This is a genomic window from Nocardioides imazamoxiresistens, from assembly GCF_032378595.1.
Classification (GTDB): domain Bacteria; phylum Actinomycetota; class Actinomycetes; order Propionibacteriales; family Nocardioidaceae; genus Nocardioides; species Nocardioides imazamoxiresistens.
The window spans coordinates 412159-639298 of record NZ_JAVYII010000001.1 but is presented as its reverse complement, the minus strand read 5'-3'; the positions used below and the strand labels follow the sequence as shown (position 1 = coordinate 639298).

Here is a 227140-nt window from a genome sequence, read left to right as displayed (position 1 = left end):
GCACGGTGGGGTACTGCCGCAGGCCCGACACCTGGTGCAGCACCGGGTCGAACTCGATCTCCTCGTCCTCGCCGTCCAGCGCGTCGCCGACCGGGTGCTCGATCTCCAGGTCCGCGAACGCGTGCCAGGGACCGAGGCCGCGGGCCCACGACAGGGTCCAGCGCTGCACGGCGCCGTCCTCCTGCTGGTCCGTCGAGCGGGCGCCGATGAGCACCGGACCCGTCGGCGTCCGGTAGGGCAGCAGGGTTGTGAGCGGCCGGTCCGAGCCCTCCCAGCGGGGCACGAGCACGTGGCGCAGCGGGCCGCGCCAACCGGTGCTCGCGAGCAGCAGGTCGCCGGTCTCGCCCTCGTGCTGCAGCCGCAGCGCGAGGCCCCAGACGTCGGGCACGGGGTGCGGCAGGCCGACCGCACGCGAGAGGCGCACGACCACCTCGCCCTCGCCGGGACGGTCCAGCAGGTCGACGCCGGTCGGCGGCGCGCCGTCGCTCGCACCGTGGCGCGTGAGGCGGCCGCGCACGACGGTGCCGGCCGGGTGCAGCGGCTTCGCGCCGGGACGCAGCGCGGCGACGGCACGGGTGACGCCGGCCAGCCCCTCGCCGGCGGCGCGTGCGGCCGCGCGGGGAAGGGCGGTCACGACGGGCGGGACGAGCTGGGGCACGGGGGACCTCCGGGGTCGGTGGGCGTCGGGTCGACGCCGGTACCCCGTACGCGCACCGACCACCGTCGCCCGGGCCGTGTGGTGCGCCGCACACCGCGACCGCGCGGGCGTACCGAGGTGTGGACGAAGGGGAGCCTGCGCGTCGGGGTGTCGGTGCGGGGCTCCACAATGGAGAGGTGAGTGTGCTGGACGACGTGGGCGCCGAGGGCGCGGTGGCGCGGGACCTGGTCGCTGCGCTGCAGCGCCGCGGCGTGGACGACGTGGACGACGCGGTCGTGACCCGGGCGGCGTACTCGACGGACGCGTCGCTGTACCGGGTGGTGCCGCAGGCCGTCGCGCGGCCGCGGCACGCCGACGAGCTCGCCGCGATCGTGGACGTCGCCCGCGAGCTGCGGGTGCCCCTCACGATGCGGGGCGCCGGCACCTCGATCGCCGGCAATGCGGTCGGTCCCGGTCTGGTGGTCGACACGCTCAAGCACCTGAACAAGGTGGTCGCGGTCGACGCCGAGGCCGGCACGGCGGTCGTCGAGCCCGGCACGGTGCACGCCGTGCTGCAGAAGGCCGCGACCGCGGTCGGCTGGCGCTTCGGCCCCGACCCCTCGACCCACACCCGCTGCACGATCGGCGGGATGATCGGCAACAACGCGTGCGGCTCCCGCGCGCTCGGCTACGGCCGCATGGTCGACAACGTCGAGGGCCTCGCCGTGGTCCTCGGCACGGGGGAGTCGCTCGCGCTGAGCGACGCCGGGGCGGTCGGTCCCGGCGAGGGCGCCGTCGCCGCGCTCGACCGGCTCGCGGCGGGCAACCTCGCGACCATCCGCACCCAGTTCGGCCGCTTCGGGCGCCAGGTCTCCGGCTACTCGCTCGAGCACCTCCTGCCGGAGAACGGCCGCCGCGTCGACCGCTTCCTGACCGGCTCCGAGGGCACCCTCGGCGTGATCACGCAGGCGACGGTGCGGCTGGTGCGCGACGCGCCGGCGCGCACGCTCGCGGTGCTGGGGTACGCGTCGATGGCCGAGGCCGCCGACGCCGTCCCGGCCCTGCTGGCCCACCCGCTCGTGGCCTGCGAGGGCCTCGACGCCCGGATCGTCGACCTGGTGCGCGGCGCCGGGAAGGCCGTGCCGGACCTGCCGAAGGGCTCGGGCTGGCTGCTCGCCGAGGTGACCGGCGAGACGCTCGCCGAGACCGAGGCGGTCCTGGCCCGCGTCGTCGCCGACGCCCAGGCCCTCGACGCCCGGATCGTGCTGGACCCGGCCGAGGCCGCCGCGCTGTGGCGGATCCGCGAGGACGGCGCCGGTCTGGCCAGCCGCTCGCTGAGCCGGCCGGCGTACTCGGGCTGGGAGGACGCGGCCGTGCCGCCCGCCCACCTGGGCTCCTGGCTGCGCGACTTCGACGGCCTGCTGCGCGAGTTCGGCCTCGACGGGGTGCCCTACGGCCACTTCGGCGACGGCTGCGTGCACGTGCGCATCGACTTCCCGCTGGTCGACGGCGCGGCCTCGCTCGACGAGGGCCGGGCGGTGTTCCGCGGGTTCATGGAGGCCGCGGCGGCCACGCTCGCGACGTACGGCGGCTCGCTGTCCGGCGAGCACGGCGACGGCCGCGCGCGCTCCGAGCTGCTGCACACGATGTACGACCAGACCGCGATCGACCTGTTCGCGCAGGCCAAGTCGATCTGCGACCCGCTCGGGGTGCTCAACCCCGGCAACATCACCGACCCCGCCCCCCTCGACGCCGACCTGCGGGCCAGCGCGGGGCGGCACCGCGAGCCGCTGCCGATGCTGAACTTCGTGCACGACGGCGGCTCGATGGGCGACGCCGTGCACCGCTGCACGGGCGTCGGCAAGTGCCTCGTCGGTGGCGGCGCCGGCACGGGCAGCGGCGTGATGTGCCCGTCGTACGCGGCGACGCGCAACGAGAAGGACGCGACCCGCGGTCGTGCCCGCGTGCTGCAGGAGGCCCTGTCCGGCGAGCTCGTCGACGGTCTCGCCGACCCGGCCGTGCACGAGGCGCTCGACCTGTGCCTGTCCTGCAAGGGCTGCGCCAACGACTGCCCGACCGGCATCGACATGGCGACCTACAAGTCGGAGGCGCTGCACCAGACGTACTCGGGCAAGCGCCGCCCGCGCAGCCACTACGTGCTCGGGCGCCTGCCGATGTGGGCGCGGCTCACGTCGCCGGTCGCCGGCCTGGCCAACACCTCGCTCAAGGCGGGGCCGATCGCCCGGGTCGCGCGTGCGGTGGCCGGCGTCGACCAGCGCCGCAGCCTCCCGTCGTTCGCCTCGCGCACCCTGCGTCGCTCGGCGCGCTCGAGCGACGCCGCGGGCACGCTGCGCGCGAGCACCGAGCAGCCCGACGTGTGGATCTGGGCCGACTCGTTCACCAACCACTTCCTGCCGGGCTCCGGTCTCGCCGCGATCCGGTTCCTGGAGTCGCAGGGCCTGCGGGTGCGCGTCATCGACGAGCGCGCCTGCTGCGGCCTGACCTGGATCACCACGGGCCAGCTCGACACCGCGCGCCGCATCGCCGGGCGGACGGCGGCGACGCTGGCGCCGTACGTCGCCTCCGGCGTGCCCGTCGTCGGCATCGAGCCGTCCTGCACCGCCGCGCTCCGCTCCGACCTCGTCGAGCTGAGCGACGCGCCCGAGGCCGCGGCCGTCGCGGACGGGGTGCTCACGTTCGGCGAGCTCTTGGCCCGCCTGACCGCGGACGGCCGCGTCACCCTGCCCGACCTGACGGGCACGACCGTGGTCGCCCAGCCGCACTGCCACCAGGCCTCGATCCTCGGCTGGGAGGCAGACGAGCGCCTGCTCAAGTCGATGGGCGCGGTCGTCACCCGTGTCGGCGGCTGCTGCGGCCTGGCCGGCAACTTCGGCGTCGAGAAGGGTCACTACGAGGTCTCCGTCGCCGTGGCCGAGACCCAGCTGCTGCCGGCGGTACGCGCGGCGCGCGAGCGCGACCCCTCGACCGTCGTGCTGGCCGACGGCATGAGCTGCAAGATCCAGCTCGACGACCTCGCCGACGTGCCCGCGCTGCACCTCGCCGAGCTCCTCGCCTCCCGGGTCTGACGCCGCGCCCCTCGCGGGGCGGACCCGGCCCCGGCCGGCCCACCCCCCGCCACCCCCGCGCCACCCCCGCGCCGTCGGCGTCGGCGTCGAGAAAACGCGGACCGGGGCGGAGAAAACGCGGACGGACCGTCGTCGTGGGCGGGTCGGCGTCCGCGTTCTCTCGTGGGCGGTCCGCGTTTTCCCGGCACGAGGCGCCCCCGGGCGTACCGTGACCGCATGGCCGGCATCCGCGGACGCACGGGATGGTGGGGCGTGGCGCTGGACAGCCGCGACCCGGAGGGGCTGGGGCGGTTCTACGCTGCTCTGCTCGGCTGGGAGGCACGCGTGCACGACCCGACCTGGGTGACGCTGGTGCCGGAGGGGGAGGGGCGGACGTACCTGGCCTGCGCCCTCGACGAGCACCACGAGCCCCCGACCTGGCCGTCCGAGCCGGGCCGCCCCCTCATGCAGTCGCACCTGGACGTCGAGGTCGACGACCTCGACGTCGCCGTGGCGGACGCGGTCGCGCTGGGCGCGCGGCTCGCCGTCTTCCAGCCGCAGGAGACCGTCCGGGTGCTGCTCGACCCGGCCGGCCACCCGTTCTGCCTCTACCTCGCCGCCGACCCGTCCGCCGACCCGTCCGCCGACTGACCGTCGACCAGCGGGAACCAGTGCCGCGAGGCCAGGGACGAGCCCGGCCCGATGTCGCACCAGGCGCCGCTGGGGGCGTCGTCGCCGAGCCCGCCGTCGAGCGTCCAGACGGAGAAGTGGGCGTGGGGAACGGGCCAGGGGTAGCCGTCGTCGGAGGGGTCGTCCTCGCCGGGCACGGTGTTGCGCACGAAGCCGACGAGCCGGAGGCCGGTGTCGTCGCCGGTCAGGTCACGGGCGAGCGCGGAGGCCGTGCGTCGACCGTCGGGGTCGTCCGGCGGCACGGTCCGCGTCGGCAGGTCGAGACCGCCCCCGCCGCCGCGCGGGACGCAGAACACGCTGGTGCCGGTGCGCAGCAGGAGGCGCACCAGGCAGGTGGGAGCCGGGGGGACGTCCGAGGCCACCACGTCGGCCCGCCCACCGGTGGGCAGCCACGGCGCGTCCGGCGTCGAACGGACGAGCTGGTCGGACACGTCGCCGAGGCTAGACCTGCGCCCAAGCCCGTGCCGCGGAATGCTCGCGGCGCCCGACCGGTTGCCGCCGTACGTGACCACCGACAGCAGCGACACCAGCCCGCACCTGTTCACCCCGTTCACGCTCCGGGGCGTCACGGCCCCGAACCGGATCTGGCTGGCGCCGATGTGCCAGTACTCCGCGACGGACGGCGTACCCAACGACTGGCACCTCGCGCACCTCGGCGCCCGCGTCACCGGGGGCTTCGGCCTCGTCATCACCGAGGCCGCCGCCGTGCTCCCGGAGGGCCGGATCAGCCCCGAGGACGCGGGCATCTGGAACGACGAGCAGGTCGCCGCCTGGCGCCGGATCACCGACTTCGCGCACACGTGGTCGCCGTACGGGTCGACCCCGATCGGCGTACAGCTCGCCCACGCGGGCCGCAAGGCCTCGACCTGGGCGCCGTGGCGCGGCGGCCAGGACGGCACCGGCGCGGGCCGCGGCTCGGTGCCGCTGGACCAGGGCGGCTGGGAGACGCAGGGCCCGAGCGAGGTCGCCTTCGAGGGGTACGCCGAGCCCGCGGCGCTGTCGGTCGACGAGATCGCCGCGGTGGTCGAGGCCTTCGCCGACGGCGCCCGGCGCGCCGAGGCGGCCGGCTTCGACCTCGTGGAGCTGCACGCCGCGCACGGCTACCTGCTCCACCAGTTCCTCTCGCCGCTCGCGAACACCCGGACCGACGCGTACGGCGGCTCGTTCGAGAACCGGGTGCGGATCGTGCTCGAGACCGTCGACGCGGTGCGGGCCGTGTGGTCGGAGGACAAGCCGCTGCTCGTGCGGATCTCGGCCACCGACTGGGTCGAGGGCGGGTGGACGGTGGGGGAGTCCACGGAGCTGGCCCGGCTGCTGCGCACCCGCGGCGTCGACCTCGTCGACGTCTCCAGCGGCGGCGCCGACCCGCGCCAGAAGATCACCCCCGGCCCGGGCTACCAGGTGCACCTCGCGACCGCGGTCGCCGAGTCGGGCATGCCCGTGGGCGCGGTCGGCGAGATCACCGACCCGCAGCAGGCCGAGGACGTGCTGGCCCAGGGCCAGGCCGACGTCGTGCTGCTCGCCCGCGCCGCCCTGCGCGAGCCGGCGTGGCCGCAGCGGGCGGCGAACGCGCTGGGCGTCGCGTGGCGCGAGGCGCCCTACCCGGACCAGTACACGCGCGGCGCCTGGCGCTGAGCGCCCTCCCGAGGTCGCGGTACCTCCGATGGTCGAGGACTACCGGAGGTACCGCGACCCGAGACTTTGGGAGGTTCTGCGCCGCGCCGGCACGCGCGAGCGTGGAGGCCGGAGGTGGTCGCAGGTGTTCGGCAGGAAGAAGGTCCATCCGGGGGACGGCAGCCCGCTGCCCCGGCCGCGGTTCCGCGAGCTGCTGTGGCGCACCACCATGCTGGGCGAGCTGGGGGACCCCGACGGCAGGGCCCACGAGTACGCCGTGCGCGTGGACCTGATGGCCGACGAGCGCGGCGCGCACCTCTACCGCGACGGCGTCCAGGTGGGCGTCTCCGACCTGCCCGCGCGCTTCGAGGTGCCGGGCGGTCGCGTCGAGGTCGCGGTCTCGGTCTTCGGGATCAAGCGCGCCCGGGTCGTCGCCGAGGACGGGACCGAGCGGGGGATGCGTCCGGCGCGGGGAACGGCCGAGCACGCCCGGGCCCGCTTCGACCGACGGTTCCCGACGGCTAGCCGGCTGATCGGCGCACTGGCCGTCGTGGTGTGCCTCGTCGGGCTGGTGACGTTCGGTGTCGCGGCGGCCGAGCTGGTCACGTCCTGGGAGGTCGTCGCGGAGCGGGTCGGCACGTTCGAGTCGCCGCTGGAGCTGCCCGGGTGGTTCACGATCGGTGCCTTCGTCGCCGGCCTCGTGGCCGGCACGGAGCGGGCGCTCAGCCTGCGCAACCACTGGCTGATCGACGCGGACACCTGGGTCCTCGGGCCCTGACGGCCCTGACGGCGCGGCCCCGGGCACCGCGGGTGGTGGGCCGAACTAGGATCGAGCACCGTGAACCCCCGCCACCGCCGCCTCGTCATCCCCCTGGCCCTGGGCGCGCTGATCCTCGTCGTCGTGGTGGCGGCGATCCTCTGAGCAGGTCCCGCTGATGGCCGAGTCCCTCGACGTCGCGCTCGCGCGCACGCGCTCCCTCCTCCTCGACGCCGACGCGCTGGTGCGCGCCGTCGCGTCGGGGCGGCGCCGCGGCGCGCCCGAGGGGCGCCCGGCCTGGCGGCGCGTGGAGCTGCGGTACGTCGACCTGAAGGCCGGTCGCCACCTGCAGGTGACGGCGTACGACGCCACCCAGGCCCACACCAGCAACCACGCGGCCGGCTCGGCGGACGCCGCGGCGGCCGTCGACGCGCTGCTCGACGACCCGTTCGCGCACTGGCACGTCGACACCACGACGCAGCAGCACCAGCTGCGGGTCACCAAGCGGGGCGAGGCGCTGGCGCACACGCGCGACCGGGCCGAGCAGGTCGAGGCCCCGCGCGGCCACGACCGCGACAAGGACCGGCTGCTGCCGGCCGACGACCCGGTGCTCCGCGCCTTGGGCATCGCGGACGCCCAGGGTCGGGTCAAGCCGAGCCGGCAGGCGAAGTACCGCCAGGTCGAGGAGTTCTGCCGACTGCTCGACACCGCGGTGGGCGACGCGATCGAGCGCGGCCACCTGCGCCGGCCCACGCCCGAGGACCCGCTGCGGGTGGTCGACCTCGGCTGCGGCAACGCGTACCTGACGTTCGCGGCCCACCGCTTCCTCAGCGCCGTGCGCGGCCTGCCGGTCCACCTCGTCGGCATCGACGTCAAGGAGCAGTCGCGCGAGCACAACTCGCGGGTCGCCGCCGACCTCGGGGTCGCGGACGAGCTCACGTTCCTCGTCGGCTCGATCGCCGAGGCGCAGGTGCCCGACGAGCTCGGCCGTCCCGAGGTCGTGCTCGCGCTGCACGCCTGCGACACCGCGACCGACGAGGCGCTGGCGCGGGCCGTCGAGTGGGACGCCCCGCTGGTGCTGGCCGCCCCCTGCTGCCACCACGACGTCGCCGCGCAGCTGCGCCGGGGCACGACGCCGGCGCCGTACCAGGAGCTGACCCGCCACGGCATCCTGCGCGAGCGGCTCGCGGACACGCTGACCGACGGCGTACGCGCGTCGCTGCTGCGGCGCGAGGGCTACCGCGTCGAGGTCGTCCAGTTCGTCGAGAGCCAGCACACGCCGCGCAACACGCTGCTGCGGGCCGTGCGGGTGCCGGCGACCGGAGCGGGCGCCGCGGCCGCGGAGACCGCGGTCGAGGAGTACGCCGCGCTCGTCGCCGACTGGGGCATCCGGCCCCGCCTCGGCGAGCTGCTCGACGCCGCCCCCCGGACCCGGTGAGGCCGGTGCTGGTGCGTCTGGCGGTCGTGGGGGCGATCGCCGTCCCGTTCGCGGTCGGGGCCGCCCAGCCCACGAACGACCCGCCCGCGGAGGGCACGGAGGTCACCCGCTTCGCCGACCCCGAGATCGTCGAGTCGAGCGGGCTCGCGGTCGTCGACGGCCGCTTCGTGACCATCAACGACTCGGGCGACCCCGGCCGGCTGTTCGTCGTCGACCCCGCCACGGGCGAGACCGTCGGCGTGACCCGCTGGGAGCCCGACCCCGTCGACGTCGAGGCCGTGGCCCCGGTGGTCGAGGACGGGGCCGCCACCAGCGAGGTCTGGGTCGCCGACATCGGCGACAACTTCGCGCGCCGCGACTCCGTCGAGGTGCTGCGGGTGCCGGTCGCGGTGGGCGACGTGCAGGTGGATCCGGTGGCGTACGAGCTCGTCTACCCCGACGGTCCCCGCGACGCCGAGTCGCTGCTGACCGACCCGGCCACGGGGCGGCTGTACGTCGTCAGCAAGGGCCCGCTGGGCGGCTCGTTCTACGCCGCCCCCGAGGTGCTCGACGCCGACGCGCCCAACGAGCTCGAGCTGCTCACGGCGGCGCCGGTGATGGCGACCGACGCGGCGTTCCTGCCCGACGGTCGCCACCTGGTGGTGCGCGGCTACGTCAACGCGCACGTCTACTCGTTCCCGGCCCTGGAGGACCTCGGCTCGTTCGTCCTGCCCAGCCAGCCGCAGGGCGAGGGGGTCGGCGTCGACCCGGACGACCCCGACGCCGTCCTGCTCACCTCCGAGGGGCTCGAGCAGCCGATCCTGCGCGTCGAGATCCCGGAGCGCCTGCGCGCGCTGATGGACCCGGCGGACCCGGATGCGCCCGTCGACCCCGAGCTCGACGGCGCCGACGGCACCGGACGCTCCGACGACGGCGCCGAGCCCGACCCGGCCGGCGGGCCGCCGGTGTGGGTTCCGGTGGGCATCGTCGGTCTGATCGGCGGCGGCGTGCTCGCCGCGCTGGCGATCGTGCTGGTGCGGGGGGCGCGGCGGCGCTGACGTCCGCGGAGGGGCCGCGAGCGGCTACCCCCTGTTCACCAGTGCCGCTTCGAGGACCAGGCGGTCCCACAGGATCCGCGGGTCGCGGCCCGTCAGCTCGCGCACCCGGCGCAGCCGGTGCCGGAGCGTCTGGGGGTGGATCCCGAGCTGTGCGGCTGCGGCCTCGGCGGTCCCCGTCGCGAGGTGGGCGCGGACGCTCTCGAGCAGGTCGGGGTCGTCGGCGAGGCGTCCCAGCACGAGGCGGTCGAAGCGTGTGCGATCGGTGTCGGGGTGGTCCGTGAGGAGGGCGACGAGCTGGGCGTCGGCCTCGTCGAGCAGACGGTCTCGGTGGGCGTGCTGCGGGGCGTGGTCGAGGGCGTGGGCGGCCAGGCGGAAGGACCGAGGCAGGTCGTTGACGTCGTCGGCGGGGACCAGAGCCGCGGGCCACGACCCCGGCCAGCTCTCGGCCGTTCTCCGGGCAGCCCCGCTGTCGAGCAGCGCCACGAGGTTCCCCTCCCGGTGGCGCAGCAGGACCTCGTCGCCGATGATCCCGGCGAGCTCGTCGTGGGTCGGACCCCGGTCGGCACGGAGCACGAGGAGGGTCGGGCGGGGCGGGATGGACACGCCCAGCTTCCGAGCCCGGTCGTGGAGGTTGGTGCGCGCCACCTGGCGACCGACGAGGAGGTCGTCGAGCAGGTCCTCGAGCGCGCTCGCGCGATCCCCGACGCGCTCGACGCTGGCGGTGTAACCCTCGTAGAGCGCTTCGCTGAGCGTGTCGACGACCGCCATCCACAGACGGGACAGGGCGAGCGCGTCGCCGACCGTCAGGTGGTCGGTGGCGGTCACCTCGACGAGGTCGACGACCCGGGCGGCCGCCAGGCGGTAGGCCCTCAGGACGCCCGGGAGCGGTCGCCCGTCGAGCGCCCGGGCAGCGCCGATGCCCCGGAACCGTCGGACGTCGGCCTCCGTGAGGTCCGCTGCGCCTTCCACCCACAGGTGCAGCACACGGGTGGTGCCCCATCGGGCGATGGCGGCGACCTCGGCGATCTGGGCGGGCGCGAGGGCGGCGTAGGCCGGGATCTGGGCGACGATCTCCGCAGTGATCTCGTCGGCCACGTGGTCCAGACGGGACAGCACCTCCTCGCTGACCGCCGCGCGCGTCGAACCGCCTGTCACCGCGTCTCCCCTCGTCGTGGACGTCGGTCTCGCGCGTGCTGGCACCCACCCCACGCGTGGTGACAACGATAGTGCTCAGGAGGAGTGGATCCTGTTGCGCCGCCCGCCCGTGCCTACCGACGCTGGCGCGGAGGGCCTCGACCCCGGGGCGTCGTGATCGGGAGGAGCAGACATGGATGCGGACGCGGTCGTCGTCGGCGCAGGACTGGCGGGTCTCGTCGCCGCGGCGGAGCTGGCGGACGCCGGGCGTCGGGTGCTGCTGCTCGACCAGGAGCCGGAGCAGTCGCTCGGCGGTCAGGCGTTCTGGTCGTTGGGCGGGTTGTTCCTCGTCGACAGTCCCGAGCAACGACGGATGGGCGTGAGGGACTCCCTCGAGCTCGCGCTGCAGGACTGGTTCGGCTCTGCCCAGTTCGACCGTCCCGAGGACCATTGGCCGCGACGGTGGGCAGAGGCGTACGTGCACTTCGCCGCCGGGGAGAAGCGCACGTGGCTGCGGCAGATGGGGCACCGCTTCTTCCCGGTGGTCGGGTGGGCCGAGCGCGGTGATGGTCGGGCTGACGGCCACGGGAACTCCGTGCCGCGCTTCCACCTCACCTGGGGCACGGGACCCGGTGTGGTCGCGCCGTTCGAGCGTCGGGTGCGCGCCCACGTCGCCGGCGGGCGCATCGAGCTGCGGCTGCGCCACCGCGTCGACGAGCTGCTCACCGACGCCGGGCACGTCACCGGCGTCCGCGGAGCCCTGCTCGCGCCCTCGTCGGTCGAGCGTGGTGTCGCGTCGTCGCGCGAGGAGGTCGGGGAGTTCGAGCTGAGCGCGCAGGCCGTCCTGGTCACGTCCGGCGGCATCGGTGGCAACCACGACCTGGTCCGCAAGGCCTGGCCGGCGAGGCTCGGAGCCCCGCCCGAGCGGATGGTCTCGGGTGTGCCGGCCCACGTCGACGGGCGCATGATCGCGATCACCGAGGCTGCCGGCGGTGCGGTCATCAACCCCGACCGGATGTGGCACTACGTCGAGGGTCTGCGCAACTGGGACCCGATCTGGTCCAACCACGGGATCCGGATCCTGCCGGGGCCGTCGTCGCTGTGGCTCGACGCCGAGGGCAACCGCCTCCCGGCGCCGTTCTACCCCGGGTTCGACACCCTCGGCACGCTGAAGCACCTGATGGGCACCGGCTACGACTACTCGTGGTTCGTGCTCACGCAGAAGATCATCGAGAAGGAGTTCGCGCTCTCCGGCTCGGAGCAGAACCCGGACCTGACCGGGAAGGACGTGAAGCTGTTGCTCTCCCGGCTGCGTGCGGGCGCACCGGGCCCGGTCGAGGCGTTCAAGCAGCACGGCGAGGACTTCGTCGTCGCGAGCACCGTGTCCGAGCTCGCCGGCGGGATGAACCGTCTCGCCGGCGGCTCCCTGATCGACGTCGAGCGCCTCACCCGCCTCATCGAGGCCCGCGACAGGGAGATCACGAACCCGTTCGGCAAGGACGCGCAGGTGACCGCCATCCACGGGGCCCGTAGGTACCGCGGCGACAAGCTGGTGCGCGTCGCGACCCCTCACCGCCTCCTCGACCCCGAGGCCGGCCCCCTCATCGCGGTGCGGTTGAACGTCCTCACCCGCAAGACCCTCGGCGGCCTGCACACCGATCTCGACGGTCGGGTGCTCGACGCGTCGGGCGCGCCCGTGCCCGGTCTGTGGGCTGCGGGCGAGGCGAGCGGCTTCGGGGGCGGCGGCATGCACGGCTACAACTCCCTCGAGGGCACCTTCCTCGGCGGCTGCCTGTTCTCGGGCCGCACGGCGGGACGCAGCGCAGCAGCGGCGACGGCGTGAACCGCAGGATGTCGCGTCCGTGGGGGCGGAGGGCCGCCTTCGTCGCTGCCGGTGCGGGCGGTGCTGCCCTGCTGCGCCGGGCGGGGGCGGTCGCCGCGGTCGCGGACGTCATCAGCGAGCTGCGCCCGCCGGACCTCACGCGCTGGTCGCACCTCGTCGAGCAGCCGGTCGCCGACGACCGGGCCAGGGGACGCGTGCGCGTCCAGTTCCTCGGGGTCGCCACCCTGGTCATCAGTGACGGCGTCAGCACCATCCTGATCGACGGGTTCTTCTCCCGGCCGGGCGTCCTCCGGGTGCGCCTGGGCCGGCTGCGTCCGAAGGAACGCCGGATCACGAGTGCGTTGCACCGGGCGCGCACGCGGCACGTCGACGCCCTCTTCGTCGCGCACTCGCACTACGACCACGCCCTCGACTCGGCCGTCGTCGCCGGGCTCACGGGCGCCGAGCTCCACGGATCGAGGTCGACCCGTGCCATCGCGAGGTCCCAGGGTTTCGACCTCGAACGGTTTCGTCCGATCTCGACCCACGCCCACGCGTGACCGACCTGCGCACGGGCGACTGCTACTCGTTCCACGTCGAGCATCCCGCGGGAACCCTGCTCGTCCATCCCAGCGCCAACTACCTGCCCGGAGTGCTGACCGCCCACCCCGCCGACACCGTCTACCTCGGGATCGGCGCTCTCGGCAAGCAGCCCCCCGCCTTCCGTGAGGCCTACTGGAAGGAGGTGGTGGCAGCGACGGGCGCCACCCGCGTGGTGGCGATCCACTGGGACAACTTCACGCGGTCGCTGGATCGTCCGCTGCAGGCTCTCCCGCCCCGTTTCGACGACGTCCACACCAGCCTCGAGTTCCTGAGCGAGCGCTGCGCAGACTCCGGGATCGCCCTCGTCCTGCCGAGGCTGTGGGGTCCCGCCGACCCCTTCGCCCCGGTCGGGGACCACCACCGCTAGAACCAGCGGCGTGCCCGCCGCACGGGCGATCGTGCCGGCGCGGGGTCGCGGCGCCGGTGCGCGCCCACGATGGCGCCGTCGGTGCGCCGCTCCTCACCCGCGTGGGCGAGGTACGGCGTACCGGACCCTCCGTAGGCTCACGGCGTGCCCCGACTCCGACGCACCTCACCCGACCAGCCGGGCTGGACGCGGCGTCGCGCCGGTCGCGGGTTCACCTACCTCGACGAGCACGGCGAGCGGCTCGGCGACGTGCAGCGCGACCGCGTCGAGGCCCTCGTGATCCCGCCCGCGTGGAAGGACGTGTGGATCACCCCGCACGACAACGGGCACCTGCAGGCGGTCGGCACGGACGACGCGGGCCGGCGCCAGTACCTCTACCACCCGGCCTGGCGCGAGCAGAAGGACGCCGAGAAGTTCGAGCGGATGCTCGAGTTCGGCGACTCGATGGCCCGCGCCCGCGCCGTGGTCGTCGGGCACCTCGGCCTCGACGGGATGCCGATGGAGCGGGCCGCCGCGACCGCCGTGCGCCTGATCGACCTCGGGTCGTTCCGGATCGGCAACGACGTGTACGCCGACGAGCACGGCAGCTTCGGCCTCACGACCCTGGAACGCCGCCACGTGCGGCGCGCCGGCCCGGCCCTCGTCTTCCGCTTCACCGGCAAGTCCGGCGTCGACCACCGCATCGAGATCGACGACACCGCCGTCGTGCAGTCGCTCGGCGTGATGCGCCGCCGGCGGGCCGCGGACGACCCGCGGCTGCTGGCGTTCAAGGAGGTGCGCCGCTGGCGGGCGGTGCTGCCGGCGCTGGTGAACGAGTACGTCCGGGAGACCACCGGCCTCGAGGCCACGGCCAAGGACTTCCGCACGTGGCACGCCACCGTGCTCGCGGCGGCCGCGCTGGCCGAGACCGACGAGCCGGGGGAGACCGCGGCCTCGCGCAAGCGGGCCGTGGCCGCGGCGATGCGGGAGGTCTCCGACTTCCTGGGCAACACCCCGACGCTGGCCCGCAACTCCTACGTGGACCCCCGGGTGATCGAGGCGTACGAGAACGAGCGCACGATCGCGACGGCCGCGCGGCGGGCGTACGACGACGCCGACGCGCGCCAGGCGGCGCTCGAGCGCGCCACGCTGCGGCTGCTGCGCGACTCCTGACCGACCGGCGGGAACAAGAGCGGGTCGCCCGGGGTTGTGCTGTTCCGTGCCTCGGAGGTCCGGGGCCTGCAGTCCCGCATCCGTCGTCTCGGAAGGCAGTCCCCCGTGAAGTCCCTCCTCCGCGTCCCGTTCTGGGCGCAGATCGTCCTGGCGCTCGTGCTGGGCGTGGCGCTCGGTCTCGTCGCCCGCACCGGCGACGTCTCCTGGCTCGCCACGACGCTCGACACCGTCGGCAGCATCTTCGTCGGCCTGCTCCAGGCCCTCGTGCCGCCGCTCGTGTTCGCCGCGATCATCGTCAGCATCGCCAACCTGCGCGAGGTCACCAACGCCGCGCGACTGGCCGCGCAGACCCTGCTGTGGTTCATGATCACGTCGCTGATCGCGGTCGCGATCGGCATCACGCTCGGCCTGCTGACCAACCCCGGTCGCTCGGCGGACGTGACGCCGGAGGGTGCGTCGTACGACGGCGGCTCGGGCTCGTGGCTCGACTTCCTGACCGGTCTGGTGCCGTCGAACTTCCTCGGCATCTCCGCCGACGAGGGCGGCGTGTCGTTCAGCGTGCTGCAGATCGTGGTCGTCGCCCTGGCGATCGGCGCGGCGGCGCTCAAGGCCGGCGACAAGGCCGAGCCGTTCCTCGGCGTGATGCGCTCGTTCCTCTCGATCGTGCAGCAGCTGCTGTGGTGGATCATCCGCCTCGCCCCGATCGGCACGCTCGGCCTGATCGGCTCCGCGGTCGCCTCGTACGGCTGGGACCTGCTGGCCCCGCTGGCCGTGTTCACCATCGACGTCTACGTCGGCTGCGCCCTCGTGATGTTCGTCGTCTACCCGGTGCTCATCCGCCTGCACGGCCTGTCGCCGGCCAAGTACTTCTCCGGCGCCTGGCCCGCCATCCAGCTCGGGTTCGTCTCGCGCTCCTCGGTCGGCACCATGCCGCTGACGCAGCGGGTCACGACGCGCAACCTGGGTGTGCCGGAGGAGTACGCCTCCTTCGCGGTGCCCTTCGGCGCCACCACGAAGATGGACGGTTGCGCCGCCATCTACCCCGCCCTGGCGGCGATCACCGTCGCGCAGATCTTCGGCATCGACCTGGGCGTGCAGGACTACCTGCTCATCGCGTTCGTCTCCGTGATCGGCTCGGCCGCGACCGCCGGCCTGACCGGCGCCGTCGTGATGCTGACGCTGACCCTCTCGACGCTGGGCCTGCCGATCGAGGGCGTCGCCCTGCTGCTCGCCATCGACCCGGTGCTCGACATGATGCGCACCGCGACGAACGTCGCCGGCCAGGCGCTGGTGCCGACGATCGTGGCGCAGCGCGAGGGCATCCTCGACCGCGAGAAGTACGACGCCCCGCGCGAGGACGTGCTCGGCGGCGAGCCCGCCACGGTCTGAGGTCGCGGCTCGGGCTCGGGTTCGGGCTGGCTCGGGCTCGGGCTGGCTCGAGCCCGGGCCCGGGCTCGGACGAGAAAACGCGGACGCGGTTCGGGAGAACGCGGACGGATGGTGCCCGGCGAGGGCTCTCCGTCCGCGTTTTCCTTCTGTCGCGCCCGTCCGGTGCGCCCCGCCCGGGTGGGGCAGCGGCGGCGGCACGCGGGCGTACCGTCGCGGCATGGGACACGCACACGTCACGGCCGTCCACGGCGACATCACGACGCAGCGCGTCGACGCGGTCGTCAACGCCGCGAACCGGGGGATGCGGGGCGGCGGCGGGGTGGACGGCGCGATCCACGCCGCGGGTGGTCCGGCCGTGCTGGCCGACTGCGTGCGGCGCTTCCCCGACGGGCTGGGCACGGGCGAGGCCGGCTGGACGACGGCCGGCGACCTCCCGGCCCGCTGGGTGATCCACGTCGTCGGGCCGAACCACACGCGCGGCGAGCGCGACCGCGGGCTGCTGGAGTCCTGCTACCGCAACGCGCTGGCGGTCGCCGACGAGCTCGGCGCGCGGTCGGTGGCCTTCCCGCTGGTGAGCGCGGGGGTGTACGGCTGGCCGCGCGACGACGCGATCGCCTGCGCGGTCGAGGTCCTCGGCTCGACCCCGACCGACGTCATCGAGGCGCGGATCGTGGCGTTCGGTCGCCGGGCGTACGCCGACGTGGACGCCGCGCTCGGCGCTCGCCGCGGCTGAGCCCGAGCCGACTTCGGCAGGGGCACCGCCCGGGCCACCCGGGTGCCCCCACGTCCGCGCCCCTACCCTTGCGCGCATGGTGGTGCGGGTGCGGCGGGTCGGCCGGATGGATCGCTCGGGGCTGCCCGAGCAGCTGGCTGCGGTGCTGGCGCCCTACGGCGAGCGCAACGCCTTCAACCCCAGCGTGCTGGTCGACGGCGACACGGTCCACCTCGTGTTCCGCGCCTTCGGGCCGGGTTCGACGGCCAAGCCCTTCCGGGCGTACTGGACCGCGCTGCGACGCACGCCCGACGGCCTCGAGCCGGGCGAGCTCGTCGACCTGACGGCCCACGCGGCGGCCCACGGTGTCGGCCCGGTGGCCGACCCCAAGCTGTTCGCCCACGACGGTCGGGTGCTGGTCACCTTCAACACCGGGTTCACGCACCCCGAGCCCAACGGGCTGGGCGTGATCGCGCTGACCCCCACGCTCGGGCCGCCGCAGTGGTGCGAGCTCGAGGGTCGCGCGCGGATCGAGAAGAACTGGGCCTTCCACACCGGGGACGACGGTGGGCTCGCGGCGATCTACGGCCTGGCGCCGCTGGTGCGGCTGCGGCTCGCGAAGGGGGTCGTCGGCTCCGGCGACGCGCTGGTCTTCGAGCGCGTGACGGCGCGTCCGGGGGCCGACGACGCGAGCGCCGGGCTCGAGGGCGCCGTGGGTCTCGGCTGGCGCCGCAGCCTCTCGCTGGGCTCGCAGCCCGTGCGGGCCGGCGACGACCTGCTGCTGGTGGGCCACGAGAAGCTCTACCGCACCGGTCGCGACGGCGAGGAGCGTCGGGGGTACGTCGGCCGCCTCGTCCGCGTGCGCGGCGAGCGCGTCACCGTGCACCCGGACCGGCTCGTGCACTCCTGGCGCGACGCCCGGCCGCGGCCGGGCGTGCACAACCCCAGGGCGCTCTTCGTGACCTACTTCTCCGGCCTGGCGCTGGCCGACGACCGGCTCCTGGTCGGCTACGGCATCAACGACCTGAGCGGCGGCTTCGCGTTCCTGGACCGGCGCTACCTCAGGCCGTGACGCCTGCGCCGCGCAGCTCCTCCAACGTGGGGAGCGCGATCTGGCGCACCACCGCGGAGACGTCGTGCGGCGTGGCGCTCGGGCTCTGCTCCAGGGCCTCGTCGAGGGTCGGCGGCGTGCGCCAGGCGAGCCCGACCGACTCGGTGTAGTCGACGTACTTGATCTCCGGCTCGGGGGTGCGCGGCTGCACCAGCACGGCCGGACGGCCCAGCGCGTGCGCCCACACGAGGCCGTGCAGCGAGGAGGTCAGCACCACCTCGGCGCGGCGGATCTCCCGGCCGACCTGCAGCGGGGTCGCGTCGATGTCGACGAGCCGGTAGCGGCGCGTGGAGGCGTGCTCGGCCCGCTCGCGGTAGTGCGGGATGAAGGCCACGCGGCCGCGGCGCGCGTCCACCTCCTGCAACGAGGGGTGCACCTCGCCGATGAGCAGCCCGGGGTCGCCCAGGAAGCGCAGGTCGCCGGTGTCGTGCCCGGCCTCCTCGACGGCCGCGAGGGTGCGCGGGCCGCGCAGCCCGACGATCCGCACCGTCACGTCGCGCGGGACGGCGACGCCCTTGCTGCCGACGCCGGCGAGCACGTCGCCGTCGAGCGCACGGTGCACCGTGGAGCCGACGAGCAGGACGCGGGGGCCGGCGTCGGCGTCGTTGGTGTGGCCGAGGCCGGGGTACGCCCAGTCGATCAGGTCGGTGTTGAACTCGTCGCCGGCGTTGCCGTGGCGCCACTGCCCGGGCTTCGGGCGACGGGGCCAGCGCACGGGCTCGCCGCGGCTGGCGTCCCAGTAGAACGTGCGGACGGGCACGACGGCTCCTCGGTCTCGGCGGAGGCCGCGGGTCCCGCAGCCCGCACGGACCCTAGCGTCCGCGCGGCACAATGCGTGCCATGACGGAACCGAGCGGCCACGGTGCGCCCCGCCGCGTCGCGGGCGCGGCGGCGCTCGGCCTCCTCCTCGTCCTGGCGGGCTGCACCTCGACGGACCCGTCGGCCTCGTCGGGCCCGTCGGGCCCGTCGGCCGGGCGGGGCGCCGTCGTCGACGTCCTGCAGCAGGACTGGGGGCACGTGCCCGGGGTCGTCGTGGACGGCGACGTCCTGAGGGTGACGGCGACGGGGAGGAGCATCGTCGAGCAAGACGGCGGGGAGGGTCAGGCGGACCCGCCGGTCAACCTCGGGGGGACGCACCTGGTGACGTCCGGAGACTTCTCTTTCGAGGCCTCGCTCACGGACGTGAACGGCGACGCCACCTTGGCCGTCCACGACAGCCCGCCGGTGATCGCCGACGAGTTCCGGATCGAGCCGGCGGGCCTGCAGCTCACGCTGCGCGGCGACGATCTCCGGATCGCCGTCTTCGACGGCTCTCCCCAGCAGGACGTGACCGACCCCCGGCCGGTGCACGACGAGACGGTGACGCCCGCCGATCCGGAGGCGGAGCTGTCCGTCCGCCGCACCGGCGATCAGCTCGAGGTGGCGAGCGGTCGCGAGACCCTGACGTCCGTCCCCCTCGGCGGCGTGTTCGACTCGGGGCGGCTCTGGTGGGGCCTGTGGAGCGACGAGGGGTCCTTCACCGTCGACTCGCTGACCGCCGCGGCCCCGGACGGTGCCCGACTGGCGGCCGCGGGCCCCGCCGCGGCCGACGCCGCGCCGTCGGCGGACGGCCTGCAGGCTCTCGCCGCCCGCTCCCGTCCGGACTTCCTGGTGGGTGCGGCCGTGGCCCTGGGCCCGCTCGCGTCGGACGCGGACTACGCCGAGGCCCTCGTCGGCGACTTCGGTGCCCTCACCCCGGAGAACGCGATGAAGCCGCAGGCCCTCTCCCCGCGGCAGGGGGAGTACGCCTTCGAGGAGGCCGACGCCCTCCTCGACCTCGCCGAGAGCAAGGGGATGGCCGTGCACGGCCACACCATCGCCTTCACCGAGGCGATGCCCCGCTGGATGCAGGAGCTGCCCACCGGCTCGGAGGCGGAGCGCCGGGCCAGCGGCGAGGTCCTGCTCGACTACGTGACCACCGTGGTCACCCACTTCCGGGGTCGTCTCGACTCGCTCGACGTCGTCAACGAACCGTTCGACGTCGACCAGGGCACCCGCCTGCAGGAGAACGTGTGGCACCGGGTCTTCGGGCCGACCTACCCGGTGGTGGTCTCCCAGGCGGTCCACGCCGCGGACCCGGACGTGCGGCAGTTCGTCAACGAGAACGGCGCCGACGTGCCCGGCCCCCGCCAGGACGCCCTGCTCGAGCTCGTTCTCGACGCCAACGCGCGGGGCGGGCACATCGACGGCGTCGGTCTGCAGTCGCACGTCTACGACCTCGACACCGACGCGATCTCGGCCGACGACCTGACCACGACGCTCGACACCTTCGCGGCCGCCGGGCTGGACGTCCGGATCTCCGAGAACGACGTCACGGACGCCGAGGGCGAGGAGGCCCAGGCGGAGCAGTACGCCACGGTCCTCGCGACCTGCCTGCGCTCGCAGGCGTGCGTCTCCTGGACGACGTGGGGCGTGGACGACCGCTACGACTGGTGGATCGACGACGACGGCGGCCTGCAGCAGGGCCACGACCTCCTGTTCGACGACGGCGCGCCCAGGCCCGCGTACGCCGCGGTGCGGGACGTGCTCGGCGGGGCCGCGCCGGGAGCCGCGACGCCGTAGCTGCCGGGGTCGACAGTTGGGTGAGTGAGCACTCACTCCGTACGCTCGGGGCTTGTGCCCCGCGCCCGCCCCCTGCCCCCGGCCGACCGCCGCAGCGCCGTGCTCGACGCCGCGCTGCCCGTCGTGCTCGAGCACGGCCGCGCCGCCACGACCCGCCAGATCGCCGAGGCGGCCGGTATCGCCGAGGGCACCCTGTTCCGCGTCTTCGCGACGAAGGACGAGCTGTTCGCGGCCGTGCTGGACGACGTCCTCGACCCGACCGACTTCGCCGCCGAGCTCGACGCGGTCGACCGGGCGCTGCCGCTCGAGGAGCGCCTGCTCGTCGCCACCCGCGCCACCCAGGCGCGCTTCCGTCGGATCTTCCACGTGATGACCGCGCTCGGCATCGTCGGACCTCCCCGGCGCGCCGACCCCGACGAGCAGCGCCTCGAGGCCGGGCGCCGCTCGACGGCGCGACTGACCGCGCTGCTCGAGCCCGACGCGGACGCCTTCCGCGTGCCGCTCGCGGAGGTCGTGCGCCTGCTGCGGCTGCTCACGTTCTCCGGCAGCCACCCCCACATCGGCGAGGACGCCCTGCTCACCCCCGAGCAGATCGTCGACGTGATCCTGCGCGGCACGCTGCGCCCCACCGCCCCGGCCACCCCGGCCACCCCGGTCACCCCGGCCACCCCGACGACGGAGGCGTGATGCTGTTCCGGCTCCTGCGCGAGCACCTGCGGCCCTACCGGCGCCAGCTCGGCGCGATCGCCCTGCTCCAGCTCGGCTCGACGGGCGCGATGCTGTTCCTGCCCAACCTCAACGCCTCGATCATCGACGACGGCGTCACCCAGGGCGACACGGGACACGTGCTGCGCATCGGCGCGGTCATGCTCGCGGTCTGCCTGGGGCAGATCGTCTGCCAGGTCAGCGCGGTGTGGTTCTCCGCCCGCACGGCGATGGCGGTCGGGCGCGACCTGCGGGCCGCGCTGTTCGACCGGATCACCGGCTTCTCGGGCCGCGAGGTCGGCCAGTTCGGCGCCCCGTCGCTGATCACCCGCGTCACCAACGACGTGCAGCAGGTGCAGATGCTGACCCTGATGACGTGCAGCATCGCGGTGTCGGTGCCGATCATGATGATCGGCGGCATCGGGATGGCGCTCTACACCGACGTCGGGCTGTCCTGGATCTTCGCCGTGGTCGTGCCGGTGCTCTTCGCCGTCGTCGCGGTCGTCGTGCGCGGCATGGTGCCGAACTTCCGGGCGCAGCAGTGGCGCATCGACACGGTCAACCGGGTGCTGCGCGAGCAGATCACCGGGATCCGCGTGGTGCGTGCCTTCGTGCGCGAGCCGGAGGAGACGCTGCGCTTCGACGAGGCGAACGCCCGGCTGACCGAGGTCTCGATCCGCGCCGGTCGCTGGCTCGCGACGCTGTTCCCGCTCGTGATGCTCGTCGTCAACGTCGCCAGCGTCGCCGTCATCTGGTTCGGCGGCCACCGCGTCGACTCCGGCGAGCTGGGGGTCGGCCAGCTGACGGCGTTCATCGCGTACCTCATGCAGATCGTGATGTCGGTGATGATGGGCACCTTCATGCTGATGCAGATCCCGCGGGCGGCGGTCTGCGCCGACCGGATCGGCGAGGTCCTGGAGACCGAGTCGAGCGTGCACCCGCCCGCGCGCCCGGTCACCGATCTGCCCGAGCGCGCGACCTTGCGCTTCGAGGGCGCCGGGTTCACCCACCCGGGGGCCGCCAGCCCCGTGCTGACCGACGTCTCCTTCGCCGCCGGCCCGGGCCAGACGGTCGCGGTGATCGGCTCGACGGGCTCGGGCAAGACGACCCTGGTGGACCTCGTGCCGCGCCTCATGGACGCCACGGAGGGCCGGGTGCTCGTCGACGGGGTCGACGTGCGCGACCTGGACCCCGAGCTGCTGTGGTCGCGGATCGGGCTGGTGCCGCAGCGGGCGTTCCTGTTCAGCGGCACGATCGCCGACAACCTGCGCCACGGGCGCGAGGACGCGACCGAGGAGCAGATGTGGGAGGCCCTCGAGGTCGCGCAGGCGCGCGACTTCGTGGAGGCGCTGCCCGAGGGCCTCGCCTCGCCGGTCGCCCAGGGCGGCACGAACTTCTCCGGCGGCCAGCGTCAGCGCCTCGCCATCGCGCGGGCGCTCGTGCGCCGTCCGGAGGTCTACCTGTTCGACGACTCGTTCTCGGCGCTCGACCTCGCCACCGACGCCCGGTTGCGCGCGGCGCTGCGGCCGTGGACCACCGAGTCGTGCGTGCTGGTCGTGGCGCAGCGGATCTCCACGATCCGCGACGCGGACCTGATCCTCGTGCTCGAGGACGGCCACCTGGTCGGCTCGGGCACCCACGACGAGCTGGTCGAGGGGTGCCCGACGTACGCCGAGATCGTCACGTCCCAGCTGAGCGCGGAGGAGGCGGCGTGAGCGCCGACGAGAAGCAGGAGTCGGGCGGCCTGCGCGCGACCGAGCGGATCAGCGTCCCCCAGCGGGGCCCCGGCCCGGCCGGGCAGATGGGCGCGGGGGAGAAGGCGATGACCTTCGTCCCCTCGGCGCGCCGGCTGGTCGGGCGGATGCGGCCGCAGCGGGCAAAGGCGTCGCTGGTGCTGGTGCTCGCCGTCGGCAGCGTCACCCTGATGTCGCTCGGTCCGTGGCTGCTGGGCCGAGCGACCGACCTGGTCTTCGCCGGCTTCGTCGGAGAGCAGCTGCCCGCCGGGCAGAGCGCGGAGCAGGCCGAGGCCGGGCTGCGCGCGAACGGCCAGGACCAGCTGGCCGACCTCGTCTCCGGCATGCGGGGCCTCGTGCCGGGCCAGGGGGTCGACTTCGGGGCCGTCGGCCAGGCGCTGCTGATCGTGCTGGGGGTGTACGTCGTCGCCGCCGGCCTCGCGTGGCTGCAGGGGTTCCTGCTCAACGACGTGGTGCAGTCCACGATCCGCGAGCTGCGCAGCGACGTCGAGCGCAAGGTGCACGCGATGCCGCTGTCGACCTTCGACAAGGCGCCGCGCGGCGAGCTGCTCAGCCGCGTCACCAACGACATCGACAACGTCGGCCAGACCCTGCAGCAGACGATGAGCCAGCTGCTGACCTCGCTGCTCACGGTCGTCGGGATCCTCGCGATGATGCTGTGGATCTCACCGCTGCTGGCGCTGGTCGCGCTCATCGCCGTGCCCGTCTCGCTGCTGCTCACCGGAGCCGTGATGAAGCGCAGCCAGCCGCAGTTCGTCACGCAGTGGCGCCGCACGGGCTCGCTCAACGCCCACGTCGAGGAGTCGATCTCCGGGCACGCGCTCGTCACCGTGATGGGGCGCCGCCGGGCCGCGGCGCACACCTTCGCCGAGCAGAACGACGAGCTGTACGACGCGGCGTACCGCGCCCAGTTCGTCTCGGGGATGCTGATGCCGGTGATGATGCTGATCGGCAACATCTCGTACGTCGTGGTCGCTGTCGTCGGCGCCTTCCGGGTGACCGCGGGCGCGATCACGATCGGCGACGTGCAGGCGTTCATCCAGTACTCCCGGCAGTTCAACCAGCCGCTGACCACGGTCGCCTCGATGACCAACCTGCTGCAGTCGGGCGTCGCCTCCGCGGAGCGGGTCTTCGAGCTGCTCGACGCCGACGAGGAGGTCGCGGCGACCGTCGTGGCCGCCCGGGCCGCCGCGGCGGCCGACGCGCCCCGCGGACGCGGCGAGGTCGCGTTCGAGAACGTCGCGTTCTCCTACAGCCCCGACCGCCCGCTGATCGAGGACCTCTCGCTCGTCGCGCGGCCCGGCCAGACCGTCGCGATCGTCGGCCCGACGGGCGCCGGCAAGACCACGCTGGTCAACCTCGTGCTCCGCTTCTACGAGCTCGACGCCGGCCGGATCACCCTCGACGGCGTCGACGTCACGACGCTGTCGCGCCACGACCTGCGGGCGCAGACCGGCATGGTCCTGCAGGACACGTGGCTGTTCGAGGGCACGATCCGCGACAACATCGCGTACGGGCGACCGGGGGCGAGCGAGGACGACATCATGGAGGCCGCGCGGGCCACGTACGTCGACCGCTTCGTGGCCTCGCTGCCCGACGGGTACGACACGGTGGTCACCGAGAACGGCGAGAACCTCTCCGCGGGCGAGCGGCAGCTGCTGACCATCGCGCGGGCATTCCTGGCCGACCCGGCGCTGCTGATCCTCGACGAGGCGACGAGCTCGGTCGACACCCGCACCGAGCTGCTGCTGCAGCACGCGATGGGGGCGCTGCGCGCCGACCGCACCTCGTTCGTCATCGCGCACCGGCTCTCCACGATCCGCGACGCCGACCTCATCCTGGTGATGGAGGCCGGCCGCATCGTGGAGCAGGGCACGCACGGCGAGCTGCTCGCCGCCGACGGGGCGTACGCCGCCCTCTACCGCTCGCAGTTCGCGGGGGCGGAGGCGGAGGCGTCGTGAGCCTCAGGCGCCGGAGCGCAGCTGCTCGACGACCCAGTCGACGCTGCGGGTGAGCGCCCGCAGGTCGTCGGTCTCGACCGCCGGGAAGCAGGCGACGCGCAGCTGGTTGCGGCCGAGCTTGCGGTAGGGGTCGACGTCGACGACGCCGTTGGCGCGCAGCACCGCCGAGACGCGGCCCGCGTCGACGGCGAGGTCGCCCTCGGTCGCGAGGTCGACGGTCGCCACGACCGCGGAGCGCAGCGCCGGGTTCGCGACGAACGGGGTCGCCCACTCCCGCTCCTCGGCCCAGTCGTAGATCGCGGCCGCGTTGCGGTTCGTGCGCGAGACCATGCCGGCGAGCCCGCCCTGGGCGAGCATCCGGTCGAGCTGGGCGTCGACCAGGAACAGCGTGGCGATGGCCGGGGTGTTGAGCGTCTGGCGCTTCGCCGAGTTCTCCACCGCGACCGACAGGTCGAGGAACGCGGGGATGAACCGGCCCGACGCGGCGATCTCCTCGACGCGGGCCAGGGCGGCCGGCGACATCAGCGCGAACCACAGCCCGCCGTCGGAGGCGAGCCCCTTCTGCGGCGAGAAGTAGTAGACGTCGACGTCCGCGGGATCGACCCACAGCCCGCCCGCGGCCGAGGTGCCGTCGACGACCGTCAGCGCGTGCTCGGGGCCGCGCAGGACCTGCGGCACCATCACGCCCGTCGAGGTCTCGTTGTGGGGGTACGCGAACACGTCCACCAGGTCGGGGTCGTAGCGCTCGTCGTGGTCGGGCCAGGCGACCGTGCCCGGCTCGCCGCGGCCGACGAACGGCTCGGCCAGCCACGGCGCTGCCGCCGAGGCGGCGGCGAACTTGCCGCCGAACTCGCCGAAGACGCCGTGCGCGCTGCGCTCCCGCACGAGGCTGAAGGTCGCCACGTCCCAGAACGCGCTGGCGCCGCCGAGGCCGAGCACGACCCGGTAGCCCTCGGGCAGCGCGTACAGCTGGGCCAGCTTCTCCTGCACGCCCCCGACGAGGGCCTTGACCGGCTCCTGGCGGTGGGAGGTGCCCAGCAGGCGGGGTCCGGAGGCGGCCAGCGCGGCCAGCGCCTCGGCGGGCACCTTGGAGGGGCCCGCGCCGAAACGTCCGTCGGCGGGCAGCAGCTCGGCAGGAATCACGAGGTCGCGCGTCACCGTTCTAGTCTCGCAGGCGTCGGCGGAGGTCGCGGACACCAGACCCGGAGGTGGGCAGCGCGGTGGTGGGCACGGTGGCCGGCGAGACGCCCGGCGGAGCGGTCGGCGGAGGTCTGCGGCTCGAGCGGGTGGGCTACGGACACCCCGACGCGCTGCGGCTCGTGGCGCAGGTGCAGGCCGAGTACACGGTGCTCTACGGCAGCCCCGACGAGTCGCCGATGGAGCCCGCCGAGTTCGAGCCGCCGGCCGGGTCGTTCTTCGTGGGGTACGCACCGGGCGGCGAGGCCGTCGCCACCGGCGCCTGGCGGGCGCGTCCCGACGTCGTCGAGCCGCGGATCGGGCGGGCGGCGGAGATCAAGCGGATGTACGTGGCGCCCACCCACCGTGGCCGCGGCTACTCGCGCGCGGTGCTGGCCCACCTGGAGTCCGACGCGGTGACGGCCGGCTTCGACGGTCTCGTGCTGGAGACGGGGTTGATGCAGCCGGCGGCCATCGCGCTGTACCGCTCGGCCGGCTACGCCGAGGTGGGTGCCTACGGGCACTACCGCGACTCCGAGCAGTCGGTCTACCTCGGCCGTTCCCTCGGCGGCCGCCGCGCGGCAGGATGAGCCCGTGCTGCTCCCGCCGAAGGTCGCCCACGGGGTCGCCGACGGCTCCGTGACCCTGGCGTTCCGGCGCTGGCGCCGCCCGGGCGTGAAGGTCGGCTCGCAGTTCCGCACGGTCGCGGGCGTCGTGCGGGTGACGAGCGTCGACGTCGTCGACGAGGAGGCCGTGGACCAGGCCGACGCGGAGGCCGCCGGGTTCGCCGACCCCGACGCCCTGCGTCGCCGGCTGCGGCCGGTGGAGCCCCCGGCCGAGGGCCAGCCCGACCAGCGTGTGTTCCGGGTCGGGCTCGCCTGGGCGGGGGAGGACCCGCGGCTGGCGCTGCGCGACGACGACGACCTCGACGCCGCCGCGGTCGCCGACCTCGACCGCCGCCTCGAGCGGCTCGACCGCGCCAGCAGCCACGGGGCGTGGACGATGCTCACGCTCGCGCTCGTGCGCGACCACCCGCACCGCCGCGCCCCCGACCTGGCCGCCGCCGTCGGGCGCGAGCGCGACCCGTTCAAGATCGACGTGCGCAAGCTGAAGAACCTGGGGCTGACGCAGAGCTTCGAGGTGGGGTACGCGATCTCGCCGCGCGGCCGTGCGTACCTCGCCGCGACGACACGTCCCCTGCCCGAGCCGCCGGTCGTGCCGGACCCGCCGGCCGGTAGGTAGCCGGGACCCGGGGCGGGTCGGTCGCAGATCTCACCCCATCGGGTGCTCAGGCCGCCCCGTTGCCCGCCGATGAGGACTCGTCATGTCCCATCGGGAGGGAATCCGAATGTCGCACGTCCGTCGCGGGCCCCAGCTGCTCGTCCTGCTCGCCGCACTCCTCGCCGGCCTCGCCACGCTCGCGGCGCCGACATCCGCCGGCGCGGCGCCGGGCCTGGCCGCGTACCGCTCGCCGGTCGACCCGTACCCCCGCTACGAGCCGCAGAAGCACTGCATCTCCGAGGTGCGCGCGGGCACGCGGGCGTACGCGAACATGCTGACCTCGCGCTACGGCGGTCGGATCATCGGCATCACGCGCGCCTGCAACGTCGGCGGGCAGTCGGAGCACAAGGAGAGCCGCGCGATCGACTGGAACCTCGACGCGCGCACGGCGAGCGGCCGTGACACGTTCGGCCGCTACCTGCGTGAGATGCGGGCCTTCGAGGGCAACCAGTACGCCGCGCTCGCCCGCCGCTACGGCGTCGCCTACATCATCTTCAACGACAAGATCTGGTCGGCGTGGAACGGCTACCAGGAGCGGCCCTACCGGCACGCGTCGTGCAAGGACCTGTGGGACATCCGCAACTGCCCGGCCACCCTGCGCCACCTCGACCACGTCCACGTGACGCTGAGCTGGACCGGCGCGAACGGCCACACGACGGCGTACCGCCGCTGACCGCCGCGCGCCGGCGGTCGGGTCAGGCGCCCCAGGCCGCGTCCCAGCCCTCCACGGCGGAGGCGGGACGCGCCTCGGGGCCGGTGTAGACGGCGGACGGGCGGATCAGCCGCCCGGTCTTCTTCTGCTCCAGGATGTGGGCCGACCAGCCGCCGGTGCGCGCGCAGGTGAACATCGAGGTGAACATCGGCGCGGGGACCTCGGCGAAGTCGAGGACGATCGCGGCCCAGAACTCGACGTTGGTCTCGAGGACGCGGTCGGGGCGGCGCTCGCGCAGCTCGGCGAGCGCGGCCTGCTCCAGCGCCTCGGCGACCTGGTAGCGGGGGGCGTCGAGCTCGCGCGCGGTGCGGCGCAGGACCCGCGCCCGTGGGTCCTCGGCGCGGTAGACGCGGTGGCCGAAGCCCATCAGCCGCTCGCCGCCGTCGAGCAGCTCCTTGACGTACGCCCGGGCGTCGCCGCGGCGCTCGACCTCCTCGATCATGCCGAGCACGCGCGACGGGGCGCCGCCGTGCAGCGGGCCGCTCATGGCGCCGATGGCGCCGGAGAACGCGGCGGCCACGTCGGCGCCGGTCGAGGTGATCACGCGGGCGGTGAACGTCGAGGCGTTCATGCCGTGCTCGGCGGCGCTGGACCAGTACGCGTCGATGGCGTGGGCGTGCTTCGGGTCGGCCTCGCCCTTCCAGCGGATGAGGAACTTCTCCGCGAGGGTGCGGCCCTCGTCGACGACCTTCTGCGGCACGACCGCCTGGTGCAGGCCGCGGGCCGACTGGGCGGCGTAGGAGAGCACCATGACCGCGAGGCGGCCGATGTCCTCGCGCGCCTGCTCGTCGGAGATGTCGTAGGTCTGGCCGAACCCGAAGGCCGGCGCGAGCATGGCCACCGCGGCCTGGACGTCGACGCGGACGTCGCCGGTGTGCACCGGCAGGTTGAACGGCTCGGCCGGCGCGAGGCCGGGGGCGTACGCGCCGTCGATCAGCAGGCCCCAGACGTTCTCGAACGGCACGCGGCCGACGATGTCCTCGATGTCGACCCCGCGGTAGCGCAGCGCCGATCCCTCCTTGTCGGGCTCGGCGATCTGCGTCTCGAAGGCGACGACGCCTTCCAACCCGTGGTGGACCTCGACCATGTGGGGCGCTCTCCTTCGGTGCTTCCGGCGTCGTGACGTGGTGTGACGACGATTCCTGCGCCGCATTCTGCCCGTGGTTACCCGCCGGTCGCCACGGGGCCGTCCGCACCCTGGTTACCGTCGTCCTCATGAGCGAGCCCCGATCCTCCGAGCCGTCCCGCGACCTGGCCGACCTGCGCGAGGAGTACGCCGCCGGCGGGCTCGACGTCGGCGACCTCACGCCCGAGCCGATCGCGCTGTTCTCCCGCTGGTACGACGAGGCCGCGGCCGCCGCGATCGGCGAGCCGAACGCGATGGTCGTGGCCACGGTCGACCCCGACGGCGCGCCGTCGAGCCGCTTCGTGCTGCTCAAGGGGTTCGGCCCGGACGGCTTCCGGTTCTTCACCAACATCGCGTCGCGCAAAGGCGCCGGCCTGGCGGCGGAGCCGCGCTGCGCCCTGCTGTTCCCCTGGCACCAGCTGGAGCGGCAGGTGCGCGTCGACGGCCGCGCGGTGCCGCTCGACGACGCCGACGTGCGCGCGTACTTCGACCGTCGTCCGCGCGGCTCGCGGATCGGTGCGTGGGCCTCGGCGCAGTCGCGGCCGGTCGCCTCGCGCGAGGAGCTGACGGCGACCTACGAGGAGGTCGAGCAGCGCTTCGCCGACGTCGAGGACGTGCCCGTGCCGCCCGAGTGGGGCGGCTACCTCGTCGTGCCGGAGACCGTCGAGTTCTGGCAGGGCCGCCCCAGCCGGTTGCACGACCGGCTCGTCTACCGGCGCTCCGGCGAGACCTGGGAGGTCGAGCGGCTCGCCCCCTGAGCGCCGACGCGCTCGGGCAGGCCGAAGCGGGTGTGCACGCCCGGGCTGAAGGCGACGTGGTCGGGCGTGCGCCCGGCGAGGTCGTCGAACCCCACCGACGCCAGCAGCTCGTCGCGCAGCTCGAGGACCTCGGCGTCGTGCAGCGGCCACACGCCGTGCTCGTTCGGCACGCGCAGGGTCGCACCGAGCATCCGGGTGTGCAGGCGCCAGCGCGCCGAGAGGAACAGGTCCAGCGGCGTCGCCTCGCGCGGCGCGCCCACGCGCACCGTCAGCACGCTGGACGCCGCGCGGCGCGGGGCCCGCAACCGGGAGGCGTACGTGTGCACCTCGCCGGCGCTCGTGTGCAGGACGTCGTGACGCATCCGCGACCAGCGGTACGGGACGGCGAAGCCCAGCCGTGCGCCCGCGACCACGGCGAGACGTTCGCAGTCGAGGCTGCGGAACAGCACGCCACGGCGCCCGTCCCGGTCGACGGTGTAGAGCCGCACGTTGGTCTCGAGGAAGGTGCCCAGCCAGGGCACGCTGCTGCGGCGACCCGGCCCGGCGTCGACCATCCGGAACGGCACGAGACCGACGTAGGTGGCGCCGTCGTGCTCGTCGGGGCGCACCCCCGGCGGCAGCAGCGGGGCCACGCGGGTGGCGGGCACCGCCCAGTGGACGTAGGTCAGGTCGCGCCAGTCCTGGTTCATCAGGATGCGCTCCAGGCGGTGGGGCGGGACCGGCCCGAGCGGCTCGGTCTCCCCGACCCGCGTCGCCGCGGGCCTCGTCGGGGTCCCGGGGGCGGTGGCGTGCACCCCTCGATCGTGGCAGCAGGACGGCGCCGGAAAAAGGGTTGATGGCCCCGGGCACCCGGCGTACCGTTTTTCGTACACGGGAAAGGAGGTGGTCCAAGACAATGGTTTCTTCTAGGGCACGTGAGGTGGCTGCTCGCTAGCAGCTCCGTCGCACGGCGCGGACGACCGACCGGTCGCGCGTCGTTGCCGGCGTCAGACAGCCGCTGGCAATCCACGGGCAGTCACCCGGCCCGCAGGCGCTCCGGACCATGTCCGCCGGAGGAGGTCCCCACCGAGGGGCCACGCCTGCGGGCCGTCCCCATTTCCGGGTGCGGCCCCGCCTGCCGGGTCCGAGTCCCCACTACCGTGGGCCCATGGCCCGACCGCCGTCGATCACCGACCTCGTGTCCGCCGAGCAGCGCGCCGAGGTGCTGGAGCTGCTCGACCGGGTCACGGCCGACCTCCCCCTCGACGAGCTGCTGCCCCGCATCGTCGACGTCGCAGCCGAGCTGACCGGGGCCACCTACGGCGTCCTCGCGGTGCTCGACGACGAGGGCCGGATGCGCGACTTCCACCTGCACGGTCTCGACGACGACGAGATGGCCCGCATCGGCGCCCTGCCGGTCGGGCACGGGGTGCTCGGCGACCTCCTGCGGGCCGACCGGCCAGTGCTGGTCGACCACCTGGGCTCGACGCCGGGCGACGGGACGCTGCCGGAGGGCCACCCGGCGATCGACCGCTTCCTCGGGGTCGGCATCGACCACGGCGGGCGGCGCATCGGGGTCCTCTACCTCGGCGAGAGGCGCGACGGCGGACCCTTCACCGGCCACCACGCCCTGCTGCTCGAGTGGCTGGCGGACCGCGCCAGCCACGTCCTCGCCCTCGCGGACTCGCGGCGGCGCGCCGACCGGCGCAGCGAGTGGCTGCAGGTCTCCGCCCGGCTCGCCGAGCTTCTCCAGCCCCCGCTGGAGAAGCGCCGCGCCCTCACCCACGTCGTCGAGCTGGTGAGCTGGCTCTTCCACGCGCGGGCGGTCGCGCTGGGCCGCCTCGTCGACGACGACCTCGTCCTCGTCGCCGAGGACGAGACCGACACGAGCTTCGGCGACTTCGTGCGGCCCGAGCACATCGCGCCCGGCACCCCCGTGCACGCCGCGGTGCTGACCGCGGTGCGCGAGCACCGCCCGGTCCTCGCCCGGGTCGACCCGACCGTCGTGGTGGTCGTCCCCGTGCCGCTGCGGCTCACCGAGCGGCTCGTGCTGGGGATCGTGCTGCGCCGCGGCGCCCCGGCCCCCGACCAGGAGGAGCTCGACCTGCTGGCGTCGTTCACCAGCCAGGCCACCTCGTCGATCGACCGTCTCGACGCCCTCGCGGAGCGGGCGGAGATGCTCGTGCTGGCCGACCGCGAGCGGATCGCCCGCGACCTGCACGACGTCGTGATCCAGCGGCTCTTCGCCACGGGGCTGCAGCTGCAGGGCATGCGGGTGCGGCTGCCGCACGAGGACCAGGAGCGCCTCGACGTCATCGTTGGCGACCTCGACCAGACCATCCGCGACATCCGCACCACGATCTTCGAGCTCAGCCAGGTGCGGGCCCGCTCGCTGCGCCAGGAGGTCGGCCTGCTGACCTCCGAGTACGCCGAGCTCCTCGGCCACGCGCCCACCGTCGGTCTGCACGGCCCGCTGGACACGACGGTCTCCTCGACCGTCGCGGACTCCCTGCTCGCCACGCTGCGCGAGGCGCTGTCCAACGTCGTCAAGCACGCCCGGGCTCGCGCCGTCGAGGTCGAGCTGCGCGTCGAGGCCGGCGTACTGACCCTCCTCGTCGGCGACGACGGCGTGGGCTTCGACGGCCCGCTGCCCGAGAGCGGCCTGACGAACGTGCGCCGCCGCGCGCAGGCGTTCGGCGGCACGGTGCGCGTGGTCAGCGGCGCCGGCGTGGGCACGGTCCTCGAGTGGACCGTGCCCCTGCCCGACTGACCGCCGACTGACCGCCGCGTCGCGCGTGTCCCGCTCAGCCCAGCGGGTCGAGCACCCCGTGCCCGCCGACGTCGCGGGCGAGGACGCCGACGTGGTGGCGGGCGTCGCCGAGCAGCTGGTCGAGCGCGGTGAGGTGCGCGGCGTAGGTGCCCACCGCGTACTCCGCCGTCATCCCGATGCCGCCGTGCAGCTGGATCGCCTCCTGGCCGAGGTGCCGCCCGGCCTTGGCGACCTGCGCCCAGGCACGGGTGGCCGCCGCCGACCGCGACGCGGCGTCCTGCTCGGGATCCGCGTGCACCATCAGCGCCCACAGCGCGAGGCTGCGCGCGAGCTCGAGCGCCACGTACATGTCCGCCGCCCGGAACGTCAGTGCCTGGAACGTCTTGAGCGGCACGCCGAACTGCCGGCGGCTCGAGAGGTAGCCCGACGTCGACTCCAGCGCCGCCGCCATCGCCCCGACCGCCTGCTGGGCGGCGACGACGCGGGTCAGGTCGTACGCCGCGGCGATCTCGGACGAGCGGTCCGCACCGGCCTCGCCGAGCGGTGTCGCGGTGGCCCCGTCCAGGCGTACCCGCGCGGCCCGGCCGCCGTCGGTGGTGCGGAAGCCGGAGCGGGTGACGCCCTCGGCGCCCGCCTCGAGGAGGAACAGGCCGGTGCCGCCGTCGGGCAGCGCCGCGGAGACCACCAGCACGTCCGCCTCGGCACCCCAGGGCACCGGCTCCTTGACGCCGTCGAGACGCCAGGCGTCGCCGTCGGCGACGGCACGGACGCCGTGCGCCGCCGAGCCCCACCGCGATCCCGGCTCCGCGTGCGCCAGCGTCGGCAGCGACTCCCCGGCGCTCAACGCGCCAAGGACCGTCGCGCGCTGCTCGGCGTCGCCGACCGTGGCGACGAGACCGCCGGCGAGCACGACCGCTGCGAGGTAGGGCTCCGGGGCCACCACCCGCCCGATCTGCTCGGCGACCAGGCCCACCTCCAGCCAACCCGCGCCGAGGCCACCGTCGTCCTCGGCGAACGGCAGGCCCAGCAGGCCCATCTCGGCCATGCCCGTCCACACGCCCTCGTCGTAGCCACGGTCGCCGGCCGCCGTGCGGCGCCGGGTCTCGAAGTCGTCGTACGTCCTGCCCAGCAGGCCGCGCACCGCGTCGCGGAGGGCGACCTGCTCCTCGTCGAGCTCGAAGTCCATCTCGTGCCTCCCTACAGACCCAGGATCGTGCCGGCGATGATCTGACGCTGCACCTCGTTGGAGCCCCCGTAGATCGAGGCCTTGCGCAGGTTGAGGTACGCCGGGGTGCTGCGCCGCTGCCACTGCTCGGCGTCGCTGTCGGAACCGGTCGAGCCGAACGCGAGCCCGCCCGGCCCGGCGAGGTCGACCACCAGCTCGGAGACGGCCTGCTGCAGCTCGGTGCCCTTCAGCTTCAGCACCGAGGACGCCGGGTGCGGCTTGCCGTCCGCCGAGTTGGCGACGACCCGCAGCGCCGTCAGCTCGAGGGCGAGCAGCTCGTTCTCCAGCTCGGCGACCCGGGCGGCGACCGACGGGTCGTCGAGCAGCGTGCCGCTGTCCGAGCCGCCGGTGCGCTGGCTCGCGGCCCACTCCTTGGCCTGCGCCAGGACCCGCTTCGTCGCACCCACCGGCGCGACGCCGACCCTCTCGTTGCCGAGCAGGAACTTCGCCTGCGTCCAGCCCGAGTTGACCTCGCCGACCAGGTTCTCGGCCGGCACGCGCACGTCGGTGAACCAGACCTCGTTGACCTCGTGGCTGCCGTCGATCAGCTCGATCGGTCGCACCTCGACGCCGGGGGTCGTCATGTCGATGAGCAGCATCGAGATGCCGGCCTGCTTCTTCACCGACGGGTCGGTGCGGACCAGCGTGAAGATCCAGTCGCCCCACTGGCCCAGCGTCGTCCACGTCTTCTGGCCGTTGACGATCCAGTCGTCGCCGTCGCGCACCGCCGTCGTGCGCAGCGACGCGAGGTCGGAGCCGGCGTCGGGCTCGGAGAAGCCCTGGCTCCACCAGATGTCGAGGTTGGCGGTCGGCGGGAGGAAGCGCTCCTTCTGCTCCTGCGTGCCGAACTGGGCGATCACCGGCCCGATCATCGAGGCGTTGAACGCCAGCGGAGGCGGGACGCAGGCGTGCTGCATCTCCTCGTGCCACAGGTGGCGTCGCAGCGGCGACCAGTCGCGCCCGCCCCACTCCTTCGGCCAGTGCGGCACCGCGAGACCCGCCTCGTGCAGGGTGCGGTGGGCGCTGACGATCTGCTCCTTCGTCAGCGAGCCCCGGTCGCGCACCGTCGCGCGGACGTCCTCGTCCACCTTCGTCGTGAAGAACTCGCGGAGCTCGGCGCGGAACGCCTCGTCCTCCTCGGACAGCTGCAGTCGCACAGCACCTCCTGGCGCTTGGTCGTGGTGACGTGGGTCACCGTACTGGGCGGTACCGACAACCGGGCGCGGCGACCGCCCCCGACGGGTCCTGGTCCAGGCCGGGGTCGCGGTGCGGACGCGTTTCGCGGACGCCGGCCCCATGGCCTACGCTGAGCGGCGCGAAGGGGAGTAGCCCGGCCGGCGCGAGTCGGCAGGGGCGGTCGACATACTGGCGACCACGGCGACGTGGGAGCCCGGCCGTCCCGCCCGTGAACGCTCACGGGTGAGCGAGACCTTCGACCAGTGGAATCCGCTGGTCGAGGTCTGCTGCACCCGGATCCTCGTCCAGCCCGACGTGAAGGATCTCTCGTGACCTACCTCGAGCTCGTCGTGCTCGGTTTCGCCCTCGCCATGGACGCCGTCGCGGTGTCGGTGGCCCAGGGCATGCGGATGTACCGCCCCCGGTGGCGTGACGCCGCCTTCCTGGCCGTCGCCTTCGGCCTGTTCCAGGCCGTGATGCCGCTCGGCGGCTGGGCCCTGTCGTTCTGGTTCGCCGGCGTCGTCAGCGCCGTCGCACCCTGGATCGCCTTCGCCCTGCTCGCCTACCTCGGCGTCGTGATGATCCGCGAGGGTCTCTCCGACGACGAGGACGACGAGGCTGCCGGCGCCTCGGGCGGGACGGGGGCCGCGGCCGGCGCCGGTGTCGCCGCGTACGCCCCGCTGACGCTGGCCGTCGTGCTGCCCCTCGCCGTCGCCACCTCCATCGACGCCGCCGCCGTCGGCGTCACCTTCGGCGTGCTCGACATGGGCGTCGGCGCCGTGCTCGAGGCGGTCGCCATGATCGGCGTCGTCACGCTGCTGCTCTCCCTCGCCGCCGTCTTCGTCGGTGCCCGGGTCGGTGAGCGGCTCGGTCGCTACGCCGAGCTGGTGGGCGGCGCGATCCTCGTGCTGATCGGCCTGCGCATCCTGCTCGACCACCTCGGCGTGCTCGGCTGACGCGGGCGGGTCCGCCGGCACCCCTTCCTGCGGAGAAAACGCGGACCGGCTCGTGGCAAACGCGGACGTCCGGGCCACGTGAGGCACCGTCCGTCCGCGTTCTCTCGAGCGCGGTCCGCGTTTTCCCCGACGCCGCCCGGCCCGGCCGGGCTGGGTCCGAATGGGCTCAGCGCGCCATCTCGAGCAGCACGGCGACGTCGAGCAGGGCGGCGTGGTCCGGGCCGGGGTCGCGGGCGGCCCCGGCGAGCACGCCCGACCACCGCAGCAGGCCGAGCCCGGCCGCCGTCGTCGCGGCCTCCTGGAGGTCGCGACGGGCGGTCGCCGCGCCGCGCCGCGACCCGAGCACGAGCAGGCGGCCCACGATCTCGGTGACGTCGTGCAGCAGCCGCTGCCACGGGTCCGCCGAGCCGGTCCCGGGGACGGAAACGGGGGAGGTCGAGGGGACGGCCGCTGCGTCGTCCGCGCCGTCGCCCAGCGGTACCACCAGGGGACCGGCCGGGCCGTCGAGCAGGGTCGGGCGCACCACGAGGCCGTCGCTGCGGCGCACCCAGCGCCCGGCCACCGCGGTCGTCCCGCCCGAGGCCAGCAGCGCGGCGGTCGCGCGGGCGCCGTCCCGGGCGCGCGAGGAGACCGGCAGCTCGAGGCGCGCCGTCGCGCCCGTGACGTCCCGCAGGGTCGCGGCCACGAGGTCCTCGGACGGGTCGGTGGCGACGTCCTCGACCGCGGCGACCCGCAGGGCGCCGAGGCCGGCCACCGAGCCGCGCGGGGCGAGCGCGGCGGGCACGTCGACGTCGCCGGCGACCGCGCCGAGGTGGGGGGCGAACAGCGGTGAGTCCTCCGGGACCTCCCACCGTGTGGCGGCCTGCACCGGCGCGGTCCCGCGCGGGAGCACCAGCTCGGCGCCGCGACGACGGCTGCGCGGGAGCACGAACGCGGCGGCCGCCCACGCGGCGTACGTGCTGCCGGACCGGCTGCGGGCCCCCAGCCGACGGGCCGAGACCCGCACGTCCTCGGTGTCGACGGCCTCGACGGTCAGGGTGCGCACGGCGCCGGAGCGCACGTCGCCGAGGTAGACCCGCAGGCGGCTCCAGCCGCCCACGTGCAGGTGCTCGGCGCCGAGACCCACCAGGCGCTGCGCGCCGACGGGCTCCTCGTGCTCCGGCACCCCCGCGACGAGAGCGGCGGGGACCCCGCCCGGCCGGTCGAGCGAGCGCAACCGCACCTCGAGCTCGCCGGCCAGGGTCACGATGCGCGTCGGGGAGACCTCGGCGTCCCGGGCCGCGTGGTGCGCCAGCTGGGCGACGAGGTCGCGCGCCACGGCCCCCGGGTGGGGCAGCCCGGCGTCCTCGAGGGCCGTCGCGAGCCCGACGCCCGCCGCGACCAGCTCCTCCGACGCGCTCAGACCCAGGTCGAGCAGCCGGCCCCACCAGGCGTGCCAGCGCGCCACGAGCTCAGGGTCGGGGCGGGTCAGTCCCGGCGTCGCCGCGGGCGACGCGACGAGCCCGTCGTCCGGCCCGACGGCCAGCGCCGCCGTCGCGTGGTCGAGGTGGGCGCACCCGGGGGCGCCGCAGTCGCAGCGGGCGAAGCGGGGGTCCGCGTCGGCGCCGAGGCGCACCGTCGCCTCCGCCGGGACGTGCAGGACGACGGTGGTCCGCTCGCCGCGCCGCACCACGGCGACGAGGCCGTACGCCTCCCGCGCCGCGGCCGCCGCACGCGCCGTGCGGGCGTCGACGACCGGCGGCGCCTGCGCAGCGGTGGTGTCGGTGGGACAGGCAGCGGGCGCGGCCCCGGCGGCCCCGGCCGCCCGGTGCGCGAGGACGGCGCGCACGACGTGGCGGCACGACCCGCCGGCGGCGCAATCGCAGCGCCAGGTGTCGAAGGCCCCGGCGCCCAGCAGGCACCACGAGCCGTCGGAGGCGCTGGCCTCCAGGCCGGCGTCGGTCTCCACGAGCTCGACCGTGACGGTGCCCTCCTCGAGGTCGCGGGTCGCGCGGCGCACCGTGCCCACGTTGGTCAGGTCGCGCAGTACGTCGGGCGTCAGGCCCGTGAGGTCGGGGATCACGGCGCGGCCTGCGGCGGCCCGGAGGGGCGTACCCCGTCGACGACCTCGGCGACCCACTGCGCCAGCTGGTCCGGGGTCATGGCCCCGACGTGCGCTCCCAGGCGGGCCAGCTCGCGCGCCTCGTTCTCGTCGACGCCGACGCGGCCGTCCTCGTCCAGGGCCGCCAGCGCCAGGACGGTCGCGCCGCTCTCGGCGAGCCCGCGCACGGCGGAGCGCAGCACCACCGGGTCGCCGCCCTCGAAGAAGTCGCTGACCACCACCACGATGGCGCGGCGTGGCTCGGTGACCAGCGACGCGCAGTAGCGCACCGCGCGGCCGATGTCGGTGCCCCCGCCGAGCTGCACGCCGAGGAGGACCTCGACCGGGTCGGCGAGCTGGTCGGTGAGGTCGACGACCTCGGTGTCGAAGGCCACCAGGTGGGCCCGCAGCGTGCCGAGCCCGTGGAAGATGGCCGCCGTGATCGCCGAGTGGATCACCGAGCCGGCCATCGACCCCGACTGGTCGACGGCGACGATCACCTGCCAGCGATCGGCCTGCCGGCGCACGCGGCTGGAGAACAGGGGCGTGCGGATCACCAGCTGACCGGTCGCGGGATCGACGTTGCGCAGGTTCGCGCGGATCGTGGCGCGCGGGTCGAAGTTGGCGGCGACCCGGTGCCGGCTGGGTCGCCGCGGGTCGCGCACCCCCGCGAACGGGGTGCGCACCGGCTCGGCCAGGCGCTCCATCAGCTCGCCGACGACCTTCGCCACGACGGTGCGGGCCGCGCCGAGCACGGCCGGGCTCATCAGGCTCCGGTTGCGCAGGATCGCGGTGAGCAGCGCCTGGCTCGGCGTCACCGCCGCCAGCGCCTCGGGGTCGAGGACGAGGTCGTCGATGCCGTGCTGCTCGACGGCCCGCTCGACCAGCCGGTCGGCGACCGAGCGGGGGAAGAGCGACTGCACCTCGTTGATCCACTCCGTGCTCGTCATCAGCCCTGAAGCACCGAGGCCGGCGCTGCGCGCACCGCCGCCGTCCTCGTCGAGGAAGCCCAGGGCGTGGTCGAGGCGCGCCTCCTCCCCGGCCGGGCGCCCGAGCGCGTCGTCGGCCGCCGGGCCCAGCACGAGACGCCAGCGGCGGGCGACCTGCGCGTCGTCGGGACCGATCACGGGGTGCTCCCGCTCGCGGACCCTGCGGCTCCCGTGGCTCTCGTGGCCGTGCGCAGGGGGCCGGTGTGCTGCTCGACCAGCGTCCACAGCGCGTCCTCGCGGACGAGCAGGTCGGCGAGGACAGCGGGGGGCACGACGAGCGCTGACGCACCTCCGGGACCGGCGCCACCGGGCGGTCGCAGGTGGTCCAGCAGCGCCCGCCGCTCCCGCGGCAGCAGGTTCCCCGCCGCGCGGCGCAGGTCGGGCAGGGCGAGGCGGAAGTCCGCGTCGTCCCACTGCCGCAGGGCCGCGTCGAGGGGGTCGAAGATCTCGGGGGCGGCGAGCGCGAGGTGGCCGGCGACGGTGAGCAGGCCCGCGTACCACTCCCCGGTCCCGACCGGGTCGGGCGCTCCCTGCGGGGTCCTGCTCCCGTCGGCCGACGGCGTCGCCGACTCCAGCAGCCAGCGCGCCCCGGTGAGCGCGCCGAGCGCCTCGGGCGCGTGGCCCGAACGGGTGGCGCCGCGCTCCAGCTGGGCGACCAGGGCCGCCGCGAGCCGGGGCTCGAGGTCCTGCAGGGCCGGGCTGGCCACGACCGCGTCGACCACGCGGCGCAGGGCACGGGCCAGCGCCTGCGACGGCGCTCCCGAGGCCTGGGGCCCGAGTCGCTCGAGCAGCTCGACGCACCGCAGCCCGACCAGGCGCAGCAGGGCGTCGAGATCGGCGCGGCCGGCGGTGGCGTACCAGCGCTCGAAGCGGTGCAGCCGCAGCAGCACGTCCAGCGGGACCGTCAGCTCGTCCAGCCGGTCGAGCCCGAGCGTGACCGCCTCGACCCGCTCGCCCATCCGGCCGGTCAGGTCGGGCAGCCCGCACAGCACCGCGTCGAGCAGGGTCGAGGCGAGGTCCGCGACCTCCCCGCTGGCCGCCCGCCGCACCAGCACGGCGAGCACGGCCTGCTCGATGCTCGCCCCGAACCGGCTGGCCAGGACGGCACGCGCGCCCACGGCGGGCCCGCCGCGCACGGTCCACTCCTGGGTCGGGTCGACGCGCTCGGTGACCCGGGCGCCCGGCGCGGGTCGCCGCGCGTCGGGTACGTCGACGGGTCCGGGCGCACCGGGGGCGCGCACGTCGCGGACCAGGCGCGCCGCCGGGACGTCCAGGACGCGCAACCGCTGCAGCAGCTGCGCTCGCTCGCGGTCGTCGGCCTGCTCCAGGTCGAGGGTGTACGTCGTCGCGCGCGGCCCCAGCGGCATCCCCAGCCGCGCGCACCGGTCCTCGACCTCGTGCACGAGCGGCGGCAGGTCGGTGCCGGGGGCGAGCCGACCGACGGCGTCGCCGCGCATGAGCTCGCGCACGCGGTTGACCAGCGGGTGGCCGCCGTCGGCGCTCGTCGCCGCGTCTGCCGCGACGGTGTCCTTGACCAGGGTGGACGTCAGCGCGTCGACGAGGTCGTCGCGCCAGGGGCGGGCGTGGTCGCGCAGGCTCGCCAGACCGAGCATCGTGGCGCGGGTCGCGACCAGGTCGGCCGCCGACAGCGGAGCGCCGGCCTTGCGCAGCGCCGCGACGGCCTCGGCGAGGACGACGTCGGTGACACCGTCCGCGTCCTCGGCCCGGCCGGTGGCACCCGCACGGTGGACCCGGTCGTAGTAGCCCGGGCTCGGCTGCCCCGCGAGGTAACCCCGGTGCTCGTCGAGCTCGGGGTAGGAGGTCCGGACCAGCGCGTGCCCCGTCTCGAGGTCCTCCGGCGCCGCGGGCGCGCCCTGCGCCTCGTCGGAGCGGGGCGGGGCACCGAGCCGCTCGCGCAGCGCGGCGGTGTGGGCGGCGCCGGTGACGACCAGCAGCACCCCGTCTGAGTGCTCCGCGCGCGCCCGCCGGACCTCCGCGGCCATGTGGGCCTCGCGGGCGAGGTCCAGCGCGCGGTCGTCCGGGCGGCCGGCGCGGGCGTCGGCGTTGGCACGGATCCCGGCGCCGAGCACGGCGGCGCGTCGCAGGTACGCACTCGTCGTCAGGCCCGGGTCGATCTCGGCGACCTCGTCCCACACGGCCGACATCTCGCGACGTCCGGTGTGCGCGGAGAGGCGCTCGAAGAACGTCTCGCTCACCTCGTCGGCGCGTTGCAGCGCGACGCCCTCGCCGTCCGCGGCGGCCGGGGTGTCGGCGTACCCGCCGTGCTCCACGAGCACCTGCAGGTGCCACGGCAGGTCGATGAACCGGACGTCGGCGCCGACCGCGGCGCCGTCGCGCACCGCGTGCCACTCGGGGCTGAAGACCGCGAAGGGGTAGAGGGCGTACGCCACCTGCGTGCCGTCCGGGCGCTCGCGGCGCCACCAGGTCATCAGCGCCACCGGGGGCTCGTGCGGCAGCAGCAGCTGGTCGACGCGGCGGTAGTCGGCCGGCCCCTCGACCAGGACCGCGACCGGACGCAGGCGGGCGACGAGGTCGCGCACCGCCCGGGTGGCCGCGGGGGAGTGGTGCCGCACCGGCACCCAGCAGATCCCGTCGGCGCCGACCTCGGCGTCGATCTCGGCGTCCGCCCCGTCCTCGGGAGCCGGCTCAGCCATCGAGGAGGCCGCGCGCCGCGTACAGCTCCTGCCAGCGCCCGCCGCGCTCCTTCGCGACCCGGGTCAGGTAGCCGCGCAGCCGGGACCGGTCGTCGTCGGAGTCCTTGAGCGCGCTGCCGAGCATCGCCCCCACGACGTCCTCCCCGCGGGGCGGCGCACCGGTGAACCACGCGGACGCCAGCCCCGTGGCGACCGCGACCGAGACCGCCTCGGCCGTCGACATCGCGGTGGACAACTGCTCGACCGGCCGCCCGTCGGCCGTGTGCCCCCGACGCAGCTCGCCGAACAGGGTGACCAGCACCTCCGTCAGGTCGCCGGGCAGGCCGGAGGTGATGCCCGCCTCGGCGAGGATCGCGTCGCTCTGGCGCTGCACCAGCGCCGTCTCGCGGGCCACGTCGGCGATGGCGTGCACGGTCTCGAAGTTGAAGCGCCGCTTCAGCGCTGCGCTCATGTCGTTGACGCCGCGGTCGCGGATATTGGCGGTCGCGACGACGGCGAAGCCGCGGCGCGCGTGCAGCACACGGTGCTCGTCGGCCAGCTCGGGCACGACCAGGACGCGGTCGGAGAGCACGGAGAGCAGCGAGTCCTGCGTCTCGATCGGGCAGCGGGTGATCTCCTCGAAGCGCACCACGGCGCCCTCGCTCATGCCGCGGTGCACCGGGGCGGGCACCAGCGCGTCGAGGCTGGGGCCGCGGGCCAGGAGCAGCGCGTAGTTCCACGAGTACTTGATCGCGTCCTCGGTCGTCGACGCCGTGCCCTGCACCGTGAGGGTGGAGTCGCCCGAGACGGCGGCCGCGAGCAGCTCGGAGAGGAACGACTTCGCCGTGCCCGGCTCGCCGACGAGCATCAGCCCGCGGTCGGTCGCCAGCGCCACGACGCACCGCTCGACCAGGGCCCGCTCGCCGACGAACTTGGCCTCCAGGCCGAGGCCGTCGCGTCGCCCGGCGTCGCCGAGCACGAAGTCGACGACGCTGCGCGGGGAGAGCCGCCAGCCCTCCGGCACCCGCGCGCCCGTCGTGCGGTCGCGCGCGGCGAGGCGCTCGAGCTCGTCGGCCCACCGCGTCTCGGCGGAGGGACGCTGCACGCGGGGCGGGGCTGCGCTCCCCGCCGCCGTCACCTCAGGCATCCGCCACCACCTTCGTGTGCAGGGCCGCGACGGCCCGGTCGATCTCGGCGGCCACGATCGGGTCGAGGTCGGCCCAGGGCACGACCGTGTTCCCCCGGGCGACCCGCAGCCGCAGCACGCGCTGGTCGCCCGAGACCGCGGGGTTGTAGAGCACGACGCCGGTGACGTGCAGGGTCGCGACGACGCCGGCAGCCAGGAACGCCCGGTCGTACGCGGTGGCGAGCTCGCCGCCGTCGGCGTACGCCATGCCCCAGCCCTGTCCGGACAGCGTGCCGTGCAGCGTGCCCGGATGGATCGTGCCGACGGGCAGGGCGGGCGAGCCGTCGTCGGCCCGCGGGCCGACGACCTCGAGGCGGTCGAGCTGCGGGAACGGCGCCACCAGCTCGTGGTCGGCGAGGTGGGCGCGCCAGGCGTCCCGCTCCTCGGCCGTGAGCCGCGCGGGGTGCACCAGGGTGACGCTCGCGTCGGCCGGCAGCACGTGGGTCTCCTCGTCGACCCCGACGTACTCCCCGCCCTCGTCCATGCGGACCAGCACGGTGCTGCCGTCGGGTGGGACGGCCCGCCAGACCAGGGCCCGGAACAGCGGGTTCACGATCGGGTGCGGAGCCAGGTAGGTCGCGTGGTCGGCACCCGTCCACGGCTTCTCGTCGACCATCGCGCCCTCGAACCGCGCGGCCTGGGTGCGGCCCACCTCGGTCACGGTCGCGCGCAGGGCCTTGAGGGCCTTCTTGGCGGCGGCGACCGCCAGAGGATCGTCGCTGCCGTTCGCCGCCGGCAGGCTCGCACGGGGCTTGCCGCTCGGGCGCCCGTCGGCGTCGAGCAGGTGGAGCACCACCGTGCCGCCGGGGCGCAGGCTCGCGCGGAACGAGCGCGAGCCGTAGTCGAGGACCCGCGTGCTGCGGGCGTCCAGGTCACCGGTGGCCAGCAGCCGGGTGCCGAGGTCCTCGACCGAGAGCCCCAGGAGGTCGGCCAGCGCCCCCAGCTGCACGGCGGCCACCCAGTCCATCCCGCCCTTCTTCCACGACTCGGCGCTCGCCAGCGCGGCCGCAGCGGCGCTCGAGGCGTTGAGGGTGACGAGCTCGAGCCCGAACTTGGCGCGGTTGTAGCGACCCTCGTTCCACTCGCGCACGCGCTGCATGACCTCGTCCACCCAGCCGTCGGCGCCCAGCACCGCACCGGCGCGGGCGAACGGCTTGTCCTGGGTGCGCTCGCCGGCCGTGATCCAGCCGCGCAGCAGGTGCGTGCCGGCGGTGTCGCGCTCCGCGGCCGACATGTGCGCGACCACCGCGGCGACGAGCGGCCGGCGGGGCCCGTCGGGCACGGTGCGGGCGGCCGCGGTCAGCACGGCCTCCGCGTCCCCCGCGCCCAGGGGACGCCCGCCGAGCACCAGGGGCGTGGCGGTGACCCAGTCGGGGAGGCGGCGGGGCAGCTTCACGGACTGCCCGTCGCTGTACGCCTCCTCCGCCGCGAGCGCCGCGGCCCACCACTGCGGCAGGGCGTCGGCCCCGAACGCCCCGGCGTCGGCCTGCTCCGCGCTCTGCGTGACCACGAGCCGGGCGGCCGCCGCGGCGGCCGGGTGCGCGAACTCCGTCTGCCCGGCCTCGACGAGGTCGGGCACGGCGGCGACCAGCTGCTCGGTGCGGGCGGCGTTGAGACTGCCGTCGAACGCCCCCACCACGGCGCGGTGCTCGACGAGCCACGCACGCACGGCGCCGGTCACCTTCGAGCTGTCCACCGCCAGCTGCAGCGCCCAGGGCACCGAGGCGGGACCCGAGAGTCGCTGCAGGACGGCCGTCGCGCGCTTCACGACGTAGCCGGCGATCCACTTCCGCGCGACGAGACCGGCCAGGACCGGCTCGCCGAACACGACGAGCGCGAGGTCGGGCCTGGTGAAGGAGGTGGTCAGCTCGGAGCCGCCCTGGCGCAGCCGGTCGTCGACGGCGAACCACAGGGTGCGCCGGGCGTCCGGGTCCGGCAGCGCGGCGGCCACGGCGACGAGCAGGTGCGGGTCGCCCAGGAGCACCTGGTCGCCGCGGGTCGTCGGGTTGACCCACGTGTACGGCGCGGGACCCAGCTCGACGACCAGCCCGTGGTGGTCCTCGGGCGACGCGACCAGGGCGCTCAGCAGGAGGCGGCGCGCGGGGTCGGCGGTCGGGTCGGCGACGACCGCGAGCATCCGCTCGCGCGCCTCGGGGGTGACGCCGGGCAGGCCGTACGCCCTCAACCCCAGGACGTCGCGGGCCCGCAGCTCTCCCGTGAGCGCTGCGTCGAGGTCCAGGAGGTCGCCCGCGCCACGCAGCGCCAGGCGGGCGCCGGCGTCGAGCGGAGCGGGCAGCAGCCCCCAGCCGAACGACCGGTGCGGGACGGTGAGGGCGACCTGGGCGGGGTCGCCGGAGGCGGCCGTGACGGCCGCCGCGTCCGCCCGCAGCAGCTGCTCCTTCGGGTCGATCCGCCTCGTCCCGGAGGACCACGTGGCCCGGACCTCGGGGTCGGCGAACGCGGCCCACGGCAGGGGCTCCCCGTCCCCGTCGAGCGGCTCCGACTCGATCGCCTGCGTCGCGAACCACGCCGCGGTCGTCGGGTCCGGCACCCCGTCGAACGGGGTGGGTCCCGCGGGCTTGCGGACCCACGAGCGACCCGCCTTCGCGACCTTCCTCGGGTCCGCCGGCGGTGGCACCGTGAGGTCGTCCAGCGGACGTCCCTCGGCCAGCACGGCCTCCTCGACGCGGTTGCGCACGATGCCGAGGTCGCCCCCCGAGCCCACGCTCACGCCGTCGTCTCCATCCGGGCCGCCACGGCGGCGAGGCTACGGCGGACCTCCGACACCACCACCGGGTGCGCGCTCGTCCACTCGATCCGCACGTCCTCGCGGTCCCACCAGACGTACCCGACACCGCGCTCGACGTAGGACAGCGGCACGAGGCTCACCGCGTCGAGCCGCTGCGGACCCGACTCGTGCAGCATCCCCGACCACAGGCCCTCGGAGATCTCGAGCACCACGCCGACGCCGTAGGCGGGCAGTGCCAGCGAGAAGGCGTGCACGACCCCCGCGTCCTGCGGCTGGCCGCGGTGCCACCCGTCGCGCTCCAGGGTCGAGGTCAGCGCGCCGGGGCCGATCTCACCGGTGGGCAGGCCGGCCAGCGCGTACCCGCTCTGGCCCTCGGGCAGGCCGTGCACCGCGCGGTCGAGCTGCTCGACCGGCGACGTGAGCTCGTAGTCGAGCAGGTGCGCGCGCCACGCGTCCTTCTCCGCGTCGGAGAGCGTCAGCGGGTGCGCGAGCGTCAGGGTCGCGCCCTCGCCGGGCTCGACCGGGTCCTCGTCGACGGTGACGTACTCACGCTCGTCGGTGACCCGCACCAGCGTCGCCGTGCCGTCGGCCTCCACGAGCCGCCAGACCAAGGGCCGCACGAGGGCGTTGAGCACGGGGTGCCGCGCGACGTACGCCTCGTGGTCGGCCGCCGACCACACCCGCCCGGTGACCATCGCCCGCTCGAGACGGGCCGTCTGGATCTTCGCCACCTCGGTCAGCTGCTTGCGCAGCAGCGTGAACTCCTTCTTGGCCTCGGCGGCCTGCTCGGCGTCGTCCTTGCCGTTGGCGGCCGGCAGCGACGTGCGCGGCTTGCCGGTGGGCCGGTCGTCGTCGCCGAGGGCGTGGACGACCGGCTTGCCGTCCGCGCCCAGCGCGATGCGGAAGCGTCGGGGCCCGTAGTCGAGGACACGTACGCCCCGCGGGTCCAGGCCGCCGTCGGGGACGACGCGGTCCTGGAACTCGTCGACGGTGAGGCCCTGCAGGTCGGCGAGGCGCTGCAGCGACTCGTTCGCGGCCTTCTGCACGCCCTTGAACTTCGACTTGCCGGCGATGCCGGAGATGGCCTGCATGGCGCTCGTCGTCGCGGTCGCCGCGAGCACGTCGAGACCCAGCACGGCCCGCTGGTGCTGGCTCTGGCCCGGCCAGGCGCGCACCTGGGGCGCGAGCTCGGCCACCAGCCCCTCGGCGCCGAGGAAGCCCGCGGCGAGGAAGAGCGTCCGCTCGCCGGACGCGCCGCCGTTGCCGAGCCAACCGGCGAGCAGCGCGGAGGCGAAGCGGTCCCGGTCGCCCGTCGTCATCCGGTCGCGCACCGCCGCGACCAGGGGGCGCGGCGCGAGCGTGGGGTCGAGGCCGCTGCGCGCCGCCGACAGCAGCACCTCGCGGGTCTGGTCGGCGTCGAGCCGTGCCCCGTCGAAGCGCAGGATCGGCAGCGACGTCGTCCAGGTCGGCAGCTTCCGCGGCACCTTGAGCTTGCTCTCCGGGAGCGCGGCCGCCTCCTCGGCGGCGAGGGCGTCGGTCCACCAGGCGGGCGGACCGTCGGCGCCGAGCACCGGCAGGTCGGCTTCCTCGCGGATGGCCGTCACCACGGCGATCGCGCGGGCGCTGCGCGGCGAGAACGTCGGGTCGCCGGCCAGGATCTCGCGGACCACGGCGTCGAGCACGCCGGCCTCGGCAGCCCCGGGGCGGCCGTCGTACGCCGCGACCGAGGCCGGGTGCGCCAGCAGCCAGGACCGCGCCTCTGCCGCGGCGCGCGAGGCCGCGGCGAGGCGCAGGAAGGCGCCGACCGCACCCGGCCCGGTGACGCGCTCGGCGAGCCGCTGCGTGGCGACCGTGGCCATCAGCGTGTTGCCCCTGCCCTGGATGACCCGCACGACACGGTCGAGCACCGGCTGCCCGAAGACCGCGAGCCCGAACAGGTCGGGGAGGGCCGACCACTCGCTCACCTCGTCGGGGTCGTCGCCCTCCGTGAGCGCATGGGCGCGGAAGGCGTCGAGCACGCCCTCCAGGAACGCCGCGCGGGCGTCGGTGTCGGGCAGCGGGAGGGCCGCCGCGATGCGCTTGTCCCACGAGTCGAGGTAGAGCGGGTCGAGGTCGGCCAGCATCCGGTCGTGGCTCTCGGCGTCGCCGATCAGGGCGCTGCGGAACAGCACCGGGGCGCGCTCGACGTCGGTGCGCTGGGAGTGCTCGGTGGCCGCCAGCGCGGCATCGAGCTCGTCCGCGCCGAGGTCGGGGAGCAGGGCGCGCAGGCCGGGCACCCAGTCGAAGGCCGGGCGCCACACGGCGTGGGCGAGGACGGCCGCGCGGCCCTCCAGCGCGAGGTCGACGGCCAGCTCGGCCGTGCCGGTCACCTGTGTGTTGCGGTGGGGCCGCTCGAAGTCGTGCATGGGCGGCGGCAGGACCCCAGCGGGGTCCGTGGCGACCTCCCTGGCTCGGCGGGCACGCTCGCGGACGGTGAGCAGGCCCCGGTAGTCGCGGCGGACCAGCCCGAGAGCCTCGAAGTCGCGCCACTCGGCGAAGGTGGCGTCGCGGAAGTCCTGCGACTCCGGCTCGCGCACCTGGGGGACGATGTCGCGCGTGAAGGCGCGCCACCAGCGCGCCGAGGCGACGTCGGGCATCTGGTCGAACGGGGTCAGCGCGTAGTACTCCTCGCGTCGGTACCCCGACGCGTCCTGCCGGGCGACGTGGGCCGCCGCCCAGGCCTCCCAGCGGTCGGCGAGGGACTCCGGGTCCTCCTCCGTCGCGGGCACGGCGGTGCTCGCCAGGGGCGGGTTCTCCGGGAACGCGGCGCGCTCGATCTCGCTGAGCACGACGCCCAGGTCGCCGGGCTCGCCGGGCTCGGCGACCACCACGGCGGTCGGGGCGGGCGTGGGAGCGGGCGTCGGGGCGGGCGTGGGAGCGGGCGTGGGCCGGGGTGCGGGTACGCCCGTGGACGCGGTCGTGCCGGCCGCCTCGGCGTACCCCTTCTTCTCCTTCGCCGCGACCTGCTTCTCGACGTCGGCCGCGGCGGCCGCGGCGCTGGCGTACGTCTTCTCCTTGACCTGGCCGTTGGTGCCGTTGCGGCCGTAGTGGACCCGCACGGTGGCGCCGTCGACGCCGATCGACCAGAACTTGTCCGCCGAGCCGTCGACCAGTTCGAACCTGCGCATCTCCACCGTCTGCTCCCCCTCGGGTCCCCGGGCGCTGTCGCCGGCGGCGCGTCTACCCCGACGGCCCCGGACATACTCCTCGCGCGCGCTCGCCGGTTCGACCGTTCGCGGGACGCCGGGCCGTGCGCGGGGTTTCACTTGGTCCGGAGGTGTACGGATGACGAACCTGGGCTACGACATGGCACGGCCGCCGGCGAAGCGGCCCTTCTGGAGCCGCGGCCGCACGGCCGCCGCCGCGAGCGTGGCGGCCCTCCTCGTCGGCGTCGGCATCGGCGGGGCGTCGGTGGAGCAGGAGCGGCACGAGGGGGAGGTCGTGACCGTCGCCGAGGCCGCCGCGCAGGTGGAGGAGGAGGCCGCCCGGATCGCCGACACGCAGGTTTCCGAGGCGGTCGACGCAGCCGTCGAGGAGGCGCTCGCGTCGGCCGGGGCCGAGCACGAGGCCGCGCTCGCGTCGCTCGAGACCCAGGGGCACGAGGCCGTCGCGCAGGCCGTCGAGGAGGCGCTGGCCACCGAGCGGGCGGCCCAGGCCGCGGAGCAGGAGACCGCCGTGGCCACCGCCGTCGAGGAGGCGCTCGCGCAGGCGGCGCGGTCGGCACCCGCGCCGAGCAGCTCCGGTGGCGGGTCGAGCGGCAGCTCGGGTGGCGGCTCCGGTGGCAGCTCGTCGGGCACCGACCCTCGGTTCGACACCTGCGGCGACGCGAACGCCGCCGGCTACGGGGAGTACGTGTCCGGCGTGGACCCGGAGTACGGCTGGTACCAGGACCGCGACGGCGACGGCGTCTCCTGCGAGTTCTGAGCCGCCCGGGCTCGCCCCACCCGCCCCTCGCCCCCACCCGCCCAGAAAACGCGGACGGCGGCCGGGAGAACGCGGACCGACCGTCGATCCGAGGCCGGCGGGGTCCGCGTTTTCTCGGGCCGGGTCCGCGTTTTCTTCCGCGCGCCCGGCCGCGTCCGGCCGCGCCCTGCGCCGCTCCGAGCGAGATTTCACCCTGACCCTGTGGAGAACTTCTCGCCAACGCCGGGCCGGGACGCGATGATGCTCGGGTGAGTGGACATCTCGGGAATGTCCCTCCGCCGCCGGCGACCCGCGCCACCGCTCCGGGGTGGCGCGACGCACGGCTGTGGGTGGGGCTGTTGATCGTGGCCGTGTCGGTGCTGGTCGGAGTACGCCTGCTGGCCTCGGCCGACGACACCGTCGCCGTCTGGGCGGCACGTGACGACCTCGTCGCGGGCGCGGAGGTCGGGGCGGACGACGTGGTCGCCGTGCGGGTGCGGTTCCGCGACGACGCCGGGCTGGCGGCGTACCTCTCGGCCGACGACCCGTGGGACCCCGACCGCGTGCTGCTGCGCGACGTCGCGGCCGGTGAGCTCGTGCCCGCCGGGGCGACGGGCGACGAGCCCGAGGACGAGGTGCGGCACCTGCCGGTGGCCGTCGACCCGTCCCGGGTGCCGCCCGCGGTCGCCGCGGGCAGCGTCGTCGACGTGTGGGCCGCCGGGCTGGACGCGCCGGCCGCGGAGGACGCAGCCGAGGACGCAGGCGCCACCGCGCCGGCGGACGCCGACGGTGCGCGGCTCCTGCTGGAGGGCGTCCGCGTCGTCGAGGTCCCGGACACCGCGGGGCAGGTCGGCTCGATCGCCGAGCGACAGCTGGTCCTGGCCGTGCCGGAGGACCAGGCGGACGCGATCCCCGCCGCCCTCGAGGCGATGGCCTCGGGCACCGTGACCGTGGCGCAGCGGGGCTGAGCGGGGTGGCCCGATGATCTGCGTGCTCGTGGTCGGCGCGGGAGCCGCCTGGGAGCCGCCGGCGCTGAACGCCCTCAACGAGCGCTCCGACGTGACCGTCCTCAAGCGCTGCGTCGACGTCAACGACCTCCTCGCCGTCGCCACCCTCGGGCAGGCCGACGTCGCCGTGGTCGGGCTCGACGCCCCCGGGCTGGACGGCTCCGCGGTCGAGCACCTGCGGCGCCACCGGGTCCGCACGGTCGGCGTCGCCACCGACTCCGGCGAGTCCACCCGGGCCCGGGCCGCGCGGATCGGCATCCGCGCGGTCGCCCCGGCCGGCGACGTCGCCGCCCTCGTGGCGCTCGTCCAGGAGCCGCCGGCGGGACCGGTGACCACGCCGCGTACGCCCCTGCCTCCCGACCTCGGGGCCGCTCGCGGCGGCGACACCGCGGCCCGGCCCGCGCACGCCCAGCGCAGCGGGGGCGCCGACGTCGCCGCGCCGCCCTGGACGCCGACGACGGTGGCCGTGTGGGGCCCGGCGGGTGCGCCGGGACGCACGACGACGGCCGTCGGCCTGGCGGCCGCGCTCGGGCGCCGCGGCGAGCCGACCCTGCTCGTCGACGCGGACCCGTGGGGTGGCGCGGTCGCGCAGCAGCTCGGCGTCGTCGACGACGTCTCCGGGCTCCTGCAGGTCGCGCGCAGCGCGGCGGCCGGCGACCTGGCCCGCGGCTGGACGGCCGCGGTGCGACGCCTGGAGCGCCACCTGCACGTGCTCTCCGGCCTGCCGCGACCGGAGCGGTGGGACGAGGTCGAGCCCCAGGTGCTGGAGGACCTGATCGCCGCCGCCCGCCACGCCGGTCACGTCGTGGTCGACACCGGGTTCTCGCTCGAGACCGACGAGACGGCGGCGATCGCCGGGCGCCCGGAGCGCAACGGCCTGACGCTGGCCGCCCTCGAGAGGGCCGACGTGGTCGTCGCGGTGGGCACGGCCGACCCCGTGGGCCTGGCCCGGCTGACGCGCGGGCTGGCGGAGCTGCGCGAGCTCTCCCCGACGCGGCTGCACGTCGTGGTCAACCGCGCCCGCTCGAGCCTCGGCTGGTCGACGGCGCAGGTGCACGGCCTCGTCGCCGAGGTCGCCGGCGACGTCGGGGTCCACTTCCTGCCCGACGACCAGGGCGCGGTGGACCGCGCCCTCGTCACCGGGCGGCACGTGCTCGACGGTCCGGACGGTCCGCTGGTGCGGGCGCTGGTGGAGCTCGCCGCCGCGGTCGTGCCGTCGAGCGGCCGGGTGCCGACGGACGGGCGCCGCGGCGCCCGGCTCAGGAGGCGAACAGCAGGTACAGCCCGCCGGCGGTGAGCGTCACCATCAGCGCCAGCATCGGCAGCTGGCCGACCAGCTGGTGGCGCCGCGGCAGCAGCGCCAGCGACCGGTCGTGGGCGGCGACGGCGGCCAGGATGTGGCCGAGCACGACGCCACCGACCTGGATCGCTGCCAGCGCGTTGATGTTGGCGGTCAGGAAGTAGGCCGGTTCGAGGCCGGCTGTGCCCAGCAGGTTCGAGCCGTCCACGAGCGGGTCGCTCATGTAGACGACGACCTGCTGGCCGAACTCGAAGAGGTACGTCGCGTAGTGCGCCGCGACGTAGCCGACGATGATCGGCACGATCGACGGCGCCAGCCGCCCGGGCAGCGCGCGCCGCGGCACCTCGCCGACCGCCGGGGTCGCCATCGAGGCCAGGCTCAGCAGGATGCCGACGGCCAGCACCATCGCGAGCATGGTGCCGTTGAAGAGCAGGTGGGCGTCGATCGTGTCGGCGGTGTTGTTGACGAACCGGGCGAAGTCGACCGACTCGCGGAAGGAGTCGTAGGCCGTGCTGCCGAACAGCACCGCCACGAGCGCCACGATCCCGGGTGCCGGCGCCAGCGTCGCCAGGTTGGCCAGCGGGCTGCGGGCCACCAGCGTCCCGTGCTCGTCGCGGCCCCAGACGGAGACGTGGGCGACCAGGGTCGAGTACGCCTCGAACGGGTCGGCCTTCTCGAAGAACTCCTCGCCGAACAGCGCGCCGCCGACCAGCATGACCATCAGGTAGACCGCGAGCCACAGGCGTACCGACGAGGTCTGCACCCCGGAGTCCGCGACGAGCTCGAGCCACACGAAGGCGTACAGGCCCAGCGCCGCCGGCCAGTAGCCCAGCCACGGCGGCAGGTCGCGGGCTCCGTGGACCGGGTCGGTGCGCGCCAGCCGGGCCAGCAGCGCGTGCACGGCCCGGACGGGGCTGACCGCGCGGTAGAAGCGCCCGAACAGCAGCGACATCGGCACGATGCCGACCCACAGCAGCACGTAGAACATGCCGAGGCCGGGGTTGACGGCGAGGTCGGGGCCGGCGACGAGGGCGAACAGCATGTACGCGAAGAACACGACGCCGAGGCCGCGCAGGACGCCGCGGGAGGCGGGGTGGTCCACGACGGCGCCGATCCGGGCCACGGCGTCGGGGCGCCAGGGGGCCTTGCGGGTCGTGCCCGGCTCGGGCCCGTCGTAGCGGGGCGAGCGCCACGCCACCGCGAGCACCACGAAGGAGGCCGCGAGCGCCAGCACCGACCCGATGACGAGGGCCTCGAAGGGGATGGGGAGGTCGGCGCGCGACCCGAGGCTGCTGTGGGCGAGCGTGACCTCGCGGGAGGTGCTGCTCAACGGACGACGAGCTGGACGAGCGTGCGGTCGGGGTCGTGGGTCTCGACCGTGACGCTGGCCGGCTCGTCGAACGTCACCTCGTGCTCGGAGGAGCCGGGCTCGATGGCCCAGCTGAACTCGGGCGTCGCGTGGCCGTGGATCTCGGTCGTGGTGTCGGAGGTGACGCGGAAGACGATCTGCTGGCCGATCTCGGCCTCGACCCGCTCGGCGTTGGGGGTGACCTGACCGCCCTCGATGGTCACGTCGACGACCAGCGCGTCGGGGGAGACGGTGACCTCGCCGGTGTCGGAGGTCGGGCTGCCCGAGCTGTCCGCGCCGGCGGTGGCACCGTCGTTGCCGGAGCCGTCGCCGTCGTCCGCGGTGCCCCCGCAGGCCGCGGCGGCGCCGAGCACGAGGGCGAGGAGGGCGGCGGTCCCGGCACGGGGGGCACGGCGGTCGAGCATGGCTTCGGTCACTCCTGGGTGGGGGCGGGGCTCTCTGACACAATCGGCGCGGGCGCCGCTGGGTCATCGGACGTCACTGCGAGGTTACGGACCCGGGTCGAGCCACGGCGAGGGAGGTGGGGGAGTCATGGCCGAGCGTCTGCGCTCCCGCGACATGGCGATCCTGGCGACCGACTCGGTCGCCACGCCGCTGCACAACGCGACGCTGGAGATCTTCGATCCCGGCGACTCGACCTTCTCCCACCAGCGGCTGGTCGACCTGATCAGCGACCGGATCGCGTTCGTCCCGCGCTACCGCCAGCGGCTGCTGTCCGTGCCGGCGCACCTCGCCAACCCGATCTGGGTCGACGACCCCCGCTTCGACCTCGGCTTCCACGTGCGGCGCGCCGCGATCCCCGGCCCCGGCGGTCTCGACCAGCTGCTCGAGCTCGTCGCCCGCGTCGTGTCCCGGCCGCTGGACCGCACGCGACCGCTGTGGGAGATGTACGTCGTCGAGGGCCTGCGCGACGGCCGGGTCGCCCTGCTGTCCAAGTCCCACCAGATCCTGGTCGACGGTGTCGAGACCGTCGACATCGGCCAGGTGCTGCTCGACGTGTCGGCGACGCCGAAGGTCACCGGCCACGACGAGTGGGCCCCGCGGCGCCGCCCCGGCGACCCGGCACTGCTCGCGGACGCCGTGCGCGAGTCGCTCACGACGCCCGCGACGCTGCTCGCGACCGGGCGTACGCTCGGGCACGCCGCCGGCCGCCGCACCCTCGAGCTGCGCCGGCGCCTGACCACGGTCGCCGGCCCGCTGGCCCGCCTGGCGGGCCCGCTGGCCGCCCCGGCGCCGGCCGCGGAGTCCCCGCTGACCCCCGCGCGGGTCTCCCAGCAGCGGCGGGTGGCGGGTGTGCGCACCAGCCTCGCCGACCACCGCACCGTGCGCGACGCCCACGGCGGCACGCTGCACGACGTCATCCTGGCCACCGTCACGGGCGCGCTGCGCACCTGGATGCTGGCGCAGGACCGGCGCATCGGGGCGCAGGCCCGGGTGCGGGCGCTGGTGCCGATGTCGGTCATCGACGACGAGCTCGAGGCCACCTCGCTCGGCACGCAGATCCAGGGCCACCTCGTCGACCTGCCGATCGGGGAGACCAGCCCCGTCGTGCGCCTGCACCAGGTGTCCTACTCCTTCCGCGCCCACGGCGAGACCGGTCGCGCCGTGGCGGCCAACCGGCTCGCGGGCATCGCGGGCTTCGCGCCGACCACCTTCCACGCGCTGGGCTCGCGGGTCGCGCTCGGCGAGATGGTCGCGCGCCGCTTCGAGCTGACGGTCACGAACGTCCCGGGTCCGCAGTTCCCGCTCTACGCGGCCGGCGCGCGCATGGAGGAGAGCTACCCGGTCCCGCCGCTGCTGCCGCGCCACGCGCTCGCGATCGGCGTGACCTCCTACGACGGGCACGTCCACTACGGCATCACCGCCGACCGCGATGCGGTCGAGGACGTCGCGGTGCTCGCGGCCGGCATCACCGAGGCCCTCGACGAGCTGCTCGACACGGCCACCCCCGCGCGCGGCCGGGCCGCCCGCCGCGCCCCCGAGACCCCCACCGGCTCCGGGACGCGCCGCTCGCGCGGCCGCGGCCGGTCCGACCGCAACCCGGGAGGCCGCCCGTGAGCGTCCGCGTCTACGTGCCCGTCACCTCCTCCGGTCTCGCCGCCGTCGTCGCCGACGGCCGCCTCGCCGGCCCCTTCCGCGCGCACGCCGTCACCCCGGCGCTCGCCGAGGCGTGGCCCGAGGGCGAGGACGAGGAGTGGGAGTACGCGGCGCAGGCCGCGGCCGGCGTCGCCTCGTTGGCGGCCCGCGGCGAGGGCGACCGCCCGCGCCGGCTGGTGCTGGCCGTCGACGTGCCCGACGCGCAGCCCGCGGGCACCGACGACGAGCCGACGCTCGTCGAGGTCGCCGCCGACGTGCCGTGGAAGCGGATCGCGTCCGCGCACGTCGACGTCGCGGACCTGCCGGACGCCGTGGTCGCGGCCTACCTCGACCAGGACGCCGACGCCGACCTGCCCGACGAGGTGGACGGCGTCGAGATCGACCACGACCTCGCGTGGTTCGCCACGCAGGAGATCCGGGCGTACGCCGACGGGCTCTGAGGGTTTCCGCACGCGTCGACCGGGGCAGCCGGGCCGGAGCGCAGCCGGGCCCAGCCGGGCACGGCCGGACACGGTCGGAGCACACCGGCGGCCGTCGACGAGGGGAACCCATGAGCTACGACCAGTACGTCCTGCCGGCCGAGCACAGCACGAGCCCGGAGGCCGCGCAGCGGCACCTCTCCGCGCAGGCGGGAGCGGCTCCGACGCCCGCCGCCGCCGAGGTGGCGACGCGGATCGGCGAGCGGTGCGGTGAGCACCTGTCCCTCACCCCGCTCACCGCCGAGGGCGACACGGTCGCCGTCCCCGTCGGCTTCCGCGGGGTGGAGGACGCCCGGGTCGCGGTGCACGAGGAGGCCCTGGCGGCGGGCTTCGGGGTGTACGACCCGCAGGTGGGCGTGGTCATCGACCCGCGCGAGGTGCTGCCCGGCACGCTGATCACCCAGGACGGCGAGCTCCCGACGCTCACCCGCCCCGCGGTCGCCCAGCTCGTCGGGCCCCTCGCTGTCGAGCGGTTCGTCGTCGTCACGACGGCGGACCCGCAGGTGTACGCCCAGACCTACCGCAACAGCGCCGACGACTGGACCGTCGAGCGGCGCGAGGGCGGGCCGGACGCGCACTTCGCCACGAGGGCGACCACGGCGGCGCAGGTCCACGAGCTGCTCGACGCGTGGCTGCGCGGCGACACCGACACCGTGACGGCCGTCGGGTGGGAGCGGCTGACCCTCTGAGGTGCGCCTCGCCTCCCGGGCGGTTGAGCGCCCCCACGCCGTCTGCGAGCATCGCGAGGTATGGACGCGATCAGCACGCCGCCCACCCCCGTCAACGAGCCGAACCTGACCTACGCGCCCGGCACGCCCGAACGGCTGGGGCTGCTGGAGGAGGTCGAGCGGCTCGAGTCCGCGCAGCGCGACCTGCCGGCGTACGTCGCGGGGTGGCGCGAGGGCACCGGCCCCGAGGTCCCCGTCGTGCAGCCGCACGACCACGGCCACGTGCTCGGCACCTTCCGGGGCGCCACGCGCGCCGACGCGGAGGCTGCCGTGGTCGCGGCCCGCGAGGCCGCGCCGGGGTGGCGGGCGCTGTCGTTCGACGACCGGGCCGCGGTGATCCTGCGGGCGGCCGAGCTGCTCGCCGGGCCCTGGCGCCAGCGGCTGAACGCGGCCACGGTGCTCGGGCAGTCGAAGACCGCGTTCCAGGCCGAGATCGACGCGGCGTGCGAGCTCATCGACTTCTGGCGCTTCAACGTGCACTACGGGCGCCAGATCCTGGCCGAGCAGCCGATCGCGAACTCGCGGGGCATCTGGAACCGCACCGACCACCGTCCGCTCGAGGGCTTCGTCTACGCGATCACGCCGTTCAACTTCACGGCCATCGCGGGCAACCTGCCGACCGCGCCGGCGCTGATGGGCAACACGGTGATCTGGAAGCCGTCGCCGACGCAGCAGCTGGCGGCCTCGCTGACGATGGAGCTGCTGACCGAGGCGGGCCTGCCGCCGGGCGTGATCTCGATGCTGCCCGGCGACGGCGCCGAGGTCTCGGACGTGCTGCTCCCGCACCCCGACCTCGCCGGCATCCACTTCACCGGCTCGACGGCCACCTTCCAGCACCTGTGGCGCAGCGTGGGGGACAACATCGGCGGCTACCGGGCCTACCCGCGGCTGGTCGGCGAGACCGGCGGCAAGGACTTCGTGCTCGCGCACCCGTCGGCCGACCCCGACGCGCTGCGCACCGCGCTCGTGCGGGGAGCCTTCGAGTTCCAGGGGCAGAAGTGCTCGGCGGCCTCGCGGGCGTACGTCCCGCGCTCGCTGTGGACGCGCATCCGCGAGCAGTTGGTGGCCGACGTCGACGGCCTGGCCATGGGCGACCCGACCGACCTGTCGAACTTCATGGGGGCGGTCATCGACGAGCGCTCGTTCGCGAAGCAGAAGGCGGCGATCGAGCGGGCGAAGGCGACCCCGGGTCTCGAGGTCGCGGCGGGCGGGACGTACGACGACTCGGTCGGCTGGTTCGTGCGGCCGACGGTCGTGGTGGCCGACGACCCGAGCGACGAGATGTTCCGCACCGAGTACTTCGGGCCCGTGCTCGCCGTGCACGTCTTCGAGGACGGCGACTTCGAGACGGTCGCGCGCCAGCTGGAGGGCTTCGCGCCGTACGCCCTGACCGGCGCGGTCTTCGCGCGCGACCAGCGGGTCGTCGCCTGGGCGGCCGAGGAGCTGCGCTTCGCGGCCGGCAACTTCTACGTCAACGACAAGCCCACGGGCGCCGTCGTCGGGCAGCAGCCGTTCGGCGGCGGCCGCGCCTCGGGCACCAACGACAAGGCGGGCGCGGCGTCGAACCTGCTGCGCTGGACGAGCCCCCGCTCGATCAAGGAGACCTTCGTCCCGCCCACCGACCACCGCTACCCCCACCAGGGCTGACCCCGTCGAGTTGGCGCGAGCGGCACGCTCAGCTCGTCGAGTTGGCTCGAACGGCACGGCTGACGACGTCGGGTGGAGGGCCCGCGCGGGTACGCCTCTCAGCCGGCGCCCTGCTTGTGCCCCTCGTGCCAGCTCGGCGCCGTGCTCGTGCCGTTCGTGCCAGCTCGGCGCGGGCGTCAGTGCGCGGCGAGCCACTCCCGGCCGGCGCGGTTCTCGGCCTTGAGCGCCTTGACGAGCAGGTCGCCGATGAGGCCCTCGATCTTGCCGCCGACGAGCGGGATCGAGACCTTGACCTCGAGGTCGACCGTCTCGGTGGTCGTCGTGCCGTCGGAGGTCAGGCGGGCCGTGCCCTTCATGTCCCCGGGCTTGCCCGGGATGGTGACGTGCACGTCGGCGGTGTCGCCCTTCCAGTTCTCGCGCTGGTCGATCACGATCTCGTCGCCGACGAACTTCTTGGCGAAGGACGGGATGCCGGAGGCCGGCTGCACGGTCTCGAGGTGCACGGTCGTGCCCTCGATCTCCACCGTGGAGCGGATCGCCCGCTGCTGAGCCGCCACCGACTCCCGGAACCCGGGGTCGAGGAGCATCGCGCGCACCGTCTCGATCGGTGCCTCGTAGGTCAGCTGGTGCGTGATCCGCTTGGCCATGAATCCTCCGTCCGGCGGGGTCCGCGGGGCTCGGTCGCCCCGCGCGGACGCCATCATGGCGCATCGGACCGAACCCCCGGCACCAGCCTTGTGGCCGTCAGGCGCGCACCCTAGGGTCGAGGTCGTGGCGACGACGCTGGACGGCAGGGACCTGGACCGCAGCAAGTCCGACCTGGTGGCCGAGGCCGCCACGCACGCGAGGAGCAGACCCGACGTGCTCGGCGGGCCGGAACGGACGGCCGACGTGAGCGCGCTGCTGGCGGCGTACTTCCGCCACGTCGCCCCCGAGGACATCCTCGACCGCACGCCGGTCGACGTGTTCGGCGCGGCCGCCTCCCACCACCGGGCCGGCGCGACCCGTCTCCCGGGCGAGACCGTGGTGCGGATCGCCACGCCGTCGGTCGCCGACGACGGCTGGACCGCCGAGGGCCACACGGTGGTCGAGGTCGTCACCGACGACATGCCGTTCCTCGTCGACTCGGTGACGATGGAGCTCGACCGCCAGGGCCGCGACGTGCACGTCGTGCTGCACCCGCGCTTCGAGGTCCGCCGCGACGCCGACGGTGCGCTGCTGGACGTACGCCCGGTGGCCGAGGGCGCCGTGGGCCGCCACGACGAGCCGGAGCAGACCGACGACGACGTGACCACGGCCCGCGAGTCGTGGATGCACGTCGAGATCGGCCGGCTCTCCGACGACCCCGAGGACGCCCCCGAGGTGATCGAGGAGTCGCTGCGCAAGGTGCTCGCCGACGTCCGGGCGGCGGTCGACGACTGGAAGCCGATGCGCGCTGCGGTCGAGGGCATCGCCACCGACCTCGCGGAGCGTCCCGAAGAGGTGGCCCCGGGCATCGACGCCGCGACGGTGCGGCGCGGGGCCGACCTGCTGGCCTGGCTCGCCGACGACCACTTCACGCTGCTCGGTTACCGCGAGTACCGGCTCGTCCCCGACGGCGGAGCGGAGGCGGACGGGGCGGACGGCGGGAACGCCGAGGACCTCCTCGAGGCCGTGCCCGGCACCGGCCTGGGCATCCTGCGCCAGGCGCCGGGCGGCCCCACCGACGCCAGCCGGCTCACCCCGGAGGTGCGCGCGAGGCTGCGCGACCCCGAGCTGCTGGTCCTGGCCAAGGCCAACTCGCGCTCGACCGTGCACCGCCCGGCCTACCTCGACTACGTCGGCGTGAAGACCTTCGGCCCCGACGGCGAGGTCACCGGGGAGCGGCGCATCCTCGGCCTGTTCTCGTCGGCGGCCTACACGGAGTCGCTGACCCGGATCCCGCTGGTGCGCGACAAGGCCGCCGCGGTGATGGAGCGGCTGGGTTACGACCAGAAAAGCCACGCCGGCAAGAACCTCCTCGACACCCTGGAGAACCTGCCGCGCGACGAGCTCTTCCAGACCTCGGTCGACGACCTGACCCCGATCGCGGAGGCGGTGACGTACGCCCGCGAGCGTCGCCGCCAGCTGCGCCTGTTCGTGCGCCGCGACACCTACGGCCGCTACCTCTCGGTGCTCGTCTACCTGCCGCACGACCGCTACTCGACCGCGGTGCGCGAGCGGTTCACCGCGGTCCTGCGCGACCGGCTGCACTCGGACGCGATCGAGTACGCGGTGCGCCTGTCCGACTCCGCGATGGTGCGCGTGCACTTCGTGGTGCGGCCCCGCACCGGCCTGGGCATCGAGGAGGCGACCCGCGGCTTCGTCGCCGACCTCGAGCACCGCTTCGACGAGGCGGCGCGCTCGTGGCGCGACGACCTGCGCGCGGCCCTGATCGCCGAGCACGGCGAGGTCGACGGGGCGCGGCTGGCGCGGGCGTACGCGGGCGCGTTCCCCGAGGCGTACAAGGAGGACTTCGACACCCGGGTCGCGGCGGCCGACGTCGGCCGCCTCGAGCAGGTACGCGCGTCCGGTGACGGCGCCCAGGGCATCGACGCGAGCCTGCACCGGCCGGTGGGCGCCGCCCGCGGCGAGGCGATGCTGAAGATCTTCCGCGTCGGTCCGCCGCTCTCGCTCTCGAGCGTGCTGCCGATGATCTCCTCGATGGGCGTCGAGGTGCTCGACGAGCGCCCGTACACCCTGGAGGGGCTCGACGAGCCGACCCACGTCTACGAGTTCGCCCTGCGCGTCGACGGCGAGGTCTCCGCCGAGAGCCGCGACCTGTTCGCCGGCGCGCTGCGCGCGGTCTGGGACGACCGGGCCGAGGTGGACCCGTTCAACGTGCTCGTGCTGCGCGCGGGCCTGACGTGGCGCCAGGTCAGCGTGCTGCGGGCCTACGGCCGCTACATGCGCCAGGGCTCCTCGCCGTTCTCGACCTCCACGATGGCCGCCGCGCTCGCCGCGAACGTGGACATCACCCGCGCGCTGCTGGCGCTGTTCGAGGCCCGCTTCGACCCGGACCTGCACGTCGACGACCCCGAGGGTCGCGAGGCGGCGCAGGAGGAGCTGGCCGAGCGGATCCGGGGCGCGCTCGACGAGGTCGAGAGCCTCGACCACGACCGGATCCTGCGGGCGTACCTCACCCACGTCCGCGCGAGCCTGCGCACCAGCTACTTCCAGCGCGCCGACTCGGGCGCCACGCGCGCCCACCTGGCGCTGAAGCTCCAGCCCTCGGCGATCCCGGACCTCCCGGCCCCGCGGCCGACGTTCGAGATCTTCGTCTACTCGCCCCGCGTCGAGGGCGTGCACCTGCGCTTCGGCGCGGTCGCGCGCGGCGGCCTGCGCTGGTCGGACCGGCGCGACGACTTCCGCACCGAGATCCTGGGCCTGGTCAAGGCGCAGATGGTGAAGAACACCGTGATCGTGCCGGTGGGCGCGAAGGGCGGCTTCTACGCCAAGCGCCTGCCGCCGGTCGACCCCTCGCGCCCCGCCGACCGCGAGGCGTGGCTGGCGGAGGGGGTGGCGGCGTACCGCACCTTCATCTCCGGCCTGCTCGACGTCACCGACAACCTGGTGGAGGGCCCGGAGGGCCGCGAGGTCGTGCCCCCGCAGCGGGTGGTGCGCCACGACGGCGACGACACCTACCTCGTCGTGGCCGCCGACAAGGGCACCGCGACGTTCTCCGACATCGCCAACCAGCTCTCGGCCGACTACGGCTTCTGGCTCGGCGACGCGTTCGCCTCGGGCGGATCGGTCGGCTACGACCACAAGGCGATGGGGATCACGGCGCGCGGCGCCTGGGTCTCGGTGCGCCGCCACTTCCGCGAGCTCGGCCTCGACACCCAGGCCGAGGAGTTCACGGTCGCGGGCATCGGCGACATGTCCGGCGACGTGTTCGGCAACGGCATGCTGTGCTCGCCGCACATCCGGCTGGTCGCGGCGTTCGACCACCGCGACATCTTCCTCGACCCCGACCCGGACCCCGCGGCGTCGTTCGCGGAGCGGCAGCGGCTCTTCGACCTGCCGCGCTCGTCGTGGCGCGACTACGACACCGCCCTCATCTCCGAGGGCGGCGGCGTGCACTCGCGCTCGGCGAAGTCCGTGCCGGTGACCGAGCAGGTACGCCGCGTGCTCGGTCTCGCCGACGACGTCACCGCCCTGCCCCCCAACGACCTGCTCCGCGCGATCCTGCGCGCGCCGGTCGACCTGCTGTGGAACGGCGGGATCGGCACCTACGTGAAGTCCTCGCGGGAGACGCACGCGGACGTCGGCGACAAGGCCAACGACGTGATCCGGGTGGACGGCGCCGACCTGCGCGCCCGGGTGGTCGCGGAGGGCGGCAACCTGGGTCTGACCCAGCTGGGCCGGGTGGAGTACTCCGAGACCGGCGGGCGGATCAACACCGACTTCATCGACAACTCCGCGGGCGTCGACACCTCCGACCGCGAGGTCAACATCAAGATCCTGCTCGACCGGGTGGTCGCCGCCGGCGACCTGACGGGCAAGCAGCGCAACGAGCTGCTGGCCTCGATGACCGACGAGGTCGCCTCGCTCGTGCTGCACGACAACTACGAGCAGAACCTCGCGCTGGCGAACGCGGTGACGAACGCGCCGAGCCTGCTGCACGTGCACGAGTCGTGGATGCGGCACCTCGAGTCCGAGGGGATCATCGACCGCACGCTCGAGGCCCTGCCGAGCCGCGCCGAGGTGCGGCGCCGGCTGGAGGAGGGGGAGGGGCTGCGGCTCCCGGAGCTCTCCGTGCTGCTGAGCTGGACCAAGATCGTGCTGGCCGACGTGCTGCTGGCCACCGACCTGCCGGACGACCCGTACCTGCGGGGGCTGCTCTACGGCTACTTCCCGACCCCGATGCGGCACCGGTTCCGCGAGCAGATGGACGCGCACCCGCTGCGCCGCGAGATCGTCGTGACCGAGGTCGTGAACCGGCTGGTCAACACGGCCGGCATGACGTTCTGGGCGCGGCTGGCCGAGGAGACCGGGGCCAGTGCGGACGAGCTGGCCCGGGCCCGCTTCGTGGCCGACGAGATCTTCGGCGCCGCCGAGCTGCGCGAGGAGATCGCCTCCTACGACAACCGGATCTCCGCGACCGCGCAGGGCCGGATGCGGATCGAGCTGCGCACGCTGGTGGAGCGCGCCGCGCGCTGGCTGGTGCTGCGGCGCTCCGAGACCGACGCCGAGGGGGTCGTCGACTTCTTCGGCGTGCGCATCCAGCAGGTGCTGCGGGCCGAGGTCGGCATCGCCGGGCTGCTGAGCGGACGCGACCTGGAGGCGTACGAGGCCCGGCGCGCGTCCTACGTCGAGGACGGCGTGCCCGAGGAGCTCGCGGCGCGGGTCGCGGCGCTGCCGCCGTCCTACGCCCTGCTCTCGGCGGTCGAGACGGCCGCGCGGCACGAGGGCGTCGAGACCGAGACGGTGGCCCGGGTGCACTTCGCGCTGGGGGAGCGGCTGGGCCTGTCGAGCCTGCTGGCGCGGATCCTGGTCCTGCCGCGCACGGACCGCTGGCAGCAGGCGGCGCGGGCCGCCCTGCGCGACGACCTGCACGCCGTGCACGCCCAGCTGACCGCGCAGGTCGTCGACGCGACCTCCGCCGACGATCCCGCGCCGGCGCGGGTCGCGGCGTGGGAGGAGACGCAGGCGGCGGTCGTGGCCCGGGCCGCGACGGTCCTGGAGGAGGTCTGCACCGAGGAGGCCGACCTCGCCCGGGTCTCGGTCGGCATGCGGGTCGTGCGCGGACTGGCCGCGGCCCCGGACTCGCCGATCTGAGGCGGCCGGGCGGAGGGCCTCAGCGTCCGGTGAAGCGCGGCGGGCGGCGGGCCACGAACGCCGCCATCCCCTCGGCCGCGTCGGCCGTGCCGAGGAGCGCCAGCTGACCGAGGTTCTCCCGGTCGAGGGCGTCCTCGAGCGCGCCCAGCGTGGCCGCGTTGACGGCCTTCTTGGCGGCGCTGTGGGCCAGCGGAGCCCCGGCGAGGAGGCCGGTGGTCACGGCTGCGAGCGTCGTCTCGTACGCCCCCGGCTCCGCGAGGTGGCTGACGAGCCCGGCGGCGTACGCCTCGCTCGCGCCGAGGCGCTCGCCCGTCAGCGCCAGGCGCATCGCCCGGGGCCGGCCGATCGCCGCCGCGACGGTCGCCGTGGCGCCGCCGTCGGGCATCAGGCCGATCTTCGCGAAGGCCAGGGCGAAGGACGCCTCGGCCGCCACGACCTGCAGGTCGCACGCGAACGCCAGGGAGGCGCCCACCCCGGCGGCCACGCCGTTCACCGCGGCCACGACGGGCTTGTCGAGCGCGACCACGGCGCGTACCAGCCGGTTCGCCCGCTCGACCGCCTGCCGGTCGAAGGAGGCGACCGGGTCGTCGCCGGCCACCGTGGCGCCCGAGCTGAACGCCGGCCCGGTGCCCGTCAGCACCACCACGCGCACGTCGTCGCGCCCGCGGCAGCGCTCGAGGGTGGCCGAGCAGGCCTCGACGACCGCGGCGTCGAGGCCGTTGTAGGTCTCGGGGCGGTCGAACCGCACCCGCAGCAGCCCGGCGTCGAGGGTGATCTCGACGCCGGGCGCCCCGGTGGCCCAGGCCGGCGGCCCGGCGGCCTCAGACGAGCTGGGCACCGGCGTCGCGCATGGCCGAGTACGCGGTGTCCACGGTCGCCGGGGCGACGCCCACCGCGAGGTCGGTGAGGACCCGGACGGAGAACTCCTCGCGCAGCGCGTCGAGCACGGTGGCGCGCACGCAGTGGTCGGTGGCGATGCCGCAGACGTCGACCTCGTCGACGCCGCGCGAGCGCAGCCACTGGGCCAGCGTGGCGCCGTCCTCGGCGGCGCCCTCGAAGCCGGAGTACGCGGCCTCGAACTGCCCCTTGAGGAACACGGCCTCGAACGCGTCGGTGCGCAGGTCGGGGTGGAACTCCTCCCCGCGCGTCCCGACCTCGCAGTGCACGGGCCAGGAGTCGACGAAGTCGGGCTCGTCCGACCAGTGCGAGCCGGGGTCGATGTGGTGGTCCTTGGTGGCGACGACGTGGTCGTAGCCGTGGTCGCCGGCCAGCAGCGCGGTGACGCCGGCGGCCACGCCGGCGCCGCCGGCGACGGCCAGCGAGCCGCCCTCGCAGAAGTCGTTCTGCACGTCGACGACGATGAGTGCGCGGGTCATGGGGTCCAGCCTTCCAGATCGGTGGGGAGGTTCGGTGGGTTCGCGTCGGGGCTCAGGCGCGGTCGGTCGCGGTCTCGTAGACGGTGGGCACGACGGGCTCGCCGCGGCTGAGCGAGCGGGCAGTAACGGGCAGCTCGGCCCGGGCGGCGGCGTGCCGCGCGCGGGCGTCCTCCAGGCTCTCGCGGCCGACGACCTCGCCGCCGAGCACCAGGTCGCGCTGCAGCAGCCGGTCCTCGGTGCCGGCCTCGGGGGTCGGGTCGGCGCCGACGGCGATCACCTCCGCGACGGCCGTGCCGTCCTGCAGGCGGCGTGCGGCGCGCTTCGAGCCGCCGACCGAGAGCTTGTTCGCGCTGCGCTTGGCGACCGGGACCATCGTGCCGTCGTCGGCCTCGCGGGCGACGAGCTTGTAGACGAACGCGCTCGTCGGGTGGCCCGAGCCGGTCACCAGCCGGGTGCCGACGCCGTAGCCGTCGACCGGCGCGGAGGCCAGCGACGCGATCGCGAACTCGTCGAGGTCGCTGGTGACGATGATCCGCGTGCCGGTGGCGCCCAGCGAGTCGAGCTGGCGGCGCACGTCGACCGCGAGCACGCCCAGGTCGCCGGAGTCGAGGCGTACGGCCCCGAGGTCGGTGCCCGCGACCTCGACGCCGAGGCGGACGGCCTCGGCCACGTCGTAGGTGTCGACCAGCAGGCTGGTGCCGACGCCGAGGCTGTCGACCTGCGCGCGGAACGCGTCGGCCTCGCTGTCGTGCAGCAGCGTGAACGCGTGGGCCGAGGTGCCCGTGCTGGGCACGCCGTAGCGGGCGCGGGCCGCCAGGTTGCTGGTGGCCTCGAACCCGGCGACGTACGCCGCCCGCGCGGCCGCCACGGCGGCCTCCTCGTGGGTGCGGCGCGAGCCCATCTCGATGCAGGGGCGGCCCTCGGCCACGCCGGTCATCCGCGACGCCGCGCCGGCGATCGCCGAGTCGTGGTTGTAGATGGAGAGCAGCACGGTCTCCAGCAGGACGGCCTCGGCGAAGGGCGCCTCGACCACCAGCAGCGGCGAGCCGGGGAAGTACGCCTCCCCCTCGCCGTAGCCGCGGACGTCGCCGGTGAACCGGAAGTCCGCGAGCCAGGCCAGCGTCGGCTCGTCGACGATCCGCTCGTCGGACAGGACGGCGAGCGTCGCGTCGTCGAAGTGGAAGCGCTCGATGGCGTCGAGGGCGCGGCCGACGCCGGCGACGACGCCGTAGCGACGGCCCTCGGGCAGCTTGCGCCCGAACAGCTCGAAGGTGGTGCGACGGTGCGCGGTGCCCGCTGCGAGCGCGGCCTGCAGCATCGTCAGCTCGTAGTGGTCCGTGAGGAGCGCCGTCGACCCCTGAGTAATAGTCATGCTGACAATATAAACAGGTCCGGGTGGCCGCCACAAGGGTCGGGACGGTCCGGTGCGTGTGTCACGATGGAGTCGTGTCCGCAGCCAGCCCCGTCGAGGTCGAGCCGGAGATCATCCCCGAGGAGGGGGTGGCGCTGGCGAGTCCCTGGGTCACCCTCGTGTGGGACGACCCGGTCAACCTGATGAGCTACGTGACCTACGTGTTCACCACCTACTTCGGCTACAGCAAGAAGCAGGCGGAGAGGCTGATGCTCGAGGTCCACAACGACGGACGCAGCGTGGTCTCGACCGGCACCCGCGAGGAGATGGAGCGCGACGTGCAGGCCATGCACGAGTACGGCCTGTGGGCGACCATGGAGCGCTCCGAGTGAGCGGGTTCGCCCGGCACCGGCGCAGCCGCAAGGTGATCGCCACGTTCTCCGGCTTCGAGGCCGACCTGCTGCGCTCGCTCGCGGGCCAGCTCGTCGAGCTGCTGCGTAACGAGGCCGCCGTGCCCCGCGACGACGCCGACCCGCTCGAGGCCCTCTTCGACTTCACAGGCCCGACCGAGATCCCCGACGACCCGGTGCTCGCGCGCCTGTTCCCGACGGCGTACGCCGACGACGCCGAGGCCGCCGCGGAGTTCCGGCGGTTCACCGAGGGCGGCCTGCGGGACAAGAAGTCCGACGCGGCCTGCCGGATCATCGAGGACCTCGAGGAGGCCGGGCTGCCCGACGAGCTGCAGGGCGACGGCCTGATGATCGACGTCGAGCTGCCCGAGGACGTCGCCGTCGTGTGGATGCGGTCGTTCACGGACATCCGCCTCGCCCTCGCCACGCGGCTCGGCATCGAGTCCGGCGACGAGGCCCGGTGGATGGCGCTGCCCGACGACGACCCGCGCGCCCAGGCGCACGACATCTACGAGTGGGTCGGCTACCTCCAGGAGACCCTGGTCGGTGCCCTGAACCGGTGACGCCACCGGTGACGCCTCAGGTGACCCTGAGGGCCGACGCCCCGCGGGTCCGCTCGACGTCGCTTCCCCAGCGTGCTCGAATGGGCGGCATGGATGCGCGCAGGTCGACCTGGCTCGGTGTCGTCGCTCTGAGCCTCACGGTGCTCGTGGGTTGCGGGGGCGAGGACGCCGACCCGGGCTCCGGCGACGGCTCCGGCGGCGCGGCCGAGAGCGGCGACGCCTCGGGCTCCGAGGGCCCGGACGACGGGGGCTCCGAGGGCTCCGACGGGTCCGGTGACGGGTCCGACGAGGGGGCCGCGGGTGGCTCCGACGGCGGCACCGGTCCCGACGAGGGTGTCGAGGGTGAGGCGTCGACGGGCGAGCCCCTGCCCGAGCTCGAGGGCGAGGAGTGCGACGCCGAGGTCGAGATCACCGGTGCGCTCGAGGCCTCCTGGTCCGGCGACGCCGTGACGGCGTCGGGGGGCGCCTCCGGTGCCCCCGCGCTCTACCAGGCCGTCTCGGAGGACGGCGTCTCCGTCACGGTCAACGCCGGCGGACCGGGCTTCGACGCCGCGGTCCTGGTCGCCGACGCCGGCGGGATGACCTACGGCTCGACGCCGGGCGCGGACGGTGTGGACGCCTCGGCGGACGGCACCGGGGCGACGGTGGACACCGAGCTGCTCGCCCCCGAGCTGCCCGGCGAGGCCGCTCGCGTCGTCGCGACCTTCAGCTGCTGAGCCGTGCCCGTCCCCGACTTCGTCCTGGCTCTGCGCGCCAAGATCGGCACCGACGAGCTCTGGCTCCCCGGCACGACCGCCGTGATCACCCGTCCGACCGGCACGGCCTCGGGCCGCGAGGTGCTGCTGGTGCAGCGCGTCGACGACCTGCGCTGGACCCCCGTGACCGGCATCGTCGACCCCGGCGAGGAGCCCGCGGTGGCGGCGCGGCGCGAGGCCCTCGAGGAGACCGGCGTCGAGATCCGCGTCGAGCGCCTGGCCCTGGTGCGCACCACGCCGCTGGTGGAGTACCCCAACGGCGACCGGACCCGCTACCTCGACCACACCTTCGCCTGCACCTGGGTCTCCGGGGAGGCCCACGTCGCCGACGACGAGTCGGCCGACGTCCGGTGGTACGACGTCGACGACCTCCCGGAGCTGACCGAGGAGATGCGCACCCGCATCGAGGCGGGGCTCTCCGACGAGACCACGGCCCGCTTCACGAGCTGAGCGCGGCGCGGCGTCGGTCGCCGCGGCCCTTGACGTCGCTCCGAGATTCACTAGGGTCGTGATCCAGTCGATCGTCGGTGGCGGCGGTCGCTCCGGACGGGGGAGCGTGCCATGGTCGAGACCGCGCCGCAGGTGTCCGGGACCCCGCCGCGGAGGCGCTCGGCCGGGGTCGTCCTCGTCGCGAGCGGCCTCGCGCTCTTCGTCGTCGAGCTCGTCGCGGTCCTGACGGTGCGGGCGCCGTACGACCTCGCGCTCCAGGCGGTCAGCGACCTCGGCGCCAGCAGGTGCGGTCCGCTGGACACCTACGACCCGCCGGTGGAGGTCTGCTCCCCGGCTGCCGCGTTCCTCAACGGGACCTGGGTCCTCACCGGCGTGCTCGTCGCGGTCGCGGCATGGGTGCTGCGTCCCCGGGCCACGGGGACCGCGGGGACGCTCAGCGTCCTCCTGCTGGCCGTCGCCGCCCTAGCGCAGGCCGGCGTCGGGCTGCTGCCGGTCGACGAGGCGCTCGAGCCCCACCTGCTCGTCGCCCTGGGCGGGTTCCTCGCGCAGCTGGTCGGCCTGCTGCTGCTCGGCGTCGCCCTGGGGCGGGTCGCGGACTCGAGGGGGTACGCGACCGTCGTGCTCGGGCTCGGGGTGGTCACCGCGGTGGCCGCGGGCCTCCTCGTCGTCACGACCGCGGGGCTGCTGCACCTGCCACTGGGTCTCGTCGAGCGCGCGGTGATCTACCCGTTCCAGGTGTGGATGGTCGTCCACGGTCTCCGGGCGCTGGCCCCCGCGACCCCTGCGACCCCCGCGGTTCCGGCCGGTCAGTAGCCGGCGAACACGTCCGTGCGCACCTTGCGGCAGCGTCCGCGCAGGGCGCCGCGCAGGGCGGTGACCATGGCCGGGGGCCCGGAGACGTACGCCGTGCGCGCGGCCAGGTCGGGCACCGCCTCGGCGACGGCCTCGGCGCTCACGAACGGCGCCTCGACGTGGCGCCACCCGGTCGGCAGCGGTGTCGACGGGGCGTTCGGGGCGACGAGCACCACCGGGACCCCCGCCGCGGCGAGCTCCTCGGCGTACGGCACCTCGTCGGCGTCGGGCACGCCGTAGACGAGCACGGCGTCGCGACCCGCGGCGCCGCGGCGACCCTCGGAGCGGAGCTGGGAGAGGAACGGGGTGATGCCGATGCCGCCCGCGACCAGCACGACGGGACCGTCGCCGCTCAGCACGAAGTCGCCGCCGACGCTCGTCGCGACCAGCCGGCTGCCGGTCTCGGCGACGAGCAGCTCGCGCTTGAACGAGGAGCACGGCTCGGGAACCCGCAGCGCGACGCTCACGGTGTCGGCGTCGTGCGGCGAGGCGATGCTGAAGGTGCGCCGGACGCCGCGCAGGTCGGGGCGTCGGTGCGGCAGCGCCAGCTCGAGGTACTGCCCCGGGGCGAAGCGCAGCGGTCGGCGGGGTGCGAACGTCAGCTCCCAGACCTCTCCCGCGACCCGACGGCGGTCGGTGAGCTCGAGGCGTACGCCCCCGCGCTGCCCCAGCGCGAACGCGACCACGCCCGACGTCACGAGCGCCAGCTCGGCGCTCAGGCCGTAGAACCACAGCGGCTGCGGGTCGACCAGGAAGATCGACGCGAAGTTCGGCCAGGCGAACACGATCGCGGCCAGCGCGGCGACGCCCAGGCGCTGGAGGCGGCGCGGCGGCAGGGTCAGCGGCTCGGTCAGCATGAAGAACGCCAGGAACAGCATCGGGGAGGACTGGAAGGCGTAGGTCGCCGAGTCGCCCGCGGGCTGACCGGAGTTGGTGCGACCGAGCACCACCATCGTCGCGGCCAGGACGACGAACACCAGCACGAGGTCGAGGCGGCGCACCCGCCACACGACCACGAGGCCGGCGACGACCAGCGGCCAGAGCAGGGCACTGTTCGCGACCCACCACGCGTTGAAGATGCCGCCGGTGGCGGGCTCGAGGAAGTGCTGGAGCGTCGCCACGAGGACGATCCCGGCGGCGGCGGGGTTGACCAGGTGCCGTCCGCGGACGGCGACGAGGTACTTGGACGCGTTCGCCGCCACCGCCGTGCCGACGATCCACCACAGCTGGGCGGCGTCGCCCGGCGGGAGCAGTACGAACCACAGCAGCAGGGCCGTGATCACCGCCGACTCCGTGTGCGGGCGGGCGCGGAAGACCAGCCCCAGCAGCGCGTTCGAGACGACCGAGGCGACCAGCAGCGCGACCAGCGACAGGGCAGCGTCGGGGGCCTCGGCGCCCGGCAGCCCGATGTCCCCGGTGAACAGCAGGACGAGGGCGTACGCGCCGAGCGCGGCGAGCGCGAGGGTCACGACGCGGTACATCGGCAGGCGCCCGAGCGCCGCGTCGAGGCGGCCGGTGAACGAGCTGAGCGTGGTCATGCGAAGACCTCTCCGGGGAAGTCGGGGGAGACGAGGAGGCGGTGGCCGGACCCGGTGGGGCCGCGATCGAGCCGGACGTAGGAGGCGCCGAGGTCGCCGGCGAGGGCGGCGGCGTCGTCCGGGTCGAGGAGGAAGAGGGCGGTGGCGAGGCCGTCGGCGACGAGCGCGGAGCCCGCGACGACCCAGGTGGCGAGCACGCCGTCGACCGGCGCGCCGGTGCGGGCGTCGAGCACGTGGTGGACGCCGTCGCCCCAGGTGCGCCGGTTGGTGGCCGACCCGCACAGGGCGGTGGCTGCGCCGACCCCGCTCAGGGTCGCGACGCCGACCGCGTACCCGGGGCGCTCGGGGTGCTCGAGCGCGACCCGCAGCCCGGCCGCGCCCGCGCTGCCCGTGCCGCCCGTGGCGCCGGGTGCCGCGCGGTGGACGAGGTCGCCGCTGGCGTCGACCGTGACGGCGCCCGAGGCGCCCTCCTCCCGTTGCGTCCGCACCACCACGTCGGCCACGAGGTCCGCCAGGTAGCCCTTGCCGGCGGCCCCGACGTCGAGCACGAACGGCTCGGTCGTCACGAGGTGGGGCGGCTCCCAGCGCACCGCGGCCCAGTCCGCCGCCGGGCGGTGACCGGGCCGCGGACGCAGGGAGTACGCCGCGTCGTAGCCGAGGTGCTCGAGGCCGTCACCCACCGCGGGGCTCATCGCCCCGCCGGTCGCGGCGTGCAGGCGGTCGTAGAGGTCCAGCAGGGGGCCGGCGTCGTCGGGCATCCGGTGCCGGCCCGCCCCCGCGCGCACCGCGTCCACGACGGAGCCGGCGCGGAACCGCGACCAGTCCCGGTCGAACGCGTCCACCCGCAGGGCGACGGCGCGCACGACGGTGGACGTCAGCGGGACCTCGGTGCTGATCCGCCACCGCGTGCCGATCGCCTCGAAGGTCCAGCCGCCGTCCTCCACGACGTCGCTCAGGCCTGCGCCTCGGCGATGATGTCCTCGATCGCCGCGTTGAAGCCGCCGCTGGTCAGCGAGGAGCCCGAGACGACCGAGACGTCGAGACCGTCGATCGGCTGGCCGACGACCTCGTCCGCGATGCCGTCGGCGAACTGGCCCTGGTAGCGCTCCGAGGTCGGGTCGGTCGCGCCCGGCGTCACCTCGATCTCCTCGATCGTGCCGTCCTCGGCGATGGTCGCCTCCACGGTGACGGACTGCTCGCCGCCCGGGCTCGTGTAGCCGCCCTCGGCGTCGTAGGTGCCGGCGGTGAAGGTGCCGGAGCCCTCGCTGGTGCCGGAGCCGCCGTCGCCGCCCGAGCCGGCGTCCTGCGAGCTGTCGTCGGCCGACGAGCCGGTGTCGGCGTCGTCGCTCTGGCCGACGCCGCAGGCGGTCGTGAGGGCGAGGGTCGACGCGGTCGCCACGACGGCGAACCAGCGGCGGGCGGGGGAGAGGCTGGCCATGAGAGCTCCTGTGTCCGAGAAGAGGGTCGGTCGGTTGTAGTCGCCAACGAACAGTTGTAGGTGCAACCATCGACGATGTAACCGGATCGTCCCGGCCGGCACCAGGGTGGCGACCAGCCTGACAGCAAGTTCACAGGCTCGCGACACGCGACGCCCAGCCTCGGGCCGCGGCGTCTTGGGCGCGGGGCGCCCGCGTGCGTACGGTGGCGGAGCGATCCCGCCGGCCACGGCGCGACGCCCGACCGCAACGGGAGCGGCGCCATGAGTCTCCAGGAACGCCCGGCCCCGGCCGGCACGCCCCACACCCCGCGGACGCTGGACGTCTCGGTGCCCTTCGCGGACGCCTCCGCGAACGTCGCGCGGCGCGAGCTGATCGAGTTCCTCGAGCCGTTCGACGTGCCGCGCCGCGCGGTCGAGGACGCCTCCACGGTGCTCTACGAGCTCGTCCGCAACGGCGTGGACCACGGCCGACCCTGCGCCGACCACGACCTCGAGGTCACCTGGACGGTGGACACCGAGACGCTGACGCTGCGCGTGACCGACTGCGGCACAGCCGACGGCACGTGCCCGCCGGCCTGCCGGCACGGCGCGGACCACCGCCACGGCGTCGACGGCTCCGACGGGACGGGTGACGCCGGATGCCGCCTCGAGCGCTGGCGCCTGAAGCTGCTCGAGCCGCCGCAGCTGGACTCGATGCGCGGCCGCGGGCTGCACCTGGTGGACGCCCTGAGCGCCTCGTGGGACGTCACCACCACACAGCGCGGCACGACCGTCGAGGCGGTCGTCGAGCTCGCCGGCTGAGCCGCGATACGACAGACCCCCCTCCTTCGACCTAGGTTAGGACGCATGTTCGACACCAGCAGCGACGACCTCGCGTTCGAGCTGGACCTGCCTGCCGGCACGCTGCGCGTGGCGGGCGGGCTCTTCACCGACCTCGACGCCCGACGTCTGGAGCGCGAGATCAACCAGGCCACGACCCTGGTGGAGGGTGGCACCCTGGTCGTCGACCTGGCCGGGGTGACGTTCCTGCCCAGCACCGCGCTGCAGTCGCTCGTCGCCGCCCGGCGCACCGCCAAGGTCAAGGGCGTCGCCGTCGCGCTCGCCGCGACGCCCGGCACGCTGCCGCACCGGGTGCTGACGGCCGTCGGGTTCCCGCTGCAGCAGTCCGCGGTCGAGCCCGGCTCCCGCGAGTCGCAGGAGCCGCCGCCGTCGGCGTCCTGACAGCGGGTCCTCGCGATCCCGGTCCGGTCTAGCGGACGGCGTCGCGGAACACGCGGTGGAAGACCTCCGCGTTCGACTCGTCGCCGCCCAGGCCGAGCCGTCGGCCGGTCCGCAGGTAGTCGGTGAAGCCGGGAAGGCCGGCCGCGGTGTCGCCGTCGACCTCGCGGAAGCCCATGCTCCACCCCTCGAACGCGCGCACCTCGACCTCCTCGCGCAGGACGATGAAGACGCCGCGGTGGCGGGGGTCCACGCTGATCCGCCCGAACGTCTGCCGCACGGCGGGCGCCGGCCCCTCCAGGGTCTGCACGAAGTTGCCGTCCCAGTAGAGCAGCGCGCCGGTCAGCCCGGCCGCCTCGTTCGCCGCGCGCGAGCGGCGCAGCAGGGACTCCAGGTCGGCCGGGTCCCAGGGGCGGGCCGACGAGCTGAGGTAGGTCAACGAGAGCAACGGGTCCGCCTGGTGGGAGGGAGTGTCTGCGCCCGATCGTGACACGCGCCGCAGAATGCCCGGTCCTCCCGTTCTCCGACGCACAATGTCCGAGTTGGGTTGGTGTCGTCGGCTCGGAGGCGACGAGGAGGGGCGTCCTGGCGTGGGGCCGGGTCGTCCCGTTCACGAGCGACGGGTGGGGACGACGTGCAGGTCGGGGAGTGGGAGACGGAGGTCCTGGAGGTGCGCTCCATGGCCAGGGTGACGGCGCGACGCGCGGGCGAGGCGCCGGTGGCGCACGACGTGCAGCTGGTGCCCGGGAGGGGTACGCGGTGGCTCGCCGTCGGGCGGGCGACGCGCGACCTGGCTCCGGCGGGCGCCGAGGTGTCGTCGGCGTTCATCGTGGCCGAGGAGGAGGACCGGCCGACGGTGCGGCTGCGGTGGCGCGACTCGGTGGGAGGCGTGCTGCGCACGGCCGAGGTGCGCCTGGCGGCCGCCTGAGGCGCTCGTCCGGATGGTGGTGGCGGTGACCGGGGTCCGGACACCGCCCGTACGCTGGTGCGCGTGCTGAGGATCGACCGCGCCACGCGCGACGCCATCGTCGCCCACGCGAAGCGGGACCACCCCGACGAGGCGTGCGGCATCGTCGCGGGACCCGAGGGGTCCGACCGTCCCGAGCGTCTCGTCGAGATGGTGAACGCGGCGGGCAGTCCGACCTTCTACGAGTTCGACTCCCTCGACCTGCTGCGCCTCTACCGCGACATGGACGACCGCGACGAGGTGCCGGTGGTGGTCTACCACTCGCACACGGCGACGGAGGCGTACCCGTCGCGCACCGACGTCGGCCTGGCCAGCGAGCCGGACGCGCACTACGTGCTCGTCAGCACGCGCGAGCACGGGAACAACGACGGCCCGGTGGAGTTCAGGTCCTACAGAATCGTCGACGGCGTCGTGACCGAGGAAGAGGTCGACGTGGTCGAGCAGTTGCCAGCGCCGGGAGCCCCGGCACCGAGTGGAAGTGAGTCCTGATGGCGATCGAGGTCCGGATCCCGACGATCCTGCGCACCTACACGGGCGGCGCGAAGGCCGTCGAGGCGGAGGGTGGCGACCTGGCCACGCTCATCGACGACCTGGACGCCCGCCACCCCGGCATCAAGGGTCGTCTGGTCGAGGGCGAGGAGGGCGAGGTCGAGCTGCGCCGCTTCGTCAACGTCTACATCAACGACGAGGACGTCCGCTTCATCGGCGGGCTCGAGGCCACGCTCTCCGACGGCGACCAGATCGTCGTGCTGCCGGCGGTCGCCGGCGGTTGCTGACGCCTCAGCCCAGGATCCCCAGCTCGTAGCCCGTCGCCACGGCCGCCGCGCGGTCGGTGACGCCGAGCTTGTCGTAGACGTGGGCGAGGTGGGTCTTGACGGTCGCCTCGGAGACGAACAGCTCCTTGGCGATCGCCTTGTTGCCGTTGCCGCGCGCCACGAGCGCGAGCACCTCGCGCTCCCGCGCGCTGAGCTGCGCGGTGCGCTGCGGTGAGCGGACGTGCGATATCAGGCGGATGGCGGGCGTCGGTAGGGTGCCGGTCATGACGGCCCCCGAGCTCGCAGCGGAGCAGACGACCACGGACCCCGCGGGGAGCACCGAGGCGCCCGCCCGGCGCACGATCGTCCTCGTCGACGGCGAGAACATCGACGCCACGCTGGGCAACTCCCTGCTGGGTCGCCGCCCCACGCCGGAGGAGCGGCCCCGCTGGGAGCGGGTGACCAGCTACGCCGAGAAGCTGTGGGACCAGCCGGTCACCGGGCTGTTCTTCCTCAACGCCAGCCACGGCACCCTGCCCAGCGCGTTCGTCTCCGCGCTGTTGGCGCTCGGCTACCGCCCCGTGCCGCTGTCCGGGCGCAGCGACCAGAAGGTCGTCGACATCGGTATCCAGCGGACGCTGCAGGCGCTGCTGGCCCGCGGCGAGGCCGACGTGCTGCTGGTCAGCCACGACGGCGACTTCGTCGACGACCTGCGCCCGCTGGTCGACGACGGCAGCCGCCGCGTCGGGCTGCTGGCGCTGCGCGAGTACGCGAGCAGCGGCTTCGCGAACCTGGGCGTCGAGCTGCACGACCTCGAGGACGACGTGCACGCCTTCAACGTGCCGCTGCCGCGCGTGCGGATCATCCCGCTCGAGGAGTTCGACCCCGAGTTCTTCCTGCGCTGAGCGCGCGGCGGGCGTCCAGCCCGCCCGGCGCCGTCCGGGCGGGTCCGCCCGGGTGGGAGGATGGGGGTCATGCGCTTCGACGACCTCGTCGCCTCCGTCGGCAACACGCCCCTGGTGGGCCTGCCGCGGCTCTCGCCGAGCCCGGACGTCCGCCTGTGGGCCAAGCTCGAGGACCGCAACCCGACCGGCTCCATCAAGGACCGACCGGCCCTGCGGATGATCGAGCAGGCCGAGCGCGACGGGCTGCTGCGCCCCGGCTGCACGATCCTCGAGCCGACCTCCGGCAACACCGGCATCTCGCTGGCGATGGCGGCGAAGCTCAAGGGCTACCGGCTGGTCTGCGTGATGCCGGAGAACACCTCCGAGGAGCGGCGCCAGCTGCTGCGGATGTGGGGGGCCGAGATCTACTCCAGTCCTGCCGCGGGCGGTTCCAACGAGGCGGTACGCGTCGCCAAGGGGATGGCCGAGGAGCACCCCGACTGGGTGATGCTCTACCAGTACGGCAACGCCGCGAACGCGCTCGCGCACCAGGAGGGCACCGGTCCGGAGATCCTGGCCGACCTACCCGAGATCACCCACTTCGTCGCGGGCCTGGGCACCACCGGCACGCTCATGGGCGTCTCCCGGTTCTTCCGCGAGGCCAAGCCCGACGTGCGGATCGTGGCCGCCGAGCCGCGCTACGGCGAGCTCGTCTACGGCCTGCGCAACCTCGACGAGGGCTTCGTGCCGGAGCTCTACGACGCCGACCTGATCGACGCCCGCTTCTCCGTCGGCCCCCGCGACGCCGTGCGCCGGGTGCGCGAGCTGCTCGAGCTCGAGGGCATCTTCGCGGGTGTCTCGACCGGCGCCATCCTGCACGCCGCGCTCGGCCAGGCCGCGAAGGCCGTCAAGGCGGGCGAGAGCGCCGACATCGCCTTCGTGGTCTGCGACGGCGGCTGGAAGTACCTCTCGACCGGGGCCTACGAGGGCACGATCGACCAGGCCGAGGGCCGGCTCGAGGGCCAGCTGTGGGCCTGACGTGGTGCGCGTCGCCCTCGCGTCACGTCGCGTTACGTGGATGTTCCCTCTAGATTGACGCCGTGGTGGACGACGACGTCGCCGACGCTCCCGTCGGCATCTTCGACTCGGGCTTCGGCGGTCTGACGGTCGCGCGGTCGGTGATCGACCAGCTGCCCCACGAGTCGATCGTCTACCTGGGCGACACCGCCCGCCAGCCCTACGGGCCAAAGCCGATCGGCGAGGTCCGCGAGTACGCCCTGGAGTGCCTCGACCACCTGGTCGCCCGAGGCGTGAAGGCCCTCGTCATCGCCTGCAACTCGGCGAGCGCGGCGATGCTGCGCGACGCGCGCGAGCGCTACGACGTCCCGGTCGTGGAGGTCATCTACCCGGCGGCGCGTCGCGCGGTGGCGGCGACGCGCACCGGCCGGATCGGCGTGATCTGCACCCGGGCCACCGCGACCTCGATGGCGTACGACGACGCCTTCGCCGCCGCGCCCCAGGTGCAGCTGCACACCCAGGCGTGTCCGCGCTTCGTCGACTTCGTCGAGCAGGGCGTCACCTCGGGCCCCGAGCTGCTGGAGGCCGCCCATGCGTACCTCGACCCGCTGATCGCGGCGCAGGTCGACACCCTCGTGCTCGGCTGCACGCACTACCCGCTGCTCACCGGCGTCATCTCGTACGTGATGGGCGACGGCGTGACGCTGGTCAGCAGCGCCGAGGAGAGCGCGAAGGCCGTCTACCAGATGCTCGCCACGTCGGGCCTGATGCGCGGCGGCGGCGAGCCGACCTACGACTTCGTGACCACGGGGGAGCCCGGCGAGTTCGAGCGGATCGGGCGCCGGTTCCTCGGCCCCGAGCTCGCGTTCGCGCGGCAGTTCGCGGGAGGGCGGGCATGAGCGTCGACGGATTCCGGCTCACGGTCGTCGGGTGCGCCGGGTCGTACCCCGGCCCGGCCTCCCCGGCCAGCTGCTACCTCCTCGAGGCCGACGGACCGGACGGCGAGGGGGGTACGCGCACGTGGCGGATCCTGCTGGACCTCGGCAACGGGGCGCTGGGCGCGCTGCACAACCACGCGGACCCGCTGGAGATCGACGCCGTGCTGGTGAGCCACCTGCACGCCGACCACTGCCTGGACCTGTGCGGCTACTACGTGCTGCGCAAGTACCACCCGACCGGCGCCCAGCCGCGGATCCCCGTGTGGGGCCCCGACGGGGCCGCCGACCGGCTCGCGCGCGCCTACGACCTGCCGCTGGACCCCGGGATGACCGAGGAGTTCGACTTCCGGGAGTACCCGGCGTCCGCCGACGAGGCCGTCGAGGTCGGCCCGTTCCGGATCGAGGCCCACGAGGCGTACCACCCCGTGACCGCGTTCGCGCTGCGGGTCAGCGCGGCCGGCCGCACGCTGGCGTACTCCGGCGACACCGCCCCCTGCCGCGGCCTCGAGCACGCGGCCAGCGGCGCGCACCTGCTGCTCGCCGAGGCGGCCTTCCGCAGCGTCGACGAGAACCCGCCCGGCGTGCACCTGACCGGCGCGGACGCCGGCGCCACCGCGCGCCGAGCCGGGGTGGAGCAGCTCGTGCTCACCCACGTGCCGGCGTGGTTCGACCCGCTGGACGCGTACGACGAGGCCGTCACCGAGTTCGACGGCCCGACCTGGGTCGCCAGCGCCGGCGCGGTCTACTCCGTCTGAGGCGAACTGGCCCACGTCGACGCGCGCCGTCCGCCCCGGCTGCGGTCGACTGGCCGACGGCTCGCCGAGAAAACGCGGACCGGCTCGGAGGAAACGCGGACCGAAGCGGCTCCGGAGCGCGCCCGCGTCCGCGTTTTCTCGTCGTGCGTCCGCGTTTTCTCGACCGTGGTGGGTGCGGCGGAGCCGGGGCCCTCAGACCAGGCCGGCGTCGTGCACGCAGATCGCGATCTGCACGCGGTTCGTGGCGCCGAGCTTGTCGAAGAGCCGCGACACGTGTGCCTTGACGGTCGGGACCGAGAGGTAGAGCTCGGCGGCGATGTCGGCGTTGGAGAGTCCCTTGCCGACCGCGACGGCGACCTCCCGCTCCCGCTCGGTCAGGGTGGCGAGGCGCGCCTCGGCCTCGGAGGTGCGCGGGTCGGAGCCCGCCCGGACGCGGCGGATCAAGGTCTGGGTGACCGAGGGCGACAGCATCGGCTCGCCGCCCGCCACCTTGCGGATCGCCTCGACGATCTCGCCGGGCGGGGTGTCCTTCAGCAGGAAGCCGTCGGCGCCCGCCGCGAGCGCGGAGACCACGTAGTCGTCGGCGTCGAAGGTGGTCAGCACGATCACCCGCGGGGGCTCGGGCCGGGCGTGGATCGCGGTGGTCGCCTCGAGGCCGTCGACCTCGGGCATCCGGATGTCCATGAGGATGACGTCGGGCCGCAGGGACGCCGCCATCGTCATGCCCTCCCGCCCGTTGGCGGCCTCGCCGACGACCTCGAGGTCCTCCTGACCGCCGAGCATGAGGGCCAGGGCGGAGCGGACGAGAGCGTCGTCGTCGACGACGAGGATGCGGATCACGGCGCCCACGGTAGCCACACCTCGACGGAGAAGACGTCGCCCTCCCGGCCGTAGACGAGCCGACCTCCGGCGAGGTCGACCCGCTCGGTCAGCCCGACCAGGCCCAGCCCGGCGCCCGGCGCTCCGGGGGCCCCGAAGCCGAACGGGTTGCGCATCCGCACCGCGACCCCGTCGTCGACCTCCTCGAGGCACACGCTGAGCAGGGCGCCGGGGGCGTGCTTGTGGGCGTTCGTGATGCCCTCCTGGACGATCCGGTAGAGGGTGCGGCCGACCGCCGCGGGCGGCTCCTCGTCGAGACGGTCCTCGAACGAGACCCGCGCCCCGGCGGCGGTGGCCTCGGCGACCAGCTGCGGCAGGTCCGCGTACGTCGGCTGCGGGCGGTGCGTGATCTCCCCGCTCACGGGGTCGCGCAGCACGCCGAGGACGCCGCGCAGGTCGGTGAGCGCCTCGTTGGCCCGCACCTGCACCTCGCCGATGCCCGCGCGCAGGGCGTCGGCGTCGAGGTCGGTGCGGAACGACAGCGCACCGGCGTGCATGGCCACCTGGCTGATCCGGTGCGCCAGCACGTCGTGCATCTCGCGGGCGATCCGGGCGCGCTCGTCGGCGCGGGCCTTGCCGGAGCGCAGGTCGCGCTCGGACTCCGCGCGCTCGGCGCGCTGGCGCAGCGTCCACAGCAGCTCGCGCCGCGAGCCGATGTACATGCCCCAGGCGACCATCGCCATCGCGGCCACGACGTTCCCGGTGAACCCGATCCAGACCGGGTCGGGGGTCGTGATCGGGGCGACGCGGGAGTACGTCTCCGCGCTCACGACGCTGAGCAGCGCACCGACGGCGATCTCCCAGGGCACCCGGCGGGTGGCCAGGGACACCAGCGCCAGCACCGCGGGGCCGGCGGCGGCCGAGGAGACCACGGCGACGGTGGTCACGATCGCCAGCACCAGGACGGGCCGGCGGCGGCGGTGGTGGATCAGCACGTAGGCCAGCACCCCGATCACGACGTCGATCGGGATCCACCACGGGTGGGAGGCGGCGAGCCGCTGGTAGGGCTCGACCATGACGATGCCGCTGATGGCCAGCATGAACAGGACCCGCCAGACGACGCCCCACCGGCTCAGGGTCGGTTGGTACTGCACGGCGTCGGTCACCGGCCCAGACTAGGGCGACGCACGACGCGGACGCCGCCGCCCGCGGTCGCTCGAGGCACCTACTTTCGTCGCCCACGACGCGCCCAGCGTCCGATGTGCCGCGACCGGCGCAGGGGCAGGCTGGGGCGCATGATCACAGTCGAAGGACTCACGAAGGTCTACGGCGGGTTCACCGCCGTGGACGACGTCAGCTTCGTGGCGCGTCCCGGAGAGGTCACGGGCTTCCTCGGCCCGAACGGCGCCGGCAAGACGACCACGATGCGGATCCTGGCGGGTCTCACGCGCGCCGACCGCGGCACCGCCACCATCGGCGGTCACGACTACAGCAGCATCCCGAACCCGGGGCGGCACGTCGGCGTCCTGCTCGACGCGTCGGCGCAGCACGCCGGGCGCACGGGCCGGGAGGTGCTGACGCTGGGCGCGAAGACGATGGGCCTGCCGGCGTCCCGGGTCGACGAGATGCTGGCGCTGGTCAGCCTCGACGACAAGGAGTCCAAGCGCCGGATCCGCAACTACTCGCTGGGCATGCGCCAGCGCCTCGGCATCGCGCACGCGCTGCTCGGCGACCCGCAGGTCCTCATCCTCGACGAGCCGGCCAACGGCCTCGACCCGGCCGGCATCCGCTGGATGCGCGGCCTGCTGCGCGGGTACGCCGAGCGCGGCGGCGCGGTCCTGCTCTCGAGCCACCTGCTCCACGAGGTGGAGCAGATCGCCGACACGATGCTGGTCATCGGGCGCGGCAAGATCGTCGCCTCGGGCACCAAGGCCGAGCTGCTGACCTCGGCCGGCACGTTCGCGCGGGCCACGGACACGGCCGCGCTCGCCGCGGCCCTCCAGGCCAAGGGTCTCTCGGTCTCGCCCTCGCGCGACGGCCTCGTGGCCGACGCGGAGCCGCAGGTCATCGGCGAGACCGCCCTGGCCTCCGGGATCGTCCTGCTCGAGCTCCGCGCCGCCGACGGCGCCGGGCTCGAGGACCTCTTCCTCCAGCTCACCGCCGACACCCAGCGCGAGACCGTCACGACAGGAGTGCAGGCATGAGTGCCACCACCGCAGCGCCGGGCACCCCCGGCACGTTCGACATCTCCCAGACCCCCAGGACACCGCTCACGCGCCTGGTCGGCGTCGAGCTGCGCAAGCTCGTCGACACCCGCTCGGGGCGCTGGCTGCTGATCATCCAGGCGGGCCTGATCGTGCTCGGCAGCGCCATCCTGGCGTGGGCCGTGCGCGACGGGTCGGTCGGCTTCTTCGACTTCACCGCGAACATCGGCGGCGCCGTGACCGGGATCCTGCTGCCGGTCATGGCGATCATGTCCGTGACCACCGAGTGGTCGCAGCGCACCAACATGGCGACCTTCACCCTCGAGCCGCGGCGCCCGCTGGTCGTGGTAGCCAAGATGGTCGCGACCGTGATCGCCGCGGTCGTCTCGGTCGTCGTCGCCGTCGGCATCGGCGCCCTCGGTGCGGCGCTGGCCGCCGGGTTCGGCGCCACGGTGGACTGGGACCCGAACGTGGAGGGCCTGCTCGGCTTCACCTTCGCCCAGGTCATCGGCCTCCTGGTGGGCTTCGCGATCGGCACGCTGCTGCTCAACACGCCCGCCGCGATCGTGACGTTCTTCGCGTACTACTCGATCATCCCCGGGATCATGATCGCCGCCGGCCAGTTCTTCGACTGGTTCGAGGACCTGCGTCCGTGGATCGACTTCGTCAGCGCCTCGGGCCCGCTGATCTACGGGTTCGACGACATCGAGTGGGGCCACCTCGCGACCTCCGGCCTGCTGTGGTTCGTGCTCCCGCTCGGGCTCGGCATCCTGCGGATGCTGCGCGCCGAGATCAAGTGACCGGCTGACCGGCACTCCTGGACCGGCAGGGCTCGGTGGCACCTGAGGGGAGTGTTCACCGAGTCCTGCCTCTTCCGTCACCGGCGTGGCGGCGCACCGTTCCCGGTGCGCCGCCACGCTGCGTCTCGTGACCGCTCAGGGTGGGAACGACCGCTCGTACCTCCGCTTCGCCGCCGTCGGGGACAGCACGACGGTGGGGGTCGGCGACCCGATGCCGGGTACGCCCGCCGGCCTCGGCGCCGGCGCCACCGGCCGGGACGGCACCTGGCGGGGCTGGGCGACCCTGCTGGCCCGGGCCCTGGAGGAGTCCTACGACGTCTCGTTCTGCAACGTCGCCGTCTCCGGGGCCACCGCGCGCGACGTCGTCGCGCACCAGCTGTCCGACGCGACCGACCACCGGGCCGACCTGGTCTCGCTGGTCGTCGGTCTCAACGACACCATGCGCTCGACCTGGAGCCCGCAGGCGCTGCGCGCGGACCTGCTGCTCGCCGCGGAGCGGCTCACGGCCCGCGGGGCCCTGCTGATGACCGCGCGCTTCCACGACCACGGCGAGGTCCTCGGCCTGCCGGGTCTGCTGCGCCGGCCGATGCAGCGGCGCATCGAGGTGGTGAACGAGGTGTACGACGAGGTGCACGCCACCCACGGCGGCGTCCGCGTGGACCTCGCCGCCTGCCCGGCGGTGCACGAGCGCGGCTCGTGGTCGATCGACCGGATGCACCCCTCGGAGCGGGGCCACCGCGCGCTCGCCCGCGCCTTCGCCGAGCAGCTGGCCGCCGCCGGCCTGGACGTCGTGCCCCCGGCGGCGGAGCCCGACGCCGAGCAGGCGGTCACGTGGCGCGAGGACGTCGGCTGGGTCGTCACCGAGGCCGTGCCGTGGGTCGGGCGCCGCGTGCGGGACCTCGCCCCCTGGGCCGTGCGCGCGGCGTGGCAGCGGGTGCCGGGCGTACCGGCTGGGGGCGTCCCGGCGGCGTCAGCCGCGGGCGGTCATCACGATCGGGTCGCCGTGGGTGATGGCGACGGTGTGCTCGCTGTGCGCGCCCCGTGAGCCGTCGACGGACAGGATCGTCCAGCCGTCGTCGGCCATCTTGATCTCGTCGGTCGTGGCCAGCAGCCACGGCTCGATGGCGATGACCAGACCGGGCTTGAGCTTGAAGCCGCGGCCGGCGCGACCGTCGTTGGGCACGTGCGGCTCGCCGTGCATGGTGCGGCCGACGCCGTGCCCGCCGAACTGGGTGTTCACGCTGTAGCCGCCGGCGCGGGCGATGTCGCCGATCGCCTGGCCGATGTCGCCCAGCCGGTTGCCGGGCCGGGCCAGCTCGATCGCGGCGGCGAGGGCGCGCTCGGTGGTGTCGATCAGGCGCTGGTCCTCCTCGCGCGGCGTGCCGACGATGGTGCTGACCGCCGAGTCGGAGACCCAGCCGTCGACCGAGACGGCGAAGTCGACGCTGAGCAGGTCGCCGTCGGCCAGCGTGTAGTCGTGCGGCAGGCCGTGCAGGACCGCGTCGTTCACGGAGGTGCACAGCACCTTGCCGAAGGGGCCGCGCCCGAAGGACGGGGCGTAGTCGATGTAGCAGGACTCGGCGCCCCGCTCGCGGATCATCTCGTGCGCGAGGGCGTCGAGCTCGAGGAGGTTGACGCCGACGTCGGCCGCCTCGACGAGGCGGGTCAGCACCTCCGCGACGAACGCGCCCGCCGGACGCATCTCGTCGATCTGGCGGGGTGAGAGCAGCTCGATCATCGGGTTCCCTTCGGGGACGGGGTGGGCGCGCCGGCGCCTGTGGCGCGAGCCTGGGCGAGCAGCGCGACGACGGAGACGAGGAGCCCGGCCAGTCCGACCAGGGCCATGGTGACGGAGGAGAAGACGCCGTCCGTGCCGCCGCTGGCCGACGCCGCGACGGTGGCGCCGCCGATCATCGCGGTCAGCAGCGCGACGTGCATGCGCAGCGTGCGGGGCGTCGAGCCGGCCCAGAAGGAGTAGGTCACGCCGGCCACGACGGCGGCCCCGGCGATCGCGAGCACCATCCCGGGCGTGCGCGAGCCGTCCATGGACCCCTGCAGGTCCGCGACCAGCACCACGGCGACGAGGGCGCAGCTGGCGATGAGGACGCCGAGCTGGGCGCGGGAGGGCCGGGGTTCGACGGGGACGGGGGGCTGGCCGGGCACGGGAGCCAGCGTACGGCGCGGCGCACGGCGCGTACGCCCCGCCCGCTCGGTGCCCGCTCGGTGCCCGCTCGGTGCCCGTCGGTCGCTGGCCCTAGGCTCGGCGGCATGACTGCCACGCCTGCTGCCGCCGCCCCGACCGGCCGCCCCGACGGACGCGCCGACGACGAGCTCCGCCCCGTGCGGATCAGCCGCGGGTGGCTCGACCACGCCGCCGGGTCGGTGCTCGTCGAGTTCGGCCGCACCAAGGTGCTGTGCGTGGCGTCGGCCTCGGAGGGCGTCCCGCGCTGGCGCAAGGGTTCGGGCCTGGGGTGGGTGACGGCGGAGTACGCGATGCTCCCGGGCTCCACGCACACCCGAAACGACCGCGAGTCCGTCAAGGGCCGCATCGGCGGCCGGACCCACGAGATCTCGCGCCTGATCGGCCGCTCGCTGCGCTCGGTCGTCGACTACGCAGCGCTCGGGGAGAACACCATCCAGCTCGACTGCGACGTGCTGCAGGCCGACGGCGGCACGCGGACCGCGGCGATCACCGGCGCCTACGTCGCGCTGGCCGACGCGGTGGCGCACCTGCGCTCCACCGGTGCGCTCAGCGGCGAGCCCCTGACCGGTTCCGTCGCCGCCGTCTCGGTGGGGATCATCGACGGCGTGCCGCGCCTGGACCTGCCCTACGTCGAGGACGTGCGGGCCGAGACCGACATGAACGTCGTGATGACCGGCGACGGCGCCTTCGTCGAGGTGCAGGGCACCGCCGAGGGCGCGCCGTTCGTGCGCAGGGAGCTCGACGCCCTGCTCGGGCTGGCCGAGAAGGGCTGCGCGGACCTGACGCGCCTGCAGCGGGAGGCGCTCGATGCCTGAGGTGTTCCTGGCCTCGCGCAACCGCAAGAAGCTCGAGGAGATGGAGCGCATCCTCGCAGCGCACCTCCCCGACGTGCGGGTGCTCGGCCTCGACGACGTCGGGACCTACGACGAGCCGGTCGAGGACGAGCCGACCTTCGCCGGCAACGCGCTGCTCAAGGCGCGCGCCGGTCGCGCCGCGACCGGCCTGCCCAGCGTCGCCGACGACTCCGGCATCTGCGTCGACGCCCTCAACGGCATGCCCGGGGTGCTCTCGGCGCGCTGGTCCGGTCCGCCGAAGAGCGACGAGCGCAACAACGAGCTGCTCCTCGCGCAGCTGGCCGACGTGCCCGACGAGCGGCGGGGGGCGTACTTCACGTGCTCCGTCGCCTTCGTGCACGGCGAGGGCGCCGAGGCCGAGGTCGTCGTGGACGGCCGCATGGACGGACACGTGATCCGCGAGGTCCGCGGCGACGGGGGCTTCGGTTACGACGTCCTCTTCGTGGCGGACGAGGCGCCGGGGCGCACCACCGCGGAGCTCTCGCGCGAGGAGAAGGACGCGATCTCGCACCGCGGCAGGGCGTTGCGCGAGCTCGGCCCCGTCGTCGCCCGGGTGCTGGCCGGATGAGCGACCGTCCCGGCTTCGCGGTGCGCCGCCGGATCGCCCGCGTGCTGCTGCGGCTCGCGCGGTGGCGCACCACCGGGCAGGTCCCCGAGCGCGGCATCCTCGTGGGCGCGCCGCACACGTCGAACTGGGACTGGGTGCTCACGCTGCTCCTGGCCTGGGACAGCCGCGTGCGGATCCGCCTGCTGGTCAAGAAGTCGCTCTTCCGGGGGCCGCTGGGGCCGCTCCTGCGCTCCACCGGCGCGGTCGCGCTCGACCGCTCGGACCCGGGCCCGACCATCCGCCGGCTGCTGGCCGACGCGGCTGACGACGAGGCGTTCCTGCTGGGGATCGCGGCCGAGGGCACCCGTGGCCCCGGCGAGTACTGGAAGTCCGGCTTCTACCGGATCTCCCAGCAGACCGGCATCCCCGTGACCCTCGCGTTCCTCGACGTCCCGAGCCGCACCGTCGGCTGGGGGCCGACCTTCGAGCTCACCGGCGACGTGCGCGCGGACATGGACCGGCTGCGGGCCTTCTACGCCGACAAGCGCGGCTTCCGCCCCGAGAACGCGATCGAGCCGCGGCTGCGCTCGGAGGGCTGAGCGCCCCGAACCGCTTCCGGCGGGTGCCGCGGCGTGGGACGCTGCCGCCGTGAACCGTCGCCGCCGCCTCGTCGCGGTGCTCGCCGTAGTGCTGCTCGCCGGGACCGGCCTGGTGGTCGCGCTCTCCCTCGGTACGCCCCGGGCGTGGGACGCCGCGCAGAGCAGGGCGGGCGTGGGCACGAGCAGCTGCCCGCAGGCGTCGGCGGTGAGGTTCTTCGGGGCCGGAGGAGAGGCGTCGGCCGCCATCACCGTGACCGGCGGCCCCCCGCCACGGGTGGCGACCCCGCCCCCGGCGACGGGTGTCGGCCGCTCCTCGTGGGGCGTCTCGTACGGTCGCGACGAGCCCTACGCCGAGCTGGACGGACGCTACCCGGACCTCGTCTACGTGCGCGGCGATCGCGGTGTGCGGGGGTACGCGGTGCGCGAGGACCTCGTGGACATCGACGAGCTGGGCGGTGTCATCGACCTCTACCTCGAGGACGGCCACACCGAGCGCGGGCAGCTGACCTCGCCGCGCGGGGCCGGGTGGCCGGAGAACGAGCGGGGGCAGACCTACGGGCGGGCGGCGACCGTGCACCGGATGCCGGACCTCGTGGAGGTCGTGGGCGACTGCGGCGTCGCCGGCTACGTCACCTCCGACGAGTGGGCCACCTACTCCGACGCGCCGCTCACGACGCGGGCCCTGCTGCTCGGGGAGGGACGCCACGTCGTCGAGGTCGTGGCCTCCGACGGCACCACCGTCGTCGACGACCTGACGCTGTGGAGCTGGGAGTGACCTGCGGTGCCGGAGGCGGGACTCGAACCCGCACGCCCTGGGGCACAGGTACCTAAAACCTGCGTGTCTGCCGTTCCACCACTCCGGCCGGTGACGGGGGTCGGCGACCCCCGCCGGCAGGTCACTCGCCGTCGAGACCGAGGTCGCGACGCAGCTTCGCCACGTGGCCCTTGGCGCGCACGTTGTAGGCCGCGTGGGCGACGGTGCCGTCCTCGTCGACCACGACGGTCGAGCGGATGACGCCCTGGACGACCTTGCCGTAGTTCTTCTTCTCCCCGAACGCGCCCCAGGCGCTCAGCGTCTCCTTCGACGGGTCGCCGAGCAGCGGGAACGTCAGGGCGTCGCGCTCGCGGAACTTCGCGAGCTTCTCCGGGGTGTCGGGGGAGACGCCGAGCACCTCGTACCCCGCCGCCTGCAGCGAGGCGAGCGAGTCGCGGAAGTCGCAGGCCTGCGTCGTGCAGCCGGGCGTCATCGCGGCCGGGTAGAAGTACACGATCACCTTGCGGCCCCGCAGGTCCGCCAGGCTCACCTGCTCGCCCGAGTCGGAGACGAGGGTGAGGTCCGGCGCGGTGTCGCCGACGGCGAGGCGGTTCTGGCTCATGGTCCCCAACCTAGAGCAGCGGGCGTACGCGTCGCAGGCGTGGCCGCCGTTGGTAACGTTCGGACCCGATGGCCGCCGGAGCACACCCGCGGCTCGATCCGTGACTCGACCTGGAAAGCGGTGCGCACGTGAGCAACGACCTCAACGCCCTGGAGGGCGAGATCGAGGAGACCCGGCAGCGGCTGGCCTCGACCATCGACGAGCTGCTCTACCGCACGAGCCCGAAGACGATCGCCCGCAAGGAGGTCGCGACGGTCAAGGGGTTCTTCGTGGACGCCGAGACGGGCGCGCCCCGCACGGACAACATCCTCAAGGTCGTCGGCGGCGTCGCGGGCTTCGTGACGGTCATCGTGGTGGTCCGCAAGGTCGTGAAGTGACCGAGGCGGTCCCCGGCGCATGAGCGAGAAGACGCCGGTCCGGATGCTGCACGACCGGCTCCTGGTCGAGCTCGACCGGGAGGCCGGCGAGCGCCGCTCGACCGGCGGCATCGTGATCCCGGCGACCGCGGCCATGGGGGCGAAGCGGCTCGCCTGGTCGCGCGTCGTCGCCGTCGGGCCGCAGGTGCGCGCCGTCGAGGTCGACGACCGGGTGCTGTTCGACCCCGAGGACCGCGCCGAGGTCGAGGTGCACGGCGAGACCTACGTGGTGATGCGCGAGCGCGACGTGCACGCCGTGGCGGCGGACCGGTACGCGGACTCCTCGACCGGGCTGTACCTCTGAGCGGCTGCTGACCCGCGCCGCCGCGTGGACCGTCGGCGGTTGGCGCCGCTGGCACCCTGGACGTCATGACGAACGCGACGGTCGCTGCCGCCTCGGGCAGCTTCAGGATCGGGGGCGACCTGCCGGTCGTCCGACTCGGCTACGGCGCCATGCAGATCACCGGCGACGGCGTGTGGGGGTGGCCCGACGACCGCGACAACGCGGTCGCGGTGCTGCGCCGCGCGGCCGAGCTGGGCGTCACCTTCTTCGACACGGCGGACTCGTACGGACCCACGGTCTCCGAGGAGCTGATCGCCGAGGCGCTGCGGCCCTACGCCGACGACGTGGTCGTCGCGACGAAGGCCGGCCTGGTGCGCACGGGCCCGTCGGTCTGGGTGCCGCTGGGCCACCCGGCGTACCTGCGCCAGCAGGCCGAGCTGAGCCTGCGCCGCCTCGGGGTCGACACCCTCGACCTCTTCCAGCTGCACCGCGTGGACCCGGCGTACCCGCTGGCCGACCAGGTGGGCGAGCTGAAGGCGTTGCAGGAGGAGGGCAAGGTGCGCCACATCGGCCTGTCCGAGGTCAGCCTCGCGCAGCTGCAGGAGGCCCGCGAGGTCGCCGAGATCGCGACGGTCCAGAACCTGTTCAACCTGACGAACCGCGACGCGGAGCCGGTGCTGGAGTACTGCGACGCCGAGGGCATCGGGTTCATCCCCTGGTTCCCGCTCGCCACCGGCGAGCTCGCGCAGGGCGACGGGCCGCTGGCGCGCGCGGCCGAGGAGCACGACGCGAAGCCGTCGCAGCTCGCGCTCGCCTGGCTGCTGCGCCGCTCGCACGTCGTGCTCCCCATCCCGGGCACCAAGACGCTGTCCCACCTCGAGGACAACGTCGCCGCCGCGGGGATCGAGCTGAGCGACGACGAGTACGCCGCGCTCGACGCGGTGCGCTGAGGCGGTGACGACCGGCGAGCCGCGGCCCCTGCGGCGCCTGGGCTTCCTCACCATCGGTCTGTTCGACCCGGCCGACCCGCGCCCGGGCCACGAGCGCACGCTCGAGATCGTCGAGCTGGGCGAGCGGCTCGGCCTCGACAGTGCGTACGTGCGCCACCGCCACCTGCAGCACGGCATCTCCTCGCCGGTGGCCTTCCTGGCCGCGGCGACGCAGCGCACCAGCCGCATCGACCTCGGCACGGCGGTGATCCCGCTGGGCTGGGAGAACCCGCTGCGTCTCGCGGAGGACCTCGCCACCGTCGACGTGCTCTCCGGCGGTCGGCTGCACCCGGGCGTCTCGGTCGGCCCGCCGATGCGGTTCGACGACGTGCGGCACAGCCTGTACCCGGACACCGCCGAGCAGGAGGACTTCTCGTACGCCCGCGTCGAGCGGTTGCTGCGGCACCTGCGCGGCGAGCCGGCCTCGACGTTCAGCGGCCGGCAGGGCATCGAGGTGTTCTCCGAGCGCGTGGAGCCGTACGCGCCGGGGCTGGCCGACCGGGTCTGGTACGGCGGTGGGTCCGTGCGCTCCGCGGCCTGGGCCGGCGGTCAGGGGCTGGGGTTCCTGTCGAGCAACGTCGTGCGCTTCGAGGAGGGCGTCGGTCGGCCCGACGACTTCGCCGGCGTGCAGCGGGCCCAGATCGACGCGTTCCGCGCCGCCCATCCCGACCCGGAGCGCGCCCGGGTCTCGCAGGGCCTCGTGGTGATCCCCACCGACAGCGCGACGCCCGCGCAGGCCGAGCGGTACCGGGCGTACGCGGCCGAGCGGCTGCCGCGCACCCGAGAGCCGCAGGGCCCGGCCGGGATGATGTTCGCGCCGGACCTGGTGGGCACCTCGGCGGAGATCGCCGAGCGGTTGCGGGCCGACGCCGGGTTCCAGGCCGTCGACGAGGTCGTCCTCGCGCTGCCCTTCACGTTCGAGCACGACGACTACCGCCAGATCGTCGGCGACATCGCGGGCGGGCTCGGGCCGGCCCTGGGGTGGTCGCCCGCGACGCCTGCGGGAGCGGCGTCGTGAGCGCCGAGCGCGCAGCGGCAGGGGCCGAGGAGCTCGGCGTGCCGCACACGGTGACGCGTCACGGTCGCGTCTCGTCGCTCGCGGAGGCGGCGGCCGCCCGCGGGGTCACGCCCGACCGGCTGCTCAAGACCCTGGTCGTGCGGCGCGGGGAGGGCGACTACGTGCTCGTGCTGGTGCCCGGCGACCGGACGATCGCGTGGCCGCGGCTGCGCGCGCTGCTCGGCGTCTCGCGGCTCTCCATGCCGCCGGCCGAGGAGGCGCTGGCGGCGACGGGGTACGCCCGCGGCACCATCACCCCGTTCGGCGCCGCGCCCGGGCCGGACGGGAGGCCCTGGCCGCTGGTCGCCGACGAACGGGTCGCGGGGACGGTCTCGGTCGGCGGCGGCGAGCACGGCGTCGGCCTGACGGTCGACGCGGCGGCCATGCTGCGGGCGTACGACGCCCGGGTCGGCGACGTGACCGACCCCCAGGACGGCCCGCCAGCCGGGTGAGCCGGCCGGAGCTCCTCAGCCGGTCGCGGCGAGGACGGCGGCGGCCACCTCGGCCGGCGAGCCGGTGACGGGCTCGCCGTCGAGCAGCACGGTGGGTACGCCCGTCACTCCCGCGTCGCGGGCGGCCGCGGCCCCGTCGGCGACCCACTGCTCGAACTCGAGGTCGTCGATGCCGGGGCGCACCAGGTTCTCGACCGCGCCGGCGACCACGGCGAGGTCGACGAGGGTCTCGACGTCGGGGGTCTGCCCGTCCGGCGCCGCGGCGACGAGGAGGTCGTGGAACGTGTTCGCCACCCGCGGGCCCGCCGAGTCGAGCACGACCGCGAAGGCGTTCGCGGCGCGCACGGCGTCGGCGTCCTCGGCCACGGGCCGGTACTCCACCACAGCGCGACCACCGTCGACCGCCCGCGCCAGGTCGTCGCCGAGCGCTGCGGCCAGCTCGGCGCCGGCGGGGGAGACGAGGTCCTCGTAGACGACGACCCGGTGCGGGGCCGCGTCGTCGCCGAGGGCGATGCCGTGCTCGCTCGTGACCCGGCCACCGAGGTCCGAGTTCGCGAGCGCCCCGGCGCCGGGCGTCGCGTCGGCACCGTCGCCCTCGTCGGGTGCGTCGTCGCCCGTGGTGATGAGCAGGACCGCGGCCAGCACCAGCACCACGAGCAGCAGCACGCCGCCCGCCACCGTGAGGTCGCGCACGCGTTCGCGGCGCGCCGCGCCGCGGCGGGTCGCGTCGGCCCGCTCGGCGCGGGACGGCTCGTCGGCGTCGGGGGCGGGGTCGGGCATGACGAGGAGCCTAGGAGGTGCCCGTGCGCGGCCGGGAGCACGTGCGCGGTGCCTGCCCGGTCGGTACGCGTGGGTAGGGTGGCCGGTCGTGAGCGACCGACTGGTGTGGATCGACTGCGAGATGACCGGCCTCGACCTCGAGGCGGACGCGCTCGTCGAGGTGGCGGCCCTGGTGACCGACTTCGACCTGAACGTGCTGGGCGAGGGCGTCGACATCATCATCAAGCCCTCCGACGAGGCCTTGGCGCAGATGGGCGACTTCGTGCGTGACATGCACACCCGCTCGGGCCTGCTCGACGCGCTGGCCGACGGCACCACGCTCGAGGCGGCCGAGGAGGCCGTGCTCGCCTACGTCAAGGAGCACTGCCCGTCGGGCAGCCGCCCGCCGCTGGCAGGCAACACGGTCGCGACCGACCGCTCGTTCCTGGCGCGCGACATGACGACGCTGGAGTCGTTCCTGCACTACCGGATCGTCGACGTGTCGTCCATCAAGGAGCTGTCGCGGCGCTGGTTCCCCAAGGCGTACCACCAGGCCCCGACCAAGCGGGGCAACCACCGCGCGCTCGCCGACATCCAGGAGAGCATCGAGGAGCTGCGCTACTACCGCGAGGCCGTCTTCGTGCCGCGCCCGGGCCCCACGACGGGCCAGGCTCAGGAGATCGCGAAGCGCCACGGCGGCTCGCTGACCGGCCTCGGGGCCGACCCCGTCGACCCGGGTTTCACGAGCACCCCCTGAGTGCCGCTACACTCTCCCTCGGCCCGCAGCGGTGCACGCCGCGGCGGGGTCATGGTGGGTATAGCTCAGCTGGTAGAGCACCTGGTTGTGGTCCAGGGGGCCGCGGGTTCAAGTCCCGTTACTCACCCCAGTCGACGAAGGCCCCTGATCCGCGGGAACGCGGGTCGGGGGCCTTCGTCGTGCATGCGGTGCCGTGCCGGGGAGTACCGTCGACGGCGCAGCCAACCCCGCAAGGTCGGCGCGTCGGACGCCCTCGTCACCGCCACGGTGCCGGGGGCGTCCTCGTGCGTTACCCGGTGAACCGGGTACTCCAGAGGTCCCTACGCGATCGGCGTCGTCTCGCCCCGGCGGTGCCGGGGGCTGCCGGAGGCGGCGAGGCGGGGGAGCACGACGAGGAAGGTCGAGCCGATGCCCGGCTCGGAGGTCGCGCCGATGACGCCGCCGTGCTGGTCGACGATGGCGCGGGCGATGGACAGGCCCAGCCCCGTGCCCTGGATCGCCTCGCGCTTGGCGACCGAGGAGCGGAAGAACTGGGTGAACAGCTGGTCCTGCTCCTCGACGGGGATGCCGAGGCCGGTGTCGCTGACCTCCAGCACCACCTCGTCGGTCTCGAGGGTGACCGTGACGACGACCTGCCCGCCGTCGGGCGTGAACTTGAGCGCGTTGGTGAACAGGTTGAGCACGACCCGCTCCAGCATCGAGACGTCACCGTCGACCAGGGCGCTCTCGTCGGGCAGCTCGATGCGCAGGTCGAGCCGACGCTGCGCCAGGGACGGGGCGACCACCTCGTGCGCCGTGCGCACGACGTCGCGCAGGTCGAGCGGCTGGGCCTCGAGGTCGAGGGCGCCGGCGTTGACGCGGGAGAGCACGAGCAGGTCCTCGACGAGCGAGCGCAGGCGCTCCCCGTTGCCGAGGATGCGCTCCATGGTCTGCTGCACGGTCGGTGAGAGGTCGCCGAGGTCGCCGTCGACGAGCATGGTCGTGTAGCCGAGGATGCTGGTCAGCGGCGTGCGCAGCTCGTGGCTGACGGTGGAGACCAGGGCGTCCTTCATCCGGTCGGCCTGCTCGAGGCGCTCGACGGCCTCGCGCTCGGTGAGCAGCGCCGCCAGCAGGGCGTCCTGGCGCTGCACCCGGGCGGTGACGTCCTCGGAGGTGCAGACGTAGCCGACGACCGCGCCGTCCTCGTCGCGCATCTGGGTCAGGGTGACGGAGTGGGTGCGGACCTCGCCGGACTTGCGGCGCAGGCGCCAGTCGCGCGGCTCGGCGCTCTCGCTCGTCAGGGCGCGTGCGATGCGGTGGAACTCGGGGGCCGTGCCGGCCGCCTCGGCCAGGGTCTGCAGCTCGGCGCGCGGCAGGAGCAGCTCGGGGGAGTGGCCCAGGACCTCGTCGGCGCGGTAGCCGAGCAGGGTCTCGGCGCCGCGGTTGAACAGCGTGATCCGCCCGCGGCGGTCGGTGCCGATGATGGCGGTGCGGTGGGCGGAGTCCATGATCCGGCGCACGAGCTCGCGCTCGCGGTGCGCCTCGGAGGACAGCTCGCGCAGCTGCTGGGCGATGAGGGTGTAGGGCACGACCAGCAGCACCCCGCCGACGAGGCACAGCTGCAGCTGGGTGGCGGCCGTGATGTCGGCCATCCCGGTGTCGCCGCCGATCGCGAAGGGCCCCATCTCGGTGACGGCCAGCGTCAGCACGAGCGCGCAGGTGACGGCGAGCTGCACCACCATCTCGCGCAGCGGCAGCCGCAGGGCGCCCCACACGAGCAGGGGAGCGAGTCCGAACGCCCAGGCGACGTCGTCCTGGAAGACGAAGATGACGATGGTGCCGGCGCCCACGGCGGCCCACTGCAGCGCCCGCTCGGTCACGTCGACCCGCTGCGGGGCGGGCTCGATCCGCAGGAACAGCGGGGTCAGCAACAGGTGGCTCAGCACGGAGGACAGCAGGATCAGCACCGCGGCCACGGGGCGTACCTCGCCGCCGTCGGCGAGCACGATGCCCAGGAAGACCGGGACGCCGACCGCCGGGCCGAGCGTCCCGGCGACCAGCCACCGGCGCAGGTCCGTCTTGGAGCGCAGCGAGGGCTGGGTCCTCGTGCGCACGCCGCGCAGGAGCACGGTGGCGGCCAGACCGGCCTGCAGCGCGGCCCCGAGCCCGTACGCGAGCGCCGTCACGCCGTCGACGTCGAGCAGGTGCGCCGTGCCCGCCCCGAGCGCGCCGCCGGCCAGCAGGACGACCGGGCGGGTCGCCGGGCGGCTCGCCAGGGCCGCACCGGTCAGCAGGCCGACGGGCCACACGGCGACGGCCTGCACCCAGGTGTGGGCCAGGAGCGCGCTGGCGCCCCCGATCAGCGCGACGGCGGCCAGGGCGGCGAGCGGCGTCCACGCGGGCAGGGTCGGGCGCGGCGTCGACTGCTGCGTGCTCACGACCACCCTCCCCTCTCCTGCGCCGCCGGTCCGGCCGGGCTGCGGTCATTGTGGCGGGTCGCGGCCCCGAGTGCAGCCGTTCGGTGCCCGACGAGGCTCCTTGCCTATCGTGGGCCGGCATGGACGTCACCTCGGAGCAGCGGTCCCACCGGCTCGAGCGCACCCGTTACGACGTGGTCGTGGTGGGCGGCGGCCACAACGGCCTGGTCGCGGCGGCGTACCTCGCCGGCGCCGGCCTGTCGGTCGCCCTGCTCGAGCGCGGCGAGCGCACCGGCGGTGCGGCCGTCTCCTCCCGCGCCTTCGCCGGGCGCGACGTGCGGCTCTCGCGCTACTCCTACCTGGTCAGCCTCATGCCGCAGCAGGTCGTCGACGACCTCGGCCTCGACCTGCGGCTCGTGTCGCGGCCGACGGCGTCGTACTCGCCCTACCGCCGCGACGGCCGTGACGCCGGGCTGATGGTCGAGCGCCGCGAGGGAGCGGTGACCGCGGACTCGTTCGCGGCCCTGACCGGGGGAACGGACGAGTACGCCGCGTGGCAGGCGTTCTACGCCGAGGTCGCCGAGCTGGCCCACGTCGTGGCCCCGAGCCTGACCCGCCCGCTGCCGCGGGTCGAGGAGGTCGCGGCCCAGGTGCCGGACCAGGTGTGGCGCGACGTGGTCGAGCAGCCGCTCGGCGCGGCGATCGAGCGGCGCTTCTCCGACGACCTGGTGCGCGGCGTCGTCGGCACCGACGCGCTGATCGGCACCTTCGCCTCCCTGCACGACCCCTCGCTGGTGCAGAACCGGTGCTTCCTCTACCACCTGATCGGCAACGGGACCGGCGAGTGGCGGGTGCCCGTCGGCGGGATGGGCGCGGTCACGGACGCGCTGCGGGCCGCGGCCGAGCGGGCGGGGGCGGAGATCCTCACCTCCGCCGAGGTGGTCCGGGTCGCGTCCGAGGAGGTGACGTTCGCCGACGCCGACGGCCGGCACACCGTCGGCGCGCGCTTCGTGCTCTCCGGGGTCGCGCCGTGGACCCTGGCGCACCTGATTGGCGAGGAGGGGCTCGCCCCGGTGAAGCCGCAGGGCTCGCAGCTGAAGATCAACCTCCTCCTGGACCGGCTGCCGCGCCTGGCCTCGGGGGAGGACCCGGCGCTCGCGTTCGCCGGCACCCTGCACCTGAACGAGGGCGCGGAGCAGCTGGAGCGGGCGTACGCGGAGGCCGCGGCCGGTCGCGTACCCACCGACCTGCCGGGCGAGGTCTACTGCCACTCGCTGACGGACCCGTCCATCCTCGGCGACCTCGAGGGGACCGGGGCGCACACGCTGACGTACTTCGGCCTGCACACCCCGGCCGCCCTCTTCGACGACCCGGCTGCCCGGCAGGTCGCGCTCGACCGGGCGATCGCCTCGATCGACGCCGTGCTGGCCGAGCCGCTGCGCTCGGTGGTGGCCACCGACGCCGACGGCGAGCCGTGCATCGAGGCCAAGGTGCCCCAGGACGTCGAGCGCGACCTCGCCATGCCGGGGGGTCACATCTTCCACGGCGACCTGGAGTGGCCGTGGGCGCCGTCGCGGGCGGCGCTGGACACCCCGGAACGCGCGTGGGGCGTGGAGACGTCGCTGCCGCAGGTCCTGCTCTGCGGGAGCGGCGCGCGGCGGGGTGGCGCGGTCTCCGGCATCGGTGGTCACAACGCCGCGCAGGCCGTCCTGGCCTCGATCTGAGCGGGTGGTCGCGCTCGATTTCGGTTGCCGGTCACCCGCTGCTAAGGTTGCACCCGCTTCACGGCACGCGCCATTAGCTCAATTGGCAGAGCAGCTGACTCTTAATCAGCGGGTTCGGGGTTCGAGTCCCTGATGGCGTACAAGACGAGCGGCCGACCTGGAACACCGGGTCGGCCGCTTTCTCGTTTCAGGCACCGGTGACCTGCTCGCAGTCGCTCTCGTACAGCGTGACGCCGGCGCCGTCGTTGTCCAGGACGTCCGGCCCGTCCGGGAACGCGGCGGGCCACGAGGCGGTCAGGTCGACGAGGCCGTCGGGTTCCTGCACGAACGCGAGGCTGGCGGAGTCGTGGTCGCGCAGGGACTCGCACAGCGTGGTGACGCCGGTCCGCACCGTGCCGGCGTCGAGGGGCGAGCCGGCGGGCCACGTGACCGTCACGCCCAGCACCTGGGAGAAGCCGCTCTTGTTGCTGCGGGTGTCCACACCCTCCGCGTCGGGAAGCGCCGCGACGAGAGCCTCCTCGACCGCCGCGGCGGCCCGGGCGGAGTCCTCGCCTCCGCTGAGCTCGTCGGCCAGGGCGTTGCAGCCGCCCAGCGCGAGCACCACGGAGGTCGCTGCGACGAGGGCGAAGGTCGCGTCACGGGTGGGCACGCTCCCGAGCGTAGGACCTCGACGAGGTTTGCGGACGCCCCGTGCGACGCACAGAGGGGTCCATGACGACTGACGAGCGACCGGCCGACGCCCAGCTGTGGTTGCGACGACAGACTGCGGGCGAGACCCACCCGTTCGCCGACCTCGGGGTGACCTTCCTCGAGCCGGGGGGCACGCCGAGCCAGTTGCTGGACACCAGCTACCTCACCGACGACGACCGGGCGAACCCCGACGTCATGGCCAACGTCCGGGCGATCGAGGAGACGGCGGCCCTCGTGACGTGGGTGGCGGTCGAGCCCCAGCGCGCTGTGGGGTACTGGCGCGGACCGGCCTCGATCCCCCTCGACCGGGCGCCGCTGGCGCAGCTCGACGACGAGGGCCAGCTGCGCCTCACCGGCGCCGTCTCGGTCACGGAGTTCTACGCCGCGGAGCTCGAGGAGCTGCTCGTCGACGACGACGTGCTCCTCGAGGAGCACGGTCTGCTCGACGAGGACGGCGACCTCGACGACGACGCGCTGCGCGCCTGGATCCTCCGCACCCTGCGCGAGGCGGGCTACGAGGGCGCCGAGCCCCGCAGCATCTACGACTGGAAGCGGCCCGAGGTCGACGTGGACCCCGAGGACTTCCACGAGCAGCGCTACCGCGACCGCGGCTGACCGGGCTCGAGGCGCTCGATCCGGGCGTGCGTCCAGGTCCGCCAGGTCGCGGGCTCGGCGCCGCCGGTGCAGCCGTGCAGCACCCCGCCCGGGGCGACGGGCTGCTCGCGCACGCTGACGAGGTACGCCTGCCCGCCCACCGTCACCGTGACGACGTGCTCGTCGCCGTCGGTGTGGTGGCCGGACGTCGCCAGGGCCTCGATCCGGTCGACGCCGAGCTCGACGCGCACGGCGTGCTCGGCCGCCTGCTCGGCCATCGTGCGGGTCGAGCGTCCGCGGAAGTGGGGCAGGTCGAGACGGCCTCGCAGGTACGCCTCGACCGGCGCGGCGGCCGTCGACGGCGTCAGCCGGCTGTAGTGCAGACCCTCCGGGAGGATCACCAGGTTGGCGGCGAAGCGGTCGCCGCCCACGTGGGTGGCCTCCCACACGTCGGCGCCCGGGTGGTCGCGCAGGGTGCGGTGGACCGGCCGGCCGAACTCGGCGCAGCAGGCGTCGCGACGACCGTGCGTGCACACGAGGACCACCGGACGCTCGGGCGCCTCGCCCTCCGCCGGCGGGGCGTCGCCCAGCAGCCGGACGACCCCGGCGAGCTCGTCGAGCCCGCCTACCTCGAGCCGTCGGACCCAGGGCGTCGGACCGCCGCTGCGGGCCAGGAGCACGGTGAGTGGCGCCCCAGCCGGGCGCCGCGCCGCGCTGCGGCGGACGAGCACCGTGCGTACGCCGGTCAGGTCGACGCCGGCGAGCGGCCCGTCGAGCGTCCCCGTCACGACGTCGCGACCCCACGGGCCGGTGTGCTCGACGGCCAGCCAGGCGGTGGCGTGCCCGGCCCTGCCCACCATGCGGTCGCGCAGGTCCGAGGACCGGACGGTGCAGGCGTCGCCGCGCCGGGTGGAGCGCCCCGGGTCGAGCACCGACGCCCCGGCCCAGCAGGCGGCCGCCTCGCACACGGGGTCGGTCGCGCGCGTCGTCGTACGCGGGGTGGCAGGGGTCGTCACGGGGCCTTCTCGTGGTCGGATCGCGCCCGTCAGGCTAGTGACCGCGGGGCTGCGGGCCGACCGCGGGCCCGGATCCGCGGATTGACGAGATGCTGGTCCAGTCGAGTTGTCGATTCTCCGGCGGGGAGGGCCTCCCGGCTGATAACTTCCCGCTCGCCTGACGCGGCACGACGCCCCGTCACGACGAAGAATCGAGAACCCCTTGCGCCGTCTCCTGCTCCTGCCCGCCCTCGCCCTGGCGGCCCCGCTGCTGGTCGCCTCGCCCGCGAGCGCCGCGACCGTCGACACCTTCACGATCGCGGGCACGACCGACGACATCGAGGCCACCGTCGGCACGACCCTCGAGGTCGCGTGGGACGTCACCGCCGTCGACCCCGCCGCCACCGTGGCCGTCACCCCGGAGGGCAACGCCGTCGACGTCGTCGACGGCTGGAACGCCGCCGCGGTCGCCGCCGCCACCGACGCGAGCGTCGACGTGACCATCCCGGCCGACGCCGAGGTCGGCGACGAGTACACCTTCCAGCTCGTCGTGGCCGAGGACGGCGTCGCGCCGACCGTCTCCGACGTCATCTCCGTCTACGTCTCCGAGACCCTCACCGTCGTCACCCCGGCCCCGGTCGTGGCCGACGACTGCTCCTTCGTCGTGCCCGACGTCGAGGGCGTGTCCTACGAGCTCGTCTACGACTACGGCGACGGTGACTGGTACACCGAGCCGGTCGACGCCGGCACGTACCCGTCGACGTACTTCTCCGACGGCGAGGACTTGGTCGTCGAGGCCTACCCGCTCGACGGTTACGAGTTCCCGGCGGACGCCGTGACCGAGTTCGTGCTCCCGGTGAGCGAGGACTGCTTCCCGTACTTCGTCGAGGCCGAGGCCGTGTGCCAGGGCGTCGTCGTGACCAGCGTGGCCGACGAGGCCGTGGACGTGTACTACGGCGACATCGAGGCCGACGACGTCGAGGGCCAGTTCACGCTCGAGCCGGGCGCCTCGCGCACCGTCTCGACGGAGGGTGAGCTCGTGGTCGTCCTCGCGGGCGTCGACTTCGACATCGACGAGGCCGACGAGGACTTCCTCTACGACGTCCAGTTCGTCGGCGTCGAGGTGGACCAGGACTGCGCGGCCCCGGCCGCCGGTGGGGTCAAGCGTCCGACGCACCCGACCGTGGCGCCGGCCGCGGGCATCTGATCGTCCGGTGAGCAAGAGGCTTCTCGGGGCTCTCGCTGCCGCTGTCGTCGTCCTCGGTGTGGGGATCCTGCTGCTGCTCGGTCGCGAGCAGGAGCAGGCCCCGCCCGAGGACGTCGCGGCGTCCGAGCCCGTCCGGACCAGCGAGGCGGCGCTGCCGCCTGCCGAGCGTCAGCTCGTGACCGGGCCCGTCGGCCTGCCGACGCGGCTCGAGATCGTCGACCTCGACATCGACGCTCCGGTCGAGCCTGTGGGCACCACCCCGGAGAACGCGCAGGAGGTCCCGGCCGCTCTCGACGAGACCGGCTGGTGGCGCGACGGCGCCGTCCCCGGTGCTCCGGGCAACGCGGTGATCGTGGGACACACCGCCTCCGCCGACGACGGCGTCTTCGACCCCCTGGTCGACGTCGAGGCCGGGGACGAGGTCCTCGTCACCGGCAGCGAGGGCACGGTCGCCTTCACCGTGGAGCGCAGCGAGACGGTGGCGGTCGAGGACTTCGCCGACGTCGCCGCCGACGTCTACCGCGCCGACGGCGCCAGCGGCCTGGTCCTGATGACCTGCGGCGACTGGAACGGTACGGCGTTCGAGTCCACCGTGATCGTGCACGCCGTGCCGAGCGCCGCCTGAGGAGGATCGCTGTGGAGCACCGTTCGATGCCCCTGGCCGCCGTGGCCCACGCCCTCGGCGTCGCCGCCGTGCTGGTCCTCTGGGCGCTGGCCCTCACGGGTATCGGTGCCGTCCTCGGAGCCGCCGGCAGCATCGAGGTCGCGCTGACCGTGATCCTCATGGGCGTCGGCCAGGTCCTGGTCTGGCGGCGGGTCGACCGCTGGCTGCGGCGCGACGAGCTCACTTCCGCCGCCGTGTGACGGGCGGGCTGGGCCGACCACCTGGAAGGCTGGGCGCGTGCCCACCGATGCGCCCAGCGCCGTGACCCTGGTCCGATCCGCCGCCCTCTCCGACGCCGCGGAGTACGCGTACGCCGCCACCGTCCCCGCCGACGCCCGACTCATCTTCCTCGCGGGTTCGTGCCCGCTGGACCAGGACGGCACGACGGTCGGGGTCGGCGACGTGCCGAGCACCCTGATGGGCGTGACGGTGCTGCGTTACGACGACCAGCTCGTCGAGGTGGAGGCCGTCGCCGCCGTCGTCGACTGACGACAGGCGGCCCGAGGATCCGGAAGCCGGCCACCCCGAGGGCCCCCACCGAAGAAAACGCGGACCGCCGCCGGGAGAACGCGGACGCCGTCGCTTCGCCGGGCCGTCCCGGTCCGCGTTTTCCTCGTCCGGGTCCGCGTTTTCTTGGGCGACGGTCCTGCCGCCGGCCTTCGCCTACGCCTCCGGGGCCGGCCCCGGAGGGCGCGGCAGGGTGTCTCCGCGCGGTCCGAGCCGCAGGGCCCGGAAGCGCTCGAACGCCTCGACCGAGTCGAGGTCTCGGACCGGAAAGAGGTCCGCAGGGCTCGCCGAGAAGGCGTGCACCTCGGCCCGGCGGGCGTCGACGAGCAGCCCGCCGCCGCTGCCGGGCGGCGGTGGCAGGGGCGGCCGGCCCGGCGGACCCGGCTGCGTCGCGGCGGAGACGCTGCTCACGATCCAGCCCCAGGGCCGCGCCCGGATCCGGTCGCCGGCTCCGCCGGCCCACTCCTCGACCTCGGCCTGCGTCACGTCCGCGACGCTCGCCCCGGGCGCGAGACCGCGCCGCGTCGCCACGAGCTCACGCAGCCGCTGCGTCCGGGGGCCGTCGACGGGTCGCCCCCGTTGATGGCCCTCGAAGCGTCGGGCCAGGTCGTCGTCCACGAACGCCATGGTGCCGCCACGTGGCAACTCCGGGCGAGCGGCAAGACTGTCCCGGTGAGCCGCAAGCGCGAACGACGCGACCGACCCGACCCGCGTCACTTCGTCCAGGTCGCGGTCGACCCCAGCCGCGGTGTCGAGACCAGCAGCGGTCGCGCCTGGGTGGGCGTCGACCAGCAGGTCGGGCACGGCTCTGCCGACGCGCTGTTCGCGCTGACGCCGCGGCAGTACGCCGACGGGCTCGCCGACGCCTGGCCCCTGCGCCCGTTCATGGCCGAGTGCTGGCAGGGCGGGCACGACGACCTCCGGATGTTCGACCCGCGGGGCGGCGCGTGGAAGCCGGCCGCCTGGTCGCCCCACCGCTCCCGCATGCTGCGCACGCCCTTCGAGGGCGAGCTGTGGTGGCACGTCGACGCGCTCGGGGTCCCGGTCGACGACCCTCGGGCGCGGGTCGCGCGGGCCCTGGCGGGCGACACCGACCCGGACGATCCGGGAGCAGCCCCGAAGCGCACCGCGACCTTCGCCCTGGTCGGCGAGGACGCCTACCCCCGTCCGGCCGCGCTGGTCGCCGGCCTCGACGCCGGCGTCGGACGCGATCAGGTGCGTGCCGTGCTGGGCGCGCCGGCGGCGACCGAGCCCGACTCCTGGGAGATCGACGGCGCCACCCTCCACGCACGCTACGACGGCGACGCCCTGGTCGCGCTCGAGCTGAGCCGTCGCCCCGAGCCGGGCGCGCCCGCGGGCGTCCTCGGCGTGCTGCTCGCGGCGCCGGGGCGGCCCGAGCAGGGGGCGGAGTACCTCGCCGTGGCCGCGCTCGCCGACGGCGAGCGCCGACGCTGGGCGTCCGGCTCGGGACACGGACGCCGGCTGCTGGCCTGGGAGGACGGCGTCGAGATGCAGGGCGAGGGCGGCACGATCCACGGCGTGCGGGTCGACCTGACGACGGCCACCGCACCCGCGCTCGCGGCGCTCGCCCGCGCCACCCGCCCGGAGCTGCACGTGGCGCTCGGGGTGCCCGTCGGCGTCAGCGGTCCGCGTGAGCTGCACCAGCTCGCGGGGTGCGACGTCGTGGTCGGCTACGCGGACGTCGACCCGCAGGCCCGGGCCACCGACCTCGGCGTCGTCGTGCGCGGCCGGGGCCTCGCCGTGCGGTTCCTCCGGTGGCGCTCCGGCGGGCTCACGACGTTCCTGGACGTCCTCGGCCTGCGCGACGACCACCCGTTGGTCGCCCACGTGCGCGGGCTCCCGGGCGTACGCCTCGACCTGCGCCGCGGCGAGGTGGTGGCCGTCCGCCTCACCGACGCACCCGAGCGCCTGCTCGACGGCATGCCGCAGCGGCCGCGCCGCGCCGACGTGCCGCTCGGACGTCCGCGGACCTCGAGCCGCACGGACGACACGTGGCGCTTCGACCAGGGCTGGGTGCGCGTGCGCAGCCGCGACGGCGAGACCATCTCCGAGGTCGTCGTCACGACCGAGGAGCCCCGGGCCTGACGTCCCCTCCGTCGCCCCGCCCGAGCAGCACCCGGACGGCGAGGTGGTCGCTCTCGCCCAGGCGACGGGTCCCGGCGGCCTCGACGACCAGCTCGCCGGCGGGGTCGTCGAGCAGCACGTGGTCGAGCTGCGTGCGCGGCCGCCGGGCGGGATGGGTCGGCGCCAGCAGGGCCGGCGCCGCGCCCGTCGGGCCGGTCACCCACCGGGCCGGGAGGTTGAGGTCGCCCAGGAGCACGAGTGGCCGCGGCAGGTCGCGGCACCACCGCGCCAGCGCGCGCAGCTGGGCGCGGGCGTGCAGCGGGCTGAAGGACAGGTGCGTCGTGACGATGGTGACGTCGGCCCCCGGCGCCGCGACGCGGGCGGCGAGCGCGACCCGCGGCTCGTCGGGCACCCACACCACCCGCGCCCCCGCCCCGCGGGGCAGCGGCACCGGCAGTCGCAGGCGCGAGGGAGGCACCCGCAGCTCGCGCCACTCCCGGACGGGGTGGCGCGACAGGAGCGCGACGCCGTACGACGGCTCCCCGGGCCGCTCGCCCGCGGCGGGGCCCGCCGCCCGGAAGGTCGCGGCCGAGCCGGGCGTGCCGTGCACGGCCGCCGCGAACCGGGAGGTCCACACCGGCCCGCCGGCGCGCAGGTGCTCGGCGAGGACGGAGGTCTGGTCGACCTCGCCGCTGCGGGGCAGCAGGTGGTCGACCTCCTGCACGGCCAGGACGTCGACGTCGAGCCCCGCCGCGGCCCGGGACCACCGCTCCCAGCCCGCGGGGCCCAGGCCGCCGCGCCCGTCGCGGCCGCTGGCAGCGTTGGCCGTCGCGATCCCCAGCAGCGGCGCCATCACCTCACGGTAGCCGCCGCGACCCCACCCGGGCCGGCGTCAGATCAGGCCGTGACGGCGGGCCAGCAGGCCGGCTCGCACCCGGTTCTCCGCGCCGAGCTTGGCCATCGCGCCCTTCATGTACGACTTCACCGTGCCCTCGGTCAGGCCCAGCCGGCGGGCGATCTCGGCGTTCGAGCACCCGTCCGCGGCGCCGCGCACCACGTCGAGCTCCCGCGGCGTCAGCGGACCGGCCGTCCGGTCGCGCCCGCCGTCCTCGACCGCGCCGGCTCCGGTGCCCAGCAGCCGCGCCAGCCGCTCGCGCACCTGCGGGTCCGTCGTCGTGGCCATCAGGTCGCCGAGCTCGGCCCGCAGTCCGGGGTCGAGGACCGGTTCGGCGCCCGCAGCGCCCACCGCGACCCCGGGGTCCGGCGGCGTCGCCGTCCGGCGCGCGACCTCGGCCTCGACGTGCAGCTCGTGGGCCAGCGCCGTGACCACGGGACGCAGCCGCTGGGCCAGGACGGTGCCGAAGTCGGTGCGCGTGCGCTCGGCCAGGTAGAGCACGGCCAACGGCTCCCTGCCCGGCAGCCCGACGGGCACGCTGAGCACCGAGACGAGCTCCTCGGGGCTCACGGAGCCGTCGTAGCGGCGGGTGATCCCGCGCGCGGAGCGGTAGTCGGCCACGCTGGCGGGGCGGCCCATCGCGAGCGTCTTGCCGCCCACGCCCTCCCCGGCGCGTACCGTCAGGTTGGCCAGCGAACCGGTGCGGGTGCCGCGGAGCGCGGAGATGACGAAGCTGCGCCGGTCCTGGCCGATCAGGCCGGCGAAGCCGACGGACAGGCCCGTCTGGCGCAGGGCCTCACCCACCCCGCGGTTCAGGGCCGCGGTCGTCGTCGCTCGGCTCATCGGTCGCCTCCTCGCACGTCACGTCGTCCGTGACGCTCCAGCATCGGGCCACGTGACCCACGTCACCACCCTCGAAGGAGGGTAGTCGGGCCCGCGTCCGGGCGGCGAGCCCCGCACCCACCTTGGAGGGTGGTGAGGGTGTGGCCCAGGCCACAAGACTCCGCGGCGCTGGACGACGCACGGTCGTCCGAGATCCCTGGAGGCTGCGATGAGCACCCTTTCCCCGAGCCCGGCGGGCGCCCCGGCCGCCGAGCGGCCCACGATGCGCCGCGTCGCGGTGGCGAGCTGCGTCGGCACGACCATCGAGTACTACGACTTCTTCATCTACGGCACGGCCGCCGCCCTGGTCTTCCCGACCGTCTTCTTCCCGGCCCTCGGTTCGACCGCCGGCACCGTCGCCTCGTTCGCGACCTTCGCCGTCGCGTTCGTCGCGCGGCCCGTCGGCGCGGTGCTCTTCGGCCACTACGGCGACCGGCTCGGCCGCAAGCGCACGCTGGTCACGACGCTGCTGCTGATGGGCTTCGCCACCGTCGCGATCGGGCTGCTGCCCACGGCCGCCGCGATCGGCGTCCTCGCACCGATCGCCCTCGTCGTGCTGCGCTTCCTGCAGGGCCTCGCCGTCGGTGGGGAGTGGGCGGGCGCCAACCTGCTGACGGCCGAGTACGCCCCCGCGGGTCGCCGTGGCTTCTACGCCGTCTTCCCCCAGCTCGGGCCCGCGTTCGCCTTCGCGCTGTCCAGCGCCACGTTCCTCGTCAGCGACGCCGTGCTCGGCACGGCGGACGAAGCCTTCCTCACCTACGGCTGGCGCATCCCGTTCCTGGCCAGCGCGCTGATGGTGATCGTCGGCCTCTACATCCGGATCAGCATCGAGGAGACCCCCGCGTTCCGCGAGGAGCAGGCGCGCGCCGCCCGGGCCGGCGACACCGGCTCCCGCTCGCTGCCTTTCGTCGACGTGATGCGCAAGCAGCCGGCGGAGATCGCGCTGTCCGCCGGCCTGATGAGCGTGCTGTTCGGGTTCTTCTACATGGGCACCGCCTACCTGACCGCCTACGGCACCAACCCGGACGGCGCGGGCCTCGAGCGCTCCTTCGTGCTGACCACCGGCGTGATCGCCGCGGGCGCGCTGGCCGTCACGACCCTGCTGGGCGGGATCTGGTCGGACAAGGTCGGGCGCCGGCCCGTCATCATCACCTCCGGCGTCGCCGCGCTCGTCTGGTCGCTGATGCTGTTCCCGATCCTCGACACGGGCACGCCGCTGGCCTTCGCGGCGGGCGTCGTCGTCACGCTCTCGATCTTCGGCCTCGCGTTCGGCCCGGTCGGGGCCTACCTGCCCGAGCTGTTCGAGACCCGGTTCCGCTACACCGGCGCCGGTGCCGGCTACAACCTCGGCGGCGTGATCGGCGGCGCCGTGCCGCCGCTGCTGGCCCCCGGCCTGACCGCGTCCTACGGCAGCATCGCCGTCGGCGTGATGCTCGCGCTGCTCGCCGTGGTCAGCATCGCCTCCACGGCCGCGCTCGCCGGGCGTACGCGCATGGACGCGACCGCCTGAGCCACCCGCGCGACCCCCACCCCCACGACCCGAGGAGACCCGACCCATGAACGACGCCGTGACCGCCCGCACGACCGCCTGGCTCGAGGAGTTCGGCGCGCCCGAAGCCTGCGCCGCCCGGCTGCTGTGCGACCGGCACCCGGCCGACGCCGTCGCGTTCCGCCTGCTCGACGCGACCTACGCGGAGCGGCGGCTGACCTACGGGGAGCTGCGCGAGCTCTCCGAGCGCCTCGCCGGCGGCCTCGCCGAGCGGGGCGTCGGCCCGGGCGACCGGGTCGGCGTGCTGATGGGCAAGCGGGTGGAGTACGTCGTCACGCTGCTCGCCCTGTGGCGCCTCGGCGCCGTGCTGGTGCCGCTGTTCACCGCCTTCCAGACCGGCGCGATCGAGGTGCGGATCAGCGGGAGCGGGGCGAAGCTCGTCGTCACCGAGCCCTCCCAGCGCGCGAAGGCCGACCCGATCGAGGGGCTCGACGTGCTCGAGGCGGGCCCCGAGCTCGACGCCCTGATGGCGGCCGAGCCCGTCACCGCGCCGGCGGTCGTCGGGGGCGACGGGCTGCTCGCCATGCTGTTCACCAGCGGCACCACGGGCAAGCCGAAGGGCGTCCCCGTGCCCGTGCGCGCGCTGGCGGCGTTCAGCTCGTACCTGCACTACGGCCTCGACGTCCGGGCCGAGGACGTGTTCTGGAACGCGGCCGACCCGGGGTGGGCCTACGGGCTCTACTACGGCGTGCTCGGGCCGCTGGCGCAGGGGCGGGCGAACATCCTGCTCGACGCGGGCTTCTCGCCCGCGGCGACCCGCGAGGTGCTGGAGCGCTGCGGCGTCACCAGCTTCGCGGGCGCGCCGACGATGTACCGCGCCATGTCGAAGGACCCCTCGTTCACCGGGTTCTCGCTGCGTCGGGCCTCCTCGGCCGGCGAGCCGCTGACGCCCGACGTCGTGGCGTGGGGCCGCGAGGCGCTCGGGGTGGAGGTGCGCGACCACTACGGCCAGACCGAGCACGGCATGTGCATCGTCAACGGCTGGCACGACGACGTGCGCGAGCCGGTGCGCACGGGATCGATGGGCACCGCGCTGCCCGGCTTCGCGGCCGGGATGGTCGACGACCAGATCGCGCTCGACGTCGCGGGCTCGCCGCTGATGTTCTTCTCGGGCTACCACGAGGCGCCCGAGAAGTCGGCCGAGCGGTTCACGCCCGACCGGCGGTGGTACCTCACCGCCGACACCGGGCGGGTCGACGAGGACGGCCACTTCTACTTCGCGGCCCGCGACGACGACGTCATCCTCGCCTCGGGCTACCGGATCGGCCCGTTCGACGTCGAGAGCGTGCTCGTCACGCACCCCGCGGTGGTCGACGTGGCCGTCGTGGGCAAGCCCGACGAGGTGCGCGGCGAGGTCGTCACGGCGTACGTCGTCCTCGCCGAGGGCGCGGAGCGCGACGGTCTGGCCGAGGAGCTGCAGCAGCTGGTGCGCGAGCGCTACTCGGCCCACGCGTACCCCCGCGTGGTGCACCTGGTCGACGCGCTGCCCAAGACGCCGAGCGGCAAGGTGCAGCGCTACCTGCTGCGCCGTCGCGAGGACTGAGCCGCGCCCTGCCGCACCGCCCGCGGCGTGCTGTCCCACCACCGCCGTGCCGCGCGGGAGAGCGCCGACTGCTCGGCGAACCCGACGAGGTGGGCGACCTGGCCGATCGAGAGGTCGGTGGTGGTCAGCAGTCGCCGGGCGGTGCGGCGCCGCACGTCGTCGACCACCTCGCCGAAGGTGGTGCCCTCGGCCTCGAGCCGGCGCTGCAAGGTGCGGGGGTGCAGCGAGAGCAGGGCCGCGACCGCCGGCACCTCGACGGGGCGCGTCCCGAGCGACTCCTGCACGGCGGCCCGCACCTGCGGGGTCACCGTCGAGACGACCGCGGGCGCCTGCTCGGCGAGGAACGCGAGGGCCAGGCGGCGCAGGTTCTCGTTGACCGCCCCCAGGGTGTGGTGCATGAGGTGGCGGGGCACGCGCAGCACCGCGGCCGGCACGTCGCGCGCCACCCGCACCGGCGCCCCGTAGAACGCCTCGTGCACCGCGACCGGCGCGGCCGGGCGGTAGGGCAGCTCCACGCTGCGCAGGCCGTACGGCCCGCCCGCGAGGTAGGAGATCGTGCGGTGCACGAACGCCAGCCCGCTGTCGGAGCCCTGGACGGGGCCGTCGGGCCCGGACGGTCCGTAGAGCAGGGCGGCGACGCCGCGCTCCGGGTACGGGTCCTCGCCCACGGTCAGCGACAGCGACCGGCTGTGCACGAACAGGTAGCGCGTCGTGCACTCCATCGCGTCGCCCAGCGTGGGGGAGTGCTGGATGGCGACGGCGAGCGAGCCCAGCATGGTGATGTCCTGGCGCGAGGCGACCCGCAGCCCGAGGTCGGGGCAGTCCAGCGTCGCGGCGGCGAGGTCCAGCACGGTCGCCGCGGCCCGCTCGGTGATGAGGACGTCGTCGCTGTCGAGCGCCTCGACGGGTACGCCCGCGGCGCGCGCGAGCTGGTCGGCGTCACCGCCCAGCTCCGCGACGGTCGCACGGAGCCCGCGCAGGCAGGCGGAGCGGATGTGGCCCACCCGGGCACCCCCTGTCGCTCGCTGCGACGCCGACCCACGTCGCTCGTCGGTGTCGCGTCGGGGTAAGACTATGTCGCACCGGGTCAAGAACCAGACCGTCCCGGGGAGCAGTATCGGAGCATGAGCTCCGCACCGTCCTCGTCCGCATCCGTCCCCGACGCCCGGCCGACGCCGCTGCCCGTCGACGTCGACGTCGTGGTGGTCGGCGCCGGCCTGTCGGGCGTCGGCGCGGCGTACCGGCTGCAGACCGAGCGGCCCGGGCTCTCCTACGTGGTCCTCGAGGGGCGCGAGCGGATGGGCGGCACATGGGACCTGTTCCGCTATCCCGGGGTGCGCTCCGACTCCGACATGTACACGCTCGGCTACGCCTTCAAGCCGTGGCGCGACGGCCGCTCGCTCGCCGACGGCGCGTCGATCCTCGACTACATCCGCGAGACCGCGGACGAGTTCGGCATCGAGGAGCACGTGCGCTACTCCAGCAAGGTGGTCGGCGCCGACTTCGACACCGCCGCCTCGCGGTGGACCCTGACGGTCGAGGACCCGCGCACCGGCGAGCGCACCACGACGACCTGCCGCTTCCTCTACTCCTGCGCCGGCTACTACGACTACGACCGCCCGCACGCGCCCGAGTTCGCGGGCCAGGAGGACTTCGCCGGCCAGGTCCTGCACCCGCAGTTCTGGCCCGAGGACGTCGACTACGCGGGCAAGCGCGTCGTCGTGATCGGCTCGGGAGCCACGGCCGTGACGCTGGTGCCCTCGATGCTGACCGGCGACGGCGCCGCCGCGCACGTCACGATGCTGCAGCGCACGCCGACGTGGATCAGCGCGGTGCCCGCCCGCGACAAGAAAGCGGAGCGGATCAAGGCGCTGCTGCCCGAGAGCGCCGCCCACCACGTCGTGCGGGCCAAGAACATCGCGTTCAGCACGGCCTTCTACCAGTTCTGCCGCCGCCGCCCGCAGGCCGCGCGCAAGCTGCTGACCGGCCTGGCCACGAAGGTGCTCGGTGACCCGCAGCTGGTCGCCGACCACTTCACGCCGCCCTACGACCCGTGGGACCAGCGGTTGTGCGCCATCCCGTCGGCCGACCTGTTCCGCGCCATCAAGGCCGGCGACGCCGACGTCGTGACCGACCACGTCGACCGGTTCGTGCCCGAGGGGGTACGCCTGCGCTCCGGCGTGGTCCTGGAGGCCGACGTGGTCGTCACAGCGACCGGCCTGCGGCTGCTCGCCTTCGGCGGCATCGAGCCGCACGTGGACGGCGAGCGCGTCGAGCTGTCCGAGCAGTACGTGTGGAACGGCGCGATGGTGACGGGCGTACCCAACTTCGCGGTGTGCATCGGCTACACCAACGCGTCCTGGACGCTGCGCGCCGACCTCACCCACCGCCTCGTGTGCAAGGTGCTGGGCTGGATGGAGCGTCGCGACCTCGCCGCGGTCGCGCCCCGTCCCGACGACGACCTCGCGCCGCAGCCGCTGCTGGACCTCGCGTCGGGCTACGTGCAGCGCTCGATCGGCGCCTTCCCGCGGCAGGGCGACCGCCGCCCCTGGCAGGTGCGGCAGAACTACGTGCTCGACTCGCTGACCACGCTGCGCACCGACCTCGACCGCACCCTGGCGCCGGTGGCCGCGAGCGGCACCGCCGCCGGCGAGCGCGAGCCCGGCGCCCCGGTGGAGGTGGGCGCGTGAGCGCCGAGGTGGCCTGGTCGCCCGACGTGCTGGGCGAGGGCTACGAGCAGCACACCGTCGAGCTGGGCCCGGATCCCGACGGCGAGGGCGACGTCGCCGCGGTCGTGGTGCGCCGCGTCGTGCGCGACGACGAGACGGTGACGGGTGCCGTCGTCTACGTGCACGGCTTCTCGGACTACTTCTTCCAGACCGACCTGGCCGACTTCTTCGCCGAGCGCGGGCTGGCCTTCTACGGCCTCGACCTGCGGAAGTGCGGCCGGGCCCGTCGGCCCGGCCAGACGGCGCACTATGCCTCCACGCTGGAGCAGTACGACGCCGACCTCGACCGCACGCTCGCGATCGTCGAGGCGGACCACCCCGGCCTGCCGGTGGTGCTGCTCGCCCACTCGACGGGCGGTCTCATCACCCCGCTGTGGCTGGACCGTCGGCGTCGCGCGGGCCGGACCGACCCGGTGGCGGGGCTGGTGCTGAACAGCCCATGGTTCGACCTGCAGGGCGGTCCGCGGATGCGCGACGTCGGCACGCTCGCGCTGTGGGCCGTCGCCCGGGTGCAGCCGCTGCGGGCGCTCGAGCTGGGCGGCAGCGTCTACGGCTCCACCCTGCACACCAGCGGCACGGGCGAGTGGGACTTCGACCTCGAGCTCAAGCCCATCGACGCCTTCCCGATCACCGTCGGCTGGCTCAACGCCGTGCGCCGCGGGCACGCGCGGCTGCACCGGGGTCTCGACGTCGGCGTGCCGGCGCTGGTGCTGCGCTCGGACAAGACGCACTGGTCGCGGCGCTACACCGACGCCAGCGACCGCGCCGACACGGTGCTCGACGTGCGCCAGATCCAGCGCTGGGCGGGCTGCCTCGGCGGCGAGACGACCGTGGTGCCCGTGACGGACGCCCGCCACGACGTCTTCCTGTCGCTCGAGGAGCCGCGGCGCCAGGCGTACGCCGTCGTCGACGACTGGCTGCGACGCCACGGACTGGTCGTCGACCGGGACCGCGCGGGGGCCTGAGGAACCGGTCGTCCACAGGCCCCCGGGGCCGTCGTTTCCCCCGTTGGGCGTCGGGTACGTCGCCGTCACCACGCCAACGAGACACCCGGGGGAGCCAGTGACGGTCTTGGAGTACCCGGTCGCCGCGATCACGTCCGCAGGGGACGCCGCCGCGACCGCGGGGGAGCAGGTGGGGCGCAGCGGGGCGCCGGAGGTCGTCGCGCTGGTCGCGGGCGCCGTCGTCCAGGGGCAGACGCCCGGCATGGTCGACGCGGTGGTCGCGCGCTGGCAGGCGACCCGCGACCTGCTGGCGCAGGGGCTGACGTCGTACGGCGCAGCCACCCGGCAGGCCGGCCTCGCGCTCGCGGCGACCGACGCCGCCGAGGCGCAGGAGTACGCCCGCAGGGAGCCGCCCGCCGGCGCGGCGGCCGTGCCGGAGGCGTACTGATGACGATCCTGCACTGGCGACCCGACCTGCTGGCGCACGCGGCCGACCTGCTCGCCCTGCAGCGCCGGGCCCTCGCGGGGCTCGACGCCGACCTCGACGCCGCACGTCCGCCCTGGGACTGGCGGAGCGTGGCCGCGGAGGCGGCCCGCGCGCAGTACGGCGCCCTCGACCGGGACTACCTCGAGCACCTCGCCGAGCTGACCTGCGTGGTGTCGGCGCTCGACGACGCGGCGGCCGTGATCGCCCGCGCCCAGCAGGAGGTCGAGTCGGCGCTCGCCGCGATCCGGGCCCACGGGTGGTCCGTGACCCTGGTCGGCGACACCGCGATCGCGACCCCGCCGCCCGCCTGCGACGCCACCGGGTCCGGCGACGCCCTGACGGGGGCCCTCGTCGTCGAACCGCTCGTCGCCGCCGTCACCGCGTCGGTCCGCACGGCCCGCGCCGCCGACGAGGCGTTGGCGGCCGCGCTGCGCTCGGTCGCGCACGAGCAGGTCACGACGACCGCGGTGACCGCCGACCAGGCCGTCCTGCCGCCCGGGCTGCGGGGGCTGCGCACGGCCCAGCTCGTCGAGCTGGCGCTCGCGGACCCCGAGGCGGTCGTTCCCTACCTGCTCCACCTCGAGGAGCACCAGCGCCGGGCGGTGGGCACCGAGATCGCCGACGAGATCGAACGGCTCGGGGCGTTCGGCGTCGTCGACACGGGCGGTAAGGGTCCCGAGCAGGTGGAGGTCGTGCCCACCGACGAGCTCGAGGACCACGCGCTCGCGCTGGCCGGGCTCGCGGCCGCCGCCGAGCGGCTGGGCACCGACCCGGTCGTCGCCTCGGCGGTGCTGCACGCGCTCGGACCGGAGGGCTTCGTGGCCGAGCAGGTCGTGGCGCGACCGTGGGCCACCGCGCTGAGCGGCGTCGCGGGCGGCGCGGCCGCCCTGGCGGGCCACCAGCGGGCGATGCGGGTGGTCCTGGCGCACGGCACCGCGGGCGTCGACGCCTCGGCGGAGGGCAGGCACGTGCCTGGCCGCGCGAGCGTCGACCGGGAGTGGGTGGACGACCTCGTCGCCGCCCTCGACCAGGAGATCGCCGTGCCCGGTTCGGCGCCGGTGACCGGGCACCAGGTGGTGGCGCCCCTGCTGGGCCCCGAGGTGCCGCAGCCCTCCGCCTACCTGTTGACGTCGGTGGCCGACGCCGTGCTCGACAAGGAGGCCGCGCTGGTCCTCGCGGGGCACGAGCGGGTGTGGGATCCCCTGGCGCTCAGCCGCGACCTCGACCTGGGCGGCCCGGGGCTGGGCGCCGACCCGCTGCTGCCGGTGCTGCGCAGCATCGCGGAGCACCCGGTCGCCGCCCAGGAGCTCGTCAACGCCACGACCACCGGCCTCTTCCTGGAGGACCCGGCGGCGGGCGTCTCGGCCGAGCACCGGGACGTGTTCGGGGCGTCGGTCGACCGGCTCGACTACCTGCTGCGGCTCCGCGCGGTCGAGCCGGGGACCCAGGCGGAGAGCCTGGCCGCGCTCGCGGACGTGCTGACCACCGCCGCGACGCCGGACCGGCCCTTCGCGGAGGCCGCCGTCCCGGCCCTGGTCGACGGCGACACCGACCACCGGGCGCCCTTCGTGCAGGCGGCCGACCGTGCGCTCGGGGCGGTCAGCGAGTGGCCCGGCGGGGGTCGCCGCGACCTGCCCTTCCCGGTCGCCGACGCCGTCGCCGACATCATGAGCCTGTACGTCCACGACGTCAGCGTCGCGATGTCGCCGGTCGACGGCCTCGACGGCCAGAACCGGGCGCCGCTCGGCTGGTACGCCCCGGACTGGGGACGGCTCACCGTCGAGCCGGGGCACGTCGAGAACCTGCTCGTCGGCCTGGGGGAGCACGTCGGGCCGAGCGACCAGGTGCGCACGGCCCTGCTCGGCCACGCCGAGACGGGCATCCTGCGGGAGCTGGACCGCGCCGCCGGCGACCCGGTGCGCTGGGAGGCGGCCGTGCACGACGTCCCGACGGTGTACGGCTCCAGCCTGCACGCCTCGCTCGACGCGCTCGGGCAGGGCGAGCTGCGGGGCGCCCTGCTGCGGGGCGACGAGCTCGACGCGCTGCGCACGGACCAGGCGGACGGCGACCTGTCAGCCGCGTTGCGTACGCCCGGCCGCTTCGCCGTCGAGGCGACCTTCGCCGCGAGCAGCGCGTCGTTGACGGCGGCCAATGCTCCGGCGGGCGGGGCCGCCGCAGGGACGATCATGGCTCTGGGGGAGCGGGCCGCCCTCCACCTGTTCCCGGACCCGTACGCGTTCGACTCCTCCGACCAGGTGCGCCACGAGCACGTCACGACGCTCGCGCGCTCGCAGGTCGCCGCGGAGGCGGTCGTGCACAACGCGGTCTACCAGACGGTGCCGTTGGAGCACCTGGCCGCGGCGGTGCTGCCCGAGGGCGTGGACCCCTTCGTGGTGGACGGGGCCCGCGTGCCGATGGAGGAGCTGACGGCGACGCAGGTGGCGTACTGGCTGCAGGTCTCCTCCGGCGTCGCGGCCGGCACCGGGCCGGAAGCGCTCGCCGTCGCGGAGCAGCCGCTGGCCGGGTGGGCGACGGCGGCGTCGCGCATCGACGCCGCCTCGCAGCGCTGAGCCGTGAGGTGGGTCAGCCTCGTCAGGGACGCGCCTCGTGCCCCTCGCGGCCGTGGGTGCGGCGGTCCTCCTTCATCTCGGCCTCGAAGAGGTGGCGCTTGCCCTCGACGAGCCCGTCGCGGGCCTCGCGCTCGAGGCGCTTGAAGTCGGCGTAGTAGCCGTCGTCGTAGGCCTCGACGACCTGGAAGGACCACCGGCCCGGCAGGATGTTGCGGCCCACCAGCTCGGTGGAGACGCGGTCGGCCAGGTCGCCGTGGCCCGCCTCGCGCAGCAGGTCGACGGCCTCGCCCAGGGCCAGGTCGGCCGTGCCGCAGCGCCGGTGGAAGGCGTACAGGTGGCCGCGGGCCTCCTCCACGGTCTCGAGGGCCTCGGACAGCTTGCCGAGGGCCTCGACGGTCGCGTCGTCGACGCCGGGCGGACGGGTGTGCTCGGGGGCGGGCTGGTCGCTCATCCCTCGATCGTGCCGCGCCGCTCCAACGACGCGGGCCGGGTCGACCACCACGCCCACAGCACCAGCAGCGGCTGGAAGAACAGCCGCGTCAGCCGGGCCCGGTCGGTGTCGAGGCCGAACGCGTCGCGTCCCTCGACGTACTGCGCGACGTTGCCCGGGAAGACGGCGACGAGGAACAGCGCCACCACGATGCCCACCACGGAGCGTGCGCGTCCGGCCGGGGCGAGCAGGAGCGCCAGGCCGAGGACCACCTCGACGACACCGGAGGCGAGCACCACGAGGTCGGCGTCCAACGGCATCCACGGCGGCACCTGGGCCCGGAACTCGGTGCGCAGCACGCTGAGGTGCGCGATGCCCGCGGCCAGCAGGAAGAGGCCGAGGAGGACGCGGGCGATCGTACGCAGCACGGTCATGCGTCCCAGGGTGCCAGCGGCCAGGGTGCGAGCGGCCGGGGCGCCAGGGGTCGGGGCGCCAGGGGTCGGGGTGCCCCCGGCAGGATTCGAACCTGCGACCAAGAGATTAGAAGGCTCTCGCTCTGTCCAGCTGAGCTACGGGGGCGGCGCGCCGGGGCACAACGCCGGTGCCACGACCCGGCGCTCAGTGTAGTGGCGCCGGGTCCCGCGGTCGGCGGGTGGCGTGGGACGTCGGCCCGGCAGGCTCGAGTTGCGCCGTTCCGTCCGCGCGGGAGCGCCACGGGTGACAGGATCGGCGGCTGCCACGCCGGGACCGCCGCGCGACCGGCGACCGGCAGGAGACGAGATGAGCGACCAGCGACCGTGGGACGTGGCGTACCCACCCCGACCCGACCAGCAGCGGCTCCCGGGGCAGCGGCCACCGGGCGACCACCGGGAGGTCGCCGGCCCCGTGCCCGCCCTCGCGCTGGCGATGGCGTGCGTGCCGCTCGGGCTGACCAACGTCGTCGGGATCGCGGTCGGCGTCGTCGCCATGGCGACGCGCCCGCGGGGAGCCGCCGGTCGCGGGATGGGTCTGGCGGCCGTCGTCGTCGGCTCGTTGTGGCTCGTCGTCGGCGTGGGGGTCGGTGTCGGCCTGCTGGTCGCGTCGGGCTCCGGGGACGCCGACCGGGTCGTCGCGCTGCAGGAGCGGATCGACGAGCTCGAGAGCGAGGCCGAGCGCGCCGGCGGTCTCGACGACGACCTCGACGACTGGGACTACTACACCCTGGACGACCTCGACGACGCCGACGAGCGGGCCGGCGTGACGCTGCTGGCCGAGGAGGTCCCGATCGTGGACCTCGAGCTGGGCGACTGCGTGCTCGATCCCGAGCTGAACTACCTGATCTGGTGGGGCGACCCCTTCCACGAGGTGGCCGCGGTGGTCGACTGCGCGGACCCGCACGACGCGGAGTACCTCGGCTCGGTCGACCTGCCGTCGGCCGAGTTCCCCGCGGGCGAGCCCGCGGACGAGGAGCTGCTCTGGGAGGAGGCGTCGACCCTGTGCGACGACCTCTTCTACCTGGTCGCGGGGGAGCGCAGCTACCTCGCGAACACGTCGACGTACGCCGCCTTCGTGCCGCCGCCGGACGTCGCGTGGGAGGCGGGGGACCGGGAGGTCGCCTGCTTCGCCTCCTCCGAGGAGCTGACGACCGGATCCGTGCGGGGCGTGGAGCAGGGCTGAGACGCGGACGGCCGCCCGGCTGGTGCCGGGCGGCCGTCCTCTGCACTCGGTGGCGCTCAGGTGCGCCGAGACGCACTCAGGCGCAGGTCACTCCCAGGTGACCTGGTTGCCGCTGAACGCGCTGTAGTCGCCGTCGCTGAAGAACGCCGCCGTGACCTCGCTGTCGAGGATCACCGTCGAGCAGTTCTCGAACGCCGAGCCGTCCCAGTCGCTGGGCGCCGAGCCGCTCTCGCACTCGCCGAAGCCGCCCTGGAAGCTGATCGCGCCCTGGGCGGGGTTGCCCTGCGCGTCCATGCCGTCGAGCGAGAGGTTCATGCCGGCCAGGCCCTCGGCGTTCTCCACGGCCTCGAACTCGAATCGGATGTAGTACGCCTGGTCGGCGTCGTCGAGGTCGTCGATGCCCTGCTCGACCAGCGCGTTGCGGTCGCCCTGCTCGATGCCGGTCACGGTCACCGCGATGACGCCGTCGTTGCCCGCGTAGCCGTAGGGCACCGTCGCGGTGTCGCCGATGGCCAGCGTGGTGCCGGGCTCGGTGAGGTCGCCGGCGGGCGCGGCGGCGGCGCCGCCCTCCTCCGCGTCGTCGGACTCGGTCTCGTCCTCGGTGGGCTCGTCGGAGGCGTCGTCGCTGGCCTCCTCGGTGGCCGACGACGAGGTGTCGTCCGAGCTGTCGTCGGCGTCGTCGTCGCTTCCGCAGGCCGACAGCGCCGCGGTGAGCGCGACGGCGACGGCGATGGCGGCGGACTTCTGGCGCAGGCGCATGAGATGTCTCTTCCTGTTCGGGGCGGCGTCTCTCGGGGTGGACGCCGCGGGCTCTTTACCTCGACGTCGAGATTCTCAAACCACCTCGGTGCGCATCTCGCCATTTCCGGTCCGGCGGCCCCGAGCACCTACCATCGGCGGGTGAACGACGCCGCCCCCTTCGGCACCTCGACCGGCACCCCGACCGGACCCTCGGCGGGCATCGATCCCGCCGACATGGCCACCGCGCTGCGGGTCCTGCGCGAGGTCTCCGCGCTGCCGCCCGACCACCCGGACGTCACCACGGTGAAGCGCGCCGCGTCCTACATGTACAAGCTGATCAAGAAGACCCGGCGGGCCGAGATCCGCCTGGAGCGCCAGCAGCACGACCAGCGGATCATCGAGTCCACGGCGACCGGCTCGGCCATGCGCATCGACGACGAGACCGCCGGCATCCCGCTGGTCTCGACCGCGGCGGGCGCGTTCGCGGGCGAGCTCATCACGGCCCGCGGCTGCTACATCTGCAAGCAGGACTTCACGCTGGTCGACGCCTTCTACCACTGGCTGTGCCCCTCGTGCGCGGCGATGTCGCACGCCAAGCGCGACCAGCGCACCGACCTGACCGGCAAGCGCGCCCTGCTCACCGGCGGCCGCGCCAAGATCGGGATGTACATCGCGCTGCGCCTGCTGCGCGACGGCGCCCACCTCACCATCACGACCCGTTTCCCCCGCGACGCCGTGCGCCGCTTCTCCGAGCTCGAGGACTCGGGGGAGTGGCTGCACCGCCTCAAGGTCGTCGGGATCGACCTGCGCGACCCCACCCAGGTGATCGCGCTCGCCGACGACGTCGCCGCCGCGGGCCCGCTCGACATCCTGGTCAACAACGCCTGCCAGACCGTGCGCCGCTCGCCGGGGGCGTACTCCCAGCTCGTCGAGATGGAGTCCGCCCCGCTGCCCGAGGGCCGCGAGCTGCCCGAGATGGTCACCTTCGACCGCGTCTCGGAGGCCCACCCCGCCGCCATCGCGGGCGCCCTCGACGACGTCGCGGTCGCCCACCACGACGGCGAGTCGGCCGAGCATGCCGTGGCCGCGCACAACGCGGCGTCGCTGACGGCGCTCGCGCTCAAGGCGGGCAACGCCAGCCTGGAGGCCCACCTGGCCGGCACCGCGGTCGACGCCGGCGGCCTGCTGCCCGACGTGCAGCTCAACAACTCCTGGACCCAGGTGGTCGACGAGGTCGACCCCCTCGAGCTCCTCGAGGTGCAGTTCTGCAACTCCATCGCGCCGTTCCTGCTGATCAGCCGGCTGCGGCCGTCGATGCGCGAGGCGGTACGCCGGGGTGCGCGGCGGGCGTACGTCGTCAACGTCTCCGCGATGGAGGGCCAGTTCTCGCGGCGCTACAAGGGCCCGGGCCACCCGCACACCAACATGGCGAAGGCGGCGCTCAACATGCTCACGCGCACCAGCGCGGGCGAGATGTTCGAGACCGACCAGATCCTGATGACGGCCGTGGACACGGGCTGGATCACCGACGAGCGGCCGCACCACGAGAAGCTGCGGATCGCGGCGGAGGGCTGGCACGCCCCGCTCGACCTGGTCGACGGCGCGGCCCGCGTCTACGACCCGATCGTGCGCGGCGAGGCCGGCGAGGACGTGCTCGGCTGCTTCCTCAAGGACTACGAGCCCAGCCCCTGGTGACCTGCCTGGTGACCTGCCTGGTGACCTCGGGGCCACCTCGTCGTTGACGGGGGCATGGACGCCATCGCCCTCCACGTCCTGCTCGTCGAGCAGGTCACCCGCGCCGTCTGCGACCTCGTTCGCCCCACCCCGACGGCCCGGGCCCGCTTCATCGACCTGTGCGTCGAGGGCGCGCTCGCCTGCGACGTCCTCACCGACGACGCCCGGGTCAGCGACGACCCGACCGCCGGGCGGCGCGCCCGGTGGGCCACCTCCACGTTCGTCGAGCTGGCCGAGCCCGGGGTCGACGCCGCCACCCGCCACCAGGTGGCGCTCGCCTGCGAGGTCGCCGTGGCCCGCTTCACCAGCCTCGCCCGCCGCACGTCCTGAGGCACGCCGCCGGCGAGTGACGCGCCGCGGGGCGGGGTAGGAGCGGCCCCGTGCGCCCGAAGCCCGGTCAGGTCCCGCCCGTCGTCCCGTACGCCCGCCCCACCGGCGGGCCGGTCCGCGTCCTGCACCTGGAGACGCGGCGCGGGATGCTGGCGGCGGCCACGACGATCGTGACGATCGACGGGTCGTCCTACCCGCAGCCGTGGGGGCGCACGGCCTTCGAGCTGCCCGCCGACCGCCCGGTCGCGGTGCAGGTCAGCCAGGCGTGGCGCAACGGGACCGTCGGGCTGGCGTCGCTGGTGGTCGGCCCGGGTCCGGACCTGGCGCTGGAGTACCGCGGCCCCAGCCACTTCGCGATGGCCGGCGAGCTCGGCGCGCCGGGAGCGGTGCGGCACCGCGGCACGGCCCTGCAGGCCTCGCTGCTCGGGTGCGTCGGGCTGCTCCTGCTCGGCCTCCTGGCGCTCGTCGTGGCGCTGGTCCTCACCGGCCTCTGACGACGCCCGGCGCGGCCGCCGGGCGGGCCGTCAGCCGATCAGCCGGCCCATCCACGCCTCGACGTCGTCGGCGGTGCGCGGCAGGGCGGCGGACAGGTTGCGGGAGCCGTCGGCCGTGACGAGCAGGTCGTCCTCGATCCGGATGCCGATCCCGCGCAGCTCCTCGGGCACGAGGAGGTCGTCGGCCTGGAAGTACAGGCCCGGCTCGACCGTGAGGCACATGCCCTCGGCGAGGTCGCCCTTCGCGTACGCCTCGGGCGCCGACGCGGCGCAGTCGTGGACGTCCATGCCGAGCATGTGGCTGGTGCCGTGCAGCGTCCACCGCGCGTACACCCTGCTGTCCGGGTCGAGCGCCTCCTCGGCGCTGCAGGGCAGCAGGCCCAGCGTCTCGAGACCGTGGGCCAGCACGCTCATCGACGCCTGGTGCACCGAGGCGAACGGCACGCCGGGGCGCACGGTGTCGATGCCGGCCTGCTGGGCGGCGAGCACCAGGTCGTACAGGTCGCGCTGCAGCGGCGTGAACCGACCGTCGACCGGGAGCGTGCGGGTCACGTCGGCGGTGTAGAGGTTGCGCCCCTCCACCCCCATGTCGAGCAGGACCAGCTGCCCGGGCCGCACCGGGCCGGTGTTGTCGATCCAGTGCAGCGTCGTCGCGTGCGACCCGGCGCCGACGATGGAGTCGTAGCCGAGGTCGTTGCCCATCGCGCGGGCACGGCGGAAGAAGGTGCCCTCGATCCAGCGCTCGCCGTGCTCGAGCACTCGCGGCCACTCCCGCACCGAGTCCTCGAAGCCGAGCGCGGTGATGTCGCACGCCTCCTGCAGCTGCTCCACCTCCCAGGCGTCCTTGACCAGGCGCAGCTCGGAGGCGACCCGGGCCAGCTCGGCGTCGCCGCCCTCGTCGGCGTCGACCGCGCGGTCGACCGCGGCGTCGAGGCCGCGCAGCACGCGGGTCTTGGCGGGGGCGCCGGCGCGGGCCAGCTCGGCGTCGAGCTCGCCGCGGTGGCGCACCGGCAGGCCCAGCGACTGCTCGAGCTCGCGCAGCGAGGGCCGCTCGCCGGCCCACAGCGCGCCGTACTGCCGGTCGCGGAAGAACTCGTCGCTGTCGCGCCCGGAGCGCGGCCGCGCGTAGAGCACCGGCTCGCCGTCGGTCACGACCAGCACGGCGTCGGTGGTGTGGTTGCCGGAGAAGTAGGTGTGCGCGGTGTCGGGACGGAACCGGTAGTCGGTGTCGTTCGACCGCTGCTTGAAGGAACCGGCGGGCAGCACCAGCCGCTCGCCCGGGAAGGCGTCGGCGAGGCGCTCGCGGCGGGCGGCGGCCCACTCGACGACCGGGTGCCGGGGCACGTCGCGCTCGACGTCGGCCCAGCCGGTGCGCATGAACGCCGCGTACGCCGCGGGCACCGCCGGGTCGTGGGACTCGACGTGGAGCTCCTCGCTGCCGGCGTCGTCGGTGCTGCTCGTGGACGGGGTCTGCTCCGCGCTCATGCGGGCCAGCGTACGTCCGCCGGGGCGCCCGGGGCCGGTACGCCGGTGCGCGAGCGCCCCGGGCGGGGCTCGCGCTCCGATACCCTGGCGGGCATGCCGCTCCGCCACCGCGACAACGTCGCCTTCACGGTGGTGGTCTGGTCGCTGGTCGGCCTCGGCGCGCTCGGCGTGCTGCTGGTGATGGCCCTCGCGGGGGCGCCCCGCACGCTCCTCGTCGCGGCCGCGCTCGCCGCGCTGCCGGTGGGGCCCGTGGTGGCCACGTACCTCTGGCTCGACCGCTACGAGCCGGAGCCGCGCGGGCTGCTGGTCGCCGGTCTGCTCTGGGGCGCCGTGGTCGCGACCAGCGCCTCGGTCGTGCTCGGCGGCCTGGGCGGGCTGGTGGCCCCGATGGACCGGACGACCTCCGCGGTCCTCGTCGCCCCGGTCACCGAGGAGGCGACCAAGGGCCTGTTCCTCGTGCTGCTGCTGTGGTGGCGCCGCCACGAGCTCGACGGCGTGCTCGACGGCATCGTGTACGCGGGGATGGTCGGCGTGGGCTTCGCGTTCACCGAGAACATCCTCTACCTGGCCTCGTCCTACGACGGCTCGGACGGCTTCGGGCCCGGAGGGGTCGAGGCGCTGACCGTGACGTTCGTGCTGCGCTGCGTGCTCAGCCCCTTCGCCCACCCGTTCTTCACCGCGTTCACCGGCATCGGGGTGGGCGTCGCGGTCGGCTCGCGCTCCACCGCCGTGCGCGTCGCCGCGCCGCTGGTCGGGCTGGCGCTCGCGATGGGCTGGCACGCCCTGTGGAACGCGTCGAGCACGTTGCCCGTCGGCTTCTTCGGCACCTACGCCCTGCTGATGTTCCCCGCGTTCCTGCTGCTCGTGGCGGCCGCCGTGTGGTGTCGCTCGGCGGAGCGCCGGGTGCTCGCCGACGCGCTCCAGGACGCGGCCCGTCGCGGCCTGCTGCCCGCCTCCGACATCCCGATGATCGCCGACCTGCGGCTGCGCCGGAGGATGCGCCGCGACGCGCGCAGGGGAGGCGGTGTGCGCGCCGAGCGCGCCGTGCGGGAGTATCAGGAGGCTGCGGTGGAGCTCGGCTTCCTCCACCACCGGGTGCTGCGTGGCACGGCACCCGACGATTTCGTTCCACGGGGGCAGGTCCACCTGCGACGCATGAACCAGGCGCGGTCCCAGCTCCCCCTCCCGTTCCCGTCCGCCCCGTCCGCACAGGTGGTGACCTCCCGATGACTCCCGACAGCCCCGGGTCCTCCGGCTCCCGGAGCCACGGCGCCGGCGACGGCGCGACCGGTGACAACGCCCAGATGCTGACCGCGCTGGTGCAGCTGCACAGCGCGCTGCAGGGCGCCCGGCTGCCGCTGCAGCTGCCCGAGGTCGCCGAGCGGCGCGAGGCCCAGGTCGAGATGGTCGACCAGCTCGCCGACTACGCCATCCCGCGGCTGATGTCGGTCGAGGCCCCGCTGCTCACCGTCGTCGCCGGGTCCACCGGCGCGGGCAAGTCGACGTTGGTCAATTCGCTCGTGGGCCACCAGGTCTCCCAGGCCGGCGTGCTGCGTCCGACGACCCGCTCGGCCGTCCTCGTGCACCACCCCGAGGACGAGGGCTGGTTCGGCCCCGACCGGCTGCTGCCCGACCTGAGCCGCGTCGCCGAGCCGACGACGGACCCGGGCTGCCTGCAGCTCGTCGCCACCGACGCCGTGCCCAAGGGCCTGGCCATCCTCGACGCGCCCGACGTCGACTCGGTGGATAAGCACAACCGCGAGCTCGCCGCGCAGCTGATGGCGGCCGCCGACCTGTGGCTGTTCGTGACCTCCGCCGCGCGCTACGCCGACCAGGTGCCGTGGGAGTTCCTCAAGGAGGCGGGGGAGCGCTCCACCGCCGTGGCGATCGTGCTCGACCGCACGCCCGCCGACGCCGTCGAGACCGTCGCGACGCACCTGGCCCGGATGCTGGCCAGCCGCGGCCTGCGCGACTCGCCGCTGTTCATCGTCCACGAGGGCGACCCGGGCGCCGACGGCGTGCTGCCGCCCGAGGAGGTCGGCGACGTCGTCACCTGGCTGGCGAGCCTGGCCGCGGACCAGAAGGCGCGCGAGTCCGTCGTGCGGCAGACCCTCTCGGGCACGATCCGCACGCTGGCGCACGCGAGCCACCGCATCGCCGACGCCGCCGAGGCGCAGATCGACGAGGTGGCCCGGCTGCGCCGCTGCGTCGACAGCGTCTACGACCAGGTGGTCTTCGAGTCCGAGCAGGGCCTCACCGACGGCTCGCTGATGACGGGCGAGCTGCTCGCGCGCTGGCACGAGTTCGCCGGCAACGGCGAGCTGCTGCGCTCCCTGGAGACGCGTGTGGGCATGATCCGCGACCGGATCGTCAACGCCGTCAAGGGCAAGCCGCAGCAGGCCGAGCAGGTGGCGGTCGCCGTGGCCGCCACGGCGGGCGCCGAGGTCGTGGCGCGCGCCGAGCGGGCCACCGCCGACGTCGTGGCGCAGTGGCGTACCAGCGAGGCCGGCGCCGCCGTCGTCCGCGACGGCGAGCGTCTGGAGCGTCCGGCCCGCGAGCTGGCCCGCGCCGCCGAGCGCACGGTGCGCGAGTGGCAGCGCGAGGTCACCGACCTGGTGCGCGAGGAATCGTCGGACAAGCGCACCTCGGCGCGGTTCATGGCCTTCGGGGTCGACGGTCTCGGCGCGACGCTGGCCGTCGCCGTGCTCGGCGGTCAGGAGGGTCGTGCGGCGCGCCAGCTGCTCGACGCCGTCCTCGGGCCGCAGACGACCGCGGGCCTGGTCGAGCGCGCGGCCGCGTCGCTGAAGGCGCGCGTGCGGGTGGTGCTGGAGTCGGAGCGGGAGCGGTACGCCGGGGTGCTCGACCGCCTCGAGGTCGCCCCCGACTCCGCCGACCGGGTGCGCGCTGCGTCGCGCCGCGTCGACGACATCCGGTTCGCCGACCGGTCCGCGCTGCGCGCGACCCGACGCTGACCTGGGTGGTCGTCCGCGAGGGCGGTCCCGGTGCCCTAGGGTGGATGCACGACGACCACCCGGCCTGAGACCCCAGGCCGACCCGGCTCGCGATCGTCGAGGCAGGGAGAAGATGAGCTCGACCCCCACCAGTCCCACCACGTCCGGCTCGACCACCCCCGGGGCGACGCCCCGCGCCGACCTCGGCGCCCGGGTCGACGCGCTCGAGGAGGCGGCCGGCATGTCCCGCGGCCGGCTCGACGACCGTCTGGTCGACGAGGTCGAGGCCGTCGCGGCCCGCGCGACCGAGCGGATCCGGCTCTCGGCCTCCCACACGGTGGTCGGGATCGCGGGTGCGACCGGTTCCGGCAAGTCGTCGACGTTCAACGCCCTCACGGGCCTGGACCTGTCGTCGGTCGGCGTGCGGCGCCCCACGACCTCCTGGGCCGCGGCCTGCATCTGGGGCAGCGAGGACGTCACGGAGCTGATGGAGTGGCTCGGCATCGCGCCGCGCCACCAGACGACCCGCGACTCGATGCTCGACACGAGCAGCGAGACCCGCGACATGGACGGGGTCGTGCTCCTGGACCTGCCGGACCACGACTCGACCGAGGTCTCGCACCACCTCGAGGTGGACCGGCTGGTGACGAAGGCCGACCTCCTGGTGTGGGTGCTGGACCCGCAGAAGTACGCGGACGCCGCGCTCCACGACCGTTACTTCAAGCCCTACGTCGCGCAGCAGGACGTCATGCTCGTCGTGCTGAACCAGATCGACTCCGTGCCCGAGGAGCGCCGCGAGGCGATGCTCGCCGACGTGCGCAAGCTGCTCGACGACGACGGGCTGAACCGCGTGCCGATCGTGCCGGTGAGCGCACGCGAGGGCTGGGGCATCGACGTCCTGCGCGCGCAGGTGATCGACCGCGTCGCGGCCAAGAAGGCCGTGGTCGCCCGCATCGACGCCGACATCGTCGAGGCCGCCGAGCGGCTGGCCGAGGCCACGGGCACCGCCCGCGCGCCCGAGCTGCCCGACAGCGTCGCGGAGGAGCTGCGCGAGGCCGTGGTCGTCGCGGCCGGCATCCCGCCGCTCGTCGAGGGCGTGGAAACCGTGGTCGCGGGGCGTACGCGCCGGGCGACCGCGTCGCCGCCGCTGACCTGGTTCGGCCGCGACCCGCTGCGCCGGGTCGAGGTCGACCTGGGCGAGGCGGCCGGGCTGCTGACCGGTGGTCGGCTGCCCGAGGCGGGCACGGTGCAGCGCTCCCGGGTCGAGGTGGCCGCCCGCACCCTGGGCGACCGCGTCTCGGAGGGCCTCGTGCCGGCCTGGGCCGAGGCCGTGCAGGGCGCCGCCACCCGTCGGGTCGACGAGGTCGTGGCTCGCGTGGACCGGGCGCTCGGCGACGTCGACCTCGGAGCGACCCGGGTGCCCGGCTGGGCCCGCGCGGTGCAGGCCCTGCAGTGGGTCCTGCTCGTCGCGTTCGTGGCCGGCATCGGGTGGGGCGTCGCGGCCCTCGTGGGGGCCGGGGTGCCCGAGACCTCCGTCGCCGGGATCCCGCTCGGGTTCGGCGTCGCCGTGCTCGCGCTGGTCGTCTCGCTGGTGCTGACCCTCGTCGGTCGATCCGCCGCGGCGGGCGCGGGCAGCGCCGCGGCCGCGGAGGGCGACGGTGCGCTGCGCGAGGCCAGCGGCACGGCCGTCGACGAGCTCGTGCTGCGCCCGGTGCGCGAGGAGCTCGACGCGTACCGCCAGGTGCGGCAGCGGATCTCCTCGGCGCGCGTGCGCCGCTGACGGCCCGCTTCCGCTCCACAGACAGCTCGGACGACGCCGTCCTCCCCAGCACGGGTCACGACTCTCCCGGCCGCGGGCGCGACGCGGTTGCCTTCTCGCAGGACCCGGCACGGTGCCGGGCGGTGAGGAGGACGCAGTGAGCACGACGCACATCACGGTGCAGGGCTGGGTGGGCAGCGAGGTCAACTACGCGGTGACGCCCGGCGGGCACGCCGTCGCCACGTTCCGGCTCGGCTCGACACCGCAGCGCCAGGCCCGCGACGGGTCGTGGCAGTCGGGGGAGACCAACTGGTTCACCGTCAAGACGTGGCGTCACGTGGCCGACCACGTCCACCACTCGGTGCTGCGGGGCCAGCCCGTGGTCGTGACCGGCCGGCTGCTCGTGGACAGCTGGCAGCGCCCCGACGGCTCGATCGCGACCCGCCAGGTCGTCGAGGCGACGGGCCTGGGGCACGACCTGACCAAGGGCACGGCCCGGTTCCTGCGGGACGCCGGCGCGCCGGCGGTGGTGCGCCGCGAGGCGCCCGCCGACGACGCCCGCGACGGCGCCCGCGACGACGCCCGCGACGACGAGGAGGCCGTCGCCCCGGGGGCGGACGGCGAGCGCGCCGAGCCCGCGGAGCGGGCCGACGCCGGAGGGGCCACCGGGGAGGCGGAGGCTGCCTGAGGTCGCGCCGGCCTCCCGGCCGGGACCCGTCGGCGAGCCCGCCGGGGGTGGGGGGAACCGGGAGGCGGGCGGTGCGGCGGCTCAACTAGGCTCGGGCGCATGGCCGACTTCATCTACACCCTGCGCAACGTCCGCAAGGCCCACGGCGACAAGGTCGTGCTCGACAACGTCTCGCAGTCGTTCCTCAAGGGCGCCAAGATCGGCGTCGTCGGCCCCAACGGCGCCGGCAAGTCGACGCTGCTGAAGATCATGGCGGGCCTCGAGCACCCCAACAACGGCGAGACCTTCCTCGACCCCGAGTCGACCGTCGGGATGCTCCAGCAGGAGCCGCCGCTGACCGAGGGCAAGACCGTCCTGGAGAACGTCCAGGAGGCCGTCGCCGACGTGCTCGACAAGAAGGACCGTCTCGACGCGGTCTACGCCGCGATGGGCGACCCCGACGCCGACTTCGACGCGCTCAACGAGGAGGCGGGCAACCTCCAGACCGAGCTCGAGGACCTCAACGCCTGGGACATCGACTCCCGGCTCGACCAGGCGATGGACGCCCTGCGCTGCCCGCCGCCGGACCTGCCGGTCGACAACCTCTCGGGTGGTGAGCGCCGCCGGGTCGCCCTGTGCAAGCTCCTGCTCCAGGAGCCCGACCTGCTGCTGCTGGACGAGCCCACCAACCACCTCGACGCCGAGTCGGTGCAGTGGCTCGAGGGCCACCTGAAGACCTACAAGGGCGCCGTCCTGGCGATCACCCACGACCGGTACTTCCTCGACAACGTGGCCGAGTGGATCGCCGAGGTCGACCGCGGCCGGATCCACGGCTACGAGGGCAACTACTCGACCTACCTGGAGACCAAGAAGGAGCGTCTCAAGGTCGAGGGGCAGAAGGACGCCAAGCGCGCCAAGATGCTCGAGAAGGAGCTGGAGTGGGTGCGCTCGAACGCCAAGGCGCGCCAGACCAAGAGCCGCTCGCGTCTCGCCCGCTACGAGGAGCTGGCCGCCGAGGCGGACCGCGCCCGCAAGATCGACACCAGCGAGATCAACATCCCGCCGGGCCCGCGCCTCGGTGACGTGGTGCTGGAGGCCAAGGGCCTGTCGAAGGGCTTCGAGGGCCGCACGCTCATCGACGACCTCTCCTTCTCGCTGCCCCGCGCCGGCATCGTCGGCGTGATCGGCCCGAACGGCGTCGGCAAGACGACCCTGTTCCGGATGATCACCGGCTCCGAGCAGCCCGACGGCGGCGCGCTCGACGTCGGCCAGACGGTCAAGATCTCCTACGCCGACCAGAGCCGCGGCGGCCTCGACCCCCAGAAGAACGTCTGGGAGGTCGTCTCCGACGGGCTCGACTTCATCAAGGTCGCGAACTTCGAGATGAACTCGCGGGCCTACGTCGCGTCGTTCGGGTTCAAGGGGCCGGACCAGCAGAAGAAGTCGGGCGTCCTCTCCGGCGGAGAGCGCAACCGGCTGAACCTGGCGCTGACGCTGAAGATGGGCGGCAACCTGCTGCTGCTCGACGAGCCCACCAACGACCTGGACGTCGAGACGCTGTCCTCGCTCGAGGACGCGCTGCTGGACTTCCCCGGCTGCGCCGTCGTGACGTCCCACGACCGGTGGTTCCTCGACCGCGTCGCGACCCACATCCTCGCGTGGGAGGGCGACGACGAGAACCCGGCCAAGTGGTTCTGGTTCGAGGGCAACTTCGCCTCCTACGAGGCGAACAAGATCGAGCGCCTCGGTGTCGAGGCCGCGCGACCGCACCGCGTCACGCACCGCCGCCTCACCCGCGACTGAGGCCGTCGGTCCCTGCACGACCGGCGACGCCCCGTCCCCCGCTCCGGCGGGTGGCGGGGCGTCGCCGTTCCCGTCGGAAGCGGAGCTCAGCGGATGTCGAGCTCCGGGCGGGCGCCGATGAGGGCGTCGGCCACGGCGTCCATCACACGGCCCACGGCCGCGAAGTCGGCCGGGTCGACCCGGTCCACGAGGTGGCTGCGCACGCCCCCGACGTGCACGTGCGCCGCGCGGCGCAGCAGGGCGTACCCCTCGGGGGTCATCGAGCACACCACGCCGCGCCCGTCCTCCGCGCTGGTCGCCCGACGCACCAGGCCGGCCTTCTCCATCCGCGCGACGGTGTGCGTGACCCGGCTGCGGCTGTGGCGCAGCGAGTCGGCGAGCAACGCCATCCGCAGGGCGTGGCCCTCGCGCTCGGAGAGCCGGACGAGGATCTCGTACTCCGTCAGGGAGAGGGAGAACGTGGTGCGCAGCTCCTCGTCGAGCTGGTCCATCAACAGGGTGGTGCCGATGAGGAGGGCACGCCAGGAGTGCTGCTCCTCGCTGCTCAGCCAACGGGTGGGCTCGACGTCCTGCTCTGCGCTCACGTCGCGGAGTCTACGAGCGTCGGCGCCGGTGGTGGGCCGGTCCTCGTCGACCACGCCACACCCGGTCCACTGCGGCGACGGGTTCTGGCACCATCGGCCCGTGCGCCATCTCTACGTGTGCCCGCTGCGCTGGGCGGACCTCGACCTGATCGGACACGTCAACAACGTGACGTACGTCGACTACCTGCAGGAGGCGCGGGTCGACATGCTGCGCACCCACGCCCCGGACAAGCGCGCGGACGACCTCGCCGAGGGGGTGGTCGTGGCGCGCAACGCGGTGACCTACGTGGCGCCGCTGACCCTGCGCGACTCGGTCGCCGTCGAGTGCTGGGTCACCGAGATCCGCGCCGCGTCGTTCACCATGGCCTACGAGGTCTTCGACACCGACGACGACGGCAACCGGATCACCTTCCTGCGCGCCCGCTCGCTGCTGACGCCGTTCGTGTTCTCCGAGGAGCGCCCGCGGCGCATCAGCGACGAGGAGCGCGCCAGCCTGTCGCGGTTCCTGGAGCCCGAGGAGCCGTTCGCCCGCCTCGCGCCAACGGTGCCCGACCCCGACCGCGACGCGCACTGGCCGGTCGCGGTGCGGTTCTCCGACGTCGACGTGTTCGGCCACGTCAACAACGTGAAGTACTTCGAGTACTTCCAGGAGGCGCGGATCGCCACCCTCGGCCGGCTCTTCGGCCAGCTGCCGCCGGACGACGCCGCGCTGGCCGTGGTGGTCGCGCAGATGGACGTGGAGTACAAGCGACCCGTCCTGTTCCGCCCCGAGCCCTACGACGCGTGGTCGTGGATCTCGCGGGTCGGCCGGACGTCCTACGACGTCTCCGCGGGCGTCTTCGACGGCGACGAGCTGCTGGCCCGCTCGCGGTGCACGATGGTCGCCTTCGACCCGGCGACCCAGCGGGCCGCGCAACCCTCCCCGGCGTACCGGGAGCTGCTGGTCGAGCACCTGCGCGGCTGACGGGCCCACGGGCCCGCCGGTCCGGCGTCAGTCCTCGAGCGTGTTCACCATGAACTGCGCGGCGTGGGTGACGTACGCCCAGAACTGCGCGTCCTGCTCCGGCGTCAGGTCGGCGGCGTCGAGGCCCGCGCGGAAGTGCACGAGCCAGCGCTCCGCCGAGGCCGGCGTGACGCGGAACGGCGCGTGCCGCATCCGCAGCCGCGGGTGGCCGCGGTTGGTCGAGTAGGTCGTCGGGCCGCCCCAGTACTGCATGAGGAAGAGCCGGAAGCGCTCCTCGGCCGGTCCGAGGTCCTCCTCGGGGTACATGGGTCGCAGCAGCGGGTCCTCGGCCACGCCCTCGTAGAACCGGTGCACGATCGTCGTGATCGTGGCCTCGCCGCCGATCTCGTCGTAGAAGCTCGTCATCGTGGTCCCATCCTGCCCGGTCACGCGAGCGGGGTCCCGCTCAGGCCCGCGGCGTCGAGGCGCACCTTGATGCGCTCGCGCAGGACGCGGGCGACGCGCCACTGCTCCATCGGGGCGGTCTTGACGGTCATCCGCACGGTCAGCAGGTCGTGGGTGAGCTCCTGGACGCCCCACACCTCCGGCTCCTCGATGAGCACGCCGCGGAAGTCGTCGTCGTCCCACAGGTCGTGGCCGGCCTGGCGCAGCACGTCGATCATCCGGTGCACGTCGGTGGCGTAGGGCAGGGCCACGTCGATGACCGCCCGCGCCCAGTTCTGCGACTTGTTCCCGACCCGGAGGATCTCGCCGTTGCGGACGTACCAGACCGTGCCGTCGGTGTCGCGCAGCCGGGTGATCCGCAGGCCGACCGCCTCGACGGTGCCCGAGACGGTGCCGACGTCGACGACGTCGCCGACCCCGAGCTGGTCCTCGAAGATCATGAAGATGCCGCTGAGGAAGTCGCGCACGAGGTTCTGCGCGCCGAAGCCGAGCGCGACGCCCACGACACCGGCGCTGGCGATCAGCGGAGCGACGTTGAAGCCCAGCTCGGCCAGCGCCATGATGATGACGATCGTGCCGATCACCGCGCTGACGATGCTCTTGAGCAGCGACCCGGTGGTGCGCGTGCGCTGGGCCCGTCGGGAGGTCGCGACGGCGCTGCCCTCGCTGGCGCCCTGGGTGCGGTCGCCCTTGCTGAGCCGGCCGAGGCCCGACGGCAGGACACCGGTCGCGGCGCGGGAGACCATCCGGTCGATCGCCCTGTGGGCCAGCCACCGGGCGAGCCAGGCGAACAGCACGATGCCCGCCAGTCCGATGACGGCGGAGATCACGGTGCTGGCGAGGTCGGCCACGACCTCGTTGCCGGTGACGTCGAAGGCGACCCGGCACGCCAGGGTCTGCTCAGGCTCGCACTCGGTCGCCTCGCTCAGCAGGGGCAGCGTCGTCGAGAACATGACGACCAGTATCGGGCCGGGGCCGACCGCGCGCCCAACCAGCGATATCGTGTCCCTCGTGACTGCGCAGCGTGAGACCCACCCCGCCCGACGCACCCCCCGCGCCACCGTCGCGGTCCGTGGTGCGGCGCTCCTCGGTGCCCCGCTGCTGGCGGTGCTGGCCACCGCGGTGCCCGCGTCCGCCGACGTCCCGCTGGGCTGGGACCCGGCGCAGGAGGCGGTGCCCGGCTCGCACGTGCTGTGGATCGTGCTGGGCATCATCGGCGGCATCCTGCTCATCGCCGCCGCCGTCTACCTCCCGGCCGTCGCGCGCGGCGAGAGCATCCGCCCGGGCTCGGCCCGGCCGGACTACGAGTGGCTGGGCGGCCCGCGCCGGGCCCACCAGGAGCTCGCGGCGCCCGACAACGAGGAGTCGCAGGCGGGTGGCGCAAGTGGCCGGTGGTGACCGCTTCACCACGCAGGACAAGCGCCTGATCGACGGGACCATCCGGTCGGCCGAGCAGCTGTCCCGCTTCGAGTTCTCGGTCTACGTCGGTCCGACCCACGGTGACCCGCGGGCGTACGCGACCCAGCTGCACAACTCGCTGACCGTGCCCGCCAAGAGCGTGCTGATCATGGTCGACCCGGAGCAGAAGGTGCTCGAGATCGTCACGGGTGGTCGGGTGCGCGCGAAGGTCGACGACGGCCAGGTGCTCGCCGCGGTCGGCTCGATGATCGAGTCCTTCCGCGCGGACGACCTGGTCGGCGGCATCAACCACGGCGTCGCGCGGATCGCCGAGCTGGGCGCGAACGCGAAGCCAGCGCTCCCGGTCCAGGCCGAGAACCAGGCCGAGAATAAGGCCGAGCACCCGACCGACTGACCGCTCCGCACGCGCCCCACGAACGACGAGGCCGCGGCCCCCGGGTGACCGGGGACCGCGGCCTGCGTGCGTCGCGGCTCGGCGGGGCTCAGCGGGCGTCGCGCTCCTGCGCCGCCAGCGCCCGCGCCATGTCGGAGCGGCCCTCGGCCACGTAGCGCTTCGCCGCCGGGTTGGCCGGCGACGACGACAGCCACGCGTCGACCCGCGCCAGCGACTCCGCCGAGGTCAGCGGCAGCGGGAACATGCCGACGAGCACGGTCGAGGCGCGCTGGACGCCCTTGTCCTCCCACAGCGTGTCGGCCGCGGCCAGGTAGCGCTCCAGGTAGGGCGCCAGCACGTCGGCCTGGTCGGCGCGGCCGAAGGAGTACGCGATCTGGCGCTGCGTCTCGTTGGCCACGTCGTCGCGCTCCACGGCGTCGTGCCACGCCGACGCCTTGGCCTCGGCGGTGGGCCGCACGGTGCGGGCCGCGGCGGCCCGCTCCTGGCCCGAGATGGTGCTGTCGCGCTCGAGCTCCGCGGCGATCCGGTCCTCCTCGGCACGGCCGGCGGCCGCCAGCGAGGTGAGCAGCGCCCAGCGCAGGTCGGTGTCGACGTCGAGCCCGTCCAGGGTCGTGGAGCCGTCGAGCAGCGCGGCGACCAGGTCGAGCGCGGCGTCGGTGTGCGCGGCGCCGGCGTACGCCCGCGCGAACGCCAACTGGGCGTCGGAGCCCGGGTCCGCGTTCTCCAGCAGCGTCCGCAGCCCGGCCTCCCAGCGCTCCTTGACCGCGGCCCGCCGCGCGGGTGCGGTGTAGTAGGCGACGGTGGTGCCGGCGTACATCGGCAGACGGCCGACCGCGGTCATGTCGGTCTCGGTGGCGAGACCCGTCAGCACCAGGTCGACGAAGTCGCCGGCCGCCATCTCGGCGTCGCGGGTCATGTCCCACGTCGCGCCCCACAGCAGCGCGCGCACCAGGGTGTCCTCGACGGTGTCCATGTGGGCCACGGCGGTCGCGAGCGAGACGTCGTCGAGGCGGATCTTGGCGTAGGTCAGGTCGCCGTCGTTGAGCAGCACGAGGTCGGGGCGGCGCACGCCGACGAGCTCGGGCACCTCGGTGCGCTCGCCGCGCACGTCGACCTCGACGTAGCCGCCCTCGGCCCGGCGCTGCAGCCGGCCGTCGACGAGGTCGTAGAGCCCGATGCCGAGGCGGTGGCGGCGCAGGGTCGGGTAGTCCTGCGCGGCGCTCTGGCCGACGGCGAAGGCCGTGATCGTGCCCGAGGCGTCGGCCTCGACCAGCGGCGTCAGCGTGTTGACGCCGGAGGTCTGCAGCCACTCGGCGGCCCACGACGTCAGCTCGCGGCCGGACTCCTCCTCCAGCGACGCCAGGAGGTCGGCGAAGGTGGAGTTCGAGAACGCGTGGGCCTTGAAGTACGCCCGCAGCCCGGCGAGGAACTCGTCGATGCCGACCCACGCCACCAGCTGCTTGAGCGTCGAGGCGCCCTTGGCGTAGGTGATGCCGTCGAAGTTGACCTCGACGGCCTCGAGGTCGTGGTTGTCGGCGGCGATCGGGTGCGTGGAGGGCAGCTGGTCCTGGCGGTACGCCCAGTTCTTGCGCGCGTTGGTGAAGCCCGTCCAGGCCTCGGTGTACTTCGTTGCCTCGACGAGCGCCCAGTGCGAGGCCCACTCGGCGAACGACTCGTTGAGCCAGAGGTCGTCCCACCACTTCATGGTCACGAGGTCGCCGAACCACATGTGCGCCATCTCGTGGAGCACCGTGTTGGCGCGCTGCTCGTAGAACGCGTGGGTCTGGCGCGAGCGCGGGAGGTACTCGTCGCGGAAGGTCACGCAGCCCGCGTTCTCCATCGCGCCCATGTTGTACTCCGGCACGAACAGCTGGTCGTACTTGCCGAACGGGTAGGGGAAGTCGAACTTCTCCTCGAAGAACGCGAAGCCCTGCTTGGTCAGCTCGAACAGCTCGTCGGCGTCGAGGTGCTCGCGCACCGACGCCCGGCAGAACAGACCGAGGGGGATGTCGCCGTGGGCGCCCGTGTAGGTGTCGTGCTTGGAGACGTACTCGCCCGCGACCAGCGCGGTGATGTAGGTCGACATCCGGTCGGTGGTGGGGAACGTCCAGGTCGCGGCGCCCTCGCCGGCCGGGGTCGGCTCGGGGGTCACGGCGTTGGAGACGACGGCCCAGCCCTCGGGGGCGGTGACGGTGAAGTCGAAGACGGTCTTCAGGTCGGGCTGCTCGAAGGTGGCGTAGACGCGGCGGGCGTCCGGCACCTCGAACTGGGTGTAGAGGTAGACCTTGCCGTCGGCCGGGTCGACGAAGCGGTGCAGCCCCTCGCCGGTGTGGCTGTAGGGCAGCAGCGCGCGCACCGTCAGCTCGTTCTCGGCCGCCAGGCCGCTCAGCGCGATGCGGCTGTCGTGGTAGACCTCCGCGGCGTCGAGCTCGGCGCCGTTCAGGGTGATCTGCACGTCGGTGCCGCCCACCAGGTCGGCGAACGTCGTGGACCCCGGGGTGGCGCAGGTGAAGCGGAGCACGGTGGTGCTCGCGAAGACCTTGTCGCCCACGGTGAGGTCCAGCGTCACCTCGGCGGAGTCGAGGGACAGGAGGGCGGCGCGGGTGGCCGCCTCGTCACGGGTCAGGTTCGTTCCAGGCATGACGTGATCCTTCCACCCCGGGCACGCGAGGGGTACGCCCCCGCCGACCGGAATGCGGGGGAGCGGCGTCGCGTTCGAGCGGGTATGACCACCGATGCGTCCGCTGCCGTGCCCGCCGCCGACTCCACCCGCGCCGACTTCTGGTTCGACCCGCTGTGCCCCTTCGCGTGGATCACCTCGCGCTGGGTGCTCGAGGTCGAGAAGGTCCGCGACGTGCAGGTGTCGTGGAACGTGATGAGCCTGGCGTACCTCAACGCCGACAAGGACATCCCCGACGACTACCGCGAGATGCTGCGCACCGCGTGGGGCCCGGTGCGCGTCTGCATCGCCGCCGAGCAGCAGCACGGCAAGGAGGTCCTCGCCGACCTCTACACCGCGCTGGGCACCCGCCGGCACGTGCAGGAGAAGGAGTTCACCCGCGAGGTGATCGAGGAGGCGCTGGCCGAGGTCGGTCTGCCGCGGGAGCTCGCCGACGCCGCCGACGTCGAGGACTACGACGAGGCGCTCAAGAAGTCGCACCACGCGGGCATGGACCAGGTCGGCATGGAGGTCGGCACGCCGGTCATCTCGATCGACGGCACGGCCTTCTTCGGCCCGGTGCTGACGAAGATCCCGCGGGGCGAGGAGGCGGGCCGGCTGTGGGACGCGTCCGTGGCGCTCGCGGACTACCCGTACTTCTTCGAGCTCAAGCGCACCCGGACGGGTGACCTGGACTTCTCCTGAGCGCTCCGTCCCGCTCCCCGCAGCCGTCCCAGGGAGCGGGACGGTCGCAGGAGACCCCGCCGCACCCCCTGACACCGGGCCCCGCCCTGACCTAACGTCGGGGCATGGATGGTTCTCGGGAGACCATGCCGGCGGTCGCGCCCTCCGCGGTCGGCCGCCGCGCCGTGCTCGCGACGGGCGGCGCCGCCGCCCTCGCCCTGACCGGCCTGGCCGGGATGCGCACCGGTGCGTACGCCGCGCCCGCCGCCCGCGTGGCCCTCGCCGCGCCGGGTGGTCGGGGAGTGGTGCGTGACGCCAGCGTCACCGTGCCGACCGGGCGCACCACGCTGCTGCGGACGGACCCCTTCTCCATGGCCGCGCTGATCGTGCCGGGCGGCACCCTGCCCTCGGTACGCCTGCGCGCGCGCACCGCGGAGGGCTGGGGGCCGTGGTCCGTGCTGGGCGCCGTCGGTGATGGCCCCGACCTCGACTCCGCCGAGGGTGCCTCCGCGCGGTCGGCGACCGCGGGGCGCACGGCCAGCGACCTGTCCTGGACCGGGCTGTCCGACCAGGTCGAGGTCGAGGTCGGCGCGTCGGGGGCCCGCGAGGCGCAGCTGGTGCTGCTGGACCCCGGCTTCCTCAGCGCCGACCGCAGCGCCCTGACGGCCGCTCCGGACAGCACGACGCGCAACGTCGTGAACCCGCCGCACTGGTACACGCGGCGCTGGTGGGGCGCCGACGAGTCGTGGCGCGACCCCGAGGGGCCGACGTACAACTCCGAGCTGCTGCAGGCCCACGTGCACCACACGGTGAACACGAACTACTACGCCAAGGGCGACGTGCCGGGCATCCTGCGCGGGATCTACCGCTACCACACGCACTCCCTGGGCTGGTCCGACGTGGGCTACAACTGGTTCGTCGACCGCTTCGGCCGGATCTTCAACGGCCGCGCGGGGTCGGCGGCCGGGAAGGTCCGCGGGGCCCACACGCTCGGGTTCAACCACAACTCGACGGGCATCGCCGCCGTCGGCAACTTCCAGAACGTGATCCCGCCGACCGTGCTGCTCAACGGCATCGCGTCGATCGCGGCGTGGAAGCTGTCCCACGGCGTCGGCCGCGCGACCGGCACGGTGACCGTGACCTCGTGGGGCAGCGACCGCTACCGCGACGGTTGGCGCGGCAACCTGCCGGTCGTCGACGGCCACCGCGACACCAACCAGACCGCCTGCCCGGGCGGGCACCTGTACGCGCGGCTGGGCTACATCCGGCAGAAGGCGCAGGCGATCCTCAGCGCCTGACGCGGCCCGCGAGACCGCGCGCGGGGGCGCACCCGACGACTCCTAGGATCGGCCCATGACCCACGTGCTGTCCGCCGTCGCCTGGCCGTACGCCAACGGCCCCCGCCACATCGGCCACGTCGCCGGCTTCGGCGTGCCGTCCGACGTCTTCAGCCGCTACATGCGGATGGCGGGGCACGACGTGCTGATGGTGTCGGGCTCCGACGAGCACGGGACGCCGATCCTGATCGCGGCGGACGAGGCCGGCGTGAGCGCGCAGGAGCTCGCGGACCGCAACCACCGGCTGATCGTCGAGGACCTCGTCGGGCTGGGCGTCTCCTACGACCTCTACACGCGCACGACGACGCGCAACCACTACGCGGTGGTGCAGGAGATGTTCCGCGGCGTCCACGCGAACGGCTACTTCGTCGAGCAGACCACGTTCGGCGCGATCTCGCCGTCGACCGGGCGCACGCTGCCGGACCGCTACATCGAGGGCACGTGCCCGATCTGCAAGACGCCCGGCGCGCGCGGCGACCAGTGCGACGCCTGCGGCAACCAGCTCGACCCGGTCGACCTCATCGACCCCGTGTCGCGGATCAACGGCGAGACGCCGGAGTTCATCGAGACGCAGCACTTCTTCCTCGACCTGCCGGCGCTGGCCGACGCGCTCGCGGAGTGGCTCGACGAGCGCGAGGCGACCGGCCTGTGGCGGCCCAACGTCATCCGGTTCTCGAAGAACATCCTCAAGGAGATCCGGCCGCGCGCGATGACGCGCGACATCGACTGGGGCATCCCGGTGCCGCTGGACGGCTGGCGTGAGAACCCCACGAAGAAGCTCTACGTCTGGTTCGACGCCGTGATCGGGTACCTCTCGGCCTCGATCGAGTGGGCCCGGCGCTCCGGCGACCCGGACGCGTGGCGGCAGTGGTGGAACCCGGCGCAGGACGCCGACGCGCTGGCGTACTACTTCATGGGCAAGGACAACATCACCTTCCACTCGCAGATCTGGCCGGCCGAGCTGCTGGCCTACGCGGGCAAGGGGTCGCTGGGCGGCCAGCCGGGGGAGTACGGCGAGCTGCGCCTGCCCACCGAGGTCGTCTCCAGCGAGTTCCTCACGATGGAGGGCCGCAAGTTCTCCTCGTCGAAGAAGGTCGTCATCTACGTGCGCGACCTGCTCGAGCGCTACCAGCCCGACGCGTTCCGCTACTTCGTCGCCTCCGCGGGCCCGGAGACGCAGGACAGCGACTTCTCGTGGGCGGAGTTCGTGCGCCGCACCAACGACGAGCTGGTCGCCGGCTGGGGCAACCTGGTCAACCGCACCGCGACGCTGGTGGCGAAGAACTTCGGCGTGATCCCGCCCGCCGGGCCCTTCGAGGAGGCCGATGTCGCCCTGCTCGAGCAGGTCGAGGCGGCGTTCGGCACGGTCGGCGACCTGATCTCCCGGCACCGCCAGAAGGCCGCGATCGGCGAGGCGATGCGGGTGGTCGGCGAGGTGAACAAGTACGTCACCGACACCGCGCCGTGGACGCTCAAGGGCGACGAGCAGCGCGAGCGCCTCGGCACGGTGCTGCACGTGCTGGTGCAGTGCGTGGCCGACCTCAACACGGTGCTCGCGCCGTTCCTGCCGTTCTCCGCGAACGCGGTCGACCGCGTGCTCGGCGGCGCCGGCGACGTCGCCCCGCTGCCGCAGCTGCAGGAGGCCACCGACCTCGACGACCCGTCGCGGGCCTACCCGGTCATCACGGGCGAGTACGCGGGCGCGCGGGCCTGGCGCCGGACCCCCGTCGTCGTCGGCACGCCCGTCGAGAAGCCGACCCCGGTCTTCACCAAGCTCGACCCCGCCCTGGTCGACGAGGAGCTCGCCCGCCTGGGCGGCTGAGCGCTAGCGGGCCTCCGAGCGGGGGACCTCCAGCTCGACGACGTCGACGGCCAGCAGCGCGGCCTGCTGGTCGTCGGAGGGACCCGACCCGCGGAACGCGGCGAGCTCGGCGCGCGAGGCCCACCGCTCGAGCACGTTGACGCGGCCGGGATCGACGAGGTCGGCCCCGAGCGCGAAGTCGCGGCAGCCGGGGGCGGCCCGCGCCAGCCGGACCACCTCCGCGCAGCCGGCGAGGTAGCGGTCGCGCTCCGCGGGCGCGACCGCGAGGTGGCCGGTCACGACGATCTCGGACGGGGCGTGCTCCGGTGTCTCCATGGACGGATCGACCCGGCCGCGGCGGCCGACTCATCGGGAGCGGCCGCGGCGCTGTCAGAGGACCTGGACGGCGACCACGCCGGCGTACGCGACGGCGAGCCCGACCCCCTCGAAGCCCACGCGGCCCGGGCCGGTGCGCTGGCGCACCAGCAGCCCACCGAGCAGCACGGCCGTCATGAACAGCGAGGCCACCGTGACGAACAGCTGGCCGTCGCTGGCGGCGTGGTAGATCGAGCCGCCGCCGTAGAACGCGTCGCCGACCGCCAGGTTGAGCGCGTCCAGGCTGTTGCCGCCGAGGATCGCGGCGACCGCGAGCGTCGTGGCGCCGCGGCGCACGGCGGCGATCGTGGTGACCGTCTCGGGGATCGCGTTGACCACGCCCATCAGCACGATGCCGACGAAGCCGGCGCCGAGCCCCGTGACGTCGACGATCACGCCGGCGGCCTCGGCGATCGCCCAGCCGGCCACGACCACGACGGCGCCGACCGCGACGAACTGCGCCCACAGCTGCGCGGTGGTCTGCGGCGCGTCGTCGGCCTCCGGCTGGTCGATGATCGTCTCGGGCGTGTCGACCGGCGTCCACATCGGGGTCCGGGCCCGTCGCCGGATCAGGTGCAGGCCGCCGAGGTAGACCACGACCATCACCCCCGAGATCGGGTGGAGGCCCAGGAGCGTCGCCTCCGGCGCGAACGTGGCCAGCAGTGCCAGTGAGAGCAGCGCGATCAGCAGGCACCCGAACATCAGGTTCTCCACCGACGCCGCCGCGTGCTCGAGGTTGGAGCGCCGGTACGCCAGGTCGGCCACCGCGATGGCCACCGTCTGCGCAGCGATCCCGCCGACCGCGTTGCTGTACGCCAGGTCCGCGCGCCCGTCCGCCGCCGTCGCCGCGGTCATGACGATGCCGGACATCGACGTCATCACCCCGAAGAAGACCGCACCGAACAGCGCCTCGCCCCAGCCCGTCCGGTCGGCGAGCACGTCGCCCAGCGTCGCGAGCCGGATGCTGCCCAGCACCGTGACCGCGGCGCCCACCACGAAGACCACGGCGGCGGCGAGGCCGGGGCTGCCGGTCGCGTCAAAGAGTGCGTCCACGGCGGACAGTCAACGGGTGGCCGTCAAACAGGGCCCGTGCGCGCGGTGCGGAGTACGCGCGGGGCTGGGTCCGCGACCCCGAGGGCGGGCGCGGGGGTGGGTACGCGCGGGGGCTGGGCGCGCCGGTGGGCCCGGCGACGTGGTGTCGGCGGGCCTGCCGGGTGGTGCGGGGTGGTGTCGGGTGGTGCCGTGCGCGTCTGGGGGCTAGTCGAGCGGGATGGTGCCGGTTGGCGTGACGAGGTAGCGGCGGCCTCGTGGGCTGGTCCAGATGAAGCCGTCTGGTGGTTCGTCGGGGCGTGTGGGTCGGTAGCGCCAGCGGCGCTCGCAGTGCTGCTCGTGACTTGGTCCGTCGGGCTGATCGGATCCGAGCGGTGAGGGGTGGGTCTTGGCGCGGTGGTGGAGCCGGCAGAGCGGGACGAGGTTGTCGCTGGCTGTCGGGCCGCCGGCGTCCCATTCGACGCGGTGGTCGAGGTCGGAGGCCCGCGCTGGCCGGTTGCAGTACGGGAACCGACACGTCGGGTGCCGCAGCTGGACCTGCTCGACGAGCCGCTCGGGGATCCGGTAGCTCGGGGTCGTGATGTGCTCGTTGAGGTCGATCACCGGTTTCACGACGATGCCGGTGTCGGTGCTGCGGCACCAGTCGCGGACCTGCTCGGCGGTCACGGTCCGCAGCCCGATGCCGGGCGCGGTGACGGTGGCCAGGTCGATCCCGGTGCCGCCGGTGAGCGGGTCGATCCCGATCGACGTCGATGCCAACGCGGCCTGGGACAGGTGGACGTGCAGCACCACCTGACGCGCTGCCACCGTCGATGCCTCCGCTTCACCGGTGAGGTCGAGTGCGGTCTGCTTGCGGGCCAGCTCACCGACCGCGATGGAGCGGCGCACGTCGAGCGACTCACCCGACCCGAGTGCGGCCAGCTCGGCGGCACCACGGGCGACGGCCTCCTCGAGATCACGGGCGTCGGCCAGGTCCAGCTCACCCATGACAGGGACGGTGCCGCCGACCTGACCGTGCACCCCCAGCGCCTCGCGGGCGCGGAAGTCGACGGAGAAGAACCGGCCCGCGTCCGCATCCGCCCGATCCGCCTCGGTGGTCTCGGGGTCGAACCGCGCGGATGCCTCCGCGACGAGCCGGTCGATGCCGGCACCGGAGATGGAGTGCGCCACATGAGCGAGGTTGCGGTCTACAAACCCAGCCCCCTCGAACGTCAACGTCCGCGTCGCCCGCGCGATCCGACGAGCCCGCCACACCTGCACCCCACCCGCAGCGACCCGCCCGGCCAGCTGCGGGAGCCGGTGGCGGACCTCGACCGCATCACCCACCAGCGCACGACCCGCCTCCTGCGACAGACCCATCGCAGTCACCAGCTCCAGAACAGCGAACTCCGACACCAACGGCGCGCCGGGTCCGCCGTACGCCAGCCACCGGTCCCCACCCGGCACCGCCGCGAGGGACTCCTCGTCGTCGACCCACATGCCCAACGGGCCGATCGGGTCACCCACCACCGCGTTGCTGGGCGAGCCGCCGCGCAGCACGTCGAGGTGGGCATCGGCGTAGTCGGCAGCCGCGAAGAACGCGCCCGCCTCGGCAGCGCGTTGGGCCCGCATCGCCTCGGACGCAGCGTCCAGCAGCGCAGCCCGCGAAGGGCTGTTCGTGCGCTGCTGGGTCCCCCGATCCATACCCCTGATTCTATCCGAACGTGCGTTCGAGGACCAGGGTCGCGGACCGATCTGTGGAGAACGTTTCCGCAGGTCAACACACCTGCACGCCCTCCCGCGCGTACCCCCACCCGCACCGCCGGCAGAACCCGCAACTCGACACCCCGAACCGCGGCACAACCCGCAACTCGACACCCCACCCCGCGGCACAACCCGTAACTCGACGCCCCGAACCGCGGCGAACCCCGCAGCTCGACGCCCCGAACCCCGGCACACCCCGCAGCTCGACGCCCCGACCCGCGGCACAACCCGCAGCTCGACGCGCCGCCCCCGGCGCCGCAACACCCCGCCGCGCCCTACGCTGGCGCCATGCTGCACCCCCAGGCGCGGGCCGCGCTCGACGCGGCCGCGGGCGAGCTCCCGGTCTTCGACCCCTCCTACGACATCGCCGACGCCCGGGAGGCCGCGCGCCTCGCCGCCGCCGCGCAGCCGCGGGAGGAGGTGGCCGAGGTGCGCGACGTCGACGCGGACGGGGTCCCGTGCCGCCTCTACCGGCCGGCCGGTGCGCGACCCGGGCTCGTGGTGCACCTGCACGGCGGCGGGTTCGTGTTCAACGACGTCGAGGTGCACGACGCCGCGGTCCGGGCGTTCGCGAACCTCGCGGGCGTCGCCGTCCTGAGCGTGGACTACCGCCGCCCGCCGGAGCACCGCTTCCCGGCGGCCCCCGACGACGTGGACACCGTCGTGGCCTGGCTGGGGGAGGGCGGCGGCGCGGCTGCGCTGGACGTCGCCGGTCCCCTCTACGCCCACGGCGACAGCGCCGGGGCCAACCTCGCGCTGGTCGCCGCGCTGCGCCGTCCGGGGCGCTTCGCGGCCGTCGCGCTGATCTACCCGTTCCTGGACCCGACCGGGTCGTCGGCGTCGTACCGCACCGAGACCCACGGCTTCGACCCGCGGGAGGCGGCCTGGTACTGGGAGCAGTACGCCGCCACCCCCGCCGACCTGGCGCACCCCGACCTCGCGCCCCTGCGCTCCGAGCACCTCGGCACCCTGCCCCCGACGCTCGTGGTGACCGCCGAGCACGACCCGCTGCGCGACGAGGGCGAGGAGCTGTACGCCCGCCTCGCCGAGGCCGGTGTCGACGTGGTCGGCACCCGGGTGCTCGGCCAGCTGCACGGCTTCTGGCGGCACGCCGCGGTCTACGACGCCGCCGCCCCGACCATGGGCCAGGTCGCGGCGTTCCTCCGGCTGCACGCCTGAGAGACTGCCGCCCATGCGCGTACACCTCGGTTCCGACCACGCCGGCCTCGAGCTCAAGGACCACCTGACCGCCTGGCTCACCGACCAGGGCCACGAGGTCGTCGACCACGGCCCGTTCGTCTTCGACGCCCTCGACGACTACCCGGTCTTCTGCCTGCGCGCGGCCGAGGGCGTCGCCGCCGAGCAGGCCGAGGGCCTCGACAGCCTCGGCGTCGTCATCGGCGGCTCGGGCAACGGCGAGCAGATCGCGGCCAACAAGGTGATCGGTGTGCGCTGCGCGCTCGTGTGGTCGGAGGAGACCGCCGTGCTCGCGCGGGAGCACAACGACGCCAACGTGATCTCCGTCGGCGGTCGGCTGCACAGCCTCGAGGACATGACCCGCTTCGTCGAGGTCTTCCTGCGCACCCCGTTCACGGGCGAGGAGCGCCACGTGCGCCGCATCGGCCAGCTGGGCGACTACGAGACGACCCGCGACCTCCCGCCGCTGCCGGCGTCGGCCCTGCCCGGCTACGACGCCGGGGCGGGCAGCGCCGACGACGCCTCCTGACCCGTGCCCGAGGGGCACACCCTGCACCGGCTCGCCGGTGAGCTGACCGCGGCGTTCGCGGGACGCCGGCTGGCCCTCGCCAGCCCGCAGGGCCGCTTCGAGGCCGAGGCCGCCGCGCTCGACGGCGCGGTGCTCGAGGAGGCGCACGCCCACGGCAAGCACCTCTTCCTCGAGCTCGGGGCCGGGCGGGTCGTCCACGTCCACCTCGGCCTCTACGGCCGCTTCGACGTGCACGCCGAGGTGGCGCAGGTGCCCGAGCCCGTGGGACAGGTACGCCTTCGCCTCGCGGCTGCCGGCGACGGCCGGCCCACGGCGTACGCCGACCTCCGCGGCGCGACCGCCTGCACCCTGCTGACCGCCCAGCAGCGCGACGCCGTCGTCGCGCGCCTCGGCCCGGACCCGCTGCGGCCCGGCACGGACCCGGCGCCGGCCTGGGAGCGGGTGCGCCGCAGCCGCGCCCCGGTGGCCGCCCTGCTGATGGACCAGTCCGTGCTCGCCGGGGTCGGCAACGTCTACCGGGCGGAGGTGCTCTTCCGGCACCGTCTCGACCCCTACCGCACGGGCGCCAGCCTGACGGCCCGGCGGCTCGACGCCGTCTGGGACGACCTGGTCGCGCTGATGACCGAGGGCGTGCGGACGGGACGGATCGACACCGTGCGGCCCGAGCACACCCCGGAGGCGATGGGCCGCGCGCCGCGGGTGGACGACCACGGCGGCGAGGTCTACGTCTACCGGCGCGACGGCCGGCCGTGCCTGGTGTGCGGCACGCGGGTGCGCAAGGCCGAGCTGGTCCAGCGCACCCTCTTCTGGTGCCCGCGATGCCAGCGTCCGCACACCACCCGGCGCGTACAGTGAGAGGACTGTCCGCACCGGGCTCGAGGAGGCGTCGTGGAGGTGGTCGAGGCGAAGCGCCGTCGCTCCGCCGCCGGGGTCGCCCCACGGAGGCGCGCCGTGCGTGACCTGCGACGCTCGCTGACCACGAACCGGGCGCTGGTGACGCTGGTCGCCATGACCACTGTGCTCGGCCTGCTCGTCGCGTGGCGCCCCGAGCGCTTCCCGCTGAACACGCTGACCATCCCGATGGTCGTGTCGACGCTCTTCCTGCGACCCCGCCAGCTCGCCGGCTACATCACGTTCGCGCTGGCGGTGCTGGCCCTCGCGACGACCCAGCAGGAGACCTTCACCCCGCGGCTGTGGGCGTCGGTCGCCACCTACACCTTCATCGGCCTCTTCGTGCTGGGCATCTCGCTGCGACGCGTGCAGCTCGGCGTGGGTGGGGCCGAGGGCGAGGCCATGCTGGTGGACCTGCGCGACCGCCTGCAGGCCCAGGGCGAGGCGCCGCCGCTGCCGGACGGCTGGGAGCTGGACGCCACGGTCCGCGCCGCGGGCGGCACGCCCTTCAGCGGCGACTTCTTCTGCTACTCCAGCTGCACGGAGGCGGGTCGCCTCGACGCCGTGCTGGTCGACGTCTCCGGCAAGGGGGTCAGCGCGGGCACGCGCTCCCTGCAGCTCTCGGGCGCGCTCAGCGGGCTCCTCGGCGCGGTGCCGCCGGCGCAGATCCTGCCCGCGGTCAACGACTTCCTGATCCGCCAGAGCTGGCAGGAGGGGTTCGCGACCGCCGTGCACCTCTCGCTGGACCTGCGCACGGGGCAGTACGACGTGTACGTCGCCGGCCACCCGCCGCCGCTCGCACTGACCGCCGACGGCCGCGCCCGACGGCTCGGCGCGGGCGGGCCGCTGCTCGGCCTGATCGGCGGCGCGGCGTACCCGGCCGACGGCGGCGAGCTGCGCCCCGGCGAGGCGCTGGTCCTCTACACCGACGGGCTCGTCGAGGTCGCGGGGCTGGACATCGACGAGGGCATCGACCGCCTCGCCGACGTGGCCGCCCACCAGCTCGAGCGGCGCGTCGCGCGCCGGGGGCCCGACGTCGCGGTCGAGCCGGCGCTGCGGGGGGTCGCGGACGCGCTGATCGCGGCGACCGGCACCCCCGGCGACGACCGCGCGGTCCTGGTGCTGCGCCGCGCCTGACGCGCGGTGGCCCGCGAGGAGCGGGTACGCCGTCGGCGCGGGCGAGTTGGGGGGCCTGCGGGCCCGTGTGGCACGATGACACCCGCGTGTCGGCCGTCGGTCTGCCCCGGCGGCACGGGCGTGCGCGCGGATGTAGCTCAATGGTAGAGCCTCAGTCTTCCAAACTGATTACGCGGGTTCGATTCCCGTCATCCGCTCCAAGTGTGGTCGAGGAGCGACGTCGACGCAGGTCAGAGCCTGTGCGCGGCTGATCTCGGAGGCCCTCTTGGCGGGGCGTAGCGTAGTGGCTAGCGCGCCTGCTTTGGGAGCAGGAGACCGCAGGTTCGAGTCCTGTCGCCCCGACGGAAGCGAACAGCTGCACCACCCGTGCCCGTCGGCCGACGAGCACGACCGATGACGAGGAGAACCACCTGTGAAGAGCGCCGTCGAGACCTTGAGCCCGACCCGGGTCAAGCTCACCGTGGAGGTGCCCTTCGAGGAGCTCAAGCCGAGCCTCGACAAGGCGTACAAGACGATCGCCCAGCAGATCAACATCCCGGGCTTCCGCCGCGGCAAGGTGCCGGCGTCGATCATCGACCGCCAGGTCGGCCGCGAGGCGGTCGTCGCCCAGGCGCTCGACGAGATCGTCACCAACGCCTACCGCGAGGCCCTCGAGGAGAACGAGCTGACGCCGCTGGCGCAGCCGGAGGCCCTCGAGGTCGCCGAGCGCTCGGGCGACGACCCGGTCGAGTTCACCGCCGAGGTCGACGTGAAGCCGGAGATCGAGCTGCCCGACTACGAGGGCCTCGAGGCGAAGGTCGACGACCTGGCCGTGACCGACGAGGACGTCGAGGAGCAGGTGCAGAACCTGCGCCAGCGCTTCGGCACGCTCGCCGACGTCGAGCGCGCGGCCGCCGACGGCGACTTCGTGACGATCGACCTGGTCGCCACGAAGGACGGCGAGGTCGTCCCGGGCGCCGAGGTCAGCGGGATGTCCTACCAGGTGGGTCGCGGCGGCATGCTCGACGGGCTCGACGAGGCCCTCGTGGGCCTCTCGGCCGGCGAGAGCAAGGACTTCACGTCGCAGCTCGTGGGCGGGGACCTGGTCGGCGAGGGCGTCGAGGTCAAGGTCACGGTCACGGCCGTGCAGGAGCAGGAGCTCCCCGAGGTCGACGACGAGTTCGCGCAGATGGCCTCCGAGTTCGACACCGTCGAGGAGCTCACCGCGGACGTGCGCGAGCGCCTGACGCGGGGCAAGCGCCTCGAGCAGGCCGCGGCGGCGCGCGACGCCGTCCTCGAGGCCCTGCTCGACAAGGTCTCCGTGCCGCTGCCGGAGACGATGGTCACCGACGAGCTCAACGCCCGTCGCCAGAGCGTCGAGCAGCAGCTCGCGATGGCCGGCATCACGATGGAGAAGTACCTCGAGGACGAGGAGCAGACCATCGAGGAGTTCGAGGCCGACCTCGAGCGCCGGGTCCGCGACGCGGTCGCCGCGCAGTTCCTCCTCGACGAGATCGCCAAGCGCGAGGAGCTCGGGGTCGACCAGAACGACCTGTCGCAGCACATCGTGCGTCGCGCCCAGCAGTCCGGCCAGGACCCGCAGGAGTTCGCGAACCACATGTTCGAGCACAACCACATCCCGGAGCTCGTCCAGGAGATCGTGCGCGGCAAGGCGCTCGCCACCCTGGTCGAGACCGCGAAGGTGACCGACGAGTCGGGCGAGCACGTCGAGCTGAAGAACCTGCTGCCCGACGGCACGATCGGCGAGCCGCAGGCGGAGGAGGCCGAGGCCGAGGCCGAGGCTGACGTCGAGACCGACGCCGACGAGACCGCCGAGACCTCGGACGAGGCCGGCACCGAGAAGTGACCTGAGACCCGGCCAGGGTGGGGGAGCGATGGCAGGCGAGGGCGGGGACCGCACCGACGGTGCCTGGCGCCCGCCTGCCTCCCCCGCCCCACCGGGTCCCGAGCCGGAGGAGATCCCCGGCTACGTCGAGCTGACCGAGGTCGGGCGCGGCGGCGACTCCGTCGTCTACCGCGCCCGCCAGGTCAGCCTCGGCCGGCTCGTCGCCATCAAGGTGCTCGGCACCGACGACCCGGCCCGTGTCGCCCGCTTCCGCCGCGAGGTCGACATCACCGTCGACCTCGGTCGGCAGCACCCCAACATCGTCACCCTGCTCGACGTCGGCGAGGCGGCCTCGGGCAGGGCGTTCCTCGTCATGGACTTCGTCGAGGCCGGCACCGTCCACGACCGGCTCGGCGCCCAGGGCCCCCTGCCGCCGCACGAGGTCGTCGAGCTCGGCTACGTGCTCGCCGACGCGCTCGCGTTCGCCCACGCACACGAGGTGCTGCACCGCGACGTGAAGCCGCAGAACGTGCTGGTCCTGCCCACCTCCTGGGTGCTCTCCGACTTCGGCATCGCGCGGCTGGCGGGCTCCGAGCACACGGCCTCGGTGGAGACGTTCACCTACCGCCACGCCGCGCCCCAGGTGCTCGACGGCATGCGGCCCTCGAAGTCCGACGACCTGTGGTCGCTCGGCTCCACGCTCTTCACGCTGCTGGACGGACGCCCGCCCTTCGCCAGCGACGACCCCGAGGACGACTCGGCGCTGTCCTACATCCGCCGCGCGCGGACGGAGGACCACCGTCCGCTCGTGCTCCCGGACGCCGAGCAGCTGGCCGCCGTGATCGGACGCTGCCTGGCCAAGTCGCCCGAGGACCGCTGGCCCGACGCCGCCTCGCTGCGCGACGCCCTGGCGGCGCTGCGCGCGCGGTCGTGGGAGCCCGACGCGACGGGTACGCCCCCCGCTCCCGCCGCAGCAGCGCCCGCCGTCGCGTCCACGCCGGCACCCGGGCCGGCCGCCGAGGTCCCCCCCAGTCCGGCCCCCGCGACCCCGACCGCGCCGCGCGTCGCGGCGCCGGCGACCGCCTCGCAGCCTGCTCCCGCAGCCGAGCCCGAGCCCGTGCCGGACCCCGCGCCGGGATGGGCGCCGGGGGCGGCGGAGCCGGAGCCGCTGGCGCTCTCGGTGCTCTCGCACTCACCGGTCCAGCACGAGCCGGACGCGGCCCCGACCGGTACCGCGCCCCACGGCGCCCGGAAGCCCGGAGCCGTCGCGGCGAGCGAGACGGAGGACGACCGCGCCGCGGGAGCCGACGGCGCCGACGCGTCGCCGCCGACCGGACGGGCTGCGGAGCGTACGCCCGCGGAGCGTCGCCGCCGCAGGCTCCTGATCGGCCTCGGCGTGCTCGCCGCCGTCCTCGGCATCGGGCTGAGCATCGTGGGTGCGGCCCTGCGCGACGGCGGGGACGACGAGCCGGCGGCGGCGCCGAGCGAGGACGTCGGTGGCTCCGAGGCGGGGTTCGAGGTGGGCGAGGAGCCGGGCTCCGACGTCACCACCCCCGACCTGGAGCCGCGTCCCGACCCCGAGCTGGCGGTGCTGTTCCAGGACCTCGACGCCGACGGTCTCGACATCGTGCTCTCGTGGAGCGACCCGAGCGAGGGGGCGGGCGACTTCGTCGTCACCCGCACGTCCGGCCCCGACGGGCAGGGCGTGCAGTCGGTGCGCCAGCTCCCCGCGGGCCAGACCTCGTACCGCATCGAGGGCGCCCTGGTGAACCCGGGCCGGCAGTGCTACCTGATCTCCCTGCACCTGCCGACCGGCGAGTTCGGGACCTCCGAGGTCCGCTGCATCACCGCGCCCGAGTGAGCTCGCGCTCCTGCCGTCGAGCGGCCTGAGGCTCGTCCGCCCGGGGGCGCGGCCGGAGGACCCGCGGGTCGAACGCCCACCACGCGCGGCGCCACAGGGGCACCGAACGCCGCAGGGCACGGCGTACCTCCCGGACGCGACGGCGACGCTCCCGACCCTCGGACCGACCCGCCGAGCCGTCGGCGGCGTCTCCACCCGCGGGGGCGAACGCCGCCGCGTCGGCGTCGCGGGCCAGCGCGACCGCCCCCGGCGCGGAGAACCGCATCGCGAGGTGGTCGCCGAGCTCGGGCGCCGTCTGCGACGCGCGAGCGGGACGCCCCGCCAGGACGAGGCCGTCGAGGACCTCCGCCCACGCGCCCGCGGCGCCACGGGTGCGGTGCAGCGTCGAGCGCACGAGCCGTGCCAGCAGCAGCAGGAGCGGCACGCCCACCACGAGCCCGCCGACGAGGGCGTACCCCGCCCAGCGGTCCCACCAGGTCTGCCCGGCCGTGGCCTCCGGCCCCGGGTCGTCGGTGTCGAGCGCCTCCTGCTCCTCGTCGAACTGGGGCGTCTCGTCCGCGGGCACCGTCTCGGGCGGCGGCGGGGGCGCCTCGGGGCGCTCGCCGAAGAAGTCCTGCTCGGGGGTGGGGTTGAACGGCACCCACCCGAGGCCGGAGAAGTAGACCTCGGGCCACGCGAGGGCGTGCTCGCCCCGCACCACGCGGGTGCCGTCGGGCCGCTCGTCGCCGGGGCGGAACCCGACGACCACGCGGGTCGGCAGGCCGGTGTGCCGGGCGATCACGGCGAACGCGGTCGCGAACTGCTCGGACGTCCCCTCCTGCGCGCCCGCGGTGGTGGCAGGGTCGCCGAGCAGGAAGTCCTCGACCCGCCACAGCGCCGAGCCGGAGATCGCCCGGTCGCTGAGGGCGCGCTCGCCGCGCACGGCCTGCTCGATCGCCAGGGCGCGCTGGTAGGGCGTCACCGTGCCCTCGACGACGGACGCCGCGTACGCGCCGAGCTCGTAGGGCAGCGGTGTGGGCGTCGCGAGGTACTGCTCGACGACGGGCTCGACCTCGGGGTCGACCAGACGGGCGTCCGGCAGGGTCGCGGGGTCGGCGGCGTCGACGACGCCGGTGATCTCGTACTCCGCCCCGCCGGCGCCGCCGGGGGCCAGGACGGTGCCGGTACGCGGGTCCACCAGCGTCTCGGTGCCCGTGGCGCCCGTCGGGTCGCCGGGGGAGGGCAGCCAGCTGCCGCCGAGCTCCGCGACCCGCACCGCCACGGTGAAGCGGGCCCGGTCCGCGCCGGCCGGCAGGGTCTCCTCGGCCTCGATGCCGAGCGGCCCGTAGCGGGTCGCCGCGCGCCACTGGGCGCCGTCGTAGTCGTCGAGGACCACCAGGCGCATCGGAGCGGAGTCGCCGGAGGTCGTGAACAGCTCGACGTCGGGGTTCGCGGTCCACGCGGCGAGCTGGGGCAGCGGGCTGGCGACCTCGGTCTGGAACACCGGCGGCTCGACCACCGCGCGCGGGTCGAACGGCCTCTCGGTCGGGACCAGGGCCGAGGACGCGACGAACCCGACGCCCACCACCAGGAGCGGGCCGACCACGAGCGTGCGCCGGGAGCGGGGCTCGCCGGTCTCGTCGAGGAGCACCCAGCCCAGCACGGTCAGCAGCAGCACGAGCACCGCGACCAGGCCGATCCGGTCCCCGCGGCCGCCGGTCAGCAGGGCACCGCCGGCGTACAGCACCGCGGCACCGACGACGGGCGCGACCCGGGCCGGCCGGGCGCTGCGCAGGGCGACGAGCAGGCCGACGAGGCCGCAGGCGAGGACGGGCACGACGAGCAGGTCGGCGCGGAACGCGAGCGGCTGCGGCTCGGTCAGCAGTCGCGGCACGGCGTCGCGGACCGTGCCCGACAGGGTGCCGCCCGAGTCGACGGCGAGGACGTAGCAGACCAGCACGAGCAGGGCGACGAGCACGGTCGTGCCCAGCCAGCGGGGCACGCCGGCCCGCAGCACCGCGAGGAGCAGCACGAACGGCAGCACGACCGCGCCGATCACCACCAGCGGCATGCGCCACCCGCCCCACGCGGTCGCGACCGAGAGCGCGCCCGCGGCGGGCAGGCTGGCGCTCCAGACGAGGGTGGCGACCCCCGCCACGCGCGAGGGCGGCGTCAGCTGCGTCGGCGCGCGGGTGCCGGTCTCCGTCGCGCGCACGGTCGGCCGCGGCGGCGCCGCGCCGGCAGCGGCGGGGCTCACGTGCCCACCGCCAGGTCCCACTGCTCGGCGAGCCCGAAGGAGCCACCGCCGCGCAGGACCAGCACGTCGCCGGACTGGCCGGACGCGACGAACGGACGCGGGTCGAGCAGCAGCAGCACGCGCCGGTGCCCCGCCCCGAGCAGGAGGGCGACCTCGCGCTCACCGGCGCCCGCGCCGCTGACCGCGACGGCGACGTCGGCGTCGCGGATGCCGGCGACGTCCTGCGGCGCTGCGCGGCCGGTCACGGTGCCGACCTCGGCCAGCAGCAGGGCGATCTCGTCGCCGCCCGGGTGGGGCACGCCGGTGGTCGAGGCGGGCACGTCGACCGCGTACCGGCCGCTGGTGACCCGGAAGCGCAGCGGCTGCCCGGCCGCGACCGTCACGCGGCACAGCGCGGCGGCGAGCTCGACGGCGTCCTCGAAGGGCTCGCTGCCCGGCTCGTCGTCGTAGGCCTCCGCCCGGTCGTCGAGCAGCACGCACACGTGCGGCTCGGCGGGGTCGGCGTCCTCGCGCACCATGAGCGTGCCGGTGCGGGCGCTGGTGGCCCAGTGCAGTCGGCGCAGGTCGTCGCCGGCGGAGTACTCGTGCAGGCCGACCAGGTCGGTGCCGCCCACGTCGATGCTGTCGGTGGTGCCGACGGCCGCGCGGCGGATCCCGGCGGCGCTGCGGTGCAGGGGCACGCGGCGGGGGAGCACGCGGATCGAGGCCTTCTCGCCCGCGTCGACGGCGTGCGTGGCCAGCCCGAGCAGACCGTGGCGCCGCAGCACGAGCGGCCCGACGTCGATGAGGCCCCGCCGCGGTGTGGGGATCTCGTAGCGCACCTCGACCTCCTCCGCCTGCGCCGTGTCGGGCAGGCGCACCGGGTGCAGCCGGCCGTCCACCAGGTCGGCGGCCTCGAGCCGGGCGAGGCCGCGACGGCGGTGACCCGCGAAGCGCAGCACGCTGACGCTGCCCTCGTGGCGCACCACCACCGGCGGGTCGATGCTGCGGTGCAGGGCGACGGTGGGCGAGCGCAGGACCGAGACGAGCTCGAGCACGACGAGCGCGGCCAGGCACAGGCCCAGACCGACCACGACGGGGTAGCGGGCCAGGCCGCCGCCGACGAGCAGCGCGAGCGCCGTGGCGGCGACCACCCGGCCACGCGGTGTCGCGGCGTGCCAGACGCGGCCCATCGCGCCCGACCTCACGACTGGTCGGGCTGGGGCGGGTGGATGCTGTCGACGATCTCGTGCACGACGTCGGTGGGGCGGTGCCCGGCCAGCATCGCGTCGCGGGTCAGCACGGTGCGGTGGGCCAGCACCGGCTCGGCGAGCCGCTGCACGTCGTGCGGCACGACGTAGTGGCGGCCCTGGGACGCCGCGTACACCTGCAGGGTCCGCACGAGCGCCTTGAGGCCGCGGGTGGAGGCGCCGAGGCGTACGCGCGGGTCGTTGCGCACCGCGACCCCGATCTCGCGGACGTAGCGCAGCAGCGGGTCGGCGACGTGCAGCCGCGTCAGCCGGTTGCCGGCCGCCGCCAGGACGGCGGGGTTGGTCGCGGCCTCGACGTCGTCGACGCGACCGGCCGTGCTGCCCGGGCGGAGCACGTCCAGCTCGTGCTCGGCGTCGGGGTAGCCCAGCGAGGTGCGCAGCAGGAAGCGGTCGAGCTGCGCCTCCGGCAGCCGGTAGGTGCCGTCGAGGTCGACCGGGTTCTGCGTCGCGATGACCAGGAACGGGTCGGGCACGGCGCGCGTCGTGCCGTCGACGGTGACCGTGCGCTCCTCCATCACCTCGAGCAGCGCCGACTGGGTCTTGGCCGCGGCGCGGTTGATCTCGTCGGCCAGCACGACGTGGGAGAACACCGGGCCGGGGCGGAAGCGGACCTCGCCGCTGCGCGGGTCGAAGACCGTGGTGCCGGTGACGTCGCCGGGCAGCAGGTCGGGGGTGAACTGCACGCGGCGCATCTCGCCGCCCAGCGCCTTGGCGACCGCGCGCGCCAGGGTCGTCTTGCCGGTGCCGGGCACGTCCTCGAGCAGCACGTGCCCGCCCGCGACGGCGGCCACGAGCACGAGGTCGACCACGGCGCGCTTGCCGTGCACGGCCCGCTCGACCGCGTCGCCGAGGCGCAGGTGGAGGCGGCGGAACTCCGCGACCTCCGGCTCCGTCACGGGGCCGGTGGCGTGGGTGCTCTCGGCGGTCGCGGTCACGCGGGGTTCCTGTCTCTCGGGTGGTGCGGGGGATCGGGACGCGGGCCGGGGCACGCCGTCGGGGTCAGGGGATCGCCTGGCCCTCGCAGAGCCCGGGGTGGGTGACGGTCCACGAGTACGCCTGGCTCTGCACCGTGGCGCGCCCGTTGTCGGCAGTGAAGACGATGGTCTCGGTGAACGTCCGCTGCCGGTTGCCGCCGCTCGGACGGTCGCAGGGGACCCAGTGGTAGCCCTCGTTGTACTGGAACGACAGGCTGGTCTGGTCGCACGCCATCGCCTGCGCCGCTCCTCCGTTGAGGGTGTAGGAGCACGAGCCGGGGAACGTCGCCCAGTCGCGGGGCACCAGCGAGAGCGTGACGTCGCCGAACCCCTCGATCGTCAGCGCCCCGCCCGTGTGGCCCGAGACGTGCTGGTTGCCCGCCGAGGGCAGCCGCGGCGCGCTGCTCTGGCTCTCGCCGATGGTCACCTCGGCCGGCAGGCCCTCGCCCTGGTCGTTGACGGCCGTGACCCGCGCGGTGGTCGTGCCCGCGTCGCACTGCTCGTTGCCGATGTCGGCGCACGCGACCTGGGCGGTGAAGGTGCGCGGCTGGCCCGCCGGGACCGCCGCGGTGAAGGTCTGGCGCGGGCTGCCGCCGGTGATCTCGACCCGGTACTCCCGGATGGGCGACCCGGTGGTGGCGGCCTCCTCCCAGGTCACCGTGGCCGCGACGGTGCCGGCGGTGTGCGCGCCGGTCGCGACCGACCCCGTGACGCCGGTCGGGGCGGCGGGGCGTCCGTTGGAGGTGACCGGGGCCGACGGTGCCGACGTCGCCCGGTGCCCGTCGTCGCCGACCGCGGTCACGACGAACTGCAGGGCCTGGCCGAGCGGGACGGCGAAGCTCTTGCTGCGCTCGTCGGGCCCGGCCGTCGCGCCGACGCTGTCGCTGCCGACCATGGCCACGTCGAAGCCGGAGGCCGGCAGACCGCCGTGCGCCCACGTCACCTCCACGATGCCCTCGCTGACCACGGTGGCGACGACGGAGGTCGGGGCCTGCACCTGCTCGGCCGCGACGGGGGGCGTGGTCGGCGTGGTGGGTGTCGTGGGCGGGGTGCTCGGCGGCGGCTCGTCCGTGCCACCACCGTCGGGGTCCGAGCCGCCGGGTCCACCGCCCCCGGGCGGGTTGGTGCCGCCCGGTCCGCCCGGGGGCGTCCCGCCGGGCGTGCCGTTCGGGGGCGTGCCCGGGTTGGGCGGACCGACGGGCAGCTGGGGGTCCACGGGGCCCGACGCGGGCGGCCGGGTGGTCGCCGTGCCGGTCGGGGTGGTCGTGCCGCTCTGCGGGGTCTCGTCGTCCTGCTGGTCCCGGCCGTCGTCGCCCTGGTCGCCCTGGCCACCCTGGTCGGCGGGCGGGACGACCGGGGGCCGGTCGCGGTCGATCGCGGACTGCACGTCGCGCACCGGCCGGGTGGTGGCGAGCTGGGTCGGGGCGACCCGGTCGTCGTAGCGGGTCAGGTCGTCGACGCTGCCGTCGGGTCGCACGATCAGCCCGGCCTGCGCCCCGGGGACGTTGACGATGAGGTTGCCGTCGTCGACCACGAGCTCGGCGTCGCGGTCGCCGGGCACGGTGATGTCGTTCGCGGCCCGGCGACCGTCCTGGCCGAGCACGACGATGCGGCCCTCGCTGTCGCACGGCACGTAGACGAGGCCGCGGTGGACCTCCGGACGCCCCGGCTTCGGGCAGCCGATCGTGCGCACGGAGACCTCGCGGAACTCGCCGTCGCCCACGATGAGGACCGTGCCGGTCTCGGGGGCCGCGACGGGCACCAGGTCGGAGGGCGAGGAGGCGGGGGCGGCGAGGCGCCCGGCCAGCGCCGGGGCGTCGCCCACGACGTCCTTGCCGGTGCCGACCTGCACGACGATGCCGGCGTCGGGGCCGAACACGGTCACGCCCTCGTCGTGGCCGACCAGCACCGAGCTGTCGCCCGAGTAGTCGACGTCGTGGTCGCTCTCGGTGATGAAGCGGCGCTCGGTGTCCGACCAGCGCAGCTCGACGAGGTGCCCCACCTTGTCGATCGCCCAGACCCGGCCCTCGCCGTCGATCGCGGCGTCGGCGAGGCCCTCCGTGGCCACCCACCGCTCGCCCACGGCGTCGGTGGTGGAGACGTCGATGCGGGAGACGGTGCTGTTCGAGCGGTCGACGAGGTAGGCCGCGCCGTCGTGCAGGAGCAGGTCGGTCGCGCCGCCCGCGGCGACGCGCCGCTGTCCGGAGACGAGGACGGAGGCGAGGTCGACCGAGAAGATCTCGCCGGTGGTGCGGTTCGTGACGAAGAGGCGGCCGTCGGACTGGGAGACCTGCAGGTCGTTGCCCGGCTCGCCGACGGAGAGGCGGCGCTCCGGGCGCCCGGTCGCGGGGTTGACCTGGATGACCTCGCCGCTGGGGTCGTCGGAGAGCCACGTGAGGCCGTCGGTAATGTCGACGACCGTGCGCGAGAGGCCCTCGCCGAACGCGAGGCCGGCGACGAGGGAGGCCGCGACGACCACGACGGAGAGCTCGGCGCTGCCGCGCGAGCCGCGCTTGCGACGGCGCTCCCGGCTGCCTCCGGGCACGCGGTCGCGCACCCGCCGCCAGATCGCGCCCGGGCCCCGAGCGGCCTCTTCGCTCATGCTCGTCCTCGTCCCTCGTGCGCCGCCGTGACCAGCTGCGCGACGGTGGCGCCTCCTGCCTCGCACCACAGTCCGCGGCCCGGTCCGGTCAGCGGTTCCAGCGTCTTGGTCGGCACCGAGACCCCCAAGACCTCCCCCTCGTTCCACTCCGGCGCGAGCAGGAAACCTCGACGGCGCTGCTTGAGCGCGGTCACGAGCCCCGGTTGCAGGGCGGGCTTGCGCGCCTCGGCGACGTCCACCGAGACGACCATCGCGACCCTGCTCGCCGGCCCCTGCGCCATCAGGTCGAGGAGCCGCGCGCGGGCGTCGCGGTGCGCGTCGTCGGTGCAGGCAGTGTCCCACCGCTGGACCTCGTCGGCCACGAGCAGCACCCAGGAACCTTCCTCCCCGACGGCCCGCGACAGCGCCTGCTGCCGGGCCGCCTCGACGGCGTCCGCCGTGGCGACGAGGTCGTCGCCCCGGACCACGAGCGGGGGTGCGTCGGAGCGCTCGGCCAGCTCGACGATGCCGTCGAGCGCGCTCGTCCGCCCGGTGCCGGCCCGGCCGGCGACGAGGACGGGACCGGCCAGCAGGTCGGTGCTGAGCACCGCCACGGCGTCGGCGTCCACGGCGACCGCGACGTGCGCGCCGGTCGGGGCGGGCAGGGCGTCCGAGGGCAGGCGGCCGGGCATGGGCGGCACCGCCGCCGTGCCGCGACCGGCCGTGCGCGGGCCGAGGAGCTCGGCCACCGCGCGTACCCGCTCGGCCTGCTGCGGCGTCCCGGCGCCGCCCGTCGTGGCGACCTGCAGCATCTGCTTGCCCAGCAGGCCGGTGCCGGGAGTGGTCTCGGCGTCGAGCACGTTGCCGGGCGCGCCGAGCATCAGGTAGTCGTCGGAGGTGGTCATCCGCAGGATCAGGCGGCGCCCGAAGCTGGCGGCCAGCGAGGTGGGTACGCCCGTGCGCCCCGGCGCGGTCGCGATCACGTGCACGCCGACGCGGCGGCCGTTCTGCAGCACGTTCTGCAGGTGCTCGACGTGGTCGCGCGCGACGCCGCCCGCCTTGTCGAAGCTCTCGAGCAGCGACGGCAGGTTGTCGATCAGCAGGTAGACGCGGGGCAGCACGTGCCCGGCGCGCGCGAGGTCCTCCAGGTCCGCGCAGCCGTTGGCGGCCAGCGCGGACGAGCGGTCGGCGACGGTGCGTCGCAGGAGGCGCACCAGCCGCAGCACCCGTCCCATCTGCGTCTCTCCGACGACGGCCTCGACCGTCGGCAGCGGCTCGATCGCCTGCAGGCCGCCGCCGGCGTAGTCGATGGCGTACACGTAGGGCGCGACGCCGTGGCCGCTGAACGCGTCGCCGACCGAGGCGCTGATCGCCGCGGTGCGCAGCAGCTCGGTCTTGCCCGAGCCCGAGGCGCCGTGCACCAGCACGTGGCCGACGCTGGTCAGGTCCATCTCGAGGCGCGGCTGGCGCTGCTGCGCGGGGTCGTCGATCCCGCCCAGGTAGAGGTGGCCCGAGGGGAAGCGGCCGGCCTCGCGGGCCAGCTCGTCGGCGTCGAGGAGCAGCTCGGCGGGCAGCGGCGGCAGCCACGGCTTCGGGGGCGCCGGCACGCCCGAGCGGCGGAACGCGGTCACGATCGTCGAGACGCAGCGCTCGAGGTCGGTGCGCGGGTCGAGCCGCGCCTGCCCGTCGCCGCCGGCGCGCGGCGCGTGGGCCGCGCTGAAGGCGCTGACCGTGACCGCGGCGCCGGTGCCGTCGATCGGCTGGCGCGCTCCGGTCCAGGCGCTCTGCACGAGCTCGGCGGTGCCGTGGCCGGTGCGGCGCAGCCACGCCCGGCCCGGGGTGCGACGGCTGATCCGGGCGGCCTCGGGGGTGTCGATCACGTCGCGGGAGTCGTCGGCGGCCGAGACCCGCAGCGCGATGCGCAGGTCGGTGTTGGCGCGGATGTTGCCGGTCACGACGCCGGCGGGGCGCTGCGTGGCGAGCAGCACGTGCATGCCCAGCGAGCGGCCCCGCTGGGCGATGTTGACCATGCCGTCGACGAACTCGGGCACCTCGGAGGTGAGCGCGGCGAACTCGTCGACGCAGATCAGCAGGCTCGGCGGCGCCGCCTCGGGGTGCTCGCGCTCGAGCTGGGTGAGGTCCTTGACGCCGTACTGCCCGAGCAGGTGCTCGCGGGCGGTGATCTCGGCGCCCAGCGAGGTCAGCGCCCGCTGCACGAGCGCGGGGGTGAGGTCGGTGATGTAGCCGACCGTGTGCGGCAGGTCCGCGCACTCGCGGAACGCCGCGCCGCCCTTGTAGTCGACGAGCAGGAAGCTGATCCGGTTCGTCGGGTTGTTGAGCGCCAGCGAGCAGATGAGGGTCTGCAGCAGCTCCGACTTGCCCGAGCCGGTCGTGCCCGCGACGAGGCCGTGCGGGCCGTCGTCGCGCAGGTCGATCGTCACGGTGCCGTCGATGCCGGAGCCGATCTGGGCGCGCAGGCCGCGCGAGGCGCCCCAGCGCCGCAGCACCGCGGCGGAGTCGTCGAGGTCCTCCAGGTCGCCGCTGATCTCCGGGAGCCGCACGACGCCGGGGATCGCGGTGGAGGCGGGCAGCACGGCCGCCTCGTCGACGTACGCCGTCATGGTGCGCGCGCTGCGCCACGCGTGCGCCAGCGACACGTCGTCGGCCCGGTCGACCCGGTCGACGCCGCCGCGGTCGCCGATGTTGACCGAGCCGTCCGCCAGGTCGACGAGCAGGCTCGTCGCCGCGGGCACCTCGGCGCGCGAGCTGCCCAGCCACAGCAGGTGCAGCCCGCGCTGGGCGGCGATCTGGGCGACGGCCTCGACGGTGCGTCGGGGGATGCCGGCGCCCTCGTCGACGACGCACAGCGTGTGCCCGCGCCCGCCGTCCTCGCTCGAGAGGTGGTCCAGCAGCGCGGTCGCGGCGCCGGGGCCGACGGCGACCGGCGGCTCGCCACCGACCCGGGCGACGGCGTGCGGCAGCCAGCGCAGCCAGGCCTCGTGGTGCGCACGCTCGCGCCCCAGGCAGGCGGCGACGGTGAGGTCGGCCGGCGAGTGGTCGAACGCCAGGCGCAGCGTCATCGCCCGCAGCAGCCCGTCGACCTCCTCGGCCGGGCCGGTCAGCGCGACCAGGGGGTGCGCGGTGAGGTCGACGACGACCGGGAGGTCCGGCAGCGTGTCGCGCGCCGCGAGGTCGGCGGCCGCCTCGCGGCGCAGGGGCCGGTCGCCGCCGTCCTTGATGTCGCCGCGCAGCAGGGCACGCACGGTGCCGCGTCCGATCCGGGTCTGCAGGAACGCCGAACGGGTCTCGCTGCGGGCCCACAGGTACGGGTCACGGCGAGCGGCACGCGTACGCAGCGTCTCGGCGTCCGGGTAGTCGTCCTCGAGCTGCTCGCGCTGGCGCCGGGCCTGGTCGTCGATGAGGGCGAGCATCCCGTCGACGTCGGTGCGCCACTCGGCGGCCTCCTCCTCGAACTGCTTCTGCGCCGCGCGACGCTGCTGGCGCCAGCCGAGGTAGCCCATCATCGGCCAGGCGAGCATGTAGACGAGGGCGTACGGCGTCTGGGAGCGCGCGAAGATCGCCAGGCCCATGATCATCGGCAGCGCGAGCATCGCCCACGGCAGCGGCGAGGGCCGGTTCTTCGTCGGCGGCGAGGGCACGTCGAGCACCTCGTCGAGCAGCGGCTCGCCGAAGCGGGGAGGGCGGTAGACCGCCACCGCGGTGTCGTCGACGGGCACCTCGCCCGGGTCGACCACCACCGTCGTGCCGCCGAGCCGGATCGGGGTGCCCCAGTCGACCTCGCGCCCCGTGGTGACCTGCTCGCCCGCCACCGAGGTGCCGTTGGCGGAGCCGGCGTCGTAGACGGTCGGGCGGGTGCCGAGCACGACGCGGACGTGCTGGGTGGAGACGAGGGGGTCGGACAGGCGCATGGTGCAGGTCGGTCCGCGCCCGACGGTGAGCGCGTTCGAGCGCACGTGCAGGCGCTGGCCGGAGTCGGGGCCGTCGACCACGCGCAGCACGGCGCGGGGACGGGCGGTGCTGCTGCTGCGCCGCAGCCACGAGGGCGGGGCGCTGACGACGTCGAGGAGGTCGCCGGTGCGCAGGCCGCAGTCGGCGACGGCCCGGTCGGCGGGCCAGGGGTGGCCGCCGTCCACGGGCACGAGCATGAGGCCCGCCTGGTGGGGAGCGAGGTGCTGGCCGAAGGAGCGCGCGAGGTCGGCCACGGTCGCGTCGGGCTTGGCGTGCACGACGACGTCGACCGAGGGCAGGCCGGACTCCGGCGGGGTGCTCAACGAGAGCGTCCACTGCTGCACGAGGTGCTCCTTGCTCCGGAGGGGCGGGGGTCAAACCCCCGTCGGACGCCGCGGGGGCCGCCGGCCAGTGGCCGACGACCCCCGCGGGACGAGGTGTGTCAGGCCGACACTTCCTCCTGCTCCTGCGCCTGGTTGTTGATCAGCGTCGAGAAGTCGTTGAGCTGGGCGATGACCTGGGTGAGCATCGCGCGGTACTCCGAGTTCCAGGAGTTGCGGGTGCGCTCGGCGTCGGGGCCGATCCACTCGAAGCCCTCGAGCGACTGGGTGAGGCGAGCCGTGATCTGCTCGAGCTCGCCGGCGCCCTGCGTGATCTGCTGGGCCGACTGGCGGCCACCCTCGATGTCCATACCCTTCATGGCCATGGCGGTTCTCCTTCTGTGTGATCTCTAGGTCGATCTCTGGGTGAGGTGTGAGCGGTCGGACGGGTGGAGCTGGTGGAGCCGGGCGGGACTGACCGGGACGGTCAGCCGCCCATGCGGGACCGGACGTGGCTGGTGGCCTCGGCGGCGGTGATGCGGCCGTCGCCGTTGACGTCGAGCTCGCGGTTCTGGTGGTACGCCTGGGTGCCCTGGTTGAACATCGTGGTGTCGGCGTCCATGGGTCGGCCGCCGAGGACGCTGGTGTAGACGCTCTCGAGCGAGTCGAGGCGGCCGCGGTAGGGCTCGAAGTAGCGCTCGACGTAGGAGAGCTGCTCCGTCGGCGTCATCCGCGACAGCGCCTCGGTCGTGGTGCCGAGACCGCGGGCGGTGTCGGGCATGAACTGGATCAGGCCGGTGGCGCCGCTGCGGGGGTTCTCGACGTCGGAGGTGAAGCGCCCGCCCGTCTCGAAGCTCATCGTCGCCATGAGGTGCTCGGGCGCCGCGCCCAGGCGGCCGGCGACGGCCTCGACCTCGCGGAGGAACTCCGGCGTGACGTTCGGGTTGCCCGAGACGCCCTGGATCTGCTGGTAGTCGTAGCCGGTGGGCGAGCTGAAGCCCGAGCCCTGCGCCAGCTGCTGCGGGTGGTCGGAGCGCCAGGCCTCGTACGCCGCCTGGGTGTTCGAGCCCCACACGCCGTCCGCGCCCTGGGTGTCGTAGCCGGCCGCCGAGAGCCGCTGCTGGAGCTCGCGGACGTCCTCGCCGCGGCTGCCGCGGCCGTTCTCGCCGGCGAGCTTCTCGATCGCCGCGTCGCCGCCGTTGCCGCGGCCGGCCAGCGCGGCCCCGCCGAGGCCGAGGGCGGCTGCGCCGCCCGCGAGCCCCGCGGCCGCGCCGTACGACGGCTTCTCGCCGGTGTCGGTGATCGAGTCACCGGTCGGGTTGAGGGCCGCCGAGGTGAGCGACTCCGCGCCCGGGGTGGTGCCCGCGCTGGGCGCCACGTCGGGGGAGCCGCCGCCGGTCGGCGAGCTGGGCACGGAGCCGCCGTCGATGCTGCCGCCGCCGAGCGCCGGCGAGCCGCCGCCTCCGGTGGTCCCGCCGCCGGTGCCGCCGCCGGTGCCGCTGCCCGTGCCGCCGCCCGTGCCCCCACCCGATCCGCTGCCCGTCGGCAGCGCACCGCCGAGGGCCGGCTTCTCCGAGACCGGGGCCGCAGTGCTGCCGGCGCCCGTCGCGCTGTCCGAGAGGCTCGGGATGCCGATGGTCGGGGTGATCGAGGCGGGCGTCAGCCCGGTGGGGCTGGTGACCGTGGTGGTGGTGCCCGGGATGGTGACGCCGTCGGCGGTCGTGGTGGTCGTCGACGTGGTGGTCGTGGTGGTACCCGGTGTCCCCGGCGACAGCGGCTGGGTGGGGGCGATGGAGCCGCCCTGCCACGAGCCCATGGGTGCGCGGTTCTGCTCGGTCTGCAGCGGGCTGGTGTAGGTCGGTAGCTTCGAGAAGTCGACCGTCTCGCCGGCGCTGACCTGGTCCTGCGCCTGGGCGTTGGCCCCGAGGACCTGGGCGAACATGCCGAGCGCCATCGAGATCTTCTCGAGCCAGGGCACGACCTGGGTCTCGAGGAAGGTGGCGTACGCCGCGCTCGCTCCGCCGGTGAAGAAGGAGGCCGCCCGCAGCAGCGCGATCAGCGCCTTCACGAACGTGATCACCTGGTCGGTGGTCTCCTTGCCCTCCTGGCACTTCTGAGCGGCTTCGCGGAGTTCGTCGGTGTCCGCCCCGAGAAAAGCCATCGTCGTCGCCTCCTTCCGCTGCTGGTCGCTGGTGGGTGTGGCTGGGTACGCCGTGGACGCTAGGGCGCCGCGATCGCCGTCGGGAAGAGCGCCTCGGGTGGAAGGTTCCTCCCTGCGACGGGCTCCGGTGGTGGCTGTGGGAACCCCCTGACGACGACGGAGCCGGCGCGTCCCCTCGAGGGGACGCGCCGGCTCCGTGGCGGAGGAGGGCGGGTCAGGAGCTGGCGGCGTCCTGACGGTCGGCGTGCACGCACAGCACCCGGCCCTGGTCGGAGAGGGACTCGGAGGCCGCGTTGGCGCTGGGGGCGAACGAGCCCGTCCAGTCGCTCTCGAAGCCCTGGCGGTCCGGGCCCTGCCAGTTCAGGCCGGAGATCATGGCGCTGATGCTGGACACGACCCCGGCGACCTGCCCGGCGTACTCGCCCATGTTCTGCCCGACGCTGCGGGCGTACTCGGTGTCCATCCCCTGCATGCTGCTGCTCATGGTTCCTCCTGGGCCGTCGGTGCGCGGTGGGTGCGCGTGGGTGCGTGGCTCCCGAGGCTAGGAAGGGCGGGGAGGTGCGGCTAGGCCGTCGGGGGCGGAACGTTCCGCCGCGCGGCGGCCCGCTCGACCTCGTCGAGGTCGTCGGCCGTGACCAGTCGGACCTCGGCCGTGCGGCGCCCGATGGCGAAGCGGACGTTCTGGGCGCGTCCGGACCCGGCGCGGAAGGGGTCGTCGCGGGGGCCGAAGGCGAGCGCGGAGATGGAGCGGATGGAGTCGTCGACCCGCTGCGCGCGCTCGAGGTTCCAGGCGTACCCGTGCCAGCCGAGCACGCGCTCGTAGATCTCGCGGTTCGACGGCGGCCGGGGGTAGTCGTCGGTGCCGGTCAGCCACGGCTCCGAGAGAGCGAGCGCCACGAACCACTCCCGCGAGCGGGGCGTCAGGGTCGGCGCCGGTGCGGTGGCGCCCTCGTCGACCTCGCTGCCGGCGGGTCGCGGCAGCGTCACCACGGGTCCGCTGCCGCTGGCGGTGACCTCGATGCTGATCGAGAGGTCGTCGTAGCTCGCCGAGCCCGGGGAGGTGCGCCCGCGCATCAGGACCAGCTGGTTCTCGCCCTCGTCGAGCAGCAGCGACATGCCCTCCGCGAGGGTGACGCGACGGGCGCCGCCCGGGGCGTCGAAGAGGCTCGACACCTGCGTCTCGCCCGAGCCGTGCCAGCGCAGCCGCGCGATCTCCTCGCCGACGATGAGCTCGCCGAGCACGCGCGAGACGTGCGGCGCGCAGCGGGGCAGGGCGATCGCGGTGACCCGCAGGGCGTTCTCGGGCGAGTCGTCGGGCACGGCGTGGTCGGGCGCCCGACCGAAGAACAGCGTCTCGCCGGAGCCCATCGTCACCGTCGGCAGCCCCGCCCCCCGCAGCGTCACACGCAGCATGGCTCGATCCAACCACAACGGCGGCGCGGGGTCCGGCGACCGTTGCCCACAGGTCGGTGCACATCTGTGCACTGGATCTCTTGACCCGTCCGGCGGGGCGGCGGACCCTGGAGCCATGGCGACCGCCCCGACCCTCCCCGCCGTGACGCCCGCGGCCCCCACGCGCGAGCCGGGGCTCCTCGACGCCCTCGGGCTGCTGCTCGAGGTCGTCGACGACCTCGTGGTCGGCACGGTGCGCGACACGCACCGGGCGGTCGCGGGCCGGGTGCGCGCCGCGGGGGCGCCGCTCGCGGCGCACGACCTCGTGGCGCGGGGGGTGTACGCCGGCATCGGCACCGCCCTGCGCGGGGCCGGCCGTGGCCTCGACGCCCTGGCCGGCACCGGCGCGGGCCCGGCGCTCGAGGCCCGCCCGGCGGGCCGCCACCTGCGTGCGGCCGTCAACGGGCTGATCGGCGACCGGCTCGTCGGGTCGCGGCCGGTGCTGGCGATCCCCGCCGCTCCGCGCGTCGACGGGCGTGACGTGCCCGTGACCCCGACGGGCCTCGCGGCCGCCTACCCCGACGCCCGCGGGCGGGTCGTCGTGCTCCTGCACGGGCTCGGGGAGTCGGACGAGACGTGGCGGCTGGGGCGCGGCGAGCGGGGCACGACGTACGCCGAGGAGCTCGCCGCGGCGGGGTGGACCCCGGTGGTGCTGCGGATGAACACGGGGCTGGGGCTGCGCCCCAACGGTGTCGCCCTCGCGGCACTGCTGGAGGACCTCGTGCGGGGGTGGCCCACCGAGGTCGAGCGCCTCGCGCTGGTCGGCCACTCGATGGGCGGTCTCGTCGTGCGGGCGGCGACCGCGGTGGCCGGCGACCTGCGCTGGCCGGGGCTGGTCAGCGACGTGGTCACGCTCGGCACCCCCCACCGGGGCGCGCCCCTGGCGGAGCTGGTCGGCAACGGCAGCGCCGGGCTCGCGCTCCTCGGGGAGACCGCCGCCTTCGGTCGCATCCTCGACGAGCGCTCCGTCGGCATCCGCGACCTCGTGGAGGGCCTGGGCCACGACGTCGGGCTGCTCGAGCACGCGCGCTACCGGTTGGTGGCGGGCACGGTCACCACCTCGGCGCGCCACCCGGTCGGCGCCCTGCTCGGCGACCTCCTGGTGCGCGAGGCGTCGGCGCACGGACGGCGGGGGACGGGCTGGGACGACCTGTTCGCCGACGCGGACGTCACCACGGTGCACGTCGGCGGCGCCGGGCACTTCGCGCTGCTGAACCACCCGACGGTCGCGGCGCACCTGCTGGACTGGCTGGCCTGAGCCGACGGAATCCGCTGTCGGCGAACAGGGCGGGTATCCCCGTGGAAGTGACGGTGGTTCGGGCTAGTGTCGCGACCGTGAACCAGAACCCCCAGATGAACGGTGCCGCGGGCTTCAACCCGCTCGACGACCACATCTACCAGCGCCTGCTGCGCGAGCGGATCGTGTTCCTCGGTTCGGAGGTGCGCGACCAGAACGCCAACGCGATCTGCGCCCAGCTGCTGCTGCTCTCGGCGGAGGACCCGGAGGCGGACATCTTCCTCCACATCAACTCGCCGGGTGGCTCGGTCGACGCGGGCATGGCGATCTACGACACCATGAACTACATCCCGAACGACGTGGCGACGGTCGGCATGGGCCTCGCCGCCTCCATGGGCCAGTTCCTGCTGTGCGCGGGAGCGAAGGGCAAGCGGTACGCGCTGCCTCACGCGCGCATCATGATGCACCAGCCGTCCTCCGGCATGGGCGGCTCGGCCTCCGACATCAAGATCCAGGCCCAGCAGTCGCTGCACATCAAGAAGGTGCTGCTCGAGCTCATCTCCGAGCACACGGGCCAGAGCATCGAGCAGGTCACCAACGACGCCGACCGCGACCGCTGGTTCACCGCGGCCGAGGCCAAGGACTACGGCCTGGTCGACAACGTCATCACGAGCGCCCGCGAGGCCGCTGACGAGGGCCGTCCGGCCCACACCAAGGACTGAACCGGAGGCCTGACATGAACTACTACATCCCTCAGTGGGAGGAGCGGACCTCCTACGGGTTCCGCCGCATCGACCCCTACGGCAAGCTCTTCGAGGACCGCATCATCTTCCTCGGCACGCCGATCTCCGACGACGTGGCGAACGCCGTCATGGCGCAGCTGCTGTGCCTGGAGTCGATGAACCCCGACCAGGACATCTCGATCTACATCAACTCGCCCGGCGGCTCGTTCACGGCGCTCACGGCGATCTACGACACGATGCGCTTCATCAAGCCGGACGTGCAGACCGTGTGCCTGGGCCAGGCGGCCTCGGCGGCGGCGATCCTGCTCGCGGCCGGCGCGCCGGGCAAGCGGATGGCGCTGCCCAACAGCCGCATCCTGATCCACCAGCCCTACACCGAGGGCACGTTCGGCCAGACCTCGGACATCGAGATCCAGGCGAACGAGATCCTGCGGATGCGCGAGCTGCTCGAGACGATGATCTCGGAGCACTCGGGCAAGCCGCGCGACGAGGTCAGCGCCGACATCGAGCGCGACAAGATCCTCACGGCCGAGGCCGCGGTGGAGTACGGGCTGGTCGACGCCGTCCTCGACTCGCGCAAGGCCGCGCTGCTCGTCTGAGCGGTCCCCGACCGCTCGAAGCGGAACCCCGTGTCGGACTGCGACGCAGGCCGGCACGGGGTACCGTCCAGGGGTCGCGGTTCGCGCACGACCTGCGACCGACGAACGACGCACCACCCGCTCGACGAGCTCGGCTCGACGGGCACGACCGGAGGATGATCACCCGTGGCACGCATCGGCGACGGAGGGGACCTGCTCAAGTGCTCCTTCTGCGGCAAGAGCCAGAAGCAGGTGCAGAAGCTGATCGCCGGACCCGGCGTCTACATCTGCACCGAGTGCATCGAGCTGTGCAACGAGATCATCGAGGAAGAGCTCGGTGAGGGCGTCGAGGGCGGGCTCGAGGAGCTGCCCAAGCCCAAGGAGATCTTCGAGTTCCTCAACTCCTACGTGATCGGCCAGGAGCAGGCGAAGAAGTCGCTGGCGGTCGCCGTCTACAACCACTACAAGCGCGTCCAGTCGGGTGCCGCCACGGTGGCCGGCCGGCACAGCAAGGACGAGCAGGTCGAGGTCGCGAAGTCCAACATCCTCGTGATCGGCCCGACCGGCTGCGGCAAGACGTACCTGGCGCAGACCCTGGCGCGGATGCTCAACGTCCCCTTCGCCATCGCGGACGCGACCGCGCTCACGGAGGCCGGCTACGTCGGCGAGGACGTCGAGAACATCCTCCTGAAGCTGATCCAGGCCGCCGACTACGACGTCAAGAAGGCCGAGACCGGCATCATCTACATCGACGAGATCGACAAGGTCGCCCGCAAGGCGGAGAACCCGTCGATCACGCGCGACGTGTCCGGCGAGGGCGTGCAGCAGGCGCTGCTGAAGATCCTCGAGGGCACGACGGCCTCGGTGCCGCCGCAGGGCGGCCGCAAGCACCCGCACCAGGAGTTCATCCAGATCGACACCACGAACGTGCTGTTCGTGGTCGGCGGGGCGTTCGCCGGGCTCGAGCACATCATCGAGCAGCGGGTCGGCAAGAAGACGCTCGGCTTCACCGCCGAGGTGCGCGGCGAGGCGGAGCGCGAGGCGGAGGACCTGCTGGCCCAGGTGCGCCCGGAGGACCTGACGAAGTTCGGTCTGATCCCCGAGTTCATCGGCCGGCTGCCGCTGATCGCCAGCGTCAACAAGCTCGACAACGACGCGCTGGTCCAGATCCTCACGGAGCCGAAGAACGCCCTGGTGAAGCAGTACCAGCGGCTGTTCGAGCTGGACGAGGTCGAGCTCGAGTTCACCGAGGAGGCCGTCGCCGCGATCGCCGAGAAGGCGCTCGAGCGGGGCACGGGTGCTCGTGGTCTGCGCGCCATCATCGAGGAGACGCTCCTGCACTCGATGTACGACGTGCCCTCCCGCGGCGACGTCGCCACCGTCGTGGTGACCGCCGAGGCCGTGGCCGGCGAGGCGCCGCCGACCCTCGTGCTGCGCGAGGCGGAGACCAAGAAGAAGAAGTCCGCCTGACGCCTGCTCAGACGAGCAGGTCCACCAGGCCGACGACCGCCAGCACGACGCCGAGCGCGAGGCAACCGAGACCGAGCAGCTGGTTGCGCCGGTGGTCCGAGCGGCTCTTGTCGAGCAGCTCCGCCTCCGAGCGGGTCGAGACGAGCAGCCGACCGCCCTCGGGCGCGCGCAGCTCCAGCTGCCCGTTGCGGCACACGGCCTCGCCGGAGACGAACACGGACGTGCCCGGGGTCAGCACCCACTCCTCGTACTCGTGGCCCAGCGTGCCGCCGCCGCGGTTGCCGGACGGCAGCGACATCGAGAAGGACCCGAGCCGGATGTCGGTGCCCCGGTCGGCGCTCTGACGGTCGCGGAACTCGCTGGCGCTCTTGTGCGCGTGCTTGACGCCGTCGACCGGCACGACGGTGATGGTGCCCGCCGCGTCGCGCAGCACGAAGGGCTCGCGGGTGCGGTTGTCGACGACCTTCTCCGTGCGCTTCGTGGTGCGGCGGTTGCCGTCCTTGTCGCGGCGGACGTCCTCGTAGTGGCGGGTGACCTTGTGCTGGTGCCACACGCAGGTGGTGCCGGAGACCTCGGAGGTCAGCGGGCCCTGCGGCCCCACCTCGACGACGCCCTCGAGCTCGACGCGCTCGCGGTAGGCCCCCGGGCCGGCCGCCGCGAGCGCCGCGGCGTGCATCTGGGCCACGACGTCGGTGGTGCTCGCCTGCACGGCGAGCAGGTCGGCGACCTCGCCCTTCGCGCGGTGCGCGTTGTAGAGCGAGTACGCGCCGAAGGCGACGGCGAAGAGCGCGGCGACGAAGAACCAGGACATCGGACCCCCCCAGGGACGAGACGAGCGGCGGCCGCTGGTGCGGCCGCCGCTCGTCCTGCCCTGCGTGGGGGGTGCGTCAAACGCCGCACCGGGGAGGGGTCAGCCCTCCGTGGGCGTCTCCTCCTGGACCAGGTCGGCCGTCACGGCCAGGTCGCCGCCGTCCCCGGCCACGAAGACCAGGTCGCCGACGATCGAGCCCGCGGCCCGCAGGTCGGCGGCCGCGGCCTCGGCGGCGAGCACCTCGGACTCCGGGCCGGTCACCTCGGCGCGGGCGACCTGCGTACGCATCTTGACCTTGGCCTGCGACTTGACGCCCCGCACGCCGGCGAGGGCCTTCGCGACCGCCCGCAGCGTGGCGGGGGAGGCCGCGGCGGCGGAGCCGAGGTCGGCCTCGACCGGCCAGGCGGCGTGGTGGATCGAGCCCTCCTGCCACCACGACCAGACCTCCTCGGTCACGTAGGGCAGGAACGGCGCGAGCAGGCGCAGCTGCACGTGCAGTGCGATCGCCAGCGTCGCCTTTGCGGAGGCGGCGCCGGGGCCGTCGCCGTAGGCGCGCTCCTTGACCAGCTCGAGGTAGTCGTCGCAGAACTCCCAGAACGTCTTCTCGACGGCCTCGAGCGCGGTCGTGTAGTCATAGGTCGCGAACGCGTCGGTGGCCTTGGCGAGCGTCTCGCGCAGGAGCCCGAGCATCGCGCAGTCGACGGGCTCGGAGACCTCGAAGCGGTTCAGCTCGGTGGCGCCCACGCTGCCGATGACGAACTTCGAGGCGTTGAGGACCTTCATCGCCAGGCGGCGCCCGACCTTCATCTGGGTCTCGTCGAACGGCGAGTCGAGGCCGGGGCGGGTCATCGCCGCGCGCCAGCGCACGGCGTCGGCGCCGTACTTGTCGAGGATGTCGGTCGGGACGACCACGTTGCCCTTCGACTTCGACATCTTCTTACGGTCCGGGTCGAGGATCCAGCCCGACAGCATGGCGTGGTGCCACGGCGCCGTGCCGTTCTCGAAGTGCGCGCGCACCACGCGGCTGAACAGCCAGGTGCGGATGATGTCGTGGCCCTGCGTGCACAGGTCCATCGGGAAGACCCGCGAGAACAGGTCGGGGTCGCTCTCCCAGCCGCCGGCGATCTGCGGCGTGAGGGAGGAGGTCGCCCACGTGTCCATGACGTCGGGGTCGCCGACGAAGCCGCCGGGCTGGCCGCGCTGGGCCTCGTCGAAGCCCTCGGGGGCGTCGGTCGAGGGGTCGACGGGCAGCGCCGACTCGGGCGCGACGATGGGCCGCTCGTAGTCCGGCTCGCCGTCGGCGTCGAGGGCGTACCAGACGGGGAACGGGATGCCGAAGAAGCGCTGCCGCGAGATCAGCCAGTCGCCGTTGAGGCCGCCGACCCAGTTGTCGTAGCGGTGCTTCATGTGCGCCGGCACCCAGGTGATCTCCTCGGCGCGCGTCAGGAACTCCTTGCGCAGCCCGGCGTCGCGGCCACCGTTGCGGATGTACCACTGCCGGGTGGCGACGATCTCGAGTGGCTTGTCGCCCTTCTCGTAGAAGTTCGCCATCCGCTGCGTGGCCTTCGGGTCGCCCTCGAGGTCGCCGCTGGCGCGGAGCTTCTCGACGGTGGCCTCGCGGGCTGAGTGCACGGTCTTGCCGGCCAGGTCGGCGTACGCACCCTGGGCGGCCTCGCCGGTCACCCAGGCGGGGGTCTCGCGCGTGAAGCGGCCGTCGCGACCGATCACGGTGCGCACCGGCAGCTGCAGCTCGCGCCACCACTGCACGTCGGTCAGGTCACCGAACGTGCAGCACATCGCGATGCCCGCGCCCTTGTCCGGCTCGGCGGCCGGGTGGGGGAGGACGGGGATCTCGACGCCGAACACGGGCGAGAGCACCGTGGTGCCGAACAGGTGCTGGTAGCGCTCGTCGTCCGGGTGGGCGATCAGCGCGACGGCGCTGACGATCAGCTCGGGACGCGTGGTCTCGACGTAGACGGCCTCGCCCGGCTGCCCGTCGACCGACGGGCGGCGGTAGGCGACGCGGTGGTAGGCGCCGGGGTACTCCCGCGCCTCCAGCTCGGCCTGCGCCACCGCGGTTTGGAACGTCACGTCCCACAGGGTCGGCGCCTCCTGCAGGTACGCCTCCCCGCGCGCGAGGTTGCGCAGGAACGCGCGCTGGCTGACGGCCTGCGCGTCCTTGCCGATGGTCGTGTACTGGTGCGACCAGTCGACCGAGAGGCCGAGGGTGCGCCACAGCGACTCGAAGACCTTCTCGTCCTCCTCCACCAGCTGCGCGCACAGCTCGATGAAGTTCGGGCGGCTCACCGAGACCTGCTTCTTCGGGTCCGGCTTCTCCGGCGGGGTGAACTCGGGGTCGTAGGGCAGCGACGGGTCGCAGCGCACGCCGAAGTAGTTCTGCACGCGGCGCTCGGTCGGCAGGCCGTTGTCGTCCCAGCCCATCGGGTAGAACACCGACTTGCCCTGCATCCGCTGGAAGCGGGCCACGACGTCGGTGTGGGTGTAGGAGAAGACGTGCCCGACGTGCAGCGAGCCCGACACGGTCGGCGGCGGGGTGTCGATCGAGTAGACGTTCTCGCGCGGCTGCGTGCGGTCGAAGGCGTAGGTGTCCTGCTCCTTCCACGCCTGCGACCACTTGGCCTCCAAGCCCTCGAGGGCGGGCTTGTCCGGTACGACGACGGCCGGTCGTTCCGGCGTCGTCGCGGACTGCTCGCTGGCCTGGCCCTCGGCCCGGGTGTCGGTCATGGGCGGAATGCTACGGAACTGTTTCCACCTGCGCGAAGCCGCGTCTGCCCTGCTCGCACGGCGTGTCGCGCTCCATGGGGCGCGTGTGGGTCGCGTGGCTACCGTCGTGGGCACCGACCGACACCGACGGAGGTTCCATGACCAAGCTCGCGATCATCTACTACTCGTCCACCGGCACCGTCCACGAGATGGCCCGTCGCATCGCCGCCACGGCCGAGGCGCACGACGACGTCGAGGTGCGCCTGCGCCACGTCGCGGAGACCGCTCCGGACGAGGCGGTGAACAGCCAGGACGCGTGGCAGAAGCACCGCGCCGACGTGATCGACGAGCCGATCGCGTCGCCCGACGACCTGGACTGGGCCGACGTCGCGCTCTTCGGCTCGCCGACCCGCTACGGCCACGTGACCAGCCAGCTGCAGGGCTACATCGACACCCTCGGCCCGCTGTGGGCCCAGGGCAAGCTCGCCGACAAGGTGTACGCGGGCTTCACCGCCAGCCAGACGCACCACGGCGGCCAGGAGTCGACGCTGCTCAGCCTCTACACGAGCTTCTACCACTTCGGCGGCATCGTGGTGGCTCCCGGCTACACCGACCCGCTGAAGTTCAACGACGGCAACCCGTACGGCGCCGCGAAGGTCACCGGCGCGAGCACCGAGCTGGACGAGAACGACCTGGCCGCGCTCGACCACCTGGTCAACCGCGCCCTGGCGATCTCGCGCCGCCTCGAGGCCGGCGGCAACGGCGCCAGCCGCGACGACGCCTGAGCGGCCCGGCAGCGACGCTCGCGACCACCGCCCCCGGGGCCCCGACGATCGGGGCGCCGGGGGCGGCACGGCCTAGACTCGGCGGCGCGATGACCGACTTCGAAGCCGCGGAGACCCCTGCCGCCCGCCCCGCCGCCACCTTCGCCGAGGCGGAGGAGGCACTCCTGTCCCGCTGGCCCGAGACCCGCCTCGAGCCCTCGCTCGACCGGATCCGGGCCTTCACCGAGCTGCTCGGCGACCCCCAGCGCTCCTACCGCGTGGTGCACCTGACGGGCACCAACGGCAAGACGAGCACCTCGCGGATGGTCGACACCCTGCTGCGCGCCCTCGACCTCCGCACGGGCCGGTTCACCAGCCCGCACGTCGAGAAGATGAGCGAGCGGATCAGCATCGACGGCGCTCCGCTCGACGACGAGGCCTTCGTGCGGGCCTTCAACGACGTGGCCGCCTTCACCCACCTGGTCGACGCCGACCAGCCGCACCCGCTGTCGTTCTTCGAGACCGTCGTCGGGATGGCGTTCGCCGCCTTCGCCGACGCGCCGGTGGACGTGGCGGTCGTCGAGGTCGGGATGGGTGGCTCCTGGGACGCCACGAACGTCGCCGACGGCGACGTCGCCGTCGTGACCCCGATCGCGGTCGACCACGCGGCGTACCTCGGCTCCTCGCCCGCCGCGATCGCCGAGGAGAAGGCGGGGATCATCAAGCCGGGCGCGCAGGTCGTCCTGGCCGCCCAGGAGCCCGAGGCCGCGGAGGTGCTGCTGCGCCGGGTCGTCGAGGTCGGGGCCAGCGTCGTCGCCGAGGGCGTCGACTTCGGCGTCGTCACCCGCGCGCCGGCCGTCGGCGGCCAGATCGTCACCCTGCGCGGCCTGCACGCCACCTACCCCGAGATCTTCCTGCCGCTCTACGGCGCCCACCAGGCGCAGAACGCCGCCACCGCCCTGGCCGCGACCGAGGCCCTCGTCGGCCGCGAGCTCGACGACGACATTGTCCGCGCGGCCTTCGCCGAGGTCACCTCGCCGGGCCGCCTGGAGATCGTGCGCCGCAGCCCCACGATCGTGCTCGACGCGGCGCACAACCCGGCCGGCGCCGAGGCGCTGGGGCAGGCGCTCGAGGACTCGTTCACCTTCTCGCCGCTGATCGGCGTGCTCGCCGTGATGGGCGACAAGGACGTCGAGGGCCTGCTGGCCGCCTTCGAGCCGCACCTCGCCCACGTCGTCGTGACCCGCAACTCGACGCCGCGCTCGCTGACGGTCTCCGAGCTGGCGGCCCAGGCGCGCACCGTCTTCGGGGACGACCGCGTGACCACGGCGCCGACGCTGGCCGAGGCGATCGACCAGGCCGCCGCGCTCGCCGAGGCGGGGGAGGCGCTCGGCGTCTCCATCGGCTCCGGCGCCGTGCTGGTGACCGGCTCCGTCGTCACCGTCGGGGAGGCCCGACTGCTGCTGGGAGGACCGCGATGAGTCGCAGGCGAGGACGGGACCGGGCCGGGGAGGCCGGGCAGGCGGAGGAGCAGGTCGAGCCGCGGGTCATCGAGCCCGGCGCGCCCGACGACCCGGAGCGCACGAAGGCGCCGCGGCGCGGCATGTGCGCGGCGGTGCTCACGCTGCAGGCGATCGTGATGGTGCTCGTCGCCCCCGTGATCACGCAGTTCACCGACGTCGCGACCGGGCTGGCGTACGCGATCGGCGGCGGCCTCGCCGTCGCCTGCGTGCTGGTCGCCGGCATGCTCCGCCGGCCGGCGGGCTACACGGCCGGGTGGGTCCTGCAGGTCGTGGCGATCGGGCTCGGCGTGCTCGTGCCGATCATGTTCGTCACGGGCGCGCTGTTCGCGGCGCTGTGGGCGACCGCCGACCTGATGGGCCGCTCGATCGAGCGGCAGCGCGCCGAGGCGTGGGCGGCGTACGACGCCGAGCACCCGCAGCCCTGACGGCTGCTCGCCCGCCCCTCACCACGCGGACGCGAGCGCGGCCAACGCGGCGTCGAGCTCCGCGTCGGTGCAGCCGCCGAACCCGACGACCAGGCCGTGGCGCAGGTGCGTGCGGCACAGGTCGGCCAGCAGCGGCACGTCGAAGCCGGCGGCCCGCGCCGCCGCGTGGGCCCGGGCGGTGACGTCCGCGGGCAGCTCCACGCAGGCGTACATCCCCGCCGTGCCCCGCAGGTCCGCGACCGGTGCGAAGGCGGCGGCCACGCGCTCGGCCCGCGCCGCGTACACCCGCCGCGCCGCGCGCACGACGCGGTCGACGTAGCCGTCGCGCAGCAGCGCCCAGAACGCCCGCTGCACCGGCCAGGCCGCGGTGTCGTGGGTGACGGCGCGGATGCGGTCGAGCTCGGGCGCGAGCGCGTCCGGGACGACGAACCAGCCGAGCCGCAGGCTCGGGGCCACGGACTTGCTGGCGGTGCCCAGGTACGCCGCGTGGTCGCGGTCGAGGCTGGTCAGCGCCGGGATGGGCGCGACGTCGTAGCGGAACTCGGAGTCGTAGTCGTCCTCGACCACGAGCGCGCCCGCGGCCCGGGCGGCGCCGAGCAGCGCGACCCGCTCGGCGCCCGGCATGGCGTGGCCGAGCGGGTGCTGGTGGGCGGGGGTGACGTACGCCGCCGCGCAGCCGGACAGGTCGCCCACGGGCGTGCCGGCGGGGTGGTCGTGCACGGCGCGGCCGGTGCGGCGCACGGTCTCGGCGGCCGCGCGGTAGCCCGGGTCGTCGAGCAGCACGGGCCCGGGCCCGAGCGCGCCGAGCACGTGGCGCAGCCCGTCGGTGGAACCGGTGGCGACCCGCACGTCGTCGGCGTCGACCGCCAGGCCGCGCACCCGGGCGAGTCTGTCGGCCAGCGCGGCCCGCAGCTCCGGCAGGCCGCGGGGGTCGTCGTAGCCGCGCGGTGGCCGGGCGGCGCCGACCTCCCGCCAGGCGCGGCGCCACAGGTCGGCCTGGCGCGGGTCGATCCAGGGCGTGCCCGCGTCGAGGCGCACGAGCGGCCGCCCCGGCGGGCTGACGGGGCCGGGCGCGCGGCGCCGGTCGGGCAGGTGGGCGGAGGCGGCGACGAAGGTGCCGGCGCCGCGCCGACCCGCGAGCCAGCCCTCGGCGACCAGCTGGGCGTACGCCTGCTCCACGACCGCGCGGGAGACCCCCAGGTCCCTCGCCAGGGCGCGTGAGCTCGGCAGGCGCAGGCCGTCGGCGAGGGTGCCGTCGAGGATCCGGCTGCGCACCTGGCGGGCGAGCTGGGTGCCGAGAGGGTCGTCGGCGTGACGGTCGAGGCTGAGGGCGAGCACCGGCGCTCCTGCGGGTGGCCTGCGGGACTGGGGCGGGATTGGCCCGTGGTGGCAGGCCAATCCGTCGCGAGGATAGTCGTCATGGAGACGCTCTCGCCCACCCCGCGCACCACCGTCACCCGCGGCCGCGAGCGCGTGGTCACCGACCGCGCCGCGCTGCACGCGCTGCTGGCCGACGGCCTGGTCGCCCACCTCGGGGTGGACGTCGGGGACCACCCGCTCGTGCTGCCGATGGCGTACGGCGTCGACCTCGACGGCCCGGACGCCGAGGGCACGCTCTACCTGCACGGCTCGGTCGCCGCGGGGTGGCTGCGGGCCGCGGTCGGGTCGACGGTCTGCGTGACCCTGACCGAGCTGGACGGACTGGTGCTCGCCCGCTCGGGGTTCCACCACTCGATGAACTACCGCTGCGCGGTGGTCGTCGGGCGGCTGCGCGCGGTCGACGACCCGGAGGAGCGGTCGCGCGCCCTCGACCTGGTCGTCGACCAGATGGTGCCGGGCCGCGCCGCGACGCTGCGCCCGGCGAGCCGCAAGGAGCTCGCGGCCACCGCGGTGCTGGCCGTGCCGCTGCGCGAGGCGTCGCTCAAGGCCCGCGCCGGTGGGCCCGTCGACGACGAGGCCGACGTCGCGGCCGGCGCGTGGGCCGGGCACGTGCCGGTCCGCCGCGTGCTCGACGCCCCGGTGCACGCCGCCGACGCGCACGACCGGGTGCCCGACGACGTGCTGCGGCGCTGTCAGTAGGGTTCGCGCCATGACCCAGCGCACCCTGGTCCTCCTCAAGCCCGACGCCGTGCGACGCGGCCTGGTCGGCGAGATCCTGTCCCGCTTCGAGGCCAAGGGCCTCGCGCTCGTGGCGCTCGAGCTGCGCACGATCGACGCCGCGCAGGCCGACGCCCACTACGCCGAGCACGTCGAGCGCGACTTCTACCCGCCGCTGCGCACCTTCGTGACCAGCGGCCCGATGCTCGCCGCCGTGCTCGAGGGCGACGAGGCGATCGAGGTCGTGCGCGCCCTCAACGGCGCCACCGACGGGCGCAAGGCGGCGCCCGGCACGATCCGCGGGGACCTGTCGCTGTCGAACCGCGAGAACCTGGTGCACGGCTCGGACAGCCCCGAGTCGGCCGAGCGCGAGATCGCGCTCTGGTTCCCGCACCTCGCCGGCTGATGCCGGGCCGGCGCCGCGGCGTCGCGCCGACCCTTGCCGCGAGGTTGTGACCGCGGTCACAATGCGGGCGACGCGGGTCGGCGCCCAGGCGACCCCGGACCTGGGAGGACGCCGGTGAACGCCATCTCCACGCCCGAGAGCACGAGCAGCACGGACGCGGCGGAGGCGCCCGTGCCGACGTACGTCGACGACCGCCTCGCCTGGTGGGCCCGGCAGACGCCGGACGCGCCGGCGATGACCTACCGCTCCCGCACCTGGACGTGGGCGCAGTGGGACGAGCGGGTGCGCCGCCTGGCGGGCGCGCTCGCGGACGCCGGGATCGGGCGCGGCGACGTCGTGTCGTTCCTCGACAAGAACCACCCCGCCTGCGTCGAGCTGTCGCTGGCGGCCGGTTCGCTGGGCGCCGCCAACGCGATCGTGAACTGGCGCAGCGCGGGCGACGAGGTCGACTACGCCGTCAACGACTCGGGCGCCCGGATCCTGCTCGTCGGGGCGGAGCTGCTGCCGACGGTGGAGGCGATCCGCGATCGGCTCACGCACGTCGAGCGCATCGTGGTCGTCACGCCCGAGGGCGTGGACGAGGCGGGGCAGCCGGACGAGTACGAGCAGTGGCTGGCCGCCGCGACCCCGCGCGGGCGCAGCGAGGACGTCGACGTCGAGGACACGTGCCTGGTCATGTACTCCTCCGGCACGACCGGCCGTCCCAAGGGGGTCATGCTGACCCACCGCAACATGGTCAGCCACACGCTGAACGCCCACGACGGGTGGGAGTTCGGACCCGGCGACGTCTCGCTCGTCGCGATGCCGCTGTTCCACGTCGGCGGATCGTCCTACGTCCTGTTCGGCATCCACGACGGCATCCCGTCGATCATGACGCGCGAGCCGGACGGCGCCTCGCTGGCCGGGGCGATCCTGGCCGGCGCCAACAAGACCTTCCTCGTGCCCGCCGTGCTCGCCCAGGTGCTGCAGTCCGGCCCCGAGGCCATCCAGCTGTTCGGGGCGCTGACCAGCTACACGTACGGCGCGGCGCCGATGCCCCCGCCGCTGCTGCGCGCGGCCATGGCGGCGTGGCCCGGCACCGACTTCATCCAGGTCTACGGCCTGACCGAGGTCGCGGGCGTCGCCACCCACCTCATGCCCGACCACCACCGCGACGCCGAGCACCCCGAGCGCCTCGTGTCGGCGGGCGTACCCCTGCCCGAGATGGAGGTACGCGTGGTCGGCCCGACCGGCGAGGACGTCGCGCCCGGCGAGAGCGGCGAGATCTGGCTGCGCGGCCCGCAGGTGATGAAGGGCTACCTGAACAAGCCCGAGGAGACCGCGAAGGTGCTGACCGAGGACGGCTGGTTCCGCACCGGGGACGTCGGTCGCACCGACGACGGCGGCTTCCTCTACGTCCACGACCGGATCAAGGACATGATCATCACGGGCGGCGAGAACGTCTACAGCCCCGAGGTCGAGCGGGTCCTCGCCGAGCACCCGGCGGTGCTCGAGTGCGCCGTCATCGGCGTGCCGGACGAGCGCTGGGGCGAGTCGGTCAAGGCCGTCGTCGCGCTCAAGCCGGACACCGAGGCCACCGCCGAGGAGATCGTGGCGTTCTGCCGCGAGCGGATCGCGCACTTCAAGGCGCCCCGCACGGTCGACGTGCTCCCCGCGCTGCCGCGCAACCCCACCGGCAAGATCCTCAAGCGCGACCTGCGCGCGCCGTACTGGCAGGACCGCGGCTCGGTCATCTGACGCCGGCCGGGTGCTGCGTGGTGCTCAGGCGAGCGCGAGCACCACGCAGCACACCGTCACGACCGCCGTCGCCCCGCCGAGAGCCTTCTCGGCGGGGTGGCGGGCGCCCAGGTTCGCCAGCGTGTTGAACGCGAACATCACCGCGAGGAACCACAGCACGGGCGTCGTCGCTCCGTCGGGCAGCGGACCGGCGACCACGTCGCCGGCGCCGAGCAGGAACCACGCCGCCAGGGCCAGGACGACGGCGTTGGCGACGCTGACCGCCCGGTAGCCGCCCGGCAGGCGGCCGTCGTCGAGCGCCACCCGGCCGCCGTACGCCGCCCGCCCCCACGGCACGCCCGCCGCGAGGGCCAGCTGGTGGAGCGCCGCGAGGACGGCGATCGCTGCGGCCAGGACACTGAGCGCGGTGGTCACGCCCGGATCCTGCCAGGCGGCGCGACGCGGCGCCTGCCCGGCGCCTGCCCCGGGCCGGGCCCGGGCCGGGCCCGGCCCTTGTCGACCCAGCCGACCCTGACCGGCGAAGAAAACGCGGACCGGGGGGAAGAGAACGCGGACGAAGGCGCCTCCGGAGTGCGTGCCGGTCCGCGTTTTCTCGCGTCCGGTCCGCGTTTTCTTCCCGGTGCGCCGGGCGCCGGCAGCGTCCGCCCGCCCGTCCCTTTCACGGCAGCAGGCGCAACCCCTTCGTCAGTCGGTCGACGGCGGCGCGGGGGCCGACGACGCCGACGGCGCAGTAGTCGAGGGTGCTGCTCCGGCAGCCGGCGACGGCGTCGAGGTAGTCGGCGTACACGCGGGTGTGCTGCGCCTGGGTCGGCATGTCGGTGACGACGATCGAGGGGTCCTCGGCGGCCCGGGCCCGCAGGGTGGCGAGCCGGGCGGTGCCGGCGCCCAGGACGCTGCAGCCCAGCCAGGGCAGGCCGGGGTGCACCGAGCCGTCGGCGTCGACGGCGTCCGGGCCGCGCAGCCCGGGCACGAGGGCCTGGGTCGCGGTGGCCACGCAGACGGCGGCGTTGACGGCGCGCCCCGCCGGCAGGTCGGCGTCGACGACGACCACCCACTTGAGCGGTACGTCGCGGGTCGGCAGGCGCAGGTCGATCTGGTCGTCGGTGAACCCGACGGCGGCGGTGGTGGTCATGTCTCTCCTCGTCCGGTGAACTGCCCCGAACGCTAGGCACAGCGCCAGCACTAGCGCATCCATGCCGTGCATCGTCAGGCTAGAGTGCACAGATGCCGGACATCGGCGACCTCGACCGTGCCATCCTGCGGGCCTGGCAGACGGATGCACGCCGCAGCCTGCGCGACCTCGCCGCCGAGGTCGGGGTCTCCGCGACGACGGTGCACGACCGTGCCCGCGCGCTGCGACGTCGCGGCGTCGTGCGCGGCACGAGCCTCGACCTCGACCTGGCGCAGCTCGGCCGGGGCGTGCAGGCGTTGATCGCGGTGCGCATCCGACCGCCCTCGCGCAGCAGCATCGAGGGCTTCCGCGACTGGGTCTCGGACCTGCCGGAGACCGTCGGGGTGTTCGTGACCTCGGGGCGCAGCGACTTCATCGTGCACGTGGCGGTGGCCGACAACGACGCGTTGTACGCCTTCGTCATCGACCGGCTGACGGCACGCGCGGAGATCGCCGACGTCGAGACCTCGGTGATCTACGAGCACCGCCGGGTGCCGCCGCGGCTCGACCCGTGAGCGCCCCGTCGGCGGACGCGCCGCGTGGTGCACGTCGCGTCCCGGACGGCGTGCCGGGCCACCGTCCGTTCACCTGGACAGGTGATCATCCGCCGGTGACCGACCCGCTCCTCCGCTCGCACCTCGCTCCGGACCCCCGCACCCTCGTCGACGTCTTCCGGGCGACGGTCGAGCAGGCGGGCGACGAGCCGGCGGTGGACGCGGGCAACGGGGTGCTGACCTACGCCGAGCTCGAGGAGGCCGCGGAGGCGCTGGCGACCGAGCTCGCGGGCGCCGGGGTCGGCCCGGGCGACAAGGTCGGCGTACGCGTCACCTCGGGCACCACGGACCTCTACGTCGCGATCCTCGGCGTGCTGCTGGCGGGCGCGGCGTACGTGCCCGTCGACGCCGAGGACCCCGAGGAGCGGGCCCGTCTGGTCTTCGGCGAGGCCGACGTGGCGGTCGTGGTCGGCGACGACCTGGTGCTCGACGTGCGTCGGGTCGCCGCGCCGCGCGAGCGCGAGGACCCGGGGACCGGTGACGACGCCTGGGTGATCTTCACGTCCGGCTCGACCGGCACCCCGAAGGGCGTCGCCGTCACGCACCGCAACGCGGCGGCGTTCGTCGACGCCGAGTCGCGGATGTTCCTGCAGGACGCCCCGCTGGGCGTCGGTGACCGGGTGATGGCGGGGCTGTCCGTCGCGTTCGACGCGAGCTGCGAGGAGATCTGGCTGGCGTGGCGCTACGGCGCGTGCCTCGTGCCCGCGCCGCGGGCGCTGGTGCGCTCCGGCATCGACGTCGGCCCGTGGCTGGTCGCGAACCGGATCACGGTGGTCTCGACCGTGCCCACCCTGGTGGCGCTGTGGCCGGCCGAGGCGCTGGAGCGCGTGCGCCTGCTCATCATGGGCGGCGAGGCGCTGCCCGCCGAGCTGGCGGCCCGGCTCGTGCGGGAGGGCCGCGAGGTGTGGAACACCTACGGCCCGACCGAGGCGACGGTCGTCGCGTGCGGCGCCGCCATGACCGGCGACGGGCCGGTGCGGATCGGGCTGCCGCTGGACGGCTGGGACCTCGCGGTGGTCGACCCGGCCATGGGCGTCCCGGTCGCCGAGGGGGAGCAGGGCGAGCTGATCATCGGCGGCGTCGGGCTGGCGCGCTACCTCGACCCGGCCAAGGACGCCGAGAAGTACGCCCCCATGCCCACGCTGGGCTGGGAGCGGGCGTACCGCTCCGGCGACGTCGTGGTCAACGACCCCGCCGGGCTGCTGTTCGCCGGCCGCGCGGACGACCAGGTCAAGCTCGGTGGTCGCCGGATCGAGCTGGGCGAGGTCGACTCCGCCCTCCTCGCCCTGCCCGGCGTGCAGGGCGCCGCGGCCGCGGTGCGGAGCACGGCGGCCGGCAACCAGCTGCTCGTCGGCTACGTGGCGACCGACCCCGACTTCGACCCCGTCGCCGCGCTCGAGCGGCTGCGCACGGCCCTGCCGGCCGCCCTCGTGCCGCGGCTCGCGGTCGTCGAGACCCTGCCGACCCGCACCTCGGGCAAGGTCGACCGCGACGCCCTGCCCTGGCCGCTGCCGGGCGCCGACGCCGGCGACCGGGCCGGCGGGACGGGTGGGGCCGGCGGCGGACCGGCCGACCTCTCCGACACCGAGGGCTGGATCGCCGCCCTGTGGCTCGAGGTGCTGGGCGCCGAGGTCAGCGGCGCCGGCGACGACTTCTTCGACCTCGGCGGCGGCAGCCTCACGGCCGCGCAGATGGTCTCCCGGCTGCGGGTGCGCTTCCCGGAGGTCGCGGTGGGCGACCTCTACGAGCACCCGCGACTCGGCGCGCTGGCGGCGTACCTCGACTCGCTCGCCGCCCCCCAGGTCAGCGCCAGCGACCGCTCGGTGCGCCCGATCCCCACGAAGAGCCAGGGCGGGCAGGTGCTCGGCACCCTCGGCGTGCGGGCGGTCGGCGGCCTGCGCTGGCTGGCCTGGACGGTCGTCGCAGCGGTCGTGCTGCACGACGTCGTCGGCCTCGCCTGGGCGCCCGACCTGCCGTGGTGGCTGGCCCTCGTCCTGTGGGTCGCCTTCCTGACGCCGCCGGGGCGGATGCTGCTCGCGGCCGGTCAGGCGCGGCTGCTGCTGCGCGGGATCGGCCCGGGCACCTACCCGCGCGGCGGCCGCGTGCACCTCAAGCTGTGGCTGGCCGACCGGCTGGCCGACGAGATCGGCGCGACGGCGCTGGCCGGCGCCCCGCTGGCGACCTGGTACGCCCGGCTGCTCGGCGCCCGCGTCGGCCGCGACGTGGACCTCCACGCGCTGCCGCCGGTCACCGGCCTGCTGCGGCTGGGCAGGGGCGCCTCGGTCGAGCCGGAGGTCGACCTGTCCGGCTACTGGATCGACGGCGACGCCGTGCACCTGGGCCGGATCGAGGTCGGCGCGCGGGCGCGGGTCGGCGCACGCAGCACGCTGTGCCCCGGCGCGGTGGTCGGCTCCGACGCCGAGATCGGCCCCGGCTCGGCGGTCTTCGGCGTCGTGCCCGACGGCGAGTTCTGGGCCGGTTCGCCGGCCCGGCGCCGCCGCAAGGCGGCCCGAGGGCCCTGGCAGGAGCGTCCTGTGCGCTCGCGGGCGTGGGTCGCGGCGTACGCCCTGGCCGCCGCCGTCGTCGGTCTGCTCCCCGCCCTGGCCGTCGCGGTCGGGCTGCTCGTCGCGCTCCCGGGTCTCGACGCGGTCGACGGCGCCGGCGACCTGCTCGGCCACCTGCTGGTGCGTCTGCCGCTGGCGGTGCTGGTCGCGCTCCTCGTGCTGGCCGCGTCGGTGTGGCTGGTCGTGCGCCTGTGCGCCCTCGGCGTGCGCACAGGCGTGCACCCGGTGCGCAGCGGCGCCGGGCTCGCGGTGTGGACGACGCTGCGGGTGCTCGACGAGGCCCGCACGTGGCTGTTCTGGCTCTACTCCTCGTCGCTGACGCCCTGGTGGCTGCGCGCGCTCGGCGCGCGGATCGGGCGCGGGGTGGAGGCCTCGACCGTGCTGATGATCCCGTCGCTGACCCAGGTCAACGACCACGCGTTCCTCGCCGACGACACCCTCATCGGCGGCTACGAGCTCGGTGGCGGCTGGCTGCGCGCCGAGCGCGTGAAGATCGGCAAGCGCGCGTTCGTCGGCAACTCCGGGATGGCCGCGCCCGGCCGCAAGGTGCCGAAGGCCTCCCTCGTGGCCGTGCTGTCCGCCGCGCCGCAGCGCAAGGCGGCCCGCTCCGGCGACTCGTGGCTCGGCAGCCCGCCCGCGCCGCTGCGCCGCACCAGCGAGGCGGGGGAGTCGACCCGCACGTACGCCCCGCCGCGGCGGCTGCACGTGTACCGCGCGCTGGTCGAGCTGTGCCGCCTCGTGCCGGTGCTGCTGCACGCGGTGCTCGCGACGGTGGTCGTCGTGGCCCTGGTGGCGCTGCTGGGCGTCGGCTCCCCGGCGTACGGCCTGCTGCTCGCCGCCCTCGCGGTCGGTCCGCTGCTGGCGCTGGCCGGTCTGCTCGCCGCGGCGGTGACCACCGCGGCCAAGTGGCTGCTCGTCGGGCGGATGGAGCCGGGCGCGCACCCGCTGTGGAGCTCGTTCGTGTGGCGCAACGAGCTGGCCGACACGTTCGTGGAGGTGCTCGCGGTGCCGTGGTTCGCGCGCACCGTGACCGGCACGCCCCTGCTCAACGTGTGGTTCCGCTCGATGGGCGCGCACATCGGGCGCGGCGTGTGGTGCGACACCCACTGGCTGCCCGAGGCCGACCTCGTGCACCTCGACGACGGCGCGACCGTCAACGCCGGCACCGTGGTGCAGACGCACCTGTTCCACGACCGCGTCCTGGCGCTCGACACGGTGCGGCTGCGCCGGGGCGCGACGCTCGGTCCGAACAGCGTCGTGCTCCCCGCGGCGGAGGTGGGCCGCCACGCTACGGTTGGCCCGGTGTCCCTGGTCATGCGTGGTGAGTCGCTCCCCGACAAGACGACCTGGATCGGCAACCCGATCGGCCCCTGGGCCGATGCGCCGGCCACCGAGGTGACGGCGTGAGGGGCCTGCCGACCGCCGACGACTACCTCCCGGGCCACGGCGACCGCACCTGGTCCGCCCGCTCCTACGACCTCGACCTGGCCTACAAGCTCGAGGGCAACCGGCTCGACGGCGAGGCCCGCGTCGAGGTCGAGGTGCTCGAGCGCACCGACCGCCTGGTGCTCGACCTCGCGGGGCTCGACGTCTCGAAGGTCAGCGTCGACGGGCGCCGCCCGGCCAAGCACGCGCAGCGGCGCAACCGCCTCGTCGTCACGCTCGCGGAGGAGGCCCACGAGGGCGCCGTCCTGCAGCTGGTGGTGAAGTACGCCGGCCACCCGCGGCCGCTGGTCGAGAAGCACCACGGCGACGCCGGCTGGGAGGAGCTGACCGACGGCGTCATCGTCGCCGGGCAGCCGCACGGCGCGCCCACCTGGCTCCCCTGCAACGACCGGCCCGACGACAAGGCCACCTACCGGATCACCGTGACCACCGACGTGGGCTACACCGTCGTGTCCAACGGGCTGCTCGACCAGCGCCGCCGGCGCGGCTCGAGCGAGTCGTGGACCTACGTCATGGACGCGCCGATGGCGACCTACCTGGCGACCGTGCAGATCGGACGCTACGACATCGTCGAGCACGACGGGCCGGTGCCGCTGGTCTCCGCCGTGCCGCAGGGCACGGGCCGCCGCCCGAGCGCCGACTACGAGGCCGGACTCGGCCGCCAGGCCGACATGATGCGCGCCTTCGAGGGCTGGTTCGGCCCCTACCCCTTCACCTCCTACGCGGCGGTCGTCACCGGTGACGACCTCGAGATCCCGCTGGAGAGCCAGAGCCTGTCGACCTTCGGGAAGAACTTCGTCTCGCAGGACTGGGAGCAGGTGCGGCTGGTCGCCCACGAGCTCGCCCACCAGTGGTTCGGCAACATCGTGACCCTGGCCCGCTGGCGCGACATCTGGCTGCACGAGGGCTTCGCCTGCTACAGCGAGTGGCTGTGGTCGGAGGAGTCCGGCGGACGCAGCGCCGACGCCTGGGCACGCCACCACCACGAGCGCCTCGCGGAGCTCGACCAGGACCTCGTGCTCGCCGACCCGGGCCCGGAGCTGATGTTCGACGACCGGGTCTACAAGCGGGGCGCGCTCGCGCTGCACGCCGTGCGCGGACAGGTCGGCGACGAGGCGTTCTTCGACCTGCTCACCGGCTGGGTCGCCGACCACGCGCGGGCGTCGGTGACGACGGAGGACTTCCTCGCGTACGCCGACCGCCGCACGGGCGCGGACGTCTCCGGGCTGCTGCGGCCCTGGCTGGCCGACGAGGAGCTGCCGGCCCTCTGAGGCCGCTGCGGGCCCTCGGGAGCCGTCGGCGGGGCCGCCCGTAGGGTGGCCGGATGCGGTGGGCGTGGGCACGGGGCGACCGCGAGGTGCGCAGCTGCGGCTGGCGCGGCCACGTCACGTACGCCCCCGACGAGCCCGCCCTCGCGTCCCGGATCGGCGTGACCACGCCCGTCGGCGAGGCGTGGCGGTGCCTGCGCTGCGGCTCCTTCGTGCCGGGCCCGCCGCGGGGCCGCGGCCCCGCCGACCACGCCCCGGTCGTGCTCCGCGGGCGGCTGTTGCGCGACGCGTGGGTCCTGCGCCTGCTGGCGCTCGACCGGTTCGTGCGCGGCGGCCTGCTGCTGGCGCTGGCCGGCGTGCTCGTCTACTTCGACCCGCGCCGCGACGCGGTGCGCGACTACTTCGAGACCGACCTGCCCAGCTTCCGCTCGCTCGTCGACGAGCTGGGGATCGACCCGGAGCGCGGCGTCGCCCGACTGGTGCTGGAGCTGTTCGAGGTCAGCCACGAGCGCCTGGTGTGGATCACGGTGGGCGTCGCGGCGTACGGCCTGCTGCTGCTCGTCGAGGGCGTCGGCCTGTGGCGGATGCGGCGGTGGGGGGAGTACGTCGCGGCCGTGGCCACCGCGTTCTTCGTGCCGTTCGAGGTGGCCGGGCTGCTCGACCACGTCAGCCTGCTGCTGCTCGCGACGTTCGTCGTCAACCTGTTCCTGGTGGCGTACCTGGTGTGGACCAAGCGCCTGTTCGGGGTGCGCGGCGGCTACCGCGCGTGGCGCGAGGACCGGCGCCAGACCTCCCTGCTGGAGGTCGAGCAGGCCGCGAGCGAGAGCGCGTACTGAGCCGTCCCCGCAGATCGGGGACGTCGCGAAGCGTCGGATCGGGCCTCCTGCGACTACCGTGGTCGGGTGAGTCAGCAGGATCAGACAGAACCAGACCCCGTGACGTTCGCCGACCTCGGCCTCGGTGAGGCCGTCCTGAAGGCGTTGAAGGGCGTCGGCTACGAGCGCCCGTCCGCCATCCAGGAGCAGACCATCCCGCCGCTGCTCGCCGGCCACGACGTGGTCGGCCTGGCCCAGACCGGCACGGGCAAGACGGCCGCGTTCGCGCTGCCGGTGCTCGACCGGCTGGACCTCAAGCAGAAGACGCCCCAGGCCCTCGTGCTCGCGCCGACGCGCGAGCTGGCCCTGCAGGTGTGCGAGGCCTTCGAGAAGTACGCGAGCGGCAGCCGCGTCAGCGTGCTCCCCGTCTACGGCGGCCAGGGGTACGGCGTGCAGCTCTCCGCCCTGCGCCGCGGCGTCCACGTCGTGGTGGGCACCCCCGGCCGGATCATGGACCACCTCGACAAGGGCACCCTCGACCTCTCCGAGCTGCGCTTCCTGGTGCTCGACGAGGCCGACGAGATGCTCAAGATGGGCTTCGCCGAGGACGTCGAGACGATCCTCGCCGAGACGCCCGACGAGAAGCAGGTCGCGCTGTTCAGCGCCACCATGCCGACCCAGATCCGCCGGCTGTCGAAGAAGTACCTCTCCGACCCCGTCGAGATCACGGTCAAGAACAAGACGGCCACCGCCGCGAACATCACGCAGCGCTACCTGATCTGCAGCTACCCGCAGAAGGTCGACGCCCTCACGCGCATCCTCGAGGTCGAGAACTTCGAGGGGATGATCGTCTTCGTCCGCACCAAGCAGGAGACGGAGACGCTGGCCGAGAAGCTGCGCGCCCGCGGGTTCGCGGCCGCCGCCATCAACGGCGACGTCGCCCAGGTGCAGCGCGAGCGCACGGTCAACCAGCTCAAGACCGGCAAGCTGGACATCCTCGTCGCCACCGACGTCGCCGCCCGCGGCCTCGACGTCGAGCGGATCAGCCACGTCGTCAACTACGACATCCCCACGGACACCGAGTCCTACGTGCACCGGATCGGCCGCACCGGCCGCGCCGGGCGCTCGGGCGACGCCATCTCGTTCGTGACGCCACGGGAGAAGTACCTGCTGCGCCACATCGAGAAGGCCACCCGCCAGCCGCTGACGCACATGGCGCTGCCGAGCGTCGACGACGTCAACCAGACCCGGCTGACCCGCTTCGACGACCAGATCACGACGGCGCTGACGTCGCCGAAGGTCGACTTCTTCCGCGAGGTGGTGCGCCACTACCTCAAGGAGCACGACGTGCCCGAGGTCGACGTGGCGGCGGCGCTGGCCGTGGTGCTGCAGGGCGACGAGCCGCTGCTGCTCGAGCCCGGCCCGCCGCAGCGCACCGAGCGTCCCGAGCGGGGCGACCGAGGTGACCGGGGCGACCGCGGCGGACGGGGCGAGCGTCCCGGGCGCGGCGAGCGGGGGGAGCGGCGTCCGCGCCGCGAGTCCGACCAGCCGTCGGCGACCTACCGCATCGCGGTGGGCAAGCGCCACAAGGTCGAGCCCCGCCAGATCGTCGGCGCGATCGCCAACGAGGGGAAGCTGTCGCGCCGCGACTTCGGGCACATCGACATCCGACCCGACCACTCGCTCGTCGAGCTGCCGGCCGACCTGCCGGCGGAGACGTGGAAGGCGCTGGAGCGCACGCGGATCTCGGGCCAGCTGATCGAGCTGCAGCTGGACGGGGGCGCGCCGTCGCGCGAGCGTGACGTCAAGGAGCGCAAGCCGCGGCACAAGCGCCGCGACTGAGGGGCAGACACACTCGTGGCCCGGTGCCGGTCGGCACCGGGCCACGAGGGGGCCGGTCAGGCTGCGGCGGCGGGGCCGCCGCGCTGCGTCAGGCCCAGCGCTTCGACGCGGGGACGAAGTCCAGGCCGCGGTCGCCCGTGTAGATCTGCTTGGGGCGCGCGATCTTCTGCTCCTTGTCCTGCACGAGCTCGCTCCACTGCGCGAGCCAGCCGGGCGTACGCCCGATCGCGAACAGGACCGTGAACATCTCCGGCGGGAACTCGAGGGCCTCGTAGATCAGGCCGGAGTAGAAGTCCACGTTGGGGTAGAGCTTGCGCTTGACGAAGTACTCGTCCTCGAGCGCGATCTTCTCGAGCTCCAGGGCGATCTCGAGCAGCGGGTTGACCCCGGTGACCTCGAAGACGTCGTCGGCGGCCTTCTTGATGATCCGGGCACGCGGGTCGTAGTTCTTGTAGACCCGGTGGCCGAAGCCCATGAGGCGCTCGTTGCCCTCCTTCACCCCGTCGATGAACGCCGGGATGTTCTCCTTCGAGCCGATGCGCTTGAGCATCCGCAGGACGGCCTCGTTGGCGCCGCCGTGCAGCGGGCCGAAGAGCGCGCCGATGCCGGAGGAGACGGCCGCGTACGGGTCGACCTGGGTGGAGCCGACGGCCCGCACCGCGTTCGCCGAGGCGTTCTGCTCGTGGTCGGCGTGGAGGATGAAGAGGGTGTCGAGGGCCTTGACCAGGCGCTCGTCGGGCTCGTACTTCGCCTCGCTCATCTTGAAGAGCATCGAGAGGAAGTTGGCCGTGTAGGACAGGTCGTTGTCCGGGTACACGTACGGCTTGCCCTGCGCGTGACGGAACGACCACGCGCCGAGCGTCGGCATCTTCGCGATCATCCGCACGATCTGCATGTGGCGGTTCTCCGCGTCGCCGATGTCGCGCGCCGCGGGGTAGAACGTCGAGAGGGCCCCCACCGACGACATCAGCATCCCCATCGGGTGCGCGTCGTAGCGGAAGCCCTGCATCAGCGTCTTCACGTTCTCGTGGACGAACGTGTGGAAGGTGATCTCGTGCTCCCACGCGTCGTACTGCTCCTTGGTGGGCAGCTCGCCGTGCACGAGGAGGTAGGCCACCTCGAGGAACGAGGAGCCCTCGGCGAGCTGCTCGATCGGGTAGCCGCGGTACTCCAGGATGCCCTGGTCGCCGTCGATGTAGGTCACCGAGCTGCGGCACGAGGCCGTGTTGGTGAAGCCGGGGTCGTAGACGGCCAGTCCCGGCTCGTCGTCGGCGGCCCTGATCTTGCCCAGGTCGCCGGCGCGGATGGTGCCGTCGACGATGGGGACGTCGTACTCCTGGCCGGTGCGGTTGTCGCGGATGGTCAGGGAGGCGCCCGGAGTTCCTGCGTCGGTCACGTCCACTCCTGTCGGTGCGTGCGGCGGCGGCGGCCGCCTGTGTGCGACGCGCGCCCTGCCTGCCGGATGGGATCGTCGCCTAACCTAGCCCTCTGGTCAGGACCCTCTCAGGTGGGGCTGGGTTACCGGCGGGTACGCACCGTGTGCGAGGCCGCCGTCGCACCGTTTTGACCCCCCGCGCACCCCTGCGTAGTCTTTGCGGTCGCGTCTCCTGCCGCGTCGTGGTCGCCCGGGTCCCCCGGGGTGAACGGTCACGGTGCAGATCCGGACGGCCGCCCCGCGAGGGTCGGTGAAGCCGGGCAGTGTTCGTCAGAGGACGTGGAACCACCACCCGGCACGAATCCTCCTGCCGGGACCAACGAACGAGGAAGTTGGCTCACTGTGCGTACGTACGCCCCGAAGCCCGCTGACATCCAGCGCGAGTGGCTCGTCATCGACGCCACCGACGTCGTCCTGGGTCGGCTCTCCGTCCAGGTCGCGAATCTCCTGCGTGGCAAGCACAAGCCGCAGTTCGCGCCCAACGCCGACACCGGTGACTTCGTCATCGTCGTGAACGCGGAGAAGGTCGCGCTGTCCGGCACGAAGAAGACCACCAAGTTCGCCTACCGCCACTCGGGCTACCCGGGCGGTCTCTCCGCCACCCCGATCGGTGAGCTCCTGGAGAAGGACGCGCGCAAGGCGATCGAGAAGGCCGTGTGGGGCATGCTCCCCAAGAACCGTCTGGGCCGCCAGCAGCTCAAGAAGCTGAAGGTCTACTCGGGTCCCGAGCACCCGCACGCCGCCCAGCAGGCCAAGCCGTTCGAGATCGGTCAGGTCAAGCAGGGCCGCTGAGCCCGCTGTCGACCACCGCGCACCCAGACTTCCCAGGATCAGTGAGGAACACCGTGAGCACTTCCGAGACCGAGGTCGAGGAGACCTACGAGGTCAACGAGCAGGGCGTCGCCTACAGCAGCGAGAGCGCCCCGAGCGCCGACGCTCCTGAGCGTGTCGCCACCATCGCCCCCGCCGCGGCCACCGGCCGTCGCAAGGAGGCCGTCGCCCGCGTCCGCATCGTGCCGGGCACCGGCGTGTGGACCATCAACGGCCGCACCCTCGACTCGTACTTCCCGAACAAGCTGCACCAGCAGGTCGTGAACGAGCCGTTCGCGAACACCCAGCTGGAGGGCCGCTTCGACGTCATCGCCCGCATCCACGGCGGCGGCATCACCGGCCAGGCCGGCGCGCTGCGCCTGGGCGTGGCCCGCGCGCTGAACGCGGTCGACGTCGAGGCCAACCGTCCCTCGCTCAAGAAGGCCGGGCTGCTGCGTCGCGACGCCCGCGTCATCGAGCGCAAGAAGGCCGGTCTCAAGAAGGCCCGCAAGGCTCCGCAGTTCAGCAAGCGCTGATCGCGCCGGCTGTCTGCACTGCATGACGCGCCTCTTCGGCACGGACGGGGTCCGGGGCCTGGCCAACGGTGTTCTCACCGCTGAGCTGGCCCTGGACCTTTCCGTTGCTGCAGCCCACGTGCTCGCCGAGGCGGGCGAGCTCACCCACGCCGACGGGTCGCGGCCCCTGGCCGTGGTCGGTCGCGACACCCGCGTCTCGGGGCAGTTCCTCGAGGCCGCGGTCGTCGCCGGCCTGGCCTCGGCCGGGGTCGACGTGCTCCTGCTCGGGGTCCTGCCGACCCCGGCGGTCGCGCACCTGACCGACGCGCTCGACGCCGACCTCGGCGTGATGCTCTCGGCGTCGCACAACCCGATGCCCGACAACGGCATCAAGTTCCTGGCCCGTGGCGGCGTCAAGCTCGACGACGCCGTCGAGCGCGCCATCGAGGCGCGCCTGCGCGAGCCGTGGGACCGCCCGACGGGTGCGGCGGTCGGGCGCGTCACGGCGTACCCCCAGGGCGGGGACGAGTACGTCGCCCACCTGGCCTCGACGCTCGACGCCCCGCTGCAGGGCCTGAAGCTCGTGCTGGACTGCGCCGAGGGCGCGGCCAGCGAGGTCGGCCCGGCCGCGCTGCGCGCCGCGGGCGCCGAGGTGGTGGCGATCCACGCCTCGCCCGACGGCCTCAACATCAACGACGGGTGCGGTTCGACGCACCTGGAGCCGCTGCGCGCCGCGGTGCGCGCCCACGGCGCCGACGCCGGGTTCGCGCTCGACGGCGACGCCGACCGCTGCCTGGCCGTGGACGCCGACGGCGAGGTCGTCGACGGCGACCAGATCCTGGCCGTCCTCGCGCTCGCGCTGAAGGAGACCGGTCAGCTGGCCGGCGACACGGTCGTGGCAACCGTGATGAGCAACCTCGGCTTCACCCGCGCGCTGCGCGCCCACGGCGTGGACGTCGTCGCGACGCAGGTCGGCGACCGCTACGTGCTCGAGGAGATGAACGCGTCCGGTCGGGTGCTCGGTGGCGAGCAGTCCGGGCACGTCATCCTCAGCCGGCACGCCACGACCGGCGACGGGCTGCTGACCGCGCTGCAGGTCGCCCAGCGGATGGCACGGACGGGCAGCTCGCTCGCCGAGCTCGCCGGCGTGATGACCCGGATGCCGCAGGTGCTGGTCAACGTGCCCGGTGTCGACAAGGCCCGCACCGACGACGAGGTGCTGCAGGCGGCCGTCGTCGAGGAGCAGGGCCGGCTCGGCGAGACCGGCCGGATCCTCCTGCGCCCCTCGGGCACCGAGGCGCTGGTGCGCGTGATGGTCGAGGCGCCCACGGACGCCGAGGCCCGCGCCGTCGCCGAACGCCTCGCCGACGTCGTACGCGAGCGCCTCTCCCTCTGACCCGCGATCCCGCGCCGAGCTGCGCGTTGTGCCGCGGTACGTGCGCCGAGTTGCGGGTTGTGCCGCGGTACGCGCGCCGAGTTGCGGGATGTGCCGCGGTACGCGCGTCGAGTTGCGGGTTGTGCCGCGGTACGCGCGTCGGCTGGCGCAGGAGAACGCGGACGGCGCTCGGGAGAACGCGGACTCCGGGCGACTGCCGGGCTCGGTCGGTCCGCGGTTTCTCCCGGTCCGCCCCCGCCCGTGCTCCCGCACGCGGCGCAACCCGCAACTCGACGGGGGGACGGCGGTTTCGGTGGGGCGCGGAGGGGAAGTACCTCCCGCGCTTCGGTGCCGTCTGGCACTCTGCGCCCAGACGTGGTCACCACTTTCCGAGGGGAGAGCCCAGCGATGAGTTACGACGCATACCCGGCCTACGGGGGCGGGAGCGGGTACGGCGACCAGGACGCCGGTCTCGAGTACGGCCCGCTCGGCACGCGGCTCGTCGCGCTGCTGATCGACGGATTCCTGCCGGCCCTGCCGACCTGGATCGTGTACGGCATCTTCATCATCCCGAACCTCTCGGACCCCGACGCGGTCGCCGACGCGATGCTGTGGGTGGGTATCGGTGCGCTGCTCACCATCGTGCTCGCGCTGGGCAACATCTACCTCGAGGGCTCCAAGGGCGCCTCGATCGGCAAGAAGGCCATGGGTCTCAGCACGCTGGGCGAGCAGACCCACCAGCCGATCGGCTTCGGCAAGGCCTTCCTGCGCCAGATCATCCGCAGCCTGCTCTTCAGCGTCTGCTTCATCCCCGCCGTCATCAGCGCGGTGACCTCTTCCAGCGACCCGAAGAAGCGGAACTGGCACGACAAGGCGGTCGGCAGCATCGTCGTCCGGACCAAGTCGCGCGGCGCGGCCGGCGCCCAGGGCAACCAGGACCAGAGCTACGGTCAGCAGGACTACGGCCAGCAGAGCTACGGTCAGCAGGACTACGGTCAGCAGGACTACGGCCAGCAGAGCTACGGCCAGCAGGACTACGGCCAGCAGGACTACGGCCAGCAGGACTACGGCCAGCAGAGCTACGGGCAGCAGGACTACGGCCAGCAGGACAAGCCCCAGGACTCCTACGGCCAGAGCTCCTACGACCAGGGCTCCTACCCGCCCCCGCCGCCCTACGGCCAGACCGGCGAGCAGGGCTACGGGCAGACCGGCGAGCAGGGCTACGACCAGGGCTACGACCGCGGTCAGTCCGCCGAGCCGGCGCCCGCGCCGACCCCCGCGTGGGGCACGCCCGCCCCGTCGTCCGACTCCGGCACGTGGGGCGCGCCCCCGGCCCCGCCGTCCGAGCCGCTCGAGGACAGCACCCGCGTGACCACGCCGATCGGTGGCGAGCGCGCCAAGCTGGTGCGCCTCGTGCTCGACACCGGCGCCGTGCTGCCGCGCGCCGACCGTCTCGTCGTGGGCCGCGCCCCGGCCGACAACGCCGGCGGCGTCGCGCACGCCCTGGACGACCCGGGTCGCAGCCTGTCGAAGTCGCACGCCGCGTTCAGCCGCTCGGGCGAGGAGCTGACGGTCGAGGACCTCAACTCCACCAACGGCGTCGCCATCGTGCGCGACGGTCAGGAGATCCTGGTGCGCCCGGGCGAGCAGGCCCCGGTGCGCGCCGGCGACAAGATCCGGATGGGCGACCGCCACGTCGTCGTCGAGGAGATCTGAGCAGCAGCACCACCGCACGGCCCCCCGCGAAACTCGGTCGCGGGGGGCCGTCGCGCTTCCTAGGGTGGGAGCCATGCCCATCGACATCGACGTGGTCGACCCGACGTCGCCGACCTTCGACGAGGACGTCCCCGCCTGGCACGCGGTCTACGTCGCCGCGGCCTGCTACGGCCGCCCGACGACCTCCAACCCGTGGTCCCTGGCGCAGATGCGCGCGACGCTCGCGACGGACCGGCCCGACCAGCGCCGCACCGCGCTCAGCGCGACGGTCGACGGCCAGCTGGTCGGCGCGGGGCTGATGACCCTGCCGCTGCTCGACAACCTGACCACGGTCGACGTCGACTGCCTGGTGCTCCCGGAGCACCGCCGTCGCGGCGTGGGCGCCGCGCTGCTCGCCGCGCAGGAACGGATCGCCACCGACCTCGGCCGCTCGCGTGTCTTCGCCTCGGTGCACCGGGGCCCGGGGGAGGGCGGCGTAGACCTCGGCGGCGAGGCGTTCGCCCGCTCGCACGGGTACGCCGTGGGGCTGGTCGACCTGCAGAGCCGTCTGGACCTGCCCGTCGACCCGCGACTGCTCGACGCCCTGGCGGAGGCCGCGGCGCCGCACCACGAGGCGTACTCGCTGCGCACCTTCTCGGGGCCCGTGCCCGACGAGTTCGTCGCCTCCTACGCCCAGCTCGACGCGATCGTCGACGTCGAGGCCCCGACGGGCGACCTGGAGATCGAGCCGCAGGACGCGGAGGTCTCCACGTGGCGCGGCAAGGAGGCGCAGTCGCGGGCGCAGGGACGCACCAACGTCTCGACCGCCGCGCTGGACGCCGACGGCGAGGTCGTCGCGTTGACCGAGCTGTGGCGCAGCAGCGAGCCGGACGCGCGGCTGCAGCAGTGGAGCACGATCGTGCGCCGCGACCACCGCGGTCACCGTCTGGGTGTGGCCCTGAAGGTGGCCAACCTGCGACGGGCGGCCGAGGTGTGGCCGGACGCCGCGCAGGTCGTGACGTGGAACGCGGAGGACAACGTCAACATGCTCGAGGTCAACCGGGCGATGGGCTTCCGGGTCGTGGAGACGTCCCTGGAGCTGCAGAAGGTGCTCTGAGGTGGGGCACGTCGAGCTGGCGGGCGTCCGCTACGAGCTGCCGGACGGCCGGGTGCTGCTCGCCGACGTCGGCTTCCGGGTCGGCGACGGCGAGAAGGTCGCGCTGGTCGGCGCGAACGGCGCCGGCAAGACGACCCTGCTGCGCATCGTCACGGGCGACCTGGCGCCCCACGCGGGCACGGTGACCCGCACCGGCGGCCTCGGCGTGATGCGCCAGTTCGTCGGCCAGGGCGTGGTGCGCCGCGCCGACGGCGAGGCGGTCGAGGACCCGACGGTCGCCGACCTGCTGGTCTCGGTGGCGCCTGCACCTATCCAGGCCGCGGTGGCGGCCGTCGAGGCGTGCGAGCTGGCGCTGATGGAGACCGACGACGAGCCGACGCAGCTGCGCTACGCCACGGCGCTGGCCGACTACGCCGACGTCGGCGGCTACGACCTCGAGGTCACGTGGGACGCCTGCACGGTCGCCGCGCTGGGCACCCCGTACGAGCGGGCGCGGCACCGCACGCTGCGCACGCTCTCGGGCGGCGAGCAGAAGCGGCTGGTGCTCGAGCACCTGCTGCGCGGGCCCGACGAGGTCCTGCTGCTCGACGAGCCGGACAACTACCTCGACGTGCCGGGCAAGCGCTGGCTGGAGGAGCGTCTCGCGGCGAGCCCGAAGACGGTGCTGTTCGTCAGCCACGACCGCGAGCTGCTCGCGAATGCGGCGACGCGGGTCGTCACCGTCGAGCTGGGCTCGGCGGGCGCGGGCAACTCGGTGTGGACGCACCCGGCGGGCTTCGCGAGCTACCACGACGCGCGCCGCGACCGGTTCGCCCGCTTCGAGGAGCTGCGCCGCCGCTGGGACGAGGAGCACGAGAAGCTGAAGGCGCTGGTGCACCGGCTGCGCGTGAAGTCGGAGTACAACGACGGCATGTCGGGGCAGTACAAGGCCGCCCAGACCCGGCTGCGCAAGTTCGTCGAGGCGGGCCCGCCGACCGCCCAGCCCCGCGAGCAGCAGGTGACGATGCGGCTGCGCGGCGGGCGTACCGGCAAGCGGGCCGTGGTCGCCGAGCAGCTCGGCCTCACCGGCCTGATGCGGCCCTTCGACCTGGAGGTCTGGTACGGCGAGCGCGTCGCCGTGCTCGGCTCCAACGGCTCGGGCAAGTCGCACTTCCTGCGCCTGCTGGCCGCCGGCGGCACGGACCCGGAGCCCTACCAGCTGCCGGTCGACGGGCACGCGCCGGAGCCGGTCGCGCACACGGGGCGGGTACGCCTGGGCGCGCGCGTGCGCCCCGGCTGGTTCGTGCAGACCCACGAGCACCCGGAGCTGAGCGGTCGAACGCTGACCGAGATCCTGCACCGCGGCGACGGCACCCCGCACGGGCGCGCGGGGCGCACGCGCGAGGAGGCGGCACGCGTGCTGGACCGCTACGAGCTGGCCGCGAGCGCGGACCAGTCGTTCGACGCGCTGTCGGGCGGGCAGCAGGCGCGGTTCCAGATCCTGCTGCTCGAGCTGGGCGGCGCGACGCTGCTGCTGCTCGACGAGCCGACCGACAACCTCGACGTCGCCTCGGCGGACGCGCTGGAGCAGGGCCTGGCGGCCTTCGAGGGCACGGTCCTGGCGGTGACCCACGACCGGTGGTTCGCGCGCGGCTTCGACCGGTTCCTGGTCTACGGCGCGGACGGGGAGGTCTACGAGGCCGCGGAGCCCGTGTGGGACGAGGGGCGGGTCGCCCGGGCCCGCTGAGCGGCGCGCCACGGGCGGCGTACCGGCGTGGCTCCCCGCTGCGGCGCGCTCGCGCTCCTACTCTCGTGGCTCGGGTGCGGCTGCTCGTCGCGTCCCCGAACTTCCCCACAGGGCCGCGAGGTCCGCCCAGAGCGAAGGCGTCTTCCCCATGATGAGAGGCATCATCGGCCGCGACATGGCGGTCGACCTCGGCACTGCCAACACGTTGGTCTACGTGCGCGGCAAGGGCGTGCTGCTCGACGAGCCGTCGGTCGTCGCGCTGAACACCGCCACCCAGGACATCGTCGCGGTCGGCCACGAGGCCAAGCGGATGATCGGTCGCGCCCCGGACACGATCATGCCCATCCGCCCCCTCAAGGACGGCGTGATCGCCGACTTCGAGGCGTGCGAGCAGATGCTGCGCACGTTCATCCGCGGCGTGCACAAGCGCCGCTACCTCGCCAAGCCCCGCCTCGTCGTGTGCGTGCCCAGCGGCATCACCGCGGTCGAGCAGCGGGCGGTCAAGGAGGCCGGCTACCAGGCCGGCGCCCGGCGGGTCTACATCGTCGAGGAGCCGATGGCGGCCGCGATCGGCGCCGGGCTGCCGGTGCACGAGGCGACCGGCAACATGGTCGTCGACGTCGGCGGCGGCACCACCGAGGTCGCCGTGATCTCGCTGGGCGGCATCGTCACCTCGCTGAGCATCCGCACCGCGGGCGACGACCTCGACCAGGCCGTCATCGCGTGGATGAAGAAGGAGCACTCGCTGCTGCTGGGCGAGCGCACCGCCGAGGAGATCAAGCAGACCGTCGGCTCCGCGTTCCCCTCCCACGACGAGCCGGACGTCGACATCCGCGGCCGCGACCTCGTCTCCGGCCTGCCGCGCACGGTCACCGTCAACGCCTCCGAGATCCGCCACGCGCTGGAGGAGTCGGTCGCCGAGATCGTCGACGCTGTGCGCGTCACGCTCGACCAGACCCCGCCCGAGCTGGCCGGCGACATCATGGACCGCGGCATCGTGCTGACCGGCGGCGGCGCCCTGCTGCGCGGCCTCGACGACCGGCTGCGCCACGAGACGGGCATGCCGGTGCACGTGGCCGACGACCCGCTCAGCTCCGTCGCGGTCGGCGCGGGCCGCTGCGTGGAGGAGTTCGAGGCCCTGCAGGCGGTCCTGGTCTCGGACCGCCGGAGGTACTGATGGCCCTGCGCACCCCCCTGCCCCCGGCGCGCAACGACGAGCGAGGCCCGGGTCGTCCGCGTCCGCGTCGTCGCGGCTGGGCGCTGACGGTCGGCTGGTCGCCGGGCGACACGCTCGAGCGCCGTCCGCCCCGGCTGCTGGTCGCCGCGCTGGTCGTCGCCAGCGTCTCGATCATGAGCATCGACCACCTCGGCGGCGACGACTCGCCGGTCGACGCCGCCCGCGGGGTCGTGGGCGAGGTCGTCGGACCGCTGGAGTCGGGCGCCGCGACGCTGGTACGCCCGCTGACCGCGGTGCCGGACTGGTTCCGCACCAACGGCGGGCTGCGCGAGGAGGTCGCCGCGCTGGAGGCGGAGAACGCCGAGCTGCGGCGCGAGGCCGCCGGGTCGGACGCCGACCGCGCGCGCCTGGACGCGTACGACGAGCTGCTCGCGGCCGCCGGCACCCAGCAGATGAGCCTCGTGCCGGCCCGGGTGGTCGCGCTGGGCTCCGCGCAGACGTTCAACCGCACCGTGACGATCGACGCCGGCACGTCGTCGGGCGTCGACACCGACATGACGGTCGTGGCGGCCGACGGCCTGGTCGGCCGGGTCATCGCCGCGACCCGCACGACGGCGACGGTGCTGCTGGTCGTCGATGCCGACTCCACCGTCGGCGCCCGGGTGGGGCGCTCGCAGGAGGTCGGCTTCCTGACCGGCCGCGGCCGCCTCGACTCGCCGAACCGGCTCGACCTCGAGCTCGTCGACCCGAGCGCCGTGCCCGCCGAGGGCGACGCGGTGCTGACCTGGGGCAGCGAGAACGGCGGCCCCTACCGCGCCGGCATCCCGATCGGCACGGTCTCCGAGCTGTTCTCGACGCCGCGCGACACGACGCAGCGTGCGGTGATCGAGCCCTACGTTGACTTCAGCACCCTCGACGTCGTGGGGGTCGTCGTGCCGGACGGCACGAGCGGCGACCGCGGCGTCCTCCAGCCCGACGGGAGCATCCGGTGACCGCCGCCCGCAACACCGTCGTCGCCGTCGCGGTCCTCGCCGCGATCGTGCTGCAGGCCGCCCTCGTCCCGCACCTGTCGTGGCGCGGGGTGGTGCCGAACCTGGTGCTGCTCGTCGTGATCGCCGGGGCGCTGACCCGCGGGGCGTACACGGGGGTCGTCCTCGGCTTCTGCGCCGGCCTGGCCCTCGACCTCGCGCCGCCGTCGGACCACGTCGTGGGCCGCTGGGCGCTGGCGCTGCTGGTGGTGGGCTACCTCGCGGGCAGCGTGCGCCGCGACGAGCGCCCGACCGTGCCGGTCGTGCTGGTCACCGCGGCGGTCGCCTCCTTCGTGGGCTCCTCGGTCTTCGCGCTGCTCGGCGTCGTGCTGAGCGATCCGGGCGTGCCCGTGCTGGACGTGCTCGGCGCCGTGGGCGCCGGGGTCCTCAGCGACATCGTGCTCGCGCCCCTGGTGCTGCTGCCGATGCTGCTCCTGCTGACGCGGCTGGAGCCGCAGCGGAGGCTGCTGTGAGGTGGGCTCGATGAGCGCCGGGACCTCGGAGGCGCCCGGCGCCCGCCGCAGCCGGCTGCGGCTGGTGGTCGTGCAGGCGCTCGTGCTGGCGCTGTTCGGCACGCTCTTCGCGCGCCTGTGGTTCGTGCAGGTGCTGGACGGTGAGGCGTACCAGGCGCAGGCCGCCTCGCAGTCGGTGCGCGACATCGTCGTGCAGCCGCAGCGCGGCCTCATCGTCGACGCGCAGGGCCGCCCGCTGGTCGCCAACCGCACCGCGTGGACGATCAGCGTCGACCGCACGACGCTGGGCCGCCTCGACGACGACGCCGCGGGCGCGGTGCTCGACCGGGTCGCCGGCCTGCTCGGTCTGGAGCGCGCGGCCGTCGAGGCGCGCCTGCTCGACTGCACGTCGGGCGACGCGGTGGCGGGGGAGTGCTGGAACGGCTCGCCCTACCAGCCGGTGCCCGTCGCGGTGGACGTCGAGCGCGGGGTCGCGCTGCAGATCCAGGAGCAGCCGGAGGACTACCCGGCCGTCGTGGCCGTGGAGGAGACCGTGCGCTCCTACCCGTCGCCCTACGGCGTGAACGCCGCCCACCTGCTCGGCTACCTCAGCCCGATCACGGAGAGCGAGCTCGACGCCGCGGAGGACGCCGACGACCGCTCGGTCAACGGCGCCTCGGTGGTCGGCCGCGCTGGCGTGGAGCAGCAGTACGACCAGTGGTTGCGCGGCATGCCCGGCTACCAGCGCGTCGCCGTCGACTCGATGGGCCGGGTGATCGGCGACGACTCGACGATCGAGGCGACGCCCGGCGACACGTTGGTGACCTCGCTGGACGCGCAGGTGCAGTCGGTGGTCGAGCAGCAGCTTGCCTCGACGATCGAGACCGCCCGCGCCACCCGCGACGAGGTGACGGGTCGCAACTACGTCGCCGACTCGGGCGCGGTCGTGGTGCTGGAGGCCGACACCGGACGGGTGGTCGCCTCGGCGAGCCAGCCGACGTACGACCCCGGCGTCTGGGTCGGCGGGATCTCCACCGGGGACCTGGAGCAGCTGTACTCCGAGGAGGCCGGCACCCCGCTGCTCTCGCGGGCCACGCAGGGCCAGTTCGCGCCGGGCTCGACCTGGAAGCCGTTCGTCACGGCGGGGGCGCTGACCAATGGCTACTCCACCGACACGAACCTGAACTGCTCGTCGGCCTTCCGGGTCGGCAACCGCGACTTCAAGAACTACGAGTCGGGCGCCTACGGGTCCATCTCGTTCGCCCGCGCGCTCGAGGTCTCGTGCAACACGTTCTTCTACCGCATCGGCTACGACTACTGGGCGCAGTACGGCTCCGACGTCTCCGACGTGGACGCCTTCGACCCGTTGGTCGAGGAGGCCAAGGACTTCGGCTTCGGCACCGCGACCGGCATCGACGTGCCGGGCGAGGCCTCGGGCCGCATCGCGGACCGGGCGTGGAAGCAGGAGTACTACGAGGCGCAGAAGGACTACTACTGCACGCTCGCCGAGGAGGACGGCAACGACTTCCAGCACCGCTTCGCGCGCGAGTTCTGCGCGGAGGGGTACGCCTACCGCGCCGGCGACGCCGTGAACTTCTCGATCGGGCAGGGCGACACGATCGTCACCCCGCTCCAGCTGGCGGTGGCCTACGGTGCGCTGGCCAACGGCGGCACGCTCTACGAGCCCCGCGTGGCCAAGGCCGTGGTGAGCCCCGAGGGCCAGGTCGTGCGCGAGATCGAGCCGACCGTGGCCTCGACCGTCGACCTGCCGCCGGAGGTGTTCGGCTACATCGACACCGCGCTGGAGGGCGTCACCCGTGACGGCACGATGGCGTGGCGGATGGGCGGCTTCCCGCTCGACGACGTCAACATCCGCTCCAAGACGGGCTCGGCCGAGGTCTACGGCAAGCAGTCGACCTCGTGGGTCGCGTCCTACTCCGACGACTACGTCGTCGTGATGATGGTGTCGCAGGGCGGCACCGGCTCCGGCACCTCGGGCCCGGCCGTCCGCGCGATCTGGGAGGCGCTCTACGGCGTCGAGGGCGAGACGTTCGACCCGTCGAAGGCCGCCATCCCGGGCGTCGTGGCCACCTCCGCGTTGCCGAACTTCACCGAGGACGGCTCGATCCTGCCGCCCGCGCGCGACCCGCAGGAGCAGCAGTGAGCATGCGCACCGCGAGCCGGCCCGTCAGCCGCCCCGTCACCCGGCCCCTCAACCGTCCCACCCCGCTGCGCCGGCCCACGCGTACCCGGGTGCCCGGCCTCGACTGGGTCCTCGTCGGCGCGGTCGTCGCGCTGCTGGTCGTCGGCACGCTGCTCGTGTGGTCGGCCACCGCGACGCGCGAGGCGCTCGTCGGCGACGACTCGACGGCGTACCTGCGTCGCCACCTCGTCAACATCGCCCTCGGCGTCGTGCTGATGGTGGTCGCGGTGGCCACCGACCAGCGCTGGCTGCGGATCCTGGCGCCGCTGGTCTACGTGGTCTCGATCATCGGGCTCGTGCTGGTGCTGATCATGGGGTCGACGATCAACGGATCGCGCTCGTGGGTGCAGGTCGGCGGCATGTCGGTGCAGCCGGCCGAGTTCGCCAAGCTGGCCGTGGTGATCGGGATGGCGCTGATCGTGGCCGAGCGCACCGGCGGCGTGTGGCGGCGCTCGATCGGCGGCCGCGAGGTCGTCGCGATGCTGGCGGTCGCCGGGCTGCCCGCGCTGCTGATCCTCGCCCAGCCCGACCTCGGCACCATGCTGGTGCTGACCGCGACGGTGCTCGGCGTGCTCGCCGTCGCCGGCGCCCCCCGACCGTGGCTGGCGGGTCTGCTGGGCGCGGGCGTGCTCGTGTCGGTCGGTGCGGTCGCGGCGGGGCTGCTGAAGCCCTACCAGGTCGACCGGTTCCTGGCGTTCACGAACCCGGACCTCGACCCGCGCGGCGCTGGCTACAACGTCGAGCAGGCGCGCATCGCCATCGGCAACGGCGGTCTGACCGGCCAGGGGCTGTTCAACGGCTCGCAGACGCAGTCGGGCTTCGTGCCCGAGCAGCAGACGGACTTCATCTTCACGGTGGCGGGGGAGGAGCTGGGCCTGATCGGCGCCGGCCTCGTCGTCGCGCTGCTGTGCGTCGTGGTGTGGCGCGCGCTGCGGATCTCGGCGGGCTCCGACGACGCGTTCGGTCGCGTGGCCGCGGGCGGCATCGCCTGCTGGTTCGGCTTCCAGGCGTTCCAGAACGTCGGCATGTGCCTCGGGATCATGCCGGTCACCGGCGTGCCGCTGCCGTTCGTCTCCTACGGCGGCTCGTCGCTGTTCGCCGGCATGCTCGCCGTGGGCGTGCTGCAGAGCATCCACCTGCGCAACGGCGCGCGCGGCGCGGCCTGAGGCTCGCTCGGCGCTCCGGGCGTTCGCGCGTGTGGGCGCTGGGGCCGGTACGCCGTACCCTTGACGTCGGCGATCACGCCACCTGCACCGCGTCCCCGACCACGAAGGTTGCCCCGTGCCCTCCGTCGCAGCATCCGCCCCCGCCTCCGTCTTCGCCCGGCTGGAGCCTCGGCTCCCCGGCGTCTCGAAGCCGATCCAGTACGTCGGCGGCGAGCTCAACTCGACCGTCAAGGACTGGGACTGCGGCGAGCAGGCCGGCACGGGCCCGACGGTGCGCTGGGCGCTGATGTACCCGGACGCGTACGAGGTCGGCCTGCCCAACCAGGGCGTCCAGATCCTCTACGAAGTGCTCAACGAGCGGGACTGGATCGTCGCGGAACGCACCTACTCGGTGTGGCCCGACATGGAGGCCGTGCTGCGCGCCGGCGACGAGCAGGGCCCGATCCCGCAGTTCACCGTCGACGCGCACCGCCCGGTGCGCTCGTTCGACGTCTTCGGCCTGAGCTTCTCGACCGAGCTCGGCTACACGAACATGCTGACCGCGCTCGACCTGGCGGGCATCCCGCTGCACGCGGTCGACCGCACGGAGGAGGACCCGGTCGTCCTCGCCGGCGGCCACGCGGCGTTCAACCCGGAGCCGGTTGCGGACTTCCTCGACGCCGCCGTGCTCGGCGACGGCGAGGAGGTCGTGCTCGCGATCTCCGAGGTCGTGCGCGAGTGGAAGAGCCAGGGCATGCCCGGCAACGAGGAGCTCGGTCTGAGCGGGCGAGACGAGCTCCTGCGCCGCCTGGCGGTGACGGGCAACATCTACGTGCCGAAGTTCTACGACGTGAGCTACCTGCCCGACGGCAGCATCGGGGCGTACACGCCGAACATCGCCGGGGTGCCGCACCGGGTGCGCAAGCACACGCTGATGGACCTCGACGCGTGGCCCTACCCGGCGAAGCCGCTGGTGCCGCTCGCGGAGACGGTGCACGAGCGGTTCAGCGTGGAGATCTTCCGCGGCTGCACGCGTGGTTGCCGCTTCTGCCAGGCCGGCATGATCACGCGGCCGGTGCGCGAGCGCTCGATCGAGACGATCGGCGACATGGTCGAGAACGGCATCCGCAAGTCGGGCTTCGAGGAGGTCGGGCTGCTCTCGCTCTCGAGCGCCGACCACACCGAGATCGGCGACGTGGCGAAGGGGCTGGCGGACCGCTACGACGGCTCAAACGTGTCGCTGTCGCTGCCCTCGACGCGCGTCGACGCCTTCAACATCACGCTGGCCAACGAGTTCTCCCGCAACGGGCGTCGCTCCGGCCTGACGTTCGCGCCGGAGGGCGGCAGCGAGCGGATGCGCAAGGTGATCAACAAGATGGTCACCGAGGACGACCTGATCCGCACCGTCTCGACGGCGTTCTCGCACGGGTGGCGGCAGGTGAAGCTGTACTTCATGTGCGGCCTGCCGACCGAGACCGACGAGGACGTCCTGCAGATCGCCGAGCTGGCCAAGCGCGTGATCGCGAAGGGCCGCGAGGTCTCGGGTCGCAACGACATCCGCTGCACCGTCTCGATCGGCGGCTTCGTGCCCAAGCCGCACACCCCGTTCCAGTGGGCCGCGCAGCTCGACCACGAGACGACGGACGAGCGGCTGCGCAAGCTGCGCGAGGTCGTGCGCGAGGACAAGAAGTTCGGTCGCGCGATCGGCTTCCGCTACCACGACGGCAAGCCCGGCACGATCGAGGGACTGCTCTCCCGCGGTGACCGTCGGATCGGCCGGGTCATCGAGGAGACCTGGCGCGACGGCGGCCGCTTCGACGGCTGGAGCGAGCACTTCTCCTACGACCGCTGGATCGCCGCTGCCGAGCGCGGCCTCGACGGCACCGGCGTCGACCTCGACTGGTTCACCACCCGCGAGCGCGGCTACGACGAGGTCCTGCCCTGGGACCACCTCGACTCCGGCCTCGACAAGGACTGGCTGTGGGCCGACTGGGAGGACGCCCTCGGGGTCGCCGACGGCTCGAGCGACGTCGAGGTCGAGGACTGCCGCTGGACACCCTGCTACGACTGCGGCGTGTGCCCCGAGATGAACACCGAGATCCAGATCGGCCCCACGGGTCGCAAGCTGCTGCCGCTCTCGGTGGTCTGAGGCTCTTCGGGTCGCGGTACCTCCGGTAGCCGTCGACTATCGGAGATACCGCAACCCTCGTGCTGATCCCTGCGATGGTGGGCACATGGTTGCGGACACTGTCATCGCCGAGGCCCTCGCCGAGCTGGCAGGGGTACGCCACTCGCGCGCGGCCGCCGTCGACCTCGTTCCGAAGGTCGCCGGGCTCTGTGTGCTCTTCGTCGACTCGCAGGCCTGGCTCGACCTCAGTCTGGAGCCTGCGTTCGACGACCAATAACTCTGCGTCAGCAAGGCGCAAGGCCGAGATGAGACTGGACAGCTAGGCCATCGGCTAAGGCCACGCGACCGTCAAGACCCGATCGTCGGAACACCCACCGTTTCGTTAAATCTCTTGAGCCCTCATTGTCGGGATCGGTGGCAGCCGTTTGTGCGCAGCCAGTTCGAGTTTAAGTTTGCAGCTAGAGCCGAGAATGAGCAGTCAAGCTCTCCAATTTGGCTTTTAATGCAGTCTTGAGTGCTATCAGGCCTTCATGATTCGGAAAATAGGTCAGTGCTCGAATCGACCGCAGGTCGAATGGTACGTGCTCGATGCTTTGAGTCGTTAGGACGACATCACGGCCGATAGTATGTGCAATCCCGGTCTCGTAGAACACGTTTGCGTTCCTGTCAGTCAGGTCGGAGACAACAACGCGTGCGGTCCAAATCAGTTCGAGCACGTCATCCAGGATGTGTTCGTTCTTCCATATGTCATCGGCACGCTGGCAACGCATGCCGGCCTCTGATGCGGCCTCACGCAGTGCCTGATAAACCGGGGTGAACTTCGCATCGAAGGGCATCATGACCGCGACGAGATCATCGGTTTGCAACTGGTCTGTCGGTAGACGGAACGCCTTTGGTCCAGGCATCTGTGAGCTGGCAACTGTTCCCCACATTGCTGCGTACGCATCAACGTCTTTCACCGCCCAGTGTGTGCGGTAAAACTCGAACTCGTGAAGACCCCACCTCTCGGCATCGGCTCGCATCTTGGCAAGAGGCAGCGGAGTTACGTTCAGATCGGGCACGAACTGAAACCGGTAGTTTCCGCTCTGCTGAGTGAGATTTGAAATTCGACCCAGTTGTGCGAACTCAGGTTCGCCTTGCCCGATCTCGGGCATGACGACCGTTGGTAGCTCCATCGCTAGGGCTGGATCAAGGAACCCTTTAGGCGCGACTTTCGCTTTCGCACTATCGGAGGTGTATTCGAGAACTCGGGTCCCGTGTGCGGAGCCGTCGGGGAACCCAACTAGAAGATTGTACAATCTAATCATTTCCTTCTACACGTGCGTTCGCGAACCCGCCCACCACAGATAGCCTTGGCTGCTAAGTCGACCAACATCCTCTCTGCTGGGGGCGACTCGCGCTGTGTGACTTTCGCTGATTGCGAAGTTCGCTACTTCTTATGTCGATGACTACCGTCGCGCAGGCTACGTCTCGGGAAATCTCGATTGAAGTTCGCTCGCTGCCGCCGGGTTCGACTACTCAGGGGCAAGTGGCGCTTCGCTGCCGACGCGTTCGCGTGTTCACAATCAGCGAGGTGCGCGCAGTCCGCGCCCTGAATGCATCTTCGATCCAACCTCTGAGGGAAGTTCTTGACGACGGGTGGACGTAGTATCGGGCGTACCCGATGTCTTCGCCGTTAGGGCCTCGCTGAATATTGTCATTCACCCGTGCCTGCAATGGGGCGGAGGACGTCCCCGAAATACTCGGCAACTGGACGGCAAGCAAACCGTTCACGGTGCTGTGTTTGCTGTTTCGCAGGGACGAATAAACTTCCCAATCAACGTAGCGACGCGCCCAGGTGCAGGACCCTAGGAGAACGAGAGTAACGGTCGAGTCGCCTAAATACTTTGTTCGAATTTTGTCCATAATGTAACCGGTGTCCTCGCTGTCGATGAAGTCGTCCTCATCTGTGACGCCAACCGTCTTCGCGATGAACTCGGTTCCAAACTTGTTCAGAAACTCCTCGACTTCGGCGGTATCCGCAGCGTGGTAAGACACGAAGACTTTGTGACGACTCCTGTCGTTTGTACGCGCTGCCGCCTTGAGGGCAACGTCTTGTAGACGTTGCTGCTGCCAGTTGCTCACTCGTGACCTCTCCCCGGTTGGCGGCACCGTACCGCAGGCGCCGGAAGGCTGGCGGGGCATCATGTACCGCATGACCAGTCCCGTCAGTGTGACCGATGATGACATGCCGCAGCTGTTCCAAGCAGCCGATCGGGCCTCAACGGGTGCGCAGGAGTGGTTTGTACGCGGCACGCGGTTCAGGCTTGGACTGCTTGTGCTTGCGGCCGCGATGGGAATCGCCGTGTGGCGTGTGGGTGCCGCAGACATCGATGTCCTGGCCATCGTCTCAACGGTACTTTTCGTGTTGGCCATTCTCGTCGAAGGCGTCCTGTGGAAGAGTCGGCCCGACAAAACCTGGTACGACGCGCGGGCGGTCGCAGAGTCGGCGAAGACCCTCGCCTGGAAGTTCGCCGTGCGCAGCGAGCCATTCAGCGATCCGTCGGTCGACGAGGCGACCATGGCACGTCGACTGCTGAGCCGCTTTGACGAGATCCGGCGACAGTTCCCAGATTTAGAGTTAGCCGCGGTCAACGCACAGTCAATCAGCCCGTGGATGAAACGGCAGCGGCAAGCAGACTGGCCGGACCGGAGGTCCGTGTACCTGCGCGAGCGTTTGCAGAATCAGAAGAACTGGTACGAAGGGAAGGCCGGATACAACCGGGGCCGGTCCAACCAGTGGCGATTCGCTCTAATTGCTCTGGAGTTTCTTGGGTTCGTCGCTTCACTCGCAGCCGCGTTCTATGAATGGACACCCATGATTGCTCCGGTGATCGCTGCGCTTGTGGCGGCAGTGGTTGCTTGGCTAGAAGCAAAACAACACGACTTTAACGCTCGCGCATATGCGGCGGCGGTCCATGATCTTGCACAAGCAGAGGCCAGACTGCAATTGGTACGGACTGAGGCCGAATGGGCGACCGAGGTCGAGAGCGCTGAAGAAGCGATCAGTCGCGAACACACGCTATGGCTCGCTTCTCGGAACGGACCATGAAATTGTCAGCCGCAAGGTGGCGGTGCTCCATCGGAACTGGTCTTCTCGAGACCGAGGCAGTTGCCCACCGCGGATCGAGTAGTGCGCGGCGATGCGACCGTGCGGATGAAGAAGGGGCAAGTTTTAGCATCGATGTATCGGGTTCTGCGTTGAGGGCGGGGAGGATCGCGGTCGGTCTCGGTGAGTTTGATTCACGACAGGAGTGGAGTGAAGCCCAAACGGGGACGCTCATGCTGTACCGGCGACAAGTGCCGCAGGTCATATCGTCGACTACCCGCTTAGCTCCGCTGTCGGAAAAACGCGACCCTCTTTCGGGCGCATTTTCGAGCCGCGTGGGTTCCTCACCTCGACTAAGCGTCGATCGGCTCAGTGGATGGAATGGTCTGCTTGACTGCGTACAACATTTGAGCAGACTCCGCCTACTTTGCCGGCGCGGAGGCCGAGCGTCAGGTCAGTCGGCAAGCGGGGCGTCGAGCTCGTCGCCGTCGGAGCGCTCGACGTAGCAGAGGATCGCGTCGGCGGAGCCCGGCGGGACGTTCTCGGCGAGGATGCCGACCACGTACTCCGACGTCTGGACCTCGGAGTACTCGTCGCCCACCAGCGTCGTGCACGCGACCCCGGCGATCTCGTTGTCGCTGAGCTCGTCGATGTCGAAGCCCTCGTCGGCCACGGCGTCCTCCACGTCGGAGTAGTCGCCCGCGTAGACGATCTCCACGTCGTGCGGCTCGTCGCAGTCGGCGTCGCGCAGGCCGATGGCGTCGTCGTCCTCGAACGACTTGTCGGCGCACTGGCCGACCTCCGCGTTGCCCGGCGTGACGGTGTTGAGGCCGACGGTGACCGCGAAGACGATCACGCCGACGGCGACCAGCGTGCCGATCAGGCCGATCACGATCGCGCTGACCGCGGCCCAGCGGCCCTTGCGCTGGTCGTTCTTCGTGCGGCTCAGGCCGATGAAGCCGAGGATCGCGCCGACGAACGACAGGCAGCAGGTCAGCGACAGCACGAAGCCGGCGATCGAGACGCCGTCCGTCGAGGTCGGCTGCTGCTGGCCGTAGGGCTGCGCGCCGAACGGGTTCGAGTACGGGGCGCTGAACTGCTGGCCACCCGGCTGCCCGCCGCCGTACTGCCCGCCGTAGCCACCGCCCTGGCCGCCGTACTGCTGCCCGCCGTACTGGCCGCCCTGGCCGTAGGGCTGGTCGCTGAACCCGCCCCCGGAGCCCCCCTGCTGCGGGTCCTGCGGCTTGTGGGGATCGGGCTCGTACGGGTTGCTCATCACAGCTCCTAGGCGTGGTTCTCGGGGAGGGCGGCGCTCAGTCGACCAGCGGCGCGGTCAGCTTCTGCCCATCCGTGCGCTCGACGAAGCACAGGATCGGGTCCGAACCGCTCGGGTCCTCGAAGTCGGTGAGCACGCGGGCGCGCAGGTCGCTGTCGTCGAGGACGTCGCGGTACTCCTCCGGCGCGAGCACGGCGCACGCCTCCTCGATCTGGGTGCGGGTGGCGTCCTCGGGGTCGACGTCCATCGCCTCGAGCTCGGCGTCGAGGTCGCGCTGCGCCCCGACCGCCATCACCTCGCCGTCGTGCTCCTCGTCGCAGTCGGCGTCGCGCAGGACGGCGGTGGAGCTGGTGTCACCCAGGAAGCGGTTCGCGCACTGGCCCGGCGAGGCGTCCTCGACCAGGACCGAGGAGTTGAACAGCACGACGCTGCCGACGATGAACGCACCGGCCACCAGGGTGCCGAGCGCGCCGACGACGATCGCGCTGATGGCCGCCCACCGGCCGCTGCGCTGCCCGCCCTTGGTGCGGCTCAGCCCCACGAAGCCGAGGATCAGGCCGACCAGCGACAGGCAGCAGGTCAGCGACAGCACGAAGCCCGTGATCGAGACGCCGTCCGTCGGGCGCGGGCCGGTGTGCCCGGCCTGGGTGCCGTACGCCGGGTACGCCCCCGCGTTCCACGGCTGCTGCCCCTGCTGGCCCGGCTGGCCCTGCTGCGGGTAGCCCGCCTGCTGGTAGGTCGGCTGGTACGCCTGCTGGCCGTACGCCTGCTGCTGGCCGTGACCCTGCTGCGCGTACCCCTGCTGCTCGGCGCCCTGCCCCGGGCCCACCCCGGTCGCCCAGGTGTGCGGCGGGGGAGTGGCGGGCTGCTCGGCCTGCGGGGCCGGCTCCTGGTGCTTGCGCAGGTCGGGCCCGCCGACGGTGCCCCACGGCTTCTGCACGCGGGTGGCCTCGTCGTCGGCCGGCGGCGCGGGCTGCTGCTCGTAGGACGGTGTGCCGTACGTCGGCTGGTGGTAGCGCGTCGCGGCGTCGTCCGCCGGCGGCTGCTGCCCCCCGTCCGCGGCGGGCGTCCCCTCGGGGTTCGCGGGCGTGGGCTGGTCGGGGTCCGGCCGGTTCGGGTCGGTCATGATGAGGTCGTCTGCTCCCAGGATCGTCGGTGCGCCGGTGCAGGATGATTCCATGACCACGACGGTGCCGGACTCCGAACGCCGCGCCCGGATCGCCGTGCGCCACGGCATCGCCCCCGCCCACCGCCTCCCGGACGCCTGCGCGGCCGTCGAGGCGATGACCGTCCTGCACGCCACGGAGCCCGCCACGGTGCACCTCTCGCTGCAGGCCCGCGTCGACGGCCTCGACGTCGCGGGCGTCGACCGCGAGCTCTACGAGACCCGCGCCCTGGTCAAGCAGCTCGCCATGCGGCGCACCCTCTTCGTCTTCCCGCGCGACCTCCTGCCCGCCGCCTGGGGCGCGCCCACCGCGCGGGTGCTCGCGACCGAGCGCAAGCGCTTCGCCATGGAGCTCGAGCGCCACGGCATCGCCACCGACGGGCCCGCCTGGATCGCCGCGGCCCGCGACAGCGCCCTCGACGCCCTGCGCGCCAGCCCCGCCGGCCTGACCGGCCAGGAGCTGCGCGCCGCCGTCCCCCTGCTCACCGCTCCCGAGGTCGCCGAGGCCGGCACGGCCTGGGTCTCGTCCCAGCTGCTGACCCACCTCGGTGTCCGCGTCGACGTCGTGCGCGGCGTCAACACGCAGCACTGGCGGCTCTCCCGCCCGCGCTGGACCCTGCTGGCCGACTGGCTCGGCGCCGTGCCCGACGCGCTGGGCGAGGCGGAGGCGTACGCCGTGCTCGTCGACCGCTGGCTCCGCACCTTCGGCCCGGGCACCGAGGCCGACGTGGTCTGGTGGCTCGGGGCGACGAAGGGGGCGGTACGCCGCGCCCTCGCCGACGCCGGGGCCGTCGCGGTCGCGCTGGAGTCCGGCGCCCCCGCCTGGGTGGCCGCTGACGACCCGATCCTGTCCGGCGCCCGCACCGAGACCGAGCCGTGGGCCGCCCTGCTGCCGGTGCTCGACCCCACGACGATGGGCTGGAAGGAGCGCGACTTCTACCTCGGCGCCCACCGCGAGCAGATCTTCGACCGCAACGGCAACGGCGGCACGACGGCCTGGTGGGACGGGCGCGTCGTCGGCTGCTGGACCCAGGACGACGACGGCACGGTGGCGGTGCGCCCCCTCGTGGACCTGCCGGCCGAGGCCCGCGCGGCGCTCACGGTCGAGGCCGCGCGGCTCACCACCTGGCTCGCCGGCACGCGGGTGGGCACCGTCTACCCCTCGCCGGCGATGCGGGCCGAGGAGGGCGACCTTCCGTACCCTGTCGTCCGTGCGTGAGCAGCCCGAGCAGCAAGCCCCACCCGTCCAGCGCCTGAGGATCCGGTACGCCAAGCGCGGCCGCCTGCGGTTCACCAGCCACCGCGACTTCAGCCGCGCCTTCGAGCGGGCCATCTTCCGGGCGCGCGTGCCGATGGCGTACTCCTCCGGCTTCAACCCGCACCCCCGCATCTCCTACGCCAACGCCGCGCCGACCGGGTCGGCCAGCGAGGCGGAGTACCTCGAGATCGCCCTCGCCCAGGAGGTCGACGCCGCCGCCCTGCACGGCGTGCTCGACGAGGCGCTGCCCGACGGGCTCGACGTCGTCGAGGTCGTCGAGTCGCCCGGCGGCTCGCTCGCCGACCTGCTGCAGGCCAGCCGCTGGCGGATCGGCACCCAGGTGCCGCTCGACGAGGCCCGCGAGGCCGTCGGCGCGTTCCTCGCCACGCCGTCGGTGCTGGTCGAGCGGATGACCAAGAAGGGCGTACGCGAGTTCGACTGCCGCGCCGCGGTGGTGCACCTCGCCGTCGTCGGGGCGGAGGACTCCCCGGGTGACGACTCGGGTGGCGCCGCGGGAGACGCCGCGCCGGCCGGGGGAGCGGAGCTCGACCTGCTGCTGCGCCACGGCGTGCCCTCGGTGCGCCCCGACGACGTGCTCACCGGGCTGCGCCGCGTCGCCTCCGTGGAGACCGGCGACGCCCCGCGGCTGACCCGGCTGGCCCAGGGCCCGTTCGACGAGGAGACCGCCACGATCGGGGACCCGCTCGCGACGACCCGCGCCTGACCTCGCGGCGAGGACGCGGGCACCCCGGGAGTGGTGTGCGATACTCGGCGACGGTGAGCGCGTTCCGACACGCGCCGCGACGTGGCATCAGGGCCGGTGACAGCGGCCTCTGGCCCAGCGACCGCGGCAGGTCGGCGACCGCCCGCTGACGGCACCGCCCCCCGGCGGCGCACGTCCCACGACAGGCTTGCTCGTCCGCGCTCCGGGAGACCGCCGCGGACGCGCCGACACACCCGGGAGCCCCAGGGCGACCGGGATAGGAGCACAGTGCTCGAGAACCAGGACGACCAGAACACCCCCACGAACGACGGCGACGCGCAGGACGCCCTCTTCCAGGCGCCCGCGAAGCCCGCTCGCAAGCGAGCGCCGCGCAAGAAGGCGGCCGCCGCCGAGCCTCCGGCCGACACGCCCGAGAGCTCCGCCGACGCGCCGGCCGAGAAGCCCGCCAAGAAGGCGCCCGCCAAGCGCGCGCCGCGCAAGAGGGCCGCTGCCGCGCCCGTCGAGAGCCCGTTCGAGGCTCCGGCTGCCGAGGCGCAGGCCGAGACCGCCGAGGCGCCGGCGGAGAAGCCCGCGAAGAAGGCCCCCGCCAAGCGCGCGCCGCGCAAGAAGGCCGCTGCCGCCGCGCCGGCCGAGGACGCCACCCAGTCCGTGGTCGAGTCCGTCGCGGGCCTCGAGACCGGCCGCCAGGCCGCGCCGACGGCCGACGCGACTCCCGAGACCGCTCCCGAGGCCACGGCCGACGCGCCGGCCGAGAAGCCCGCCAAGACCGCGAAGAAGGCCCCCGCGAAGCGCGCGCCCCGCAAGAAGGCCGCCGCTGCTCCCGCGCCCGCCGAGGACGCCACCCAGTCCGTGGTCGAGTCCGTCGCCGGTCTGGAGACCGGACGGCAGGAGGCCCCCGCGGCGGCCGAGTCGCCCGAGGCGGCCGAGAGCACCGAGGCGGCCGAGAAGCCGGCCCCGCGCAAGCGCGCGCCCCGGAAGCGGGCGGCCACGAAGAAGGCGGCGGCTCCGGAGACGACGGAGGCCCCGTCCGCGGGGGACCTCGTCGAGGCCGCCGAGGCTCCCGACCTGCAGACCCCCGAGGCCGAGACCGACAGCGGCGCGGGCGCCACGGGCGTACCGCTCTTCCAGACCCCGCAGGCCACCACGCCCCCCGCGCGCAAGCGCACCCGCAAGCCGAAGGTCGAGGAGCCGCCGGTCGAGGCGGAGGTCGCCGAGGACGCGGAGGAGGACGAGGAGTCCACCGAGGCTGCCGCTGAGACCACCGAGACCACCGAGACCACCGACGCGACGCCGGAGACCGACGCCACGGGCGACGAGTCCGACGACAACGACGACAGCAGCGACGAGGACAGCAACGACGACGACTCCTCCGGCGAGTCCGGCGGCGGACGTCGCCGTCGCCGCCGCGGCGGCCGTCGTCGCCGCAAGAGCTCGGGCGACAACGGCGACACCGACTCCGAGGGCAACGGCGACAGCAACGGCTCCGGTGACGGCACCGAGGGCTCCTCGGACGACGCCGCCTCCGGCGACAGCGAATCCGACGACTCCGCGGACGGCTCGGACGACTCCGACGACTCCTCCGACGGCGAGGGCTCCGGCTCGTCGCGCCGCCGCCGTCGTCGTCGCCGCTCGGGTGACGGCTCGGGCGGTTCGGGCGGCTCCGGCGACGACCCGGAGAACACGGTCACGAAGGTCCGCCAGGGCCGCTCCATCGAGGACGAGATCACCGCGGTCTCCGGCTCGACGCGTCTCGAGGCGAAGAAGCAGCGTCGCCGCGAGGGTCGCGAGGCCGGTCGCCGCCGGGCGCCGATCGTCAGCGAGGCCGAGTTCCTGGCCCGCCGCGAGGCCGTCGAGCGCGTCATGGTCGTGCGCCAGAAGGAGGACCTGACGCAGATCGCGGTGCTCGAGGACAAGGTGCTCGTGGAGCACTACGTCGCCCGCGAGTCGCAGACGTCGCTGATCGGCAACGTCTACGTCGGTCGCGTGCAGAACGTCCTGCCCTCCATGGAGGCGGCGTTCATCGACATCGGCAAGGGCCGCAACGCGGTGCTGTACGCCGGTGAGGTCAACTGGTCGGCCCTCGGCCACAAGGACGGCCAGCCCCGCAAGATCGAGTCGGTGCTCTCGTCGGGCCAGACCGTGCTCGTGCAGGTCACCAAGGACCCGGTCGGCCACAAGGGTGCGCGCCTGACCAGCCAGGTCAGCCTGGCGGGACGCTTCCTCGTCTACGTGCCCGACGGCACCACCAGCGGCATCTCCCGCAAGCTGCCCGACACCGAGCGCACGCGCCTCAAGACGCTGCTCAAGGAGATCGTGCCCGACTCGGCCGGCGTCATCGTGCGCACCGCGGCCGAGGGCGCCAGCGAGGACGAGCTGACCCGCGACGTCGAGCGGCTCAAGGCCCGCTGGGAGGACATCGAGGCCAAGTCGTCGAAGGGCGGCGCGCCGCAGCTGCTCTACGGCGAGCCCGACCTGACGCTGAAGGTCGTGCGCGACCTGTTCACCGAGGACTTCTCCAAGCTCGTCATCGAGGGCGACCAGGCCTGGGAGACGGTCTCGTCCTACGTCGAGCACATGGCGCCGGACCTCGCGGCGCGGCTGCAGCGCTACGAGCGCGACGAGTCGGCCGGGATCAGCAAGGACGTCTTCGAGAAGTACCGGATCGACGAGCAGATCGCGAAGGGCCTCGACCGCAAGGTCTGGCTGCCCTCCGGCGGCTCGCTGGTCATCGACCGCACCGAGGCGATGACCGTCGTCGACGTCAACACCGGCAAGTTCACCGGTTCGGGCGGCAACCTCGAGGAGACCGTCACCAAGAACAACCTCGAGGCGGCCGAGGAGATCGTGCGGCAGCTGCGCCTGCGCGACATCGGCGGCATCATCGTCGTCGACTTCATCGACATGGTGCTCGAGTCCAACCGCGACCTCGTGCTGCGCCGCATGGTCGAGTGCCTGGGCCGCGACCGGACCCGCCACCAGGTCGCCGAGGTCACCTCGCTCGGCCTGGTGCAGATGACGCGCAAGCGGATCGGCACCGGCCTGCTCGAGGCGTTCAGCGAGAACTGCACGCACTGCCAGGGCCGCGGCCTCGTGCTGCACGACCACCCCGTCGAGCAGAAGAACGGCGGCAACGGCGGCGGCGACGAGGACCGTCGGGGCGGTCGCCGGCGCGGCCGCGGACGCGGCGACGACCAGGGCGACCAGAAGGGCCAGAACGGCGGCGGCCAGAACGGGCGCGGCAAGGACGGCAACGGGCAGAACGGCGGCGGGCGCGGCAAGAGCGAGCGCACCGAGACGCCGGCCGCTCCGAAGCCGAACCCCGCCGCGGTCGCGCAGATGGCGCGTGTCGCGTCGTCGACGGCCGAGCACGCCGTCGAGGAGGCGGTCGCCACGGGCGACGAGACGTCGACGGGGGTGGCCGAGGTCGTGGCCGAGGCCGTCGCGGACGCCGTCGAGGCCGTCGCCGAGCACCCCTCCACGCGGCCGACGCCCGAGCTGGCCGCCGAGGCCCAGCCGGAGAAGCAGCCGGAGAAGCAGCCGGAGAAGCAGCCGGAGAAGCAGCCGGAGAAGCAGCCCGAGCCCGCCCCCGAGCAGCCGGCCGCCCCCGCTGTGGTCACCCGCTCGGTGCAGCGCACGGCGCGGTCCGCGAAGGTCGTCTCGACCAAGGAGGCCGTCGTCCTGACGGTCGACGCGGACGCCGAGCCGGCCGCGCCGGTCGAGGCGACGCCGGCCCCCGCGGTCACCGTGGTGACCCGCACCCGGGGCGGGTCCTCGAGCCGCTCCTGATCGACCAGCACGTCCCGTCACGAGGCCCTCGCACCGCTCTGCGGCGCGGGGGCCTCGTGCGTACTGCTGCGGGCCGACGGGGGCGGCGGCGAGTTGCGGTTTATGCCGCGTCCAGAGCGTCGAGTTGCGGGTTGTGCTGCGGCGGAACCCGCAACTCGACGCCGGCCACGCGGCGGAACCCGCAACTCGACGCCGGCCACGCGGCGGAACCCGCAACTCGATGCCGGCCACGCGGCGGAACCCGCAACTCGACGGGGGCGAGAGCGTCAAGGGCGTTCCAGTCTGCGGGAAGACCTTGCCGCCGCCGCTAACTTCACTAGGTTCGTGGACATAGCGCTTCCGCTGCGACGAAAGGCCCTCCCATGACCTACCGCCCCGAGACCCTCGCCGTGCACGCCGGGCAGGAGGAGGCCGACCCGGCCACCAACGCCCGCGCCGTCCCGATCTACCAGACGACGTCCTACGTCTTCGACGACACCGAGCACGCGGCGAACCTGTTCAACCTGTCGGTGCCGGGCAACATCTACTCGCGGATCATGAACCCGACGCAGTCGGTCTTCGAGGACCGGCTGACCCAGCTCGAGGGCGGCGTGGGTGCGCTGGCGACGGCGTCGGGGTCCGCGGCGATCACGTACTCGGTGCTCAACCTGACCTACGCCGGCGACAACATCGTGGCGCTCTCGACGCTGTACGGCGGCACCTACGCCCTCTTCGCCCACACGCTGCCGCAGTTCGGCATCGAGGTGCGCTTCGTCGACGCCGACAAGCCCGAGGACCTGGCCCGCCACGTCGACGACAAGACCAAGCTGGTCTTCGCCGAGACGATCGGCAACCCGCGGCTCAACGTCGTCGACATCCGCGCCTGGGCCGACGCCGCCCACGACCACGGGCTGCCGCTCATCGTCGACAACACGACGCCGACGCCCTACCTCGCGCGGGTCTTCGACCACGGCGCGGACGTCTCGGTGCACTCGGCGACGAAGTACATCGGCGGCCACGGCACCTCGATCGGCGGCATCATCGTCGACTCCGGCAACTTCGACTGGGCCGCGCACGCCGAGCGGTTCCCCGGGCTCACGCAGCCCGACGGCGCCTACCACGGCGTCGTGTGGACCGAGGCGGTCGGCAACCTGGCCTACATCATCCGGGCGCGCACGGTGCTGCTGCGCAACACCGGCGCCGCGATCGCGCCGCTGAACTCGTGGCTGTTCCTGCAGGGCCTCGAGACCCTGCACCTGCGCCTGGAGCGGCACAGCGAGAACGCGCTGGCGGTCGCGCAGTTCCTGCAGGACCACCCGTCGGTGGCGTGGGTGAACTACCCCGGTCTCGAGGGCGACGCGTCGAAGGCGGTGGCGGACCGGATCTTCACGGGCAAGGGGTACGGCGGCCTCGTCAGCTTCGGCGTGAAGTCGGGACGCGATGGCGGCAAGCGGTTCGTCGAGGCCCTCGAGCTGTTCAGCCACCTCGCCAACATCGGCGACGCGAAGTCCCTGGCCATCCACAACGCGACCACCACGCACAGCCAGCTGACCCCCGAGGAGCTCGAGGCCGCCGGCGTGCCGGAGGACCTGGTGCGCCTCTCGATCGGCATCGAGAACGTCGAGGACCTCATCGCCGACCTCGACCAGGCGCTCACCCAGGCCAAGTGAGCGGGAGCGGCCTGGGGCTCGTCACCACCCGGCACGCCGTCGTCGCGACGCCGCAGCACCCGCTGCGGCTCGTCGGCGGCGGCGTGCTGGAGCACGTCGAGGTCGCCTACGAGACGTACGGCGAGCTGTCGCCCGCCCGCGACAACGTCGTGCTGGTCGCCCACGCCCTGACCGGCGACGCCCACGCCGCGGGCCACCACGGCGACCCGGCGCGGCGCGGCTGGTGGGACGACCTGATCGGTCCCGGGCGTGCGGTCGACACCGACCGCTTCTTCGTCGTCTGCCCGAACCTGCTGGGCGGGTGCCGGGGCACCACGGGCCCCTCGTCGACCGACCCGGCCACGGGACGGGCGTACGGCCCCGACTTCCCCGACCTCGAGATGGGCGACCTGGTCGCGGTGCACCGGCGGCTGCTGGAGCACCTCGGCGTCGGGACCGTGCACGCCGGCGTCGGGGGATCGCTGGGCGGCATGCAGCTGCTGCAGTGGCTGGGCGAGGAGCCCGGGCGGCTGCGGCGTGCGGTGCTGGTCGCGGCCACGGCGCGCCTGACCGCGGAGAACCGGGGCTTCTCGGCGGTGGCGCGCGAGGCGATCACGAGCGATCCCGACTACCGCGGCGGCCGGTACGCCGAGCACGGCGTCGTGCCCGCGCGGGGCCTCAAGGTGGCGCGGATGCTGGCGCACCTGACGTACGTCTCCGCGGCCGGGCTGGAGACCAAGTACGGCCGCGAGGGCATCGAGTCCTACCTGCACCACCAGGGCGACGCGTTCGTGCGCCGCTTCGACGCGGGCTCCTACCTGACGCTGACCCGCCTGCTCGACCGCTTCGACCCCTTCGCCGACCCGGCGTTCGCGAAGGCCGCCGCCGCAGGGGAGCCCGAGGTGCTGGCCATCAGCTTCGACTCCGACTGGCGCTTCGGCACCGACCACTCCGCGCACATCGTCGCCGAGCTGGAGGCCGCGGGGCTGGTGGTCGAGCACCACGAGATCGCCTCGCCGTGGGGTCACGACTCGTTCCTGCTGCGCCCGCCCGGCTACCACGAGCTCGTCGCGGCGTTCCTGCAGCGGTGAGGCAAAGCGGCTGCGCGGTGGGACCGGGGCGGCCGATCATGGGCGCATGACGCAGGAGCCGGGGTGGTGGGGGCAGCACCCGCCGATGCCGCCGCCCCCGCCCCGTCCGCCGGAGCGGTTCCCGTGGGTGGCGGTCACGGTGGTGGGCTCGATCCTGGCCTCCGGGGTCGGGCTCGTGACCCTCCTCGGCCTGATGATGTGGCCGTACCTCACCCACGACTGACGCTGTCGGAGGACCCGGCTGTCCGGGCCCGCGAGGTACGCGCCGTGGCCGCGCTCGCCGGGGACGTGCCGGCCGCGGTGCTCGCGCTCGACGACGACGTCCTCGACGGCGACCTCCCCGCCCGGTCGTGGGCCCGGGACTGGGAACGTGTGGTCGCGACGCTGGAGGCGTACGCTCTCGACCTCGAGACCACCGGGGCCGGCGAGCTGCGGTGGCCGCGCACGGGTGACGGGTGGTCGATCCTGGACCGCATGGCCTCTGCCGAGGGCGGCTGCACGCTGCCCGACGCGGTGGCCGCGCTCGACCCCACGCCGTGGGGGCCCACGGCCGACGCTCGTTTTGCGGACCACCCCGATGATCCGTAGTATCGCTCCTCGGTGTGCTCGGTGGCATGCCACTTCTGTTCGGCGCCCGCCCGAGGCGTACGACCCCGGAGGTTCGGGGTCGCGCTGTGCAGGTCCAGCAGATCCCGGAGCAGTGAAGCAATGACGAAGGAGACCGCGGTGTACGCGATCGTGCGCGCAGGCGCCAAGCAGCAGAAGGTTGCCGTCGGCGACGTCATCGAGATCGACCCGACCGGTGCGATCGTCGGCGACACGCTGACCCTCCCCGTGGTCCTCGTCGTCGACGGCGAGAAGGTCACGGCGACGAAGCTCGACAAGGCGTCCGTCACGGCCGAGGTCGTCGGCGCCTCCAAGGGCCCCAAGATCGTGATCCAGAAGTACAAGAACAAGACCGGTTACAAGAAGCGCCAGGGTCACCGCCAGAAGTACACCCAGGTCAAGGTCACCGACATCTCGCTCTGAGACCTCCCGGTCTCTCCTCGCGTCACGACATCACCGAAGGACTGAACAGATGGCACACAAGAAGGGCGCCGCGTCCACCAAGAACGGCCGCGACTCGAACGCTCAGCGTCTCGGCGTGAAGCGCTACGGCGGCCAGGCCGTCAACGCCGGCGAGATCATCGTCCGCCAGCGCGGCACGCACTTCCACCCGGGCAACGGCGTCGGTCGCGGTGGCGACGACACGCTGTTCGCGCTGGTCCCCGGCGCCGTCGAGTTCGGCACCCGCCGCGGTCGCCGCGTCGTCAACATCGTTCCGGTGGCGTGAGCTGACGCTCACCCCACCCCGCACCACCACCTAGGGCGTCCCGGCGAAACGGGGCGCCCTTCGTGCTTCCGGGGGCAGGTCCGACCCAGACGTCGGCCCTGCCCTCCCACCCACTGCACCAGGAGCACCCCATGGCCGTCCCCACCTTCGTCGACAGCGTCACCCTGCTGGTGTCGGCAGGGCGAGGCGGCAACGGCGTCGCCTCCGTGCACCGGGAGAAGTTCAAGCCGCTCGGCGGCCCCGACGGCGGCAACGGCGGCCCCGGCGGCTCGGTGATCCTGCGCGTCGACCAGAGCGTCACGACGCTGCTCGACTACCACCACAGCCCGCGCCGCAAGGCCGAGCACGGCGGCCACGGCGCCGGCGCGCACCGCAACGGCAGCCACGGCGCCGACCTCGTGCTGGCCGTGCCCGACGGCACCGTCGTGCGCGACGAGCACGGCGAGGTCCTCGCCGACCTCGTCGGCGCCGGCACCGAGATGGTGCTCGCCCAGGGCGGCCGCGGCGGCCTCGGCAACGCGGCGCTCGCCTCCTCCAAGCGCAAGGCGCCCGGCTTCGCGTTGCTCGGCGAGCCCGGCGACGAGCTCACCATCCGCCTCGAGCTCAAGGTCGTCGCCGACGTCGGTCTCGTCGGCTTCCCCAGCGCCGGCAAGTCCTCGCTGATCGCCGCGATGTCGCGCGCGCGGCCCAAGATCGCCGACTACCCGTTCACCACCCTGGTGCCGAACCTGGGCGTGGTCACCGCCGGCGACACCGTCTTCACCGTCGCCGACGTGCCCGGCCTGATCGAGGGCGCCAGCGAGGGCCGCGGCCTCGGCCACGACTTCCTGCGGCACATCGAGCGCTGCGCCGCGCTCGTGCACGTCATCGACACCGCCAGCATCGAGCCCGGCCGCAACCCGGTCGACGACCTCGACGTGATCGAGAACGAGCTCGCCCGCTACGGCGGCCTCGAGGACCGGCCCCGTCTCGTCGCCCTCAACAAGGTCGACGTGCCCGATGGCTCCGACATCGCCGACATGGTCGTCGACGAGCTGCGCGCCCGCGACCTCGAGGTCTTCACCGTCTCGGCCGCCTCGGGTGCCGGCATCCGCGAGCTGACGTTCGCGATGGCCCGCATCGTCCAGGCCAAGCGCGCCGCCCAGCCGGTCGTCGAGGCGACCCGCATCGTGCTGCGCCCCGCGGGCGTCGACGGCGACGGGGACTTCACGGTCAAGGAGACCGGCGAGGGCTGGCGCGTGCGCGGCACCAAGCCGGAGCGCTGGGTGCGCCAGACCGACTTCAGCAACGACGAGGCCGTCGGCTTCCTCGCCGACCGACTCAACCGCCTCGGCGTCGAGGCCAGGCTCGTCGAGCTCGGCGCGGTCGAGGGCGACACCGTCCTCATCGGCCACCCCGACAACGCGGTCGTCTTCGACTTCCGCCCCGGTGTCGACGCCGGCGCCGAGATGCTCGGCCGCCGCGGCGAGGACCAGCGCTTCACCGAGGAGCGGCCCGCCGCCTCGCGCCGTCGCTCCATCAACGAGGCGTTCGACGAGCGCGAGGAGCACGAGGCGCGCGCCGACGTGGCCCGCCGCGTCGACGGCCCCCAGGCGTACGTCATCGGCGGCGACGACGACCCCGACCGCGTGCCGGACGACCTCGGCTGGAGCGAGGACGACCCGGAGCAGGGTCGGTGACCCGGCCCGAGGTCACCGGGGCGCGTCGCGTCGTCGTCAAGGTCGGGTCCTCGTCGCTGACCACGGCGGCCGGCGGCATCGACCCCGAGCGGCTGCAGGCGCTCGTCGACGCGGTCGCGACCGCCAAGAAGGCGGGCGTCGAGGTCGTGCTCGTCTCCTCCGGCGCCATCGCCGCCGGCCTCGCGCCCCTCGGGCTGCGCAAGCGGCCCAAGGCGCTGGCCGCGCAGCAGGCCGCCGCCAGCGTCGGCCAGGGCCTGCTCGTCGCGCAGTACACCGCCGCGCTCGCCGCCCACGGCATCACCGCCGGGCAGGTCCTGCTGACCGTCGACGACGTCACCCGCCGCTCGCACTACCGCAACGCCCACCAGACCTTCACCAAGCTGCTCGAGCTCGGCGTGCTGCCCGTCGTCAACGAGAACGACACCGTGGCCACCCAGGAGATCCGCTTCGGCGACAACGACCGGCTCGCCGCGCTGGTCGCGCACCTGGTGCACGCCGACCTGCTCGTGCTGCTCTCCGACGTCGACGGCCTCTACGACGGAAACCCGGCCGACGAGGGCACCTCGCTGATCTCCGACGTGCGCGGCGACGCCGACCTCGACGGCGTCGCGATCGGCTCCACCGGCTCGGCCGGCGTCGGCACCGGCGGCATGGTCACCAAGGTCGAGGCCGCCCGGATCGCCACCGGCGCCGGCATCCCCGTCGTGCTCACCTCCGCGCCGCAGGCGGCGCTCGCGCTGTCCGGCGAGCGGGTCGGCACGCTCTTCCACGCCACCGGTCGCCGTCGCCCCACCCGCCTGCTGTGGCTGCGGCACGCGACCGACGCGAAGGGTGCCGTGCACCTGGACGCCGGCGCCGTACGCGCGGTGCTCGGCCGCCGCGCCTCCCTGCTCGCCGCGGGGGTCACCGGCGCGACCGGGGGGTTCCACGCGGGCGACCCGATCGACCTCGTCGGCCCCGACGGCGCCGTCGTGGGCCGCGGGATCGTCAACTTCGACGCCAAGGAGATCCCGAAGCTCGCGGGACGCTCGTCGGCGGAGCTGGCCGACGCGCTGGGCATGGAGTACGGCCGCGAGGTCGTGCACCGCGACGACCTCGTCCTGGTCTGAGGCTGCTCGCGTCCCACCCGGGTCGCGGTACCTCCGATAGTCGAGAACTATCGGACGTACCGCGACCTCAGGCGGACGCGGGGCTGGCGGACGCGGGGCTGGCGGACGCGGGACTGGTGATCGTGTCGACCGCGGCGGCGCCGTCGGGCCCGGCCGCGTAGGTGTGGGGCAGGTCGGCGGCCCAGGCCAGCGAGTCGCCCGGCCGCAGCACGCTCGTGCGGCCGTCGACCGTCACGCCCAGCTCGCCCCGCACCACGTGGACGTGCTCGCGCACGCCGGCCGCGTGCGCGGGGGAGTCGCGCCGGGCGTCGGCGACCAGCTCGATCCAGTAGACCTCCGTCGTGGCCGCCGCTGCGTGGTCGACGTGCAGCAGCCGCGCGGACAGCGCCCCGTCGCCGCTGGTCGTGCCCGGGGCCTCGCCGACCAGGGCGACGAGGGGTACGCCGAGCGGTCCCGCGAGTGCGTACAGCGTCGCCAGCGTCGGGTTGCGGCGCCCCTGCTCGAGCTCGGAGAGCGAGGCCTTGCCGATGCCGGCGGTGCGGGCGAGCGCGCTCAGGCTCAGCCCGCGCGCAGCGCGCAGCTCCTGGACACGGCGGCCGACCTCGGCCGCGGTGGGATCGCTCACGCGGATGAGGCTACCGATTGCGTTCCGTATACGGAACGATCCGACTAGGGTGCGCAGCGTGAACGCCCCGGACACCGCCTCGTCGCACCCCGCCCCCTCGCACCGGGCCGGGGCGCGCCCCGGCCTGGCCACCCCGGTCGTGGCCGGCGTGGTGACCGCGGTCGTGGGGTTCACCTCCTCCTTCGCGGTGGTGCTGGCCGGTCTGCGGGCCGTCGGCGCGACCGCGGACGAGGCGGCCTCGGGGCTGCTCGCCATCACCCTGGCGTTCGGGTTCGGGATCATCGGGCTCGCGCTGTGGCACCGCGTGCCGGTCACGCTGGCCTGGTCGACGCCCGGCGCCGCGCTCCTGGTCAGCACCGGCGCGGTCGAGGGCGGCTGGGCGGCGGCCGTCGGGGCGTTCGCGGTCGCCGGGCTGCTGTTCGTGCTCACCGGGTTCGTGCCGTGGCTGGCGCGCCTGGTCGAGCGCGTGCCGGCCGCGGTCGCCCAGGCCATGCTGGCGGGCGTCCTGCTGCCGCTGGTCCTGGCCCCCGTGCAGGCGGTGGTCGCGGTGCCCGCCCTGGCGCTGCCGGTGGTGGCGGTGTGGCTCGCGGGGATGCGCTGGTGGCCGCGCTGGGCCGTGCCGGTGGCGATGCTGGCCTGCCTGGTCGCGATCGGCGTCGAGCTCGCGCGCACCGGCGCCGGCCTCGGCGACGACCTGCTGCCGGGGCTGGTCTGGACGCCGCCCGCCGTCACCCTGCCGGCGCTGGTCGGGATCGCGCTGCCGCTCTACGTCGTGACCATGGCCTCGCAGAACGTGCCGGGCGCGGCCGTGCTGCGCTCGTTCGGGTACGCCGTGCCTTGGCGCTCCGCGCTCGCCGTCAGCGGAGCCGGCACCGTCGTCGCGGCCGGCTTCGGTGGACACTCCATGAACCTCGCCGCCATCTCCGCGGCGCTCGCCGCGGGGGAGGAGGCCGGGCCCGACCGGGACCGTCGCTGGGTGGCCGCCGTCGCGGCCGGCTCGTCCTACCTCGTGCTCGCCCCGGCGGCCGCGCTCGTCGCCGCCGTCACCGTCGCCGCGCCCGGCGGACTGGTCGAGGCGGTCGCCGGGCTGGCGCTGCTCGCGGCCTTCGCCGCCTCGGTCGCGGCCGCGTTCGGCGACCCCGAGGAGCGTCCCGGCGCCGCGGTCGCCCTCGTCGTCGCCGCGAGCGGCGCCACGTTCCTCGGCGTGGGCGGCGCCTTCTGGGCCCTCGTCGCCGGGCTGCTCGTGCGGGCCGCGCTGCGGCGTACGCCCCGGGGCTGACGCGTCGCCCGCCCCCTGTTCGGGTTTGTTCGGAATCTCCCGAACGCGCCGTCGTGCCGTCCTCGATGCGCTGTGCTGGTCCCCAGCAGCACGGAGGACGAGGCGGGCCGCGGGCCCGGGGAGCCGTCAGGGTCCCTCGGCCGTGATGGCCGGACGACGCCGGGGATCGTCCGGCCACCGGCCCGCCCCGCCCCGCGAGGCGACGACTCCGCCGAGGACGGCATCGCGGATCGGGCGGCGTAGGCTGGGCCGGCCATGCCCACCACGCCCACGTCGCCGCGTGCGTACCTCGACCACGCCGCCACCAGCCCCCTGCGCCCGGAGGCCCACCAGGCCCTGCTGGAGCACCTGGGTGCGGGCGGCAACCCGGCCTCGCTGCACGCCGCGGGCCGGCAGGCGCGCCGGGTCGTGGAGGAGTCGCGCGAGAGCGTCGCGGCCACGCTGGGCTGCCGGCCGAGCGAGGTCGTGTTCACCTCGGGCGGCACGGAGGCGGACAACCTGGCGGTCAAGGGCCTCTACTGGGCGCGCAACGCCGGGCGGGCCCGCCCCCGCGTGCTCGTCTCCGCCGTCGAGCACGACGCCGTGCTCGCGACGGCCCGGTGGCTGGCGGCCGTCCACGGCGCCGACGTCGAGCTGCTGCCGGTCGACGACCAG

The 227140-nt window shown here is 74.1% G+C and carries 204 protein-coding genes and 6 tRNA genes (1 of these 210 cut by a window edge); 138 read left to right on the top strand and 72 right to left on the bottom strand.

From position 1 onward, the window contains the following. Window positions 1-658, bottom strand: the 5' portion of a protein-coding gene (locus RDV89_RS03035; RefSeq protein ID WP_315731190.1) for a hypothetical protein. It extends 47 nt beyond the left edge of the window; only the first 658 of its 705 coding nucleotides appear in the window; its start codon is at window positions 656-658; the stop codon falls past the left edge of the window. 176 nt (window positions 659-834) lie between these two features. Between RDV89_RS03035 and RDV89_RS03030 the strand changes: the two genes are divergently transcribed. After that, complete coding sequence (locus RDV89_RS03030; RefSeq protein ID WP_315731188.1) at window positions 835-3723, top strand: FAD-binding and (Fe-S)-binding domain-containing protein; 2889 nt, start codon at window positions 835-837, stop codon at window positions 3721-3723. Window positions 3724-3939: 216 nt separating this feature from the next. Next, window positions 3940-4353, top strand: coding sequence for a VOC family protein (locus RDV89_RS03025; RefSeq protein ID WP_315731186.1), 414 nt, complete (start codon window positions 3940-3942; stop codon window positions 4351-4353). Here RDV89_RS03025 and RDV89_RS03020 read toward each other — a convergent pair. Then, complete coding sequence (locus RDV89_RS03020) at window positions 4311-4823, bottom strand: hypothetical protein (protein ID WP_315731184.1); 513 nt, start codon at window positions 4821-4823, stop codon at window positions 4311-4313. The two genes, RDV89_RS03025 and RDV89_RS03020, sit on opposite strands and share 43 nt — an antisense overlap. A gap of 73 nt (window positions 4824-4896) precedes the next feature. Between RDV89_RS03020 and RDV89_RS03015 the strand changes: the two genes are divergently transcribed. The 4 genes from RDV89_RS03015 to RDV89_RS03000 all read left to right on the top strand — a co-directional run bounded on the left by RDV89_RS03015 (window position 4897) and on the right by RDV89_RS03000 (window position 9238). Continuing rightward, the gene (locus RDV89_RS03015; protein ID WP_315731182.1) at window positions 4897-6027 is read left to right on the top strand and encodes an NADH:flavin oxidoreductase/NADH oxidase; all 1131 of its coding nucleotides are present in this window, start codon (window positions 4897-4899) and stop codon (window positions 6025-6027) included. 124 nt (window positions 6028-6151) lie between these two features. Further along, window positions 6152-6784 (top strand): hypothetical protein, encoded by a 633-nt coding sequence (locus tag RDV89_RS03010; protein ID WP_315731180.1) that lies wholly within the window; start codon window positions 6152-6154, stop codon window positions 6782-6784. Between the two features lie 157 nt (window positions 6785-6941). Then, window positions 6942-8201 (top strand): class I SAM-dependent methyltransferase, encoded by a 1260-nt coding sequence (locus RDV89_RS03005; RefSeq protein ID WP_315731178.1) that lies wholly within the window; start codon window positions 6942-6944, stop codon window positions 8199-8201. Window positions 8202-8206: 5 nt separating this feature from the next. Next, entirely contained in the window at window positions 8207-9238 is a 1032-nt protein-coding gene (locus RDV89_RS03000; RefSeq protein ID WP_315731176.1) for a hypothetical protein, read from the top strand. 24 nt (window positions 9239-9262) lie between these two features. Here the strand turns inward: RDV89_RS03000 and RDV89_RS02995 are convergent, their stop codons facing one another. Beyond that, entirely contained in the window at window positions 9263-10393 is a 1131-nt protein-coding gene (locus RDV89_RS02995; RefSeq protein WP_315731174.1) for a PucR family transcriptional regulator, read from the bottom strand. Between the two features lie 172 nt (window positions 10394-10565). Here RDV89_RS02995 and RDV89_RS02990 point away from each other — a divergent pair, with 172 nt between their 5' ends. The 7 genes from RDV89_RS02990 to RDV89_RS02960 all read left to right on the top strand — a co-directional run bounded on the left by RDV89_RS02990 (window position 10566) and on the right by RDV89_RS02960 (window position 17489). Next, window positions 10566-12215: an FAD-binding dehydrogenase gene (locus RDV89_RS02990; RefSeq protein WP_315731173.1), complete on the top strand. Its 1650-nt coding sequence runs from the start codon at window positions 10566-10568 to the stop codon at window positions 12213-12215. Continuing rightward, window positions 12212-12754, top strand: coding sequence for an MBL fold metallo-hydrolase (locus RDV89_RS02985; RefSeq protein WP_315731172.1), 543 nt, complete (start codon window positions 12212-12214; stop codon window positions 12752-12754). The genes RDV89_RS02990 and RDV89_RS02985 overlap by 4 nt, the downstream gene beginning before the upstream one ends. Then, window positions 12751-13164: a hypothetical protein gene (locus RDV89_RS02980; protein ID WP_315731171.1), complete on the top strand. Its 414-nt coding sequence runs from the start codon at window positions 12751-12753 to the stop codon at window positions 13162-13164. The genes RDV89_RS02985 and RDV89_RS02980 overlap by 4 nt, the downstream gene beginning before the upstream one ends. 144 nt (window positions 13165-13308) lie before the next feature. Next, complete coding sequence (locus RDV89_RS02975; RefSeq protein WP_315731169.1) at window positions 13309-14316, top strand: DNA topoisomerase IB; 1008 nt, start codon at window positions 13309-13311, stop codon at window positions 14314-14316. A gap of 105 nt (window positions 14317-14421) precedes the next feature. Beyond that, window positions 14422-15705 carry a dicarboxylate/amino acid:cation symporter gene (locus RDV89_RS02970; protein ID WP_315731168.1) on the top strand — a complete coding sequence of 428 codons (1284 nt, stop codon included), beginning with the start codon at window positions 14422-14424 and terminating at the stop codon, window positions 15703-15705. Window positions 15706-15922: 217 nt separating this feature from the next. Then, window positions 15923-16438: an O-acetyl-ADP-ribose deacetylase gene (locus tag RDV89_RS02965; RefSeq protein WP_315731166.1), complete on the top strand. Its 516-nt coding sequence runs from the start codon at window positions 15923-15925 to the stop codon at window positions 16436-16438. A 76-nt stretch (window positions 16439-16514) separates the two neighbouring features. Next, the gene (locus tag RDV89_RS02960) at window positions 16515-17489 is read left to right on the top strand and encodes a hypothetical protein (protein ID WP_315731164.1); all 975 of its coding nucleotides are present in this window, start codon (window positions 16515-16517) and stop codon (window positions 17487-17489) included. On the opposite strand, the gene RDV89_RS02955 is transcribed toward RDV89_RS02960, so the two are convergent. Beyond that, window positions 17479-18288: a polysaccharide pyruvyl transferase family protein gene (locus tag RDV89_RS02955; protein ID WP_315731162.1), complete on the bottom strand. Its 810-nt coding sequence runs from the start codon at window positions 18286-18288 to the stop codon at window positions 17479-17481. The genes RDV89_RS02960 and RDV89_RS02955 overlap by 11 nt on opposite strands. Window positions 18289-18368: 80 nt before the next feature. Here RDV89_RS02955 and RDV89_RS02950 point away from each other — a divergent pair, with 80 nt between their 5' ends. The 4 genes from RDV89_RS02950 to RDV89_RS02935 all read left to right on the top strand — a co-directional run bounded on the left by RDV89_RS02950 (window position 18369) and on the right by RDV89_RS02935 (window position 24549). After that, a complete protein-coding gene (locus RDV89_RS02950; protein WP_315731161.1) occupies window positions 18369-20129 on the top strand; it encodes an endo-1,4-beta-xylanase in 1761 nt (586 codons plus the stop codon). Window positions 20130-20153: 24 nt separating this feature from the next. Beyond that, on the top strand, window positions 20154-20816 hold the full coding sequence (locus RDV89_RS02945) for a TetR/AcrR family transcriptional regulator (protein ID WP_315731159.1): 663 nt from the start codon (window positions 20154-20156) through the stop codon (window positions 20814-20816). Then, complete coding sequence (locus RDV89_RS02940) at window positions 20816-22549, top strand: ABC transporter ATP-binding protein (protein WP_315731520.1); 1734 nt, start codon at window positions 20816-20818, stop codon at window positions 22547-22549. The genes RDV89_RS02945 and RDV89_RS02940 overlap by 1 nt, the downstream gene beginning before the upstream one ends. An 86-nt stretch (window positions 22550-22635) precedes the next feature. Continuing rightward, window positions 22636-24549 carry an ABC transporter ATP-binding protein gene (locus RDV89_RS02935; RefSeq protein WP_315731518.1) on the top strand — a complete coding sequence of 638 codons (1914 nt, stop codon included), beginning with the start codon at window positions 22636-22638 and terminating at the stop codon, window positions 24547-24549. A 3-nt stretch (window positions 24550-24552) separates the two neighbouring features. Here the strand turns inward: RDV89_RS02935 and serC are convergent, their stop codons facing one another. Then, the gene (gene serC / locus RDV89_RS02930; RefSeq protein WP_315731158.1) at window positions 24553-25707 is read right to left on the bottom strand and encodes a phosphoserine transaminase; all 1155 of its coding nucleotides are present in this window, start codon (window positions 25705-25707) and stop codon (window positions 24553-24555) included. Between the two features lie 50 nt (window positions 25708-25757). Between serC and RDV89_RS02925 the strand changes: the two genes are divergently transcribed. The 3 genes from RDV89_RS02925 to RDV89_RS02915 all read left to right on the top strand — a co-directional run bounded on the left by RDV89_RS02925 (window position 25758) and on the right by RDV89_RS02915 (window position 27679). Then, window positions 25758-26315, top strand: a complete 558-nt coding sequence (locus RDV89_RS02925; protein WP_315731157.1) for a GNAT family N-acetyltransferase — start codon at window positions 25758-25760, stop codon at window positions 26313-26315. 4 nt (window positions 26316-26319) lie between these two features. Next, complete coding sequence (locus RDV89_RS02920; RefSeq protein WP_315731156.1) at window positions 26320-26967, top strand: hypothetical protein; 648 nt, start codon at window positions 26320-26322, stop codon at window positions 26965-26967. A 106-nt stretch (window positions 26968-27073) separates the two neighbouring features. Then, complete coding sequence (locus RDV89_RS02915) at window positions 27074-27679, top strand: VldE C-terminal domain-containing protein (RefSeq protein WP_315731155.1); 606 nt, start codon at window positions 27074-27076, stop codon at window positions 27677-27679. 22 nt (window positions 27680-27701) lie between these two features. On the opposite strand, the gene RDV89_RS02910 is transcribed toward RDV89_RS02915, so the two are convergent. After that, window positions 27702-28805: a citrate synthase 2 gene (locus RDV89_RS02910; RefSeq protein WP_315731154.1), complete on the bottom strand. Its 1104-nt coding sequence runs from the start codon at window positions 28803-28805 to the stop codon at window positions 27702-27704. Window positions 28806-28933: 128 nt separating this feature from the next. On the opposite strand from RDV89_RS02910, the gene pdxH reads away from it, so the two are divergent. Then, on the top strand, window positions 28934-29602 hold the full coding sequence (pdxH, locus tag RDV89_RS02905) for a pyridoxamine 5'-phosphate oxidase (protein ID WP_315731153.1): 669 nt from the start codon (window positions 28934-28936) through the stop codon (window positions 29600-29602). Here the strand turns inward: pdxH and RDV89_RS02900 are convergent. After that, on the bottom strand, window positions 29554-30396 hold the full coding sequence (locus RDV89_RS02900; RefSeq protein WP_315731151.1) for a YqjF family protein: 843 nt from the start codon (window positions 30394-30396) through the stop codon (window positions 29554-29556). The genes pdxH and RDV89_RS02900 overlap by 49 nt on opposite strands. 353 nt (window positions 30397-30749) lie before the next feature. On the opposite strand from RDV89_RS02900, the gene RDV89_RS02895 reads away from it, so the two are divergent. Continuing rightward, entirely contained in the window at window positions 30750-32351 is a 1602-nt protein-coding gene (locus RDV89_RS02895) for a GAF domain-containing sensor histidine kinase (RefSeq protein ID WP_315731149.1), read from the top strand. A 34-nt stretch (window positions 32352-32385) separates the two neighbouring features. Here RDV89_RS02895 and RDV89_RS02890 read toward each other — a convergent pair whose 3' ends face one another. Together RDV89_RS02890 and RDV89_RS02885 are read right to left on the bottom strand one after the other, a co-directional pair. After that, complete coding sequence (locus RDV89_RS02890) at window positions 32386-33537, bottom strand: acyl-CoA dehydrogenase family protein (RefSeq protein ID WP_315731147.1); 1152 nt, start codon at window positions 33535-33537, stop codon at window positions 32386-32388. 11 nt (window positions 33538-33548) lie between these two features. Then, window positions 33549-34733 (bottom strand): acyl-CoA dehydrogenase family protein, encoded by a 1185-nt coding sequence (locus tag RDV89_RS02885; RefSeq protein WP_315731145.1) that lies wholly within the window; start codon window positions 34731-34733, stop codon window positions 33549-33551. A 348-nt stretch (window positions 34734-35081) separates the two neighbouring features. Between RDV89_RS02885 and RDV89_RS02880 the strand changes: the two genes are divergently transcribed. After that, complete coding sequence (locus RDV89_RS02880) at window positions 35082-35708, top strand: manganese efflux pump MntP (RefSeq protein ID WP_315731143.1); 627 nt, start codon at window positions 35082-35084, stop codon at window positions 35706-35708. Between the two features lie 166 nt (window positions 35709-35874). Here the strand turns inward: RDV89_RS02880 and RDV89_RS02875 are convergent, their stop codons facing one another. The 6 genes from RDV89_RS02875 to RDV89_RS02850 are packed head-to-tail and all read right to left on the bottom strand — an operon-like array spanning window position 35875 to window position 48533. Next, window positions 35875-37770, bottom strand: coding sequence for a YehQ family protein (locus RDV89_RS02875; protein ID WP_315731141.1), 1896 nt, complete (start codon window positions 37768-37770; stop codon window positions 35875-35877). Further along, on the bottom strand, window positions 37767-38915 hold the full coding sequence (locus RDV89_RS02870) for a VWA domain-containing protein (protein ID WP_315731139.1): 1149 nt from the start codon (window positions 38913-38915) through the stop codon (window positions 37767-37769). Before RDV89_RS02870 ends, RDV89_RS02875 begins: the two co-directional genes overlap by 4 nt. Further along, complete coding sequence (locus RDV89_RS02865) at window positions 38912-41452, bottom strand: DUF5682 family protein (protein ID WP_315731137.1); 2541 nt, start codon at window positions 41450-41452, stop codon at window positions 38912-38914. The genes RDV89_RS02870 and RDV89_RS02865 overlap by 4 nt, the downstream gene beginning before the upstream one ends. Further along, complete coding sequence (locus RDV89_RS02860; RefSeq protein WP_315731135.1) at window positions 41445-42578, bottom strand: ATP-binding protein; 1134 nt, start codon at window positions 42576-42578, stop codon at window positions 41445-41447. The genes RDV89_RS02865 and RDV89_RS02860 overlap by 8 nt, the downstream gene beginning before the upstream one ends. After that, the gene (locus tag RDV89_RS02855) at window positions 42571-45348 is read right to left on the bottom strand and encodes a DUF4132 domain-containing protein (protein ID WP_315731133.1); all 2778 of its coding nucleotides are present in this window, start codon (window positions 45346-45348) and stop codon (window positions 42571-42573) included. Before RDV89_RS02855 ends, RDV89_RS02860 begins: the two co-directional genes overlap by 8 nt. After that, window positions 45345-48533: a DUF4132 domain-containing protein gene (locus RDV89_RS02850; RefSeq protein ID WP_315731132.1), complete on the bottom strand. Its 3189-nt coding sequence runs from the start codon at window positions 48531-48533 to the stop codon at window positions 45345-45347. Before RDV89_RS02850 ends, RDV89_RS02855 begins: the two co-directional genes overlap by 4 nt. A gap of 157 nt (window positions 48534-48690) precedes the next feature. Between RDV89_RS02850 and RDV89_RS02845 the strand changes: the two genes are divergently transcribed. The 3 genes from RDV89_RS02845 (at window position 48691) to RDV89_RS02835 (ending at window position 51612) form a co-directional block, all read left to right on the top strand. Continuing rightward, window positions 48691-49329 (top strand): excalibur calcium-binding domain-containing protein, encoded by a 639-nt coding sequence (locus tag RDV89_RS02845; protein ID WP_315731130.1) that lies wholly within the window; start codon window positions 48691-48693, stop codon window positions 49327-49329. A gap of 338 nt (window positions 49330-49667) precedes the next feature. After that, a complete protein-coding gene (locus RDV89_RS02840) occupies window positions 49668-50276 on the top strand; it encodes a hypothetical protein (RefSeq protein ID WP_315731128.1) in 609 nt (202 codons plus the stop codon). Between the two features lie 13 nt (window positions 50277-50289). Beyond that, on the top strand, window positions 50290-51612 hold the full coding sequence (locus tag RDV89_RS02835; RefSeq protein WP_315731126.1) for a CpaE/TadZ family protein: 1323 nt from the start codon (window positions 50290-50292) through the stop codon (window positions 51610-51612). Here the strand turns inward: RDV89_RS02835 and RDV89_RS02830 are convergent. Further along, entirely contained in the window at window positions 51575-52945 is a 1371-nt protein-coding gene (locus tag RDV89_RS02830) for a hypothetical protein (protein WP_315731124.1), read from the bottom strand. The genes RDV89_RS02835 and RDV89_RS02830 overlap by 38 nt on opposite strands. Then, a complete protein-coding gene (locus tag RDV89_RS02825; RefSeq protein ID WP_315731122.1) occupies window positions 52942-53388 on the bottom strand; it encodes a hypothetical protein in 447 nt (148 codons plus the stop codon). The genes RDV89_RS02830 and RDV89_RS02825 overlap by 4 nt, the downstream gene beginning before the upstream one ends. A gap of 127 nt (window positions 53389-53515) precedes the next feature. Here RDV89_RS02825 and RDV89_RS02820 point away from each other — a divergent pair, with 127 nt between their 5' ends. The 4 genes from RDV89_RS02820 to pruA all read left to right on the top strand — a co-directional run bounded on the left by RDV89_RS02820 (window position 53516) and on the right by pruA (window position 57935). Beyond that, window positions 53516-55042 (top strand): wax ester/triacylglycerol synthase family O-acyltransferase, encoded by a 1527-nt coding sequence (locus RDV89_RS02820; RefSeq protein WP_315731120.1) that lies wholly within the window; start codon window positions 53516-53518, stop codon window positions 55040-55042. Beyond that, window positions 55039-55521, top strand: coding sequence for a DUF6912 family protein (locus RDV89_RS02815; RefSeq protein ID WP_315731118.1), 483 nt, complete (start codon window positions 55039-55041; stop codon window positions 55519-55521). The genes RDV89_RS02820 and RDV89_RS02815 overlap by 4 nt, the downstream gene beginning before the upstream one ends. A gap of 110 nt (window positions 55522-55631) precedes the next feature. Continuing rightward, window positions 55632-56249, top strand: coding sequence for a hypothetical protein (locus tag RDV89_RS02810; RefSeq protein ID WP_315731117.1), 618 nt, complete (start codon window positions 55632-55634; stop codon window positions 56247-56249). 60 nt (window positions 56250-56309) lie between these two features. Continuing rightward, window positions 56310-57935 carry an L-glutamate gamma-semialdehyde dehydrogenase gene (gene pruA / locus RDV89_RS02805; protein WP_315731115.1) on the top strand — a complete coding sequence of 542 codons (1626 nt, stop codon included), beginning with the start codon at window positions 56310-56312 and terminating at the stop codon, window positions 57933-57935. Between the two features lie 176 nt (window positions 57936-58111). Here pruA and RDV89_RS02800 read toward each other — a convergent pair whose 3' ends face one another. Continuing rightward, window positions 58112-58582 (bottom strand): DUF2505 domain-containing protein, encoded by a 471-nt coding sequence (locus RDV89_RS02800; protein ID WP_315731113.1) that lies wholly within the window; start codon window positions 58580-58582, stop codon window positions 58112-58114. 124 nt (window positions 58583-58706) lie between these two features. Here RDV89_RS02800 and RDV89_RS02795 point away from each other — a divergent pair, with 124 nt between their 5' ends. Continuing rightward, window positions 58707-63734: an NAD-glutamate dehydrogenase gene (locus RDV89_RS02795; RefSeq protein ID WP_315731112.1), complete on the top strand. Its 5028-nt coding sequence runs from the start codon at window positions 58707-58709 to the stop codon at window positions 63732-63734. Between the two features lie 19 nt (window positions 63735-63753). Here the strand turns inward: RDV89_RS02795 and RDV89_RS02790 are convergent, their stop codons facing one another. From RDV89_RS02790 to RDV89_RS02780, 3 genes are read right to left on the bottom strand one after another with little or no spacing between them, the layout of a single operon-like run. Further along, complete coding sequence (locus RDV89_RS02790) at window positions 63754-64572, bottom strand: enoyl-CoA hydratase-related protein (protein ID WP_315731111.1); 819 nt, start codon at window positions 64570-64572, stop codon at window positions 63754-63756. Then, on the bottom strand, window positions 64556-65110 hold the full coding sequence (locus RDV89_RS02785; RefSeq protein ID WP_315731109.1) for an isochorismatase family protein: 555 nt from the start codon (window positions 65108-65110) through the stop codon (window positions 64556-64558). Before RDV89_RS02785 ends, RDV89_RS02790 begins: the two co-directional genes overlap by 17 nt. Window positions 65111-65162: 52 nt before the next feature. Further along, on the bottom strand, window positions 65163-66482 hold the full coding sequence (locus RDV89_RS02780; RefSeq protein WP_315731108.1) for a nicotinate phosphoribosyltransferase: 1320 nt from the start codon (window positions 66480-66482) through the stop codon (window positions 65163-65165). Window positions 66483-66556: 74 nt separating this feature from the next. Between RDV89_RS02780 and clpS the strand changes: the two genes are divergently transcribed. From clpS to RDV89_RS02755, 5 genes are all read left to right on the top strand, one after another. Further along, on the top strand, window positions 66557-66853 hold the full coding sequence (gene clpS / locus RDV89_RS02775; protein WP_315731106.1) for an ATP-dependent Clp protease adapter ClpS: 297 nt from the start codon (window positions 66557-66559) through the stop codon (window positions 66851-66853). Beyond that, complete coding sequence (locus RDV89_RS02770) at window positions 66850-67434, top strand: DUF2017 domain-containing protein (RefSeq protein WP_315731104.1); 585 nt, start codon at window positions 66850-66852, stop codon at window positions 67432-67434. The genes clpS and RDV89_RS02770 overlap by 4 nt, the downstream gene beginning before the upstream one ends. A gap of 89 nt (window positions 67435-67523) precedes the next feature. Beyond that, window positions 67524-68150, top strand: coding sequence for a hypothetical protein (locus RDV89_RS02765; RefSeq protein WP_315731102.1), 627 nt, complete (start codon window positions 67524-67526; stop codon window positions 68148-68150). Between the two features lie 3 nt (window positions 68151-68153). Next, complete coding sequence (locus RDV89_RS02760; RefSeq protein WP_315731100.1) at window positions 68154-68639, top strand: NUDIX hydrolase; 486 nt, start codon at window positions 68154-68156, stop codon at window positions 68637-68639. Between the two features lie 111 nt (window positions 68640-68750). After that, a complete protein-coding gene (locus RDV89_RS02755) occupies window positions 68751-69452 on the top strand; it encodes a DUF998 domain-containing protein (protein WP_315731098.1) in 702 nt (233 codons plus the stop codon). Here RDV89_RS02755 and RDV89_RS02750 read toward each other — a convergent pair. The 3 genes from RDV89_RS02750 to RDV89_RS02740 are packed head-to-tail and all read right to left on the bottom strand — an operon-like array spanning window position 69446 to window position 72467. After that, the gene (locus tag RDV89_RS02750) at window positions 69446-71029 is read right to left on the bottom strand and encodes an FAD-dependent oxidoreductase (RefSeq protein ID WP_315731096.1); all 1584 of its coding nucleotides are present in this window, start codon (window positions 71027-71029) and stop codon (window positions 69446-69448) included. The two genes, RDV89_RS02755 and RDV89_RS02750, sit on opposite strands and share 7 nt — an antisense overlap. Further along, window positions 71026-71973 carry an FAD:protein FMN transferase gene (locus RDV89_RS02745; RefSeq protein WP_315731094.1) on the bottom strand — a complete coding sequence of 316 codons (948 nt, stop codon included), beginning with the start codon at window positions 71971-71973 and terminating at the stop codon, window positions 71026-71028. The genes RDV89_RS02750 and RDV89_RS02745 overlap by 4 nt, the downstream gene beginning before the upstream one ends. Window positions 71974-71981: 8 nt before the next feature. After that, on the bottom strand, window positions 71982-72467 hold the full coding sequence (locus RDV89_RS02740) for an FMN-binding protein (protein WP_315731092.1): 486 nt from the start codon (window positions 72465-72467) through the stop codon (window positions 71982-71984). A 261-nt stretch (window positions 72468-72728) separates the two neighbouring features. Here RDV89_RS02740 and RDV89_RS02735 point away from each other — a divergent pair, with 261 nt between their 5' ends. Together RDV89_RS02735 and RDV89_RS02730 are read left to right on the top strand one after the other, a co-directional pair. Continuing rightward, window positions 72729-73268 carry an ATP-binding protein gene (locus tag RDV89_RS02735; RefSeq protein ID WP_315731090.1) on the top strand — a complete coding sequence of 180 codons (540 nt, stop codon included), beginning with the start codon at window positions 72729-72731 and terminating at the stop codon, window positions 73266-73268. 45 nt (window positions 73269-73313) lie between these two features. Next, window positions 73314-73688, top strand: a complete 375-nt coding sequence (locus RDV89_RS02730) for an STAS domain-containing protein (RefSeq protein ID WP_315731088.1) — start codon at window positions 73314-73316, stop codon at window positions 73686-73688. Window positions 73689-73716: 28 nt separating this feature from the next. On the opposite strand, the gene RDV89_RS02725 is transcribed toward RDV89_RS02730, so the two are convergent. Then, window positions 73717-74133, bottom strand: a complete 417-nt coding sequence (locus tag RDV89_RS02725) for a BLUF domain-containing protein (RefSeq protein ID WP_315731086.1) — start codon at window positions 74131-74133, stop codon at window positions 73717-73719. A gap of 231 nt (window positions 74134-74364) precedes the next feature. Here RDV89_RS02725 and RDV89_RS02720 point away from each other — a divergent pair, with 231 nt between their 5' ends. From RDV89_RS02720 to RDV89_RS02710, 3 genes are all read left to right on the top strand, one after another. Then, window positions 74365-74613 (top strand): hypothetical protein, encoded by a 249-nt coding sequence (locus RDV89_RS02720; protein ID WP_315731084.1) that lies wholly within the window; start codon window positions 74365-74367, stop codon window positions 74611-74613. Window positions 74614-74676: 63 nt separating this feature from the next. Then, window positions 74677-75141, top strand: a complete 465-nt coding sequence (locus RDV89_RS02715) for a M67 family metallopeptidase (protein ID WP_315731082.1) — start codon at window positions 74677-74679, stop codon at window positions 75139-75141. After that, the gene (locus RDV89_RS02710; protein WP_315731080.1) at window positions 75141-75428 is read left to right on the top strand and encodes a MoaD/ThiS family protein; all 288 of its coding nucleotides are present in this window, start codon (window positions 75141-75143) and stop codon (window positions 75426-75428) included. The genes RDV89_RS02715 and RDV89_RS02710 overlap by 1 nt, the downstream gene beginning before the upstream one ends. Window positions 75429-75432: 4 nt before the next feature. Here RDV89_RS02710 and RDV89_RS02705 read toward each other — a convergent pair whose 3' ends face one another. Further along, window positions 75433-75693, bottom strand: coding sequence for a response regulator transcription factor (locus tag RDV89_RS02705; protein ID WP_315731078.1), 261 nt, complete (start codon window positions 75691-75693; stop codon window positions 75433-75435). Here RDV89_RS02705 and RDV89_RS02700 point away from each other — a divergent pair. From RDV89_RS02700 to RDV89_RS02685, 4 genes are all read left to right on the top strand, one after another. Continuing rightward, a complete protein-coding gene (locus tag RDV89_RS02700) occupies window positions 75692-76312 on the top strand; it encodes an NYN domain-containing protein (protein ID WP_315731076.1) in 621 nt (206 codons plus the stop codon). The genes RDV89_RS02705 and RDV89_RS02700 overlap by 2 nt on opposite strands. A 69-nt stretch (window positions 76313-76381) precedes the next feature. Continuing rightward, window positions 76382-77329 carry a PLP-dependent cysteine synthase family protein gene (locus RDV89_RS02695; RefSeq protein ID WP_315731074.1) on the top strand — a complete coding sequence of 316 codons (948 nt, stop codon included), beginning with the start codon at window positions 76382-76384 and terminating at the stop codon, window positions 77327-77329. Window positions 77330-77391: 62 nt separating this feature from the next. Then, entirely contained in the window at window positions 77392-78207 is an 816-nt protein-coding gene (murI, locus tag RDV89_RS02690) for a glutamate racemase (protein ID WP_315731073.1), read from the top strand. After that, window positions 78204-79001, top strand: coding sequence for an MBL fold metallo-hydrolase (locus tag RDV89_RS02685; RefSeq protein ID WP_315731071.1), 798 nt, complete (start codon window positions 78204-78206; stop codon window positions 78999-79001). The genes murI and RDV89_RS02685 overlap by 4 nt, the downstream gene beginning before the upstream one ends. 192 nt (window positions 79002-79193) lie before the next feature. Here RDV89_RS02685 and RDV89_RS02680 read toward each other — a convergent pair whose 3' ends face one another. After that, window positions 79194-79841 (bottom strand): response regulator, encoded by a 648-nt coding sequence (locus RDV89_RS02680; RefSeq protein ID WP_315731069.1) that lies wholly within the window; start codon window positions 79839-79841, stop codon window positions 79194-79196. Continuing rightward, on the bottom strand, window positions 79838-80986 hold the full coding sequence (locus RDV89_RS02675) for a sensor histidine kinase (RefSeq protein ID WP_315731067.1): 1149 nt from the start codon (window positions 80984-80986) through the stop codon (window positions 79838-79840). The genes RDV89_RS02680 and RDV89_RS02675 overlap by 4 nt, the downstream gene beginning before the upstream one ends. Window positions 80987-81115: 129 nt before the next feature. Here RDV89_RS02675 and RDV89_RS02670 point away from each other — a divergent pair, with 129 nt between their 5' ends. The 3 genes from RDV89_RS02670 (at window position 81116) to RDV89_RS02660 (ending at window position 83869) form a co-directional block, all read left to right on the top strand. After that, window positions 81116-82024, top strand: a complete 909-nt coding sequence (locus RDV89_RS02670) for an ABC transporter ATP-binding protein (RefSeq protein ID WP_315731065.1) — start codon at window positions 81116-81118, stop codon at window positions 82022-82024. Next, on the top strand, window positions 82021-82824 hold the full coding sequence (locus RDV89_RS02665) for an ABC transporter permease (RefSeq protein WP_315731063.1): 804 nt from the start codon (window positions 82021-82023) through the stop codon (window positions 82822-82824). The genes RDV89_RS02670 and RDV89_RS02665 overlap by 4 nt, the downstream gene beginning before the upstream one ends. A gap of 127 nt (window positions 82825-82951) precedes the next feature. Then, window positions 82952-83869 carry an SGNH/GDSL hydrolase family protein gene (locus RDV89_RS02660; RefSeq protein WP_315731061.1) on the top strand — a complete coding sequence of 306 codons (918 nt, stop codon included), beginning with the start codon at window positions 82952-82954 and terminating at the stop codon, window positions 83867-83869. Here the strand turns inward: RDV89_RS02660 and map are convergent. Beyond that, entirely contained in the window at window positions 83795-84562 is a 768-nt protein-coding gene (gene map / locus RDV89_RS02655; RefSeq protein ID WP_315731059.1) for a type I methionyl aminopeptidase, read from the bottom strand. The two genes, RDV89_RS02660 and map, sit on opposite strands and share 75 nt — an antisense overlap. Beyond that, window positions 84559-84987 (bottom strand): hypothetical protein, encoded by a 429-nt coding sequence (locus RDV89_RS02650; RefSeq protein ID WP_315731057.1) that lies wholly within the window; start codon window positions 84985-84987, stop codon window positions 84559-84561. The genes map and RDV89_RS02650 overlap by 4 nt, the downstream gene beginning before the upstream one ends. 105 nt (window positions 84988-85092) lie before the next feature. Here RDV89_RS02650 and rph point away from each other — a divergent pair, with 105 nt between their 5' ends. The 4 genes from rph to RDV89_RS02630 are packed head-to-tail and all read left to right on the top strand — an operon-like array spanning window position 85093 to window position 87802. Next, on the top strand, window positions 85093-85842 hold the full coding sequence (rph, locus tag RDV89_RS02645; protein WP_315731055.1) for a ribonuclease PH: 750 nt from the start codon (window positions 85093-85095) through the stop codon (window positions 85840-85842). After that, a complete protein-coding gene (rdgB, locus tag RDV89_RS02640) occupies window positions 85835-86449 on the top strand; it encodes an RdgB/HAM1 family non-canonical purine NTP pyrophosphatase (protein ID WP_315731052.1) in 615 nt (204 codons plus the stop codon). The genes rph and rdgB overlap by 8 nt, the downstream gene beginning before the upstream one ends. Next, on the top strand, window positions 86446-87027 hold the full coding sequence (locus tag RDV89_RS02635) for a 1-acyl-sn-glycerol-3-phosphate acyltransferase (protein ID WP_315731050.1): 582 nt from the start codon (window positions 86446-86448) through the stop codon (window positions 87025-87027). The genes rdgB and RDV89_RS02635 overlap by 4 nt, the downstream gene beginning before the upstream one ends. Before the next feature lie 49 nt (window positions 87028-87076). Next, entirely contained in the window at window positions 87077-87802 is a 726-nt protein-coding gene (locus RDV89_RS02630) for a hypothetical protein (RefSeq protein WP_315731049.1), read from the top strand. A gap of 7 nt (window positions 87803-87809) precedes the next feature. On the opposite strand, the gene RDV89_RS02625 is transcribed toward RDV89_RS02630, so the two are convergent. Beyond that, window positions 87810-87890, bottom strand: a tRNA-Leu gene (locus RDV89_RS02625). Window positions 87891-87923: 33 nt separating this feature from the next. Continuing rightward, window positions 87924-88403: a thioredoxin-dependent thiol peroxidase gene (gene bcp / locus RDV89_RS02620; RefSeq protein WP_315731047.1), complete on the bottom strand. Its 480-nt coding sequence runs from the start codon at window positions 88401-88403 to the stop codon at window positions 87924-87926. A gap of 128 nt (window positions 88404-88531) precedes the next feature. Here bcp and RDV89_RS02615 point away from each other — a divergent pair, with 128 nt between their 5' ends. From RDV89_RS02615 to RDV89_RS02595, 5 genes are all read left to right on the top strand, one after another. Then, a complete protein-coding gene (locus RDV89_RS02615) occupies window positions 88532-88780 on the top strand; it encodes a DUF3618 domain-containing protein (RefSeq protein WP_315731045.1) in 249 nt (82 codons plus the stop codon). A gap of 19 nt (window positions 88781-88799) precedes the next feature. Continuing rightward, window positions 88800-89123 (top strand): GroES family chaperonin, encoded by a 324-nt coding sequence (locus tag RDV89_RS02610; protein ID WP_315731042.1) that lies wholly within the window; start codon window positions 88800-88802, stop codon window positions 89121-89123. A 65-nt stretch (window positions 89124-89188) separates the two neighbouring features. Continuing rightward, complete coding sequence (locus tag RDV89_RS02605) at window positions 89189-90052, top strand: aldo/keto reductase (RefSeq protein ID WP_315731040.1); 864 nt, start codon at window positions 89189-89191, stop codon at window positions 90050-90052. A gap of 4 nt (window positions 90053-90056) precedes the next feature. After that, window positions 90057-91109, top strand: a complete 1053-nt coding sequence (locus RDV89_RS02600) for an LLM class flavin-dependent oxidoreductase (RefSeq protein WP_315731038.1) — start codon at window positions 90057-90059, stop codon at window positions 91107-91109. Beyond that, a complete protein-coding gene (locus RDV89_RS02595) occupies window positions 91106-91600 on the top strand; it encodes an aminoacyl-tRNA deacylase (protein WP_315731036.1) in 495 nt (164 codons plus the stop codon). The genes RDV89_RS02600 and RDV89_RS02595 overlap by 4 nt, the downstream gene beginning before the upstream one ends. A gap of 15 nt (window positions 91601-91615) precedes the next feature. On the opposite strand, the gene RDV89_RS02590 is transcribed toward RDV89_RS02595, so the two are convergent. Further along, a complete protein-coding gene (locus tag RDV89_RS02590) occupies window positions 91616-92380 on the bottom strand; it encodes a DsbA family protein (protein WP_315731034.1) in 765 nt (254 codons plus the stop codon). 88 nt (window positions 92381-92468) lie between these two features. On the opposite strand from RDV89_RS02590, the gene orn reads away from it, so the two are divergent. Next, window positions 92469-93116, top strand: coding sequence for an oligoribonuclease (orn, locus tag RDV89_RS02585; RefSeq protein WP_315731032.1), 648 nt, complete (start codon window positions 92469-92471; stop codon window positions 93114-93116). 54 nt (window positions 93117-93170) lie between these two features. Beyond that, a tRNA-His gene (locus RDV89_RS02580) sits at window positions 93171-93246 on the top strand. Window positions 93247-93436: 190 nt separating this feature from the next. Here RDV89_RS02580 and RDV89_RS02575 read toward each other — a convergent pair. Beyond that, window positions 93437-95533: a sensor histidine kinase gene (locus tag RDV89_RS02575; protein WP_315731031.1), complete on the bottom strand. Its 2097-nt coding sequence runs from the start codon at window positions 95531-95533 to the stop codon at window positions 93437-93439. A 119-nt stretch (window positions 95534-95652) separates the two neighbouring features. Here RDV89_RS02575 and RDV89_RS02570 point away from each other — a divergent pair, with 119 nt between their 5' ends. Continuing rightward, window positions 95653-97236, top strand: a complete 1584-nt coding sequence (locus tag RDV89_RS02570) for a phytoene desaturase family protein (protein WP_315731029.1) — start codon at window positions 95653-95655, stop codon at window positions 97234-97236. Window positions 97237-97303: 67 nt separating this feature from the next. After that, window positions 97304-97376: transfer RNA gene (locus RDV89_RS02565), tRNA-Lys, on the top strand. Between the two features lie 47 nt (window positions 97377-97423). Here the strand turns inward: RDV89_RS02565 and RDV89_RS02560 are convergent. Next, the gene (locus RDV89_RS02560) at window positions 97424-97885 is read right to left on the bottom strand and encodes a hypothetical protein (protein WP_315731027.1); all 462 of its coding nucleotides are present in this window, start codon (window positions 97883-97885) and stop codon (window positions 97424-97426) included. A gap of 62 nt (window positions 97886-97947) precedes the next feature. Here RDV89_RS02560 and RDV89_RS02555 point away from each other — a divergent pair, with 62 nt between their 5' ends. Then, on the top strand, window positions 97948-98541 hold the full coding sequence (locus RDV89_RS02555; RefSeq protein WP_315731024.1) for a hypothetical protein: 594 nt from the start codon (window positions 97948-97950) through the stop codon (window positions 98539-98541). Here the strand turns inward: RDV89_RS02555 and RDV89_RS02550 are convergent. After that, complete coding sequence (locus tag RDV89_RS02550) at window positions 98523-99536, bottom strand: ferredoxin family protein (RefSeq protein ID WP_315731022.1); 1014 nt, start codon at window positions 99534-99536, stop codon at window positions 98523-98525. The two genes, RDV89_RS02555 and RDV89_RS02550, sit on opposite strands and share 19 nt — an antisense overlap. Window positions 99537-99738: 202 nt before the next feature. Between RDV89_RS02550 and RDV89_RS02545 the strand changes: the two genes are divergently transcribed. The 4 genes from RDV89_RS02545 to RDV89_RS02530 are packed head-to-tail and all read left to right on the top strand — an operon-like array spanning window position 99739 to window position 101875. Next, a complete protein-coding gene (locus tag RDV89_RS02545) occupies window positions 99739-100722 on the top strand; it encodes a hypothetical protein (RefSeq protein WP_315731019.1) in 984 nt (327 codons plus the stop codon). 7 nt (window positions 100723-100729) lie between these two features. Beyond that, complete coding sequence (locus tag RDV89_RS02540; protein WP_315731017.1) at window positions 100730-101347, top strand: class F sortase; 618 nt, start codon at window positions 100730-100732, stop codon at window positions 101345-101347. A gap of 11 nt (window positions 101348-101358) precedes the next feature. Further along, entirely contained in the window at window positions 101359-101586 is a 228-nt protein-coding gene (locus tag RDV89_RS02535; RefSeq protein ID WP_315731015.1) for a hypothetical protein, read from the top strand. Window positions 101587-101623: 37 nt separating this feature from the next. Continuing rightward, the gene (locus RDV89_RS02530; protein WP_315731013.1) at window positions 101624-101875 is read left to right on the top strand and encodes a hypothetical protein; all 252 of its coding nucleotides are present in this window, start codon (window positions 101624-101626) and stop codon (window positions 101873-101875) included. Window positions 101876-102049: 174 nt separating this feature from the next. On the opposite strand, the gene RDV89_RS02525 is transcribed toward RDV89_RS02530, so the two are convergent. Further along, window positions 102050-102511 (bottom strand): hypothetical protein, encoded by a 462-nt coding sequence (locus RDV89_RS02525; RefSeq protein ID WP_315731011.1) that lies wholly within the window; start codon window positions 102509-102511, stop codon window positions 102050-102052. Window positions 102512-102565: 54 nt separating this feature from the next. On the opposite strand from RDV89_RS02525, the gene RDV89_RS02520 reads away from it, so the two are divergent. Next, entirely contained in the window at window positions 102566-103999 is a 1434-nt protein-coding gene (locus RDV89_RS02520) for a hypothetical protein (RefSeq protein ID WP_315731009.1), read from the top strand. On the opposite strand, the gene RDV89_RS02515 is transcribed toward RDV89_RS02520, so the two are convergent. Then, window positions 103974-104831 carry an endonuclease/exonuclease/phosphatase family protein gene (locus tag RDV89_RS02515; protein ID WP_315731007.1) on the bottom strand — a complete coding sequence of 286 codons (858 nt, stop codon included), beginning with the start codon at window positions 104829-104831 and terminating at the stop codon, window positions 103974-103976. The two genes, RDV89_RS02520 and RDV89_RS02515, sit on opposite strands and share 26 nt — an antisense overlap. 39 nt (window positions 104832-104870) lie before the next feature. Continuing rightward, window positions 104871-105716, bottom strand: coding sequence for a helix-turn-helix transcriptional regulator (locus RDV89_RS02510; RefSeq protein WP_315731006.1), 846 nt, complete (start codon window positions 105714-105716; stop codon window positions 104871-104873). Between the two features lie 208 nt (window positions 105717-105924). On the opposite strand from RDV89_RS02510, the gene RDV89_RS02505 reads away from it, so the two are divergent. Both RDV89_RS02505 and RDV89_RS02500 read left to right on the top strand, forming a co-directional pair. Continuing rightward, a complete protein-coding gene (locus tag RDV89_RS02505; protein ID WP_315731004.1) occupies window positions 105925-107265 on the top strand; it encodes an MFS transporter in 1341 nt (446 codons plus the stop codon). Window positions 107266-107311: 46 nt separating this feature from the next. Further along, complete coding sequence (locus tag RDV89_RS02500) at window positions 107312-108847, top strand: AMP-binding protein (protein WP_315731002.1); 1536 nt, start codon at window positions 107312-107314, stop codon at window positions 108845-108847. On the opposite strand, the gene RDV89_RS02495 is transcribed toward RDV89_RS02500, so the two are convergent. Next, complete coding sequence (locus tag RDV89_RS02495) at window positions 108820-109851, bottom strand: AraC family transcriptional regulator (RefSeq protein ID WP_315731000.1); 1032 nt, start codon at window positions 109849-109851, stop codon at window positions 108820-108822. The genes RDV89_RS02500 and RDV89_RS02495 overlap by 28 nt on opposite strands. Before the next feature lie 120 nt (window positions 109852-109971). Between RDV89_RS02495 and RDV89_RS02490 the strand changes: the two genes are divergently transcribed. The 4 genes from RDV89_RS02490 (at window position 109972) to RDV89_RS02475 (ending at window position 115577) form a co-directional block, all read left to right on the top strand. Beyond that, window positions 109972-111537: a flavin-containing monooxygenase gene (locus tag RDV89_RS02490; protein WP_315730998.1), complete on the top strand. Its 1566-nt coding sequence runs from the start codon at window positions 109972-109974 to the stop codon at window positions 111535-111537. After that, the gene (locus tag RDV89_RS02485) at window positions 111534-112541 is read left to right on the top strand and encodes an alpha/beta hydrolase (protein WP_315730996.1); all 1008 of its coding nucleotides are present in this window, start codon (window positions 111534-111536) and stop codon (window positions 112539-112541) included. The genes RDV89_RS02490 and RDV89_RS02485 overlap by 4 nt, the downstream gene beginning before the upstream one ends. A gap of 97 nt (window positions 112542-112638) precedes the next feature. Then, window positions 112639-112968 (top strand): hypothetical protein, encoded by a 330-nt coding sequence (locus tag RDV89_RS02480; RefSeq protein ID WP_315730994.1) that lies wholly within the window; start codon window positions 112639-112641, stop codon window positions 112966-112968. Beyond that, window positions 112968-115577: an amino acid adenylation domain-containing protein gene (locus RDV89_RS02475; protein WP_315730993.1), complete on the top strand. Its 2610-nt coding sequence runs from the start codon at window positions 112968-112970 to the stop codon at window positions 115575-115577. Before RDV89_RS02480 ends, RDV89_RS02475 begins: the two co-directional genes overlap by 1 nt. A gap of 22 nt (window positions 115578-115599) precedes the next feature. Here the strand turns inward: RDV89_RS02475 and RDV89_RS02470 are convergent, their stop codons facing one another. The 3 genes from RDV89_RS02470 to RDV89_RS02460 form a co-directional block, all read right to left on the bottom strand. Beyond that, on the bottom strand, window positions 115600-116028 hold the full coding sequence (locus RDV89_RS02470; RefSeq protein WP_315730991.1) for a hypothetical protein: 429 nt from the start codon (window positions 116026-116028) through the stop codon (window positions 115600-115602). Further along, window positions 116025-116441 carry a DoxX family protein gene (locus tag RDV89_RS02465; protein ID WP_315730990.1) on the bottom strand — a complete coding sequence of 139 codons (417 nt, stop codon included), beginning with the start codon at window positions 116439-116441 and terminating at the stop codon, window positions 116025-116027. The genes RDV89_RS02470 and RDV89_RS02465 overlap by 4 nt, the downstream gene beginning before the upstream one ends. 71 nt (window positions 116442-116512) lie before the next feature. Then, window positions 116513-116586 (bottom strand) — tRNA-Arg (locus RDV89_RS02460). A 201-nt stretch (window positions 116587-116787) separates the two neighbouring features. Between RDV89_RS02460 and RDV89_RS02455 the strand changes: the two genes are divergently transcribed. Beyond that, the gene (locus RDV89_RS02455) at window positions 116788-117663 is read left to right on the top strand and encodes a septum formation family protein (protein WP_315730988.1); all 876 of its coding nucleotides are present in this window, start codon (window positions 116788-116790) and stop codon (window positions 117661-117663) included. Between the two features lie 87 nt (window positions 117664-117750). Here the strand turns inward: RDV89_RS02455 and RDV89_RS02450 are convergent, their stop codons facing one another. Next, complete coding sequence (locus RDV89_RS02450) at window positions 117751-118422, bottom strand: hypothetical protein (RefSeq protein ID WP_315730986.1); 672 nt, start codon at window positions 118420-118422, stop codon at window positions 117751-117753. Between the two features lie 141 nt (window positions 118423-118563). Between RDV89_RS02450 and RDV89_RS02445 the strand changes: the two genes are divergently transcribed. From RDV89_RS02445 to RDV89_RS02435, 3 genes are read left to right on the top strand one after another with little or no spacing between them, the layout of a single operon-like run. Beyond that, on the top strand, window positions 118564-120099 hold the full coding sequence (locus tag RDV89_RS02445; RefSeq protein ID WP_315730984.1) for an SDR family NAD(P)-dependent oxidoreductase: 1536 nt from the start codon (window positions 118564-118566) through the stop codon (window positions 120097-120099). A 54-nt stretch (window positions 120100-120153) separates the two neighbouring features. Further along, the gene (locus tag RDV89_RS02440; protein WP_315730982.1) at window positions 120154-120468 is read left to right on the top strand and encodes a hypothetical protein; all 315 of its coding nucleotides are present in this window, start codon (window positions 120154-120156) and stop codon (window positions 120466-120468) included. Between the two features lie 50 nt (window positions 120469-120518). Beyond that, a complete protein-coding gene (locus tag RDV89_RS02435; RefSeq protein WP_315730980.1) occupies window positions 120519-120962 on the top strand; it encodes a hypothetical protein in 444 nt (147 codons plus the stop codon). A gap of 30 nt (window positions 120963-120992) precedes the next feature. Here the strand turns inward: RDV89_RS02435 and RDV89_RS02430 are convergent, their stop codons facing one another. Beyond that, window positions 120993-122447: an aminopeptidase P family protein gene (locus RDV89_RS02430; RefSeq protein ID WP_315730978.1), complete on the bottom strand. Its 1455-nt coding sequence runs from the start codon at window positions 122445-122447 to the stop codon at window positions 120993-120995. 93 nt (window positions 122448-122540) lie between these two features. On the opposite strand from RDV89_RS02430, the gene RDV89_RS02425 reads away from it, so the two are divergent. From RDV89_RS02425 to ettA, 5 genes are all read left to right on the top strand, one after another. Further along, window positions 122541-123677, top strand: coding sequence for a PrsW family intramembrane metalloprotease (locus RDV89_RS02425; protein WP_315730977.1), 1137 nt, complete (start codon window positions 122541-122543; stop codon window positions 123675-123677). After that, the gene (locus tag RDV89_RS02420) at window positions 123674-125419 is read left to right on the top strand and encodes a GTPase (RefSeq protein WP_315730976.1); all 1746 of its coding nucleotides are present in this window, start codon (window positions 123674-123676) and stop codon (window positions 125417-125419) included. The genes RDV89_RS02425 and RDV89_RS02420 overlap by 4 nt, the downstream gene beginning before the upstream one ends. Window positions 125420-125531: 112 nt before the next feature. Continuing rightward, complete coding sequence (locus tag RDV89_RS02415; RefSeq protein WP_315730975.1) at window positions 125532-127178, top strand: GTPase family protein; 1647 nt, start codon at window positions 125532-125534, stop codon at window positions 127176-127178. A 136-nt stretch (window positions 127179-127314) separates the two neighbouring features. Next, on the top strand, window positions 127315-127845 hold the full coding sequence (locus tag RDV89_RS02410; RefSeq protein WP_315730974.1) for a single-stranded DNA-binding protein: 531 nt from the start codon (window positions 127315-127317) through the stop codon (window positions 127843-127845). 99 nt (window positions 127846-127944) lie between these two features. Then, window positions 127945-129627, top strand: a complete 1683-nt coding sequence (ettA, locus tag RDV89_RS02405) for an energy-dependent translational throttle protein EttA (protein WP_315730973.1) — start codon at window positions 127945-127947, stop codon at window positions 129625-129627. A gap of 86 nt (window positions 129628-129713) precedes the next feature. Here the strand turns inward: ettA and RDV89_RS02400 are convergent, their stop codons facing one another. Beyond that, window positions 129714-130211: a MarR family winged helix-turn-helix transcriptional regulator gene (locus RDV89_RS02400; protein ID WP_315730971.1), complete on the bottom strand. Its 498-nt coding sequence runs from the start codon at window positions 130209-130211 to the stop codon at window positions 129714-129716. 100 nt (window positions 130212-130311) lie between these two features. On the opposite strand from RDV89_RS02400, the gene RDV89_RS02395 reads away from it, so the two are divergent. Further along, window positions 130312-131175, top strand: coding sequence for an acyl-CoA thioesterase (locus RDV89_RS02395; protein WP_315730970.1), 864 nt, complete (start codon window positions 130312-130314; stop codon window positions 131173-131175). 27 nt (window positions 131176-131202) lie between these two features. Here RDV89_RS02395 and RDV89_RS02390 read toward each other — a convergent pair whose 3' ends face one another. Together RDV89_RS02390 and RDV89_RS02385 are read right to left on the bottom strand one after the other, a co-directional pair. After that, window positions 131203-131580, bottom strand: a complete 378-nt coding sequence (locus RDV89_RS02390; RefSeq protein ID WP_315730969.1) for a globin — start codon at window positions 131578-131580, stop codon at window positions 131203-131205. Window positions 131581-131600: 20 nt separating this feature from the next. Then, entirely contained in the window at window positions 131601-132572 is a 972-nt protein-coding gene (locus RDV89_RS02385) for a mechanosensitive ion channel family protein (RefSeq protein ID WP_315730968.1), read from the bottom strand. A 58-nt stretch (window positions 132573-132630) separates the two neighbouring features. Between RDV89_RS02385 and RDV89_RS02380 the strand changes: the two genes are divergently transcribed. Then, window positions 132631-133017 (top strand): hypothetical protein, encoded by a 387-nt coding sequence (locus RDV89_RS02380; protein ID WP_315730966.1) that lies wholly within the window; start codon window positions 132631-132633, stop codon window positions 133015-133017. Further along, window positions 132995-133432: a DUF5130 family protein gene (locus tag RDV89_RS02375; protein ID WP_315730965.1), complete on the top strand. Its 438-nt coding sequence runs from the start codon at window positions 132995-132997 to the stop codon at window positions 133430-133432. The genes RDV89_RS02380 and RDV89_RS02375 overlap by 23 nt, the downstream gene beginning before the upstream one ends. Window positions 133433-133520: 88 nt before the next feature. Here RDV89_RS02375 and pepN read toward each other — a convergent pair whose 3' ends face one another. Beyond that, window positions 133521-136073, bottom strand: coding sequence for an aminopeptidase N (gene pepN / locus RDV89_RS02370; RefSeq protein ID WP_315730964.1), 2553 nt, complete (start codon window positions 136071-136073; stop codon window positions 133521-133523). 84 nt (window positions 136074-136157) lie between these two features. Here pepN and RDV89_RS02365 point away from each other — a divergent pair, with 84 nt between their 5' ends. The 3 genes from RDV89_RS02365 to metG all read left to right on the top strand — a co-directional run bounded on the left by RDV89_RS02365 (window position 136158) and on the right by metG (window position 139934). Continuing rightward, window positions 136158-136796, top strand: coding sequence for a mycothiol-dependent nitroreductase Rv2466c family protein (locus RDV89_RS02365; RefSeq protein ID WP_315730962.1), 639 nt, complete (start codon window positions 136158-136160; stop codon window positions 136794-136796). A 104-nt stretch (window positions 136797-136900) separates the two neighbouring features. Beyond that, complete coding sequence (locus RDV89_RS02360; RefSeq protein ID WP_315730961.1) at window positions 136901-138073, top strand: N-acetylmuramoyl-L-alanine amidase; 1173 nt, start codon at window positions 136901-136903, stop codon at window positions 138071-138073. 55 nt (window positions 138074-138128) lie between these two features. Beyond that, a complete protein-coding gene (gene metG / locus RDV89_RS02355) occupies window positions 138129-139934 on the top strand; it encodes a methionine--tRNA ligase (RefSeq protein WP_315730960.1) in 1806 nt (601 codons plus the stop codon). 3 nt (window positions 139935-139937) lie between these two features. On the opposite strand, the gene RDV89_RS02350 is transcribed toward metG, so the two are convergent. From RDV89_RS02350 to RDV89_RS02340, 3 genes are all read right to left on the bottom strand, one after another. Then, window positions 139938-140249, bottom strand: coding sequence for a putative quinol monooxygenase (locus RDV89_RS02350; RefSeq protein WP_315730959.1), 312 nt, complete (start codon window positions 140247-140249; stop codon window positions 139938-139940). Between the two features lie 54 nt (window positions 140250-140303). After that, entirely contained in the window at window positions 140304-141341 is a 1038-nt protein-coding gene (locus RDV89_RS02345; RefSeq protein ID WP_315730958.1) for a sodium:calcium antiporter, read from the bottom strand. A 204-nt stretch (window positions 141342-141545) separates the two neighbouring features. After that, the gene (locus tag RDV89_RS02340; protein ID WP_315730957.1) at window positions 141546-143021 is read right to left on the bottom strand and encodes an HNH endonuclease signature motif containing protein; all 1476 of its coding nucleotides are present in this window, start codon (window positions 143019-143021) and stop codon (window positions 141546-141548) included. A 348-nt stretch (window positions 143022-143369) separates the two neighbouring features. Here RDV89_RS02340 and RDV89_RS02335 point away from each other — a divergent pair, with 348 nt between their 5' ends. The 8 genes from RDV89_RS02335 (at window position 143370) to RDV89_RS02300 (ending at window position 150521) form a co-directional block, all read left to right on the top strand. Then, a complete protein-coding gene (locus RDV89_RS02335; protein ID WP_315730956.1) occupies window positions 143370-144260 on the top strand; it encodes an alpha/beta hydrolase in 891 nt (296 codons plus the stop codon). 13 nt (window positions 144261-144273) lie between these two features. Next, window positions 144274-144807: a ribose-5-phosphate isomerase gene (locus RDV89_RS02330; protein ID WP_315730955.1), complete on the top strand. Its 534-nt coding sequence runs from the start codon at window positions 144274-144276 to the stop codon at window positions 144805-144807. Window positions 144808-144810: 3 nt separating this feature from the next. Next, window positions 144811-145662, top strand: a complete 852-nt coding sequence (locus RDV89_RS02325) for an Fpg/Nei family DNA glycosylase (RefSeq protein WP_315730953.1) — start codon at window positions 144811-144813, stop codon at window positions 145660-145662. 96 nt (window positions 145663-145758) lie between these two features. Then, on the top strand, window positions 145759-146835 hold the full coding sequence (locus tag RDV89_RS02320) for a PP2C family protein-serine/threonine phosphatase (RefSeq protein WP_315730951.1): 1077 nt from the start codon (window positions 145759-145761) through the stop codon (window positions 146833-146835). Window positions 146836-146961: 126 nt separating this feature from the next. Then, window positions 146962-147035, top strand: a tRNA-Gly gene (locus RDV89_RS02315). 69 nt (window positions 147036-147104) lie between these two features. Next, window positions 147105-147177: transfer RNA gene (locus tag RDV89_RS02310), tRNA-Pro, on the top strand. 70 nt (window positions 147178-147247) lie between these two features. After that, window positions 147248-148681, top strand: coding sequence for a trigger factor (tig, locus tag RDV89_RS02305; RefSeq protein WP_315730950.1), 1434 nt, complete (start codon window positions 147248-147250; stop codon window positions 148679-148681). 28 nt (window positions 148682-148709) lie between these two features. Continuing rightward, window positions 148710-150521 (top strand): serine/threonine-protein kinase, encoded by a 1812-nt coding sequence (locus tag RDV89_RS02300; RefSeq protein WP_315730948.1) that lies wholly within the window; start codon window positions 148710-148712, stop codon window positions 150519-150521. Here RDV89_RS02300 and RDV89_RS02295 read toward each other — a convergent pair. The 9 genes from RDV89_RS02295 to RDV89_RS02255 form a co-directional block, all read right to left on the bottom strand. Further along, window positions 150505-152757 carry a transglutaminaseTgpA domain-containing protein gene (locus RDV89_RS02295; RefSeq protein ID WP_315730947.1) on the bottom strand — a complete coding sequence of 751 codons (2253 nt, stop codon included), beginning with the start codon at window positions 152755-152757 and terminating at the stop codon, window positions 150505-150507. The two genes, RDV89_RS02300 and RDV89_RS02295, sit on opposite strands and share 17 nt — an antisense overlap. Next, window positions 152754-153929, bottom strand: a complete 1176-nt coding sequence (locus RDV89_RS02290; protein ID WP_315730945.1) for a DUF58 domain-containing protein — start codon at window positions 153927-153929, stop codon at window positions 152754-152756. Before RDV89_RS02290 ends, RDV89_RS02295 begins: the two co-directional genes overlap by 4 nt. Before the next feature lie 11 nt (window positions 153930-153940). Next, a complete protein-coding gene (locus RDV89_RS02285; protein ID WP_315730943.1) occupies window positions 153941-154942 on the bottom strand; it encodes an AAA family ATPase in 1002 nt (333 codons plus the stop codon). Window positions 154943-155006: 64 nt separating this feature from the next. Beyond that, entirely contained in the window at window positions 155007-157583 is a 2577-nt protein-coding gene (locus RDV89_RS02280; RefSeq protein WP_315730941.1) for a fibronectin type III domain-containing protein, read from the bottom strand. Continuing rightward, the gene (locus tag RDV89_RS02275) at window positions 157580-161875 is read right to left on the bottom strand and encodes a type VII secretion EssC family protein (RefSeq protein ID WP_315730940.1); all 4296 of its coding nucleotides are present in this window, start codon (window positions 161873-161875) and stop codon (window positions 157580-157582) included. Before RDV89_RS02275 ends, RDV89_RS02280 begins: the two co-directional genes overlap by 4 nt. 98 nt (window positions 161876-161973) lie before the next feature. Next, on the bottom strand, window positions 161974-162237 hold the full coding sequence (locus tag RDV89_RS02270; protein ID WP_315730939.1) for a hypothetical protein: 264 nt from the start codon (window positions 162235-162237) through the stop codon (window positions 161974-161976). Between the two features lie 101 nt (window positions 162238-162338). After that, window positions 162339-164012: a peptidoglycan-binding domain-containing protein gene (locus RDV89_RS02265; protein ID WP_315730937.1), complete on the bottom strand. Its 1674-nt coding sequence runs from the start codon at window positions 164010-164012 to the stop codon at window positions 162339-162341. Between the two features lie 214 nt (window positions 164013-164226). Continuing rightward, on the bottom strand, window positions 164227-164496 hold the full coding sequence (locus tag RDV89_RS02260; protein WP_315730936.1) for a hypothetical protein: 270 nt from the start codon (window positions 164494-164496) through the stop codon (window positions 164227-164229). Window positions 164497-164576: 80 nt separating this feature from the next. Then, a complete protein-coding gene (locus RDV89_RS02255) occupies window positions 164577-165425 on the bottom strand; it encodes a hypothetical protein (protein ID WP_315730934.1) in 849 nt (282 codons plus the stop codon). A 115-nt stretch (window positions 165426-165540) separates the two neighbouring features. Here RDV89_RS02255 and RDV89_RS02250 point away from each other — a divergent pair, with 115 nt between their 5' ends. The 4 genes from RDV89_RS02250 to clpX all read left to right on the top strand — a co-directional run bounded on the left by RDV89_RS02250 (window position 165541) and on the right by clpX (window position 169492). Further along, window positions 165541-166722: a lipase family alpha/beta hydrolase gene (locus RDV89_RS02250; RefSeq protein WP_315730932.1), complete on the top strand. Its 1182-nt coding sequence runs from the start codon at window positions 165541-165543 to the stop codon at window positions 166720-166722. 95 nt (window positions 166723-166817) lie between these two features. Continuing rightward, window positions 166818-167423, top strand: coding sequence for an ATP-dependent Clp protease proteolytic subunit (locus RDV89_RS02245; RefSeq protein WP_315731516.1), 606 nt, complete (start codon window positions 166818-166820; stop codon window positions 167421-167423). A 14-nt stretch (window positions 167424-167437) separates the two neighbouring features. Beyond that, window positions 167438-168043 carry an ATP-dependent Clp protease proteolytic subunit gene (locus RDV89_RS02240; RefSeq protein WP_315730930.1) on the top strand — a complete coding sequence of 202 codons (606 nt, stop codon included), beginning with the start codon at window positions 167438-167440 and terminating at the stop codon, window positions 168041-168043. A gap of 165 nt (window positions 168044-168208) precedes the next feature. Continuing rightward, window positions 168209-169492: an ATP-dependent Clp protease ATP-binding subunit ClpX gene (gene clpX / locus RDV89_RS02235; protein ID WP_315730928.1), complete on the top strand. Its 1284-nt coding sequence runs from the start codon at window positions 168209-168211 to the stop codon at window positions 169490-169492. A 7-nt stretch (window positions 169493-169499) separates the two neighbouring features. Here clpX and RDV89_RS02230 read toward each other — a convergent pair whose 3' ends face one another. Next, on the bottom strand, window positions 169500-170303 hold the full coding sequence (locus RDV89_RS02230) for a GIDE domain-containing protein (protein ID WP_315730926.1): 804 nt from the start codon (window positions 170301-170303) through the stop codon (window positions 169500-169502). Window positions 170304-170402: 99 nt separating this feature from the next. Continuing rightward, complete coding sequence (valS, locus tag RDV89_RS02225; RefSeq protein ID WP_315730924.1) at window positions 170403-173048, bottom strand: valine--tRNA ligase; 2646 nt, start codon at window positions 173046-173048, stop codon at window positions 170403-170405. A 137-nt stretch (window positions 173049-173185) separates the two neighbouring features. On the opposite strand from valS, the gene wrbA reads away from it, so the two are divergent. The 3 genes from wrbA to RDV89_RS02210 all read left to right on the top strand — a co-directional run bounded on the left by wrbA (window position 173186) and on the right by RDV89_RS02210 (window position 175739). Beyond that, window positions 173186-173812, top strand: a complete 627-nt coding sequence (gene wrbA / locus RDV89_RS02220) for an NAD(P)H:quinone oxidoreductase (protein WP_315730922.1) — start codon at window positions 173186-173188, stop codon at window positions 173810-173812. A gap of 89 nt (window positions 173813-173901) precedes the next feature. Further along, entirely contained in the window at window positions 173902-175272 is a 1371-nt protein-coding gene (locus RDV89_RS02215) for a bifunctional folylpolyglutamate synthase/dihydrofolate synthase (RefSeq protein WP_315730921.1), read from the top strand. Beyond that, on the top strand, window positions 175269-175739 hold the full coding sequence (locus RDV89_RS02210; protein ID WP_315730919.1) for a DUF4233 domain-containing protein: 471 nt from the start codon (window positions 175269-175271) through the stop codon (window positions 175737-175739). The genes RDV89_RS02215 and RDV89_RS02210 overlap by 4 nt, the downstream gene beginning before the upstream one ends. An 18-nt stretch (window positions 175740-175757) precedes the next feature. Here RDV89_RS02210 and RDV89_RS02205 read toward each other — a convergent pair whose 3' ends face one another. After that, the gene (locus tag RDV89_RS02205) at window positions 175758-177077 is read right to left on the bottom strand and encodes an aminotransferase-like domain-containing protein (RefSeq protein ID WP_315730917.1); all 1320 of its coding nucleotides are present in this window, start codon (window positions 177075-177077) and stop codon (window positions 175758-175760) included. 81 nt (window positions 177078-177158) lie between these two features. On the opposite strand from RDV89_RS02205, the gene RDV89_RS02200 reads away from it, so the two are divergent. The 3 genes from RDV89_RS02200 (at window position 177159) to RDV89_RS02190 (ending at window position 179979) form a co-directional block, all read left to right on the top strand. After that, complete coding sequence (locus RDV89_RS02200; protein ID WP_315730915.1) at window positions 177159-177818, top strand: pyridoxamine 5'-phosphate oxidase family protein; 660 nt, start codon at window positions 177159-177161, stop codon at window positions 177816-177818. A gap of 10 nt (window positions 177819-177828) precedes the next feature. Then, a complete protein-coding gene (ndk, locus tag RDV89_RS02195) occupies window positions 177829-178242 on the top strand; it encodes a nucleoside-diphosphate kinase (RefSeq protein ID WP_315730914.1) in 414 nt (137 codons plus the stop codon). Between the two features lie 114 nt (window positions 178243-178356). After that, window positions 178357-179979: a long-chain-fatty-acid--CoA ligase gene (locus tag RDV89_RS02190; RefSeq protein WP_315730912.1), complete on the top strand. Its 1623-nt coding sequence runs from the start codon at window positions 178357-178359 to the stop codon at window positions 179977-179979. Window positions 179980-180003: 24 nt separating this feature from the next. Here the strand turns inward: RDV89_RS02190 and RDV89_RS02185 are convergent, their stop codons facing one another. Both RDV89_RS02185 and RDV89_RS02180 read right to left on the bottom strand, forming a co-directional pair. After that, window positions 180004-180393: a hypothetical protein gene (locus RDV89_RS02185; RefSeq protein ID WP_315730910.1), complete on the bottom strand. Its 390-nt coding sequence runs from the start codon at window positions 180391-180393 to the stop codon at window positions 180004-180006. 244 nt (window positions 180394-180637) lie between these two features. Next, a complete protein-coding gene (locus RDV89_RS02180) occupies window positions 180638-181111 on the bottom strand; it encodes a DUF2000 domain-containing protein (RefSeq protein ID WP_315730908.1) in 474 nt (157 codons plus the stop codon). A 92-nt stretch (window positions 181112-181203) separates the two neighbouring features. Between RDV89_RS02180 and RDV89_RS02175 the strand changes: the two genes are divergently transcribed. The 5 genes from RDV89_RS02175 to RDV89_RS02155 all read left to right on the top strand — a co-directional run bounded on the left by RDV89_RS02175 (window position 181204) and on the right by RDV89_RS02155 (window position 189639). Further along, complete coding sequence (locus tag RDV89_RS02175; protein WP_315730907.1) at window positions 181204-181665, top strand: Lrp/AsnC family transcriptional regulator; 462 nt, start codon at window positions 181204-181206, stop codon at window positions 181663-181665. A 95-nt stretch (window positions 181666-181760) separates the two neighbouring features. Beyond that, entirely contained in the window at window positions 181761-185675 is a 3915-nt protein-coding gene (locus RDV89_RS02170) for a Pls/PosA family non-ribosomal peptide synthetase (protein ID WP_315730905.1), read from the top strand. After that, window positions 185672-186985, top strand: coding sequence for a M1 family metallopeptidase (locus RDV89_RS02165; RefSeq protein ID WP_315730903.1), 1314 nt, complete (start codon window positions 185672-185674; stop codon window positions 186983-186985). Before RDV89_RS02170 ends, RDV89_RS02165 begins: the two co-directional genes overlap by 4 nt. Window positions 186986-187038: 53 nt before the next feature. Further along, the gene (locus RDV89_RS02160) at window positions 187039-187818 is read left to right on the top strand and encodes a DUF2127 domain-containing protein (RefSeq protein WP_315730901.1); all 780 of its coding nucleotides are present in this window, start codon (window positions 187039-187041) and stop codon (window positions 187816-187818) included. A 99-nt stretch (window positions 187819-187917) separates the two neighbouring features. Then, window positions 187918-189639 carry a DEAD/DEAH box helicase gene (locus RDV89_RS02155; RefSeq protein ID WP_315730899.1) on the top strand — a complete coding sequence of 574 codons (1722 nt, stop codon included), beginning with the start codon at window positions 187918-187920 and terminating at the stop codon, window positions 189637-189639. Between the two features lie 88 nt (window positions 189640-189727). Here the strand turns inward: RDV89_RS02155 and RDV89_RS02150 are convergent, their stop codons facing one another. Then, entirely contained in the window at window positions 189728-191035 is a 1308-nt protein-coding gene (locus RDV89_RS02150; RefSeq protein WP_315730898.1) for a citrate synthase, read from the bottom strand. 381 nt (window positions 191036-191416) lie between these two features. Between RDV89_RS02150 and rplM the strand changes: the two genes are divergently transcribed. From rplM to RDV89_RS02085, 13 genes are all read left to right on the top strand, one after another. Further along, on the top strand, window positions 191417-191866 hold the full coding sequence (gene rplM, locus RDV89_RS02145) for a 50S ribosomal protein L13 (protein WP_315730896.1): 450 nt from the start codon (window positions 191417-191419) through the stop codon (window positions 191864-191866). 41 nt (window positions 191867-191907) lie between these two features. Then, a complete protein-coding gene (rpsI, locus tag RDV89_RS02140; RefSeq protein ID WP_438823251.1) occupies window positions 191908-192420 on the top strand; it encodes a 30S ribosomal protein S9 in 513 nt (170 codons plus the stop codon). A 22-nt stretch (window positions 192421-192442) separates the two neighbouring features. Beyond that, window positions 192443-193795 carry a phosphoglucosamine mutase gene (glmM, locus tag RDV89_RS02135; protein WP_315730893.1) on the top strand — a complete coding sequence of 451 codons (1353 nt, stop codon included), beginning with the start codon at window positions 192443-192445 and terminating at the stop codon, window positions 193793-193795. Between the two features lie 387 nt (window positions 193796-194182). After that, a complete protein-coding gene (locus RDV89_RS02130) occupies window positions 194183-195490 on the top strand; it encodes an RDD family protein (RefSeq protein WP_315730891.1) in 1308 nt (435 codons plus the stop codon). Between the two features lie 73 nt (window positions 195491-195563). Further along, window positions 195564-196586 carry a GNAT family N-acetyltransferase gene (locus tag RDV89_RS02125; protein WP_315730889.1) on the top strand — a complete coding sequence of 341 codons (1023 nt, stop codon included), beginning with the start codon at window positions 195564-195566 and terminating at the stop codon, window positions 196584-196586. A gap of 1 nt (window position 196587) precedes the next feature. After that, window positions 196588-198312, top strand: coding sequence for an ABC-F family ATP-binding cassette domain-containing protein (locus RDV89_RS02120; RefSeq protein WP_315730888.1), 1725 nt, complete (start codon window positions 196588-196590; stop codon window positions 198310-198312). Window positions 198313-198460: 148 nt separating this feature from the next. Continuing rightward, on the top strand, window positions 198461-199489 hold the full coding sequence (locus RDV89_RS02115) for a rod shape-determining protein (protein WP_315730886.1): 1029 nt from the start codon (window positions 198461-198463) through the stop codon (window positions 199487-199489). Continuing rightward, window positions 199489-200481, top strand: a complete 993-nt coding sequence (mreC, locus tag RDV89_RS02110) for a rod shape-determining protein MreC (RefSeq protein WP_315730884.1) — start codon at window positions 199489-199491, stop codon at window positions 200479-200481. The genes RDV89_RS02115 and mreC overlap by 1 nt, the downstream gene beginning before the upstream one ends. Next, entirely contained in the window at window positions 200478-200990 is a 513-nt protein-coding gene (mreD, locus tag RDV89_RS02105) for a rod shape-determining protein MreD (RefSeq protein ID WP_315730882.1), read from the top strand. Before mreC ends, mreD begins: the two co-directional genes overlap by 4 nt. A gap of 10 nt (window positions 200991-201000) precedes the next feature. Next, window positions 201001-203133 carry a penicillin-binding protein 2 gene (gene mrdA / locus RDV89_RS02100; RefSeq protein WP_315730881.1) on the top strand — a complete coding sequence of 711 codons (2133 nt, stop codon included), beginning with the start codon at window positions 201001-201003 and terminating at the stop codon, window positions 203131-203133. Window positions 203134-203135: 2 nt separating this feature from the next. Continuing rightward, on the top strand, window positions 203136-204338 hold the full coding sequence (gene rodA, locus RDV89_RS02095) for a rod shape-determining protein RodA (protein WP_315731514.1): 1203 nt from the start codon (window positions 203136-203138) through the stop codon (window positions 204336-204338). A 115-nt stretch (window positions 204339-204453) separates the two neighbouring features. Continuing rightward, window positions 204454-206466, top strand: coding sequence for a TIGR03960 family B12-binding radical SAM protein (locus RDV89_RS02090; protein ID WP_315730880.1), 2013 nt, complete (start codon window positions 204454-204456; stop codon window positions 206464-206466). 85 nt (window positions 206467-206551) lie between these two features. Beyond that, on the top strand, window positions 206552-206722 hold the full coding sequence (locus RDV89_RS02085) for a hypothetical protein (RefSeq protein WP_315730879.1): 171 nt from the start codon (window positions 206552-206554) through the stop codon (window positions 206720-206722). Between the two features lie 181 nt (window positions 206723-206903). On the opposite strand, the gene RDV89_RS02080 is transcribed toward RDV89_RS02085, so the two are convergent. Together RDV89_RS02080 and RDV89_RS02075 are read right to left on the bottom strand one after the other, a co-directional pair. Continuing rightward, window positions 206904-207599 carry a hypothetical protein gene (locus RDV89_RS02080; protein WP_315730878.1) on the bottom strand — a complete coding sequence of 232 codons (696 nt, stop codon included), beginning with the start codon at window positions 207597-207599 and terminating at the stop codon, window positions 206904-206906. A gap of 364 nt (window positions 207600-207963) precedes the next feature. Further along, entirely contained in the window at window positions 207964-208569 is a 606-nt protein-coding gene (locus tag RDV89_RS02075) for a TIR domain-containing protein (protein ID WP_315730877.1), read from the bottom strand. A 70-nt stretch (window positions 208570-208639) separates the two neighbouring features. Between RDV89_RS02075 and RDV89_RS02070 the strand changes: the two genes are divergently transcribed. Beyond that, entirely contained in the window at window positions 208640-209536 is an 897-nt protein-coding gene (locus RDV89_RS02070) for a DUF4231 domain-containing protein (RefSeq protein WP_315730876.1), read from the top strand. Window positions 209537-209987: 451 nt separating this feature from the next. On the opposite strand, the gene RDV89_RS02065 is transcribed toward RDV89_RS02070, so the two are convergent. Together RDV89_RS02065 and RDV89_RS02060 are read right to left on the bottom strand one after the other, a co-directional pair. Beyond that, window positions 209988-210809 carry a DUF4190 domain-containing protein gene (locus RDV89_RS02065; RefSeq protein WP_315730875.1) on the bottom strand — a complete coding sequence of 274 codons (822 nt, stop codon included), beginning with the start codon at window positions 210807-210809 and terminating at the stop codon, window positions 209988-209990. Between the two features lie 37 nt (window positions 210810-210846). Continuing rightward, complete coding sequence (locus tag RDV89_RS02060; RefSeq protein WP_315730874.1) at window positions 210847-211989, bottom strand: DUF4190 domain-containing protein; 1143 nt, start codon at window positions 211987-211989, stop codon at window positions 210847-210849. Between RDV89_RS02060 and RDV89_RS02055 the strand changes: the two genes are divergently transcribed. From RDV89_RS02055 to proB, 11 genes are all read left to right on the top strand, one after another. Continuing rightward, window positions 211988-213193, top strand: coding sequence for a winged helix DNA-binding domain-containing protein (locus RDV89_RS02055; protein WP_315730873.1), 1206 nt, complete (start codon window positions 211988-211990; stop codon window positions 213191-213193). The two genes, RDV89_RS02060 and RDV89_RS02055, sit on opposite strands and share 2 nt — an antisense overlap. Beyond that, a complete protein-coding gene (locus RDV89_RS02050) occupies window positions 213186-213956 on the top strand; it encodes a TIGR03936 family radical SAM-associated protein (protein ID WP_315730872.1) in 771 nt (256 codons plus the stop codon). Before RDV89_RS02055 ends, RDV89_RS02050 begins: the two co-directional genes overlap by 8 nt. A 267-nt stretch (window positions 213957-214223) precedes the next feature. Continuing rightward, window positions 214224-217742 (top strand): Rne/Rng family ribonuclease, encoded by a 3519-nt coding sequence (locus RDV89_RS02045; protein WP_315730871.1) that lies wholly within the window; start codon window positions 214224-214226, stop codon window positions 217740-217742. A gap of 362 nt (window positions 217743-218104) precedes the next feature. Next, window positions 218105-219391, top strand: coding sequence for an O-acetylhomoserine aminocarboxypropyltransferase/cysteine synthase family protein (locus RDV89_RS02040; RefSeq protein WP_315730870.1), 1287 nt, complete (start codon window positions 218105-218107; stop codon window positions 219389-219391). Then, window positions 219388-220461: a homoserine O-acetyltransferase MetX gene (gene metX, locus RDV89_RS02035; protein ID WP_315730869.1), complete on the top strand. Its 1074-nt coding sequence runs from the start codon at window positions 219388-219390 to the stop codon at window positions 220459-220461. The genes RDV89_RS02040 and metX overlap by 4 nt, the downstream gene beginning before the upstream one ends. A gap of 46 nt (window positions 220462-220507) precedes the next feature. Further along, window positions 220508-220684, top strand: coding sequence for a hypothetical protein (locus tag RDV89_RS02030; RefSeq protein ID WP_315730867.1), 177 nt, complete (start codon window positions 220508-220510; stop codon window positions 220682-220684). Between the two features lie 44 nt (window positions 220685-220728). Further along, window positions 220729-221049 carry a hypothetical protein gene (locus RDV89_RS02025; protein ID WP_315730866.1) on the top strand — a complete coding sequence of 107 codons (321 nt, stop codon included), beginning with the start codon at window positions 220729-220731 and terminating at the stop codon, window positions 221047-221049. Between the two features lie 138 nt (window positions 221050-221187). After that, a complete protein-coding gene (rplU, locus tag RDV89_RS02020; RefSeq protein ID WP_315731512.1) occupies window positions 221188-221490 on the top strand; it encodes a 50S ribosomal protein L21 in 303 nt (100 codons plus the stop codon). A 49-nt stretch (window positions 221491-221539) separates the two neighbouring features. Next, window positions 221540-221794: a 50S ribosomal protein L27 gene (rpmA, locus tag RDV89_RS02015; protein WP_315730865.1), complete on the top strand. Its 255-nt coding sequence runs from the start codon at window positions 221540-221542 to the stop codon at window positions 221792-221794. A 131-nt stretch (window positions 221795-221925) separates the two neighbouring features. Beyond that, a complete protein-coding gene (gene obgE, locus RDV89_RS02010; RefSeq protein ID WP_315730864.1) occupies window positions 221926-223473 on the top strand; it encodes a GTPase ObgE in 1548 nt (515 codons plus the stop codon). Further along, window positions 223470-224582 (top strand): glutamate 5-kinase, encoded by a 1113-nt coding sequence (gene proB, locus RDV89_RS02005; protein ID WP_315730863.1) that lies wholly within the window; start codon window positions 223470-223472, stop codon window positions 224580-224582. The genes obgE and proB overlap by 4 nt, the downstream gene beginning before the upstream one ends. A gap of 67 nt (window positions 224583-224649) precedes the next feature. Here proB and RDV89_RS02000 read toward each other — a convergent pair whose 3' ends face one another. Next, window positions 224650-225207, bottom strand: a complete 558-nt coding sequence (locus RDV89_RS02000; RefSeq protein ID WP_315730861.1) for a helix-turn-helix domain-containing protein — start codon at window positions 225205-225207, stop codon at window positions 224650-224652. Window positions 225208-225265: 58 nt separating this feature from the next. Here RDV89_RS02000 and RDV89_RS01995 point away from each other — a divergent pair, with 58 nt between their 5' ends. Together RDV89_RS01995 and RDV89_RS01990 are read left to right on the top strand one after the other, a co-directional pair. Continuing rightward, window positions 225266-226486 carry a benzoate/H(+) symporter BenE family transporter gene (locus RDV89_RS01995; RefSeq protein ID WP_315730860.1) on the top strand — a complete coding sequence of 407 codons (1221 nt, stop codon included), beginning with the start codon at window positions 225266-225268 and terminating at the stop codon, window positions 226484-226486. 255 nt (window positions 226487-226741) lie between these two features. Then, window positions 226742-227140, top strand: a 399-nt coding sequence (locus tag RDV89_RS01990) for an aminotransferase class V-fold PLP-dependent enzyme (RefSeq protein WP_315730859.1), incomplete at its 3' end; no start/stop codon positions are given.

What these genes read in the sequence shown, in the direction of transcription:
- RDV89_RS03025 (WP_315731186.1), top strand. Translation starts at nt 3,940, where the DNA reads ATGGCCGGCATCCGCGGACGCACGGGATGGTGGGGCGTGGCGCTGGAC.
- RDV89_RS03005 (WP_315731178.1), top strand. Translation starts at nt 6,942, where the DNA reads ATGGCCGAGTCCCTCGACGTCGCGCTCGCGCGCACGCGCTCCCTCCTC.
- RDV89_RS02990 (WP_315731173.1), top strand. Translation starts at nt 10,566, where the DNA reads ATGGATGCGGACGCGGTCGTCGTCGGCGCAGGACTGGCGGGTCTCGTC.
- RDV89_RS02965 (WP_315731166.1), top strand. Translation starts at nt 15,923, where the DNA reads ATGGGACACGCACACGTCACGGCCGTCCACGGCGACATCACGACGCAG.
- RDV89_RS02960 (WP_315731164.1), top strand. Translation starts at nt 16,515, where the DNA reads ATGGTGGTGCGGGTGCGGCGGGTCGGCCGGATGGATCGCTCGGGGCTG.
- RDV89_RS02950 (WP_315731161.1), top strand. Translation starts at nt 18,369, where the DNA reads ATGACGGAACCGAGCGGCCACGGTGCGCCCCGCCGCGTCGCGGGCGCG.
- RDV89_RS02940 (WP_315731520.1), top strand. Translation starts at nt 20,816, where the DNA reads ATGCTGTTCCGGCTCCTGCGCGAGCACCTGCGGCCCTACCGGCGCCAG.
- RDV89_RS02935 (WP_315731518.1), top strand. Translation starts at nt 22,636, where the DNA reads ATGGGCGCGGGGGAGAAGGCGATGACCTTCGTCCCCTCGGCGCGCCGG.
- RDV89_RS02915 (WP_315731155.1), top strand. Translation starts at nt 27,074, where the DNA reads ATGTCGCACGTCCGTCGCGGGCCCCAGCTGCTCGTCCTGCTCGCCGCA.
- RDV89_RS02910 (WP_315731154.1), bottom strand. Translation starts at nt 28,805, where the DNA reads ATGGTCGAGGTCCACCACGGGTTGGAAGGCGTCGTCGCCTTCGAGACG.
- pdxH (WP_315731153.1), top strand. Translation starts at nt 28,934, where the DNA reads ATGAGCGAGCCCCGATCCTCCGAGCCGTCCCGCGACCTGGCCGACCTG.
- RDV89_RS02895 (WP_315731149.1), top strand. Translation starts at nt 30,750, where the DNA reads ATGGCCCGACCGCCGTCGATCACCGACCTCGTGTCCGCCGAGCAGCGC.
- RDV89_RS02890 (WP_315731147.1), bottom strand. Translation starts at nt 33,537, where the DNA reads ATGGACTTCGAGCTCGACGAGGAGCAGGTCGCCCTCCGCGACGCGGTG.
- RDV89_RS02865 (WP_315731137.1), bottom strand. Translation starts at nt 41,452, where the DNA reads ATGGCTGAGCCGGCTCCCGAGGACGGGGCGGACGCCGAGATCGACGCC.
- RDV89_RS02860 (WP_315731135.1), bottom strand. Translation starts at nt 42,578, where the DNA reads ATGCCTGAGGTGACGGCGGCGGGGAGCGCAGCCCCGCCCCGCGTGCAG.
- RDV89_RS02850 (WP_315731132.1), bottom strand. Translation starts at nt 48,533, where the DNA reads ATGCGCAGGTTCGAACTGGTCGACGGCTCGGCGGACAAGTTCTGGTCG.
- RDV89_RS02845 (WP_315731130.1), top strand. Translation starts at nt 48,691, where the DNA reads ATGACGAACCTGGGCTACGACATGGCACGGCCGCCGGCGAAGCGGCCC.
- RDV89_RS02835 (WP_315731126.1), top strand. Translation starts at nt 50,290, where the DNA reads ATGATCTGCGTGCTCGTGGTCGGCGCGGGAGCCGCCTGGGAGCCGCCG.
- RDV89_RS02825 (WP_315731122.1), bottom strand. Translation starts at nt 53,388, where the DNA reads ATGCTCGACCGCCGTGCCCCCCGTGCCGGGACCGCCGCCCTCCTCGCC.
- RDV89_RS02820 (WP_315731120.1), top strand. Translation starts at nt 53,516, where the DNA reads ATGGCCGAGCGTCTGCGCTCCCGCGACATGGCGATCCTGGCGACCGAC.
- RDV89_RS02810 (WP_315731117.1), top strand. Translation starts at nt 55,632, where the DNA reads ATGAGCTACGACCAGTACGTCCTGCCGGCCGAGCACAGCACGAGCCCG.
- pruA (WP_315731115.1), top strand. Translation starts at nt 56,310, where the DNA reads ATGGACGCGATCAGCACGCCGCCCACCCCCGTCAACGAGCCGAACCTG.
- RDV89_RS02800 (WP_315731113.1), bottom strand. Translation starts at nt 58,582, where the DNA reads ATGGCCAAGCGGATCACGCACCAGCTGACCTACGAGGCACCGATCGAG.
- RDV89_RS02785 (WP_315731109.1), bottom strand. Translation starts at nt 65,110, where the DNA reads ATGACCCGCGCACTCATCGTCGTCGACGTGCAGAACGACTTCTGCGAG.
- RDV89_RS02780 (WP_315731108.1), bottom strand. Translation starts at nt 66,482, where the DNA reads ATGACTATTACTCAGGGGTCGACGGCGCTCCTCACGGACCACTACGAG.
- RDV89_RS02765 (WP_315731102.1), top strand. Translation starts at nt 67,524, where the DNA reads ATGGATGCGCGCAGGTCGACCTGGCTCGGTGTCGTCGCTCTGAGCCTC.
- RDV89_RS02755 (WP_315731098.1), top strand. Translation starts at nt 68,751, where the DNA reads ATGGTCGAGACCGCGCCGCAGGTGTCCGGGACCCCGCCGCGGAGGCGC.
- RDV89_RS02750 (WP_315731096.1), bottom strand. Translation starts at nt 71,029, where the DNA reads ATGACCACGCTCAGCTCGTTCACCGGCCGCCTCGACGCGGCGCTCGGG.
- RDV89_RS02740 (WP_315731092.1), bottom strand. Translation starts at nt 72,467, where the DNA reads ATGGCCAGCCTCTCCCCCGCCCGCCGCTGGTTCGCCGTCGTGGCGACC.
- RDV89_RS02735 (WP_315731090.1), top strand. Translation starts at nt 72,729, where the DNA reads ATGAGTCTCCAGGAACGCCCGGCCCCGGCCGGCACGCCCCACACCCCG.
- RDV89_RS02730 (WP_315731088.1), top strand. Translation starts at nt 73,314, where the DNA reads ATGTTCGACACCAGCAGCGACGACCTCGCGTTCGAGCTGGACCTGCCT.
- RDV89_RS02720 (WP_315731084.1), top strand. Translation starts at nt 74,365, where the DNA reads ATGGCCAGGGTGACGGCGCGACGCGCGGGCGAGGCGCCGGTGGCGCAC.
- RDV89_RS02710 (WP_315731080.1), top strand. Translation starts at nt 75,141, where the DNA reads ATGGCGATCGAGGTCCGGATCCCGACGATCCTGCGCACCTACACGGGC.
- RDV89_RS02700 (WP_315731076.1), top strand. Translation starts at nt 75,692, where the DNA reads ATGACGGCCCCCGAGCTCGCAGCGGAGCAGACGACCACGGACCCCGCG.
- RDV89_RS02705 (WP_315731078.1), bottom strand. Translation starts at nt 75,693, where the DNA reads ATGACCGGCACCCTACCGACGCCCGCCATCCGCCTGATATCGCACGTC.
- RDV89_RS02695 (WP_315731074.1), top strand. Translation starts at nt 76,382, where the DNA reads ATGCGCTTCGACGACCTCGTCGCCTCCGTCGGCAACACGCCCCTGGTG.
- RDV89_RS02685 (WP_315731071.1), top strand. Translation starts at nt 78,204, where the DNA reads ATGAGCGTCGACGGATTCCGGCTCACGGTCGTCGGGTGCGCCGGGTCG.
- RDV89_RS02670 (WP_315731065.1), top strand. Translation starts at nt 81,116, where the DNA reads ATGATCACAGTCGAAGGACTCACGAAGGTCTACGGCGGGTTCACCGCC.
- RDV89_RS02665 (WP_315731063.1), top strand. Translation starts at nt 82,021, where the DNA reads ATGAGTGCCACCACCGCAGCGCCGGGCACCCCCGGCACGTTCGACATC.
- map (WP_315731059.1), bottom strand. Translation starts at nt 84,562, where the DNA reads ATGATCGAGCTGCTCTCACCCCGCCAGATCGACGAGATGCGTCCGGCG.
- rph (WP_315731055.1), top strand. Translation starts at nt 85,093, where the DNA reads ATGACTGCCACGCCTGCTGCCGCCGCCCCGACCGGCCGCCCCGACGGA.
- rdgB (WP_315731052.1), top strand. Translation starts at nt 85,835, where the DNA reads ATGCCTGAGGTGTTCCTGGCCTCGCGCAACCGCAAGAAGCTCGAGGAG.
- RDV89_RS02635 (WP_315731050.1), top strand. Translation starts at nt 86,446, where the DNA reads ATGAGCGACCGTCCCGGCTTCGCGGTGCGCCGCCGGATCGCCCGCGTG.
- bcp (WP_315731047.1), bottom strand. Translation starts at nt 88,403, where the DNA reads ATGAGCCAGAACCGCCTCGCCGTCGGCGACACCGCGCCGGACCTCACC.
- RDV89_RS02610 (WP_315731042.1), top strand. Translation starts at nt 88,800, where the DNA reads ATGAGCGAGAAGACGCCGGTCCGGATGCTGCACGACCGGCTCCTGGTC.
- RDV89_RS02605 (WP_315731040.1), top strand. Translation starts at nt 89,189, where the DNA reads ATGACGAACGCGACGGTCGCTGCCGCCTCGGGCAGCTTCAGGATCGGG.
- RDV89_RS02590 (WP_315731034.1), bottom strand. Translation starts at nt 92,380, where the DNA reads ATGCCCGACCCCGCCCCCGACGCCGACGAGCCGTCCCGCGCCGAGCGG.
- RDV89_RS02570 (WP_315731029.1), top strand. Translation starts at nt 95,653, where the DNA reads ATGGACGTCACCTCGGAGCAGCGGTCCCACCGGCTCGAGCGCACCCGT.
- RDV89_RS02555 (WP_315731024.1), top strand. Translation starts at nt 97,948, where the DNA reads ATGACGACTGACGAGCGACCGGCCGACGCCCAGCTGTGGTTGCGACGA.
- RDV89_RS02515 (WP_315731007.1), bottom strand. Translation starts at nt 104,831, where the DNA reads ATGGCGCCGCTGCTGGGGATCGCGACGGCCAACGCTGCCAGCGGCCGC.
- RDV89_RS02510 (WP_315731006.1), bottom strand. Translation starts at nt 105,716, where the DNA reads ATGAGCCGAGCGACGACGACCGCGGCCCTGAACCGCGGGGTGGGTGAG.
- RDV89_RS02505 (WP_315731004.1), top strand. Translation starts at nt 105,925, where the DNA reads ATGAGCACCCTTTCCCCGAGCCCGGCGGGCGCCCCGGCCGCCGAGCGG.
- RDV89_RS02500 (WP_315731002.1), top strand. Translation starts at nt 107,312, where the DNA reads ATGAACGACGCCGTGACCGCCCGCACGACCGCCTGGCTCGAGGAGTTC.
- RDV89_RS02490 (WP_315730998.1), top strand. Translation starts at nt 109,972, where the DNA reads ATGAGCTCCGCACCGTCCTCGTCCGCATCCGTCCCCGACGCCCGGCCG.
- RDV89_RS02475 (WP_315730993.1), top strand. Translation starts at nt 112,968, where the DNA reads ATGACGATCCTGCACTGGCGACCCGACCTGCTGGCGCACGCGGCCGAC.
- RDV89_RS02470 (WP_315730991.1), bottom strand. Translation starts at nt 116,028, where the DNA reads ATGAGCGACCAGCCCGCCCCCGAGCACACCCGTCCGCCCGGCGTCGAC.
- RDV89_RS02465 (WP_315730990.1), bottom strand. Translation starts at nt 116,441, where the DNA reads ATGACCGTGCTGCGTACGATCGCCCGCGTCCTCCTCGGCCTCTTCCTG.
- RDV89_RS02455 (WP_315730988.1), top strand. Translation starts at nt 116,788, where the DNA reads ATGAGCGACCAGCGACCGTGGGACGTGGCGTACCCACCCCGACCCGAC.
- RDV89_RS02450 (WP_315730986.1), bottom strand. Translation starts at nt 118,422, where the DNA reads ATGCGCCTGCGCCAGAAGTCCGCCGCCATCGCCGTCGCCGTCGCGCTC.
- RDV89_RS02440 (WP_315730982.1), top strand. Translation starts at nt 120,154, where the DNA reads ATGGACGCCATCGCCCTCCACGTCCTGCTCGTCGAGCAGGTCACCCGC.
- RDV89_RS02430 (WP_315730978.1), bottom strand. Translation starts at nt 122,447, where the DNA reads ATGAGCGCGGAGCAGACCCCGTCCACGAGCAGCACCGACGACGCCGGC.
- RDV89_RS02425 (WP_315730977.1), top strand. Translation starts at nt 122,541, where the DNA reads ATGCCGCTCCGCCACCGCGACAACGTCGCCTTCACGGTGGTGGTCTGG.
- RDV89_RS02420 (WP_315730976.1), top strand. Translation starts at nt 123,674, where the DNA reads ATGACTCCCGACAGCCCCGGGTCCTCCGGCTCCCGGAGCCACGGCGCC.
- RDV89_RS02415 (WP_315730975.1), top strand. Translation starts at nt 125,532, where the DNA reads ATGAGCTCGACCCCCACCAGTCCCACCACGTCCGGCTCGACCACCCCC.
- ettA (WP_315730973.1), top strand. Translation starts at nt 127,945, where the DNA reads ATGGCCGACTTCATCTACACCCTGCGCAACGTCCGCAAGGCCCACGGC.
- RDV89_RS02390 (WP_315730969.1), bottom strand. Translation starts at nt 131,580, where the DNA reads ATGACGAGCTTCTACGACGAGATCGGCGGCGAGGCCACGATCACGACG.
- RDV89_RS02385 (WP_315730968.1), bottom strand. Translation starts at nt 132,572, where the DNA reads ATGTTCTCGACGACGCTGCCCCTGCTGAGCGAGGCGACCGAGTGCGAG.
- pepN (WP_315730964.1), bottom strand. Translation starts at nt 136,073, where the DNA reads ATGCCTGGAACGAACCTGACCCGTGACGAGGCGGCCACCCGCGCCGCC.
- RDV89_RS02365 (WP_315730962.1), top strand. Translation starts at nt 136,158, where the DNA reads ATGACCACCGATGCGTCCGCTGCCGTGCCCGCCGCCGACTCCACCCGC.
- RDV89_RS02360 (WP_315730961.1), top strand. Translation starts at nt 136,901, where the DNA reads ATGGATGGTTCTCGGGAGACCATGCCGGCGGTCGCGCCCTCCGCGGTC.
- metG (WP_315730960.1), top strand. Translation starts at nt 138,129, where the DNA reads ATGACCCACGTGCTGTCCGCCGTCGCCTGGCCGTACGCCAACGGCCCC.
- RDV89_RS02350 (WP_315730959.1), bottom strand. Translation starts at nt 140,249, where the DNA reads ATGGAGACACCGGAGCACGCCCCGTCCGAGATCGTCGTGACCGGCCAC.
- RDV89_RS02340 (WP_315730957.1), bottom strand. Translation starts at nt 143,021, where the DNA reads ATGGATCGGGGGACCCAGCAGCGCACGAACAGCCCTTCGCGGGCTGCG.
- RDV89_RS02335 (WP_315730956.1), top strand. Translation starts at nt 143,370, where the DNA reads ATGCTGCACCCCCAGGCGCGGGCCGCGCTCGACGCGGCCGCGGGCGAG.
- RDV89_RS02330 (WP_315730955.1), top strand. Translation starts at nt 144,274, where the DNA reads ATGCGCGTACACCTCGGTTCCGACCACGCCGGCCTCGAGCTCAAGGAC.
- RDV89_RS02300 (WP_315730948.1), top strand. Translation starts at nt 148,710, where the DNA reads ATGGCAGGCGAGGGCGGGGACCGCACCGACGGTGCCTGGCGCCCGCCT.
- RDV89_RS02290 (WP_315730945.1), bottom strand. Translation starts at nt 153,929, where the DNA reads ATGGGCCGCGTCTGGCACGCCGCGACACCGCGTGGCCGGGTGGTCGCC.
- RDV89_RS02280 (WP_315730941.1), bottom strand. Translation starts at nt 157,583, where the DNA reads ATGAGCGAAGAGGCCGCTCGGGGCCCGGGCGCGATCTGGCGGCGGGTG.
- RDV89_RS02270 (WP_315730939.1), bottom strand. Translation starts at nt 162,237, where the DNA reads ATGGCCATGAAGGGTATGGACATCGAGGGTGGCCGCCAGTCGGCCCAG.
- RDV89_RS02265 (WP_315730937.1), bottom strand. Translation starts at nt 164,012, where the DNA reads ATGGCTTTTCTCGGGGCGGACACCGACGAACTCCGCGAAGCCGCTCAG.
- RDV89_RS02260 (WP_315730936.1), bottom strand. Translation starts at nt 164,496, where the DNA reads ATGAGCAGCAGCATGCAGGGGATGGACACCGAGTACGCCCGCAGCGTC.
- RDV89_RS02255 (WP_315730934.1), bottom strand. Translation starts at nt 165,425, where the DNA reads ATGCTGCGTGTGACGCTGCGGGGGGCGGGGCTGCCGACGGTGACGATG.
- RDV89_RS02250 (WP_315730932.1), top strand. Translation starts at nt 165,541, where the DNA reads ATGGCGACCGCCCCGACCCTCCCCGCCGTGACGCCCGCGGCCCCCACG.
- RDV89_RS02245 (WP_315731516.1), top strand. Translation starts at nt 166,818, where the DNA reads ATGAACGGTGCCGCGGGCTTCAACCCGCTCGACGACCACATCTACCAG.
- RDV89_RS02240 (WP_315730930.1), top strand. Translation starts at nt 167,438, where the DNA reads ATGAACTACTACATCCCTCAGTGGGAGGAGCGGACCTCCTACGGGTTC.
- RDV89_RS02230 (WP_315730926.1), bottom strand. Translation starts at nt 170,303, where the DNA reads ATGTCCTGGTTCTTCGTCGCCGCGCTCTTCGCCGTCGCCTTCGGCGCG.
- valS (WP_315730924.1), bottom strand. Translation starts at nt 173,048, where the DNA reads ATGACCGACACCCGGGCCGAGGGCCAGGCCAGCGAGCAGTCCGCGACG.
- wrbA (WP_315730922.1), top strand. Translation starts at nt 173,186, where the DNA reads ATGACCAAGCTCGCGATCATCTACTACTCGTCCACCGGCACCGTCCAC.
- RDV89_RS02215 (WP_315730921.1), top strand. Translation starts at nt 173,902, where the DNA reads ATGACCGACTTCGAAGCCGCGGAGACCCCTGCCGCCCGCCCCGCCGCC.
- RDV89_RS02210 (WP_315730919.1), top strand. Translation starts at nt 175,269, where the DNA reads ATGAGTCGCAGGCGAGGACGGGACCGGGCCGGGGAGGCCGGGCAGGCG.
- RDV89_RS02200 (WP_315730915.1), top strand. Translation starts at nt 177,159, where the DNA reads ATGGAGACGCTCTCGCCCACCCCGCGCACCACCGTCACCCGCGGCCGC.
- ndk (WP_315730914.1), top strand. Translation starts at nt 177,829, where the DNA reads ATGACCCAGCGCACCCTGGTCCTCCTCAAGCCCGACGCCGTGCGACGC.
- RDV89_RS02180 (WP_315730908.1), bottom strand. Translation starts at nt 181,111, where the DNA reads ATGACCACCACCGCCGCCGTCGGGTTCACCGACGACCAGATCGACCTG.
- RDV89_RS02175 (WP_315730907.1), top strand. Translation starts at nt 181,204, where the DNA reads ATGCCGGACATCGGCGACCTCGACCGTGCCATCCTGCGGGCCTGGCAG.
- RDV89_RS02160 (WP_315730901.1), top strand. Translation starts at nt 187,039, where the DNA reads ATGCGGTGGGCGTGGGCACGGGGCGACCGCGAGGTGCGCAGCTGCGGC.
- glmM (WP_315730893.1), top strand. Translation starts at nt 192,443, where the DNA reads ATGACGCGCCTCTTCGGCACGGACGGGGTCCGGGGCCTGGCCAACGGT.
- RDV89_RS02130 (WP_315730891.1), top strand. Translation starts at nt 194,183, where the DNA reads ATGAGTTACGACGCATACCCGGCCTACGGGGGCGGGAGCGGGTACGGC.
- RDV89_RS02125 (WP_315730889.1), top strand. Translation starts at nt 195,564, where the DNA reads ATGCCCATCGACATCGACGTGGTCGACCCGACGTCGCCGACCTTCGAC.
- RDV89_RS02115 (WP_315730886.1), top strand. Translation starts at nt 198,461, where the DNA reads ATGATGAGAGGCATCATCGGCCGCGACATGGCGGTCGACCTCGGCACT.
- mreC (WP_315730884.1), top strand. Translation starts at nt 199,489, where the DNA reads ATGGCCCTGCGCACCCCCCTGCCCCCGGCGCGCAACGACGAGCGAGGC.
- mrdA (WP_315730881.1), top strand. Translation starts at nt 201,001, where the DNA reads ATGAGCGCCGGGACCTCGGAGGCGCCCGGCGCCCGCCGCAGCCGGCTG.
- rodA (WP_315731514.1), top strand. Translation starts at nt 203,136, where the DNA reads ATGCGCACCGCGAGCCGGCCCGTCAGCCGCCCCGTCACCCGGCCCCTC.
- RDV89_RS02085 (WP_315730879.1), top strand. Translation starts at nt 206,552, where the DNA reads ATGGTTGCGGACACTGTCATCGCCGAGGCCCTCGCCGAGCTGGCAGGG.
- RDV89_RS02080 (WP_315730878.1), bottom strand. Translation starts at nt 207,599, where the DNA reads ATGCCCGAGATCGGGCAAGGCGAACCTGAGTTCGCACAACTGGGTCGA.
- RDV89_RS02070 (WP_315730876.1), top strand. Translation starts at nt 208,640, where the DNA reads ATGACCAGTCCCGTCAGTGTGACCGATGATGACATGCCGCAGCTGTTC.
- RDV89_RS02065 (WP_315730875.1), bottom strand. Translation starts at nt 210,809, where the DNA reads ATGAGCAACCCGTACGAGCCCGATCCCCACAAGCCGCAGGACCCGCAG.
- RDV89_RS02055 (WP_315730873.1), top strand. Translation starts at nt 211,988, where the DNA reads ATGACCACGACGGTGCCGGACTCCGAACGCCGCGCCCGGATCGCCGTG.
- RDV89_RS02060 (WP_315730874.1), bottom strand. Translation starts at nt 211,989, where the DNA reads ATGGAATCATCCTGCACCGGCGCACCGACGATCCTGGGAGCAGACGAC.
- RDV89_RS02040 (WP_315730870.1), top strand. Translation starts at nt 218,105, where the DNA reads ATGACCTACCGCCCCGAGACCCTCGCCGTGCACGCCGGGCAGGAGGAG.
- RDV89_RS02030 (WP_315730867.1), top strand. Translation starts at nt 220,508, where the DNA reads ATGACGCAGGAGCCGGGGTGGTGGGGGCAGCACCCGCCGATGCCGCCG.
- rpmA (WP_315730865.1), top strand. Translation starts at nt 221,540, where the DNA reads ATGGCACACAAGAAGGGCGCCGCGTCCACCAAGAACGGCCGCGACTCG.
- obgE (WP_315730864.1), top strand. Translation starts at nt 221,926, where the DNA reads ATGGCCGTCCCCACCTTCGTCGACAGCGTCACCCTGCTGGTGTCGGCA.